The sequence below is a fragment of the Pseudomonas solani genome, from assembly GCF_026072635.1.
Taxonomy (GTDB): Bacteria; Pseudomonadota; Gammaproteobacteria; order Pseudomonadales; family Pseudomonadaceae; genus Metapseudomonas; species Metapseudomonas solani.
This window is the reverse complement of record NZ_AP023081.1, coordinates 1716241-1942779: the sequence shown is the minus strand read 5'-3', so window position 1 is coordinate 1942779 and position 226539 is coordinate 1716241. Positions and strand designations below refer to the sequence as shown.

At 67.1% G+C, this 226539-nt stretch carries 200 protein-coding genes, 2 tRNA genes, 7 pseudogenes and 1 riboswitch (2 of these 210 cut by a window edge); of the genes and pseudogenes, 104 read left to right on the top strand and 105 right to left on the bottom strand.

The genetic code is table 11. The features are described from left to right. The 9 genes and pseudogenes from PSm6_RS08940 to PSm6_RS08900 all read left to right on the top strand — a co-directional run. Positions 1-790, top strand: partial view of a triphosphoribosyl-dephospho-CoA synthase gene (locus PSm6_RS08940; RefSeq protein WP_184489814.1) — the 3' portion only. Its footprint begins 59 nt before the window's first position; the window shows 790 of its 849 coding nt (coding positions 60-849); its start codon lies off the left edge, out of view; it ends in the stop codon at positions 788-790. A 2-nt stretch (positions 791-792) separates the two neighbouring features. Next, entirely contained in the window at positions 793-1092 is a 300-nt protein-coding gene (locus PSm6_RS08935; protein WP_111263021.1) for a malonate decarboxylase subunit delta, read from the top strand. Further along, positions 1085-1939 carry a biotin-independent malonate decarboxylase subunit beta gene (locus PSm6_RS08930; protein WP_265170058.1) on the top strand — a complete coding sequence of 285 codons (855 nt, stop codon included), beginning with the start codon at positions 1085-1087 and terminating at the stop codon, positions 1937-1939. The genes PSm6_RS08935 and PSm6_RS08930 overlap by 8 nt, the downstream gene beginning before the upstream one ends. Next, positions 1936-2721 carry a biotin-independent malonate decarboxylase subunit gamma gene (mdcE, locus tag PSm6_RS08925; RefSeq protein WP_031287139.1) on the top strand — a complete coding sequence of 262 codons (786 nt, stop codon included), beginning with the start codon at positions 1936-1938 and terminating at the stop codon, positions 2719-2721. Before PSm6_RS08930 ends, mdcE begins: the two co-directional genes overlap by 4 nt. A 22-nt stretch (positions 2722-2743) precedes the next feature. After that, a complete protein-coding gene (locus tag PSm6_RS08920) occupies positions 2744-3358 on the top strand; it encodes a malonate decarboxylase holo-ACP synthase (protein WP_021217722.1) in 615 nt (204 codons plus the stop codon). Beyond that, positions 3355-4274, top strand: a pseudogene (mdcH, locus tag PSm6_RS08915) (malonate decarboxylase subunit epsilon). The gene PSm6_RS08920 and the pseudogene mdcH overlap by 4 nt, the downstream one beginning before the upstream one ends. 59 nt (positions 4275-4333) lie before the next feature. Continuing rightward, positions 4334-4735 carry a malonate transporter subunit MadL gene (madL, locus tag PSm6_RS08910; RefSeq protein ID WP_021217720.1) on the top strand — a complete coding sequence of 134 codons (402 nt, stop codon included), beginning with the start codon at positions 4334-4336 and terminating at the stop codon, positions 4733-4735. A gap of 5 nt (positions 4736-4740) precedes the next feature. Beyond that, the gene (gene madM / locus PSm6_RS08905) at positions 4741-5505 is read left to right on the top strand and encodes a malonate transporter subunit MadM (protein WP_021217719.1); all 765 of its coding nucleotides are present in this window, start codon (positions 4741-4743) and stop codon (positions 5503-5505) included. Between the two features lie 125 nt (positions 5506-5630). Further along, complete coding sequence (locus PSm6_RS08900) at positions 5631-7034, top strand: sodium:proton antiporter (RefSeq protein WP_031287138.1); 1404 nt, start codon at positions 5631-5633, stop codon at positions 7032-7034. Between the two features lie 619 nt (positions 7035-7653). Here PSm6_RS08900 and PSm6_RS08895 read toward each other — a convergent pair. Then, on the bottom strand, positions 7654-8571 hold the full coding sequence (locus tag PSm6_RS08895; RefSeq protein WP_021221766.1) for a LysR family transcriptional regulator: 918 nt from the start codon (positions 8569-8571) through the stop codon (positions 7654-7656). 184 nt (positions 8572-8755) lie between these two features. Here PSm6_RS08895 and PSm6_RS08890 point away from each other — a divergent pair, with 184 nt between their 5' ends. Both PSm6_RS08890 and PSm6_RS08885 read left to right on the top strand, forming a co-directional pair. After that, on the top strand, positions 8756-9337 hold the full coding sequence (locus PSm6_RS08890) for an RBBP9/YdeN family alpha/beta hydrolase (RefSeq protein ID WP_043246648.1): 582 nt from the start codon (positions 8756-8758) through the stop codon (positions 9335-9337). A gap of 204 nt (positions 9338-9541) precedes the next feature. Then, positions 9542-10456 carry a sigma 54-interacting transcriptional regulator gene (locus PSm6_RS08885; RefSeq protein ID WP_021221764.1) on the top strand — a complete coding sequence of 305 codons (915 nt, stop codon included), beginning with the start codon at positions 9542-9544 and terminating at the stop codon, positions 10454-10456. Positions 10457-10486: 30 nt separating this feature from the next. Here the strand turns inward: PSm6_RS08885 and PSm6_RS08880 are convergent, their stop codons facing one another. From PSm6_RS08880 to PSm6_RS08870, 3 genes are all read right to left on the bottom strand, one after another. Continuing rightward, complete coding sequence (locus tag PSm6_RS08880) at positions 10487-10852, bottom strand: nuclear transport factor 2 family protein (RefSeq protein WP_265170057.1); 366 nt, start codon at positions 10850-10852, stop codon at positions 10487-10489. 197 nt (positions 10853-11049) lie between these two features. Continuing rightward, positions 11050-12240, bottom strand: a complete 1191-nt coding sequence (locus tag PSm6_RS08875) for an MFS transporter (RefSeq protein WP_021221762.1) — start codon at positions 12238-12240, stop codon at positions 11050-11052. Between the two features lie 41 nt (positions 12241-12281). Beyond that, complete coding sequence (locus PSm6_RS08870; RefSeq protein ID WP_265170056.1) at positions 12282-13316, bottom strand: LacI family DNA-binding transcriptional regulator; 1035 nt, start codon at positions 13314-13316, stop codon at positions 12282-12284. Positions 13317-13532: 216 nt separating this feature from the next. On the opposite strand from PSm6_RS08870, the gene PSm6_RS08865 reads away from it, so the two are divergent. The 4 genes from PSm6_RS08865 to PSm6_RS08850 all read left to right on the top strand — a co-directional run bounded on the left by PSm6_RS08865 (position 13533) and on the right by PSm6_RS08850 (position 19235). Then, positions 13533-15782, top strand: coding sequence for a TonB-dependent receptor (locus PSm6_RS08865; protein ID WP_371877120.1), 2250 nt, complete (start codon positions 13533-13535; stop codon positions 15780-15782). Positions 15783-15870: 88 nt separating this feature from the next. After that, positions 15871-17205 (top strand): LLM class flavin-dependent oxidoreductase, encoded by a 1335-nt coding sequence (locus tag PSm6_RS08860; RefSeq protein WP_265170054.1) that lies wholly within the window; start codon positions 15871-15873, stop codon positions 17203-17205. 54 nt (positions 17206-17259) lie between these two features. Continuing rightward, positions 17260-18303, top strand: a complete 1044-nt coding sequence (mgrA, locus tag PSm6_RS08855) for an L-glyceraldehyde 3-phosphate reductase (protein WP_021221758.1) — start codon at positions 17260-17262, stop codon at positions 18301-18303. 2 nt (positions 18304-18305) lie between these two features. Next, positions 18306-19235 carry a sulfonate ABC transporter substrate-binding protein gene (locus PSm6_RS08850; protein ID WP_031288602.1) on the top strand — a complete coding sequence of 310 codons (930 nt, stop codon included), beginning with the start codon at positions 18306-18308 and terminating at the stop codon, positions 19233-19235. Positions 19236-19512: 277 nt separating this feature from the next. Here PSm6_RS08850 and tcyN read toward each other — a convergent pair whose 3' ends face one another. The 4 genes from tcyN to PSm6_RS08830 all read right to left on the bottom strand — a co-directional run bounded on the left by tcyN (position 19513) and on the right by PSm6_RS08830 (position 22842). Next, entirely contained in the window at positions 19513-20259 is a 747-nt protein-coding gene (gene tcyN / locus PSm6_RS08845) for an L-cystine ABC transporter ATP-binding protein TcyN (protein WP_265170053.1), read from the bottom strand. Further along, entirely contained in the window at positions 20259-20927 is a 669-nt protein-coding gene (tcyL, locus tag PSm6_RS08840) for a cystine ABC transporter permease (RefSeq protein ID WP_184489804.1), read from the bottom strand. The genes tcyN and tcyL overlap by 1 nt, the downstream gene beginning before the upstream one ends. After that, positions 20924-21724, bottom strand: a complete 801-nt coding sequence (tcyJ, locus tag PSm6_RS08835) for a cystine ABC transporter substrate-binding protein (protein WP_265170052.1) — start codon at positions 21722-21724, stop codon at positions 20924-20926. The genes tcyL and tcyJ overlap by 4 nt, the downstream gene beginning before the upstream one ends. An 89-nt stretch (positions 21725-21813) precedes the next feature. Next, positions 21814-22842 carry a D-cysteine desulfhydrase gene (locus PSm6_RS08830; protein WP_265170051.1) on the bottom strand — a complete coding sequence of 343 codons (1029 nt, stop codon included), beginning with the start codon at positions 22840-22842 and terminating at the stop codon, positions 21814-21816. Between the two features lie 272 nt (positions 22843-23114). On the opposite strand from PSm6_RS08830, the gene PSm6_RS08825 reads away from it, so the two are divergent. The 10 genes from PSm6_RS08825 (at position 23115) to PSm6_RS08780 (ending at position 33456) form a co-directional block, all read left to right on the top strand. Then, positions 23115-23897, top strand: coding sequence for a MetQ/NlpA family ABC transporter substrate-binding protein (locus tag PSm6_RS08825; protein ID WP_021221752.1), 783 nt, complete (start codon positions 23115-23117; stop codon positions 23895-23897). Positions 23898-24130: 233 nt separating this feature from the next. Next, a complete protein-coding gene (locus PSm6_RS08820) occupies positions 24131-25321 on the top strand; it encodes a trans-sulfuration enzyme family protein (RefSeq protein ID WP_265170050.1) in 1191 nt (396 codons plus the stop codon). An 818-nt stretch (positions 25322-26139) separates the two neighbouring features. Then, positions 26140-26889, top strand: coding sequence for a GntR family transcriptional regulator (locus tag PSm6_RS08815; protein WP_021222827.1), 750 nt, complete (start codon positions 26140-26142; stop codon positions 26887-26889). Further along, entirely contained in the window at positions 26886-28610 is a 1725-nt protein-coding gene (locus tag PSm6_RS08810; protein ID WP_265170049.1) for a fumarate reductase/succinate dehydrogenase flavoprotein subunit, read from the top strand. Before PSm6_RS08815 ends, PSm6_RS08810 begins: the two co-directional genes overlap by 4 nt. 62 nt (positions 28611-28672) lie before the next feature. After that, positions 28673-28918: a 4Fe-4S dicluster domain-containing protein gene (locus PSm6_RS08805; RefSeq protein ID WP_021222829.1), complete on the top strand. Its 246-nt coding sequence runs from the start codon at positions 28673-28675 to the stop codon at positions 28916-28918. A gap of 131 nt (positions 28919-29049) precedes the next feature. Beyond that, a complete protein-coding gene (locus PSm6_RS08800; protein WP_265170048.1) occupies positions 29050-30459 on the top strand; it encodes an ABC transporter substrate-binding protein in 1410 nt (469 codons plus the stop codon). Between the two features lie 102 nt (positions 30460-30561). Next, positions 30562-31341 carry an ABC transporter permease gene (locus tag PSm6_RS08795; protein ID WP_371877060.1) on the top strand — a complete coding sequence of 260 codons (780 nt, stop codon included), beginning with the start codon at positions 30562-30564 and terminating at the stop codon, positions 31339-31341. After that, the gene (locus PSm6_RS08790) at positions 31341-32195 is read left to right on the top strand and encodes an ABC transporter ATP-binding protein (RefSeq protein ID WP_263401039.1); all 855 of its coding nucleotides are present in this window, start codon (positions 31341-31343) and stop codon (positions 32193-32195) included. The genes PSm6_RS08795 and PSm6_RS08790 overlap by 1 nt, the downstream gene beginning before the upstream one ends. Further along, positions 32192-33157, top strand: coding sequence for a HEAT repeat domain-containing protein (locus tag PSm6_RS08785; protein WP_265170047.1), 966 nt, complete (start codon positions 32192-32194; stop codon positions 33155-33157). Before PSm6_RS08790 ends, PSm6_RS08785 begins: the two co-directional genes overlap by 4 nt. Next, the gene (locus PSm6_RS08780) at positions 33157-33456 is read left to right on the top strand and encodes a DUF971 domain-containing protein (RefSeq protein ID WP_021222834.1); all 300 of its coding nucleotides are present in this window, start codon (positions 33157-33159) and stop codon (positions 33454-33456) included. The genes PSm6_RS08785 and PSm6_RS08780 overlap by 1 nt, the downstream gene beginning before the upstream one ends. A 167-nt stretch (positions 33457-33623) precedes the next feature. Here the strand turns inward: PSm6_RS08780 and PSm6_RS08775 are convergent, their stop codons facing one another. The 7 genes from PSm6_RS08775 to PSm6_RS08745 form a co-directional block, all read right to left on the bottom strand. Then, positions 33624-34028 carry a hypothetical protein gene (locus PSm6_RS08775; RefSeq protein ID WP_263401037.1) on the bottom strand — a complete coding sequence of 135 codons (405 nt, stop codon included), beginning with the start codon at positions 34026-34028 and terminating at the stop codon, positions 33624-33626. Between the two features lie 113 nt (positions 34029-34141). Then, the gene (locus PSm6_RS08770) at positions 34142-36187 is read right to left on the bottom strand and encodes an OPT family oligopeptide transporter (protein ID WP_265170046.1); all 2046 of its coding nucleotides are present in this window, start codon (positions 36185-36187) and stop codon (positions 34142-34144) included. Between the two features lie 263 nt (positions 36188-36450). Further along, the gene (tauD, locus tag PSm6_RS08765; protein ID WP_265170045.1) at positions 36451-37284 is read right to left on the bottom strand and encodes a taurine dioxygenase; all 834 of its coding nucleotides are present in this window, start codon (positions 37282-37284) and stop codon (positions 36451-36453) included. A gap of 15 nt (positions 37285-37299) precedes the next feature. Beyond that, on the bottom strand, positions 37300-38127 hold the full coding sequence (gene tauC / locus PSm6_RS08760; protein ID WP_265170044.1) for a taurine ABC transporter permease TauC: 828 nt from the start codon (positions 38125-38127) through the stop codon (positions 37300-37302). Next, positions 38124-38906 (bottom strand): taurine ABC transporter ATP-binding subunit, encoded by a 783-nt coding sequence (gene tauB / locus PSm6_RS08755; protein WP_265170043.1) that lies wholly within the window; start codon positions 38904-38906, stop codon positions 38124-38126. Before tauB ends, tauC begins: the two co-directional genes overlap by 4 nt. Before the next feature lie 58 nt (positions 38907-38964). Next, positions 38965-39945, bottom strand: a complete 981-nt coding sequence (gene tauA, locus PSm6_RS08750) for a taurine ABC transporter substrate-binding protein (RefSeq protein WP_265170042.1) — start codon at positions 39943-39945, stop codon at positions 38965-38967. Between the two features lie 208 nt (positions 39946-40153). Further along, positions 40154-41125 (bottom strand): aliphatic sulfonate ABC transporter substrate-binding protein, encoded by a 972-nt coding sequence (locus tag PSm6_RS08745; RefSeq protein ID WP_265170041.1) that lies wholly within the window; start codon positions 41123-41125, stop codon positions 40154-40156. A gap of 424 nt (positions 41126-41549) precedes the next feature. Between PSm6_RS08745 and PSm6_RS08740 the strand changes: the two genes are divergently transcribed. From PSm6_RS08740 to PSm6_RS08705, 8 genes are all read left to right on the top strand, one after another. After that, entirely contained in the window at positions 41550-42881 is a 1332-nt protein-coding gene (locus PSm6_RS08740) for an OprD family porin (protein ID WP_265170040.1), read from the top strand. A gap of 488 nt (positions 42882-43369) precedes the next feature. Next, entirely contained in the window at positions 43370-44008 is a 639-nt protein-coding gene (locus PSm6_RS08735; protein WP_265170039.1) for a peroxiredoxin, read from the top strand. 103 nt (positions 44009-44111) lie between these two features. After that, positions 44112-44687: an NADPH-dependent FMN reductase gene (gene ssuE, locus PSm6_RS08730; protein WP_265170038.1), complete on the top strand. Its 576-nt coding sequence runs from the start codon at positions 44112-44114 to the stop codon at positions 44685-44687. Positions 44688-44796: 109 nt separating this feature from the next. Further along, positions 44797-45762 carry a sulfonate ABC transporter substrate-binding protein gene (locus PSm6_RS08725; protein WP_263401029.1) on the top strand — a complete coding sequence of 322 codons (966 nt, stop codon included), beginning with the start codon at positions 44797-44799 and terminating at the stop codon, positions 45760-45762. A 110-nt stretch (positions 45763-45872) separates the two neighbouring features. Next, a complete protein-coding gene (gene ssuD / locus PSm6_RS08720; protein ID WP_265170037.1) occupies positions 45873-47030 on the top strand; it encodes an FMNH2-dependent alkanesulfonate monooxygenase in 1158 nt (385 codons plus the stop codon). A 10-nt stretch (positions 47031-47040) separates the two neighbouring features. Continuing rightward, positions 47041-47826, top strand: a complete 786-nt coding sequence (gene ssuC / locus PSm6_RS08715) for an aliphatic sulfonate ABC transporter permease SsuC (RefSeq protein WP_265170036.1) — start codon at positions 47041-47043, stop codon at positions 47824-47826. After that, positions 47823-48632, top strand: a complete 810-nt coding sequence (ssuB, locus tag PSm6_RS08710) for an aliphatic sulfonates ABC transporter ATP-binding protein (RefSeq protein ID WP_265170035.1) — start codon at positions 47823-47825, stop codon at positions 48630-48632. Before ssuC ends, ssuB begins: the two co-directional genes overlap by 4 nt. A gap of 101 nt (positions 48633-48733) precedes the next feature. Then, the gene (locus PSm6_RS08705; RefSeq protein ID WP_003455791.1) at positions 48734-48949 is read left to right on the top strand and encodes a TOBE domain-containing protein; all 216 of its coding nucleotides are present in this window, start codon (positions 48734-48736) and stop codon (positions 48947-48949) included. Between the two features lie 285 nt (positions 48950-49234). Here PSm6_RS08705 and aguA read toward each other — a convergent pair whose 3' ends face one another. The 7 genes and pseudogenes from aguA to PSm6_RS08670 all read right to left on the bottom strand — a co-directional run bounded on the left by aguA (position 49235) and on the right by PSm6_RS08670 (position 55911). Next, complete coding sequence (gene aguA, locus PSm6_RS08700; protein ID WP_265170034.1) at positions 49235-50341, bottom strand: agmatine deiminase; 1107 nt, start codon at positions 50339-50341, stop codon at positions 49235-49237. A gap of 86 nt (positions 50342-50427) precedes the next feature. Then, positions 50428-51272: pseudogene (gene aguB / locus PSm6_RS08695) on the bottom strand (N-carbamoylputrescine amidase). Between the two features lie 207 nt (positions 51273-51479). Beyond that, positions 51480-52130, bottom strand: a complete 651-nt coding sequence (locus PSm6_RS08690; RefSeq protein ID WP_265170033.1) for a TetR/AcrR family transcriptional regulator — start codon at positions 52128-52130, stop codon at positions 51480-51482. A 60-nt stretch (positions 52131-52190) separates the two neighbouring features. Continuing rightward, a complete protein-coding gene (locus PSm6_RS08685; RefSeq protein ID WP_265170032.1) occupies positions 52191-52646 on the bottom strand; it encodes an NfeD family protein in 456 nt (151 codons plus the stop codon). Between the two features lie 2 nt (positions 52647-52648). Next, positions 52649-53568, bottom strand: a pseudogene (locus PSm6_RS08680) (SPFH domain-containing protein). Positions 53569-53644: 76 nt separating this feature from the next. Next, positions 53645-55429: a type IV pilus assembly ATPase TfpB gene (gene tfpB / locus PSm6_RS08675; RefSeq protein ID WP_021222853.1), complete on the bottom strand. Its 1785-nt coding sequence runs from the start codon at positions 55427-55429 to the stop codon at positions 53645-53647. Positions 55430-55563: 134 nt separating this feature from the next. Then, entirely contained in the window at positions 55564-55911 is a 348-nt protein-coding gene (locus PSm6_RS08670; protein WP_021222854.1) for an ACT-like domain-containing protein, read from the bottom strand. Positions 55912-56036: 125 nt separating this feature from the next. On the opposite strand from PSm6_RS08670, the gene PSm6_RS08665 reads away from it, so the two are divergent. Next, a complete protein-coding gene (locus tag PSm6_RS08665; RefSeq protein ID WP_021222855.1) occupies positions 56037-56507 on the top strand; it encodes an Lrp/AsnC family transcriptional regulator in 471 nt (156 codons plus the stop codon). 644 nt (positions 56508-57151) lie between these two features. Here PSm6_RS08665 and argC read toward each other — a convergent pair. The 3 genes from argC to PSm6_RS08650 form a co-directional block, all read right to left on the bottom strand. Continuing rightward, positions 57152-58099, bottom strand: a complete 948-nt coding sequence (gene argC / locus PSm6_RS08660) for an N-acetyl-gamma-glutamyl-phosphate reductase (RefSeq protein ID WP_021218593.1) — start codon at positions 58097-58099, stop codon at positions 57152-57154. An 85-nt stretch (positions 58100-58184) separates the two neighbouring features. After that, positions 58185-58844, bottom strand: coding sequence for a DUF502 domain-containing protein (locus PSm6_RS08655; RefSeq protein WP_021218594.1), 660 nt, complete (start codon positions 58842-58844; stop codon positions 58185-58187). A gap of 49 nt (positions 58845-58893) precedes the next feature. Then, positions 58894-60261 (bottom strand): CYTH domain-containing protein, encoded by a 1368-nt coding sequence (locus tag PSm6_RS08650; RefSeq protein WP_021218595.1) that lies wholly within the window; start codon positions 60259-60261, stop codon positions 58894-58896. A gap of 136 nt (positions 60262-60397) precedes the next feature. Between PSm6_RS08650 and argE the strand changes: the two genes are divergently transcribed. Then, a complete protein-coding gene (gene argE / locus PSm6_RS08645) occupies positions 60398-61555 on the top strand; it encodes an acetylornithine deacetylase (RefSeq protein WP_021218596.1) in 1158 nt (385 codons plus the stop codon). Positions 61556-61666: 111 nt separating this feature from the next. After that, positions 61667-62965: an amino-acid N-acetyltransferase gene (gene argA / locus PSm6_RS08640; protein WP_021218597.1), complete on the top strand. Its 1299-nt coding sequence runs from the start codon at positions 61667-61669 to the stop codon at positions 62963-62965. 231 nt (positions 62966-63196) lie between these two features. Here argA and PSm6_RS08635 read toward each other — a convergent pair whose 3' ends face one another. After that, positions 63197-64003, bottom strand: a complete 807-nt coding sequence (locus tag PSm6_RS08635) for a cyclase family protein (RefSeq protein WP_021218598.1) — start codon at positions 64001-64003, stop codon at positions 63197-63199. Positions 64004-64088: 85 nt separating this feature from the next. On the opposite strand from PSm6_RS08635, the gene PSm6_RS08630 reads away from it, so the two are divergent. After that, positions 64089-64487, top strand: a complete 399-nt coding sequence (locus tag PSm6_RS08630) for a carboxymuconolactone decarboxylase family protein (RefSeq protein WP_031287423.1) — start codon at positions 64089-64091, stop codon at positions 64485-64487. Position 64488: 1 nt separating this feature from the next. Here the strand turns inward: PSm6_RS08630 and rmf are convergent, their stop codons facing one another. From rmf to PSm6_RS08610, 4 genes are all read right to left on the bottom strand, one after another. Then, positions 64489-64701, bottom strand: coding sequence for a ribosome modulation factor (gene rmf, locus PSm6_RS08625; protein ID WP_021218600.1), 213 nt, complete (start codon positions 64699-64701; stop codon positions 64489-64491). A 285-nt stretch (positions 64702-64986) separates the two neighbouring features. Next, entirely contained in the window at positions 64987-66573 is a 1587-nt protein-coding gene (gene gshA / locus PSm6_RS08620) for a glutamate--cysteine ligase (RefSeq protein WP_021218601.1), read from the bottom strand. A 122-nt stretch (positions 66574-66695) separates the two neighbouring features. Further along, positions 66696-67079: a PaaI family thioesterase gene (locus tag PSm6_RS08615; RefSeq protein WP_021218602.1), complete on the bottom strand. Its 384-nt coding sequence runs from the start codon at positions 67077-67079 to the stop codon at positions 66696-66698. 6 nt (positions 67080-67085) lie between these two features. Beyond that, complete coding sequence (locus PSm6_RS08610; protein WP_021218603.1) at positions 67086-69407, bottom strand: Tex family protein; 2322 nt, start codon at positions 69405-69407, stop codon at positions 67086-67088. 153 nt (positions 69408-69560) lie between these two features. Here PSm6_RS08610 and ompR point away from each other — a divergent pair, with 153 nt between their 5' ends. From ompR to PSm6_RS08585, 6 genes are all read left to right on the top strand, one after another. After that, complete coding sequence (gene ompR / locus PSm6_RS08605; RefSeq protein WP_371877119.1) at positions 69561-70331, top strand: osmolarity response regulator transcription factor OmpR; 771 nt, start codon at positions 69561-69563, stop codon at positions 70329-70331. 76 nt (positions 70332-70407) lie between these two features. Then, a complete protein-coding gene (locus PSm6_RS08600) occupies positions 70408-71721 on the top strand; it encodes an ATP-binding protein (protein WP_043240429.1) in 1314 nt (437 codons plus the stop codon). Between the two features lie 161 nt (positions 71722-71882). Then, positions 71883-72083 carry a hypothetical protein gene (locus tag PSm6_RS30345; protein WP_307735130.1) on the top strand — a complete coding sequence of 67 codons (201 nt, stop codon included), beginning with the start codon at positions 71883-71885 and terminating at the stop codon, positions 72081-72083. After that, positions 72053-75709 (top strand): bifunctional diguanylate cyclase/phosphodiesterase, encoded by a 3657-nt coding sequence (locus PSm6_RS08595; RefSeq protein ID WP_307735129.1) that lies wholly within the window; start codon positions 72053-72055, stop codon positions 75707-75709. Before PSm6_RS30345 ends, PSm6_RS08595 begins: the two co-directional genes overlap by 31 nt. Then, positions 75660-75821, top strand: a complete 162-nt coding sequence (locus PSm6_RS08590) for a hypothetical protein (protein ID WP_021218607.1) — start codon at positions 75660-75662, stop codon at positions 75819-75821. The genes PSm6_RS08595 and PSm6_RS08590 overlap by 50 nt, the downstream gene beginning before the upstream one ends. Positions 75822-75846: 25 nt before the next feature. Beyond that, positions 75847-76590: a SapC family protein gene (locus tag PSm6_RS08585; protein WP_021218608.1), complete on the top strand. Its 744-nt coding sequence runs from the start codon at positions 75847-75849 to the stop codon at positions 76588-76590. A gap of 262 nt (positions 76591-76852) precedes the next feature. Here the strand turns inward: PSm6_RS08585 and rimK are convergent, their stop codons facing one another. Then, positions 76853-77758, bottom strand: a complete 906-nt coding sequence (gene rimK, locus PSm6_RS08580; RefSeq protein WP_021218609.1) for a 30S ribosomal protein S6--L-glutamate ligase — start codon at positions 77756-77758, stop codon at positions 76853-76855. Beyond that, a complete protein-coding gene (gene rimB, locus PSm6_RS08575) occupies positions 77755-78231 on the bottom strand; it encodes a retropepsin-like aspartic endopeptidase RimB (protein ID WP_021218610.1) in 477 nt (158 codons plus the stop codon). Before rimB ends, rimK begins: the two co-directional genes overlap by 4 nt. Before the next feature lie 131 nt (positions 78232-78362). On the opposite strand from rimB, the gene PSm6_RS08570 reads away from it, so the two are divergent. From PSm6_RS08570 to PSm6_RS08555, 4 genes are all read left to right on the top strand, one after another. After that, positions 78363-78773, top strand: coding sequence for an RNA-binding S4 domain-containing protein (locus PSm6_RS08570; RefSeq protein ID WP_021218611.1), 411 nt, complete (start codon positions 78363-78365; stop codon positions 78771-78773). Between the two features lie 106 nt (positions 78774-78879). Next, positions 78880-79767, top strand: coding sequence for an Hsp33 family molecular chaperone HslO (gene hslO / locus PSm6_RS08565; protein WP_184489775.1), 888 nt, complete (start codon positions 78880-78882; stop codon positions 79765-79767). Positions 79768-80248: 481 nt separating this feature from the next. Further along, positions 80249-81793, top strand: coding sequence for a phosphoenolpyruvate carboxykinase (locus tag PSm6_RS08560; protein WP_021218613.1), 1545 nt, complete (start codon positions 80249-80251; stop codon positions 81791-81793). A 280-nt stretch (positions 81794-82073) separates the two neighbouring features. Next, positions 82074-84014: a RecQ family ATP-dependent DNA helicase gene (locus PSm6_RS08555; protein WP_265170031.1), complete on the top strand. Its 1941-nt coding sequence runs from the start codon at positions 82074-82076 to the stop codon at positions 84012-84014. A 69-nt stretch (positions 84015-84083) separates the two neighbouring features. Here the strand turns inward: PSm6_RS08555 and PSm6_RS08550 are convergent, their stop codons facing one another. Both PSm6_RS08550 and PSm6_RS08545 read right to left on the bottom strand, forming a co-directional pair. Further along, on the bottom strand, positions 84084-84602 hold the full coding sequence (locus PSm6_RS08550; protein WP_265170030.1) for a hypothetical protein: 519 nt from the start codon (positions 84600-84602) through the stop codon (positions 84084-84086). A gap of 266 nt (positions 84603-84868) precedes the next feature. Further along, positions 84869-85771: a LysR family transcriptional regulator gene (locus PSm6_RS08545; protein ID WP_265170029.1), complete on the bottom strand. Its 903-nt coding sequence runs from the start codon at positions 85769-85771 to the stop codon at positions 84869-84871. Positions 85772-85897: 126 nt separating this feature from the next. On the opposite strand from PSm6_RS08545, the gene PSm6_RS08540 reads away from it, so the two are divergent. From PSm6_RS08540 to sstT, 5 genes are all read left to right on the top strand, one after another. Next, complete coding sequence (locus PSm6_RS08540; protein WP_265170028.1) at positions 85898-87136, top strand: 3-hydroxyacyl-CoA dehydrogenase; 1239 nt, start codon at positions 85898-85900, stop codon at positions 87134-87136. A 1-nt stretch (position 87137) separates the two neighbouring features. Next, positions 87138-88928, top strand: a complete 1791-nt coding sequence (locus PSm6_RS08535; protein WP_043240455.1) for an acyl-CoA dehydrogenase C-terminal domain-containing protein — start codon at positions 87138-87140, stop codon at positions 88926-88928. A gap of 97 nt (positions 88929-89025) precedes the next feature. Continuing rightward, entirely contained in the window at positions 89026-90189 is a 1164-nt protein-coding gene (locus tag PSm6_RS08530; RefSeq protein ID WP_043240458.1) for an iron-containing alcohol dehydrogenase, read from the top strand. Positions 90190-90199: 10 nt separating this feature from the next. Then, positions 90200-90637, top strand: a complete 438-nt coding sequence (locus PSm6_RS08525; RefSeq protein ID WP_021218620.1) for an acyl-CoA thioesterase — start codon at positions 90200-90202, stop codon at positions 90635-90637. Between the two features lie 454 nt (positions 90638-91091). Continuing rightward, on the top strand, positions 91092-92336 hold the full coding sequence (gene sstT / locus PSm6_RS08520) for a serine/threonine transporter SstT (protein ID WP_265170027.1): 1245 nt from the start codon (positions 91092-91094) through the stop codon (positions 92334-92336). A gap of 16 nt (positions 92337-92352) precedes the next feature. Here sstT and PSm6_RS08515 read toward each other — a convergent pair whose 3' ends face one another. Beyond that, positions 92353-93231, bottom strand: a complete 879-nt coding sequence (locus tag PSm6_RS08515; protein ID WP_265170026.1) for a transporter substrate-binding domain-containing protein — start codon at positions 93229-93231, stop codon at positions 92353-92355. Between the two features lie 283 nt (positions 93232-93514). Between PSm6_RS08515 and PSm6_RS08510 the strand changes: the two genes are divergently transcribed. Further along, a complete protein-coding gene (locus PSm6_RS08510; RefSeq protein WP_031287429.1) occupies positions 93515-94054 on the top strand; it encodes a DUF2087 domain-containing protein in 540 nt (179 codons plus the stop codon). Between the two features lie 28 nt (positions 94055-94082). On the opposite strand, the gene PSm6_RS08505 is transcribed toward PSm6_RS08510, so the two are convergent. The 7 genes from PSm6_RS08505 to yrfG form a co-directional block, all read right to left on the bottom strand. Next, on the bottom strand, positions 94083-94685 hold the full coding sequence (locus PSm6_RS08505) for a nucleotidyltransferase family protein (protein WP_265170025.1): 603 nt from the start codon (positions 94683-94685) through the stop codon (positions 94083-94085). 59 nt (positions 94686-94744) lie between these two features. Continuing rightward, entirely contained in the window at positions 94745-95143 is a 399-nt protein-coding gene (locus PSm6_RS08500) for a hypothetical protein (protein ID WP_021218625.1), read from the bottom strand. A 133-nt stretch (positions 95144-95276) separates the two neighbouring features. Next, positions 95277-95765 (bottom strand): YMGG-like glycine zipper-containing protein, encoded by a 489-nt coding sequence (locus PSm6_RS08495; RefSeq protein WP_265170024.1) that lies wholly within the window; start codon positions 95763-95765, stop codon positions 95277-95279. A 387-nt stretch (positions 95766-96152) separates the two neighbouring features. Further along, positions 96153-98474, bottom strand: coding sequence for an FdhF/YdeP family oxidoreductase (locus PSm6_RS08490; protein ID WP_265170023.1), 2322 nt, complete (start codon positions 98472-98474; stop codon positions 96153-96155). Continuing rightward, on the bottom strand, positions 98471-99316 hold the full coding sequence (fdhD, locus tag PSm6_RS08485; RefSeq protein WP_081672139.1) for a formate dehydrogenase accessory sulfurtransferase FdhD: 846 nt from the start codon (positions 99314-99316) through the stop codon (positions 98471-98473). Before fdhD ends, PSm6_RS08490 begins: the two co-directional genes overlap by 4 nt. 59 nt (positions 99317-99375) lie before the next feature. Next, positions 99376-100302, bottom strand: a complete 927-nt coding sequence (locus PSm6_RS08480; RefSeq protein ID WP_265170022.1) for a LysR family transcriptional regulator — start codon at positions 100300-100302, stop codon at positions 99376-99378. A gap of 16 nt (positions 100303-100318) precedes the next feature. Further along, complete coding sequence (gene yrfG, locus PSm6_RS08475; protein WP_021218630.1) at positions 100319-100981, bottom strand: GMP/IMP nucleotidase; 663 nt, start codon at positions 100979-100981, stop codon at positions 100319-100321. A gap of 132 nt (positions 100982-101113) precedes the next feature. Between yrfG and nudE the strand changes: the two genes are divergently transcribed. Beyond that, positions 101114-101680: an ADP compounds hydrolase NudE gene (nudE, locus tag PSm6_RS08470; RefSeq protein WP_021218631.1), complete on the top strand. Its 567-nt coding sequence runs from the start codon at positions 101114-101116 to the stop codon at positions 101678-101680. Then, a complete protein-coding gene (gene cysQ, locus PSm6_RS08465) occupies positions 101677-102495 on the top strand; it encodes a 3'(2'),5'-bisphosphate nucleotidase CysQ (protein ID WP_265170021.1) in 819 nt (272 codons plus the stop codon). Before nudE ends, cysQ begins: the two co-directional genes overlap by 4 nt. Before the next feature lie 72 nt (positions 102496-102567). Here the strand turns inward: cysQ and PSm6_RS08460 are convergent, their stop codons facing one another. From PSm6_RS08460 to arcD, 5 genes are all read right to left on the bottom strand, one after another. Then, the gene (locus PSm6_RS08460; RefSeq protein ID WP_265170020.1) at positions 102568-104475 is read right to left on the bottom strand and encodes a beta-ketoacyl synthase; all 1908 of its coding nucleotides are present in this window, start codon (positions 104473-104475) and stop codon (positions 102568-102570) included. A 294-nt stretch (positions 104476-104769) separates the two neighbouring features. Beyond that, positions 104770-105699, bottom strand: a complete 930-nt coding sequence (gene arcC, locus PSm6_RS08455; protein ID WP_031287432.1) for a carbamate kinase — start codon at positions 105697-105699, stop codon at positions 104770-104772. A 184-nt stretch (positions 105700-105883) separates the two neighbouring features. Further along, positions 105884-106894 carry an ornithine carbamoyltransferase gene (locus PSm6_RS08450; RefSeq protein ID WP_021218635.1) on the bottom strand — a complete coding sequence of 337 codons (1011 nt, stop codon included), beginning with the start codon at positions 106892-106894 and terminating at the stop codon, positions 105884-105886. A gap of 107 nt (positions 106895-107001) precedes the next feature. Then, positions 107002-108252, bottom strand: a complete 1251-nt coding sequence (gene arcA / locus PSm6_RS08445; RefSeq protein WP_021218636.1) for an arginine deiminase — start codon at positions 108250-108252, stop codon at positions 107002-107004. A gap of 18 nt (positions 108253-108270) precedes the next feature. Next, entirely contained in the window at positions 108271-109698 is a 1428-nt protein-coding gene (gene arcD, locus PSm6_RS08440) for an arginine-ornithine antiporter (RefSeq protein ID WP_031287434.1), read from the bottom strand. A 371-nt stretch (positions 109699-110069) separates the two neighbouring features. Here arcD and PSm6_RS08435 point away from each other — a divergent pair, with 371 nt between their 5' ends. Further along, positions 110070-110432: a DUF5064 family protein gene (locus PSm6_RS08435; RefSeq protein WP_021218638.1), complete on the top strand. Its 363-nt coding sequence runs from the start codon at positions 110070-110072 to the stop codon at positions 110430-110432. 306 nt (positions 110433-110738) lie between these two features. On the opposite strand, the gene PSm6_RS08430 is transcribed toward PSm6_RS08435, so the two are convergent. The 13 genes from PSm6_RS08430 to PSm6_RS08370 form a co-directional block, all read right to left on the bottom strand. Continuing rightward, complete coding sequence (locus PSm6_RS08430; protein ID WP_043240492.1) at positions 110739-112115, bottom strand: sigma-54-dependent transcriptional regulator; 1377 nt, start codon at positions 112113-112115, stop codon at positions 110739-110741. After that, positions 112112-113923 (bottom strand): sensor histidine kinase, encoded by a 1812-nt coding sequence (locus tag PSm6_RS08425; RefSeq protein WP_265170019.1) that lies wholly within the window; start codon positions 113921-113923, stop codon positions 112112-112114. Before PSm6_RS08425 ends, PSm6_RS08430 begins: the two co-directional genes overlap by 4 nt. A gap of 48 nt (positions 113924-113971) precedes the next feature. After that, positions 113972-114838 (bottom strand): dTDP-4-dehydrorhamnose reductase, encoded by an 867-nt coding sequence (gene rfbD / locus PSm6_RS08420; protein ID WP_043240498.1) that lies wholly within the window; start codon positions 114836-114838, stop codon positions 113972-113974. After that, a complete protein-coding gene (gene rfbC, locus PSm6_RS08415; RefSeq protein ID WP_043240502.1) occupies positions 114835-115380 on the bottom strand; it encodes a dTDP-4-dehydrorhamnose 3,5-epimerase in 546 nt (181 codons plus the stop codon). The genes rfbD and rfbC overlap by 4 nt, the downstream gene beginning before the upstream one ends. Next, positions 115377-116249, bottom strand: a complete 873-nt coding sequence (gene rfbA / locus PSm6_RS08410; protein WP_043240505.1) for a glucose-1-phosphate thymidylyltransferase RfbA — start codon at positions 116247-116249, stop codon at positions 115377-115379. The genes rfbC and rfbA overlap by 4 nt, the downstream gene beginning before the upstream one ends. Beyond that, complete coding sequence (rfbB, locus tag PSm6_RS08405) at positions 116246-117310, bottom strand: dTDP-glucose 4,6-dehydratase (protein WP_043240507.1); 1065 nt, start codon at positions 117308-117310, stop codon at positions 116246-116248. Before rfbB ends, rfbA begins: the two co-directional genes overlap by 4 nt. Before the next feature lie 166 nt (positions 117311-117476). Next, positions 117477-117552: transfer RNA gene (locus tag PSm6_RS08400), tRNA-Thr, on the bottom strand. Between the two features lie 238 nt (positions 117553-117790). Further along, complete coding sequence (locus PSm6_RS08395) at positions 117791-119047, bottom strand: methyltransferase (RefSeq protein ID WP_265170018.1); 1257 nt, start codon at positions 119045-119047, stop codon at positions 117791-117793. Between the two features lie 72 nt (positions 119048-119119). Beyond that, complete coding sequence (locus PSm6_RS08390) at positions 119120-119809, bottom strand: ABC transporter permease (protein WP_021218647.1); 690 nt, start codon at positions 119807-119809, stop codon at positions 119120-119122. Further along, a complete protein-coding gene (locus tag PSm6_RS08385; RefSeq protein ID WP_021218648.1) occupies positions 119806-120501 on the bottom strand; it encodes an ABC transporter permease in 696 nt (231 codons plus the stop codon). The genes PSm6_RS08390 and PSm6_RS08385 overlap by 4 nt, the downstream gene beginning before the upstream one ends. 56 nt (positions 120502-120557) lie before the next feature. Further along, positions 120558-121310 (bottom strand): ABC transporter substrate-binding protein, encoded by a 753-nt coding sequence (locus PSm6_RS08380; RefSeq protein ID WP_021218649.1) that lies wholly within the window; start codon positions 121308-121310, stop codon positions 120558-120560. A 17-nt stretch (positions 121311-121327) separates the two neighbouring features. Beyond that, positions 121328-122101 carry an ABC transporter ATP-binding protein gene (locus PSm6_RS08375; RefSeq protein ID WP_021218650.1) on the bottom strand — a complete coding sequence of 258 codons (774 nt, stop codon included), beginning with the start codon at positions 122099-122101 and terminating at the stop codon, positions 121328-121330. A 265-nt stretch (positions 122102-122366) separates the two neighbouring features. Then, on the bottom strand, positions 122367-124913 hold the full coding sequence (locus PSm6_RS08370) for a hybrid sensor histidine kinase/response regulator (protein ID WP_265170017.1): 2547 nt from the start codon (positions 124911-124913) through the stop codon (positions 122367-122369). A 248-nt stretch (positions 124914-125161) separates the two neighbouring features. Here PSm6_RS08370 and PSm6_RS08365 point away from each other — a divergent pair, with 248 nt between their 5' ends. The 4 genes from PSm6_RS08365 to PSm6_RS08350 are packed head-to-tail and all read left to right on the top strand — an operon-like array spanning position 125162 to position 131225. Continuing rightward, the gene (locus PSm6_RS08365; protein WP_265170016.1) at positions 125162-128650 is read left to right on the top strand and encodes a response regulator; all 3489 of its coding nucleotides are present in this window, start codon (positions 125162-125164) and stop codon (positions 128648-128650) included. Position 128651: 1 nt separating this feature from the next. After that, a complete protein-coding gene (locus tag PSm6_RS08360; RefSeq protein WP_021218653.1) occupies positions 128652-129470 on the top strand; it encodes a CheR family methyltransferase in 819 nt (272 codons plus the stop codon). Beyond that, the gene (locus PSm6_RS08355; RefSeq protein WP_021218654.1) at positions 129467-130051 is read left to right on the top strand and encodes a chemotaxis protein CheB; all 585 of its coding nucleotides are present in this window, start codon (positions 129467-129469) and stop codon (positions 130049-130051) included. The genes PSm6_RS08360 and PSm6_RS08355 overlap by 4 nt, the downstream gene beginning before the upstream one ends. Beyond that, positions 130041-131225: a hybrid sensor histidine kinase/response regulator gene (locus tag PSm6_RS08350; protein ID WP_043240521.1), complete on the top strand. Its 1185-nt coding sequence runs from the start codon at positions 130041-130043 to the stop codon at positions 131223-131225. The genes PSm6_RS08355 and PSm6_RS08350 overlap by 11 nt, the downstream gene beginning before the upstream one ends. 6 nt (positions 131226-131231) lie before the next feature. Here PSm6_RS08350 and PSm6_RS08345 read toward each other — a convergent pair whose 3' ends face one another. The 5 genes from PSm6_RS08345 to PSm6_RS08325 all read right to left on the bottom strand — a co-directional run bounded on the left by PSm6_RS08345 (position 131232) and on the right by PSm6_RS08325 (position 135242). Beyond that, positions 131232-131360 carry a hypothetical protein gene (locus PSm6_RS08345; protein WP_021218656.1) on the bottom strand — a complete coding sequence of 43 codons (129 nt, stop codon included), beginning with the start codon at positions 131358-131360 and terminating at the stop codon, positions 131232-131234. A gap of 170 nt (positions 131361-131530) precedes the next feature. Further along, positions 131531-131606 (bottom strand) — tRNA-Phe (locus tag PSm6_RS08340). A gap of 77 nt (positions 131607-131683) precedes the next feature. Further along, the gene (locus PSm6_RS08335; protein WP_021218657.1) at positions 131684-131956 is read right to left on the bottom strand and encodes an oxidative damage protection protein; all 273 of its coding nucleotides are present in this window, start codon (positions 131954-131956) and stop codon (positions 131684-131686) included. After that, positions 131953-133020 (bottom strand): A/G-specific adenine glycosylase, encoded by a 1068-nt coding sequence (gene mutY, locus PSm6_RS08330; protein WP_043240526.1) that lies wholly within the window; start codon positions 133018-133020, stop codon positions 131953-131955. Before mutY ends, PSm6_RS08335 begins: the two co-directional genes overlap by 4 nt. Further along, positions 133017-135242 (bottom strand): AsmA family protein, encoded by a 2226-nt coding sequence (locus tag PSm6_RS08325; protein ID WP_265170015.1) that lies wholly within the window; start codon positions 135240-135242, stop codon positions 133017-133019. Before PSm6_RS08325 ends, mutY begins: the two co-directional genes overlap by 4 nt. Positions 135243-135462: 220 nt before the next feature. Between PSm6_RS08325 and PSm6_RS08320 the strand changes: the two genes are divergently transcribed. Beyond that, entirely contained in the window at positions 135463-136680 is a 1218-nt protein-coding gene (locus PSm6_RS08320) for a sterol desaturase family protein (protein ID WP_265170014.1), read from the top strand. A 3-nt stretch (positions 136681-136683) separates the two neighbouring features. Here PSm6_RS08320 and PSm6_RS08315 read toward each other — a convergent pair whose 3' ends face one another. Beyond that, complete coding sequence (locus tag PSm6_RS08315) at positions 136684-137082, bottom strand: acetyl-CoA sensor PanZ family protein (RefSeq protein ID WP_265170013.1); 399 nt, start codon at positions 137080-137082, stop codon at positions 136684-136686. Between the two features lie 160 nt (positions 137083-137242). On the opposite strand from PSm6_RS08315, the gene PSm6_RS08310 reads away from it, so the two are divergent. From PSm6_RS08310 to PSm6_RS08275, 8 genes are all read left to right on the top strand, one after another. After that, positions 137243-138901 (top strand): OFA family MFS transporter, encoded by a 1659-nt coding sequence (locus PSm6_RS08310; RefSeq protein WP_021218662.1) that lies wholly within the window; start codon positions 137243-137245, stop codon positions 138899-138901. 149 nt (positions 138902-139050) lie between these two features. Beyond that, entirely contained in the window at positions 139051-139644 is a 594-nt protein-coding gene (gene hisB, locus PSm6_RS08305; RefSeq protein WP_021218663.1) for an imidazoleglycerol-phosphate dehydratase HisB, read from the top strand. Further along, complete coding sequence (hisH, locus tag PSm6_RS08300) at positions 139644-140282, top strand: imidazole glycerol phosphate synthase subunit HisH (RefSeq protein WP_043240536.1); 639 nt, start codon at positions 139644-139646, stop codon at positions 140280-140282. Before hisB ends, hisH begins: the two co-directional genes overlap by 1 nt. A 3-nt stretch (positions 140283-140285) precedes the next feature. Further along, a complete protein-coding gene (locus tag PSm6_RS08295; RefSeq protein ID WP_043240538.1) occupies positions 140286-140546 on the top strand; it encodes a DUF2164 domain-containing protein in 261 nt (86 codons plus the stop codon). Positions 140547-140642: 96 nt separating this feature from the next. Next, on the top strand, positions 140643-141389 hold the full coding sequence (gene hisA, locus PSm6_RS08290) for a 1-(5-phosphoribosyl)-5-[(5-phosphoribosylamino)methylideneamino]imidazole-4-carboxamide isomerase (protein WP_021218666.1): 747 nt from the start codon (positions 140643-140645) through the stop codon (positions 141387-141389). Positions 141390-141472: 83 nt separating this feature from the next. Continuing rightward, the gene (gene hisF, locus PSm6_RS08285; RefSeq protein ID WP_265170012.1) at positions 141473-142243 is read left to right on the top strand and encodes an imidazole glycerol phosphate synthase subunit HisF; all 771 of its coding nucleotides are present in this window, start codon (positions 141473-141475) and stop codon (positions 142241-142243) included. A gap of 137 nt (positions 142244-142380) precedes the next feature. After that, positions 142381-143136: a substrate-binding periplasmic protein gene (locus PSm6_RS08280; protein ID WP_021218668.1), complete on the top strand. Its 756-nt coding sequence runs from the start codon at positions 142381-142383 to the stop codon at positions 143134-143136. A gap of 133 nt (positions 143137-143269) precedes the next feature. Beyond that, entirely contained in the window at positions 143270-144025 is a 756-nt protein-coding gene (locus PSm6_RS08275) for a substrate-binding periplasmic protein (protein ID WP_043240542.1), read from the top strand. Positions 144026-144178: 153 nt separating this feature from the next. On the opposite strand, the gene PSm6_RS08270 is transcribed toward PSm6_RS08275, so the two are convergent. From PSm6_RS08270 to gpmI, 5 genes are all read right to left on the bottom strand, one after another. After that, entirely contained in the window at positions 144179-145669 is a 1491-nt protein-coding gene (locus PSm6_RS08270; protein ID WP_043240544.1) for a hypothetical protein, read from the bottom strand. Positions 145670-145766: 97 nt separating this feature from the next. Further along, positions 145767-146552 carry a divergent polysaccharide deacetylase family protein gene (locus PSm6_RS08265; RefSeq protein WP_051241792.1) on the bottom strand — a complete coding sequence of 262 codons (786 nt, stop codon included), beginning with the start codon at positions 146550-146552 and terminating at the stop codon, positions 145767-145769. Positions 146553-146757: 205 nt separating this feature from the next. Further along, positions 146758-148086 (bottom strand): S41 family peptidase, encoded by a 1329-nt coding sequence (locus PSm6_RS08260; protein WP_021218672.1) that lies wholly within the window; start codon positions 148084-148086, stop codon positions 146758-146760. Positions 148087-148117: 31 nt separating this feature from the next. Next, entirely contained in the window at positions 148118-149377 is a 1260-nt protein-coding gene (locus tag PSm6_RS08255) for a murein hydrolase activator EnvC family protein (RefSeq protein ID WP_265170011.1), read from the bottom strand. 128 nt (positions 149378-149505) lie between these two features. Continuing rightward, positions 149506-151041, bottom strand: a complete 1536-nt coding sequence (gpmI, locus tag PSm6_RS08250; RefSeq protein ID WP_043240555.1) for a 2,3-bisphosphoglycerate-independent phosphoglycerate mutase — start codon at positions 151039-151041, stop codon at positions 149506-149508. Positions 151042-151185: 144 nt separating this feature from the next. Between gpmI and PSm6_RS08245 the strand changes: the two genes are divergently transcribed. From PSm6_RS08245 to secB, 3 genes are read left to right on the top strand one after another with little or no spacing between them, the layout of a single operon-like run. Continuing rightward, positions 151186-151599: a rhodanese-like domain-containing protein gene (locus tag PSm6_RS08245; protein ID WP_021218675.1), complete on the top strand. Its 414-nt coding sequence runs from the start codon at positions 151186-151188 to the stop codon at positions 151597-151599. A 2-nt stretch (positions 151600-151601) separates the two neighbouring features. Then, positions 151602-151856: a glutaredoxin 3 gene (grxC, locus tag PSm6_RS08240; protein ID WP_021218676.1), complete on the top strand. Its 255-nt coding sequence runs from the start codon at positions 151602-151604 to the stop codon at positions 151854-151856. Between the two features lie 35 nt (positions 151857-151891). Next, on the top strand, positions 151892-152377 hold the full coding sequence (gene secB, locus PSm6_RS08235; protein WP_265170010.1) for a protein-export chaperone SecB: 486 nt from the start codon (positions 151892-151894) through the stop codon (positions 152375-152377). 59 nt (positions 152378-152436) lie between these two features. Here secB and PSm6_RS08230 read toward each other — a convergent pair whose 3' ends face one another. After that, positions 152437-152898: a tRNA (cytidine(34)-2'-O)-methyltransferase gene (locus PSm6_RS08230; protein ID WP_043240558.1), complete on the bottom strand. Its 462-nt coding sequence runs from the start codon at positions 152896-152898 to the stop codon at positions 152437-152439. Between PSm6_RS08230 and PSm6_RS08225 the strand changes: the two genes are divergently transcribed. After that, positions 152897-153337, top strand: a complete 441-nt coding sequence (locus tag PSm6_RS08225; protein ID WP_031287447.1) for a hypothetical protein — start codon at positions 152897-152899, stop codon at positions 153335-153337. The genes PSm6_RS08230 and PSm6_RS08225 overlap by 2 nt on opposite strands. Positions 153338-154091: 754 nt before the next feature. Here PSm6_RS08225 and ntrC read toward each other — a convergent pair. From ntrC to glnA, 5 genes are all read right to left on the bottom strand, one after another. Continuing rightward, entirely contained in the window at positions 154092-155528 is a 1437-nt protein-coding gene (gene ntrC / locus PSm6_RS08220) for a nitrogen regulation protein NR(I) (RefSeq protein ID WP_021222137.1), read from the bottom strand. After that, positions 155525-156610 carry a nitrogen regulation protein NR(II) gene (gene glnL, locus PSm6_RS08215; protein WP_021222136.1) on the bottom strand — a complete coding sequence of 362 codons (1086 nt, stop codon included), beginning with the start codon at positions 156608-156610 and terminating at the stop codon, positions 155525-155527. Before glnL ends, ntrC begins: the two co-directional genes overlap by 4 nt. A 189-nt stretch (positions 156611-156799) precedes the next feature. Continuing rightward, positions 156800-157420: a DUF4124 domain-containing protein gene (locus tag PSm6_RS08210; RefSeq protein ID WP_021222135.1), complete on the bottom strand. Its 621-nt coding sequence runs from the start codon at positions 157418-157420 to the stop codon at positions 156800-156802. Positions 157421-157423: 3 nt separating this feature from the next. Then, positions 157424-157984, bottom strand: coding sequence for a DUF4124 domain-containing protein (locus tag PSm6_RS08205; RefSeq protein ID WP_043240566.1), 561 nt, complete (start codon positions 157982-157984; stop codon positions 157424-157426). A 212-nt stretch (positions 157985-158196) separates the two neighbouring features. Further along, positions 158197-159603: a glutamate--ammonia ligase gene (gene glnA / locus PSm6_RS08200; protein ID WP_021222133.1), complete on the bottom strand. Its 1407-nt coding sequence runs from the start codon at positions 159601-159603 to the stop codon at positions 158197-158199. A 332-nt stretch (positions 159604-159935) separates the two neighbouring features. On the opposite strand from glnA, the gene thiI reads away from it, so the two are divergent. The 3 genes from thiI (at position 159936) to PSm6_RS08185 (ending at position 163792) form a co-directional block, all read left to right on the top strand. After that, entirely contained in the window at positions 159936-161390 is a 1455-nt protein-coding gene (thiI, locus tag PSm6_RS08195) for a tRNA uracil 4-sulfurtransferase ThiI (protein ID WP_043240568.1), read from the top strand. 129 nt (positions 161391-161519) lie between these two features. Then, a complete protein-coding gene (typA, locus tag PSm6_RS08190; RefSeq protein ID WP_021222131.1) occupies positions 161520-163337 on the top strand; it encodes a translational GTPase TypA in 1818 nt (605 codons plus the stop codon). A 104-nt stretch (positions 163338-163441) separates the two neighbouring features. Continuing rightward, positions 163442-163792: a hypothetical protein gene (locus PSm6_RS08185; RefSeq protein WP_021222130.1), complete on the top strand. Its 351-nt coding sequence runs from the start codon at positions 163442-163444 to the stop codon at positions 163790-163792. A 260-nt stretch (positions 163793-164052) separates the two neighbouring features. Here PSm6_RS08185 and PSm6_RS08175 read toward each other — a convergent pair. The 8 genes and pseudogenes from PSm6_RS08175 to PSm6_RS08140 all read right to left on the bottom strand — a co-directional run bounded on the left by PSm6_RS08175 (position 164053) and on the right by PSm6_RS08140 (position 178856). Then, positions 164053-165704 (bottom strand): annotated as a pseudogene (locus PSm6_RS08175) (ShlB/FhaC/HecB family hemolysin secretion/activation protein). A gap of 2 nt (positions 165705-165706) precedes the next feature. Further along, positions 165707-171085, bottom strand: coding sequence for an MBG domain-containing protein (locus tag PSm6_RS08170; RefSeq protein WP_265170007.1), 5379 nt, complete (start codon positions 171083-171085; stop codon positions 165707-165709). After that, complete coding sequence (locus PSm6_RS08165; RefSeq protein ID WP_265170006.1) at positions 171082-171687, bottom strand: two-partner secretion domain-containing protein; 606 nt, start codon at positions 171685-171687, stop codon at positions 171082-171084. Before PSm6_RS08165 ends, PSm6_RS08170 begins: the two co-directional genes overlap by 4 nt. A 113-nt stretch (positions 171688-171800) precedes the next feature. Next, positions 171801-173375, bottom strand: a complete 1575-nt coding sequence (locus tag PSm6_RS08160; RefSeq protein WP_021221219.1) for a sensor domain-containing diguanylate cyclase — start codon at positions 173373-173375, stop codon at positions 171801-171803. 303 nt (positions 173376-173678) lie between these two features. Next, the gene (locus PSm6_RS08155; protein ID WP_021221218.1) at positions 173679-174299 is read right to left on the bottom strand and encodes a trimeric intracellular cation channel family protein; all 621 of its coding nucleotides are present in this window, start codon (positions 174297-174299) and stop codon (positions 173679-173681) included. Positions 174300-174419: 120 nt separating this feature from the next. Beyond that, positions 174420-174510: riboswitch (glycine riboswitch) on the bottom strand. A 56-nt stretch (positions 174511-174566) separates the two neighbouring features. Then, positions 174567-176210, bottom strand: coding sequence for a methyl-accepting chemotaxis protein (locus PSm6_RS08150; RefSeq protein WP_021221217.1), 1644 nt, complete (start codon positions 176208-176210; stop codon positions 174567-174569). 239 nt (positions 176211-176449) lie between these two features. Next, a complete protein-coding gene (locus tag PSm6_RS08145; RefSeq protein WP_021221216.1) occupies positions 176450-177931 on the bottom strand; it encodes a M4 family metallopeptidase in 1482 nt (493 codons plus the stop codon). 469 nt (positions 177932-178400) lie between these two features. Next, on the bottom strand, positions 178401-178856 hold the full coding sequence (locus PSm6_RS08140; protein WP_021221215.1) for a hypothetical protein: 456 nt from the start codon (positions 178854-178856) through the stop codon (positions 178401-178403). Positions 178857-179057: 201 nt separating this feature from the next. Here PSm6_RS08140 and PSm6_RS08135 point away from each other — a divergent pair, with 201 nt between their 5' ends. Further along, entirely contained in the window at positions 179058-180842 is a 1785-nt protein-coding gene (locus tag PSm6_RS08135; protein WP_265170005.1) for a phosphoethanolamine transferase CptA, read from the top strand. 151 nt (positions 180843-180993) lie between these two features. Then, a complete protein-coding gene (locus tag PSm6_RS08130; RefSeq protein WP_021221213.1) occupies positions 180994-181902 on the top strand; it encodes a DUF808 domain-containing protein in 909 nt (302 codons plus the stop codon). Between the two features lie 211 nt (positions 181903-182113). On the opposite strand, the gene PSm6_RS08125 is transcribed toward PSm6_RS08130, so the two are convergent. Next, positions 182114-182509, bottom strand: a complete 396-nt coding sequence (locus PSm6_RS08125; RefSeq protein ID WP_043240585.1) for a YkgJ family cysteine cluster protein — start codon at positions 182507-182509, stop codon at positions 182114-182116. 299 nt (positions 182510-182808) lie between these two features. Between PSm6_RS08125 and PSm6_RS08120 the strand changes: the two genes are divergently transcribed. The 7 genes from PSm6_RS08120 to PSm6_RS08090 all read left to right on the top strand — a co-directional run bounded on the left by PSm6_RS08120 (position 182809) and on the right by PSm6_RS08090 (position 192334). After that, the gene (locus PSm6_RS08120) at positions 182809-186444 is read left to right on the top strand and encodes a DUF2339 domain-containing protein (RefSeq protein WP_443096609.1); all 3636 of its coding nucleotides are present in this window, start codon (positions 182809-182811) and stop codon (positions 186442-186444) included. Continuing rightward, a complete protein-coding gene (locus PSm6_RS08115) occupies positions 186441-187817 on the top strand; it encodes a DUF3999 domain-containing protein (protein WP_043240592.1) in 1377 nt (458 codons plus the stop codon). The genes PSm6_RS08120 and PSm6_RS08115 overlap by 4 nt, the downstream gene beginning before the upstream one ends. Positions 187818-188022: 205 nt before the next feature. Beyond that, positions 188023-189669, top strand: coding sequence for a histidine kinase N-terminal 7TM domain-containing diguanylate cyclase (locus tag PSm6_RS08110; protein ID WP_265170003.1), 1647 nt, complete (start codon positions 188023-188025; stop codon positions 189667-189669). Between the two features lie 173 nt (positions 189670-189842). Then, the gene (locus tag PSm6_RS08105; RefSeq protein WP_021221208.1) at positions 189843-190853 is read left to right on the top strand and encodes a class 1 fructose-bisphosphatase; all 1011 of its coding nucleotides are present in this window, start codon (positions 189843-189845) and stop codon (positions 190851-190853) included. A gap of 3 nt (positions 190854-190856) precedes the next feature. Beyond that, positions 190857-191456: a DUF924 family protein gene (locus PSm6_RS08100; RefSeq protein ID WP_043240601.1), complete on the top strand. Its 600-nt coding sequence runs from the start codon at positions 190857-190859 to the stop codon at positions 191454-191456. A 69-nt stretch (positions 191457-191525) separates the two neighbouring features. Then, the gene (locus tag PSm6_RS08095; protein WP_021221206.1) at positions 191526-191780 is read left to right on the top strand and encodes a hypothetical protein; all 255 of its coding nucleotides are present in this window, start codon (positions 191526-191528) and stop codon (positions 191778-191780) included. Further along, on the top strand, positions 191777-192334 hold the full coding sequence (locus PSm6_RS08090) for a lipocalin family protein (protein WP_021221205.1): 558 nt from the start codon (positions 191777-191779) through the stop codon (positions 192332-192334). The genes PSm6_RS08095 and PSm6_RS08090 overlap by 4 nt, the downstream gene beginning before the upstream one ends. A gap of 4 nt (positions 192335-192338) precedes the next feature. Here the strand turns inward: PSm6_RS08090 and PSm6_RS08085 are convergent, their stop codons facing one another. Further along, the gene (locus PSm6_RS08085; protein ID WP_043240604.1) at positions 192339-193697 is read right to left on the bottom strand and encodes a formimidoylglutamate deiminase; all 1359 of its coding nucleotides are present in this window, start codon (positions 193695-193697) and stop codon (positions 192339-192341) included. Between the two features lie 116 nt (positions 193698-193813). On the opposite strand from PSm6_RS08085, the gene hutC reads away from it, so the two are divergent. From hutC to hutG, 11 genes are all read left to right on the top strand, one after another. Further along, positions 193814-194566 carry a histidine utilization transcriptional repressor HutC gene (gene hutC, locus PSm6_RS08080; protein ID WP_021221203.1) on the top strand — a complete coding sequence of 251 codons (753 nt, stop codon included), beginning with the start codon at positions 193814-193816 and terminating at the stop codon, positions 194564-194566. Beyond that, positions 194563-195153: a HutD/Ves family protein gene (locus PSm6_RS08075; protein ID WP_265170002.1), complete on the top strand. Its 591-nt coding sequence runs from the start codon at positions 194563-194565 to the stop codon at positions 195151-195153. The genes hutC and PSm6_RS08075 overlap by 4 nt, the downstream gene beginning before the upstream one ends. A 427-nt stretch (positions 195154-195580) precedes the next feature. Beyond that, positions 195581-197251 (top strand): urocanate hydratase, encoded by a 1671-nt coding sequence (gene hutU, locus PSm6_RS08070; RefSeq protein WP_043240609.1) that lies wholly within the window; start codon positions 195581-195583, stop codon positions 197249-197251. Between the two features lie 2 nt (positions 197252-197253). Next, positions 197254-198786, top strand: coding sequence for a histidine ammonia-lyase (hutH, locus tag PSm6_RS08065; protein WP_043240611.1), 1533 nt, complete (start codon positions 197254-197256; stop codon positions 198784-198786). Between the two features lie 59 nt (positions 198787-198845). Next, positions 198846-200165, top strand: coding sequence for a Na+/H+ antiporter family protein (locus tag PSm6_RS08060; RefSeq protein ID WP_021221199.1), 1320 nt, complete (start codon positions 198846-198848; stop codon positions 200163-200165). Between the two features lie 347 nt (positions 200166-200512). Beyond that, positions 200513-201481, top strand: a complete 969-nt coding sequence (locus PSm6_RS08055; protein ID WP_265170001.1) for an ABC transporter substrate-binding protein — start codon at positions 200513-200515, stop codon at positions 201479-201481. A gap of 43 nt (positions 201482-201524) precedes the next feature. Then, complete coding sequence (locus PSm6_RS08050; protein ID WP_021221196.1) at positions 201525-202376, top strand: ABC transporter permease; 852 nt, start codon at positions 201525-201527, stop codon at positions 202374-202376. Beyond that, entirely contained in the window at positions 202373-203188 is an 816-nt protein-coding gene (locus PSm6_RS08045) for a quaternary amine ABC transporter ATP-binding protein (protein ID WP_021221195.1), read from the top strand. Before PSm6_RS08050 ends, PSm6_RS08045 begins: the two co-directional genes overlap by 4 nt. 7 nt (positions 203189-203195) lie before the next feature. Next, positions 203196-204749: an HAL/PAL/TAL family ammonia-lyase gene (locus tag PSm6_RS08040; RefSeq protein WP_021221194.1), complete on the top strand. Its 1554-nt coding sequence runs from the start codon at positions 203196-203198 to the stop codon at positions 204747-204749. Beyond that, entirely contained in the window at positions 204746-205954 is a 1209-nt protein-coding gene (hutI, locus tag PSm6_RS08035) for an imidazolonepropionase (RefSeq protein WP_021221193.1), read from the top strand. Before PSm6_RS08040 ends, hutI begins: the two co-directional genes overlap by 4 nt. After that, on the top strand, positions 205947-206750 hold the full coding sequence (gene hutG, locus PSm6_RS08030; protein ID WP_021221192.1) for an N-formylglutamate deformylase: 804 nt from the start codon (positions 205947-205949) through the stop codon (positions 206748-206750). Before hutI ends, hutG begins: the two co-directional genes overlap by 8 nt. 693 nt (positions 206751-207443) lie before the next feature. Here the strand turns inward: hutG and PSm6_RS08025 are convergent. Next, positions 207444-207917 (bottom strand): NUDIX domain-containing protein, encoded by a 474-nt coding sequence (locus PSm6_RS08025; protein WP_031288446.1) that lies wholly within the window; start codon positions 207915-207917, stop codon positions 207444-207446. Then, a complete protein-coding gene (locus PSm6_RS08020) occupies positions 207914-208345 on the bottom strand; it encodes a hypothetical protein (protein ID WP_031288443.1) in 432 nt (143 codons plus the stop codon). The genes PSm6_RS08025 and PSm6_RS08020 overlap by 4 nt, the downstream gene beginning before the upstream one ends. A gap of 92 nt (positions 208346-208437) precedes the next feature. On the opposite strand from PSm6_RS08020, the gene pip reads away from it, so the two are divergent. The 5 genes from pip (at position 208438) to PSm6_RS07995 (ending at position 212584) form a co-directional block, all read left to right on the top strand. After that, on the top strand, positions 208438-209415 hold the full coding sequence (gene pip / locus PSm6_RS08015; protein ID WP_184489700.1) for a prolyl aminopeptidase: 978 nt from the start codon (positions 208438-208440) through the stop codon (positions 209413-209415). Continuing rightward, positions 209415-209852, top strand: coding sequence for a D-aminoacyl-tRNA deacylase (dtd, locus tag PSm6_RS08010; RefSeq protein WP_265170000.1), 438 nt, complete (start codon positions 209415-209417; stop codon positions 209850-209852). Before pip ends, dtd begins: the two co-directional genes overlap by 1 nt. 140 nt (positions 209853-209992) lie before the next feature. Then, positions 209993-210784, top strand: a complete 792-nt coding sequence (locus PSm6_RS08005; RefSeq protein WP_021221376.1) for a transporter substrate-binding domain-containing protein — start codon at positions 209993-209995, stop codon at positions 210782-210784. A gap of 110 nt (positions 210785-210894) precedes the next feature. Further along, positions 210895-211857, top strand: a complete 963-nt coding sequence (locus tag PSm6_RS08000; protein WP_043240630.1) for an amino acid ABC transporter permease — start codon at positions 210895-210897, stop codon at positions 211855-211857. Beyond that, positions 211850-212584 carry an amino acid ABC transporter ATP-binding protein gene (locus tag PSm6_RS07995; protein ID WP_031288441.1) on the top strand — a complete coding sequence of 245 codons (735 nt, stop codon included), beginning with the start codon at positions 211850-211852 and terminating at the stop codon, positions 212582-212584. Before PSm6_RS08000 ends, PSm6_RS07995 begins: the two co-directional genes overlap by 8 nt. Before the next feature lie 61 nt (positions 212585-212645). On the opposite strand, the gene PSm6_RS07990 is transcribed toward PSm6_RS07995, so the two are convergent. The 14 genes and pseudogenes from PSm6_RS07990 to ubiE all read right to left on the bottom strand — a co-directional run bounded on the left by PSm6_RS07990 (position 212646) and on the right by ubiE (position 223310). After that, positions 212646-213080, bottom strand: a complete 435-nt coding sequence (locus PSm6_RS07990) for a UPF0158 family protein (RefSeq protein ID WP_043240633.1) — start codon at positions 213078-213080, stop codon at positions 212646-212648. A 57-nt stretch (positions 213081-213137) separates the two neighbouring features. Further along, positions 213138-213851: a methyl-accepting chemotaxis protein gene (locus PSm6_RS30445; RefSeq protein WP_371877116.1), complete on the bottom strand. Its 714-nt coding sequence runs from the start codon at positions 213849-213851 to the stop codon at positions 213138-213140. Positions 213852-213992: 141 nt separating this feature from the next. After that, positions 213993-214982: pseudogene (locus PSm6_RS30440) on the bottom strand (methyl-accepting chemotaxis protein); the annotation flags it as partial. 328 nt (positions 214983-215310) lie between these two features. After that, the gene (locus PSm6_RS30435; RefSeq protein WP_374981961.1) at positions 215311-216024 is read right to left on the bottom strand and encodes a methyl-accepting chemotaxis protein; all 714 of its coding nucleotides are present in this window, start codon (positions 216022-216024) and stop codon (positions 215311-215313) included. Between the two features lie 141 nt (positions 216025-216165). Further along, positions 216166-217227, bottom strand: a pseudogene (locus PSm6_RS30430) (methyl-accepting chemotaxis protein); the annotation flags it as partial. 72 nt (positions 217228-217299) lie between these two features. Then, positions 217300-218007 (bottom strand): 16S rRNA (uracil(1498)-N(3))-methyltransferase, encoded by a 708-nt coding sequence (locus PSm6_RS07975; RefSeq protein WP_021221370.1) that lies wholly within the window; start codon positions 218005-218007, stop codon positions 217300-217302. Next, positions 218004-218798 (bottom strand): twin-arginine translocase subunit TatC, encoded by a 795-nt coding sequence (gene tatC, locus PSm6_RS07970; RefSeq protein ID WP_021221369.1) that lies wholly within the window; start codon positions 218796-218798, stop codon positions 218004-218006. The genes PSm6_RS07975 and tatC overlap by 4 nt, the downstream gene beginning before the upstream one ends. Continuing rightward, positions 218795-219222 (bottom strand): annotated as a pseudogene (gene tatB / locus PSm6_RS30340) (Sec-independent protein translocase protein TatB). Before tatB ends, tatC begins: the two are co-directional and overlap by 4 nt. A 6-nt stretch (positions 219223-219228) precedes the next feature. Next, the gene (locus PSm6_RS07960) at positions 219229-219498 is read right to left on the bottom strand and encodes a twin-arginine translocase TatA/TatE family subunit (protein WP_021221367.1); all 270 of its coding nucleotides are present in this window, start codon (positions 219496-219498) and stop codon (positions 219229-219231) included. Between the two features lie 23 nt (positions 219499-219521). Then, on the bottom strand, positions 219522-219857 hold the full coding sequence (locus PSm6_RS07955; RefSeq protein ID WP_021221366.1) for a phosphoribosyl-ATP diphosphatase: 336 nt from the start codon (positions 219855-219857) through the stop codon (positions 219522-219524). Beyond that, positions 219850-220251, bottom strand: a complete 402-nt coding sequence (hisI, locus tag PSm6_RS07950) for a phosphoribosyl-AMP cyclohydrolase (RefSeq protein ID WP_021221365.1) — start codon at positions 220249-220251, stop codon at positions 219850-219852. The genes PSm6_RS07955 and hisI overlap by 8 nt, the downstream gene beginning before the upstream one ends. Positions 220252-220330: 79 nt before the next feature. After that, positions 220331-221926, bottom strand: coding sequence for a ubiquinone biosynthesis regulatory protein kinase UbiB (gene ubiB, locus PSm6_RS07945; RefSeq protein ID WP_021221364.1), 1596 nt, complete (start codon positions 221924-221926; stop codon positions 220331-220333). Next, positions 221923-222540 carry a ubiquinone biosynthesis accessory factor UbiJ gene (locus tag PSm6_RS07940; protein WP_184489695.1) on the bottom strand — a complete coding sequence of 206 codons (618 nt, stop codon included), beginning with the start codon at positions 222538-222540 and terminating at the stop codon, positions 221923-221925. The genes ubiB and PSm6_RS07940 overlap by 4 nt, the downstream gene beginning before the upstream one ends. Further along, positions 222540-223310 carry a bifunctional demethylmenaquinone methyltransferase/2-methoxy-6-polyprenyl-1,4-benzoquinol methylase UbiE gene (gene ubiE / locus PSm6_RS07935; protein ID WP_265169998.1) on the bottom strand — a complete coding sequence of 257 codons (771 nt, stop codon included), beginning with the start codon at positions 223308-223310 and terminating at the stop codon, positions 222540-222542. The genes PSm6_RS07940 and ubiE overlap by 1 nt, the downstream gene beginning before the upstream one ends. A 142-nt stretch (positions 223311-223452) precedes the next feature. Here ubiE and PSm6_RS07930 point away from each other — a divergent pair, with 142 nt between their 5' ends. The 3 genes from PSm6_RS07930 to PSm6_RS07920 all read left to right on the top strand — a co-directional run bounded on the left by PSm6_RS07930 (position 223453) and on the right by PSm6_RS07920 (position 225245). After that, positions 223453-223728, top strand: coding sequence for a polyhydroxyalkanoic acid system family protein (locus PSm6_RS07930; RefSeq protein WP_021221361.1), 276 nt, complete (start codon positions 223453-223455; stop codon positions 223726-223728). A 154-nt stretch (positions 223729-223882) separates the two neighbouring features. Beyond that, positions 223883-224323 (top strand): phasin family protein, encoded by a 441-nt coding sequence (locus PSm6_RS07925; RefSeq protein ID WP_021221360.1) that lies wholly within the window; start codon positions 223883-223885, stop codon positions 224321-224323. A gap of 10 nt (positions 224324-224333) precedes the next feature. Continuing rightward, positions 224334-225245: a phasin family protein gene (locus PSm6_RS07920; protein ID WP_265169997.1), complete on the top strand. Its 912-nt coding sequence runs from the start codon at positions 224334-224336 to the stop codon at positions 225243-225245. A gap of 46 nt (positions 225246-225291) precedes the next feature. Here PSm6_RS07920 and PSm6_RS07915 read toward each other — a convergent pair whose 3' ends face one another. Both PSm6_RS07915 and phaC read right to left on the bottom strand, forming a co-directional pair. Continuing rightward, positions 225292-225906 carry a TetR/AcrR family transcriptional regulator gene (locus PSm6_RS07915; protein ID WP_184489693.1) on the bottom strand — a complete coding sequence of 205 codons (615 nt, stop codon included), beginning with the start codon at positions 225904-225906 and terminating at the stop codon, positions 225292-225294. A 61-nt stretch (positions 225907-225967) separates the two neighbouring features. Continuing rightward, positions 225968-226539, bottom strand: partial view of a class II poly(R)-hydroxyalkanoic acid synthase gene (gene phaC, locus PSm6_RS07910; RefSeq protein WP_265169996.1) — the 3' portion only. 1111 nt of this gene lie beyond the right edge of the window; the window shows 572 of its 1683 coding nt (coding positions 1112-1683); its start codon lies off the right edge, out of view; its stop codon occupies positions 225968-225970.

Below are 226539 nucleotides of genomic sequence, written 5' to 3'. Positions count from 1 at the left end.
GGCCGTCGATGCGCTGATCGACGAAGCCGACCTCTCGCCCAAGCCCGCGCTGGTGGACCGGCGTGGCAGCGGCGCCCACAGCGACCTGCACCTGGGCCTGATGCACGCCTCGGCGCTGTCGTTGTGGCCGGCGTTCAAGGCCATGGCCGAGGCGGCGGTGGCGTTCGGCGACGTCGGCCAGCCGCTGCGCGAGGCCCTGGGCCGCATCGGCCGTGAAGGCGAGGCCGCCATGCTCGCCGTCACCGGCGGGGTCAACACCCACCGTGGCGCCATCTGGGCCCTCGGCCTGCTGGTGGCCGCCGTCGCGCTGGAACCGGCCAAGGCCGAAGCCGCAGGCATCACCACCCGTGCCGCGCGCATCGCCCTGATCGATGACCGCGCCGCACCGCAGCAGGACAGCCACGGCAGTCGTGTCGCCCAGCGCTACGGCGCCCGGGGCGCGCGGGAGGAGGCCCAGCTCGGCTTCCCCGCCGTGCGCCTGCACGGCCTGCCGCAGCTGCAGCGCAGCCGCGCCCAGGGCAGCGGCGAGCAGAACGCCCGGCTCGATGCGCTGCTGGCGATCATGGCCGAGCTGGCCGACACCTGCGTGCTCTGGCGCGCCGGCCCGGAAGGGCTCGCCGCCATGCAGCGGGGCGCCCGCGCGGTGCTCGACGCCGGGGGCTGCGCCAGCCTCGACGGGCGTCGCCGGCTGCGCGAACTGGAAACCCGTTTGCTGGGGCTCAATGCCTCGCCGGGCGGCGCGGCCGATCTGCTCGCCGCCTGTTTGTTCATCGACCGAGTCGGGAGCTGACCATGGAAACCCTGTCTTTCGAATTCCCCGCCGGGCAACCCGCCTTTGGCCGCGCGCTGGTGGGCTGCGTTGGCTCCGGCGACCTGGAAGTGCTGCTGGAGCCCGGCCTCGCCGGCAAATTGTCGATCCAGGTGGTGACCTCGGTGAACGGCAGCGAAGCCCGCTGGCGGCACCTGTTCGAGCGCATGTTCGCCGGCCAGTCGCTGCCGGCCCTGTGCATCGACATCCACGATTTCGGCGCTACCCCCGGCGTGGTGCGCCTGCGCCTGGAGCAGGCCCTGGAGGAGGTGACCCATGACTGACAACGCACGCCTGCTGGCCACCCGCAGCTTCGTCGAACTGGGCGCCCGCCAGCGCGCCCGCGAATTGCTCGACCCGGGCTCGTTCCGCGAGCTGGTCGGGCCCTTCGAACGGCTGGTCTCCCCCTGGCTGCCGCGCCAGGGCATCGTGCCCCAGGCCGACGACGGCGTGGTGGTGGCCAAGGGCAGCATCAATGGCCTGCCGGCGGTGATCGCCGCCATCGAGGGCGCCTTCCAGGGCGGCAGCATGGGCGAGGTGGGCGGCGCCAAGATCGCCGGCCTGCTGGAGCTGGCCGCCGAGGACAACCGCAAGGGCATTCCCACCTGCGCCGTGCTGCTGCTGGAAACCGGTGGCGTGCGCCTGCAGGAGGCCAACCTGGGCCTGGCGGCCATCGCCGAGATCCAGGCCGCCATCGTCGAGCTGCGCCAGTACCAGCCGGTGGTCGGCCTGGTGGCCGGGCCGGTGGGCTGCTTCGGTGGCATGTCCATCGCCGCCGGGCTGTGCAGCCACCTGCTGGTGACCCGCGAAGCGCGCCTGGGCCTCAACGGCCCGCAGGTGATCGAGCAGGAAGCCGGCATCGAGGAATACGACTCCCGCGACCGGCCCTTCATCTGGAGCCTCACCGGTGGCGAGCAGCGCATGGCCAGCAAGCTGGTGGATGGCTATGTCGCCGACGATATCGACGCCATCCGCGAGGCCCTCGGCGGCCTGCTGGCCAGCGACGAGCCGCCGTTGCCCCGCAGCCGCCGGCATGCCTGGTTCCTCGAACGCCTGGCGCGCCTGGGCGATGACTGTGCACAACTGGACGCCGCCGCCGTGCGCGCCCTCTACACGGGAGAACCGCAATGAGCCGTGGAATGCAGTGGCTGCACGCCCTGGCAGGCGACAGCGAACAAGCCGGCTATCCGGCTTCGGTGAAGGTCATCGATGGCGAGGTGGGCAGCCGCGCCGCGCGCTTCATCGCCGTGGTGGCGGATGCCGCCAACCCCTTCCCCCGCGCCCGCAACGGCGAGGTGGGCCTGCTGGAAGGCTGGGGCCTGGCCAAGGCGGTGGATGACGCCATCGAAGCCGACGCCGGGCGCGGCACCAAGCGCGTGCTGGTGGCGGTGGTGGACGTACCCAGCCAGGCCTACGGCCGCCGCGAAGAGGCCCTGGGCATCCACCAGGCCCTGGCCGGCGCAGTGGACGCCTATGCCCGCGCCCGTCTCGCCGGGCACCCGGTGATCGGCCTGCTGGTGGGCAAGGCCATGTCCGGCGCCTTCCTCGCCCACGGCTACCAGGCCCAGCGCCTGATCGCCCTGGACGACGCCGGGGTGATGGTCCACGCCATGGGCAAGGCCGCCGCCGCGCGCATCACCCTGCGCAGCGTCGACGACCTCGAAGCCCTCGCCGCGACCATCCCGCCCATGGCTTACGACCTCGACAACTACGCCTCCCTCGGCCTGCTCTGGGAGCGCCTGGCTGTGGATAACGTCGAGCAGCCCGCTGCCGCCGATGTCGCCCGGATGCGCAATTGCCTGGTGCGGGCGGTGGCGGATATCGGCACCACCACCGACCTGCGCGGGCGCCTCGGCGCCGAGAACCGCGCGGCCTCGGCGAAGGTGCGGGCGATGCTGCGGGCGCAGTGGTAAGGCCCTCGCACAGGAGCGGACCATGAAGGCCAATCATCCTCACGATCTCCTCTGGGGCCTCGCCCCGGAGCAACTGCCCGCCGAGGCCCCGGCCTGGGCGCGGCAGGTGCTCGCCGCCGGCCTGCCGGTGGTGGTGCGCCGCGCCCTGTGCGAGCCGGGCCGGGTTGCCGTGGGTGTGCGTGGCGCCAGCCGCGAACAGCGCTTCGCCACGCTGATGCCCCTTGCCGCCATCCAGCGCTGCATCAGCCCGGAACAGCTGCGCCCGCGTACAGCCGGGCATTGGCCGGCGCTGCGCGCGCTGGTGGAGGTTGCCCCCGTGCTGGAGGCCACCGGCCTCGCCTGGGGCCCCACCGGCGGCGTCGGGTTCGAGCTGGCCACCGGCGTGCCGGTGCTGCATGGCGAAAGCGACCTCGACCTGCTGCTGCACACTCCCGAACCCTTCGAGCGCCAGCGCGCCCGTGAGCTGCTGGCGCTGCTCGACCGCGCCTGCTGCCGCATCGACCTGCAACTGGAAACCCCGTTCGGCGCCATCGCCCTGCGCGAATGGGCCGGTGATTCCCGCCGCGTGCTGCTCAAGTGCGCAGAGGGCGCGCGCCTTGTGGATAACCCCTGGCAGGCCCTGGAGCACGCGGCGTGAGCAGCCTCTTCGCCTTCCCCGGCCAGGGCGCGCAGCAGGTGGGCATGCTCCACCAGCTGCCCCCCGAGGCACGCGCCTGCCTGGACGAGGCCAGCGCAGCGCTGGGCGAAGACGTGCTGGCGCTGGACTCGGCCGAGGCGCTGCAAGGCACCCGTGCCGTGCAGCTGTGCCTGCTGATCACCGGGGTCGCTTGCGCACGCCTGCTGCTGGAGGAAAGCCCGGCGCCGGATTACGTGGCCGGCCTGTCCATCGGCGCCTACGGGGCGGCGGTGGCCACCGGTGCCCTGGAATTCGCCGATGCCCTGCGCCTGGTGGCCCTGCGCGGCGAGCTGATGCAACAGGCTTATCCGCAGGGCTTCGGCATGACCGCCATCGGCGGGCTCGACCTGGGCACCCTCGAACGCCTGATCGCGGAGGCCGAAGGCCCGGTGTTCCTGGCCAATATCAACGCCGACAACCAGCAGGTGATCGCCGGCAGCGACGCCGCCATGGCCGCCGTCGCCGCGCGCGCCCGCGGCCTGGGCGCCGGCCTGGCGAAGCGCCTGGCGGTCAGCGTGCCGTCCCATTGCGCGCTGCTGGAGGCACCGGCCCGCGAGCTGGCTGCGGCCTTCGCCGAGGCGCAGCTGCGCAGGCCAGCCATCGGCTACCTCAGCGGCACCACCGCACGGCCGATCCACGACCCGAACGCCTGCGCGACGACCTCGCCTTCAACATGTGCCGCGTCGTCGACTGGCACGGCACCCTGCGCAACGCCTACGAACGCGGCGTGCGCCTGCACATCGAACTGCCCCCCGGTGCCGTGCTCAGCGGCCTGGCGCGACGCGTATTCGACCAAGGTACGGTGATCGCTTTCCAGGGCACCCGCCGCGATACGCTGGACGCCCTGCTGCGTCGGGAGGTAGGTCGAACGCCCTGACCCCCCGCGCGTTTCGAAGCACAAGAACAACAACTTCGACAGAACCGAGGACAACAACAATGATCATCTACGGTGTCGCCTTTCTCGCCCTGTGCACCCTGGCAGGCCTCTTCATCGGAGAGCTGCTGGGCAAACTGCTCGGTGTCCCCGCCAACGTCGGCGGCGTGGGCATCGCCATGCTGCTGCTGATCTTCATCGGCAGCTACCTCAACAAACGCGGCCTGATGAGCGCCAAGTCCGAACAGGGCGTGGAGTTCTGGAGCGCGGTCTACATCCCCATCGTGGTCGCCATGGCCGCCCAGCAGAACGTGCTCGGCGCGCTCTCCGGCGGGCCGATGGCGATCCTCGCCGGCGTCGCTGCGGTGGTGCTGGGTTTCGCCATGGTTCCGGTGCTGGACAGGCTCGGACAAAAGAAGCCCTCGGCGGCCCCCGCTGAGCCCCTGACCCAAGCGCAACGGTGACCGCCATGTACGAATCCATGTTGAAAGTGATCAACGGCTACGGGCTGATCAGCGGCTTCGCGGTGATCGGCGTGACCATGTGGCTGTCCTACTGGCTCTCCGACAAGCTCACCCGTGGGCGCCTGCACGGCTCGGCCATCGCCATCTTCCTCGGCCTGGTGCTGTCCTATGTGGGTGGCGTGGTCACCGGTGGGCAGAAGGGCCTGGTGGACATCTCCCTGCTGTCGGGCATCGGCCTGCTGGGGGGCGCCATGCTTCGCGACTTCGCCATCGTCGCCACGGCCTTCGGGGTGAACATCGAGGAGCTCAAGCGCGCTGGTGTTTCCGGGGTGATCTCGCTGTTCGTCGGCATCGGCACCTCCTTCGTCGCCGGTGTCGGCGTGGCCCTGGCCTTTGGCTACACGGACGTGGTCAGCCTCACCACCATCGGCGCCGGGGCGGTCACCTACATAGTCGGGCCGGTCACCGGTGCGGCCATCGGTGCCAGCTCCGAGGTGATGGCGCTGTCCATCGCCGCCGGCCTGGTGAAGGCCATCCTGGTGATGGTGGCGACGCCCTTCGTGGCGCCGCTGATCGGCCTCAATAACCCGCGCACGGCGGTGATCTTCGGCGGCCTGATGGGCACTTCCAGCGGCGTGGCCGGCGGCCTGGCGGCCACCGACCCGAAGCTGGTGCCCTATGGCTGCCTGACCGCCGCCTTCTACACCGCGTTGGGCTGTTTGATGGGCCCGTCGGTGCTGTTCTTCGCCATGCGCGGGCTGATGGGCTGAAGCCTTGTCCTACAAGCGGCGCTGGGGTCGGGCGCCGCTTTGGTTTAGCATCCCGCGTCTTTCGGGGTGCGGCGGCCCGCTGGAGCACCGCGCCGTTTTCCTCTCGCCCAGCCTGGTTGCCTCCGATGCCTTCATTGCGTGCCTGCCTGCTCATCCCCCTGCTGCTTCTACCCGCCATCGCCCAGGCCGCCGAGGTTGACGGCGCCAGCCTGAGCCTGCTCTGGGCGCTGCCGTTCGCCGGCATCCTGCTGAGCATCGCGCTGCTGCCGATCATCGCCAGTGATTTCTGGCACCACCATTTCGGCAAGATCACTGCCGGCTGGACGCTGCTGTTCCTGGTGCCCTTCGTCGCCAGCTTCGGCGCCCACGCGACGCTGGCCATGGGCGTGCACGTGCTGTTCGGCGAGTACCTGCCCTTCATCGTGCTGCTGCTGGCGCTGTTCACCATCTCCGGCGGCATCCTGGTGCAAGGCAACCTGCACGGCTCGGCCGGGCTCAACACCCGGCTGCTGGCCCTGGGCACGCTGCTGGCCTCGGTGATGGGCACCACGGGTGCGGCCATGCTGCTGATCCGCCCGCTGCTGCGCGCCAACGACAACCGCCGGCACAACGCCCATGTGGTGGTGTTCTTCATCTTCCTGGTGGCCAACGTCGGGGGCGGCCTAACACCCCTGGGCGACCCGCCGCTGTTCCTCGGCTTCCTCAAGGGCGTGGACTTCTTCTGGACCCTGAAGCACATGGCCGTACCGGTGCTGGCCATGGCGCTGCCGTTGCTGGCGATCTTCTACGTGATCGATCGCTACCTCTTCAGCCGCGAAGACGAACTGGCTCCCGCCGACCCCACCCCCGATGCGCCGCTTTATGTCCATGGGCAGTTCAACTTCCTGCTGCTGGCCGGCGTGGTCGGTGCGGTGCTGCTCTCGGGGGTGTGGAAGCCGGGCATCGGTTTCGACCTGCTGGGCACCCGCGTGGAACTGCAGAACCTGGTACGCGACGGCCTGCTGCTGGCCCTGGCGGGGCTGTCGCTGTGGCTGACCCCGCGCTGGGCACGCAAGGGCAACGAATTCAACTGGGGGCCGATAGTCGAAGTGGCCAAGCTGTTCGCCGGCATCTTCATCACCCTCACCCCGCTGATCGCCATCCTTCGCGCCGGCCGCGACGGGCACCTGGCAGCGGTGGTCGCCGCCGTTACCGGTGCCGATGGCCAACCGCTGGACACCATGTATTTCTGGATGACCGGGGTGCTGTCCAGCTTCCTCGACAACGCACCCACCTACCTGGTGTTCTTCAACCTCGCCTCCGGCGACGCTCAGGTGATGATGGAGCAGTTGCCACAGACCCTGCTGGCGATCTCCATGAGCTCGGTGTTCATGGGCGCCATGACCTACGTCGGCAACGCGCCGAACTTCATGGTCAAGGCCATCGCCGAGCAGCGCGGCGTGAAGATGCCGAGCTTCTTCGGCTACCTGCTCTGGTCCTGCGCCGTGCTGCTGCCGCTGCTGGCGGTGCTGCAGTGGGTGATGCTCTAAGGGGGCGCTCGGCGTTCCCTGTAGGGGCGAATTCAGTGGTTCTGTCTGCGTTAAGTGTTGCTAGAAGAATTGAGCCCAGCTGATTGCTGAGTTCTGGTGATGCTTCTGGTTTCGCCCCCCCGGGCGAGTCCCTTTTTTCAGTCGTCGGGATGCCGAACCACAAAAAAGGAACCAAAAACGCTCGCCCCTGCATACGGGTCTGGCTTCGCCAGACTCCCCTCGCTCCATCATCGTTACTCGCTACGCTCGCCCTTCGGGCCGCACTGAAGTGCGTTCGCCGCAAGCGGCGTCCAGGGGCACGCCGCGAAGGGCCATCCCTGGCCCATCGCGGCTCTCGCGACATCCATGTCGCTCAACCCCTTCCACGACGATTGCGCTCGGCCTCCTGAAAGGGGCATTTGGCCGCCGCTCCAACGTCTTCGCCAGAGCCTTCATCGATGTGCGCATCACGCTCGGGGCACGGTGGCTTACGTAGGGTGGCGTAGAGCGAAGCGAAACCCACGCGGTGGGCGTGACAGGGAGTCATAAATGTTCGGAAAGTACCGTGCTTGAGGCCTTTCTTTAAAATCACAACAGCTAACGCAGACAGAGCCACTTCAGTCGCCCACTGGCGCCGCCTTCAACCCCCGCGCGCCAGGCTGTACATCCGGCATTCGGCCAGCAGCGCCAGCAGGTTCGGGTCGCGCTCCTTGGCCTTGAGGAAGACCACGCCTATGTGCTGCTGCAGGCGGTAGCGCGCCTGCAGCGGGATGAGCTTCACGCGGTTCTCGTACACCGCGGCGATGCGCCCGGGCAGCAGGGCGTAGCCGACCCCGGAGCTGACCATGCTGAGCAGGGTGAAGATGTCGTTCACCTGCATCGCCACCTTCGGCTCGAAGCCCGCCTGCTGGAACACCCGGCCGCCGTCGCGGTGGGTGGCGAAGCCCTGGGTCAGGGTGATGAAGGTGGAGTCGGCCAGGTCCGCCAGGTCCACTTCGGGCTGGCCGGCGAAGGGCGAGTCGGTGGGCACGGCGAGGAAGATGTCGTCGGAGAACAGCGGCAGCTGCTCGCAATCGCCATCGCTCACGCCCTCGTCGAGGGACACCAGAATGGCGTCCAGCTCCATGTTCTTCAGCTTGTAGAAAAGATCGACGTTGGAGCCGAGGATCAGGTCGATGTTCAGCTCGCTGCGCCGCAGCTTCAGGCCCATGATCAACTGCGGCACCGTCTTCACCGTCAGCGAATAGAGCGAGCCGAGCTTGAAGCGCTCGGCCGAGAAGCCTGCCGCTTCACGGGTCAGGCGCACCGTCTCGAGCACGTCCTGCACCAGCTTCTGCGCACGCTCCTCCAGCACGAAGGCGCTCTCCAGCGGTGTCAGGTTGCGCCCCTCGTGCTTGAACAGCGGGCAGCGCAGGGCGCTCTCCAGGGAGTGGATGGCGCGGTGCACGCTGACGTTGCTGGTGTTCAGCTCGGCCGCTGCGCGGGAGAGGTTGCCGCTACGCATGAAGGCGAGAAAGGTCTGCAGCTTCTTCAGGGTGAGTTCGTCGTCGATCTGCATGGCACCGCGTCCCGGTCCGGGTGATTGAGCGAAGCCCTCATCCTACAAGTTCGCGCCCGCGAACCCGATGGGACCTTTAGTGAATAAGCTAATAATGCATAAGTAAATAAATTCTTATTCCTTAACAGATATATGGGCAGCCCCTAGACTCCTCCTCGTCGAAACATTGCAAGGAGGGCTCGCCATGCGCAGCCAGGCCATTCGTTACCTGATCCTGCCGGGATGGCAGGGCTCGCCAGACGAGCATTGGCAGAGCCATTGGCAACGCACCCTGCCCAACGCCAGCCGCGTCGAGCAGGCCGATTGGGACCTGCCCGAGCGGGACGCCTGGGTCGCGGCGCTGGAGCGCGCCATCGATGCCGAGCGCACGCCGGTGATCCTCATCGCCCACAGCCTCGGTTGCGTCACCGTCGCCCACTGGGCCCGGCAGGCCGACCCGGACGTGCTGCGCCGGGTACGCGGTGCACTGCTGGTGGCGCCGGCCGACGTCGAGCGCCCCGGCTGCCCCGAACCGCTGCAGGGCTTCGCCCCGATTCCCCGGGCCGCGCTGCCGTTCCCCACGCTGCTGGTGGGCTCGGACAACGACCACGCCGCCAGCACCCCGCGTGCGCTGGAGCTGGCGCGCCAGTGGGGCGCCGAGCCGGCCATCCTCGCCGGTGCCGGGCATATCAACGTGAAGTCCGGCCACCATCTCTGGGAGCAGGGGTTCGCCTACCTCTACCGGCTGCAGGGTCGCATCGAGCAACTGACCCGCAAGCGCGCCTGAGCACCTGCCCAGGATCGGCTGCGCGTCGGAACAACGGCGTTGAAAACGACATCGGGCTTGCCCATTTGCAGCTCGTGAACTTCGCGCCCCCGGCTGTTTTCGCCTTGTTCTTCTCCAGCTCGCTCGATCCCGAACAGGTTCATTTTTCAATGTGACGCCAGGGCCCGCTGCTTCGCAGCCAGGGCCCGGCGGGAGATTTCGTTCATGACCCAGGAACATACCGGCCAGCCCCTGCTGAGCTTCGCCGATGCCGACCGCAGCCCCCTGAGCATCCGCGCCCGCGCGCTGGTGTTCGTCGACGCCCGCTCGCGGCGCCTGCGCGAGGAGGTGGAGCAACTGGCACCGGCCGCCGTGCCGGTGCTGATCCAGGGCGAGACCGGCACCGGCAAGGAGTTGCTGGCGCGGCAGATCCACAAGGGCAGCGAACGCCCGGGGCTGTTCGTGGCGGTGAGCTGCAGCGCCATCAGCAAGGTCTACGCCGAGGCCGAACTCTTCGGCCACGCCCCGGGTGCCCATGCGGGCTCGGCCAGCAGCCGCGCCGGCTGGTTCGGCTCGGCCAATGGCGGCACCCTCTACCTCGACGAGATCGGCGACCTGCCGCTGCCCCTGCAGGCCAAGCTGCTGGCGGCCCTGGAAAGCCGCGAGGTGACCCGCGTCGGCGCTGCCCAGCCGACCCCGGTGGACGCCCGCCTGGTGGCCGCCACCAGCATCGACCTGGCCAAGGCGGTGGCCGCCGGCAAGTTCAACGAGCGCCTGTACCAGTACCTGGATGAAGGCCGCGTCGAGCTGCCGCCGCTGCGCGAGCGCCCGGACGACATCCTGCCCCTGGCCGAATACTTCCTCGGCATCTACGCCCAGCGCCTGGACCTGCCGCTGCCCTTGATCAGCACCGCCGCCCAGGCCGCGCTGGAGAGCTACCCCTGGCCGGGCAACACCCGCGAGCTGGAGAACAGCGTGCACTTCGCGCTGCTGGTGAGCGACGGCGACGAGGTGCTGCCGCAGCACCTCAACCTGCCGCCCGCGCCGAGTTATGCACAGCTCGCGCTGCAGCTGCGCCAGCTGGCCGCCAACGATGTGGATAACCTGCGGCAGCTGTTCGCCGAGGTGCTGGCGGGGTAAAGCGGTGGATCGACACCCCGGAGGCAGGCCCTAGCCGTGCAGGTGGAACAGCTTGTGCACGATGCGCCAGCGGCCGTCGATCTTCAGCAGCGAGAGGTAATCGATGAAGTCCAGGCCGGCGTAGACGTCGGTGACCTTGGCCAGGGCGGTGTCGCCGGTGAGGTCCAGGGACTCCAGACGCCACACCGGCGCTTCGCCCTCGGCCACCACCGGGCCCCTGGCCTGCAGGCCGGCGATGAAGGCTTCCGGCGAGAGCCACTGCAGGTCCGGGCCGAAGTGCCCGACGATGCGGCTGTCGGGGTGGAAGGCGCTGCGCAACAGCGTCGCGTCCGCCCGCACCATGCCTTCCACGTAATCCCGTACCACCGCCTCGATGGCCTGGCGTTCCGCTTCCATGTCCGTGCTCCTGTCGCGTGGGAAAGGCCAGAGCCTAGCCCGCCCGGACCGATACCGCAGCTCCCGATGTTCCGTACCGCGAACCCTCCCAACCGCCATAACGCCCATCGCCCCGATGCGCGGCGCGGCTCGGGGCTGGACGGTGGATCGGAGACGCGCGACCCACCCTACGGGCGCTTCATCTCACGGGGCCTGGGTCAATGGATCTGCCCGGCCGCCTGGAGGCGCTCGCGGGTGGCGCGCAGGCGCGGCAGGGGCAGGCATACCAGCAGGGTGGCAACCAGCACGCCCACGCCCATCAGCGGCAGGTTGGCCAGGCCCATCCCGGTGCTCAGCCACAGGCCGCCGACGAAGGCGCCGCTGGCGTTGCCGAGGTTGAAGGCGGCGTGGCTGAGGGTGGCGGCGAGGCTGGCGGATTCGCCGGCCTGTTCCACCAGCAGCAGTTGCAGCGGCGAGGAGATGGCGAAGCTGGCCACGCCCCAGAGGAACAGGCAGGCCAGGGCCAGCACCGGCACCTGGGCGAAGACGAACAGGCCCAGCAGGCACAGGGTGCTCACCGCGAAGGCGCCGGGCAGGGCGAAGCGGAAGCCCTTGTCCGCCAGGCGGCCGCCCAGCAGGTTGCCGAGGGTCAGGCCGATGCCGAACAGCAGCAGGGCGAAGTTGGCATGCTCGGGGCTGAAGCCGGAAACATCACGCAGCAGCGGGCTGATGTAGGTGAACACGCCGAACAGCGCCACCGACGACAGGCTGCACACCCCCAGCGCATGCAGCACCGGCCGGCGGAAGATGCCGTCCCAGGCACCGGCGGCGCTGGGTTGTGGCTTGGCGGTGGCCGGCAGCCAGAGGAACTGCGCCAGCAGGGTGAGGAAGCCCAGGGCCGCCACCACCATGAAGGTCACCCGCCAGCTGGTGGCCTGGCCGAGCCAGGCACCGGCCGGGACGCCGAGGACGTTGGCGATGGTCAGGCCGCTGAGCACCAGGGCCATGGCCGAGGCGCGGCGGTGGGGCGGCGCCAGTTCGGCGGCCAGCAGGGTGGCGCAGCCGAAGAAGCCGGCGTGACTGAAGGCGGTGAACATGCGCGCGGCCATCAGCCATTCGTAATTCGGTGCCAGGGCGCAGCCGAGGTTGCCCAGGGCGTAGGCGCCCATCAGCCAGAGCAGGGCCTGGCGGCGCGGCAGGCGGCCCAGCAGCGGGCCGAGCAGGGGCGCGCCGATGACCACGCCCATGGCATAGGCGCTGACCAGCAGGCCGGCGTCGGAGAGGCTCACGGAGAGGTCCTGGGCCACTTCGGGCAGCAGGCCCATGATGATGAATTCGCTGCTGCCGACGACGAAGCCGCCAAGGGCCAGTGCCAGCAGCGGCAGGGAGAGGAGGGTGCCTGGATTCATGGTGTTTCCGATGGTGGGGCGTTTTGCGAGGGGCGCGGATTCTACGCGCTTTCCCTTGCAATGACCTGACAGTCGAGCAGGTTCAGGCGTTCCACCTCGCCCTCCAGCGGCAGCACCCTGAGGGCCTGTAGCACGCGGGTGGCGGCGCGCTCGCCGATCTCCAGGGCCGGCGGGCGGATGGTGGTCAGGCTGGGCAGCAGCATCTCGGCGAAGGGGTAGTCGCCGAAGCCCATCACCGCGCAATCCCCCGGCAGGTCCAGGCCCGCCCGTTGCGCGGCGAGCAGGCCACCGGCGGCGAGGTTGTCGTTGGCGAAGATGATCGCGTCCGGCTGCGGCGAGCGCTTCATCAGCGCCTCCATGGCCTGCTTGCCGGCCTCGAAGGGCGCCAGGCCGCTGCTGGGCACGAAAACCCAGGGTTCGAGGTCGGCCTCGCGCAGGGTGTCGGCATAACCGTCGCGGCGGTCCAGTGCGCTGAAGTCGCCGGCGGCGCTGTTCTGCACGAAGGCGATGCGCCGGTGGCCCTTGTCCAGCAGGTAGCGGGTGGCGGCGACACCCACGTCGCGATGGAGGAAGCCCACCTGCATGGGCGCGCGCTCGGGCTGGTAGTCCCAGACCTCGACCACCGGGATGTCCGCCTCGGCGAGCATCTTCTCGGTGCCGGGGCTGTGGAAATGACTGGTGACCACCAGGGCTGCCGGCGACCAGCCGAGGAAGGCGCGCACGGCGCTCTCTTCCTGTTCCTCGGAGAAGTAGCTGGAGGCCAGCAGCAGCTGGTAGCCGTGGCGCGCCAGGGTGTCGCTGAAGCCCTGGATGGTGTTAGCGAAGATCGGCCCCGAGATGTTGGGGATGACCATGCCGACGATGCGCCCGCGCGCCGAGGCGAGCCCGCCGGCCACTAGGTTGGGCACGTAGCCCAGCTCGGCCACCGCCGCTTCGATGCGCCCGCGCAGCTCCTCGGAGACCTGCTCCGGCTGGTTGAAGTAGCGCGACACGGTAATGGCGGAAACGCCGACGCGCTCGGCCACGGCGCTGAGGGTGACGCGTCCTGCGCCTCGGCGCTTGCGGGGGCTGCTCATGAATTGTTCATCCTGAAAGGCATATAAAAGTAATTTTTAATTATTTGACGATCTATTAGCGTCGCTCTGATACTGGCGATGTTAGCGCTAACAAATACCGGCTGTCTGCCTTTTTGCTGCCACTCGCACGAGCGAGACCAGACCGCGACAGCCCACAAGGAGCCTGCAAGCAGCAGGCGCGTCTGGTCTCCGCAGGGCAGTGAAACGAGCATGAGCATCCATAACCATCCGGCCGCACCGCGCGGTCTTCGCAACACCCACGGCGGGCGCCGCAGCCCGCTGGCCATCGGCATCCTCCTGGCGGCGCTGGGGAGCGCCGCCGGGGCCGCCGAGAAAACCACCGGCGCCACCGAGGACGGCCAGAAGGCCGCGCCGACCCTGAACACCGTGACCGTCACCGCCACCCGCCGCGAAGAGACGCTGCAGAAGGTGCCGGTGGCCGTCTCGGTGGTGGAGGGCGAGCAGCTGGAGCGCGACAACCGCAACGGCGTCTCCAGCATCGTCAGCCAGGTGCCGACCCTGAACTTCCGCGCCGGCGCCTCGAACAAGGACACCTCGCTGTTCATCCGCGGCGTGGGCACCATCTCCACCTCGCCGGGCGTCGAGCCCACCGTCGCCACCGTGGTCGACGGCGTGGTCTACGGCCGCCCCGGCCAGGCCACCCTGGACCTGCTCGACCTGGAGCGCATCGAAGTGCTGCGCGGCCCCCAGGGCACCCTGTTCGGCAAGAACGCCTCGGCCGGCGTGCTCAACATCGTCAGCAAGGAGGCGCCGGAAGAGACCCACGGCTACGTCGACTACTCGCACTTCGGCGGCGGCAACGAGAACCGCCTGCGCTTCGGCATCGGCGGGCGCCTCAGTGACAGCCTCAAGGGCTCGCTGACCACCTTGCTGGGTGGCTACGACGGCAATGTCGAGAACGTGCACAACGGCCATGACGTCAACGGCTACTACCACAAGGGCGCGCGCGGCAAGCTGGAGTTCGAGCCCAACGAGGACTTCCGCTTCACCCTGATCGCCGACTACATGAAGAGCCGCGACGACATCGCCGCCGGCCCCATCACCAAGGTCACCAACGCCGGTTTCGCCAGCGCCCTGCTACCGGTCACCGCCGACAGCGATTCGCGCAAGCTGAACAACGACCAGCGCACCTATGTCGACGACGTCAACCAGGGCCTGTCCGGCCAGTTCGACTGGCAGCTGGGCGACTACACCCTGACCTCCATCAGCGCCTGGCGCGGCTGGGAGAACACCCAGTTCCAGGACGGCGACCGCCTGGCGACCCTGCCGGTGGCGGCCTCCCACGACAAGGGCGAGGTGGATTACAACCAGTACTCTCAGGAGCTGCGCCTGGCCTCGCCCAAGGGCGAGTTCCTCGAATACGTCGCCGGTGCCTACGTCATGCACAGCAAGGCGGAGGAAACCTATCGCCGCCTGTCCATCACCGGTTCGGTGCCCAACACCGGTCGCGCCGACTACAGCGTGACCGGCGACAGCTACTCGCTGTTCGGCGAGAGCACCCTGAACTTCACCCAGGACCTGCGCGGCATCTTCGGCCTGCGCTGGACCCACGACGCGCTGGAATACGACCACCGCCGGGTTTCCACCTCGCCCACCGCCGTGGCCGGCGTGCAGCCCTCCACCGCCAGCAGCGGCTCGGTGGACGAGGACGGCTGGTCCGGCCGCATCGGCCTGCAGTACGACCTCAGCGACGCCGTCACCGCCTACGCCACCTATTCCCGTGGCTACAAGGGGCCGGCCTACAACGTGTTCTTCAACATGCAGCCCCGTGACACCGGCGCGCTCAAGCCGGAGACCTCCGACTCCTACGAGGTGGGCCTCAAGGCCAGCGCCCTGGGCGGCCGCGCCACCGCCAACCTGGCGGTGTTCCACACCGACTACGACGACTACCAGGCCAACTTCCCCGACCTGGTCGCCGGTACCGTGGTCACCCGCCTGATCAACGCCGGCGCGGTGAAGACCCAGGGCGTCGAGCTGGACTACGCCTTCCAGGCCACCCGCCAGCTCAAGCTCTCCGGCGCGGTTGCCTACACCAAGGCGCGCATCGACAGCTTCCAGTGCCCGCCGGGCGCCGCCTCCAGCTGCAACGTCGACGGCTCGCCGCTGCCCTTCAGCCCGGACTGGAAGAGCTACGTGCGCGCCGACTACGTGATCCCGCTGGACAACGGCCTGGATATCGAACTGGCCACCGACTACAGCTGGCAGGACAAGGTGCAGTACAGCCTCGACCAGAACCCCGACACCATCCAGGGCGCCTACGGCATCTGGAACGCCAGCATCGCCCTGGCCGATTACAACCAGGGCTGGCGCGTCGCGCTGCTCGGCAAGAACCTAGCCGACAAGTCCTATTCGCCGCTGCTCGCCACCGGTACCGGCTACGTCTACCGCGTGGTGCCGCGCGATGACGAACGCTACTTCGGCGTGCAGCTGCGCAAGGACTTCTGACCCCCAAACCGCCTTGTGTGAACGGACTGCCGAGGCCCGCCCAGACGGGCCCGGCAGGACCTCCACGACATCACCAGGGAAAACCGACATGACCGCATCGCAACGCACACTCAGACTGGGCGCATTCCTCATGGCCACCGGGCACCACGTCGCCGCCTGGCGCCACCCGGACGTCCCCGCCGACACCCTCGATTTCGCCCAGTACAAGCACCTGGCGCGCATCGCCGAGGCGGCGAAGTTCGACGCCCTGTTCGTCGCCGACAGCGTCGCCGCGCCCACCGGCGACATCGCCAGCCAGATGGCCCGCTCCACCTACTTCGAACCGCTGACCCTGCTCAGCGCCCTGGCCGCCGTCACCGAACGCATCGGCCTGGTGAGCACCGTCACCACCAGCTACAACGAGCCGTACCATGTGGCGCGCAAGTTCGCCTCGCTGGACCATATCTCCGGGGGCCGTTCGGGCTGGAACCTGGTGACCTCCGACGCCGCCGCCGAGGCGCTGAACTTCAACCGCGACGCCCACCTGGGCCACGCCGAGCGCTACGCCCGCGCCCGGGAATTCCACCAGGTGGTCACCGGCCTGTGGGACAGCTGGGAAGACGATGCCTTCCTCCGCGACAAGGCCAGCGGCCAGTACTACGACCCGGCCAAGCTGCACGTGCTCGACCACCAGGGCGAGCATTTCCGCGTGCAGGGCCCGCTCAACGTCGCCCGCTCGCCCCAGGGCCGGCCGGTGGTGGTGCAGGCCGGCTCCTCGGAGACCGGCCGCGAGCTGGCCGCCGAGACCGCCGATGTGGTGTTCACCGCGCAGACCTCCCTGGCCAAGGCCCAGGCTTTCTACGCCGATCTCAAGGGGCGCCTGGCGAAGTTCGGTCGCCACGAGGACGACCTGAAGATCATGCCCGGCGCCTTCGTCGTGGTCGGTGCCAGCGAGGCCGAGGCGAAGGAGAAGTTCGAGCAGTTCCAGGAGCTCGTGGACCCCCGCGTCGGCGTCGCCCTGCTGGGTCGCATGCTCGGCAACTTCGACCTCTCCGAATACCCGCTGGACGGCCCGCTGCCCGAGCTGCCGCTGACCCAGGACGGCCAGCAGAGCCGGCAGAAGCTGCTCACCGAACTCGCCGGGCAGGAGAACCTCACCCTGGCCCAACTGGGCCGGCGCATCGCCGGGGGGCGTGGCCACCACAGCCTGATCGGCACCCCGGCGCAGATCGCCGACGAGCTGCAGGCCTGGTTCGAAGGGCGCGGCGCCGACGGCTTCAACGTGCTGGTGCCGCACCTGCCCGCCGGGCTCGAGGACTTCGCCACCCAGGTGGTGCCCGAGCTGCAGCGCCGCGGCCTGTTCCGCACCGAGTACGAGGGCCGCACCCTGCGCGAACACCTCGGCCTGGCGCGGCCGGCGAACCGCTTCGCACGCCCTGCGTGAACAGTCACCGGGGCCCGCACACGCGTGGCCCCGCCAACCTCAAGTGAGATCCCTATGACTTACATCGCCGCCCCCGACCGCTACGAACGCATCCCCTATCGCCGCGTCGGCCGCAGCGGGCTGGTGCTGCCGGCCCTGTCCCTGGGCCTGTGGCACAACTTCGGCGACGCCACGCCCATCGACACCCAGCGCGCGCTGTTGCGCACCGCCTTCGAGCTGGGCATCAACCACTTCGACCTGGCCAACAACTACGGGCCGCCCTATGGCAGCGCCGAGATCAATTTCGGTCGCCTGCTGCAGGAAGATTTCCGCGCCCACCGCGACGAGCTGGTGATCTCCACCAAGGCCGGCTGGGACATGTGGCCCGGCCCCTACGGCCAGGGCGGCAGCTCGCGCAAATACCTGCTCTCCAGCCTCGACCAGAGCCTGGCGCGCCTGGGCCTGGACTATGTGGATATCTTCTACTCCCACCGCTTCGACCCGGACACGCCCCTGGAGGAAACCGCCGGCGCCCTGGCCAGCGCGGTGCAGCAGGGCAAGGCGCTGTACGTGGGCATTTCCTCCTACTCGGCGGGCAAGACCCGCGAGCTCGCCGCGCTGCTGCGCGAATGGAAGGTGCCGCTGCTGATCCACCAGCCGGCCTACAACCTGCTCAACCGTTGGGTGGAGAAGGACCTGCTGGCCACCACCGAGGAACTCGGCACGGGCGTCATCGCCTTCACCCCGCTGGCCCAGGGGCTGCTCACCGGCAAGTACCTCGGCGGCGTGCCGGAGGATGCGCGGGTCAACCGCCCCGGCGGCGCCTCGCTGCGCCCGGAGCACCTGTCCGAGGCCAACATCGCCCGGGTGCGTGCGCTCAACGAGATCGCCCAGCGCCGTGGCCAGAGCCTGGCCCAGTTGGCCCTGGCCTGGACCCTGCGCGACGCGCGGGTGACCTCGGCATTGATCGGCGCCAGCCGCCCGGAGCAGATCGTCGAGAACGTCGCCGCCCTGGACAACCTCGCCTTCAGCGCCGAGGAGTTGGCGGAGATCGATCGCCACGCCGTGGAAGGCGGCATCAACCTCTGGGAAAAACCCTCCACCGACTGGCAGGACTGACCATGCAACGACTTCGACTGGGCGCCGCGTTGCTGGCGCTGCTGGCCCTGGCGCAAGGCGCCCTGGCCGACCCCGCGACCCTGCGCATCGGCTACCAGAAAGGCTCCGCCAGCCTGGTGCTGGCCAAGGAGCACGGCCTGCTGGAGCAGCGTTTCCCTGGCACCCGCGTGCAGTGGATCGAATTTCCCGCCGGCCCGCAGATGCTCGAGGCGCTCAATGTCGGCAGCCTGGATGTGGGCTCCACCGGCGACATCCCGCCGATCTTCGCCCAGGTCGCTGGCGCCGACCTGCTCTACGTCGGCGCGGAGCCGCCCAAGCCCCAGGCCGAGGTGATCCTGGTGCCCGAGGGCAGCCCGATCCAGTCGGTGGCCGAGCTCAAGGGGCGCAAGGTGGCGTTCCAGAAAGGCTCCAGCGCCCACAACCTGCTGCTACGGGCGCTCAAGGCGGCGGGCCTGTCCATGGCTGATATCCAGCCGCTGTTCCTTACCCCAGCCGACGCCCGCGCCGCCTTCGAGCAGGGCAGCGTGGACGCCTGGGCGATCTGGGACCCCTTCTACTCGGCGATGGAGCTGGAAGGCCACGCGCGCCTGCTGGCCAACGGCGAGGGGCTGGGCCTGAGCGGGCCCTTCTACCTGGCCGCGCGCGATTACGCCGAGGGCGACCCGGCCTTCATCCACGCGCTGCTGGACGAACTCACCAGCGCCGAAGCCCTGACCCGCGACGACCGCGAGGCGAGCATCGCCCTGCTGGCGAAGTTCATGGGCCTGGCCCCGGCGGTGATCGAACGCAGCTTCCAGCACCGCCCGGCCTCGCCCATCGGCCCAGTCACCGACGAAATCGCCGCCGCCCAGCAGCGCACCGCCGACCTGTTTCTGGAGAACCGGTTGTTACCCAGGCGGGTGGATATCGGCCGCGCGGTGTGGCGGCCGTAGGGGGGCGAGGCCTGTGATGGGTTTCGCTGCGCTCTACACCATCCTACGGGTGGTTACGGATTGCCGGTGGCTGATCGGTGTGTAGGGTGGATGACGCTCTTTTCATCCACCAAGCGATGCCGCAGGGAACGGGCTTTCTGGTGGGAGCGAATTCATTCGCGAAAGGCCCGAAGGGCCGCTTTTTCCTGCCAGCACGGTGCCGTGAAAAGGCGGGAGCGCGTTGCGCTCCATCGCGAATGAATTCGCTCCCACAGGGTTTCGCCTGCGAAGGTGAGAATCACCCCACCAGGAACTTGGCGAGGAATTGCCGGGTGCGTTCTTCCTTCGGGGCGCTGAACAGGGTCTTGGCGTCGCCCTGTTCGACGATCACGCCCTTGTCGATGAAGATCGCGCGGTTGGCCACGTCGCGGGCGAAGCTCATCTCGTGGGTGACGATGACCATGGTGCGCTTCTCCTCGGCCAGGCCGCGGATGGTCGCCAGCACCTCGCCCACCAGCTCGGGGTCGAGGGCGGAGGTGGGTTCGTCGAAGAGGATCACGTCGGGCTCCATGGCCAGGGCGCGGGCGATGGCCACCCGTTGCTGCTGGCCGCCGGAGAGGCGCTTGGGGTAGGCGTCTTCCTTGCCCGCCAGGCCGACCTTGGCCAGCAGGGCGCGGGCCCGTTCGGTGGCGCGCTCGCGGGGTTCCTTCTTCACCACCACCGGGCCTTCGGTGATGTTCTCTAGCGCGGTGCGGTGGGGGAACAGGTTGAAGTTCTGGAACACGAAGCCCACGTGCTGGCGCAGCCGGCGGATCAGCGCCTGCTGGGGCTTCAGCGGCTTGCTGGCGTCGATCTCGATGTCACCTACGCGGATGCTGCCGCCGCTGGGTTCTTCCAGCAGGTTGAGGCAGCGCAGCAGGGTGGTCTTGCCCGAGCCGCTGGGGCCGATGATGGCCACCACCTCGCCCGGCTCGATGGTCAGGTCGATGCCCTTGAGCACCGCCTGCTCCTTGAAGGACTTGGTCAGGTTACGGACGGTGATCATCAGGTGTCCTGTTCATGGCGGTTGACCCGCGCTTCGAGGCGGCTCTGGAAGTGCGACAGCACGCTGGCGAGTACCCAGTAGATCAGCGCGGCGGCCAGGTACATGGTGAAGATCTCGAAGGTGCGCGCGGTGATCAGCTGCGCCTGGCGGAACAGCTCCGGCACCTGGATGGTGGCGGCCAGCGCGGTGTCCTTGACCAGGGAGATGAAGCTGTTTCCCAGCGGCGGCAGGGCGGTGCGCGCGGCCTGCGGGAGGATGGCGCGGACCAGCGTCTGGCTGCGGCTCATGCCGATGCTGGCGGCGGCTTCCCACTGCCCGCGATCGATGGAGGCGATGGCGGCGCGGAGGATCTCCGAGGTGTAGGCGGCCATGTTCAGCGAGAAGCCGATCAGTGCGGCGGGCAGCGGGTCGAGCTGGATGCCCAGCTGCGGCAGGCCGTAATAGATCATGAACAGCTGGACCAGCAGCGGGGTGCCGCGGAAGAACGATACGTAGATGCGCGAGGCCCAGCGCAGGGGGGCGAAGCCATAGAGGCGGGCGAGCGCGAGGAGGAAGCCCAGCAGCAGTCCGAAGAACATGCCGCCGAGGCTCAGTACCACCGTGTAGACCGCACCCTTGAGAAGGAAGGGTGCGGAGTCCAGCGCCAGTTGCAGGCTGGTTTCGATCATTGGGTCACGTCAGCCTTGAACCATTTCTCGGAGATTGCCTTGAGGGTGCCGTCGGCCTTCAGCTTGGCGATGGCCTTGTCGATGGCGGCGAGCAGTTCCGGGTCACCCTTGCGCAGGGCGATGCCGGACTCCTGGCGGGAGAAGGGCTCGCCGGCCACGGCCAGGCGGCCACCGGTCTTCTCGACCATTTCGAAGGCGGCCAGGCGGTCCACCAGGATGGCGTCGATGCGGCCGACGTTGAGGTCCTGGAACTTGGTGGGGTCATCGTCGTAGGTGCGGATATCGGCCTTCGGCGCGTTTTCCTTCAGCCACTGCTCGTAGTTGGTGCCCAGGCCGACACCGACCTTCTTGCCGGCGAGGTCGGCGGCGCTCTTGATGCTGTCTTCGTTGCCCTTGCGCACCAGTGCCTGGATGCCGGAGACGGTGTAGGGGGTGGAGAAGTCGTACTTCTTCTTGCGCTCGTCGGAGATGGTCACCTGGTTGATCACCAGGTCCAGGCGCTTGGATTCCAGGGCGGCGAGGATGCCGTCCCACTTGCTCGGCTGGAAGTCGACCTTCACGCCCAGCTCCTTGGCCAGGGCTTCGGCGAACTCGACTTCGAAGCCGGTGAGCTTGCCGCTCTCGTCCTGGAAGTTGAAGGGCGGGTAGGTGCCTTCCAGGCCGACCTTGACCGAGCCCTTCTCCTTGATCTGCTGCAGCAGTTCACCGGCCACGGCGCTGTTGCCGATGAAGCTGGCGCCGAGGGCCAGGCCCAGGGTGCCGATGAGGAATTGACGACGCAGGGTTGCGAATTTCATGGGTGAGCCTCACGAGACAGGTGGCGAAAGTGTGGCAATTCTGGGGATGTCGCTTTATTCAATAAAATAATAATAAGTTTGGTTTACGGTTATTCAGGGAATAAGCAGCGCTCAGGCTCCGCCCCCTGTGCGGGGTGGTAGGCGAAGAGCGCGGGCGAGCCGCCGGTGTGCAGGAAGATCACCGGGCCATTCCCCTCGAAGGCGCCGTTTTCCAGGCCATCGAGCAGACCGGCGAAGGCCTTGCCAGTGTAGACGGGATCGAGCAGCAGCCCTTCGCTGGAGGCGACCTGGCGGATGGCGGCGAGGGTGCCGGCATTGGGCTCGCCGTAGCGCGGGGCGAAGTACTGGTCCCAGAGTTCCACGCGCAGGGCCGCGGGCAGCGGGGCGCCCAGCAGGTCGGCGGTGCGTTGCAGCAGGCCTTCCACCTTGGGCCGCTGGGTGGCATCGGGGCGCGACACCGTGACGCCCACCACCCGGGTGCCGGGCAGGGCGTGTTCCAGGGCCAGGGCGAGGCCGGCGTGGGTGCCGGCGCTGCCGGAGGCCAGCACCACGGCGGCGCCCTGCAGGCCGCTCGCCTTGATCTGTTCGGCCAGCTCCAGGCCGGCGCGCACGTAGCCCAGGGCGCCCAGGGCGTTGGAGCCACCGATGGGCACCACGTAGGGGGTGCGGCCAGCGGCGCGCAGGCGCTCGGCGGCCTCGGCCAGCAGCTGGTCGGCTGTGTCGAGGTTGGGCACCAGCTGCACCTCGGTGCCGAACAGGTCCAGCAGCAGGCGGTTGCCGTTCTCCAGGTAGTTGCGGTCGGCGGTGCCGATGGGGTTTTCCAGCAGGGCCACGCAGCCCAGGCCCAGGCGCGCGGCGAGGGCGGCGGTCTGGCGCACGTGGTTGGACTGGATGGCGCCGGCGGTGACCAGCACGTCCGCGCCCTGGGCCAGCGCATCCTGGGCCAGGTATTCGAGCTTGCGCACCTTGTTGCCGCCGAGGGCGAAGGGGGTGATGTCGTCGCGCTTGACCCAGATGTCGCGGCCGACCCGGCGCGAGAGGTGTTCGAGCTTCTCCAGCGGGGTGGGCGCGGTGACCAGTTCGAGGCGGGGGAAGCGGGCGAGGGCGGCGGTGATCATGGCGGGACTTCGTGTTGCGGGAGTTGGGGCATCACTCTAGTGAGCGGCGGCCGAGGGGGCAATTCGCAGAGGCGACATCAAGGCATGTCGCAGGCGACCGAGGGTCTTTCCTGGTCCTGTATTTATGGAATATGAGAATAATAAAACGGTATTTGTTGGTTATAAGAATTCGCCGTAGTGTCGCTTCCAACCCGGCTACACCCAGACCGGGAAACCGACACGTCGCTCGCGGCTGACGATCCAGCCGGAGCCTGCCAACACCAAGGACCATCATGAAGAAGACCCTGCTCCTCACCGCCCTGGCCGCCGCCCTTTCCGCCTCCCTGGCCAGCGCCGCCGAGAAACTCACCGTCGCCGCCACCCCGGTGCCCCATGCCGAGATCCTCGAACTGATCAAGCCGCAGCTGGCGAAGGAAGGCGTGGATCTGGAAGTGAAGGTCTTCACCGATTACGTGCAGCCCAACCTGCAGGTGGACCAGAAGCACTTGGACGCCAACTACTTCCAGACCAAGCCCTACCTGGACAACTTCAACAGCGGCAAGGGCACCCACCTGGTCATCGTCAAGGGCGTGCACGTCGAGCCCTTCGGCGGTTACTCCAGCAAGTACAAATCCCTGAAGGAACTGCCGGACGGCGCCACCATCGCCATCCCCAACGAAGGCAGCAACAGCGGCCGCGCCCTGCTCCTGCTGCAGAAATCCGGCCTGCTGAAACTCAAGGACCCGAGCAACGCCCTGGCGACCCCGAAGGACATCGCCGAGAACCCGCACAACTTCAAGTTCAAGGAACTGGAAGCGGCCCTGCTGCCGCGCGTGCTGGACCAGGTCGACCTGGCCCTGATCAACACCAACTACGCGCTGGAAGCCAAGCTCAACCCGTCCAAGGACGCGCTGGTGCTGGAAGACCGCACCTCGCCCTACGTGAACTACCTGGTCGCCCGCCCGGACAACAAGGACAGCGACGCCATCCAGAAACTCTCCGCCGCGCTGACCAGCCCGGAAGTCAAAGCCTTCATCGAGAAGAAGTACTCCGGCGCGGTAGTCCCGGCCTTCTGATCGACCCCAGAGCCACGATGGTGTGGGCACCGCCTGTGCCCATGCCTCTCCTCACGCCGACGAGTCTCGACTATCGTCGGCGCTCTTTTTTGTGGGGCGGCATTGCCCACCTTGTAGGGGCGAATTCATTCGCCCAGCAGTCCCTCGGACTGCCCTGCAAGGCCTGGGACCGCTGCGCGGTCCTTGGCGAATGAATTCGCCCCTACATCCCGCACGACTCCTCGGAGGCACCCATGCCCGAATCCAAACCCGGCCTTTCCACCCGCGCGGTGCACAGCGGCAATGACGTCGACCGCAAGATGGTCACCCGGCCCAAGAGCCTGCCCATCTACGAATCCTCGGTGTTCGTCTACGACAACCTGGAGCAGGTTGACGACTTCCTCGCCGGCAACCCCGACAACTACATGTACACGCGCATCGCCAACCCCAACCAGGCGGCCCTGGAGCACCTGGTGCGGGACCTGGAAGGTGGCGAGGCGGCGCTGTTCTCCGCCTCCGGCATGGCCGCGGTGAGCGCCGCGCTGCTGGGCCGGTTGAGTGCCGGTGACCACCTGATCGCCAGCCGCGAGCTGTACGGCACCACCCAGAGCCTGATCGAGAAGGAGCTGGCGCGCTTCGGCATCAGCGCCACCCTGGTGGAGATCAACGACCTGGCGGCGGTGGAGGCGGCCATCACCCCGGCGACGCGGATCATCTACACCGAGACCGCCTCCAACCCGCTGGTGCGGGTCAGCGACATCCCCGCCCTGGCCAGGCTGGCCAAGGCGCGCGGGCTGAAGCTGCTGGTGGACAACACCTTCCTTTCGCCGGCGCTCTACAACCCCCTGGCCGCCGGCGCCGACCTGGTGCTGCACAGCACCACCAAGTACCTCAACGGCCACAGCGACGCCACCGGCGGCATCCTCGTCGGTGACGCCGAATGGGTCGCCCAGGCGCGGCGCTTCCAGATCAACGCCGGCGGCAGCGCCAGCCCCTTCGAGGCCTGGCTGACCTTCCGTGGCGCCAAGACCCTGGCCCTGCGCATGGGAGCCCACTCGGCCAACGCCCAGGCCCTGGCCGAAGCGCTGGAGGCCCACCCGAAGGTGGCGCGGGTGTTCTACCCGGGCCTGCCCTCGCACCCGGACTTCGAACTGGCCCGCCGGCTGTTCCCCAAGGGTGCCTCGGGCATGCTCGCCTTCACCCTCAAGGGCGGCCTGACGGAGGTGGACGGGCTGATCCGCGCCCTGCGCAACACCGCCTTCGCCCCGTCCCTGGCTGGCGTCGCCAGCAGCATCACCCACCCCGGCAAGACCAGCCACCGCGCCCTCTCCCAGGACGCCCTGGCCGAGCTGGACATCCACGACGGCACCATCCGCGTGTCGGTGGGCATCGAGGATGCGGCGGATATCGTCGCCGACTTCGTGCAGGCGCTGGATAGCCTCTGACGAGGCGCGGAACGCTGTTCCCGTGGGAGCGAATTTATTCGCGAAAGGGCCGCGAAGCGGCCCCCAGGCTCTAACCGAGCGGCAGCCTTGCAGGCTGCTTCGCGAATGAATTCGCTCTGTCTGCGTTAAGTGTTGCTAGAGGATTTGAGCTCAGCTGATTGCTGAGTTCTGGTGATGTTTCTGGTTTCGCCCTCCCGGGCGAGTCCCTTTTCTCAGTCGCCAGAAAAGGAACCAAAAGGGCTTGCCCCATCATCCGGCCCCGGCTTCGCCGGGGTTCCCTCACTCCATCGTCGCTCTGGGGGGCCGGCGCGATGGGCCATCCATGGCCTGGCGCGCCTCTCGCGGCATCCATGCCGCTCGTCCCCCGGCGCAACGACTGCGTTCGGCCTCCTGGAGGGGCGTTGGCGGCTGCTCCAACTTTCTTCGCTCAAATCCACACATTGATGTGCGCACCAACCCAACGTGCACGTAGCGGCGGCTTTCGTAGGATGGCGTAGAGCGAAGCGAAACCCATGCGGTGGCGGTGGCAGAAATCCTTTGGTGCCCGGAAAGCACCGTGTTTGAGCTCCTGCATTAAAACCACAACAGCTAACGCACACAGAGCCAATTCATTCGCCCAGGGCGAGGGCGGCACAGCAGCCCCTTGAGAGCCAGGCAGGGCAGGCCTTCGGCCTGCTTGGCGACTGAAGTCGCCCCTACAAAACCGGTTCGTACCGGCTTCTATTCTTATTCGATAACGGTATTTCCGCTGCGGTCCTTATGCTCGCTATCCTCGTGCCATAACTTGTTATAACAAGTAAGGATCGCGAGCGAACGACATGGCCGAACTGCTTCCCCTTTCCCCGGTGCCCCTCTACAGCCAGCTCAAGGAGTTGCTGCGCGGGCGCATCCTCGATGGCACCTATCCACCCCACAGCCGCATGCCCTCGGAAAGCGAGCTGGGCAAGGCCTTCGACGTCAGCCGCATCACCGTGCGCCAGGCGCTGGGTGACCTGCAGAAGGAAGGGCTGATCTTCAAGATCCACGGCAAGGGCACCTTCGTCGCCAAGCCCAAGGCCTTCCAGAACGTCTCCACCCTGCAGGGCCTGGCCGAGTCCATGACCCAGATGGGCTACGAGGTGCTCAACCGCCTGCGCAGCTTCAAGCAGGTGCCGGCCAGCGCGCTGGTGGCCGAGCGGCTGCAGGTGGAGGAGGGCAGCCCGGTGATCGAGATCAAGCGCGTGCGCCTGATCAACCGCGAGCCGGTGTCCCTGGAACTCACCTGGCTGCCCCTGGCGGTGGGCGAGAAGCTGGAGAAGGCCGACCTGGTCACCCGCGACATCTTCCTCATCCTCGAGAACGACTGCGGCATTCCCTTGGGCCACGCCGACCTGGCCATCGACGCCGTGCTCGCCGACAGCGACCTGACCCAGGCACTGGACGTGGAGGAGGGCTCGCCGATCATGCGCATCGAGCGCCTGACCCACACCGCCGACGGCGCGCCGCTGGACTTCGAACACCTCTACTACCGCGGCGATGCCTTCCAGTACCGCCTGCGCATCGACCGCCAGAAGGGAGCACAGGCATGAACACCCTGGAGCAGGAATACGACATCGTCGTCATCGGCGGCGGCACCGCCGGCCCCATGGCCGCGATCAAGGCCAAGGAGAAGAACCGCGAGCTGCGCTTGCTGCTGGTGGACAAGGCCAACGTCAAGCGCAGCGGCGCCATCAGCATGGGCATGGACGGCCTGAACAACGCCATCATCCCCGGCCACGCGACGCCCGAGCAGTACACCAAGGAAATCACCGTGGCCAACGACGGCATCGTCAACCAGGCCGCCGTCTACGCCTACGCCACCCACAGCTTCGAGACCATCGAGCAGCTGGACCGCTGGGGTGTGAAGTTCGAGAAGGACGAGACCGGCGACTACGCGGTGAAGAAGGTCCACCACATGGGCGCCTACGTGCTGCCGATGCCCGAGGGCCACGACATCAAGAAGGTGCTCTACCGCCAGCTCAAGCGTGCGCGGGTGAACATCACCAACCGCCTGGTCACCACCCGCGTGCTGCTGGACGATGCGGGCGCCGCCTGCGGCGTGCTCGGCTTCGACTGCCGTAGCGGCGATTTCCAGGTGATCCGCGCCAAGGCGGTGATCCTCGCCTGCGGGGCCGCCGGGCGCCTGGGCCTGCCGTCCTCGGGCTACCTGATGGGCACCTACGAGAACCCCACCAACGCCGGCGACGGCTACGCCATGGCCTACCACGCCGGGGCCGAGCTGGCGAACCTGGAGTGCTTCCAGATCAACCCGCTGATCAAGGACTACAACGGCCCCGCCTGTGCCTACGTCACCGGCCCCCTGGGCGGCTACACGGCCAACAACAAGGGTGAACGCTTCATCGAGTGCGACTACTGGAGCGGCCAGATGATGTGGGAGTTCCACCAGGAGCTCGAAGGCGGCAACGGCCCGGTGTTCCTCAAGCTGGACCACCTGGCCGAGGAAACCATCCAGACCATCGAGGAGATCCTCCACAGCAACGAGCGCCCCAGCCGTGGCCAGTTCCACGCCGGCCGGGGCACCGACTACCGCCAGCAGATGGTGGAGATGCACATCTCCGAGATCGGCTTCTGCTCCGGCCACTCGGCCTCGGGCGTGTGGGTCAACGAGAAGGCCGAGACCTCGGTGAAGGGCCTCTACGCTGCCGGCGACATGGCCGCCGTGCCGCACAACTACATGCTCGGCGCCTTCACCTACGGCTGGTTCGCCGGCATCAACGCCGCCGACTACGTAGCCGGGCGTGATTTCGCCGCCGTCGACCCGGCCCAGGTGGAGCGCGAGCGCGAGCGGGTCTACGCACCGCTGAACCGCGAGCACGGCCTGCCGCCGGCCCAGGTGGAGTACAAGCTGCGGCGCATGGTCAACGACTACCTGCAGCCGCCCAAGGTGACCAAGAAGATGGAGATCGGCCTGACCCGCTTCGCCGAGATCGAACGCGACCTCGGGCAGATGAAGGCCAACAACCCCCACGAGCTGATGCGTGCCATGGAAGTCAGCGTGATCCGCGATTGCGCCGAGATGGCCGCCCGCGCCTCGCTGTTCCGCGAGGAAAGCCGCTGGGGCCTCTACCACCACCGCGTCGACCACCCCGAGCGCAACGACGCCGAGTGGTTCTGCCACTGCCACCTGAAGAAGGGCGATGACGGCGCCATGACCAGCTTCAAGAAACCGGTGGAGCCCTACCTGATCGCCCTGGATGCGGAAGAACAAAGCGCCTACGACCGCCTGCGGGTGAAGACCGAAGCCGCCTGACGAGGCATTGATCCCTACATCCCAAGAACACAGAGAGCCCCAAGGCTCCAAGGACCCGTGACATGGCCTTTCAACCCCAGGAAATCTTCTTCCGCAGCAGCGCGCCGGTGACGGTCGACGAAGACAAGTGCATCGCCCACAAGGGCTGCACCGTGTGCGTCGAGGTCTGCCCGATGGACCTGCTGGCCATCAACCCGGCAACCCAGAAGGCCTACATGGCCTTCGACGAGTGCTGGTACTGCATGCCCTGCGAGAAGGATTGCCCGACCGGCGCGGTGAAGGTGGAGATCCCCTACCTGCTGCGCTGATCCGCTTCACCCACAAGAAACGACACCCGCCATCCGGCCCGCCGCCGGACGCCTTGCCTGCAAGACCCCTCGTTTCCCACCACCGACGATGTGGCGGAGACGACAACCAGACCAATGATTCGAGGGGAACCATGAGCCTACGTGCAACCATCGCCGGCCTCGCGCTGGCCGTTACCACCGCGTCCGCCTCCGCCGAGACCATCCGCATCGCCATCGGCACCCAGGACACCACCATCAACTGCGCCACCGGCGGCCTGCTGATCCGCGAGCTGGGCCTGCTGGAGAAGTACCTGCCCCATGACGGCAAGTACAAGGACGCCCACTACGAGGTGGAGTGGAAGAACTTCACCAGCGGCGCGCCCCTGACCAACGAGATGGTCGCCGGCAAGCTGGATTTCGGCGCCATGGCCGACTTCCCCGGCTCCTTCAACGGCGTCGCCCACCTCGACGCCGGCAAGCGCAGCCTGTTCATCAGCGTGCTTTCGGGCAGCACCCGGGGCAGCGGCAACGGCATCGTGGTGCCGGCCTCATCCAGCGTGCAGTCCATCGCCGAGCTCAAGGGCAAGACCATCTCCGTGCCCTTCGCCTCCACCGCCCACGGCATGCTGCTGCGCGCCATCGCCGCACAGGGCTGGGACCCGGAGAAGGACGTGCGCATCATCGCCCAGCCGCCGGAGATCGCCGGCTCCGCCCTGCGCAGCAACCGTATCGAGGCCCACGCCGACTTCGTGCCCTTCGCCGAGCTGTTCCCCAACCGTGGCTTCGCGCGGAAGATCTACGACGGCTCCCAGGCCGAGGCGCCGACCTTCCACGGCGCGCTGGTGGATGCCGCCTATGCCGAGAAGTACCCGGAAGTGGTCACCGCCTACCTGCGCGCCAGCCTGGAGGCCGACCGCCTGTTCGCCGCCGAGCCGGAGAAATACAGCGAGCTGATCGAGAAGGTCACCGGCATCGAGGCCGAGGTGAACTACCTGTTCCACGGCCCCCTCGGCCTGCAGACCCGCGACCTCACCTGGAAGCCGGAGTACCGCCAGGCGGTGGCCACCTCCATCGACACCCTCAAGCTGCTGAAGAAGACCGACCGCGGCCTGGACACCGGCAAGTTCATCGATGACCGCTTCATCCGCGCGGCCTTCAAGGACGCCGGGCAGGACTACGACAAGGCGCTGAAGAACTACGCCCCGCTGCAGCTGGTGGCCAAGGACGCCGCCACCGGCCAGCCGATCACCGACTTCAAGCGCCTGGCGCAGATCTGGGTGCGCGGCGAAGACAAGGTGCGCCACTACGCCTCCCCGGAAGCGGCCCTGGCCGCCCTGGCGCAGCTGGAGCAGGAGGGCAAGGACATCCGCGCCATCTACGCCCAGGCCACCGACAGCGGCATCAAGCTGCTGGCCAACCAGGCCTGGTTCGTGCGCAACGACAAGGGCGAGCTTTCCGCCTTCCTGCTCAAGGACCAGGCCGAGCGCTACGCCCAGGCCAATGGCGGCACCGCGCTGGACTTCACCAGCGCCAACCAGAAGCAGGCCCTGGCCAGCCGCTGAATACGTAGGCCGGTGCTGAGCGCAGCGAAGCCCAACGCACCCATGCCGAGCGGGGCCATGCTGGGCCGCGCTCCGCTTGGCGCCAACCTGCAGGAGAAGCCCATGACATCCCTCTTTCGCTGGCCCCTGCGCCTCGCCTCCCTGGCCGCCTGCCTGCTGTTCTGGCAGCTGGCGGCCACGGCGCGGCTGGACCTGGGGCTGATCACCTTCAGCTACGTGCCCACCCCCGGCGCGGTGCTGGAGGCCGCCTGGCAGCTGGTGCATTCCAGCAAGCTGCTGCCGCACCTTTCCAGCAGCCTGGCGCGGGTGTTCGCCGGCTACCTGGCCGCCGCCATCGTCGGCGTGCTGCTGGGTCTGGCCATCGGCCGTTCGCGTTGGGCCGAGTACAGCCTGCTGCCGCCCCTGGAAGTGCTGCGGCCGATCCCGGCGGTGGCCTGGATTCCCCTGGCCATCCTGATGTTCCCGTCCTCGGAGCTGTCGATGGTGTTCATCACCTTCACCGGCGCGCTGTTCCCCATCCTGCTCAACACCGTGCACGGCGTCGAAGGCGTCGACCCGCGCCTGGTGGCTTCGGCGCGCAGCCTGGGTGCCGGGCGCCTGGCCATCCTGCGTGAAGTGGTCCTGCCCGGCGCCGCGCCGAGCATCGTCACCGGTCTGGCCATCGGCATGGGCACCTCGTGGTTCTGCCTGGTCACCGCCGAGATGATTTCCGGGCAGTTCGGCATCGGCTATTACACCTGGGAGTCCTACACCATCCAGAACTACCCGGACATCGTCGTCGGCATGCTGCTGATCGGCCTGCTGGGCATGGGCAGCAGCGGCCTGGTGAAGCGCCTCGGCGGCCTCGCCACGCCCTGGTACCGCACGCGGAGGAACGCCTGATGAGTGCCTTCGAACAGGTCGTCGAATCCGGCCGCATCGAGGGCCGGCAGCTGTCCATCCGCCTCGGCGAGGGCGCCCAGGCCTTCGATGCCGTGCAGGCGGTGGACTTCTCCATCGCCCCCGGGGAGTTCGTCTGCATCCTCGGTCCCTCGGGTTGCGGCAAGTCCACCTTGCTCGGCGCCCTGGCCGGCCACCTGCGGCCGCGTACCGGCACCCTGGAAGTGGACGGGCGCGCCGTGGCCGGGCCTTCGCCGGAGCGCGGCATGGTGTTCCAGCACCACACCCTGCTGCCCTGGCGCAGCGTGCTCGACAACGTCGCCTTCGGCCTGAAGATGCAGGGCATCGGCAAGCACGAGCGCCGTCGCCAGGCTGCCGAGTTCCTGGGCCTGGTGGGCCTTGCCGACTTCGCCGGGCGCTGGCCCGCGCAGCTCTCCGGCGGCATGCAGCAGCGCGCCGAGATCGCCCGCGTACTGATCAACCGGCCGCGCCTGCTGCTGATGGACGAGCCCTTCGGCGCCCTCGACGCGCAAACCCGTTCGCGCATGCAGGAGCTGCTGCTGGATATCTGGACGCGCATCCGCACCACGGTGGTGTTCGTCACCCACGACATCGACGAGGCGCTGTTCCTCGCCGACCGCATCCTGGTGATGAGCCCGCGCCCCGGCCGCTTCATCGAGGACCTGCGCCTCGATTTCCCACGGCCGCGCCGCGCCAGCCTGCTGACCAGCCCCGGCTTCACCCACCTCAAGCGCCACTGCCTGGAATTGCTGCGCCACGAGGAAGGCCGCGAACTGCCGCGCCTGACCCCGCTCGGCCTGCCCACCGACCACCCGCCCTTGCGAGTCGCGCTATGACCCACCGTGAAACCGACAACCCCGAGATTCTCGACCTGCTGCCGCGCCTCGCCGATGAGGACGCCGGTGTGCGCCGCATCGCCCTGATCGAGCTGGCTGACCTGGAAGACCCCGAAGGCCTGCCCTGGCTCACCGACGCCCTGGTGGCCGACGCCGCCGCCGAGGTGCGCGCCGAGGCCGCACGCCTGCTGGAAGCCTGGGAAGAGCCCGATGTGGTGCAGGCCCTCTGCGCCGCCCTGGCCGATGGTGACGAAGCCGTACGCCTGGCCGCCGCGCAAAGCCTGAGCGAGCTGAAGAGCACGGAAGCGGGGGAGCTGATCCTGCCCTGGGTGCGCCATGCCGACGCCTTCGTCCGCGCCAGTGCATTGCGCGCCCTGCGCGAGCTGCGCCTGGGCGCCGCCGCCACGCCGGCGCTGTATGCCCTGGACGACGCCGAAGCCGGGGTGCGCCGCGAGGCGGTGGGCATCCTCGGCTGGCTCAAGCGCAGCGATGCGCTGCCGGCCCTGGCGCGCCTGGCCAGCGATGACCCGGACACCGAGGTACGCCGCGCCGCCACCGGCGCCCTGGGTCTGGCCAGTGACGCCAGCGTGCTGCCGGCGCTGCGTGCGGCCCTGGCCGACGAGGCCTGGCAGGTGCGCGAAGAAGCCGCCACCACCCTCGGCAAGGTGGGCCTGGACGCCGCCGGCCCGGCGCTGCTCGCTGCCCTGGATGACACCTATTGGCAGGTGCGCCTGCGCGCCGCCCGCGCCCTTGGCCGGTTGCGCCATCGCCCGGCCGGGCCGGGGCTTGCCGGGCTGCTGGTGCACGGCATCGCCAACCTGCGCAAGGAAGCCGCGCTGGCCCTGGGTGAGCTGGGGGATACCTGGGCCGTGCCGGCCCTGCGCGCGGCGGAAGCCGACGGCGACCCGGAAGTGCGCAAGGCGGTGCGCATCGCTCTGGTGCAACTGCAAGGGGCGGCCTGATGGATGCCCCCGCCGGCCTGCGCAACGCCCGCAGCGAAGGGCGCCTGACCCTGGAATGGCGCGATGGCGAGCAGCAGGCCATCAGCCACGCCCGCCTGCGCGGCGCCTGCCCCTGCTCGCAGTGCAAGGCGGCGCGCCTGCGTGGCGCCATCGCCCTGGTGGACGAGGCCGTGCGCCTCACCGCCATCCACCCACAGGGCTACGGCGTGCAGCTGGTGTTCAGCGATGGGCACGAACGCGGGATCTATCCCTGGGAATACCTGCGGGGGTTGGCCGAGGCGCCGACGGTCCCGGGCTGAAGCCCGGGCTACGGAGCCGAGAGGCGCGGGAATCGGTGTAGGGGCGAATTCATTCGCCCAGCAGGCCGCAGGTCTGCCCTGTCGGGCATGGGACCGCTGCGCGGTCCTTGGCGACTGAAGTCGCCCCTACAGTTCGCGGTGCAGGCAGGGGAGCGATTCACCGGTGCTTAGAAATCCACTTCGAAGTGCCAGCGGATTTCCTGCTCGGCGAGGGCGTTGAGCACCCACTCGTATTCCTGCAGGTCTTCGAGGAAGTCGGTGGAATTGGACAGCGCGCGCGGCTCGGTGACCAGGTGGCCCTGCAGGGCACGCACGGTCTTGAGGCCGTCTTCGGCGGCGAACCATTGTTCGTCGGGCAGGCTGTCGCTGAGGTCCAGCGCTTCGCTTTCTTCCAGCAGGTCGGCGAAGTCGCCCGGGTCCTGGCTGACGAACGCCCAGAGGGATTTCACCTTGAGCCGTTTGCACAGCTCGTCGAGCTCGACCTCGTCCACGCTGGCCACGGCTTTGCCGTTGACGAAGTCATCGATGCCCGCGAGGGGCTTTTCCGGAACTATGTAGATGGCTGCACTCATGGCTGACGGGGCCCTGTCTGTGTTGATTCTCACTCCAGTTAGGCAGCCAGCATAGCGACAGTTCCCCCGAAAAAGGGGGAACGGCCAGGTTTGCCAAGGGGTTCACACGCGTTTCAGGAACTGCGTTGCGACCTCAGCACATGACGACAGAAGCCTACGCAGACGATGACGAATACCACTAGGCCCAGCCACTCGGCGGTGCTTGCGAAGCCCGCGCCCACCAGGGCCAGCGGGGCGTCCTCGCCGCTGCCGCCGATCAGCCCGGCGAGCAGGATGCCCATCAGGCTCTCGCCGACGATCAGCCCCGAGGCCAGCAGCACGCCGCGCCGCCGCGGGACTTCGGCATAGGCGTCCGGGTCCTGCCCGGCGGCGATGGCGCGCTTCTGCAGGCGGCTGTCGATCAGCCAGCCCAGCGCGGCGCCGATCACCAGGGTCATGCCGATGGTGGGCGGCAGGTAGATGCCCAGGCCCACCGCCAGCACCGGCAGGCTGGCCTTGCTGGTGCGGCGCAGGGCCAGGTCGACGAGGATCAGGGCGACGCCCAGCACCACGCCGATGAGGATCATGTTCCAGTTCAGCGCGTTCTTGAAAATGCCGCTGGCGATGGCCGTGAGCAGGGTCGCCTGGGGCGCGGCCAGGGCTTGCTGCGGGTCCATGCCCTCACGGGGCAGGGCGCCGGCGAAGCCGTAGGCGTTGTAGAGCAGGTCGAGCACCGGCGGGATCACCAGGGCGCCCGCCAGGCAGCCGACGATCAGCGCCACCTGCTGGCGCCAGGGCGTGGCGCCCACCAGGTAGCCGGTCTTCAGGTCCTGCAGGTTGTCGTTGGAGATGGCGGCGATGGCCAGCACCACGGCGGTGGTGAACAGGGCCAGGGCGATGGCGACCTTGCCGCCGGCCAGTTGCAGCAGGCCGGATTCCAGGCTGCCCATGCCGAGGATCAGCAGCGAGACGAGGATCACCGCGATGATGCCGATGCCGGAGATCGGGCTGCTGGAGGAACCCACCAGGCCGGCCATGTAGCCGCAGGCGGCGGCGATCAGGAAGCCGAAGAAGAAGGCGAACAGCACGCAGCCGGAAACCAGGCCCCAGAAGCCGAGGCCGGTGAGTTCCGGCGCCGCCTCGTGGAGGAAGAAGCCGAACACGCCGAACAGCGCCAGCAGCAGGATGCCCGCCAGTAGCAGGATGGCCCGTGCCGACATGTCGCGCTCGGTGCGTTCGGTGCTGATCTCGCCCTTGCCGCGCACGGCCTGCAGCGAGGTCCACACACCCTGGGCCATGGGCTTGAACAGGGTGGCCAGGGTCCAGAGCGCGGCGATGCCGATGGTGCCGGCGCCGAGGAAGCGCACCTGGGAGCTCCACAGCTGGGTGGCCAGCTCGCTGATGGCCTGGCCGGCGGCCGGAGTGGCATTGACCGTGAGCAGCGGCACCGCGACGCCCCAGCAGATGAGCACGCCGACGAGGATGGCGATGCCGGCGGTGATGCCCATCAGGTAGCCCGCGCCCACCAGGGCGAAGGAGAAGCCGGTGGTGAAGCGGAAGGCCGTCTGCCCGGCGGTGGCCCAGACGCTGATGCCTTCGCTCAGCACCTTGAAGCCGCTGCTGCACAGGCTGAAGGCCGCGGCCACCAGGCCGCCACCGAGGATGTCGCGCAGGCCGGGCTCGTTCTTGTCACGGGTGGCCGGCTTGCCGTCGGTTTCGGCTTCGTTGTCGCTGCCGACGCGGAGGATTTCCGCCGCCGCCACGCCTTCGGGGTAGGGCAGTTCGCTCTGCACCACCATCACCCGGCGCAGGGGGATGGTGTAGAGCACGCCGAGGATGCCGCCGATGGCGCAGATGGCCGCCGTCTGCCAGAAGGGGAAGCCCGCCCAGTAGCCGATCATCAGCAGGCCGGGGAGGATGAAAATGATCGAGCTCAGGGTGCCGGCCGCCGAGGCCTGGGTCTGCACCATGTTGTTTTCGAGGATGTTCGAACCCTTGAAGTAACGCAGCACCGCCATGGAGATCACCGCAGCGGGGATCGACGAGGCGAAGGTCAGCCCGACCTTGAGGCCGAGGTAGACGTTGGACGCGGTGAACACCAGGGTGATCAGCGCGCCGAGGACCAGCCCGCGCAGGGTCAGTTCGGGCAGGTCGAGATGGTCGGGGACGCGGTCCGTCATGGGGCTCTCCAGAGGTATGCCGGCGCGCATTCTGCCGGCAGGGGAAAGCCTAGACCAGCGGGTGCGGCCATTGGTTGCAGGGAACGGACGTGAACGTGCAGGGATCGGTCATGGTGTGGCGGGTGGCTGAAACCTGCAGGGGGGAATCGTGGGAGCGAATTCATTCGCGAAAGGAGCGCGAAGCGCTCCCCGGTATTGCCAAGGGCAGCCTTGCAGGCTGCTTCGCGAATGAATTCGCTCCTACAGAAATGGGCAGGAGCCGCTCAGAACGGCTTGTCGCCGAGGATGGTGGCGCGGTGCATCACGCGGCGGGCGGGGCGGTAGTCGTCGACGGCGAAGTGCTGGGTGATGCGGTTGTCCCAGAAGGCCACGTCGTTTTCCTGCCAGCGCCAGCGCAGGGTGAATTCCGGGCGGGTGGCGTGGGCGAAGAGGAAGCGCAGCAGGGCGTCGCTCTCGGCGGCGGTGAGTTCGTTGATGCGGGTGGTGAAGCCTTCGCTGACGAACAGGCCCTTGCGCCCGGTGACCGGGTGGGTGCGCACCACCGGGTGGCTGACCGGCGGGTGCTTGCGCTTGGCCGCTTCCAGCTTCTCGCGTTCGTCCGCCGTCAGGCTGAAGCGTTCCTCGGGGAAGGAGCGGGCCAGGTCGTGGGTGGCGGTGAGGCCTTCGAGCATCCGTTGCAGGGGCACGGAGAGGGCCTCGAACGCGGCGCTGCTGCTGGCCCAGAGGGTGTCGCCACCCACCGGCGGCAGCAGCTTGGCGCTGAGCACGGCGCCCAGGGCCGGGGTCTCCATGAAGGTGACGTCGGTGTGCCAGAGGGCGTTGTCGCGCACGTCGGTGACGGCGGTGTCGAGCACCAGCACTTCCGGCTGCTCGGGGATGTTGGGGTAGATCGGGTGGATGTGCAGGTCGCCGAACTGGGCGGCGAAACGCGCCTGCTGGGTGGGTTCCAGGGGCTGGGCGCGGAAGAACAGCACCTGGTGCTGGAGCAGGGCGGCTTCGATGCCGTCGCGGTGTTCGACGCTCAGCGGCTCACGCAGGTCGACGCCGCCGATAAGGGCGCCGAGGGCGGGGCTGAGGGGGGTGATGTGCAGGCTCATGGCGGTTGTCTCGAATCAGTGGTTCTGCCCGTGCCAGGGCACGAGCTTGCGCTGCAGGGCCCGCAGGCCGAGTTCCAGGGCGAAGGCGACCAGGGCGATGACGAGGATGCCGAGCACCACGACGTCGGTGACCAGGAACTGCGCGGCCGACTGCACCATGAAGCCCAGGCCCTGGGTGGCGGCCACCAGTTCGGCGGCGACCAGGGTCGACCAGCCGACACCGAGGCCGATGCGCACACCGGTGAGGATGTCCGGCAGGGCGCTGGGCAGGATCACGTGGCGGATCAGCTGCGCCTGGGTGGCGCCGAGGGACTGCGCGGCACGCAGGCGCGCCGGGTTGACGTTGCGCACGCCGGTGGCGGTGGCGATGGCGATGGGCGCGAAGATCGCGAGGAAGATCAGCAGCACCTTGGACAGCTCGCCGATGCCGCACCAGATGACGATCAGCGGCAGGTAGGCCAGCGGCGGGATCGGCCGGTAGAACTCGATCAGCGGGTCGAAGATGCCCCGGGCCACGCGGTTGCGGCCGATGGCGATGCCCAGGGGGATGGCCGTGAGCACGGCGGCCAGCAGGGCGGTGCCGATGCGCGCGAGGCTCGCCAGCAGGTGCGCCCAGAGGCTGGAATCCATATAGCCCTGGGTGGCCAGCAGCCAGCCCTTGCGCAGCACCGCCTGGGGGCTGGGCAGGAACAGCGGCTCCACCAGGCCGGCGGTGGTGACGGCCCACCAGACCAGCAGCAGGCCGGCGAGGGTCAGGCTGCTGATGGCGAAGGTGGAGAGGCGCCAGGGGCGCGGTGCGGGCGCCGCTGCTTTTTCCAGCAGGGGCAGGTCGAGGCTGCTCATGCGCTTCTCCTTTGCCGTTCGGCGAAGACCTGGGCGAGGACGTGTTCGCGGGTTTCGATGAATTGCCGGTCGGACTTGATCGCCCGCGCGCTTTCACCGGCGGCGTAGCGGCGGCCGAAGTCGAGGCTCAGGCGTTCGCTGATACACCCCGGATTGGGTGACAGCAGGATCAGGTCGGTGGCGAGGAATACCGCTTCCTCGATGTCGTGGGTGATCAGGAACACCGGCTTGGCGGCACGCTGCCAGACCTGCAGCAGCAGCTCCTGCATCTGTTCGCGGGTGAAGGCATCCAGTGCGCCGAAGGGTTCGTCCATCAGCAGCACACGCGGGTCGGCGGCCAGGGCACGGGCGATGCCGACGCGCTGGCGCTGGCCCCCGGAGAGTTCCCAGATCTGCCGCGTGTCGAAGCCGGCGAGGTCGACCAAGGCGAGCATCTCGCGGGCCTTGGCTTCACGCTGGGCGCGGGGGACGCCGGCCAGTCCGAGGCCGAAGGCGACGTTGCCGAGCACGTTCTGCCAGGGCAGCAGGGCGTCGTCCTGGAACACCACGCCGCGCTCGGCGGAGGGGCCCTGCACGGGCTTGCCGTCGAGGCTGATCTGCCCGTCGCTGGGCGGCACGAAGCCGGCGATGAGGTTGAGCAGCGTGGTCTTGCCGCTGCCGGAAGGCCCCAGGGCGACCAGCAGTTGCTGTGGCCCGAGGCTGAGGGAAATGTCGGTCAGTACCGGCTCGGCCGTGCCGGGGTACTGTGCGCTGATGCGCTCCAGCTGGAGTAAGGCCATTTTCTTCGACGCTCTTCTGAATGGGCCTGCCCGGTGACGCCGGGCAGGCTGGAGTCCATCAATTCGTTACGAACTTGCTACTCACATAGGGGGTGTAATCCGGCAGCACTGCCTCGACCTTGCCCTGCTCCTTGAGGAAGGTGGCGGTCTCGGTGATGGCCTGGGTGGTCGGCGCGCCCAGGGCGGTGGCCTGGTCGGCGGCCAGCGGGAAGACGTTGCCCTGCAGCAGCAGCGGGATGTCTTCGGCCTTGGCACCGGAGAGCTTCACGACCTTGTCGATGTTGGCCTTGTCGGCCAGCCAGGCTTGCGGGTCCTTGCGGTAGGCGGCGTAGGCGTCGAGGGTGACCTTGGCGAAGGCGCTGACCACTTCGGGGTGCTTCTCGGCGAAGTCCTTGCGCACGATCCAGGCGTCGAAGGTGGGTGCGCCCAGCTTGCCCAGTTCGCCGGAGCTGATCAGCACCTTGCCGGAAGACTTGGCCACGCCCAGGGCCGGGTCCCATACGTAGGTGGCGTCGATGTCGCCACGCTGCCAGGCGGCGATGATGGCCGGCGGCGCGAGGTTGAGGATGGTTACCTTGCTGGGGTCGATCTTCCAGTGCTTGAGCGCGGCCAGCAGGCTGTAGTGGCCGGTGGAGACGAAGGGCACGGCGATCTTCTTGCCGATCAGGTCTTCGGGCTTGCTGATGCCGGCGCCGTTGCGGGCGACCAGGGCTTCGGCGTCGCCGATCTGGGTGGCGATGAGGAAGGTCTGGATCGGCAGCTGGCGGGTGGCGGCGGCAGCCAGGGGGCTGGAGCCGACGTAGCCGATCTGCACGTCACCGGAGGCGACGGCGGTGATGACTTCGGCGCCACCGTCGAACTTGCGCCAGTCGATCTTCGAGTGGCTGGCCTTTTCATAGGCGCCATCGGCCTGGGCGACCTTCGCCGGGTCGACGGTGGTCTGGTAGGCGACGGTGAAGTCCGCGGCCTGCGCGGTGATGGCCAGGCCGCCGAGGGTCAGTGCCGCCAGCAGGCGACGGGGGAACAGAGAGCTGATCATGGTGGTGCTCCTAAACAGGCGACGGGCCGGTTTGGAGGCCGGGCCACGGGACGGGAATCGGGTGTTTTCTGTAGGTGTCCGGCGGTCCGGTGAAGCAAATCTAAATGATCTAAAAAACTCCGAATAAATAATATTTAGTCATTAGCTTATGAGTGCTGGCTACTTGCCCGGTGGGACCGAGGGCCCGGCTCGCGGGCCCTCGGGGCGATCAGTGGGTGCCGGGCTCCCAGACGGGCAGGGCCAGGGCGTCGACCTTCTTCGGCAGCAGGCCTTCGGCGAAGAAGGCGTCGGCGATCTTTTGCTGCTCGCCGAGGCTGGCCGGTTGCACGGCGCGCACCTGGTAGCTGCGGTGGGCGTTGGCCTGCTCGACGATCGCCGGCGCCAGCCCGCCCCATTGCGGGCCGAGCACCTCGGCCGCCTCGCGGGGGTTGGCGCGCAGCCAGTCGCCGGCCTTCACCAGCTCGTCGAACACCGTCTGCAGCACCGCCGGGTTGGCCTTGGCGAATGCGGTGCTGGTCAGGTAGTAGCGCTGGTAGTCGGCCAGGTGCGCGCCGTCGCTGAGGGTGCGGGTCGGCAGCTGCTGGCGGGCGCTGCTGAGGAAGGGCTCCCAGGTGACCCAGGCATCGACCTTGTGGTTCTCGAAGGCGGCGCGGCCGTCGGCGGGGGTGAGGTAAGCGGGCTTGATGTCGGAGAACTTCAGCCCGGCCTTGTTCAAGGCGGCGATCAGCAGGTAGTGGCTGCCGGCGGCCTTGGTCACCGCCACGGTGCGGCCCTTGAGGTCGGCGAGGCTTTTCAGTGGCGAGTCCGCGTGCACCAGGATCCCTTGGGCGGAAGGTGATGGCGCTTCCTGCGCGAAATAGGTAAGTTGCGCGCCCGCCGCCTGGGCGAACACCGGCACCGTGTCGGCGACATCGGCCGAGAGGTCGACATTGCCCAGATTGAGCGCTTCCAGCAGCGGTTGCCCGCTGGGGAATTCGTGCCAGCTGATGGCGATGTCCTGCTTGGCCAGCTCGCGCTCCAGGCTGCCCTGGGATTTGAGCAGGGTGATCAGGGTCGAGGATTTCTGGAAACCGATGCGCAACTGCTGGCTGGCGGCGTCCACGGGCAGTGCGGCCAGCAGGCCGATGCCCAGGGCGAGGGCGAGCAGGGCGGTACGGGTAAAGGGAGTGGCCTGAGCCATGGTGAACCTCTCGGATACGCCTGCCGACGATCGCGGGAGGCCGGAACGGGGAGCCTGCTTTCCATGAGAAAGCGGGACGTTCGTCCGGTTGTCCGGTGGCGAGAAGCTAGGTGATCTAAAAACACCGGGACCAATAATTTTTAATCATTAGCTTATGCGGCGAGATGAGAACGGGTTCAAAGCTCGTCCGTGATGCTTTTTATGCGATTTAGTTACAATAACGTGACAATAAATTCTTTTTAAGCCTTAGGCACCTTGCCCTAGATTGCCAGCCATCCGGGGTGGGGTGCTTTCGCTTTAATAACGCTGGAAATCCATGACCATCTGGTCATAATGGCGCGCTGTATATTTTTATATATAGCGCAGCTGATGCGCGCCTCACCTTTAAAACAACCAAGAAACAAGCACCATCTGGAGCACGAGCATGAACAAATCTTCCCTGGCCTTGGCCATCGCTGCCGGCGTCCTGGCCCAACAGGCTTTCGCAGGCGGTTTCGTCGAGGACAGCAAGGCCACCCTCGGCCTGCGTAACTTCTACATCAACCAGGACAACCGCGAAGGCACTGCCAACCCGTCCAAGCAGGAAGAGTGGGGCCAAGGCTTCATCTTCAACTACACCTCCGGCTACACCGAAGGCACCGTAGGCTTCGGCGTTGACGCACTGGGCCTGCTGGGTGTGCGCCTGGACTCCGGCAAAGGCACTCACTACAACGCCGGTAGCGATTCCTACGGCGGTACCGTATTCCCGTCGGAAGGCGATGGCCGTGCCGTGGACGATTTCGGCAGCATCGGCGTGACCGGCAAGGTCCGCATCTCCAAGACCGAAGCCCGCATCGGCACCCTGCAGCCCAAGCTGCCGGTCGTCTCCTTCAACGACGGTCGCCTGCTGCCGCAGACCTTCGAAGGTGGCCAGGTCACCTCCAACGAAATCGATGGCCTGACCCTGGTCGGTGGCCAGCTCGAACACGCCAAGGGCCGTAACTCCAGCGACGCCCGTGGCCTGTCCATCGGTGGCGCCAACAACGCCCAGACCGGCCAGTTCAGCAACAAGTTCTACTACGCCGGTGGCGACTACAAGGTCACCAAGGACCTGACCGCCCAGTACTACTACGGCAACCTGGAAGACTTCTACAACCAGCACTTCCTGGGCCTGACCCACCTGCTGCCGGTTGGCCCGGGCTCCCTGAAGTCCGACCTGCGCTACTTCTACAGCGATTCCGATGGCAAGAACTCCAGCGCCGCCGGCCGCCTCGAGGGCTACCGCAGCTCCGGCAACTGGGCGACCACCGATGCCGACCGCTACGAAGTCGACAACAAGACCTGGAGCGCCTTCTTCACCTACACCCTGGGCAGCCATGCCGCCAGCCTGGGCTACCAGCAGGTGTCCGGCGACAGCGCCTTCCCCTTCCTGAACCAGGGTGACGGTGCCACCGCGTACCTGATCACCGACCGTCAGATCGGCAAGTTCCTCAGCGCCGGCGAGCGCACCTGGGTGGCCGAGTACGGTTACGACTTCGCCAAGGCCGGTGTACCGGGCCTGAAGGCCGTCGCCACCTACCTGAAGGGCACCAACATCGAGACCCAGGGCAAGGATCAGGGCGAGTGGGAGCGTGACTTCCGCCTGGACTACACCCTGCAAGACGGCCCGCTGAAAGGCCTGGGCCTGTCCTGGCGTAACGCTGCCCTGCGCAGCGACGCCACCCGCGACCAGGACGAAAACCGCCTGATCGTGAGCTACACCCTGACCCTGCTGTAAGCAGCCTCATCGAGCCCCGCTTCCGCCCCTGGCGGAGGCGGGGCTTTTTTGTGGGCGCGATTTGGAGAAGGGTGGCGCATCCGGCGAGTTGCAGGGCGATCTGTAGGGGCGACTTCAGTCGCCCAGAGCTTCGCGAGCAGAGCTCGCTCCTACGGTACGGGTGCCAGGGCCGGTGCTTCCCGTGGGAGTGGATTCAGCGCTTCAGCAGGTTGGGTCGGGCAGCGTTCCGCGAGGTACGAAACCCATCGATGCGGAGTGCCCAGGACCCCATGGGTTTCGCTTCGCTCTACCCATCCTACGGGTCGCTGGCCGCACCTGGGTTCGCGAGCAGAGCTCGCTCCTACAGGGGGTGGCGGGGTGTTTGGGGGTGGTTGGAGATATAGCTCTTAAAGTTATAAATAAATTGTTATTTATTCTTTTTGATTTCCTTCGAGGCTGGGCATAGTGGGCGCACAGAACGACGAATTCAGTCTCAAGGAGCTGCACAGATGAGCATCAGACTCGGCGACATCGCCCCCGACTTCGAACAGGAATCCAGCGAAGGCCGCATCCGTTTCCACGAGTGGCTGGGCGCCAGCTGGGGCGTGCTCTTCTCGCACCCCGCCGACTTCACCCCGGTGTGCACCACCGAGCTGGGCCTGACCGCCAAGCTCAAGGACGAATTCGCCGCCCGTGGCGTCAAGGCCATCGCCCTGTCGGTGGACCCGGTGGACTCGCACCTGAAGTGGATCGACGACATCAACGAGACCCAGCACACCGTGGTCAACTTCCCGATCATCGCCGACGCCGACCGCGAGGTTTCCGGCCTATACGACCTGATCCACCCGAACGCCAACGACACCCTCACCGTGCGTTCGCTGTTCATCATCGACCCGAACAAGAAGGTGCGCCTGATCATCACCTACCCGGCCAGCACCGGGCGCAACTTCAACGAGATCCTGCGGGTGATCGACTCCCTGCAGCTCACTGACAGCCACAAGGTCGCCACCCCCGCCAACTGGCAGGACGGCGACGACGTGGTGATCGTGCCTTCGCTGAAGGACGAGGACGAAATCAAGCAACGCTTCCCCCGTGGCTACAAGGCGGTCAAGCCCTACCTGCGCCTGACCCCGCAGCCCAACCGCTGATGCGGGCGCCCAGGCCTGCACGAGCAGGCCCGGGCGAATGGATTTACGAGCAGGGTTCGGACCGGTGCGCCGGTCCGTTTTTTATCGAAGAGGAACAGTCCCGATGTTGGTGGTAACCCTTTCCGGCAGTCCCAGCCTGGAGTCGCGTTCGGCAGCCCTGCTGACCCGCGCCCGCCAGTGGCTGGAGCGGCATGGGGTGGAACTGGCGGGCTTCGCGGTACGGGACTTCCCGGCCGAGGACCTGTTGCACGCACGCTTCGACAGCCCGCAGGTGCAGCACCTGATCGAACAGATCGGCCGCGCCGACGGGCTGCTGGTGGCGACGCCGGTGTACAAGGCGTCCTTCGCCGGTGCCCTGAAGACCCTGCTCGACCTGTTGCCCGAGCGGGCCCTGGAACACAAGGTCGTGCTGCCCATCGCCACCGGTGGCAGCAAGGCCCACATGCTGGCGGTGGATTACGCACTGCGGCCCGTTCTGACGGCCCTCAAGGCCGAGGAAGTACTGCACGGCATCTTCGCCGACGACAGCCAGGTGGAGCGCCAGAACGGTGGCGTGCAGCTGGCTCCGTCGCTGGAGCAGCGCCTGGATGAATCGCTGGAGCAGTTCCACCGGGCCCTGGCCAGAAGGCCGCGGCCCCTGGCCCCGGATGCCCTGCGCAATGCGCGCTGGAGCATCTGAGCAAGACGACACGACACTCCCTCGGGGGTGACAAGAACAAAGCCTTACTCGCCCGCCAACGGGCAAGCAGGCGCAACCACTACCCAAAGCAGAGTTCGAGGAGAGCGCCATGCGCACCATCACTTTGCGTCGGAGCCTGGTCGCCCTGTTTGCAGCGGCCATCACCTTCGGCGCCATCACCCAGGCACAGGCCGAGACCTTGCGGATCGGCTACCAGAAATACGGCACCCTGGTGCTGCTCAAGGCCAAGGGCTCGCTGGAGAAGCGCCTGGCCGACCAGGGCATCGAGGTGAAATGGACCGAGTTCCCCGGTGGCCCGCAGCTGCTGGAAGGCCTCAACGTCGGCTCCATCGACTTCGGCGTGACTGGCGAGACCCCGCCGGTGTTCGCCCAGGCCGCCGGTGCCGACCTGCTCTACGTCGCCTATGAGCCGCCAGCGCCCACCAGCGAGGCGATCCTGGTGCCGAAGGATTCGGCCATCAAGTCGGTCAAGGAACTGGCCGGCAAGAAGGTCGCCCTGAACAAGGGCTCCAACGTGCACTACCTGTTGGTCCGCGCCCTGGAAGACGCCGGCCTGAAGTACAGCGACATCCAGCCCGTGTACCTGCCCCCGGCCGATGCCCGCGCCGCCTTCGAGCGTGGCAGCGTCGACGCCTGGGTGATCTGGGACCCCTTCCAGGCCGCCGCCGAGCAGCAGCTGCAGGCGCGCACCCTGCGCAACGGCAGCCAGCTGGTGGACAACCACCAGTTCTACCTGGCCACCCGCGACTACGCGACCCAGCACCCGCAGGTGATCAGCACCCTGGTGGAGGAAGTGCGCGCCGTGGGCGAAGACTCCAAGGCCGACCCGGACAAGGTCACCGAACAGGTGGCGCCGCTGCTCGGCCTGCCCAAGGACATCACCGCCATCGCGGTGAAGCGCCAGGGCTATGGCGCGCAGTTCCTCACCCCGGAGGTGGTCGCCGCGCAGCAGAAGATCGCCGACACCTTCACCGACCTGAAGCTGATCCCGAAAAAACTCAGCATCAAGGACGTGATCTGGACGCCGCCCGCCAAGGTCGCCCAGCAGCCGTGATTTGCGCCTTGCCCCGCGCCAGGACGGCGCGGGGAAGGTCCTGATACCCGTAAACGAACAATCATCGCGCGGCTACGCCACGCCGGCGCGCTCACTCTGGAGTTATTGCGATGAGCCTCAACATCTTCTGGTTCCTGCCTACCCACGGCGACGGCCACTACCTCGGCACATCCGAGGGCGCCCGCGCTGTCGATCACGGTTACCTGCAGCAGATCGCCCAGGCTGCCGACCGCCTCGGTTTCGGCGGTGTGCTGATCCCCACCGGCCGCTCCTGCGAGGACTCCTGGCTGGTCGCCGCCTCGCTGATCCCGGTGACCCAGCGCCTGAAGTTCCTCGTGGCCCTGCGCCCGGGGATCATTTCGCCCACCGTCGCCGCACGCCAGGCCGCCACCCTCGACCGCCTCTCCGGTGGCCGTGCGCTGTTCAACCTGGTGACCGGGGGCGACCCGGACGAGCTGGCCGCCGATGGCCTGCACCTGAACCATGAAGAGCGTTACGAGGCTTCCGTCGAGTTCACCCGCGTCTGGCGCCGCGTACTGGAGGGCGAGACCGTCGACTACGACGGCAAGCACATCCAGGTGAAGGGCGCCAAGCTGTTCTACCCGCCGCTGCAGCAGCCGCGCCCGCCGCTGTATTTCGGCGGTTCCTCCGCAGCCGCCCAGGACCTGGCCGCCGAGCAGGTCGAGCTGTACCTGACCTGGGGCGAGCCACCGGCCGCGGTGAAGGAGAAGATCGAGCAGGTGCGCGAGAAGGCCGCCAAGCTCGGCCGCAGCGTGCGCTTCGGCATCCGCCTGCACGTGATCGTGCGCGAGACCAACGAAGAGGCCTGGGCCGCCGCCGACCGCCTGATCGCCAACCTCGACGACGAAACCATCGCCAAGGCCCAGGCCGCCTTTGCCCGTTTCGATTCCGTCGGCCAGCAGCGCATGGCTGCCCTGCACAACGGCCGCCGCGACCAGCTGGAAGTCAGCCCCAACCTCTGGGCCGGCGTCGGCCTGGTGCGTGGCGGTGCCGGCACCGCGCTGGTGGGCGATGGCCCCACGGTGGCGGCGCGGGTCAAGGAATACGCCGACCTGGGCATCGACACCTTCATCTTCTCCGGCTACCCGCACCTGGAAGAGTCCTACCGCGTGGCCGAACTGCTGTTCCCCCACCTGGACGTGGCGCGCCCGCAGACGGGTGACGGCCTGGCCTTCGTCAGCCCCTTCGGCGAGATGGTCGCCAACGAGGCGCTGCCCGAGCGTCGCCTCAAGGTCTCCCAGAGCTGAGGATGCGCAGATGAACTTCCAATCCATCCTCCAGCGCCTGGCGCCCTGGGCCTTGCCCTTCACGCTGCTGGCCGCCTGGCAGATCGCCGTGGAAACCGGCCTGCTCTCCACCCGCATCCTGCCGGCGCCCAGCGCCGTGGTGACGGCGGGCTGGCACCTGCTCTCCAGCGGTGAAATCTGGACCCACCTGGCCATCAGCGGCTGGCGCGCCGGTATCGGCTTCGCCATCGGTGGCGGCATCGGCCTGCTGCTGGGCTTCATCACCGGCCTGTCGAAATGGGGCGAGCGCCTGCTCGACAGCTCGGTGCAGATGATCCGCAACGTGCCGCACCTGGCGTTGATCCCGCTGGTGATCCTGTGGTTCGGCATTGATGAGTCGGCGAAGATCTTCCTCGTCGCCCTCGGCACCCTGTTCCCCATCTACCTCAACACCTACCACGGCATCCGCAACGTCGACCCGGCGCTGGTGGAAATGGCGCGCAGCTATGGCCTCTCCGGTTTCGGCCTGTTCCGCCAGGTGATCCTGCCCGGCGCGCTGCCCTCAATCCTGGTGGGCGTGCGCTTCGCCCTCGGCTTCATGTGGCTGACCCTGATCGTCGCCGAGACCATCTCCGCCAGCTCCGGCATCGGCTACCTGGCGATGAACGCCCGCGAGTTCCTGCAGACCGATGTGGTGGTGCTGGCGATCCTGCTCTACGCGGTACTCGGCAAGCTGGCCGACGTCGCCGCCCGAGGCCTCGAACGCCTGTGGTTGCGCTGGCACCCGGCGTACCAGGCCAAGGGAGGTGCGGCATGAATGCCCTGTCCACGCCGCAACGCCTGAAGCGCGGCATACCGCTGGCGATACGCAGCATCGGCAAATCGTTCGGCGAGCGCGAAGTGCTCAAGGACATCGACCTGCTGATCCCCGCCGGCCAGTTCGTCGCCGTGGTCGGCCGCAGTGGCTGCGGCAAGAGCACCCTGCTGCGCTTGCTGGCCGGGCTCGACAAACCCAGCCGTGGGCAGCTGCTGGCCGGCTCCGCACCGCTGGACGATGCCCGCGAAGACACCCGCCTGATGTTCCAGGACGCCCGCCTGCTGCCGTGGAAACGGGTGATCGACAACGTCGGCCTCGGCCTCTCCGGCAACTGGCGGCCCAAGGCCCTGGAAGCGCTGGAGGCCGTGGGCCTGGCCGACCGCGCCCAGGAATGGCCGGCGGCGCTGTCCGGTGGCCAGAAGCAGCGCGTGGCCCTGGCCCGCGCCCTGATCCACGAACCGCGCCTGCTGCTGCTGGACGAACCGCTGGGCGCGCTGGATGCGCTGACCCGCATCGAGATGCAGCAACTGATCGAACGCCTCTGGCAGAAGCACGGCTTCACCGTGCTGCTGGTCACCCACGATGTCAGCGAGGCCGTGGCCATCGCCGACCGGGTGATCCTGATCGAAGACGGCGAGGTCGGCCTCGACCTCGCCGTGGAACTGCCCCGCCCCCGCCCCCGTGGTTCGGCGCGGTTGGCGGCACTGGAGGCCGAGGTGCTGGAGCGGGTGCTGTCGCAACCCGCCTCGCCACCGGAGCCGGAACCCTTTTCACCCCTGCCCACGCAGTTGCGTTGGGCGCTCTAAGAGCAGCCGGAAGCTCGAAGCCGGAAGCCTGAAGCAGGCAGTCCTCTTCAAGCTTTCAGCTTCTGGCTTACAGCTCATTTTCGACCCCAGGAGAAAACACCATGACCATCAAAGCCATCAACGTCCGCAACCAGTTCAAAGGCACCATCAAGGAAATCATCGAAGGCCCGGTGCTGTCGGAAATCGACGTGCAGACCGCCGCCGGCATCGTCACCTCGGTGATCACCACCCGTTCCGTGCGCGAGCTGGAGCTGGGCATCGGTTCCGAAGTGATCGCCTTCGTGAAATCCACCGAGGTGTCCATCGCCAAGCTGTGATCCGCTGGATGAGGTTGTGTCAGCTGCCTTGTGCCGACATGAAGAGCCCCGCGCATGCGGGGGCTCGTTCGTTTGGGGCATGTGCTCTGACGATGCTGATATGGATTGTGGGAGCGAATTCATTCGCGATGCGGACCGCAGGGCCGCCCGGAAGGACCGGGATCGCTGCGCGATCCTTCGCGAATGAATTCGCTCCCACAGAGGTGTCGCCCGGGAAGCTATCTGCACCTTGTGTCGTAATGAAAAAGCCCCGCTTTCGCGGGGCTTCGTTCATCCGGGTTCGGCTCAGCGCGTCTGCGGTGCCGGCTGTTGCTGGGTGATGCAGTGGATGTTGCCGCCGCCGAGGAGGATTTCGCGGCCGGGGACCATCACCACTTCGTGCTGCGGGAACAGGCGCTTGAGGATGGCTTCGGCTTCGGCGTCCTTGGGGTCGTCGAACTTGGGCGCGATGATGCCGCCGTTGACGATGAGGAAGTTGACGTAGGAGCCGGCCAGGCGGATCGACGGGTCGCGTTCCTGGGTGCCGGCCACCAGGTCGACGCCGGCGCATTCCTCGTCCGTGGCGTAGAGCGGGCCGGGGATCGGCATCTTGTGCACCACCAGTTGGCGGCCCTTGGCGTCGCGGGCTTGCTCCAGCACCTTCATCGCCGCCTGGCAGCGCGGGTAGTTGGGGTTGGCCGGGTCGTCGGTCCAGGCCAGCAGCACTTCGCCCGGGCGCACGTAGCAGCAGAAGTTGTCGACGTGGCCGTCGGTCTCGTCGTTGTAGAGGCCGTCCGGCAGCCAGATGATGCTGTCCACCGCCAGGTGGTCGCGCAGCACCGCCTCGATCTCCTCGCGGCCCAGGTGCGGGTTGCGGTTGCGGTTGAGCAGGCATTCCTCGGTGGTGATCAGGGTGCCTTCGCCATCCACGTGGATGGAGCCGCCTTCCAGCACGAAGCCTTCGGTGCGGTAGCCCTGGAAGCCTTCGATGCGCAGCACCTTCGAGGCCACCTGGTCGTCGCGGTTCCACGGCGAGTAGAGGCCGCCGTCGAAGCCGCCCCAGGCGTTGAAGGCCCAGTCCACGCCGCGCACCTCGCCGGTGTCGTCGGTGACGAAGGTGGGGCCGGTGTCCCGCACCCAGGCGTCGTCGGTGGTGATTTCCACCACGCGGATGTTCGGTTCGTCCAGGCGCTGGCAGGCGTTCTCGTACTGGCCGGCGCTGACGCAGACGGTCACCGGCTCGAAACGGGCGATGGCACGGGCCACGGCGCTGAAGGCGGCCTGGGCGGGTTTGCCGCCGAGGCGCCAGTTGTCCGGGCGCTCGGGCCAGACCATCCAGGTGCGGCTGTGGGTTTCCCATTCCGCCGGCATGCGGAAGCCATCGGCGCGGGGGGTGCTGTTCAGAGGTTTCATGGGGGTTACCTGTGGTCGCCCGGTGAGGGACGCTGCGGTGGCTGTTGAGTGGGCCCCGCGCTGGCGGGGACCACTGGAAAGGGGTGTCAGGACTCCAGGGAGCCGTCCAGGGTCTTCAGCGGGCCGTACAGGTTCGGGCGACGGTCACGGAAGGTGCCCCAGGCGCTGCGGGTACGTTCCAGTGCGTCGAGGTCGAAGCTGTGGACCAGCACGCCTTCCTCGGTTTCGTTCAGCTCCTCGACCTTGGCGCCGAACGGGTCGGCGATGAAGGAGGAGCCGTAGAAGGTGATGTCGTAGCCGTCCTGCTCTTCGCGGCCGATGCGGTTCGACGCCACCAGAGGCATCAGGTTAGCGCCTGCGTGACCCTGCTGCACGCGTTGCCAATGGTCGCGGGAGGTGATGCTGGCGTCATGGGGCTCGCTGCCGATGGCGGTGGGATAGAACAGCACCTCGGCACCCAGCAGCGCCATGCTGCGGGCGCACTCGGGGAACCACTGGTCCCAGCAGATGCCGACGCCGATGCGCGCGTAGCGGGTGTTCCACACCTTGAAGCCGGTGTCGCCGGGGTTGAAGTAGTACTTCTCGTGGTAGCCGGGCCGTCCGGGATGTGGCTCTTGCGGTACACGCCTAGGTTGCTGCCGTCGGCGTCGATGATGGCGATGCTGTTGAAGCGCGCGCGCCCGGCCAGTTCGAAGTAGCTGATGGGCAGCACCACCTGCAGCTCGGCGGCCACTTTCTGGAAGTGGGCGATGGCGGCGTTGACCTCGGTGGCGGTGGCCAGCAGCAGGTAGTCGGCGTTGGGCTTCTGGCAGAAGTAGGGGGTCTCGAACAGCTCCTGGATGAGGATGATCTGCGCCCCCCTGGCGGCCGCCTGGCGCACCAGTTTCTCGGCGTTGGCGATGTTCGCGGCGCGATCCCAGGAGCAGGCCATCTGGGTGGCGGCGACGGTAACGATGCGGGACATGGAGACACCTCGTCAGGACGATTGCTGTCGATGAACGGGCGCAGGTCGCCCGGGAATGGCGACTTTATAATCGATAAAAATCCGCTTTAAAAGCGATTTAAATCGGTAAAAAGAAAATTATTACCCATAAAGCGGATGTTTATCGGCTTAATGTCGGATAGAAATCGAGCGATTTCAGGGGGTATCGGCAAGCGCAACGGCCCGCTTGGGCAGGAAGGGCGGCAGGTAGAGGCCGAGGTAGGCATCGAACACGCGCATGCCTTCCTCGGCGAAGCGCGGGGTGATCTCGCCATGCAGCTGCACCGAGCGGGCATAGACGCGATCGCCCAGCTCCATGGCCAGGGCGAAGACGTCGATGTCATCCGGCAGTGCCGGCAGCTCGAAGTGGCGCTCGAACAGGCGGTGCATCAGGCGGCCCAGCTCGATGTCGTGCTGGCGGTCGGCCTGGGTCACTTCGGTGAGGCCGTGTTGGGCGAGGATCAGCTGGCGCGCGGCGGTGTCGTCGGCGTAGATCGCCAGCATGCGTTCTTCCACCAGGCGCGAGAGGTCGCGCCAGCTGCCCAGGCTGCCGTGTTCCACCGGCTCCTGCAGGCAGGCGCGGAAGGCGGCGTGCACCTCGGCGGTGAGGCCTTCGAGGATGGCCGGCACGCTGGCGAAGAAGTGGTAGACGGAGGAGGGCGGCATGTCCGCGCGCTCGGCCACGCTGTAGATCGACAGGTTGGCGACGCCTTCCTCGGCCAGCAGCGCCCGTGCGGCGTCGAGAATCCCGGTGATGCGCAGCTGGCTGCTGGCGCGGGGTTTGCGGGTGGTGGCGGGACGTGGCATGACGGGCTCCTGGGCGACGCGCTATTGGACGTCAGGGCGGGAGCCCGTGCAAGGCTTGCGTCAGTTGTCGCCGGCAGGTTCCACCTTGAGCAGCACGCCGTCCTGGCCGACCACGCGGACCTGGGCGCCGACGGGCAGGTCGGGCCCGATCACCAGCCACACCGAATCGCCGGCCTTGATCTTGCCGCGCCCGCCTTCGATGGCCTGGTGCAGGGCGAACTGGCGGCCGACGAATTCCTGGCCACGGCGGTTCAGCCCTGGCTGGTCGGAGGGCTTGGCGGCGCTGCGCTGGCGGCGCCACCAGTAGACGGCGGTGCACACCGAGAGCACGCCGAAGAGGATGAACTGCACCTCCCACGGGATGCCCGGCACGAGGAAGGTGAGCACGCCCACCGCGGCGGCGGCGAGGCCGATCCACAGCAGGTAGCCGCCGGCGCCGAAGACTTCGAGGATCAGCAGCAGGGTGCCCAGGGCCAGCCAGTCCCAGAAGGACAGGGTCTGCAGGTAGCCGAGCATGGTCAGACCTTCTTGTCGCCGAAGGTGGCTTTGACGATCTCGCCGATGCCGCCCACCGAGCCGATCACCTGGCTGGCCTCCAGCGGCATGAGGATCACCTTGCTGTTGTTGGCGCTGGCCAGGCTGCCCAGGGCCTCGACGTATTTCTGCGCGACGAAGTAGTTCACCGCCTGCACGTTGCCGTTGGCGATGGCCTGGGAGACCACGCGGGTCGCCTCGGCTTCGGCCTGGGCGGCGCGTTCGCGGGCCTCGGCTTCGAGGAAGGCGGCGGCGCGCTCGCCCTCGGCGCGGAGGATTTCCGCCTGCTTGTGGCCTTCGGCGGTGAGGATGGCGGCGGAGCGGGAGCCTTCGGCCTCGAGGATCTGCGCGCGCTTGAGGCGCTCGGCCTTCATCTGGCTGGCCATGGCTTCCACCAGGTCGGCGGGCGGGCTGATGTCCTTGATCTCGATACGGGTGACCTTGATGCCCCAGGGCGCGGTGGCTTCGTCGACGGTGCGCAGCAGGCGCTCGTTGATGGCGTCGCGCTGGCTGAGCATGGCGTCCAGCTCCATGGAGCCGAGCACGGTGCGGATGTTGGTCATCACCAGGTTGCGGATGGCGTGCTCGAGGTTGTTCACCTCATAGGCCGCCTGGGCCGCGTTGATCACCTGGAAGAAGCACACGGCGTCGATCTCGACGATGGCGTTGTCGGCGCTGATGGCTTCCTGCGGGGGATGTCCAGCACGGCTTCCATGACGTTGAGCTTGCGGCCGATGCGGTCCATCACCGGAACGATGATGTTCAGGCCCGGCTTGAGGGTGTTGGTGTAGCGGCCGAAGCGCTCCACCGTCCACTCGTAGCCCTGCGGCACGACCTTGAAGCCCATGAAGACGATGGCCACGGCGAGCGCGACGAAGAGGAGTACGACTGTGGTGATGCCCATGACTGTTCCCTGTAGGTGAGTGCCGGCAGCGGCCTTTCTCGGTTATCCGCCCGGATTCTGCGCCGGGCGGCGGTGGTTACTTCTGTTCGCTCTGCGGGGTGACCCGCAGCACTTCCTCGACCGTGGTCAGCCCGGCGGCGACCTTCTGCGCGCCGGACAGGCGCAGGCTGCGCATGCCTTCCTTGAAAGCGTTGCGGCGCAGGCCGACCAGGTCGGTGTCGGCGGTGATGTAGCTCTTCACCGAGTCCGACAGCAGCATGATCTCGTAGACCCCGGCGCGGCCCCGGTAGCCGGTGTCGCGGCATTCCAGGCAGCCCACGGCGCGGTGCGCCCCGGTGGGCAGCGGTGCGCTCCAGGGGCGGGTGAGATTCTGCCAGTCCTCTTCTTCCAGCTCGATGGGCGCCTTGCAGTGCGGGCACAGGGTGCGCACCAGGCGCTGGGCCATGACCCCGAGCAGGGTGGCGCGCAGCAGGTAGTAGGGCACGCCCAGTTCCAGCAGGCGGGTGATGGCGCTGGGGGCGTCGTTGGTGTGCAGGGTGGAGAGCACCAGGTGGCCGGTGAGCGCCGCCTGGATGGCCATCTCGGCGGTTTCCAGGTCGCGGATCTCGCCGACCATGATGATGTCCGGGTCCTGGCGCATCAGCGCACGCACGCCGCTGGCGAAGGTCAGGTCGATGTTGTGCTGCACCTGCATCTGGTTGAAGGCGCCCTCGATCATCTCGATGGGGTCTTCGATGGTGCAGACGTTCACCTCGCTGGTGGCCAGCTGCTTGAGCGTGGTGTAGAGCGTGGTGGTCTTGCCCGAGCCGGTGGGGCCGGTGACCAGGATGATGCCGTTGGGCTGGTTGGTCATGCTCTGCCAGCGCTTCAGGTCGTCCTGGGAGAAGCCCAGCTGGTCGAAGCTCTTGAGCAGCACCTCGGGGTCGAAGATCCGCATCACCATCTTCTCGCCGAAGGCGGTGGGCAGTGTGGACAGGCGCAGCTCCACCTCGCCGCCTTCCGGGGTCTTGGTCTTGACCCGGCCGTCCTGGGGCTTGCGCTTCTCCGCCACGTTCATGCGGCCGAGGCTCTTCAGGCGGCTGACGATGGCCATCGTCACCTGCGGTGGGAACTGGTAGACGGTGTGCAGCACGCCGTCGATGCGGAAGCGCACGGTGCCCTGTTCGCGGCGCGGCTCGATGTGGATGTCACTGGCGCGCTGCTGGTAGGCGTACTGGAACAGCCAGTCGACGATGTTGACGATATGCGCGTCGTTGGCGTCAGGTTCCTGGTCGTTCGCCCCCAGTTTCAGCAATTGTTCGAAGTTGCCGACGCCGCTGATCTTCTGGTCCACGGCATTGGCGCCGCTGACCGACTTGGCCAGGCGGTAGAACTCCACGGTGAAGCGCTGGATGTCTGCCGGGTTGGCGACGATGCGCTTGATCGGGCGCTTGAGCACGTGGGTGAGGTTGCCCTCCCAGCTGTGCACGAAGGGCTGGGCGCTGGCGATGGTGACGCTCTCGCTGTCGGCGGCCACGGCGAGGATCTTGTGGCGCTGGGCGAAGGCGTAGGACATCAGCGGGGTGACCGCGGCGACGTCGATCTTCAGCGGGTCGATGCGCAGGTAGGGCTGGCCGGCGTACTCGGAAAGCCAGACGGTCAGGGCTTCGAGGTCGAGCTTCTTGCCGGGGCGCTTGAGGTCGTCGACCTGCTGGCTGGCGAGGAATTCCAGCGGGTGCTGCTGGTTGTTCACCGCGCTGCGGCGAATCGCCATGCACTGCTCGGCGGTGTCCTGGGCGATCCGGCCCTGGTTCACCAGCTCCCGCAGGAGGTCGTTGAGGTCCAGCCAGCGATCCTGGGCGGCTGAGGCAAAAGCGGACATGCAGGCTCCTTGGTCACGCGATCCCGGTCAGGGAAGAGTAGCCAACGCACTCTTCCGTGGAGGGGGCACAGGATGCCCGAATCGGCGCCTCGGGGCGAAGGGCATTGCGTGATCGGGTGCACCGAACGGCGTGGTCAGGATGCCGCAGGCTGCACATCCACCGAAAACACGCTGACCAGGGAGCGCATTTTCTGCGCGATGACCTCGGCGCGGTGGAGGGTCAGGCCGTCCTGGCGCACCCGCAGCAGCAGCTCGTCGCCCTGGCGGCTGGACTCCAGCCACTGCGGCACCAGTTGCAGCTGGGCGAAGTAGCCGAGCAGGCGGCTGAGGATGTCCGCGTCGGCCTCGGCGAGGATGGTGAAGCTCAGGGTGCGCGCCTGGCCGGGCAGGTGCGCCTTGCTCCACACGTCTTCCCGCGACGCCAGGGCGGCGGTGAAGGGCGGTGGCAGGGTGACGCGGGGTGATTCTTCGAGATCGAGCATGTTGGCGGCTCCGGAGGCGACGGCCTATTTTCCGGGCGCCAAGCGGAGAATTTCTGCCTGTTTATTGGTCCTTTCGGCTTGTTGAGGAATAGAATTTCCCCGATATCCGAATATTGGGGTTTTTCATGCCTGTCGAACTCGATCCCTACGACCGCCGCATCCTCGAACTGCTGCAGGAGGACGCCAGCATCGCCACCGCCGAGATCGCCGAGCGCATCGGCCTGTCCCAGTCGCCCTGCTGGCGGCGCATCCAGCGGCTCAAGGAGGAAGGCGTGATCCGCCGCCAGGTGACCCTGCTGGACCGGCGCAAGATCGGCCTCAACGCGCAGATCTTCGCCCAGGTGAAGCTCAACGCCCACGGCCGCTCCAACCTCACCGAATTCGCCGAGGCCATGCAGGGCTTCCCCGAGGTGCTGGAATGCCACGTGCTGATGGGCGCAGTGGACTTCATGCTGCGCATCGTCACCAAGGATATCGAGGCCTACGAGCGCTTCTTCTTCGAGAAGCTGTCACTGGTGCCGGGCATCCAGGAGGTCAACTCCATCGTCGCCCTGTCGGAGATCAAGTCGACCACCCGCTTGCCGGTGGGCGGGTAGGGGGACGCACTGCCCCGGGGGGAGGTACCTGTGGGAATTCATTCGCGATGGCAGCCGATAGGCTGCCGCTCCTTGCGGGTTCGCGCCTGGGGCCGCTGCGCGGCCCTTTCGCGAGTAAGTTGGGGAGCTTCGAGCCCAGCTGATTGCCGAGCTCTGCTGATGCTTTTGGTTTCGCCCACCCGGGCGAGTCCCTTTTAACAATCGTCGGAATGCCGAACCACTTAAAAGGAACCAAAAGGGCTTGCCCCTGCATACGGGTCTGGCTGAAGCCAGACTTCCCTCGCTCCATCGTCGTTCCAGGGGCACGCCGCGAAGGGCCATCCCTGGCCCATCGCGGCTCTCGCGACATCCATGTCGCTCAACCCCTTACACGACGATTCGCTCGGCCTCCTGAAAGGGGCGTTTGGCCGCTGCTTCAATTTTGTCGCCCGAATAAAGCAAAGGTGTCAGCGCTGCTGACACAAACTCCCGATAGGCAGTACGTAGGGCGGGTGAAACCCGCCGGCTTATCTCGCGGGAACGAAAAAGCCCCGCATCGGCGGGGCTTTTTCAGCGCGTAGCCCGGGCTACTGGATGGGCCGGTGTAAATCCCGTAGGCACAAAAAAAGGCCGGCAGAGGCCGGCCTTTCTCGTTGTGCAGCGGATCAGGCGTTGAGGCCGGTGGCCTCGTCGGCGCCGATGTGCACGTTCATGCACTGCACTGCGGCACCGGCGGCGCCCTTGCCGAGGTTGTCCAGGCGCGCGACCAGGTTGAGGCGGTCGGCGGAGCCGAAGACGAAGAGGTCGACGCGGTTGGTGTCGTTGCAGCCCTGGACGTCGAAGAAGCCGCCGTCGAGGTTGGCTTCGTCACCGGCCGGCATCACCCGCACGAACTGTTCGCCGGCGTAGTGCTGGCGGTAGATCTCGGTGATTTCGGCGGCGCTGGCCTTGCGCGCCAGGCGCTCGGTGTAGAGCGGCACGGTGACCGCCAGGCCCTTGAGGAAGGGGCCGACGATGGGGTTGAACACCGGTGCCTGGGCCAGGCGGGCCTGGACGCGCATTTCCGGCAGGTGCTTGTGCTCCAGGCCCAGGGCGTAGGGGCGCGGGCTCATCAGGGCGGCGTCGTTGCCGGCTTCGTACTGGGCGATCATGCCCTTGCCGCCACCGCTGTAGCCAGTGAGGGAGAAGGTCGACAGTGGGTAGTCGGCGGGCAGCAGGCCGGCGTCGATCAGCGGGCGCACGGCGAGGATGAAGGCACTGGCGTGGCAGCCGGGCACGGCGATGCGCTTGCTGGTGCGGATCTTCTCGCGCTGGCCGGCGGCCAGTTCCGGCAGGCCATAGGCCCAGCTGTCATCGGTGCGGAACGCGGTGCTGGCGTCGATGATGCAGGTGTTCGGGTTGGTCACCAGCGACACCGCCTCGCGGGAGGCCACGTCGGGCAGGCAGAGGAAGGCGACGTCGGCGGCATTCAGGAAGCGCGCGCGCTCCTGCGGGTCCTTGCGTTTGTCATCGGCGATGCGCAGCAGCTCGATGTCGGCACGGCCGGACAGGTAGTCGAGCAAGCGGAGGCCGGTGGTGCCTTCCTGACCATCTACGAACACTTTGAAAACCATGGCGGACTCTCTCGGACAGACGAATGAAGAGCGGGGCGCGCATTGTAACCAGCGGGGTGGCGCCTTGGCCAAGCGCGTCGGCGGATCAGCTCCGCGAGGCGTCGGGCGGTGTGGCGGCGGGCGGCGGGGTGAGGCCCATGGAGACGTAGATGCTGGTCAGCGCGTCGACGCCCATGTCGGCCGGGCGCACCCAGTCCACCGGCACGTAGAGCAGGCCGCCACCCACCGGGATGGGCGCGGTGGGCACCAGGATGGCGCAGTAGGGCCGGCCTTCCAGCTCGATGGGGGCGGAGCTGGGCTGCAGCGCGAGCACTGCCGCGCCGTCACCGCCGAAGAAGCACCAGACCGGCTTCATGGTGGTGATGTCGGCGTTCTTTTCCTTGTCGAGCATGCCGACGAAGCGGTCGGCGATGTTGTAGACGTTGCCGATCAGAGGGGTGCGCCGCAGGGTCTGGTCGAACAGCCAGGCCAGTGGCCGGCGCAGGCCCAGCTGCACGGCCAGGCCCAGGGGATAGAGGCTGCCCAGCAGCACCAGGGTGCCAACGAACCAGGCGAGGTAGGGGTTGCTGGCGAATGGCTGGCCGAGGGCGGCGAGCAGTTGGCCGATCAGCGTCGAGGGGCCCACCAGGCGATTGAGCAGGCTGACGATCCAGGCCAGCAGGGCCAGGGTCAGCACCAGCGGCAACAGGGCCAGCAGGCCGGTCAGCCAGGTGCCGAGCAGGGATCGGAAGCTTTGCTTGAACATCGGGTGGGTTCCTCGTCGGCACCGCGCGGGCGCGCGGTGCCGGGTCGCATCACTTGAGCAGCTGTTTCCAGCTCTTCAGCGTCAGCACCTGGTGGGCCTGGGTGACACGGGCTTCTAGGGCTTCCTCGTCGATCGGCTGGCTCGCCAGTTCGGCCAGCTTGTTCAGCTCGCCGTAGCAACGGTCGGTCTCGGGGATTTCCAGCAGCACGCTGCGGGCCAGGCGCAGCCAGACCAGCAGGCGCTCGATGCGCGGCAGCTGTTCGGCGAGGTCCTCGGGCTGGCGCTTGTAGCGGTCCAGCTGCAGGTCGCGGGCTTCGTCGCCCAGCAGGCGCGGCAGCCATTTGCCCAGCGCCGCCTTGCCCTGGCGGTTGCCACGGTCGTTGCGGTTGGCGGTCCAGCCGCGGGCCAGCAGCCAGCTGGAGGCGTCGAGGGAGAACAGGCCCCAGCGGGTGCCGGCCAGTTCGTCGGCGAACTGCTGCGGCGCGGCCTTGCGCGCGGCTTCGTCGTCCTGGCCGGCGGCCAGGCGCGGGCGCCAGTCACCGATCAGGGCGTCCAGGGCTTCACGCAGGCCATGGCTGGTGGTGCGCGGTGCGGCCTGGCCGAGGCTGCCGAGCAGGGCGCGCAGGTCGATCAGTTGCTGCAGCCATTCGCCGAGCAGCTTCCAGTGGCCGTTGAAACGGTATTGCTCGGCCAGGCGCTGGCTGCTGCCGAGCAGGTGCCAGGCGATGGCGGCGATGGCGTCGTCCAGGGGCATCTCGGCGTCCAGCTCCGGGGCCGGCAGGGCGACGCTGTAGCTGTTGGCGTCGAACAGGCGGTAGCCACGCTCGGCCTTGCTGATGTCGCAGGGCATCAGGGCCAGGTCGGCGGCCAGTTCACGGGCCAGCTCCAGCAGGGCTTCGGGCTCGCCCTGGCGCAGTTCCAGCTCCAGCTCGCAGATTTCTTCCTCGGCCTTGCCGGCGATGACCTTGCCCAGGTCCAGGGCGGCTTCCACCACCACCTTGGCCTTGCCACGGCCCCAGGCGATCTCGGCGCGCTCGCGGACGAAGTCGGTGGTGAAGATCGGTGCCAGGGTCTTCTTGTCCAGCTCGGCGAGGCTGGCGGGCCAGCAGTCGTCACCGAGTTTCTTCGGGTCGAGCTTGGCCTTGGTCAGGTACCAGTCCCACTCGTTGCGCTCGGAGAGGCCGGCCACGCTCTGGCCACGGCTCTTCAGGGTCTGGATGAATTGATCACCGTCGCGACGCAGGCGCAGGGCGACCTTGGCGCGCGACAAATCCCGCTCGGGGGTGTCGTAGTACTGGTTGAAGAGCTCGCGCTTCTCCCAGCCGCTCTTGTTGCGCTTCTTCAGCAGCGGGTGGTCGCGGAGGGCTTCGAGGGTCTCGCGGCTGGCGCGGAGCTTGATTTCGGTTTCTTTTTGCATGGCCGGAGTTTTATCAATCGCAGCACGGGATGGCTGCCGAGGCGGTGAAGTCTACAGGACGCCGAGGGGACCTGCCGGGCGGTTTCGCCGCTGGTAGGTTGTCCCTATGATGAGCCCTCGTCCTTGGAGGTGACCGATGCCCATTCCAGACCTGAAGAGCCAGTTCGCCGCACTGATCGCGGCGCCTTCGGTGAGCTGCACCCAGCCCGGCTGGGACCAGTCCAACCAGGCGGTGATCGACCTGCTGGCGGCCTGGCTGGGCGAGCTGGGCTTCCGCTGCGAGGTGCAGCAGGTGGCGCCCGGCAAGGCCAACCTGCTGGCCACCCTGGGCAGCGGCCCCGGCGGCCTGGTGCTGGCGGGGCACAGCGACACCGTGCCCTTCGATGCCGCGCTGTGGAAGACCGACCCGCTGCAGCTCGCCGAGGCCGATGACCGCTGGTACGGCCTGGGCAGCTGCGACATGAAGGGCTTCTTCCCCTTGGTGATCGAGGCGGTGCGCAGCCTGCGCGACCAGTCGTTCCGCCGTCCGCTGATCGTCCTGGCCACCTGCGACGAAGAGAGTTCGATGTCCGGCGCCCGCGCCCTGGCCGCCGCTGGGCAACCCCTGGGCCGCGCCGCGGTGATCGGCGAGCCCACCGGCCTCAAGCCGATTCGCCTGCACAAGGGCGTGATGATGGAGCGCATCGATATCCTCGGGCAGAGCGGCCACTCCTCCGACCCGAGCCTGGGCCGCAGCGCCCTGGAGGCGATGCACGAAAGCATCGCCGCGCTGGTGGCCCTGCGTGGCGAGTGGCAGCGCACGTTCAACAACCCGCTGTTCAACGTGCCCCAGCCCACCCTCAACCTCGGCTGCATCCACGGTGGCGACAACCCCAACCGCATCTGCGGCCAGTGCAGCCTGGAGTTCGACCTGCGCCCGCTGCCGGGCATGGAGCCGGAAATGCTCCGCGCGGCCATCCGCCAGCGCCTGGCGCCACTCGCCGAGCGCCATGGCGTGGCCATCGACTACCAGCCGCTGTTCCCCGCCGTGCCGCCCTTCGAGGAACCGGCCGGAAGTGATCTGGTGCGCCTGGCCGAACGTCTTACCGGGCATGCCGCAGAAGCGGTGGCCTTCGGCACCGAAGCGCCGTATCTTCAGCAGCTTGGTTGCGAGACCCTGGTGCTCGGCCCCGGCGACATCGCCTGCGCCCACCAGCCCGATGAACACCTCGAACTGTCACGCATCGAACCTACCGTGGCGCTGTTGCGCCAGCTCATCCAGCACTACTGCCTGAACCCCGCCGACAAGGCCTGATGTGGAGGGAATCCGTTGATGTTCCTGCGACGACGATAAACGCGACGCCCCCGACTCCGTCTCCGGAGTAGCACCGCTCATTTCGCCAACGTTCACAGGCTCACGGAATCCATGCACGACTACGTCAACTGGCTGCGCCACGCATCGCCCTATATCAACGCCCACCGGGACTGCACCTTCGTGGTGATGCTGCCCGGCGAAGGCGTCGCCCATCCGAATTTCGGCAACATCGTCCACGACCTGGTGCTGCTGCACAGCCTGGGGGTGCGCCTGGTGCTGGTGCATGGTTCGCGCCCGCAGATCGAGGCACGCCTGGCCGCGCGCGGGCTCACCCCGCACTTCCACCGCGACCTGCGCATCACCGACGGCCCCACCCTGGAGTGCGTGATCGACGCCGTGGGCCAGCTGCGCATCGCCATCGAGGCGCGCCTGTCCATGGACATCGCCGCCTCGCCCATGCAGGGCTCGCGCCTGCGTGTGACCGGCGGCAACTTCGTCACCGCGCGGCCCATTGGCGTGGTCGATGGCGTCGACTACCACCACACCGGTGAAGTGCGCCGCATCGACCGCAAGGGCGTCGGCCGCCAGCTGGACGAGCGCTCCATCGTGCTGCTCTCGCCCCTGGGCTACTCGCCCACGGGGGAAATCTTCAACCTCGCCTGTGAAGACGTCGCCACCCGCGCCGCCATCGACCTGGGTGCGGACAAGCTGGTGCTGTTCGGCAGCGAACGCGGGCTGATCGACGAAGCCGGCAAGCTGGTGCGCGAACTGCGCCCGCAGCAAGTGCCCAGCCACCTCGTGCGCCTGGGCAACAGCTACCAGGCCGAGCTGCTGGACGCCGCCGCCCAGGCTTGCCGCAGCGGGGTCAAGCGCAGCCACATGGTCAGCTACGCCGAGGACGGCTCCCTGCTCACCGAGCTGTTCACCCGCGACGGTGGCGGCACCCTGGTGGACCAGGAGCAGTTCGAGTCCCTGCGCGAAGCCACCATCGAGGACGTCGGCGGGCTGATCGACCTGATCACCCCGCTGGAGGACCAGGGCATCCTGGTGCGCCGTTCCCGCGAGGTGCTGGAGCGCGAGATTGGCCAGTTCAGCATCGTCGAGCGCGACGGCCACATCATCGCCTGCGCGGCGCTCTATCCCATCGCCGACTCCGAGGCCGGCGAGCTGGCGTGCCTGGCGGTGAACCCGGAATACCGCCACGGCGGCCGTGGCGACGAACTGCTGGAACGCATCGAGGACCGCGCCCGCGCCCTGGGCCTGAAGACCCTCTTCGTGCTCACCACCCGCACCGCCCACTGGTTCCGCGAGCGCGGCTTCCAGCCCAGCGGCGTGGAAAGCCTGCCGGCGGCGCGTGCCTCGCTCTACAACTACCAGCGCAACTCGAAGATCTTCGAAAAGGCGCTCTGAGGCCGCTCCTACAGAACTGAGGGCTCGGCAGGATGAACGCGTGCCGTAGGGTGTGCCGTGCGCACCTTCGCACGGTGCTTCCGGCGAGCTCCAGGTGCGCGCAGCACACCCTACGTCTGGAGTGAGCGACGGCTGCCCGCTCCGAGGCCCCTCTTCCAGTGGACTCGCGAAAGGGCCCGGCACCGGGCCCATCGCGGCTGAAGCCCACAGGGGGGAATCCCGCTCACCCCATCAGGGCAATATCGCGAACACCCGCGCCGGGAAGCCGGTGCCCCGGGCGATCTTCGGGAAGCTCACCACCACCAGCGCGCCGGCTTCCGGCACCTGGTCCAGGTTGGCCAGCAGCTCGATCTGGTAGTGGTCCTTGCCGAGGATGTAGGACTCCAGCGAGTAGTCGTCCTTGCTGGTGGCGATGCCCGGGTCGGTGTCCGTGGTCTCGTGGCCGGAGGCGGTGATCTTGCGCGTCTCGTAGAGGTACACCAGCGCCTCCTTGCTCCAGCCCGGGTAGTGGGCCACGCCCTGGGCGTCGGCGTTCTGGATCTTTTCCTGGCTCGGCCAGCGCTTGGACCAGTCGCTGCGCAGGGCCACGAAGGCGCCTTCCGGCACCGGCCCGTGCTTGGCCTCCCAGGCCTTCACGTCGGCCAGGGTCAGCACGTAGTCGGGGTTCTTCGCCGCTTGCTGGTGGATGTCCAGCACCACCAGCGGCAGCAGCTGTTCCTTCACGTCGATCTGGTCGATGCCGCGCAGGCCCTTGTGGAAGTGCACCGGCGGGTCGACATGGGTGCCCCACTGGCCGACGTGGGTGTAGAGGTCCACCTGGAAGCCGTCCTTGTCGACGGTGTAGAGCGTCTTGCGCTGGGCGTTCTCGAAGCCCTTCCAGTGCGGCACCTGCTCGTCGTAGGCGTGGGTCAGGTCGACCCAGGTCTTGGTTTTGAGCGTGGCGTAGGTGTCCCAGAGGCCGGGTTGCGCGGCCTGGGCCAGCAGCGGCAGGGACAGCGAGGCGGTGAGGGCCAGGCGGCCCAGGGTGCGTATCGACATGCGTGACCTTCTCCTTGGTTGGGATCGGGCCGGTACGGGCGGGCTGCCTATACTGGCTGTCTCATAACTTAGAAGGGGAAACGCGATGTCGTCTAAGCACTTGATCGAATATGAACATGCCAGTCCGGAAGTACGCGCCGTCTATGACGACATCATGGCCACGCGCAAGGTCGACCAGGTGAACAACTTCTGGAAGGCCCTGGCCCAGCACCCGGACAACCTGCGTCGCACCTGGGAGAGCCTGAAGCAGGTGATGGCCCCCGGCGCGCTGGACCCGCTGACCAAGGAGCTGCTCTACGTGGCCGTCAGCGTCACGAACAATTGCGCCTACTGCATCGGCTCGCACACGGCGGCGGCGCGCAAGGCGGGGATGACCGAGGAAATGTTCGGCGAACTGCAGGCGGTGATCGGCATGGCCAATGAGACCAACCGGCTGGCGACGGGTTATCGGGTTCCGCTGGACGCGGCTTTTCGCGAGGACTGATTCAGGCGATCCGCGAGGGACGCTGCAGCTCGTACTGGTCGTGGCCGTCGTCCCAACCGGCTTCCCAGGCCGCGGCGAGGACTTCGGCGGGGTAGGGTTGCTGGTTGATGGTCTGGCCGGTGAGGCCTGCCATGTAGCCTTGTTGGTAAGCCTTGTTGAGGCTTTCCAGGCTCCATTGCTGGCTGTCTTCGGGGTGGGCGTCTGGGGGCGCCATGGGCAAAGCTCGCAGGCTCTGGATATGTGCTCATGCTAGCTGCCGGTTTTCCGGCGCGGGTGGCCGCCTGTCCCAGTTGGAGCCCCAGCTTGTCGGTTTTGTGACAGGCCGCGCCTTTTGAGGGCACGAGGTTTCGCGGGTGGTTCCGGCGCCGCTGCAATCCGTAGGTTGGGCTGAGGCACGAAGCCCAACGAGCGGGGTTGCGGCTAGCACCGTTGGGCCTCGCTGCGCTCGGCGCCAACCTACCGTAGCCCGGGCTTCAGCCCGGGAACGGCAGGGACCGTGTCAGTTGCTCAGCAAGCCGAGGATGCTGGCCTGGTAGGCGGCGACGAAGGTATCGAAGTCGACATCGGGTTCGGCTTCCAGGCGCGCCTGTTCTTCCAGGGACTGGCGCGCCATGGTTTCCAGGCGCTCCTGGTCGTCCGGGGCCAGGGTCTCGGCGCGGAAGTACTCGGCGTGCTGCCGGCTGTAGCGCAGGGCGAACTCGCTGAAGCTCTCGCCGCGCTCGCGCAGTTCGGCCAGGACCCGGGCCGAGGGCGTGAGGTTGGCGTCGGCGACCTTGAGGCGCTGGGCCGCGAGGGCTTCGGCGTGGGCCTGGCTGCCCTGGGCGCGGTCCAGCAGGTCGGCGGTGCGGGCGATCTGGTCGAGCAGCTCGCCGGCCCATTCCTGGAGGCCGATTTCCTGGCCGTTGCGCTGCAGGTGCAGGCCGGGGCGGCGACCTTCCTTGACCACGCGCTGGAAGTTGTCGGTGCAGTCGCGGCATTCGCCGCCGGCCAGGGGCGGGCTGTCCTGCAGTGCGCAGAACAGCAGGAAGGCGTCGAGGAAGCGCGACTCTTCCAGGTCGATGCCCAGGGGCAGGAAGGGGTTGATGTCCAGGCAGCGCACTTCGACGTACTGCACGCCACGGGCCATCAGCGCCTGGATCGGGCGCTCGCCGGTGTAGGTGACGCGCTTCGGGCGGATCGACGAGTAGTACTCGTTCTCGATCTGGATCACGTTGGTGTTCAGCTGCACCCACTCACCATCGCGCTTGGTGCCGATCTCGGCATAGGGCGGGTAGGGCGTGGACACCGCCTGGCGCAGGCTCGACAGGTAGCTGTCGAGGTTGTTGTAGCAAGGCGTGAGGCCGGACTGGGCGTTGTTCTGGTAGCCCAGGTCGCTCATGCGCAGGCTGGTGGCCCAGGGCAGGAACAGGGTGTCGGCGTCGAGGCGGTCGAGGTCGTGGGGGCGGCCACGGAGGAAGTTCTGGTCCAGCGCCGGCGCCGCGCCGAACAGGTACATCAGCAACCAGCTGTAGCGGCGGAAGTTGCGGATCATCGCGATGTAGCGCGCCGACTGGAAGTCGCGGTCGCTATGCTCGTCGCCTTCGGCTTCCTTGAGCAGGGGCCACAGGGCTTCGGGCAGGGAGAAGTTGTAGTGGATGCCGGCGATGCACTGCATGGTCTTGCCGTAGCGCACGGCCAGGCCGCGGCGGTAGACGTACTTCAGGCGGCCGATGGGCGAGGTGCCGTAGCGGGCGATCGGGATGATCTCCTCGCTGGGCAGGCGGCCGGGCATCGAGGCGCTCCACAGCAGCTCGCCGTCGAGCTTCTGGTAGGTGAAGCGATGGATCTTCTCCAGGTCCGCCAGGGTGTCGGCCGGGTCGTGCTCGGTGGGGGTGATGAACTCCAGCAGCGACTCGGAATAGTCGGTGGTGATCTGCGGGTTGGTCAGGGCCGAACCGACGGCCACCGGGTGCGGCGTCAGGGCCAACTGGCCGTTGTCTTCGACGCGCAGGCATTCGCGTTCGATACCGTGCAGGCACTGGGTCAGCAGGGACAGGTGGGCACGCTCGCCCAGCAATGCCAGGCGGCGGGAGAGAAGGTCGCTCAATTTGGAATCCTGTGGGTCCCAGGGACAGTCGCCCCAATATGAGGGTGGACTGGTCGGTCTACAAGGGGCGGACATGACTGCGTTGTCGCTTTGTCCAGAATAGAGCCTCGCCGTCCTGGCGCTTACAGCTGGGCGAAGGTGCCTTGCCCTTTAGCGACCAGCTTGTCGCCCTGCAGCACATCGGCTTCGACCACCAGGGTCCGCGAGCCGGCGTGCACCACCCGCGCGCGGCAGAGGATGTCACCCTCGGCCACGGGACGGATGTAGTTGATCTTGCATTCGATGGTGGCGCTGCGCCGCTCGAAACCATGGACGCTGGTGCAGGCCAGGCCCATGGCGATATCGAGCAGCGAGAAGATGGCTCCGCCGTGCATCACCTGGCCGCGATTGCGCAGGTGCTCGCCCATCGTCAGGCGCGCCTCGGCGACGCCGTCGCCCAGGCTGACCGGTTCGATGCCCAGCAGCTTGCTGTAGGCGCTGGCGGTGTGCAGGTCGGAGATTTCCATCTCAGCTCACTTCTTCTTGATCTGCTTGGCGTTGGCGAACAGCGAGGCCATGGCGTTGTTCGTCGGCGCCGCCTGTTGCTGCTGGCGCGGTGCGCCGCGATCCGCACGCTGGCCGCCCTGCGAACGACCGCCGCCGCGCGGGCCATCGACCTTCTCGCCGGGGGTGTCGCTCATGCGCATGGACAGGCCGACGCGGTTACGCGGGATGTCCACTTCCATGACCTTGACCTTGACGATGTCGCCGGCCTTGACCACTTCGTACGGGTCCTTGACGAACTTCTCCGACAGCGCGGAGATGTGCACCAGGCCGTCCTGGTGGACGCCGATGTCGACGAAGGCGCCGAAGTTGGTGACGTTGGTCACCACGCCTTCCAGCACCATGCCGGGCTTGAGGTCCTTGAGGCTCTCGACGCCTTCCTGGAACTCGGCGGTCTTGAACTCGGGACGCGGGTCGCGGCCGGGCTTGTCCAGTTCCTTGAGGATGTCGGTGACGGTCGGCAGGCCGAAGGTCTCGTCGGTGAACGTGGCCGGGTCGAGGCGCTTGAGGAAGCCCGAGTCGCCGATCAGCGAGCGGATGTCGCGGCCGGTGTCGGCGGCGATGCGCTGCACCAGCGGGTAGGTTTCCGGGTGCACCGCGGAGGCGTCCAGCGGGTTGTCGCCGTTCATCACGCGGAGGAAGCCGGCGGCCAGCACGTAGGTCTTCTCGCCCAGGCGGCTGACGTTCTTCAGCTCCTCGCGGGTCTTGAAGGCGCCGTTGGCGTCGCGGTGGGCGACGATGTTCTGCGCCAGGGTCGCGTTGAGGCCGGAGATGCGCGCCAGCAGGGCGGCGGAGGCGGTGTTCACGTCCACGCCCACGGCGTTCACGCAGTCTTCCACCACCGCGTCCAGGCTGCGCGCCAGCTGCAGCTGGGACACGTCGTGCTGGTACTGGCCGACGCCGATGGACTTGGGCTCGATCTTCACCAGCTCGGCCAGGGGGTCCTGCAGGCGGCGGGCGATGGACACGGCGCCCCGCAGGGACACGTCCAGGTCGGGGAATTCCTTGGCGGCCAGTTCCGAGGCCGAGTACACCGAGGCGCCGGCCTCGCTGACCATGATCTTGGTCATCTTCAGGCCCGGCATCTTGCTGATCAGTTCGCCGGCCAGCTTGTCGGTCTCGCGGCTGGCGGTGCCGTTGCCGATGGCGATCAGGTCCACGCCGTGCTTGGCGCAGAGCTTGGCCAGGGTGGCCAGGGTGTCATCCCACTTGTTGTGCGGCACGTGGGGGTAGACGGTGGCGGTTTCCAGCAGCTTGCCGGTGGCGTCGACCACCGCGACCTTGCAGCCGGTACGCAGGCCCGGGTCCAGGCCCAGGGTGGCGCGCGGGCCGGCCGGGGCGGCCAGCAGCAGGTCGTGCAGGTTGCGGGCAAAGACGTTGATCGCCTCGGTCTCCGCGCCTTCGCGCAGTTCGCCCAGCAGGTCGGTTTCCAGGTGGGTGTAGAGCTTGACCTTCCAGGTCCAGCGCACCACCTCGCCCAGCCATTTGTCAGCGGCGCGGGCCTGGTCCTTCACGCCGAAGCGCTCGCCGATCATCACTTCGCAGGGGTGCATGGTGCCCGGCAGCTCGTCGCCGACCTTCAGGGCGACGCTGAGCACGCCCTCGTTGCGGCCACGGAAGATCGCCAGGGCGCGGTGCGACGGCGCGCCCTTGAGGGCCTCGTCGTGCTCGAAGTAGTCGCTGAACTTGGCGCCTTCCTGTTCCTTGCCGGCCACCAGGCGGGCGGTGAGGGTGGCGTTGTCCTTGAGGAAGCTGCGCAGGCTGGCCAGCAGGGTGGCGTCTTCGGCGAAGCGCTCCATGAGGATGTACTTGGCGCCTTCGAGCACCGCCTTGGTGTCGGCGAAGCCCTTTTCGGCATCGATGAAGCGTGCGGCTTCGGTTTCCGGCGCCAGGGTCGGGTCGGCGAAGAGCGCGTCGGCCAGCTCGCCGAGGCCGGCTTCCAGGGCGATCTGGCCCTTGGTGCGGCGCTTCTGCTTGTACGGCAGGTAAAGGTCTTCGAGGCGGGTCTTGGTGTCGGCCAGCTTGATTTCGCGGGCCAGTTCCGGGGTCAGCTTGCCCTGTTCCTCGATGCTGGAGAGGATCGCGCCACGGCGGTCCTCCAGCTCGCGCAGGTAGCGCAGGCGCTCTTCCAGGTTGCGCAGCTGGGTGTCGTCCAGGCTGCCGGTGACTTCCTTGCGGTAGCGGGCGATGAAGGGAACGGTGGAGCCTTCATCGAGCAGGGCAACGGCAGCGGCGACTTGTTGCGGGCGCACGCCCAGCTCTTCAGCGATTCGGTTGTTGATGCTTTCCATATGAAAAAGACACACCTGATGACCAACGAAAGACCGGCCGGGCCTGGCCTCGGTCGGGAAACAAGCGGCGCATTATAAACACCCCGTTGCGTTGGCCAGGGCACCGTTCGGGGAAAAATCTGCTAACAATGGTCGAGCCGCGCGACACCGGCGCTGAGTAATAATGCCGCGCTTGAGAAACCAGGAGAGAACATGAGCAGCATCCCCAATGCCGAGGGCGAAAAGATCCTGATCGTCGACGACGACGCGCGTCTGCGTCGTTTGCTCGAGCGCTTTTTCGAGGAGCAGGGCTACCGCGTGCGCGCGGTGGAAAACGTCGAGCAGATGGACCGCCTGCTGGCCCGCGAGCTGTTCAATCTCGTGGTCCTGGACCTGATGCTGCCCGGCGAGGACGGCCTGTCCGCCTGCCGCCGCCTGCGCGCATCGAACAACCAGGTGCCGATCATCATGCTCACCGCCAAGGGCGACGAGTCCAGCCGTATCCAGGGCCTGGAACTGGGCGCCGACGACTATCTGGCCAAGCCGTTCAACCCGCGCGAGCTGCTGGCGCGGATCAAGGCCGTGCTGCGCCGCCAGGCACCTCAGGTACCCGGCGCTCCCGCCGCTGCCGACGAGAGCGTGAGCTTCGGCGAGTACGAGCTGTCCCTGGCCACCCGCGAGCTGAAAAGGGGCGAGGACGTGCACATGCTCACCACCGGCGAGTTCGCCGTGCTCAAGGCCCTGGTCCAGCACGCCCGCGAGCCGCTGACCCGCGACAAGCTGATGAACCTGGCCCGTGGCCGCGAATGGGACGCCCTGGAGCGCTCCATCGACGTGCAGATCTCCCGCCTGCGCCGGCTGATCGAGCCCGACCCGTCCAAGCCCCGCTATATCCAGACCGTCTGGGGCGTCGGCTACGTGTTCGTGCCCGACGGCAACAAGTGACCCACCCCGCCGCGCCCGTATTCCCGGGCGCGGCACTGCTGTGCAAGGCGTCTGAGCCTCCTGCCCGGAAAACCCGATGAAAGCGCCGTACTGGTTCCCGCAGAGTTTCTTCTCCCGCACCCTCTGGCTGGTGCTCATCGTCGTGCTGTTTTCCAAGGCCCTGACCCTGGTCTACCTGATGATGAACGAGGACGTCCTCGTGGATCGCCAGTACAGCCACGGCGCGGCCCTGACCCTGCGCGCCTACTGGGCCGCCAGCGAAGCCGAGCGGGATGACCTGGCCAAGGCCGCCGGCCTCAAGCGGGTGACCCGCGACGCCGTGCCGCCCAGCGAGCAGCACTGGCCCTACAGCGAAATCTTCGAGCGGCAGATGCAGACCGAGCTCGGCCCCGAAACCGAGGTGCGCCTGCGCGCCAAGAGCCCGCCGGCGCTCTGGGTCCAGGCCCCGGCGCTGGGCCCGGACTGGGTGCGCATCCCGCTGTATCCACACCCCTTGCGGGGGCAGCGCATCTGGAGCGTGCTCGGCTGGTTCCTCGGCATCGGCCTGCTGTCCACCGCCGCCGCCTGGATCTTCGTGCGCCAGCTCAACGCCCCGCTCAAGCGCCTGGTGTTCGCCGCCCGCCAGCTCGGCCAGGGCCGCAGCGTGCGCCTGCCGGTGAGCGACACCCCCAGCGAGATGACCGAGGTCTACCGCGCCTTCAACCAGATGGCAGAGGACGTCGAGCAGGCCGCCCGCGAGCGCGAGCTGATGCTGGCCGGCGTCTCCCACGACCTGCGCACCCCGTTGACGCGGTTGCGCCTGTCCCTGGAGCTGATGAGCAGCGACAGCGAGCTGACCGAGGACATGGTCCGCGACATCGAGGACATGGACGCCATCCTCGACCAGTTCCTCGCCTTCATTCGCGACGGCCGCGACGAGCGCCAGGAAGAACTCGACCTGGGCGAGCTGGTGCGCGAGGTGGTGGCGCCCTACAACCAGCACGAGGAGCGCGTGCGCCTGTGCCTGGAACCGCTGCCGCCGTTCCCGCTGCGGCGCGTGTCGATCAAGCGCCTGCTGGTGAACCTGATCGAGAACGCGCTGCGATATGGCGGCAACGGCGTCGAAGTGGCGGCGTTCGTGGCGGGTGATCACACCGCGCCCTATATCGTCCTCAGTGTCCTCGACCGCGGCCAGGGCATCGACCCGGCGGAGCTGGGCGACATCTTCAACCCCTTCATCCGCGGCGACCGCGCCCGTGGCGGCAAGGGCACCGGCCTGGGCCTGGCCATCGTCAAGCGCATCGCCGCGCTGCACGGCGGCAGCGTCGAGTTGCGCAACCGCTCCGGCGGCGGCCTTGAAGCCCGCGTGTGCCTGCCCATCGGCCTGCTGCTGCCCCGCGACGCCGCCTGATCACCGCGCCCCGGCCGCCTGTGCCGGAGCCTCCGCGCCGCCGGCCGCGCCTTCCGTCAGGCGGCGGTCGGCGCTTGCGTTTGTATAGTGTCACTTTGCCTTGACCCACGTACTCTAGGCGCCCTGGACTATCCTCTAGCGCGCGTAGACATGAGGTCACAATGCCCGCCGCTCAAGCCCGCTTGCCCAACTGGACCTGGTGGTCGTCACTCCCGTTGCTGCACATCGCCACCTGGCTCTCCCTGGGCACTCAGGTTTCCGGCGGCGTGGCGCTCTGGTACCTGCCATTTTCCCTGGGCCTGGTGGGTTGCCTGTGGTGGGGCCCCGGGTATTGCTCGCGGTCTTTCTCAATGCCGCGCTGAGCGCGCCGCTGTGGGGGCTGGACTGGCGCCTCGCGCCCTTCTACGCCCTGCCCGAAACCCTCAGCATCGCCGTCGGCTGGCTGCTCCTGCGGTCGTCGCGCTTCGATGTCGCCCTGGCGGATTTCTCCAGCCTGCTGCGCTTCATGCTGCTCGGCGTGCTGGTGCCGGTGACCCTGGTGTCCACCGGGGTGCAGGGCAGTCTTCTGCTCACCGGGGTGATCAAGCCCGAAGCCTGGGGCACCGCCAGCCTGCTGATGTGGCTGGGCGACAGTCTCACCACCCTGGTCATCGCCCTGCCGCTGCTCACCTACCTGACGCCCTGGTTGCGCCGTCGGCGCTGCGCCCTGGGCACTTACTCGCGGCTGCCCGAATCGATGCTCAGGCTGCCACCCTGGCCGGTGCTGCTGGTGTTGTGTATCGCCCTGCCGCTGGCCATCGCGGTGATGCCGCTGCTGCTGACCCTGCCGCTGATCGGCCTGGTGATGCTCAGCCTGGCGCTGGTCTGGGGCTTCCCCGGTGCCCTGTGCGGCGCCGGCCTGACCACCGCCACCGTGCTCGCCCTGCCGATCCTCCGCGAGCTGGGCGAGGCGCCGCAGTGGCTGGAGCCGCAGCGCATCGAACTGCACTTCAGCGTGCTGCTGCTGATGGTCTCCACCCTGCTGGTGGGCCGCTCCCTCAGCGACCTGCGCCTGGAGCTGCGCCGCCGCAACGAGATGCAGCAGGCCCTGGCGCTGAACAGCCTGGCCCTGGAAGCCAGCCCGCTGGGGGTGATCATCGTCGACGCGCGCCAGCCTGATTTTCCCCTGACGTACTGCAACCCGGCCTTCCAGCGCATCACCGGCTACAGCCGCAAGGAGGTGCTGGGGCGCAACTGCCGCTTCCTGGTCGGCCATGACCGCAACCAGCCCGACTTGCCGCGCCTGCTGGCCGCCATCCGGCGCGGCGAGCCCTGTCAGGTGGTGCTGCGCAACTACCGCAAGGACGGCAGCCTGTTCTGGAACGAAGTGACCCTGGCGCCGATGCACGACGACCATGGCATCAGCCACTTCGTCGCCCTGCAGCACGACGTCAGCCGCCGCGAGATGCTCGCCGAGGAGTTGGGCGTGCGCCGCGAGGAACTGCTGCGCCAGACCCACCTGCTGAGCCAGACCGAAGCCATCGCCGACATCGGCGGCTGGGTGCTGGAGCTGCCCGGCGAGCAGATGTTCTGGAGCGAAGGCACCTTCCGCATCTACGACCTGGACCCCGTGGGCGGCGCGCCAAACCTGGAACAGGCGATGAACTACTTCGACGAGGACAGTCGCGCCCGCGCCCAGGCCACCCTCGACCATGTGCTGCGCACCGCCGACCCCTTCGACATCGAACTGCGCATCGTCACCGCCAAGAGCATCTACCGCTGGGTGCGCCTCAAGGGCCTGGCCGAGCACGACGGCGAGCAGGTGATCCGCATCTACGGCGCGGTCCAGGACCTCACCGAGCTGAAGCGCGCCGAGCGCCGCCAGCGTGAGCGCGACGAGCGCCTGCACCTGTTCTTCGAGGCGCCGCTGATCGGCATGGCCCTGTGCTCGCCCGAGCACTGCTGGGAAGAGGTCAACTTCAAGCTGTGCAGCATCCTCGGCCGCTCCCGCGAAATGCTCCAGGGCGCCGACTGGCTGAGCATCACCCACCCCGACGACCGTGGCGCCGAGCTGGCCCTGCTGCACCAGGTGCGCAGCGGCCAGCGCGACGGCTACGAGCTGGACAAGCGCTTCCTGCGGCCCGACGAGAGCGTCATCTACACCCGCATCAACGTCCGCGCCGTGCGGGACGCCGACGGCCGTCTCCATGCGCTGCTGGCCCTGGTGGAAGACGTCAGCGCCCGCCGCGAGGCCGAGGCGCGCTACCGCATCCTGGTGGAGCACGCCCCCGAGGCGATCCTGGTGTTCGACGTCGAGCGCGGCATCACCGAAGCCAACGAAAACGCCGCACGCCTCTACGGCCTGCCCCGCGAGGAGCTGATGGGGCGCATGCCCACCAGCTTCAGCCCGCTGCTGCAGGCCGATGGCCGCCCGTCGCGGGATGTCGGGCACGCCTACGCCCAGGCCGCGCTGGCCGGCGAGGCGCCGGTGTTCGAGTGGCTGATGCGCGATGTCGCCGGCCGCGTGCGCCCTTGCGAAGTGCGCCTGGTGCGCTTGCCGGGTGGCGGCGCGCCGTTGATCCGCCTGAGCATCACCGACATTTCCGAGCGCCAGCGCTACCAGCGCGAGATCGAACGCCTGGCCTACAGCGACGAACTCACCGGGTTGCCCAACCGCCGCCTGCTCCTCGACCGCTTGCAGCACGCCATGGCCCGCGAGGTGCGCGAAGGCCGCTACGGCTCGCTGCTGTTCATCGACCTGGACCACTTCAAGACCGTCAACGACAGCCTTGGCCATCCGGTGGGCGATGCCCTGCTGCGTGAAGTCACCGCGCGCCTGGCCAGCTGTCTGCGGGCCGAAGACACCCTGGCGCGCCTGGGCGGCGACGAATTCGTGGTGCTGCTCGAAGCCCTGGCCGACAGCCCCGAACAGACCGCCGAATACGCCGCCGAAGTGGGCACCAAGCTGCTCCACAGCCTGCACGGCAGCTACCGCATCGGCGAGCACGAGCTGTCGGTCAGCGCCAGCATCGGCATCGCCCTGCACCCCTTCGAGCGCCAGGGTGCGGCCGACGTCCTCAAGCAGGCCGACACCGCCATGTACCGGGCCAAGCAGGGCGGCCGCAACGCGCTGCACTTCTTCGCCCCGGCCATGCAGGCCGCCATCGACCAGCGCCTGCAGCTGCAAAGCGAGCTGCGCCAGGCCGTCGCCCGGGGCCAGCTGTTCCTCGAATTCCAGCCGCAGCTGTCCCTCGCCGACGAGCGCGTGGTAGGCGCCGAGGCCCTGCTGCGCTGGCGCAACCCCACCCGAGGCGTGGTGCCGCCGAGCCAGTTCATCGCCCTGGCCGAAGAGACCGGGCTGATCCTCGAACTCAGCGACTGGGTGCTCGACCGCGCCTGCGCCAGCCTGGCCCAGTGGCTGCCGCAGTGGCCCGAGCTGGTGATGGCGATCAACGTCAGCCCTCGCGACCTGCGCCAGGGTGATTTCGTCGCCCGGGTCAGCGACTGCCTGCAGCGCCACGGCGTGCCGGCCCAGCGCCTGGAGCTGGAAATCACCGAAGGCAGCCTGCTGGAAGACGTCGAGCAGTGCATCGCCGCCATGCAGGCGCTCAAGCGCCTGGGCGTGCGCTTCGCCATCGACGACTTCGGCACCGGCTATTCCTCGCTCACCTACCTCAAGCGCCTGCCCCTGGACCGCCTGAAGATCGACCGCAGTTTCGTCGAAGGCCTGGAACTGGCGGGCAGCGACGCCGCGCTGGTGGACACCATCCTCGCCATCGGCCACAACCTCGGCCTGGAATGCGTGGCCGAAGGCATCGAAGCCCGGGCCAGTACCAGAGCCTGCGCGCCCTGGGCTGCGCCCTCGGCCAGGGCTACCACTTCAGCCCGCCGCTGGATGAGGCGGCCTTCCTCGACTGGCTGCGGCAGCGCGCCCCTTGAGCCTGTTCCCGCATGCAGGGATGCCCGGACATGCGGGGCCGGCGCTGCAAAGCGTCGGCGCTGGTCTTAACTTCAACTGGGGTCGCCACCTGAGCATCAGCCTGGTGGCGGCCAATACCCTCAAGGATGTGGTGCCCGATCAGGACAGCGGACAGGTCCTGGCGCAGATCGTCATCCGTTAATCGTTTTTCTCAGGAGACCCACGTAATGACCACGCTGCTGCTGTACAAGGAAATCAAGGCGCTGAACCGCGAGGAGCACCGCTCGCTGAAACTCGCCAGCCTCCAGAACAGCGAATTCGCTTCCAGCACCCACCTGGTGCCTCTGGCCGGCCTGGAGTTCTTCCAGGCGTCGCGCCACTACCCGATCGTGTTCATCGGTGAGGGCGCCCAGGCCGTGCCCATCGCGCTGCTGGGCCTGAAGGCCGGCCACAACGGCTACGTCGACGCCAACAACCTGTGGCAGGAAAACTGCTACATCCCGGCCTTCGTGCGTCGCTATCCCTTCGTCCTGGCCCAGGACAGTGCGGAGAACTTCACCGTCTGCTTCGACGCCGCCTACTCGGGCTGGAACGAGGAAGAGGGCCGCGAGCTGTTCGACGAAGAAGGCCAGAACAGCCCCTTCCTCGAAGAGATGATCCAGTTCCTGCAGAACTTCACCACCGAGATGGAGCGCACCCGCCGCTTCGTCGACAAGCTCAACGAGCTGGAACTGCTCTCCACCCGCAGCCTCAAGCTCAGCCACAGCAATGGTGAGAGCTTCGTGCTCAGCGACTTCCTGGCGGTGGACGAGGAGCGCTTCCTGGCCCTCTCCGACGACAAGGTGCTGGACCTGCACAAATCCGGCTTCCTCGGCTGGATCTACGCCCACCTGATCTCCCTGGGCAACGCCAACCAGCTGTTCGCCCACTACCTGGCGAAGAAAGCGGCCGGCGAAACCACCACCCATTGATGGGCGCGGCTCCGCTCCCGGCCGGGGGCGGAGCCTGTTTCAGCACAACGACTTCCTTGATGCATCCGTAGGTCGGGTGAAACCCGGCGGCTTTTGTGTGGGCGCTGGATGGACTCGGCGTATGGCGGGATGTGCTGGGTGCGACCCCGTTGGTGGACGTGAAGAGCGACGTCCACCCTTGCCATGTGATTTGGGATTCGCGGGTTTCACCCGCCCTACGGGAGCGCACCGGGTAGGTCGGGTGCAACCCGGCGGGACGGGCTCAGCCCTTGCCCTTGGTGCGGGTCATATTGGGGCCGGCGTGTTTTTCCAGGTGCTCGATGATGATCCCGGCAACGTCCTTGCCGGTGGTCACTTCGATGCCTTCCAGGCCGGGGGAGGAGTTCACCTCCATCACCAGCGGGCCGTGGTTGGAGCGCAGGATGTCGACGCCGGCCACCGACAGGCCCATGACCTTGGCGGCGCGGATGGCGGTCATGCGTTCTTCCGGGGTGATCTTGATCAGGCTGGCGCTGCCGCCACGGTGCAGGTTGGAGCGGAACTCGCCCGGCTTGGCCTGGCGCTTCATCGAGGCGATGACCTTGTCGCCCACCACGAAGCAGCGGATGTCGGCTCCGCCGGCCTCGCGGATGTATTCCTGCACCATGATGTTCTGCTTCAGGCCCATGAAGGCCTCGATCACCGATTCCGCCGCCTTTTCCGTCTCGCACAGCACCACGCCTATGCCCTGGGTGCCTTCCAGCACCTTGATCACCAGCGGGGCGCCGTTGACCATGCGGATCAGGTCGGGGATGTCGTCGGGGGAGTGGGCGAAGCCGGTCACCGGCAGGCCGATGCCCTTGCGCGAGAGCAGTTGCAGGGAGCGCAGCTTGTCCCGCGAGCGGCTGATGGCCACGGATTCGTTGAGCGGGAACACGCCCATCATCTCGAACTGGCGCAGCACGGCGCAGCCGTAGAAGGTCACCGAGGCGCCGATGCGCGGGATCACCGCATCGAAGCCTTCCAGGGGCTGGCCGCGGTAGTGGATCTGCGGTTTGTGGCTGGCGATGTTCATGTACGCACGCAGGGTGTCGATCACCTGGATCTCATGCCCGCGCTGCTGGCCGGCTTCCACCAGGCGACGGGTCGAATAGAGACGCGGGTTGCGCGACAGAACGGCAATTCTCATTGGGCACCTGGAAGGGAGTCGAAGGCCGGTAGGGTCGGCTTGTCCTGTACGTAGCTAAGGGCCGGGTTGACCACCAGTTGGCCGTCCACCAGGGCTTTGGAACCGATCAGCACGCGATAGCGCATGGTCTTGCGGCAGGCCAGGGTGAACTCGATCGGCCAGGCGCGATCGCCCAGGGCGACCGTGGTGCTGATCACGTAGCGGCTCTGGGCCTGGCCGTTGGAGCTTTTGATGGTCTTCACCGACACCACCTGCGCCTCGCAGCGGTGGCGCCGTTGCACCAGCGTGCCGAGGTGCGCGGTGAAGCGCACCCAGCGCTCGCCGTCGCGCTCGAAGGGCACGATGTCGCTGGCATGCAGGGTGGAGGTGCTGGCTCCGGTGTCGATCTTGGCGCGCAGGCCGACCATGCCGAGTTCCGGCAGGGCTATCCATTCACGCAGGCCGATCACGGAGAGTTGGTCGAAAGTCTTCAATGCAGGCTTTCCGCTAAAGTTGTCGGCATTCTAGTTGCCCCTTGTGACAACTGCATCCGGCCCGGCGTGCGCCCGGGACGCAAATTTTCAGGTTGCGAGCCAGTGCAGCCTGCCAGCATGGAAACCGTGGCATGAGCGACAAAGACGACGACAAGGTACGCCTCGACAAATGGCTGTGGGCGGCGCGCTTCTACAAGACCCGCGCCCTGGCCAAGGAAGCCATCGACGGCGGCAAGGTCCACCACCGGGGCGACCGCTGCAAGCCGGGAAAGGAGCCGCGCATCGGTGACGAGTACGTGATCCGCACCGGATTCGACGAGCGCACGGTGGTGGTCCGCGCGCTGTCCGTTGTGCGCCGTGGCGCGCCCGAGGCGCAGACCCTCTATGAGGAGACCGCCGACAGCGTGCGCCGCCGCGAAGAGGCGGCCGCCATGCGCAAGGCCGGCGCCCTGGGCGTGCAGACCGAAGGCCGGCCGACCAAGAAGCAGCGCCGGCAGATCCACTACCTGCGCGGCGGCTCCGGTGACTTCGTCGACGATTGAGCCGCCATGGGGCCGGTAGACAACCGGCGCTTGGTCGCCTCGGGGGTTTGCACCTAAAATCGCCAGCCTTTCGGCCGAGCAGGCCCCCAGACGCAGCGAGTCCGTCATGTCCGATAACACCCAGCGCTTCCTTTTCGACGATACCGACGTGCGCGGCGAAATGGCCTCCCTCGGCGAGAGCTACGCCCACGTGCTGGCCAAGCACCCCTACCCGGAGCCGGTGGCGCAGCTGCTCGGCGAAATGCTCGCCGCCGCCTCGCTGCTGGTGGGCACGCTGAAATTCGACGGCCTGCTGGTGCTCCAGGCGCGCTCTTCCGGCGCCGTGCCGCTGCTGATGGTGGAATGCTCCAGCGACCGCGAACTGCGCGGCATCGCCCGCTACCACGCCGACCAGGTGGTGGCCGGAGCCGGCCTGCACGAGCTGATGCCCGAAGGCGTGCTGACCCTCACCGTGGACCCCAAGCAGGGCCAGCGCTACCAGGGCATCGTCAGCCTGGAAGGCGCCAACCTGGCGGAAAGCCTCTCGGCCTACTTCGCCAACTCCGAACAGCTGCCGACCCGCTTCTGGCTCAACGCCGATGGCCGCAACGCCCGGGGCATGCTGCTCCAGGCCCTGCCGGCCGACCGCCTCAAGGACCCGGAAGCCCGTGCCGCCAGTTGGCAACACCTCACCGCCCTGGCCGACACCCTCACCGCTGAGGAACTGCTGAGCCTGGACAACGAAACCGTGCTGCACCGCCTCTACCACGAGGAGCAGGTGCGCCTGTTCGACCCCCTCGCCATCAGCTTCCGCTGCAGCTGCTCGCGCCAGCGCTCGGCCAACGCCCTGGTCAGCCTCGGCCACGCCGACGCCGACGCCCTGCTGGAGGAGAACGGCGGCACGGTGGTGATCGACTGCCAGTTCTGCAACCAGCGCTACAGCTTCGACGCCGCCGACGTGGCCCAGCTGTTCGCCGGCGGCGGCAGCGCGGCGCCATCAAGCACAAAACACTGATCGTAAGCCGGAAGCCGGAAGCCGGAAGCCGGAAGCCGGAAGTCGGAAGCCGGAAGTCGGAAGCTAGAAGTTGGAGGCTGCTCTGCTCTTTCTTCAAGCTTCCAGCTTCAGGCTTCCAGCTATCTGGCCAAACTAATAAGTTTCCTACCAATTTGTAGTGTGTCGTAGCGCCCCTCGGGCCTGTGGATATCTCCGCCAGCGCCCGTCTGGCCTCGTCTTGACGCTTGCCGTTCCGCTCGTGACCGGTGAGTTGGAAATGGTCATTTCCAGCTATCCGTTCGTCGGTCGAGCGCGTGCCTGAGTCGCGCTGCCGGGTGCCCGGTCTGACTGAAACGCCCGTATCGTCTGCCTTACGTCCAGTCATCTCGCCTAAGCCATAGTTCCTCTGGCATAATCCGGCGCACTTTTTTCGCTGTAGCGGGTCGCATAGCCCACTACATATTTGATTGGAGGACTCGGCCTCTCGCCGACGGGGAACCACATGACGCAAGCCAATACCGCCGTGTACACCGATATCAGCGCCGCGCAACTGGTCGAAGAGGCCATTCGCCGTGGCGAGGGTGAGCTGGCCGCCAACGGTTCGCTGGTAGTTAGGACCGGTCACCGCACCGGCCGTTCTCCGGCTGACCGCTTCATCGTCCAGGAGCCGAGCACCGACTCCAAGATCGCCTGGGGCGCCATCAACCGTCCGTTCCCGGCCGACAAGTTCGATGCCCTGTGGACCCGCGTCGAAGCCTATGTGACCGAGCGCGAGCGTTTCGTTTCCCACGTTCACGTCGGTTCCGATCCCGAGCATTACCTGGCGGTCAAGATGACCACCGAGACTGCCTGGCACAACCTGTTCGGCCGTTGCCTGTTCATCAACCCGGAACAGTACAACCCGCAGGCCCGCCAGGAATGGCAGATCATCAATGCCCCGAACTTCGTCTGCGAACCGGAGCGTGATGGCACCAATTCCGATGGCTGCGTGATCCTCAACTTCGCTGCCAAGAAAGTGCTGATCGCCGGCATGCGCTACGCCGGTGAAATGAAGAAAGCCATGTTCTCCGTGCAGAACTTCCTGCTGCCGGAAAAAGACGTGCTGCCGATGCACTGCGCTGCCAACGTTGGCGAAGACGGCGACACCACCCTGTTCTTCGGCCTGTCCGGCACCGGCAAGACCACCCTGTCCGCTGATGAAAGCCGTTACCTGATCGGTGACGACGAGCACGGCTGGGGCGTGGGCACCGTGTTCAACATCGAAGGCGGCTGCTACGCCAAGTGCATCGACCTGTCCGAGAAGAACGAGCCGGTAATCTGGAAAGCCATCCAGTTCGGTGCCGTTCTGGAAAACGTCGTGCTCAACCCGGAAACCCGCCTGCCCGACTACAGCGACGACAGCCTGACCCAGAACTCCCGCGCGGCCTACCCGCTGGAGCTGGTTGAGAAGCGCGTCGAGGCCAACCGTGCCGGCGAGCCGAACGCGGTGATCTTCCTGACCTGCGACCTGACCGGCGTACTGCCGCCCGTGTCGATCCTCAACAACGAGCAGGCGGCCTACCACTTCCTCTCCGGCTACACCGCCCTGGTGGGTTCCACCGAGATGGGTTCCGGCGGCGGCATCAAGTCGACCTTCTCCACCTGCTTCGGCGCACCGTTCTTCCCGCGCCCGGCTGGCGAGTACGCCGAGCTGCTGATCAAGCGCATCAAGGGCTTCGGCTCCAAGGTGTACCTGGTCAATACCGGCTGGACCGGTGGTGGCTACGGTGTTGGCAAGCGCTTCAACATCCCCACCACCCGTGGCGTGATCGCGGCCATCCAGAGCGGCGCTCTGATCGGTGCCGAAACCGAGCACCTGCCGCTGATCAACCTGGACGTGCCGAAGGCCGTTCCGGGCGTCGAGACCAACCTGCTCAACCCGCGCAACACCTGGGCTGACAAGGCTGCCTACGACGAAGCCGCCAAGGGCCTGGCCGAGAAGTTCATCGAGAACTTCAAGAAGTTCGACGTCTCCGACGCCATCCGCAACGCCGGCCCGCAGCTGTAAGCGAGCCCGTTGTAGAAGAAGCCGCCTCCGGGCGGCTTTTTCATTGGTCGCCACGGGAATTCCCGGGTGCTCGGAGTCGAGGGTGGCGTAGGGTGGATGACGCTTTTTCCGTCCACCGGCGGTGCCTGAACCGGGCTGCGATGCCAGGAGCGGGCGATGATGGGTTTCGCTGCGCTCTACGCCATCCTACGGGCATACAGGCCAACGCCCTGCACTGTCGCGGCGCTGCTGCGTTGCGCTTCTGGCCATGATCGACGGCCCCTTTCGATGGAGTGAAGCCATGCCTCGCAACACCCTCGCCGCCACCTTCGGCTACGACGCCTTCCGCCCCGGCCAGGAAGCGGCCATCCGCTCGGTGCTGGCCGGCCGCTCGACGGCGGCGATCTTCCCCACCGGCTCGGGCAAGTCGCTGTGCTACCAGCTATCGGCCCTGCACCTGCCGCACCTGACCCTGGTGGTCTCGCCGCTGCTGGCATTGATGCAGGACCAGTTGGCCTTCCTCCATCGCCACGGCATCGCCGCCGCCAGCATCGATTCCGCGCAGAGCCGCGAGGAAGCCGCCGCCGTCATGGCGCGGGCGCGTTCGGGCGAGCTGAAGATCCTGATGATTTCGGTGGAGCGCCTGAAGAACGAGCGCTTCCGTGGCTTCATCCAGCAGGTGCCGATTTCCCTGCTGGTGGTGGACGAGGCCCACTGCATTTCCGAGTGGGGCCACAACTTCCGCCCCGACTACCTGAAGCTGCCGGACTACCAGCGCCAGTTCGGCATTCCCCAGGCGCTGCTGCTGACCGCCACGGCGACGCCGGCGGTGATTGCCGACATGCAGGCCAAGTTCGCCATCGCCGACGAGGACGTGGTCACCACCGGCTTCTACCGCAGCAACCTCGACCTCGCCGTCGAGGCGGTGGCCGGCCCGGCGCGCATGCAGCGCCTGGTGCAGTGGCTGGCGCCGCGCAAGGGCCAGCCGGGTATCGTCTACGTAACCCTGCAGAAAACCGCCGAGCAGGTGGCCGAGGCGTTGGTGCGCAGCGGCCTTTCCGCTGCCGCCTACCACGCCGGCATGGGCCATGAGGCGCGCGAGGCGCTGCAGCGCCGCTTCATGGCCGGGCAGGTGGACATGATCGTCGCCACCATCGCCTTCGGCATGGGCATCGACAAGAGCGACGTGCGCAACCTGGTGCACTATGACCTGCCCAAGTCAGTGGAGAACTACAGCCAGGAGATCGGCCGTGCCGGGCGCGACGGCCAGCGCTCGGAATGCCTGGTGCTGGCCAACCGCGACGGCCTCAGCGTGCTGGAGAACTTCGTCTACGGCGACACGCCGGAGCGCGATGGCATCCTCCGCGTGTTGCAGGAGCTCAAGGGCGCGGCCGGGGAGGGTGGGCGCTGGGAGCTGACCCTCAATGCCCTGTCCGACCAGAGCAACATCCGCCAGCTGCCGTTGAAGACCCTGCTGGTGCAGCTGGAGCTGCGCGGCATCATCGCGCCGCTGTTCGCCTACTTCGCCGAATACCGTTTCAAGTACCTGGTGGAGCCCGAGGCGCTGGTGGCCAAGTTCGAGGGTGAGCGGCGCCAGTTCGTCGAGGCGCTGGTGAGCACCTCGCAACGGGCGCGCACCTGGAGCACGGTGGATTTCGACCGGCTCTACAACGAGCACCAAGCCGAGCGCGCACGGGTGGTGAAGGCCCTGGATTTCTTCCAGGAGCGCGGCTGGATCGAACTGGAAAGCAAGCAGATGACCGAGGTCTATGCCTCGCTGCGCAGCGACTGGGATGCCGAAGTGCTGGCGGACGAGCTGCATGGTTATTTCCAGCGCCAGGAAGCCAGCGAGATCAACCGCATCAACGCCATGCTGGAACTGTTCGCCAGCGACACCTGCCTCAGCCAGCGCCTGGCCGCCTACTTCGGCGACCGCCAGGCGCCCGCCGCTTGCGGGCATTGCTCGGTGTGCCGCGGCCAGGTGGCGTGCTTGCCCGAGCCGGCGGCGCTGCCCGCGCTGGAGGGGAAGAATTTCGCCGCGCTTTGCGACGGATTCCGCCAGCGCCAGCACGAACACGACGGCCGCGATGCGGGTGCGGAGAGCCTCACCCGTTTCCTCTGCGGCCTTGCCACGCCAATCTTCACCCGCTTGAAGGCCCGCAACCTGCCGGGCTTCGCCGCGCTGGAGGACTATCCCTACGCTCAGGTGCGCGACTGGGTCAGCCGTCAGCTCGATCGGTAGCCTGGGCTTCAGCCCAGGGATCCACCACGGCCCGTACCAGGCACGGGCCATGGCCTGCCTACCGCCTCGTTAGGCCACCAGTGCCCGGTCACTGAAGCTGGGCTGCTGCACGGCCTGGTAGGTGGAGATGGCCTGGTTGGCCAGCCTCGGCGTCACCAGCCCCAGGTCGGGCTGGGTGAAGGCCTGCTGGTTGCCGTCCAGCTGCAGACGCTGACGGGCGATGAAGTCCCCGGACAGCGGGTTGTTGGGGTTCAGGTCATCGGTCTGCTGGGCTTCGACGTAGTCGGCGATCCGCTGCTGCTGGAGCTGTTGCTGCTGCAGACGGGCAGTCTCGGCGGCGTTCTCACGGAGCTGCTGGGCCTGCACTTCCCGCAGGTCCTGCGCCCGTTCCCGGGCCAGCTGCTGGTTCTCTTCGAACTGCTGCTGGGCTTCCTCACGGGCGATACGCGCCCGCTCGTTACGGGTGTCGATGGCGTTGGCGGAGGTCACGCCGGGCTGGGCGTTGACCGCCAGTGCGTCATTGGTCCGCGTAAGCGGCGTGTCGTTGAAAAAAGGCGTCGGGCCTAAGGGTGTGATTGCGATAGCCATTGGGTTCTCCCTGGTTTTTTGGCCTGGGAGTTTCAGTCTACGGCGAGGCAAACCCTTCTTTTAGGCCGATCCCGCATAAGGCTGGTGACTCGATCGTCTAGCACTTTTCTCCCCTGCGCCTGTCCCGCCGCTTCGCTCAGGAACCTCCCCTCGCGCCTGCATCGCCCGGCTCATGGGGGCTGCCGGCGATCGGCGTCGTTGGGGTGAATCTGCAAGGTGGTACGGACGTGCGGAAAACGCCCTGGCAACCGTTCGTCGGTAGGCCCTCAGCCGGGTTCGCCCAATTCGAGGATCTGCCCGATCAGCCACTGCAGCGCCGCGTCCCGCTCCCGTGCCTGCACGCTGACCACATCCAGGTGGAAGGGCCCCACGGCGAAGGGCAGTTCGTGCAGCTCCAGCGGCAGCAGGCGGGCGAAGTACTGGGCCAGTTGCGTGGGCAGCACCGCCACCAGGTCACTGCCGGCGACGATGTGCGCCGCCTGCAGGTAGTTCGGCGTGGTGTAGAGGATCTGTCGCGTCAGGCCGCGCTCGGCGAGCCACAGGTCGACCATGCCTTTGGTCTGGCCGCCATGCACCCAGAGGTGGCGTAGCCTGAGGAAGTTTTCCAGGTCCGGCTCACCGCGCAGCAACGGGTGCTCGCGGCGGGCGGTGAGGCGCAGGGTTTCGCTCATCCAGCGGCGGCTGGCGAAGCGCGGCGGAATGCTCTGGAAGCGCCCCAGCACCAGGTCCAGCTCGCCCTTGTCCAGCGCTTCGGCGGGGAGGCTGGGGCTGAGGTGGCTGATGGCGATCTGCACCCCCGGCGCCAGCACCGCGAGGCGCTCCAGCAGGCGGGTCATGCAGATCAGCTCCACGTAGTCGGTCACGGCGATGCTGAAGCGCTGGCGGCTGCTGGCCGGGTCGAAGGCCTCGCCGGCGGAAAGGCTCTGCTCGATCTGCGCCAGGGCGGTGCGGATCGGCGCCTCCAGGGCCAGTGCCCGAGGGGTGGGCTGCATGCTGCGGCCCACACGTACCAGTAGCGGGTCGCCGAGCAGCTCGCGCAGGCGGTTGAGGGCGTTGCTCACCGCTGGCTGGCTGAGGGATAGGCGCTCGGCGGCGCGGGAGACATTGCGTTCACGCAGCAGGGCGTCGAGCACGCGCAACAGGTTGAGATCGAACGTGGAGATATTCACCGTGGAAATACGACCTATCACAAGACTAAATTTCAAAAATAGTACCGGCTTCCTTAAGGTGTCTGGCGATTTTCGTTTCCCCGCGCGCAGGCCTGCGCCCTGTCAGAACAACAAGAGGACGATGCGATGACCCAGAGCCCCAACGACATTCGACAAGCCGCCGTGATCGGTGCCGGCACCATGGGCCGGGGCATCGTCATGAGCCTGGCCAACGCCGGCGTGCAGGTGCTGTGGCTGGACAACAACCCGCAGATGCTGGTGCAGGCGCTGGGCGTGGTCGCCGACACCTACGCCCACAATGTGCGCCAGGGCCGCATCGACGAAACCCAGGCCGCCGCCCGTCGCGCCTGCATCACCCAGGTGGCCGACTACGACGCCCTGGCCGATGTCGACCTGGTGATCGAGGCGGTGTACGAGAACCTCGAGCTCAAGCAGCAGATCTTCCGCGAGCTGGACGCCCGGCTGAAGCCGTCGGCGATCCTCGCCAGCAACACCTCGGCGCTGGATATCGACGCCATCGCCGCCGTCACCGCGCGCCCGGAACAGGTTCTCGGCCTGCACTTCTTCAGCCCCGCGCACATCATGAAGCTGCTGGAGATCGTACGCGGCGCCAAGACTGCCAAGCCGGTGCTCGACGCCGCCCTCGTGCTGGGCAAGCGCATGGGCAAGGTCAGCGTCATCGCCGGCAACTGCGACGGCTTCATCGGCAACCGCATGCTCCACACCTATGTGCGAGAGGCGCGGATGATGCTGCTCGAAGGCGCCTACCCCCATCAGGTGGACGCCGCCCTGCAGGGCTTCGGCTTCGCCATGGGCCCGTTCCGCATGTACGACGTGGTCGGCATCGACCTGGAGTGGCGTGCCCGCGAACTGGCCGGCCAGGGCCAGGACGACCCGGCGGTGCAGGTGGACAACCGCCTCTGCGCCCTCGGCCGCTTCGGCCAGAAGTCGCGCATGGGCTACTACCGCTACGCCGAAGGCAGCCGCCAGGCCGAGCACGACCCGGAAGTGGATGCGCTGGTGCTGCAGGTGGCCGAGCAGCTCGGCTTCGAGCGCCGCAGCATCGGCCAGGAGGAAATCCTCGAGCGCTGCCTGCTGGCCCTGGTCAACGAAGGCGCGAAGATCCTCGAAGAGGGCATCGCCGCGTCCAGTGCCGATATCGATACCGTCTACCTCAACGGCTACGGCTTCCCTGCCGACAAGGGCGGCCCCATGAGCTGGGCCGATGGCCAGGGCCTGGAAGCCATCCGTGAGCGCCTGGAATACCTCGCCGGCCGCTTCGGCCTGCACTGGCAACCCGCCGCCCTGATCCAGCGCCTGGCCGCCGAAGGCCGCCGCTTCGCCGATTGCCAAGAGGACGCCTGAGATGAGCTACACCGCCCCCCTGCGCGACATGCGCTTCGTGCTCCATGAGGTCTTCGACGTCGCCGGCCATTGCGAGCTGCTGGGCAACGGTCTGGACCGCGAACTCATCGATGGCGTGCTGGAAGAAGGCGCGCGCTATGCCGGTGAAGTGATCGCCCCGCTGAACCGCGCCAGCGACGAAGAGGGCGTGACCCTCGAAGGCGGCGCCGTGACCACGCCCAAGGGCTTCCGCGAGGCTTACAAGCAGTACTGCGACAACGGCTGGGCCAGCATGACCGGCCCGGTGGAGCACGGCGGCCAGGGCTTCCCGCAGATGGTCGCCGCCAGCTTCCACGAGATGCTGATGGCCGCCAGCCTGTCCTTCCGGGTCTATTCCGGCCTCACTGAAGGCGCCGTGCTGGCGCTCTATAAACACGGCAGCGAGGCACTCAAGCAGGGCTACCTGGACAAGATGGTCGGCGGCACCTGGACCGGCACCATGTGCCTCACCGAACCCCAGGCCGGCACCGACCTGGCGCTGCTGCGCAGCCGCGCCGAGCCCCAGGCGGACGGCAGCTACAGGGTCAGCGGCAGCAAGATCTTCATCAGCGGCGGCGAGCAGGATTTCTCGGACAACATCGTCCACCTGGTGCTGGCGCGCCTGCCCGATGCCCCGGCCGGGGTGAAGGGCATCTCGCTGTTCCTGGTGCCCAAGTTCGTCGCCAACGCCGACGGCACGCCCGGCGCGCGCAACGCCCTGTCCTGCGGCGCCATCGAGCACAAGATGGGCATCAAGGGCGCCGCCACCTGCGTGATGAACTTCGACGGCGCCACCGGCTGGCTGATCGGCGAGGCCAACCAGGGCCTGGCCTGCATGTTCACCATGATGAACGACGCGCGCTTCCAGGTCGGCCTGCAGGGCCTGGGCATCGCCGAACGCGCCTTCCAGGGTGCGCTGGCCTACGCCCGTGAGCGCCTGCAATCCCGCGCCCTGACCGGCGCCGCCGAGCCCGACAAGGCCGCCGACCCGATCATCCACCACCCCGATGTGCGGCGCATGCTGCTGACCCAGAAGACCCTGGTGGAAGGCAGCCGGCTGCTCGCCGCCTACTGCGGGCGCCAGCTGGACCTGGAACACGGCCACCCCGACGCGGCGGCGCGCAAGGCCGCCGGCAAGCGCGCGGCGCTGCTGATACCCATCGTCAAATCCTTCTTCACCGACATGGGCCAGGAAGTGGCCAGCCTCGGCGTGCAGGTGTATGGCGGCCACGGCTACATCCGCGAATGGGGCATGGAGCAGCTGATGCGCGACAGCCGCATCACCCAGATCTACGAAGGCACCAACGGCATCCAGGCCCTCGACCTGATCCGCCGCAAGCTGATGGGCGACGGTGGCGCCGAGCTGTACGCCCTGCAGGACGAACTGGCCGCCATGGCCGAGGCCCAGGCCGGCCGCGCCGAGCTGGCGGAACTGGCCGGCGCCGTGCTGGCGCGCCTCAAGGAATGGCGCGACCTCACCGCCACCGTGCTCGACCGCGCGCGCCACGACCCACAGGAAATCGGCGCCTGCTCGGTGGACTTCCTCCAGTACTCGGCCTATGTGTTGTTGGCCGGGCTCTGGTTGCAGGCCGCCGCCCGCGCCCAGGACGCCCTGGACGGCGGCACCGGCGAGGCGGACTTCTACCAGGCCAAGCTGCACAGCGCGCGCTTCTACGTGCGCCGCCTGCTGCCCCGCGCCAGTGGCCACCGCGAGTCGCTGCTGGGCGGCGCGGACTGCCTGATGGCCCTGCCGGAGGCGCATTTCGCGTTCTGATGGAGTCCAACCGGCGGGAGGGCGGTCGACGCCGTCACCCCGCCTGTGCAGCCCCCGCTCAGCCAAACCCGACAGCACAACAACAAGAGGCCACCCCATGCAGCCCTTCAGCTTCGCCACCACCGCGCAGATCCTCTGCGAATCCGGCTCCGCCCTCCGCCTGGCCGAGCTGTGCCGTGAGCGCGATGCCCATCGCGTGCTGATCGTCACCGACCCGGGCATCACCCGGCTGAACATGCTCGACCCCATCCTCCCGGGCTTCGCCGCCGCCGGCGTGGCGGTGGAGATCTTCGACCAGGTGCAGGCCGACCCGCCCGAGGCGGTGGTGCTGCAGGCCGTGGAGCAGGCGCAGGCCTTGCGCGCCGAGCTGGTGATCGGCTTCGGCGGCGGCAGCTCCATGGACGTGGCCAAGCTGGTGGCGCTGCTGGCCCACCCCGACTGCAAGCAGGCGCTCAAGGACATCTACGGCGTCGGCAACGCCCGGGGCCGGCGCCTGCCGCTGATCCAGGTGCCGACCACCGCCGGCACCGGCTCGGAAGTCACCCAGATCGCCATCATCACCACCGGCGAGACCACCAAGATGGGCGTGGTTTCGCCGCTGCTGCTGCCGGACCTGGCGGTGCTCGACGCCGACCTCACCCTCGGCCTGCCCGCCGCGGTGACCGCCGCCACCGGCATCGACGCGATGGTCCACGCCATCGAGTCCTACACCAGCCGGCACAAAAAGAACCCCATGTCCGACCTGCTCGGCCGCGAGGCCCTGCGCCTGCTCTGCGCCAACCTCGACGAGGCGGTGCACAACGGCCGCAACCGCGAGGCGCGCCAGGCCATGCTGCTGGGCGCCTGCCTGGCCGGTCAGGCCTTCGCCAACGCCCCGGTGGCGGCGGTGCATGCCCTGGCCTATCCCCTGGGCGGGCACTACCACATCCCCCATGGCCTCTCGAATGCGTTGGTGCTGCCCCATGTGCTCGGCTTCAACGCCGAGGTCGCCGCGCCGCTCTATGCCGAACTGGCGCCCCTGGTGCTGGGCCGCAAGCTGCAGCCGGGCAACGCCCTGCACCTCACCGAGCAACTGATCTTCGAACTGGCCGACTTCAGCGAGCGCAGCGGCCTGCCCACGCGCCTGCGCGATGCCGGTGTCGCCGAGGCGATGCTGCCGCAGCTGGCCAGCGACGCCATGTTGCAACAGCGCCTGCTGGTGAATAATCCGCGCGAAGTCAGCGAGCGCGATGCCCTCGCGATCTACCAAGCCGCCTATTGAAAGGACCTCCATGAGCCAGCCCCAGCACCTGCGCAGCGACTACCGCCACTTCCAGCCGATCACCACCCGCTGGCACGACAACGATGTCTACGGCCACGTGAACAACGTCGTCTACTACGGCTTCTTCGACAGCGCGGTGAACACCTACCTGATCGAAGTGGGCGGCCTGGACATCCACGACGGCGAGATCGTCGGCTTCGTGGTCAGCTCCTCCTGCGACTACTTCGCCTCCATCGCCTTCCCCGAGCGCATCGAAGTGGGCCTGCGTGTCGGCAAGCTGGGCAACAGCTCGGTGCAGTACGAACTGGCCATCTTCAAGGCCGGCGAAGACGAAGCCTGCGCCGCTGGCCGCTTCGTCCACGTCTTCGTCGACCGCACCAGCAACCGCCCCGTGCCCATCCCCGAACGCCTGCGCGCCGCCCTGGCGGAGCTGGTGGTCCCGGGCTGATCGCAGTGCCGGCACAACCATTCCCGGGCTGAAGCCCGGGCTACGGCTCGTCATTTCGTAGGATGGGGCGGGCGGCGTTCCGCGAGGTACGAAACCCATCGATCCGGATTCGCCGGCTACCGCATGGGTTTCGCTTCGCTCTACCCATCCTACGGTGAACCCCTCTCGGATGGCTTCGGGCAGCGGGGTATCCCGCAGCATCCTGCCTGCCGGGTTTTTCACCAGATCGACTCCGAACGACCGGAATGGCGACATTGGCGGGGTGCGCTGACCGGTCGCTCTACCCTAAATGGGCTTCTGCCCGCAGAATGCGCGGCAAATCCGTTGCGCTTCCACTGACTGCAGGGCAGAGACCTTGCGGCCTGGTGCTTCTTCCATCCTGCCGGGCCAGGGTGGCGCGACGGGGCATCTTGGGTATCGGCCGTGTTTGCGGCCCCTGTTCAGTGAATCTGCCATGACGTCTGAAAAACGCTCCATGCTCCAGCGCGTGAAGGGCACCAGCCTGGTCACGCGCATCCTTATCGGCCTGGTGGCCGGTGTCCTGCTGGCGGTGTTCCTGCCGGCGGCGGCCCAGGCCGTGGGCCTGCTCGGCAAGCTCTTCGTCGCTGCGCTGAAGGCTGTGGCGCCGGTACTGGTGTTCGTCCTGGTGATCGCCGCCATCGGCAACCACAAGCCGGGCGAGCGCACCCATATCCGCCCGATCCTGTTCCTTTACCTGATCGGCACCTTCTCGGCGGCGGTGGTGGCGGTGCTGGCTTCCAGCCTGTTCCCCTCGACCCTGCACCTGAGCGCGGCGGCCAATGACCTGGCGCCGCCCGGCAATATTTCCGAGGTGCTGCTGAGCCTGCTGGGCAGCGCGGTGGCCAACCCGGTGACGGCGCTGATGCAGGCCAACTTCATCGGCATCCTGGTCTGGGCCGTGGGCCTGGGCATCGCCATCCGCCAGGGCAGCGAGACCACCCGCGCGGTGTTCAGCGACCTGTCCCACGGCGTGTCGCTGATCGTGCGCGTGGTGATCGCCTTCGCCCCGCTGGGCATCTTCGGCCTGGTGGCCTCGACCCTGGCGGAGAACGGCCTCAAGGTGCTGGCCGACTACGCCCACCTGCTGGCGGTACTGCTGGGCTGCATGCTGTTCGTGGCCTTCGTGGTGAACCCGCTGATCGTGTTCTGGAAGATCCGCCGCAACCCCTACCCGCTGGTGCTCACCTGCCTGCGCGAGAGCGGCATCACCGCCTTCTTCACCCGCAGCTCGGCGGCCAACATTCCGGTGAACCTGGAACTGTCGAAGAAGCTCGGCCTGCACGAGGACACCTATTCGGTGTCCATCCCCCTGGGCGCGACCATCAACATGGCCGGTGCGGCGATCACCATCACCGTGCTGGCCCTGGCGGCGGTGAAGACCCTGGGCATCGCGGTGGACATCCCCACGGCCATCCTGCTCAGCCTGGTGGCGTCCATCTGCGCCTGTGGCGCCTCGGGTGTGGCCGGTGGTTCGCTGCTGCTGATCCCGCTGGCGTGCAGCCTGTTCGGCATTCCCAGCGAGGTGGCGATGCAGGTGGTGGCGGTGGGCTTCATCATCGGCATCCTCCAGGACGCCGCCGAGACCGCGCTGAACTCCTCCACCGACGTGCTGTTCACCGCCGCGGCCTGCATCGCCAGCGGCGATGTCGACGAGCCGGGCGAAGCGCACATCGGCTGATCCCCCGGGCGCACGCCTAGGGCGTGTCGCCCGTCCTGGCGGTGGCGGGTTCGGCGAACCCCCCACCGCTGTCCGGTAGCCGGCCCGGCAGGTCGGACTCCAGTTCGATGACCCGCCGCCCGGCCATCCCGGCCTTGTCGATGAGGTGACCGTGATGGCGCAGGAACAGCGCCTGGAAGGTGCCGTCCGCGCGGATCATCTCGAAGCCTTCGGCGAAGCGCCGTTCCAGCACCGGGTTGTGCTGGGCGAAGGTGAAGTACACCGGCATCGGGTATTTCAGCGCCAGGTGCTGCTCCACCATCAGGTCCGGCAGCGCCTTGCGGTTGGCGTCCACCTCGGCCCAGGCTTCGCTGAGGCCACGGTGGAAGTAGTCGAAGCGGCGCTGCTCGAGCATCGGCAGCAGGTTGCCGGGGTTGGCCATGCCCAGCACCGGCAGCTGGTTGCGGGCGAAGAGCGGGAAGTCGCTCCACTGGCTGCCGAAGCCGCCGGTGAGGCGGCGCAGGCCGTCGAGGTCTTTGACGCCGGCGAAATCGGCCTGGCGATCCTTGCGGATGATCAGCACGCGGTAGCCGAGCAGGCCCTGGTGCATGTCGACCGGCAGCATGCGGAAGTCGGCGAGGCGCTCGCGGTTCGGCGGGACGTAGGCGAGGTCCACCTGGCCGGCCTTGAGCATGGCCAGGCAACGCTCCTGGGACGGGTCTGGCGCCTGGCTGGTGACGATGCTGGCTTCGCCGTAGCGCTCGGCGGTGCGGGCGAGGATGAGGTTGGCCAGTTCGATGCGGTAGGCGTAGGTGACGGGGCTTTGCTGGCAGACGCGCAATTGCTGCCCGGCGAAGGCAACCGGGAGCAGGGTGGGGAGGCAGAGCAAAGCTATGGCGTAGCGGATGAAACCCATGGCGTGTCCACGGCGACCGGCGTGCATGCGCCAGCAGAGTAATGACGGAAGATTACAGTCTTCTCAGACGCTTCGCCCGCTGACTGTTGAGCATCACGACACCCGGCGCTACTCTGGCTCGCGGTCGGCAGTTCACCCAGGCGTCACCGGTGCCCATTCGGGCAGCTAAACCTGCCACGAGCCCCAGGCTCACCCTCGACCGACACTCGTCCCCGTGCCGCGTCGGAACCCGGCGACCCCCGACATCCTCTTCCGAGGACTTGGCACACACGAGGAACGAACTGTGTCCAAGACGCTTATCCCTTTCGCTACCGATGACATGTCTGCGCTCGCCCGCTCGCTGGTCCGCCAGCTGGAGGAGCGCGAACGGCCGCCCGGCCATGTGGAGATGCTCAACCTGCTGGCCCGCGCCCGGGGGTTTCGCAGCTTCCAGGCGCTGCGTGCGAGCCAGATGGCCGAACGACAACTGAGCCAGCCGCCGGCCGACGTTGCGGTGGACTACGTGCTGGTGCGCCGCCTGCTGCGGTACTTCGACCAGCAGGGCCGCCTGCGCACCTGGCCCGGCAAGCACAGCCACCGACGCCCCTGCCTGTGGATGACCTGGATGGCCCTGCCGCCCCGTACCGCGATGAGCGAGCGCGAGGTGGACGGGCATATCCGTGAGGTCGCGAGCCTGGGCGACCACGTGCTGTTGCGCCGGGAAATGGTGGATGCCGGCTGGCTGATGCGTACGCCGGACGGGCGCGAGTACCGCCGCGTGGAGTTGCGTCCGGAGCCGCTGGCGATGGCGCTGCGTGAACAGCTGGGCAGGCGCTCGGCCTGACGGAAAGGGCGCGCAGGGACGCGCGCCTTCAGGCCTCGTCGAAGTGGCTGGTGAGCAGCAGGCAACCCAGGGGCGCGGTATCGACTTGCAGGCGCGGCCAGCGTTGCAGCCAATCCTTGGCCTGCAGGCGTTCGGCGAAGACCGCCTGACGCGGGTGCAGCGGGTTGGGGGTGATGCGCAGGTCGAGCAGCCCGGACTGCACGAAAGGGGTGGCGATCTCGATGCCGCCACCCGGGCGCAGGCGCACGCCGATGGCGGTCTGCACCTCCGGCCAGTGGCTCATGGCGTCGCGGCTGTCGCGGTAGGGGTCGTCGCCGTTACGCAGGTGCATGCGCGCCTGGTTCTTCACCGACCAGGGCAGGTGCCCGGCCATGCGTCGCAGGGCCTGCTCGATGCGCAGGTCGGCTTCGGGGGCGAGGTCATCGGGGTTGAAGTGGATCAGGTCGAGATCGGCCAGCGGCGTGGCGCCGCGGTAGCCGTGCAGGCGGTCCCAGGCGAGGTTGCGGACGAAACCGGCGGCCAGCCAGGCGTCGCGCAGGCCCAGGCTGGCGACGCAGCGCAGCGCCAGCAGGCGTTGCGAGTCGCCACGCAGCCAGCGCTGCAGGTGGGGCAGGGGATTCTGGTAAGCCACCGGCAGCACCGGCCCCCGCAGCGTGCAATGCGGAGGCTGGGTGTGTGGCTCCATGATGCTCAATCGCGGTGCCTGTGCTTGCGGTGTTTCTTGCTGCCGCTGTCCTTGTTCAGCTCACTGGCGATGGCGCCACCTGCCGCACCGCCAAGGCCCGCGCCGATGGCGGAACCGGTGTTGCCGCCGAGCTTGTTGCCCACCACCGAACCCCCGGCGGCACCCAGGCCACCGCCCAGTGCAGCGCCGGTCTTGTTGCCGTCACGCGCGGTGATCGCGCCACCGGCTGCACCGCCGAGGCCGGCCCCGATGGCCGCACCGGTGCTGCCACCGATGGATTGGCCGACGACGTTGCCCAGCGCACCGCCGAGACCGCCGCCGAGGGCGTTCTTGGTGGTTTCGCCGGCGACCACGGCTTGGGTCGCGAGCAGGCTCAGGGCCAGGGCGGGAAGAGTGAGGCGCATCGGGTGTTTCTCCAGGCAAGGTCACGAGGGCCACCTGCACTGCAGATGGCCCTCGAAGATTAAGAGGCTGTGAATGTGACGGGAGTTCTGTGAGGGGGGCCGATCGACCGGGATTGGCGACTAACGGTCGCGATCAGTCATCCCAGTCGTGGTGGTGGCGGTGCTTGTGCTTGCGGTGGCCCCAGCCGTGGCCACGGCCATGCTCGTGGCGATCGCCACGGCGGTCGTAGTAGCGACGATCATCGCGGTCGTCGTCGCGGCGGCTCTCGTTGCCCATGTAGTTGCCCAGTGCGCCGCCGGCGCCACCGCCGGCCGCTGCGCCGATCAGGCTGCCGGTGTTGCCACCGACCTGGCGGCCGATAACGTTGCCGCCCGCCGCGCCCAGTGCGCCGCCGAGGGCCGCTTCGGTGCGGCTGCGCCGGTCGGCGCCGACTGCGCTACCCGCTGCACCGCCGACGCCGGCACCGATGGCCGCGCCGGTGTTGCCACCGATGGACTGACCGACGGCCGCGCCCAGTACCCCGCCCAGCGCGCCACCCACCCCGGCTTCGGTGGTGCCGCCGGCGAAGGCGCCGCCACTGACGAGGCAGAAAGACAGAAGGAGGATCGAGGATTGCTTCATGGAGAGGAGAGCCTCTGTTGTTTGGACGAGGCGATAGTTGCCAGCGGAACGGCCCCGTACAAGCGCCTCCCGACGAATTGCACAGGGTTTTTCACATTCTCTAAATAATTGTTTTTGCTGGAGAACTTTGACTGTTTTGGCGATGTCAGAGCCCTATTCCAGAACCGCGTTTCGGGCCTTTTTCGGGCCCTTTCCTGATGGCATTGCGCCTTGTTCCTGCACCCCTTCAGTGGGGGTGATTCCGCTTTTTTCCTGGCCCTTCGATGCGTGTGATCGGTGCGACCTGCGCGTACCTGCACCTGTGTGCGAGCGGGGAGGGAGTAAGTGCGCGCGGCACACCCTACGGGAGGCTCCGTGCTCCCTTAGGGTGTGATGGGCAGCGATCCGTCAGAGGATGCGCCCGCTTTCCTGCGCTGCCTGGATGCGTATGGCGATGAACTTGGAGGTGGGCGTGTGGCTGCCGACGCCGAAGCTGTCCAGGGGCACCAGGGGGTTGGTTTCCGGGTAGTAAGCGGCGGCCTGGCCGGCCGGGATGTCGAAGGCCAGCAGGGTGAAGCCTTCCACCTTGCGTTCGATGCCGTCGTCCCAGAGCGAGACCAAGTCCACTTTCTGCCCGCTCTGGTAGCCCAGGCGCTGGATGTCGGCTTCGTTGGCGAACACCACCTCGCGCTGGCCGCGTACGCCACGGTAGCGGTCGTCGAGGCCGTAGATGGTGGTGTTGTACTGGTCGTGGGAGCGCAGGGTCTGCAGGATCAGGTCGGGCTTGAGGCCGCTGGCGCGGATGCGTTCGTGGATCAGGGTCTCCGGCAGCGGGTTGGCCTTGAAGTTGGCACGGCCGCTGGCGGTCTTCCAGGTGCGGGCGCCGGCGCTGTTGCCCAGGTAGAAGCCGCCCGGGTGTTGCACGCGCTGGTTGAAGTCGGCGAAGCCGGGGATGGTGTCGGCGATCAGGTCGCGGATGCGGTCGTAGTTGGCGATCATCGCGTCCCAGTCCACCGGGTGGTTGCCCAGGGTGGCCTTGGCGATGCCGGCGACGATGGCCGGCTCCGAGCGCATCTCGCGGGACAGCGGCTCCAGCTGGCCGTTGGAGGCGTGGATCATGCTGAAGGAGTCTTCCACCGTCACCGCCTGCGGGCCGTGGGCCTGGTGGTCGATGTCGGTGCGGCCGAGGCAGGGCAGGATCAGCGCGTCGCGGCCGACGGTGAGGTGGCTGCGGTTGAGCTTGGTGCTGATCTGCACGGTGAGGTCGCAGTTCATCAGCGCCTGGTGGGGGCGCGGGCTGTCCGGCGTGGCCTGGGCGAAGTTGCCGCCGAGGCCGATGAAGACGCGGGCCTGGCCGTCGAGCATGGCGTTGATGGCTTCCACGGTGTTGTGGCCGTTCTCGCGGGGCACCTTGAACTGGAAGCGCTTCTCCAGCGCGTCGAGCAGGGCCACCGGCGGGCGGTCGTTGATGCCCATGGTGCGGTCGCCCTGCACGTTGCTGTGGCCACGCACCGGGCACAGGCCGGCGCCGGGGCGGCCGAGGTTGCCGCGCAGCAGTTGCAGGTTGACGATTTCCTGGATGGTCGGCACCGAGTGGTGGTGCTGGGTGATGCCCATGGCCCAGCAGATGATCACCCGCTCGGCGCGGCGGTACATGCGCGCGGCCTGCTCGATCTCGGCGAGGGTCAGGCCCGATTGGCGCTCGATATGTTCCCAGGTGGTGGCGTCCAGTTCGGCCAGGTAGCCGTCTACACCATCGGTGTGCTCGGCGATGAAGGCGTGGTCGAACACCGCCGGCTGGCCGGCGGCCTGGGCTTCGCGCTCCCACTGCAGGAGGAACTTGGCGATGCCGCGGAGGGCGGCCATGTCGCCGCCCAGGGCCGGGCGGAAGAACGCGGTGTTGAGCGGGGCGGAGCCGTTGGTGAGCATTTCCAGGGCGTGCTGGGGATGCTGGAAGCGTTCCAGGCCGCGCTCCTTGAGAGGGTTGAAGGCGACCACCTGGGCGCCACGCTTCACCGCCTCGCGCAGCGGTTCGAGCATGCGCGGGTGGTTGGTGCCGGGGTTCTGGCCGAGGACGAAGATGGCGTCGGCATGCTCGAAGTCGGCGAAGGTCACGCTGCCCTTGCCGATGCCCACGCTTTGGCCCAGGGCCACGCCGCTGGCCTCGTGGCACATGTTCGAGCAGTCGGGGAAGTTGTTGGTGCCGTAGGCGCGGACGAACAGCTGATAGAGGTAGGCGGCTTCGTTGCTGGCGCGGCCGGAGGTGTAGAACTCGGCCTGGTTCGGGTCGGGCAGGCGCTTGAGGTGGCTGGCGATCAGGGCGAAGGCGTCGTCCCAGCTGGTGGGCAGGTAGCGGTCGCTGGCGGCGTCGTAGCGCATCGGCTGGGTCAGGCGGCCCTGGTATTCGAGCCAGTAGTCGCTCTGCTCGCGCAGCTGGCTGACGCTGTAGCGGGCGAAGAAGGCGGCGTCGACCCGGCGCTTGGTGGCTTCCCAGTTCACCGCCTTGGCGCCGTTCTCGCAGAACTTGATGCGGCCGTCTTCGGGGGAGTCGCCCCAGGCGCAGCCGGGGCAGTCGAAGCCGCCGTTCTGGTTGGTCTTGAGCAGGGCACGCAGGTTCTTGAACGGCTGCTTACTGTCCAGCCAGAAGTGCGCGACGCTCTTCAGCGCGCCCCAGCCGGCGGCGGCGCCGTTGTAGGGCTTGTAGCGGGGATGCACGGGTTGCAGGCTCATGGCTGTACTTCTTCTGTCCGGGGCGCCGGGCTGTAGACCCGGGGCGCGCTGTGATGGGGCAGGTGGATCAGGTTCAGGTTGTGCCGGCGCGCCCATTGCACGGTGAGCGCAGTGGGGGCCGAGAGGCTGACCAGGGTGCCGAGGCCGGCACGCACCGCCTTGTGGATAAGTTCGAGGCTGCAGCGGCTGGTGACCACGGCGAAACCGGCGCGCGGGTCGAGCTTCTGCCGCAGGACGGCACCGATGAGTTTGTCGAGGGCGTTGTGGCGACCGATGTCTTCGCGGCACAGCACCAGTTCGCCTGCGGCGTCGACGAAGAGCGCGGCATGCAGGGCGCCGCTTCGGCGGGCCAGGTCCTGCTTGGCGGCGATGCGCTGGCGCAGGTCGGCCAGGTGCTCCGCCGGGGGCAGCGGTTGCGGTTGCAGGACCTTGAGCGCGGGCAGCGCCTGTTCCAGGGCTTCGACGCCGCAGAGGCCGCAGCCGGTGGTGCCGGCCAGTTGGCGGCGCTGGTCCTTCAGGGCCCAGAAGGCGCGGTTGGCGATTTCCACCTCGGCCTGGCGGGCGTCGTCGCAGCCACCGAGGCGGCTGTCATAGATGTCATCGATCGAGTCGACGATGCCGGCGCTGAGGCTGAAGCCGACGAGGAAGTCTTCCAGATCGGCGGGCGAGACCATCATCACCGCGTGGCTGATGCCGTTGTAGGCGATGGCCAGGGCGCATTCCTCGGCCAGCAGGCCCTCGCCGGACGCAGCGGCACCGCCCAGTTCGGCATAGGCATAGCCCCGCGCCTGGGTCACGGGCTCGGTGTCGTTGAAAGCGGGAGTGGAAAGCTGGCGTGGCACGGGTGGCGCCCCTGCGACGGATTGACACAGGCAGCCTAGGCGCTGGTGCCGGGGTCCGTCTAATCGCTATTGCCGATACTGTGATCGACGCCATCTATCAAGGCGGGCTCGAACAGCCGGCGGGCCTCTTCGACGCAGGCATCCGCCAGGGCCGAGCGGGTCTGCCCACGGCGCTGGATGAGCCCCAGCGGGGCCAGGGTGTGGGCCTGCTCGATGGGCAACAGGGCCAGGTGTTCGGTGAGTTCGTCGAGGCCGCTGGCCAACGGCATGATGGCGCAGCACAGGCCGACGTTGACCGCCTGCAGCAACTGGTGAACGGCGTCGGTTTCCAGGCGCGGCTGCGGCGCCAGGCCCCGGCTGCGGAAGCCGTGGTCGATGGACTGGCGGAAGTGCATGCCGCTGGAGAGCAGGCCCAGGGGCAGGCCGGCGAGGGCCTCCCAGGCCAGCTGCGGGGCTTCGAAGGCGAAGTGGCGCCGGTCGTACAGCAGGCCCATACGCGTGTCGGCGATCTCCAGGCTGTCGAAGTGCTCGCGATCGAGACGGTCGAGGTAGGAGAGGCCGAGGTCGAGCTGGTTGCGCGCCAGGCGTTCGAGAATCTGCTCGGAGCTGAGGGCGAACAGCTGGAAGCGCAGGTCGGGATGCTGCTCGGCGAAGGCTTGCACCAGGCGCATGGGGTCGTAGCCGGCCAGGGGCACCACGCCCAGGCGCAGGGTGCCCACCAGGTGGCCGCGGCAGGCGGCTGCCTCGGCGTGCAGGCCGTCATGGGCGGCAAGCAGGGTGCGGGCCCAGGCGAGCACGCGCTGGCCGGCATCGGTGAAGCCTTCGAAACGCTGGCCACGCTGCACCAGTTCCAGGCCCAGTTCTTCCTCCAGGCTGCGCAGGCGCATGGACAGTGTGGGCTGGGTGACGTGGCAGCGCGCGGCGGCCTGGCCGAAGTGGCGGGTCTCGTCGAGGGCGACGAGGAACTTGAGCTGCTTGATGTCCATGGGCGCTCCCGCCGGGTTAGAGCCCGGCCACCAGTTCGCGGTAGCCGTCCACCGCGGCGAATTCCTCGGTGTCCTTGAGCGCGCCCCGGCTGTCGGGCTGCAGCACCGCCAGCAGGTGGGCGACGCCGTAGGCCCGTGCGCTGCGCAGGATCGGCAGGCTGTCGTCGATGAACAGCGTACGCGCCGGGTCGAAGGGCGAATCCGCCTGCAGGGCGTGCCAGAACTGCTGATCTTCCTTGGGGAAACCGTAGTCGTGGGAACTGATCAGGCGATCGAACCAGGGCGCTAGCTCGACCCGTTCCATCTTCAGCGACAGCGAGTCACGGTGGGCGTTGGTGATCAGCACCACGCGCTTGCCGGCGCGGCGCAGGGCGGCGAGGAAGTGGTCGGCGTCGGGGCGCAGGGCGATCAGGTCGGCGACCTCGCGCTTGAGGTCGCGGATCGACAGCTTCAGCTCGCGGCTCCAGAAGTCCGTGCAGTACCAGTTGAGCTGGCCGGCGTGGTGCCTGAACAGCGGCACCAGTTCGGCGTCGGCCGCCTCGCGGCTGATGCCGTGGTGTTCGGCATAGCGCTGGGGCAGGTAGTCCAGCCAGAAGTGGTTGTCGAAATGCAGGTCGAGGAGGGTGCCATCCATGTCCAGCAGGACGGTGTCGATGGCGGACCAGTTGAGCTGTGGCATGCGTGTCCGGGGCTGTAGGTGGGAGGGCTGTCGCGATTGCATTGCGGACGGTCGTCGGCGTGCAATCTCCTACGCAGATAATCGGAAAAGCCGGGGTATGATAACCCGCCGGTCATGCCAAGGAGTTCCGTTATGCGTCAGAAGCCCACCGTGCTCGCTCGCGAGATCGTCGCCAGCAGCCGCCTGTTCCGTGTCGAGGAGCTGCAGCTGCGCTTCTCCAACGGTGTCGAGCGCACCTACGAGCGTCTGGTGGGCAAGGGCTCCGGCTATGGCGCGGTGATGGTGGTGGCGATGGTGGACGCCGAGCACGTGCTGCTGGTGGAGGAGTACTGCGCCGGTACCGACGACTACCAGCTGTCGCTGCCCAAGGGGCTGATCGAGCCGGGCGAGGACGTGCTGGTGGCGGCCGACCGCGAACTCAAGGAAGAGGCGGGGTACGGCGCGCGCAAGCTGGAGCTGCTGACCGAGCTGTCGCTGTCGCCGGGCTACATGAGCCAGAAGATCCAGGTGGTGCTGGCCCGTGACCTTTACGAAGAGCGCCTGCCGGGCGACGAGCCCGAGCCGCTGGGCGTGGAGAAGGTCAGCCTGCGCGAGATTTCCAGCCTGTTGCAGCACCCGCAGTTCAGCGAGGGGCGCGCCCTGGCGGCGCTCTACCTGGCCCGCGACCTGCTGGGCCAGCGCGGGGAGTTCCTCCTATGAGCCATCCGCTGCTGCCCGCCGTCATCGAGCTGGTCGGCCTCGCCGGCCAGGCCATCCTGCCGTTCTGGCGCGCGGACGTCGCCGTGGTCGAGAAGGCCGATGCGTCCCCCGTTACCGCTGCCGACCTGGCCGCCCACCGCATCCTCGCCGCCGGGCTGGAGACACTGGATGCCAGCATCCCGGTGTTGTCCGAGGAAGCGGCGGACATCTCCCTTGCCGAGCGCGAAGGGTGGGAGCGCTGGTGGCTGGTGGACCCGCTGGATGGCACCAAGGAATTTATCTCCGGCTCCGAGGAGTTCACCGTCAACGTCGCGCTGATCGAGCGCGGGCGCGTGGTCTTCGGCGTCGTCGGCGTGCCGGTCACCGGCCGCTGCTACCTCGGTGGTGCGGGCCTGGGTGCTTGGCGCATCGAGGCTGGTGCGCGTGAAGCCATCGCCGTGCGCGTGGCCCCGGCTCAGGCCTTCACCCTGGTGGCCAGCAAGCGCCATTCGAGCCCCGCGCAGGAACGCCTGCTGGCCGGGCTGGGTGAACGCTTCGGAGAGTTGCAGCTGGCCAATATCGGCAGCTCGCTGAAGTTCTGCCTGCTGGCCGAAGGCGCGGCGGATTGCTACCCGCGCCTGGCGCCGACTTCGCAGTGGGACACCGCCGCCGCACAGGGCGTGCTGGAAGGCGCCGGTGGCGAGGTGCTCGACCTGGCCGGCGAGCCGCTGGGCTACGCGGCCCGCGAATCCTTCCTCAACCCGTCCTTCCTGGCCCTGCCGGCGGCTGCCGCGTGGCGTCGCGAGCTGCTGGAGCTGGCGCGCGCCCTGGATTGATCCGGAGTGCGCCTGTCGGGCTATCGCGCAGGGTGGGGCGGGCTTCGATCCGCCCCACTTACCTCGTGACGATCAGTCGAGCATGTCCTTGAAGCGCTCGTCGGTGCCGTAGAGCAGCGGCTGGGCGAAGCCCGGGACCTTGATGCCCTGGGCGGTGACTTCCAGGGCCTTGTCGTCGATCAGGTCGTTGCCGAAGTTGTAGATGATGTCCAGCTCACCCTTGAGCGCGCGCTCGTCGTACTGGCGGGCGGCGGCGCGGGTGGCTTCGCGCTTTTCGCTGTAGGCGGCGAAGGCCTTCTCGCCGTGGCGCTTGCGCAGCATGTTCTCGGTCAGGCGCGGGGAGATCACCACGCCGCTGGCGTTGTTGCCGCCGAAGCCCTTGGAGTTGATGAAGCAGATGTCCAGGCTGCGCTGTTCCAGGCGCTGGTCGCGGGTGGCGATGGACAGGTGCTGCTGGTGCACGTCGTCGGCGACCCGGTCGATGGTCTTGATGCCCGGCAGGATGCCGTAGCGGAAGGTGCCGAGGGCCGAGACCACCTGGTCGCCGCTGGCGGTGGCCAGGCTGTGGCCGACGAAGGCCTTGACCGCGGTGATGGGCCAGGACTCGATGCCGAAGGCGCTGGCGACGCGGTCCAGCAGTTCGGATTCGGTGACGCGGTTGGCCGGGGTGCTGGAGCCGTGGGCGTGGACGAAGCTGTGCTGGCGCACCGTCTCGCTGCCGAACATCTGGGTGGCGCTGGCCACGGCTTTGGCCAGGGTCAGGTAGTTGCCCGGGCCGGGTGCGGAGATGGATTTCTTGAAGCCGTCGGCGTTGATGAAGACATCGGTGACCGCGCCATGGATATCGGCGCCCAGCTCCAGGGCCAGGGCGTCGTCCATCAGCACCACGTACTGGCTGGATTCGGCCAGGGTGAAGCCGCAGTTCTCGCCGAAGGGACGGCTGGCGCGGCGGAAGTCCACGTCCTCGCGGCCGCCGACCTGGCGCAGGCCGTCTTCGGTGGCCAGGGCGCCCATGGCGCCGTAGCCGTCGATGCATTCCTGGTTGATCGGCGCTTCGGCGTTGCCCACCAGGGCGACCCGCGCGCGGCCGGAGCCGATCAGCTCGATGGCCTTCTGCAGGTTGTAGAGGAAGGTGGCGCAGGCGCCGGTGACGCTGCCGGTGGTGCCGACGCTGCCCAGCACGTAGGCGTTGATGAAGTCGGCGGGCATGGTGTTCAGGCCCAGGGGCAGCTGCTTGGCGGTGACGCGGCCGCCCTTGAGGCGCGACTGCATGAGGCCGCCGAAACCGTTCTCGTCGAGCTGGCTCATGATGCTGCCGGAGAACACCGCGACTTCGTCGGGCTGCACGTGGTCGACGATGCGCTGCCAGGGCAGGCCGATGGAGCGGATGGCGTCGGTGGCGGCCACCACGGACATCTGCAGGCCGCGCGGGTGGAAGCGCGAGTTGTACAGCTCGCCCGGTTCGAAGCCGGTGGGCAGCTGGCCGGCGGATTTCACCGGCAGGGCGCGGAAGCTCTCGACCTTGAACTCGGTGGCGTCATTCAGGGTGACGTGCACCTCGCCGGATTCCAGCGGCTCCACTGACCAGCTGGCCGGCAGCGGCTCGGGCAGCTGCTTGCGCGAGGTGATGAAGCTGATGCGGGTGCCGGGCTCGGCGGCGACACCGATGCTCTTCTGCCAGGGGGCGGCGTCGACATCCAGGTGCTGCTTCTCGATGCGGCGCACCAGGGTGGAGGCGAGGATGCGCTCGCCGAAGCGCGACTCGATGTCGGCGAGGGTCAGCGGGTTGCCGTCGGCGTCCAGGTACTGGCCGTCGACCACGGTCACCAGTTTGGTCATCACCGCCAGCCCGGCCAGGGTTTCCTGGCGCGTGGCGGCGTCGACGGACTCGATCACGGTGCGGCGGAAGCCGTGGTGGAACGAGCTGCGGCCCGCTGCGTTGTAACCGCCGAAACCAACGATGACCGGAAGTCGTGACATGACTCGGAAACTCCTCAAATAGACCATTGCCTGCCGAGGCCGGGCCGAGCGCGGTGAAGAGGGGCCTTGAAGGCCGCGGGTGCGGCTGGCCAGGGAACGCGTCGGGGATATCCGGCCACTGGGGCGAACCCGGTGGCAGCTCGAAAGATTCGAATGCCTAACCTGACGCGGCAGCTGACTGTCGAGTCACTTGAGGATTGATCGGTACTGCCCGTGTGCATGAATTGCAGGCGCGGTCGCGAGGCCGGGGAGGAGGAGCCGGAGCCGCTGGCGCGGCTCCGTGGGTGCGGGGCATCAGCGGTAGCTGATGCCGGGGTTGGCGGTGCTGACGCGGGTGCCGGCCTTGCCCTGGACGATGGCTTCGATATCGGCGAGGGAGCCGATCACCGCCGCACGGCCGGTGTTGCGGGCGAACTCGCTGGCAGCCTGGACCTTGGGCCCCATGGAGCCGGCAGCGAAGCCGAGGCGCTCGAGTTCGTCGGGGTGGGCTTCGGCGATGGCCTTCTGGGTCGGCTTGCCCCAGTCGATGTAGGCCGCGTCGACGTCGGTGGCGATCACCAGGATGTCGCTCTCCAGTTGCTCGGCCAGCAGCGCGGAGCAGAGGTCCTTGTCGATCACCGCCTCGACGCCCTTGAGCTTGCCGTTGTCGTCATAAAGCGTGGGGATGCCGCCACCGCCGGCGCAGATCACCACCGAGCCTTTTTCCAGCAGCCATTTCACCGGGCGGATCTCGAAGATCTGCTTGGGCCGGGGGCTGGCCACCACGCGGCGGAACTTGTCGCCGTCGGGGGCGATGGTCCAGCCCTTTTCCTCGGCGAGGCGCTCGGCCTCTTCCCGGGAGTACACCGGGCCGATGGGTTTGGTGGGTTTCTGGAAGGCCGGGTCCTTGGCGTCCACTTCCACCTGGGTGAGCAGGGTGGCGAAGGGCACTTCGAAGGGCAGCAGGTTGCCCAGTTCCTGTTCGATCATGTAGCCGATCATGCCCTCGGTCTCGGCGCCGAGGACGTCCAGCGGGTAGGTGCTGACCGCCGTGTAGGCAGCGCCCTGGAGGGCCAGCAGGCCGACCTGTGGGCCGTTGCCGTGGGCGACCACCAGCTCGTTGCCGGGCTGGATCTTGGCGATCTGCTCGGCGGCGATGCGCACGTTCTCGCGCTGGTTCTCCGCCGTCATGGGTTCGCCACGGCGCAGCAGGGCGTTACCGCCCAATGCGACGACTATTCGCATGATTGTTCTCCTGTTGCGGTGGAGAGGGGGCGGTTTCCCGCTCCTTCTCCGAATCTCGGATATTCCATGAAGCCACAGGGGATGGTGGCGTGAAGGCAAGCGAGCTGCGACGACCCGTACCCCGGTACGGTGAGGAGCCGCGCGGTGCCGCCGACAAAGCCAGCGCCCCCGTGGATTTCTGGAATCAGACGTCGGCGAGGGTCGAGACCAGAATCGCCTTGATCGTGTGCATGCGGTTCTCCGCTTGCTCGAAGGCGATGCAGGCCGGGGACTCGAACACGTCGTCGGTCACTTCGATGCCGTTGGCCAGGTGCGGGTACTGCTCGGCGATCTGCTTGCCGACCTTGGTCTCGCTGTTGTGGAAGGCCGGCAGGCAGTGCATGAACTTGGTCCGTGCGGTGCCGGAGGCTTTCATCATCTCGGCGTTGACCTGGTAGGGCAGCAGTTGCTTGATGCGCTCGCCCCAGGCTTCCACCGGCTCGCCCATGGAGACCCAGACGTCGGTGTGGATGAAGTCGACGCCCTTGACCGCCGCCTTGGCGTCTTCGGTGACGGTGATGCGCGCGCCGCTTTCCTCGGCGAATTGCTTGCACTGGGCGATGAACTCTTCTTCCGGCCACAGCGCCTTGGGCGCGGCGATGCGCACGTCCATGCCCAGCTTGGCGCCGATCAGCAGCAGCGAGTTGCCCATGTTGTTGCGGGCGTCGCCCAGGTAGGCGTAGCTGATGTCGTGCAGCGGCTTGTCACTGTGCTCACGCATGGTCAGCACGTCGGCGAGCATCTGGGTGGGGTGGTATTCGTCGGTCAAGCCGTTGAACACCGGGACGCCGGCGAACTTGGCCAGTTCTTCGACGATTTCCTGCTTGAAGCCGCGGTACTCGATGGCGTCATACATGCGCCCGAGCACGCGGGCGGTGTCCTTCATGGTCTCCTTGTGGCCGATCTGCGAGGAGTTGGGGTCGATGTAGGTGACATTGGCGCCCTGGTCATAGGCGGCGACCTCGAAGGCGCAGCGGGTGCGGGTGGAGGTCTTCTCGAAGATCAGTGCGATGTTCTTGCGTTTCAGGTGCTGCTGCTCGGTGCCGGTGTACTTGGCGCGTTTCAGGTCGCGGGAGAGGTCCAGCAGGTACCGCAGCTCACGGGTGCTGTGATGCATGAGGCTGAGCAGGTTGCGGTTGTGCATGTTGAAAGCCATGGTCTTTCTCCTTTTGGGCAGGTCGGAATCCGGTTCCCGTCAGAACAGCTCGTGGCTGGCGGGAAGGGCGGCCGCGGGTAGCGGCCGCCGGGGTTCGGCTTTTTGGATCAATAGTCGATCGGGTCGCGCAGGATCGGGCAGGTCATGCAGTGGCCACCGCCACGGCCGCGGCCGAGTTCGCTGGCGCTGATGGTCACCACCTCGACACCGGCCTTGCGCAGCTGGGTGTTGGTGTAGGTGTTGCGGTCGTAGCCGACCACCACGCCGGGCTCCAGGCAGACGACGTTGTTGCCGTCGTCCCACTGTTCGCGCTCGGCCTCGAAGCTGTCACCGCCGGTCTGCACCACGCGCAGTTGCTTGAGCCCGAGGGACTCGGCGACCACGTCGATGAAACTCTTCTCCTCGCGGCGGATGTCGATGCCGTAGGGGCGGCTCTCGTCCGGGCGGAGGATGAAGGGGACGATCTCCTTGACCACTTCCGGGAAGACCGTGACCAGGTCGCGGTCGCAGAAGGTGAAGACGGTGTCCAGGTGCATGGCCGCGCGGGATTTCGGCAGGCCGGCGACTATCACCTTCTCTACCGCGCCCTTGGCGAACAGCGATTGGGCCAGTTGGCCGATGGCCTGGCGCGAAGTGCGCTCGCCCATGCCGATGAGCACCACGCCGTTGCCGATGGGCATGACGTCACCGCCTTCGAGGGTGGCGCTGCCATGGTCCTTGTCGGGGTCGCCGTACCAGACTTCGAATTCGGCGTTGGTGAACTCGGGGTGGAACTTGTAGATGGCGGTGGTGAGCAGGGTTTCCTGACGTCGCGCCGGCCAGTACATGGGGTTGAGGGTTACGCCGCCGTAGATCCAGCAGGTGGTGTCGCGGGTGAACTGGGTGTTGGGCAGCGGCGGCAGGATGAAGCTGGAGTGGCCCAGGTAGTCGCGGTACATCTTGATCGCGCTGACGCCTTCGCTGTCCGGCAGGTCGGAGCCGGCGACACCGCCGATAAGGAACTCGGCGAGCTTGCGCGGCTCCAGGCCTTCGAGCCAGGAGCGCACTTCATTGGTCAGGCCGACGCCGACCTGGTTGGCGGTGATCTTGCGGTCGAGGATCCACTTCAGGGCTTCGGGGTTCTGCACGATGTCGGTGAGCAGGTTGTGCATCTCCATCACTTCGATGCCGCGTTCGCGCATCTTGGTGACGAAGTCGAAGTGGTCGCGCTTGGCCTGGTTGACCCAGATGACGTCATCGAACAGCAGCTCGTCGCAGTTGTTGGGGGTCAGGCGCATATGGGCCAGACCCGGCGAGCAGACCATCACCTTATGCAGTTTGCCGGCTTCCGAATGAACGCCGAGTTTGACTTTGGACATGGCAGGTCTCCTTACGAGTTACAGAGTCAGGAAGCCGTCGTAGAGGCCGTAGGCCGCCGCGAGCGCGCCGATGACCACGGCGGCGAAGATCAGCTTCTCAACGTTGGTGAAGATGGGTTGGCCGAGCTCGTGCTTGGCCTTGGCGAAGAGGATCGCGCCGGGGGCGTAGAGCAGGGCCGAGAGCAGCAGGTACTTCACGCCGCCGGCGTAGAGCAGCCACACGGCGTAGACCAGGGCGACGCCGGCGATGGCGAGGTCCTTGTTGCGGTCACGGCCGTCCTGCTCGTAGGTCTCGCCGCGGATGGGCAGGAGCAGGGCGTAGGCGGCGGACCAGAAGTAGGGCACCAGGATCATCGAGGTGGCCAGGTAGATCAGCGAGAGGTAGGTGCTGGCGCTGAACAGGGTGACGATGAGGAACACTTGCACCATCGCGTTGGTCAGCCACAGGGCGTTGGCCGGGACGTGGTTGGCGTTCTCGCGACGGAGGAACTCCGGCATCGTGTGGTCCTTGGCAGCGGCGAAGAGAATCTCCGCGCACAGCAGCACCCAGGACAGCAGGGCACCTACCAGGGAGATGATCAGGCCGACGCTGATCAGCACCGCGCCCCAGTGGCCGACCACATGCTCCAGCACGGCCGCCATGGACGGGTTCTGCAGCTTGGCCAGTTCCGGCTGAGTCATGATGCCGAGGGACAGCACGTTCACCAGCACCAGCAACAGCAGCACGGTGACGAAGCCGATGATGGTGGCCTTGCCGACATCGCTGCGCTTCTCGGCACGGGCGGAAAAGATGCTCGCGCCCTCGATGCCGATGAACACCCAGACGGTGACCAGCATCATGTTGCGCACCTGGTTCATCACGCTGCCGAGGTCGGGGTTCATCGAGCCCCAGATGTCGGCGGTGAAGATGTCCAGCTTGAAGGCGAACAGGCAGATGAGGATGAACAGGAACAGCGGCACGATCTTGGCGACCGTGGTCACCAGGTTGATGAAGGCCGCCTCCTTGATCCCGCGCAGCACCAGAAAGTGCACGGCCCAGAGCACCACCGAGGCGCCGATGATGGCCGCTGGCGTGTTGCCCTCGCCGAAGATCGGGAAGAAGTAGCCGAGGGTGCTGAACAGCAGGACGAAGTAGCCGACGTTGCCCAGCCAGGCGCTGATCCAGTAGCCCCAGGCCGAGGAGAAGCCCATGTAGTCGCCGAAGCCGGCCTTGGCGTACGCGTACACGCCGCCATCGAGATCGGGTTTGCGGTTGGCCAGGGTCTGGAACACGAAGGCCAGGGTGAGCATGCCGACGGCAGTGATGCCCCAGCCGATGAGAATCGCGCCGACATCGGCGCTGGCTGCCATGTTTTGCGGCAACGAGAAGATCCCGCCGCCGACCATTGAACCGACCACGAGCGCAACCAGTGCGCCAAGTCGGAGTTTTTGGGTGGTGTCTGACATCTTGCACCTCCAGTAGGAGTAGGAACTGTGCTTAGTTGGCTCTTCCTTTCGGAGAAGAGTTATGACGTAGGTCAATAGCTAGCTATCAATCCGCGCGGGACAATTTCCTTACAGAATTCGGAGGGAGCGTGGCGGCTTCGGAGGCATGCTCGGAGCGAGCAAAATAGAGGGGGCGGCAGGCCATCCCAGGCGGCGCCCCGTTCAAACTAGTTGGTTTTCGTGACAGTTCAAGTTGTAAGTATTTGTTGTAAGAAACATGGCGAAATGCCATTTGATTATATGGGAATTATTCGGGATTGAATTAATTCCGAACGGATATAAGTCAGCGAGGTAGACAGTTTCTTACTTCAACTTTCCACAGGAGGTTGAATATGTTTCGCCCAGGACACCTTGAAATAATCAGGGACCCTGTAGGCCCTTGGCCTGGTTATCACATCGATCTGGACTATGAGGTCGAGCAGCGCGACTGGGAGACTTACGTGCGCTTCGATCTCAGGGGCGAGATCGACGGTCGTCCCTTTCAGGAATGCTTCGAGTTGCACCGCGACGTTGCCTACAACTTCCTGCAGAGCGCCTGCCGGCGTCTGCGCCACCACGGCCTTGAGCCGCACCTGATGGTGCCCCTGGCTGGGCACCGGGACCACGAACGGGTGTTCGCCGACCTCCGGGAGAAATTGCACGCCGAGCCGGGTACACCGGTTGATCTGGAGCGCTTTCTGCTGGAGCGACCCTAGGGAAGGCGGATTTCCGCGAGATAGAGACGACGAACCCGGCGCGAGGCCGGGTTCGACGTGGAAGGCGATGGGCTGATGGTCCGTCGCCTGCCGCCAGGGCCGGGGAGGACCGAGGCTGCGCTGGGGAAGAGACCCGGTGACGGCTTGTGGCCGCTGCGGGCGGGCACTCCCGGGGAGGGGTGCCCTGATCAACGCCTAGGCGTTGAGATGCGGTGCATGGAGCAAGGCCTGTGCCAGCGCCCGGGAGGCCCGCCATTGCTGGCGCGGGCGGTGGGCAGCTGCTTTCTTTGAGCGGAAAGTCGCCGATCAGTCCTGTTCTTCTGCGGGATTTCCGCCGCCAAAGCTGATGTTGTGCTTGCGCAGCTTGTCCGAGAGCGTCTTGCGCGGCAGGCCCAGGGCTTCGGCCAGGCTGCGCATCGAACTGTGCGGGTTGCCCAGCTCGGCCAGGATCAGCGCCCGCTCGAAGGCTTCCACCTGCTCACTCAGGCCGCCGCCGTTGCTGGCGGGCAGGTCTGGCGTGCCGTTGTCCAGCGCCAGGTCGAGGCCCAGGGCGAAGCGCTCCCCGGCGTTCTGCAGTTCACGGACGTTGCCTGGCCAATCGTGGGTCAGCAGCAGGGCGCGCTGCGAGCTGTCCAGCGTGCGGGGCTGGCTGCCGTGGCGGGTGGCGGCGGCTTCGGCGAAGTGCTGGAACAGCAGCAGGATGTCTTCGCCGCGTTCGCGCAGCGGCGGGATGCGCAGGCTGGCGACGTTGAGCCGGTAGTAAAGGTCGGCGCGGAAGCGGCCCTGGTCGGCGGCCTGGCGCAGGTCTTCCTTGGTGGCGGCGATGACGCGGATGTCGAGGGGGATCAACTGGTTGGCGCCGAGGCGCTCGACCACCCGCTCCTGCAGCAGGCGCAGCAGCTTGACCTGTACGTCCGGGCTCATGCTCTCGATCTCGTCGAGGAACACGGTGCCGCCGTTGGCGTATTCGAACTTGCCGATGCGGCGCTTCTGCGCGCCGGTGAAGGCGCCCTGCTCATGGCCGAACAGCTCGCTTTCCACCACCGACTCCGCCAGAGCACCGGCATTGATGGCGACGAAGGGGCCGTCGCGGCGCGCGGAGAGGTCGTGCAGGGCGCGGGCGACCACTTCCTTGCCGGCGCCGGTCTCACCGAGGATCAGCACATCGGCGCTGGTGCCGGCGAGGGCGCCGATCTGCTCGCGCAGGCGCTGAGCTGCTGGCGATTGGCCCACCAGGCGGCCGCTGAGCTGCTGGCGATCGGAAAGGGCCAGGCGCAGGCTGCGGTTTTCCAGCACCAGGCGGCGCAGGTCGAGGGCGCGGCGCACGCTGTCGATCAGGTCTTCGCTGGCGAAGGGTTTTTCCAGGAAGTCGTAGGCACCGGCGCGCATGGCCTGCACCGCCAGGGGGACGTCGCCGTGGCCGGTGATCAGCAGTACGGGCAACTGGGCGTCGCGCTCGTGGAGCTGGCGCAGCAGCTCGAGGCCGTCGACGCCGGGCATGCGGATATCGCTGACCACCACACCTGGCCAGTCGGCGGGCAGGCGGGCGGCCAGGCCATTGGCATCGCCCAGGGTGAGGACCTTGAGGCCGGCGAGGTCGAGTGTCTGGCTCAGGGCCTGGCGCAGGTGCGGGTCGTCGTCGACCAGCAGGACCTGGATGCCGGCTTCGATGGGCTGGGTCATGCGGAGTGGTCCTCGGGTGAGAGGGGGTTGGCGCCGGGGATGGCGGAGCGCAGGTGCAGGGTCAGCAGGGCACCGCCTTCGGGGTGGTTGGCCAGCAGCAGTTCGCCGCCGAGGGCGCGGATCAGGCTGTCGCAGATGGCCAGGCCGAGGCCGAGGCCCTGGGCACTGGTCTTGGTGGTGAAGAAGGGCTCGCGGGCCCGTTGCAAGGCTTCCTGGCTGAATCCGGGGCCGTTGTCGCGCAGGCTCAGGGTCACGCCTTCGGCATCGGTCTCGGCGCTGAGCCAGATGCGCCGGGGGTGGGGCTTCTCGCCCAGGGCGTCGAGGGCATTGGCCAGCAGGTTGCCGAGCACCTGGCGCAGGCGGGTTTCGCCGGCCTGGACCCAGAGCTGGGCTTCGGGCATGTCGCGGATCAGCTCCACGTCCATCGCCCGGCGGCGCTTGGCCAGCAGCGACAGGGCATCGTCCAGCGCCGGTTGCAGGGCGACGCTTTCCGGCGCGTGGCGGTCGCGCCGGGCGAAGGCGCGCAGGTGGGCGATGATCGAGGCCATGCGCCCGGTGAGCTCGCTGATCTGCCGCAGGTTGCCGCGGGCGTCGTCGTAGCGTTCGTGGTCCAGCAGCACGCCGGCGTTGTCGGCGTAGCTGCGGATGGCCGCCAGGGGCTGGTTGAGTTCGTGGCTGATGCTCGCGGACATGGTGCCGAGGGCGGAGAGCTTGCCGGCCTGGACCACTTCGTCCTGGGCGCGGACCAGTTCCTGCTGGGCCTGCTCGCGCTCCAGCACTTCCACCTTGAGGCGGCTGTTGAGGGCTTCAAGGTCCTGGGTGCGCTCCTGCACGCGCAGCTCCAGCTCGCGCCGGGCACGGGCGTCGAGGGCGATGCGGTCGAGGTAGTGGCGACGGCGCTGCATCATCAGGCCGAGCAAGAGGAGAAGGGCGAGCAGGGTGGCGGCGGCGATGGCATCGGTGGTGCGCACCTGGCGGTCCACCAGCACCTGCGGGGCGAGGATGCTGACCGTCCAGCCGGTTTCGCGCAGCTCACGGCTCTGGGTGATCCATTCGCCCGGACGCAGGCGGATGGGCTCGGGGGATTGGGTCGGATAGGGCTGGTTGGCGGAGATGGCGGCGCGCTCGGCGTTGTCCAGCTCGCGGGTGGCGTGGAAGCGCCATTGCGGGCGCGAGGTGATGATCGCCACGCCGTTGGAGTCGGTCACCAGCAACTGCTCGGGGGTGTTGCCCCAGAGGGATTCGGCGTCGTCCAGGTCGACCTTGACCACCAGAATGCCGATCACCGCCTGGCCGTCGCGCACCGGGCTGGCATAGAAATAGCCGCGCTTGCCGGAGGTGGTGCCGAGCCCGAAGAAGCGGCCCTGGCGGCCCATGAGCGCCTCGCGGTAGTAGGGGCGGAAGGCGAAGTCGCGGCCGACGAAGCTGTCCGTCTTGTCCCAGTTGGAGGAACTGAGAGTGGTGCCCTGGGGGTTCATCAGGTAGATGACGTCGGCGCCGGTCTCGTCGCGTACTTCGGCCAGCAGGCGGTTGGCGGCGTCCAGGCGGGCCGGGTCCTTTGGGTCCGCCAGCTGGCTGCGCAGGGCCGGCAGGTCGGCGAGGATCGGCGGCAGCACCTCGAAGCGGCGCAGGGTGCCCAGCAGGTTGGCGACGTAGAGGTCGAGGGTCTGCCGGTTCTGCTCGGCCAGGGCCTGGTTGTAGTAACGCTCAGCCAGGTGGTGGGCCGGCCACAGCAAGGGCGCCAGGACCAGGGCCAGCAGGACGAGGCTGCGCCAGCGGGGACGATAGGGTAGGGCGTTGGCGGTCATGGGTGTCGGAATGCGCCGGGGATGCGGCGCATTATGACACTGGCGGGCTCAGCGAGGGTGACGCAGGCACTCGTCCAGGCCCAGGCGCCAGTCGGGCAGGGCGACGTCCCAGTCGCGCAGCAGCTTGCCGCCGTCCATCCGCGAGTTGAGCGGGCGTTGGGCAGGCGTGGGATAGGCGCTGCTGGGGATGGGCTCCAGGCGGGCGCAGGGCTTGCCTTCGGCCTTGAGCGTATCGGCTATGGCACTGGCGAAGCCGAACCAGGAGGTCTCGCCGCCGGCGCTGAAATGGTAGGTGCCCCAGGCCTGGCGGCCATCCTGCCAGCGCTGGATCAACGCGGCGGTGGCCGTGGCGATGCTGCCGGCCCAGGTGGGCGCGCCGATCTGGTCGGCCACCACACGCAGGTGATCGCGCTCCTGCAGCAGGCGCTGCATGGTGAGCAGGAAGTTGCGGCCGTGCAGGGAGTAGACCCAGCTGGTGCGCAGGATCAGGTGCGCACCGCCGACCGCGCGGATCGCCGCTTCCCCGGCCAGCTTGCTGCGGCCGTAGACGCCCAGCGGGTTGGGCGGGTCGTCCTCGCTGTAGGGCGCGTTTTTGCTGCCGTCGAAGACGTAGTCGGTGGAGTAGTGAATCAGCGGTGCGCCCAGGGCGGCGGCTTCCTCGGCCAGCACGCCGGGGGCGGTGGCGTTGAGGGCGAAGGCGGCCTCGGGCTCGCTTTCGGCCTGGTCCACGGCGGTGTGGGCGGCAGCGTTGATGATCAGTGCGGGGCGCTCGGCGCGTACCAGGCGGCGGATGGCGTCGCTGTCAGCCAGGTCCAGGCGGTCGCGACCGAGGGCGAGCAGCTCGGCCTGATCGGCCAGGGCCAGGCGCAGTTCGCGGGCGACCTGGCCGCTGTGGCCGGTGATGAGGATCTTCATGGGAATACGTCGGCCTCTTCGAGGCTCAGGCCGGCCTGGTCCTTGGCGGAAAGCTGGGGCGCTTCGCTGAGCTGCCAGTCGATGGCCAGGGTCGGGTCATCCCAGCGGATGCAACGCTCGTGGGCCGGGGCGTAGTAGTCGGTGGTCTTGTAGAGGAACTCGGCGAACTCGCTGAGCACCACGAAGCCATGGGCGAAGCCTTCCGGAACCCAGAGCTGGCGCTTGTTCTCGGCAGACAGGTGCACACCGACCCAGCGGCCGAAGTTCGGCGAGCTGCGGCGCACGTCCACTGCGACGTCGAGCACCTCGCCGGCGGTGACCCGTACCAATTTCCCCTGGGCCTGTTGCAGCTGGTAGTGCAGGCCGCGCAGCACGCCCTTTTGCGAGCGCGAATGGTTGTCCTGGACGAACTCACGCTTGAGGCCGGTGGCCTCTTCGAAGGCGCGGGCGTTGAAACTCTCGAAGAAGAAACCGCGCTCATCGCCGAACACGCGGGGTTCGAGAATCAGCACTTCCGGCAGTTCGGTGGCGATGGCCTTCATGCCTGCTCTCCTGCCAGCTTGTAGAGGTATTGGCCGTAGCCGGTCTTGCCGAAAGCCTTGGCCCGCTCCAGCAGCAATGCCTTGTCGATCCAGCCGTTCTGGAAGGCGATCTCTTCCAGGCAGGCGACCTTGAGGCCCTGGCGGTGCTCGATGGTCTGCACGTACTGGGAGGCCTCCAGCAGGCTGTCGTGGGTGCCGGTGTCGAGCCAGGCGAAGCCGCGGCCGAGCTTCTCGACACGCAGGTCACCGCGCTTCAGATAGGCGTTGTTGACGTCGGTGATCTCCAGCTCGCCACGGTGGGAAGGCTTCACCGCCTTGGCAATCTCGATCACGTCGTTGTCGTAGAAGTACAGGCCGGTGACGGCATAGCTGGACTTGGGCTTGGCGGGCTTCTCTTCGATGGAGATGGCCTGGCCCTGCTCGTCGAACTCGATGACACCGAAGCGCTCCGGGTCGTTGACCCAGTAGCCGAACACGGTGGCGCCTTTATTGCCTTCGGCCGCGCGCTTGAGCTTCTCGGTGAAGTGCTGGCCGTGGAAGATGTTGTCGCCGAGGATCAGGCAGACCGAATCGCTGCCGATGAATTCCTGGCCGATCAGGAAGGCTTGGGCCAGCCCGTCCGGCGAAGGCTGTTCGGCGTAGCTGAAGCGCACGCCGAACTGGCTGCCGTCACCCAGCAGGTTGCGGTACTGGGGCAGGTCCTGGGGGGTGGAAATGACCAGGATCTCGCGGATGCCGGCGAGCATCAGCACCGAGATGGGGTAGTAGATCATCGGCTTGTCGTAGATCGGCAGCAGCTGCTTGGACACGCCAAGGGTGATGGGGTGCAGGCGGGTGCCGGAGCCACCGGCGAGGACGATGCCTTTCATGCTTGGGCTCCCAGGCGTTCACGTTGATAGCTGCCGTCCTGTACGCGACGGCACCATTCCAGGTTGTCGAGGTACCACTGCACGGTCTTGCGCAGCCCGGTCTCGAAGGTTTCCTGCGGCGTCCAGCCCAGCTCGCGCTCGATCTTGCTCGCGTCGATGGCGTAGCGCAGGTCGTGGCCGGGGCGGTCCTTCACGTGGGTGATCAACTCGTCGAAGCGAGCGACGCCGTTGGGCTTGGAAGGTGCCAGCTCTTCCAGCAGTGCGCAGATGCCGCGCACCACGTCGATGTTCTTCTGCTCGTTATGGCCGCCGATGTTGTAGGTCTCGCCGACCTGGCCACGGGTGACCACTTCCACCAGGGCCCGAGCGTGGTCCTCGACGAACAGCCAATCGCGCACCTGCAGGCCGTCGCCATAGACCGGCAGCGGCTTGCCTTCCAGAGCGTTGAGGATCATCAGCGGGATCAGCTTCTCGGGGAAGTGATAGGGGCCGTAGTTGTTGGAGCAATTGGTCAGCAGCACCGGCAGGCCATAGGTGCGGTTCCAGGCGCGGACCAGGTGATCGGACGCGGCCTTGCTCGCCGAATAGGGCGAGCTGGGCGCATAGGGCGTGGTCTCGGTGAACAGGTCGTCCACGCCATGCAGGTCGCCATACACTTCGTCGGTGGAGATGTGATGGAAACGGAAGGCCGCCTTGCGTTCGGCATCCAGCCCCATCCAGTAAGCGCGGGCGCTTTCCAGCAGGGCGTAGGTGCCGACAATGTTGGTCTGGATGAACTCGGCCGGGCCATCGATGGAGCGATCGACATGGGACTCGGCGGCCAGGTGCATGATGGCGTCGGGCTGGAAGCGCTGCAGGGCGGCGTTGACCGTGTCGCTGTCGGCGATATCGGCTTTCAGGAACTGGTAGCGGGGGTTGTCCGCGACGCTGGCCAGGGATTCGAGGTTGCCGGCGTAGGTCAGCTTGTCGAGGTTGAGAACCTCGTGGTCTGTCTCGTTCAGCAGGTGCCGGACGAGTGCGGAACCGATGAAGCCGGCTCCGCCGGTGATGAGAATGCGCATCCCTGAACCTCGACTAAATAAGGGTGATGATATCTGCCGTCGGTCGCTACGGAAATTGAGTTTGCTTTTGAAGCAACAGATGTTCGGTATGAAGTTATTGTGCCCTGGTGACAGAAAGCCCCGAAAACAAAAAAGCCCCGCATCTCTGCGGGGCTTTTTCATGTTTTGGTGCCGGCACCAGGAGTCGAACCCGGGACCTACTGATTACAAGTCAGTTGCTCTACCAGCTGAGCTATACCGGCAAGGGGCGGCCATTATAGCGATTGGTTGAGCCGAGTAAACCACCTGTTGCTGCCGCTCAGAATCAGAATGTGCAGGCTTATGCACAAGTGAGTGGTTTTTGGTACGGAAGTACTCGTGAACTGTGATTCAGGTCGCGGAATCGCGTAACTGGCTGTTTTCTTGATGTTTTATTTTTTGATCAAAAAGCGATCAACTCTCAGCAGGCCTTGCCCGGATGGGCGTTCGGGCAGTTGCTCATCATTCATCAACAAAGTTATCCACAGGTTCTGTGGGCAACTCGCTGCGCTCCGCGAGTAGCAAGAGGTTGCGGGGGGTGAGGCGGTGTTCGCAGAAGCGGCCGGCCTGCACCCGGTAGCCGCGCTCCTGAAGAAACAGGGCGCGGTCTAGCAGCAGCCAGATTTCCAGGGGGCGGCGGTAGAGGGCGCGCAGCAGCTCCAGGTTGCGTACCTGGGCCAGGCGTTGCCAGCCCTGGGCCTCCAGCCTGGCCCAGTCGCGCGGAGCAGGCGCAGCCAGGCCCTTGAGCTGGGCGAGGTCGTGGCAGTAGCGCTCGAAGGTCTTTTCCAGCCAGCTCACCGGTAACGAGGGTGTGGGCAGGTACTGGTCGAGGCCGCGTTGTTCCCGCTGCAGCAGGTCGAAGGCCAGGCGCCTGGCCATGGACTGGTCGCGTTGGCGGCGGACGCGCGCACCGGCGGTGACGGTTTCGCTCTGTACCAGGCGCAGGTCCCGCCGATCCGGGCGCAGGGTGGAGCGTTGCGCGGTGGTGGAAAGGGGCTGGTAGTGCTGTTCTGTGATGCGGTTGTAGCAGCAGGGGGCGATGGCGAGTTGTCCACAGCCCTGGTCAGCGGCCAGTTGCAGCAGGCGCACGTGCAGGTCGCCGCAGGCATGCAGGGCGATGGCGGTGTGTTCGGGGCGCAGCTGCGTCGCCGCGTCGGTGGCCAGCACGTCTTGAAGGCGGTGGGAGGCCGCGAGACCGAGCCGGTCGCTGAGGCGTTGGCCGTCTTCCACCAGCAGCGGATCGAACTCCAGGCAGGTAAGTGCGGCGTTGGGGTGGGCCAAGGTGCGCCCAAGGTGGCCTTTGCCGGCGCACCAGTCGAGCCAGTGGCGGGGCGGATGAGCGAACCGCAGGCTGCCGGCGAAGGCCTGAATCTGCTGCCATTTGCGGCCGGGCACGTCGAGGCAGAGGGCAGACGGCCACTGGCGCTCGGGGGCGTTATCGAATGCGCCGGTGTCGGCCAGCTCGTGGGAGCGGGCCGCCAGTTCGGGGAAGGGCGCGGGGGCATCAGGCAGGTGCAGCAGGCCGTGGCTCGCTTCCGCCTGCTCCAGGCTGCGGCCGCGTAGCCAGCGGGCGAGCTCGGGCAGCTCGTCTTCCCAGCCCAGGCGCAACTCGGTGAAGGGTTCCGGGTGCCACAGCGGGTAGCCCTGGCTGAGGAACTCATCCAGCGCTGCGAAGCGTTCGAGCAGCAGGGGGCCCTGAAGGGGCGCGGGGCTTGGCATGGAGTGTGGAAGGAGAAAGACGATCGGGCCCGCAGTATAGCGCTGCCTCTCGTGGCGAGGGGCAGCGGGCGGTCAGCGGCCTTGGCAGGCGTCGACCCGTAGCCAGCGTTCCAGCAGGCGGAAGGCACGGATGAGCACGAAGGCGATCACCAGGTAGAAGACCCCGGCGACGAAGAAGAACTCTGGTGCCATATAGGTGCGGGCAATGATGGTACGAGCCATGCCGGTGAGTTCCAGCAGGGTCACGGTGCTGGCCAGGGCGCTGGCCTTGAGCATCAGGATCACTTCGTTGCTGTAGGCCGGCAGGCCGATGCGCGCCGCACGCGGCAGGATGATGTGCACCAGGGTCTTGAATTGCGACATGCCCAATGCCCGCGCCGCTTCGATCTCGCCCGGCGGGATGGCCTGGATGGCCCCGCGGATGATCTCGGCGATATAGGCCGCCGTATGCAGGATCATGGTGATGACGGCACACCAGAACGGGTCGCGCAGGTAGGGCCAGAGCGGGCCCTTGCGCACCAGGTCGAACTGGGCGAGGCCGTAGTAGACCAGGAACAGCTGTACCAGCAGCGGCGTGCCGCGGAAGAAGAAGATATAGCCGTAGGGCAGTGCGCGCACGTACCAGTGGCGGGAGGCCCGGGCGATGCCCATGGGCAGGGCGAGAATCAGCCCGGCGACCACGGCGATAGCCACCAGTTCCAGGGTCAGCAGTGCCCCGTCGAACAGGCGCGGCAGGTACTTGATGATGACGTCCCAGTTCATGCAGCGCTCCTTTTGAAGCCGCGTCCGGCACGTTTTTCCAGCCAGTGCAGACCAATCATCGCGAGGATGGTCAGGCCCAGGTAGATGAAGGCTGCCACCAGGTAGAAGGTGAAGGGCTCCTTGCTGGCGGTCACGGCGATCTGCGAGCGACGCATGATTTCCTCAAGGCCGATCACGGAGACCAGTGCGGTGTCCTTCATCAGGATCATGAACAGGTTGCCAAGGCCCGGCAGGGCGATGCGCCACATCTGCGGCAGGATCAGGCGCCAGAGGATGCGCGAGCCGGAAAGGCCCAGCGCCAGGCCGGCCTCACGGTGCCCTTTGGGGATGGCCAGGATGGCGCCGCGGAACACCTCGGTGGCGTAGGCGCCGAAGCACAGGCCGAGGGCAATGGTGCCGGCGGCGAAGGCCGACAGCTCCAGGCCAGGCAAGTTGAGTTCTTCGCCAATGGCCAGCATGAGGTTCACGGTGCCGAAATACATCAGCAGGACCCAGAGCAATTCGGGCACACCGCGCACGATGGTGGAGTAGGCCCCGCCAAGCCACTGCAGAGGCTTCATGGGGGAAGTCTTGGCCAGCGCACCGAGCAGGCCCAGCACCAGACCGAGCGACAGCGCTGAAAGCGCCAGCTTGATGGTCATCAGGGTGCCGGCCGCCAGGGCGGGGCCGAATCCGTAGAGGTCGAGGTTCATCTGCAAGGCTACTGCTGGGGACCGGCGCCGCGTGGGCGGCGCCGGTCAGGCGGGCATCAATAGATGCTGAAAGGGAAGTACTTGTCGTTGATCTTCTTATAGGTGCCGTCAGCGACGATTTCCTTCAGTGCGGCATTCAGCTTCTCGCGCAGCGGGTCGCCCTTGCGCACGGCGATGGCGATCTTGTCGTTGTCGAACACCGGCTCGCCCTTGAATTCGAAGCCTTTGCCGGCGTCGCTCTTCAGCCATTCCCAGTTGACGAACTTGTCGGCCAGGACGCCGTCGAGGCGGCCGGAGGACAGGTCCAGGTAGGCGTTTTCCTGGGTGTCGTAGAGCTTGATGTCGACCACGTCGGCCATGTTGTCTTCGAGCCAGGTGCCGGCGATGGTGGCGCGCTGGGCACCGATGACCTTGCCTTTCAGGCTGGCCTTGTCGGTCTTGAAGTCAGCGTCCTTGGGAGCGATGAACTGCAGCTTGTTGGTGTAGTAGGCGTCGGTGAAGTCGACGGCCTGCTTGCGCTCTTCGGTGATCGACATGGACGCGGCGAGGAAGTCGAATTTCTTGGCGTTCAGGGCCGGGATGATGCCGTCCCAATCGGAGGTGACCACTTCGCATTCGGCCTTCATCTTGGCGCAGAGGGCCTGGGCGATCTCGACGTCGAAGCCGCCGACCTGGCCGCTGGCGTCGATCAGGTTGAAGGGTGGGTAGGCGCCTTCGGTACCGATCTTCAGTTTATCGGCGGCGACGGCACTGGTCCCGAAGGCCAGGGTGGCGGCAGCGGCCAGCAGGATCTTCTTGTAGTTCTTCATGCGATGTTGCTCCGTGTTTAGCGATTGCTGGACATGAATTGTTTACAGCGCGCCGAGGTCGGGTTGTCGAACACCTGCTGTGGCGGCCCCTGCTCTTCCACCAGGCCCTGGTGGAGGAACACCACCTCGCTGGAAACCTGGCGGGCGAAGTTCATCTCGTGGGTTACCAGCAGCATGGTCCTGCCCTCGTCGGCGAGCGCGCGGATCACGTTAAGCACTTCTTGTACCATCTCGGGGTCGAGCGCCGAGGTGGGTTCGTCGAACAGAATCACTTTAGGCTGCATCGCCAGAGTGCGCGCAATAGCCGCGCGCTGCTGCTGGCCGCCGGAGAGCTGGGCGGGGTAAACGTGGCGCTTATCGGCGATGCCGACCTTGGCCAGCAGGGCCTCGGCAACTTCGGTGGCCTCTGCCCGACTCTGGCCCAGCACGCGGCGCGGCGCCTCGATGATGTTGTCGAGGACCGTCATGTGCGGCCACAGGTTGAAGTTCTGGAACACGAAGCCGATTTCGCTGCGCAGCCGGTTGATCTGCTTGCCGTCGGCGGCGACCAGTTCGCCGGAGCGGGCGGGTTTCAGCTTGAGCTCTTCGCCAGCGACGATGATCTGGCCCTGGTGGGGGTTTTCCAGCAGGTTGATGCAACGCAGGAAGGTGGATTTTCCGGAGCCGGAAGAACCGAGGATGGAGATGACGTCACCATCACGGGCGGTAAGGGAGATGCCCTTGAGCACTTCAAGATCGCCGTAGCGTTTGTGCAGGTTGCGGATTTCTAGCGCGGGCGTGGCCTCGGCCATGGGGGTTCCTCTTATTGTTCGGATGCGCTCCGGCTGCGATCGGCCTTCCTGGCGAAGGAGGCCAACCTAGCATAGGCCCCAAGGGGCGCCAAGGGCGGTACTGGCACCGCGCCGGCTCGCTTGTGGGGCTTGTCGCATGGATGCAGCCGATTGTCGCGCAAACGCAAGAAAAGACGGTTTTTGCCTGGGTTCGACGCAAAGGCGGCGCACCCTACGCGCAAAACGCTCGCAATTCCAGTGCCAGGCGCTGGCCAGAGAGGTTGTTTCAGCGGGCCTTGCCGCGCCCTTCCAGCAGGCTGGAGACCTTCTCGCGCAGTTCGTCGATGGAGAAGGGTTTGGCGATCATGTCCATCTGGGTGGCCAGCTCGCTGCCGTCGATGCTGACGATCTCGGCATAGCCGGTGGCGAACAGCACGCGCAGGCCCGGGCGCAGGTCGCGGGCCACGGCCGCCAGCTCCTGGCCGTTCATGCCGGGCAGGCCGATGTCGGTGAGCAGCAGGTCGATGGTCGCGTCGCTGCGCAGGATGGCCAGCGCCTGCTGGCCGTCGCAGGCCTCCATCACCTGGTAGCCGAACTCTTCCAGCACCTCGACCGTGAGCATGCGCACCACGTCGGCGTCTTCCACCACCAGAATGGATTCACGATTGGCCGCCCCTGTGGGCTGCTCGACTGGGCTTTGTTGTTGTTCCGACAAAACGGGACCTCGCGGTAGATAAAGGCTGACACGGGTGCCTTGGCCGGCGCCGCTTTGCAAGCGGACCTGGCCACCGGTCTGTTTGATGAAGCCATATACCATGGACAGCCCCAGCCCGCTTCCCTGACCCAGTGGTTTTGTCGTGAAGAAGGGTTCGAAGGCGTGGCTCAGCACCCTCTCGTCCATGGCTCGGCCGGTGTCATGCACTTCCAGCAGCAGGTAATCGCCTGGGTTCGGCTCCGCGCCTTCGGCGCTTTCTTCCGGGATGCTGGCGCGGATCAGCAATTGGCCACCGTCGGGCATCGCCTCGCGGGCGTTGTCCACCAGGTGCTCCAGTGCCTTGCACAGCTGTTCGGCGTCGCACAGGGCTGTGGTGGGCAGCGGGTCGACTTGCAGTACCAGCTTCACCGCCGGCCCGGCGCGTTCCGCCAGGTGTGGGCGATGTTCGGCGAGCCAGGCATCAAGGCGGATCGGCTGTATATCCAGGGCCTGGCGGCGGGCGAATGACAGCAGGTTGTGGGTCAGCGTGGCGCCGCGCTCGGCGGAGTCGGTGGCGGCGTCGATGAAGCGCTCGAGGTCCTGGCGGGATTCGTCCGGCAGGCGACGACGGATCAGGTCGAGGCCGACGCGGATGCCCGCCAGGAGATTGTTGAAGTCGTGGGCGATGCCGCCGGTGAGCTGCCCGACCGCTTCCATGCGCTGGGCGTTGCGCAGCGCCTCTTCGGTGCGTTGCAGCACCTCGGCGGTGCGTTTTTCCTCGGTGACATCGTGACCACTGCCGTATTGGATGTCGTTCTCCGGCGTGGCGCTCCAGGACAGCCAGCGGTAGCTGCCGTCGCGGTGCCGCAGGCGGTTCTCGAAGCGCCGGATCCTCAGGCCCCCGGCCAGTTCCTGGCGGGTCTGGTCGGTACTGGGGATATCGTCCGGGTGCTCCAGCCAGTGCGTCGTGCGACCCAGCAGTTCTTCCTCGCTCCAGCCCAGGGTCGTGGTCCAGGCTGGGTTGATGCTGAGCAGGCGGCCCTGCTGGTCGGCGACGCAGAGCAGGTCCAGGGAGAGGTTCCAGAGGCGGTCGCGCTCCAGGGTGCGTTGATGCAGGCGGTCCGTCTCTTCGGCCTGGCGGGCTGCGCGTGCCAGGTCGCCGCTGAGGCTTTCCGCCAGCTCGTCGAGGAAGCGCCGGTAGCGTGCATCCAGCGGGCGTCGCGGGCTGATGGCACACACCAGCACGCCCAAGGGGCGGTCATCGGCGGCATCGGCAATAAGGGGCAGCACCCGCGCGCGGGTGACCGGCTCCGGCCAGGGCGGCAGCGACCGCGGTCGCTCCAGCTCGATATCCAGGGTGTCGCCAGCGGCGGTCGCTGCCCAGGGCGCCGTGCCCGGGGCCAACTCCAGGGGAGCCAGCGCATCGCCCGGCTCCAGGCCGCTGCAGAGGGCCAGCTCGGCCCGCCCTTCGGCGTCGAGGCGGTAAAGCAGGCAGAAGGGCAGGTCGGCAGCGCCGCCGCGGAGCACTTCCTCCGCGAGGCGGCAGGCCTCTGCGGGGTTGGCGGCGGGGCGGGTGCTGGCGCGCAGCTCTCCCAGCAGCCGACTGCGCCGCGCTTCGATGACCTGCACGGTGGTTTCGATGACGGTGTTGAACAGGCCGGTCGGGCGGCCGTCGAAGCCGAGGATCGGGCTGACGTTGTAGTTGAAGTAGCACTCCTCAACGTAGCCGAAGCGCTGCATCGGCAGCAGCCCGTCCTCGACGTGCACCGCGACGCCGGTTTGCATGATGCCGTCGAACATGGGCTCGAGCGTGTCCCAGATATCCGCCCAGGCTTCCCGCGCCGGCCGGCCCAGGGCCCAGGGGTGCTTGTCGCCCGGGATGGCGCTGTAGGCGTCGTTATAGAGGAGGTGATAGTCCCAGCCCCAGTAGATGCATACCGGGAAGCGCGAATTGAGCCCCACGCCGAGGATGGACTTCAGCGGGGCGGCCCAGTCCTGCAGGGCACCCAGCGGGGTGACGCCCCAGTCGTGGGCGCGGATCAGCGGTGCCATTTCCCCTACGCTGTTGAGGAAGTCTCCTGCTGCGGCAGCGGTGGGTGGCGGGGCAGGGAAGGCGTGATCGTTTGAGCTCGCGTCCATCGGTTCTTCTGCGGCGCTCGTGCGCTTTTCGGGGCTGATCGTCTTAGAAGTTCCCGGCTTGGAAAGATTCCGTATTTTTTAATGAACCTTTTTCCCCCTCCCGGTGTTCCAAGCGGAACCTCTGCCCTTGGTGTCGATGTGCCATGTGAAGAGGGTGATTGGTTAAAGAAGGTCAGCGCATTAACATGCGGAACCCTCCGATATCCCCAACAGATCGGTGATTTTAGGCACCAGGCCAGGGAACACAGATGACCACCATGAACTCCACCGACGAGAAGAGCTTTCGGCGCATCCTCGCGCGCAACGTCGCCCTGCCGCTGGGCGTCGGCGTGCTTGGCGCCATGCTTTTCGTCGCGCTGATCTCCTACCTGCTTTATGTGCTCAGCTGGGTCGAGCACACCGATATCGTGATCAGCAATGCCAACGACGGCCTGCGCCTGTCCGTGGACCAGGAGTCCGGCCTGCGCGGCTACCTGATTTCCGGCAACGCCACCTTCCTGCAGCCTTATGAGCAGGCGCGGCCGCGCATCAAGGCGGCCATGTCCGGCCTGCGCGAGATGGTCAAGGACAACCCGCCCCAGGTGGAGCGCGTGCGCACCATCGAGGCGCTGCAGGAGGAGTGGGACCGTTTCGCCAAGGAGATGATCGACCGCAAGCGCGATGGCCTGAACGTCGTCGATGCCGTCAGCGAGGGCCGGGGCAAGCAACTGGTGGACGCCGTTCGCGAGCAGTACCGCATCTTCATCAACCTGGAGCGCCAGCTGCGCCACGAGCGCAACGAGAAGGCCAGTGATACGGCGATCCTTACCATCGCCCTCTACCTGCTCTTCAGCCTGAGTTTCAGCGGCCTGCTGGCGTTCTTCGGGCGCCGCGAGCTGTTGTCCCTCGCCACCACCTACAGCGAATCCCTCGCCCAGCAGCGGGCCCACAGTGAGCACCTGCAACGCCAGGCCTGGCTGCGGGACGGCCAGGCGCTGCTCTCCGAACGCATCATCGGCCAGCAGACCCCGCCGGTGCTGGGGCGCAACATGCTGGAGTTCCTGGCCGGCTACCTGGACATGGCGGTGGGTGCGCTCTATGGCCGTGACGAGCACGGCAGCCTGCAGCGCGTCGCTTCCTACGGTTTCTCCCGCGAGCTGGAGAGCCGCGAGCAGAACTTCGCCAGCACCGAGACCCTGGTGGGCCAGGTGGCGGTGGAAAAGCGCATCCGTGCGCTCGACTCCCTGCCGGCCGGCTATATCAAGGTCAGCTCCGGCCTGGGCGATGTGGAGCCGCAAGCGGTGCTGCTGGTGCCGACCTTCAGTGATGGCGAAGTCAATGGCGTGATCGAGCTGGGCTTCCTGCGTCGCCTCGAACCGCGTGATTCGGCGCTGCTGGAGATGATTGCCGGCAACCTGGGTACTGCCCTGGAAGCGGCCCGCTACCGCCAGCGCCTGCAGGTGGTGCTGGAGGAAACCCAGCAACTGAACGAAGAGCTGCAGGTGCAGCAGGAAGAGCTGAAGACCGCCAACGAGGAGCTGGAGGAACAGTCCCGCGTGCTGCGCGAGTCCCAGGCCCACCTGGAGACCCAGCAGGCGGAGCTGGAGCAGACCAACGAGCGCCTCGGTGAGCAGGCCCAGGAAATGGCGGCCCAGCGCGACGACCTGGACAACAAGAACAGCGCGCTGAACAAGGCCCAGGTGGAGCTGGAAGCGCGCGCCGAGGAGTTGCAGCGGGCCAGCCGCTACAAGTCCGAGTTCCTCGCCAACATGTCCCACGAGCTGCGCACGCCGCTGAACAGCTCGCTGATCCTGGCCAAGCTGCTGGCGGACAACCAGGCCGGCAACCTCAACGACGAGCAGATCAAGTTCGCCGAGTCCATCTACTCCGCCGGCAACGACCTGCTGAACCTGATCAACGACATTCTCGACATCTCCAAGGTCGAGGCCGGCAAGCTCGACGTACGCGCCGAGAACACCAATGTCCAGCGCCTGGCGGAAGGGCTGCGGGGTGTGTTCCAGCCCCTGGCCGACGAAAAGCGCCTGGCCTTCCACCTCGACATCGATGCCGATGCGCCGGACGTGCTCTACACCGACCGCCAGCGTGTGGAGCAGATTCTCAAGAACCTGCTGTCCAACGCCCTCAAGTTCACCGACAAGGGCGAAGTCGGCCTGCGCGTCAGCCGTGCCCGGGGCGGTATCGCCTTCGCCGTCAGCGACACCGGCATCGGCATCCGCGGCGACCAGCTCGGGCCCATCTTCGATGCCTTCCACCAGGCCGATGGCACCACCAACCGCCGCTTTGGCGGCACCGGGTTGGGCCTGTCCATCTCCCGTGACCTGGCGGAGCTGCTCGGCGGCTCCATCCTGGTGTCCAGCGAGCCGGGCAAGGGCAGCCTGTTCACCCTGTTGCTGCCGGAAACCTACCAGAGCCGTGGCGAGGCCGAGGCCGTGCCCCTGGCGGTGGTCGAGAGCCGGCCGTTGCAGCGCGTGGCACCGCCGCCGGCACCGGATGCGCCGCGTGCCGAGCCCATCCCCAGCTTCCCGGATGACCGTGGCCAGGCCGATCTGGGCGGGCGCTGCGTGCTGGTGATCGAGGACGAGCCCAAGTTCGCGCAGATCCTCTATGACCTGGCCCACGAGCTCGGCTACCGCTGCCTGGTGGCCCATGGTGCCGACGAGGGGTACCAGCTGGCCGACGGACATTCGCCCGACGCCATCCTCCTGGACATGCGCCTGCCGGACGAATCCGGGCTCTCGGTGCTGCAACGCCTCAAGGGCAACCCGCACACCCGCCACATCCCCGTGCACGTCATCTCGGTGGAGGACCTCAGCGAGGCCGCCATGCACCTGGGCGCCATCGGCTATGCGGTCAAGCCCACCACCCGCGACCAGCTCAAGGATGTGTTCGGCAAGCTCGAGGCCAAGCTCACCCAGAAGGTCAAGCGCGTGCTGCTGGTGGAGGACGATGCCCTGCAGCGCGACAGCATCGCCCGCCTGATCGGCGACGACGACATTGAAATCACCGCCGTCGAGTTCGGCGAGCAGGCGCTGGAGCTGCTGCGCTCCACCCTGTTCGACTGCATGATCATCGACCTCAAGCTGCCCGACATGCAGGGCAACGACCTGCTCAAGCGCATGGGCAGCGAGGACATCTGCTCCTTCCCGCCGGTCATCGTCTACACCGGACGCAACCTGACCCGCGACGAGGAGGCCGAGCTGATGAAGTACTCGCGCTCCATCATCATCAAGGGCGCGCGCTCCCCAGAGCGCTTGCTGGACGAGGTCACGCTGTTCCTGCACAAGGTCGAATCGGAGCTCTCCAGCGAGCGGCAGAAGATGCTCAAGACCGCCCGCAGCCGCGACAAGGTGTTCGAGGAGCGGCGCATCCTCCTGGTGGACGACGACGTGCGTAACATCTTCGCCCTCACCAGCGCCCTGGAGCAGAAGGGCGCGCGGGTGGAGATCGCCCGCAACGGCCGCGAGGCCATCGACAAGCTCAATGCGGTGCCGGAGATCGACCTGGTGCTGATGGACGTGATGATGCCGGAGATGGACGGCTACGAAGCCACCCGCCTGATCCGCGAGGAAGCGCGCTGGGCCAAGCTGCCGATCATCGCGGTGACCGCCAAGGCGATGAAGGACGACCAGGACCTGTGCATGCGCGCGGGCGCCAACGATTACCTGGCCAAACCAATCGACCTGGATCGGCTGTTCTCGCTGATCCGCGTCTGGCTGCCGAAGCTGGAGCGCATCTGAGATGCCCGAACGCACCCAGGAAATCGAGCTGCGCCTGCTGATCGAGGCGATCTACCTGAAGTACAGCTACGACTTCCGTGACTACTCGGGCTCCTCCCTCAAGCGCCGGGTGCTCTACGCCCTGAACCAGTTCGAGTGCGCCACCATCTCGGCCCTGCAGGAGCGCATCATCCACGACCCCCAGGCGTTCCACGAGCTGCTGCAGTACCTCACCATCCCGGTCAGCGAGATGTTCCGCGACCCCAGCTACTTCCTCGCCCTGCGCCAGGAAGTGGTGCCCATCCTGCGCACCTACCCCTCGATCAAGGTATGGATAGCCGGCTGCAGCACCGGTGAGGAAGTGCACTCGATGGCCATCCTCCTGCATGAGGAAGGGCTGCTGGAGCGCACGCTGATCTACGCCACCGACATCAACCCGCAGTCCCTGGAAAAGGCCCGGCGCGGCATCTACTCCCTCGACGACATGCGCCAGTACAGCGAGAACTATCGCAAGGCCGGGGGGCGGGGGTCGCTGTCGGACTACTACACTGCGGCGTACGACGGCGCGCTGTTCGACAAGGCCCTCCGGGAGAACGTCACCTTCGCCGACCACAGCCTGGCGACCGACGCGGTGTTCTCCGAGACCCAGCTGATCTCCTGTCGCAACGTCCTGATCTATTTCAACAAGCAGTTGCAGGACCGCGCCCTCGGGCTCTTCCACGAGTCCCTGTGCCACCGCGGCTTCCTCGGCCTGGGCAGCAAGGAGAGCCTGGACTTCTCCGCCTACGCCAACCGCTTCGAGGCGCTCAACCGCCAGGAAAGGGTGTTTCGCAAACTATGAGCACGCAGCAGTGGGACGCAGTGGTGGTCGGGGCATCCGCCGGTGGCGTGGAAGCGCTGCTGACGGTGTTCAGCGGCCTGCCCGCCGACTACGCGCTGCCGCTGGTCTGCGTGCTGCACCTGCCGGAGTCCCGTGACAGCCTGCTGGCCGATCTTTTCTCCCGGCGCCTGGCGCTGCGGGTGAAGGAAGCCGAGGACAAGGAAAGCCTGCGCCCCGGCACATTGTATTTCGCCGCGCCCGGCTACCACCTCTCCATCGAGCGCGACCACAGCCTGTCCTTCAGCCGCGAAGAGCCGCTGCACTACTCGCGGCCGTCCATCGACGTGCTTTTCGAGTCGGCCGCCGACTGCTTCCAGGAACGCCTGGTGGGCGTATTGCTCACCGGCGCCAACCAGGACGGCGCGGCGGGCCTGGCGGCGATCAAGCAGGGCGGTGGCCTGACCGTCGTCCAGGACCCGCTCGAAGCGCAAGTGCCGACCATGCCCGAGGCCGCCCTGGCGAGCCACGTGCCCGACCATATTCTTCCGTTGCGCGGCATTCGCGCACTCCTGGCCCAACTGGACCCCGCCCATGCCGACTAGCCAAACGAGCAAGCTGCTGATCGTCGACGACCTGCCGGAGAACCTCCTGGCGCTGGAGGCGTTGATCAAGGGCGAGGGACGCCAGGTGTACCAGGCCAGCTCGGCCGACGAGGCGCTAGCACTGCTGCTGGAGCACGAGTTCGCCCTGGCCATTCTCGATGTGCAGATGCCCGGCATGAACGGTTTCGAGCTGGCCGAGCTGATGCGCGGCACGGAAAAGACCAAGCACATCCCCATCGTCTTCGTCAGTGCCGCCGGGCGCGAGCTCAACTACGCCTTCAAGGGCTATGAGAGCGGCGCGGTGGATTTCCTCTACAAGCCCCTGGACCACCACGCCGTGCGCAGCAAGGTGGCGGTGTTCGTCGAGCTGCACCGCCAGCGCAAGCTGATGGCCTGCCAGCTCGATGCCCTGGAGCAGGGCCGCCGCGAGCAGGACGCGCTGCTGGCCGAGCTGCGCGCCACCCAGGCCGAGCTGCAGCGCGCGGTGCAGATGCGTGACGACTTCATGTCCATCGTCTCCCACGAGCTGCGCACGCCGCTCAACGGGCTGATCCTCGATACCCAGCTGCGCCAGATGTACATGGCCAAGGGCAATGCCGCGGTGTTCAGCGAGGACAAGCTCAAGGCCATGTTCGACCGCGACGAGCGGCAGATCAGAAGCCTCATCCGCCTGATCGAGGACATGCTCGATGTGTCCCGCATCCGCACCGGCAAGCTGTCGATCCGCCCCGAGCGCACCGAGCTCGGTCGCCTGGTGCGCAACGTCACCGAAAACTTCGAACAGCAGATGCAGGGCGTCGGCTGCGAGCTGAGCCTGGAGATCGACGGCGAACTGCACGGCGTGTGGGATGCCTTCCGTATCGAGCAGGTGGTCAGCAACCTGCTGAGCAACGCCCTGCGCTACGGGCCGGGCAAGCCGATACGGGTCCGCGTGCAGGGGGAGGGTGGTGAGGCACGAGTGGAGGTCAGCGACAATGGCGTCGGCATCTCGCCTGCCGATCAGCGCCGCATCTTCCAGCAGTTCGAGCGGGTCAGCGGCTCGGAGAAGATCGCCGGCCTCGGGCTCGGCCTGTACATCTCCGAACAGATCGTCACCGCCCACGGCGGGCGCATCGACGTCACCAGCGAGAAGGGCGAAGGCGCCACCTTCAGCCTGGTGCTGCCCCTGGGCTGACGCCTTTCACTCCACCTGCGACTCGTCCGGGTCGCGGGGCTGCTCGCCGTCATCGCGATCTGGGTCCACGGGTTCGGGATCGCGGCCGGGGCTCTGCGGGTCCTTGTCCACCGGCAGGTCGTCTTTTCCAGTCATGTCGCACCTCCTCGGGTCATGCTGTTTCGAGCCTGACCGGCGTGAGGGCGTTCAAACAGAAACTCGGATTGGCGTCTGCCGATGCTGAATCGCAGGCAACAAAAAACCCGCACTAGGCGGGTTTTCTGTTTGCTTCCAGCTGATGCCAGCACCACCTGAAAGCTTGAAGGTGGTGCCCAGGGACGGAATCGAACCGCCGACACGGGGATTTTCAATCCCCTGCTCTACCAACTGAGCTACCTGGGCAACGGGGCGCTATTAAACGGATTTCAGAGGGGGTCGTCAAGCGTGTTTCGAAAAAATTTTTCAGCCTTTACGGGCGCTTACGCGCTCGGGGGTACATAACCGTCCGCCTGGGCGTATTCCTCGCCGGAGAAGAACTTGTCCATCTCGGCCTGGAGGAACTTGCGGTCTTCGGCGTTCATCATGTTCAGGCGACGTTCGTTGATCAGCAGGGTCTGGTGTTTCTGCCATTCGTCCCAGGCTTTCTTCGAGACGTTGTTGAAGATGTCTTCGCCCTTGGCGCCGGGGTAGGGCGGGCGGTCGAGGCCGGGCAGTTCTTCGTTGTACTTGCGGCACTTGACGGTGCGGGTCATGGCTTTTCTCCTGCATTCAATACATCGGCCGCGCGCTTGAGCAGCTTCTTCACCGGGGCGGCGAGGCCCAGGCGCGGCGGGGTGGCGAGGTTATACCAGAGCCAGTCGGCATCGGCCACGACGCCTTGGTCGCCTTCCACGTGCACCAGCCAGGGTTCGATGGCCAGCTGGAAGTGGCTGAAGGTGTGGGTCAGCTCCGGCAGCGCCTCGCGTTCGCCCAGGCGCAGGGCGTGCTGGCTGGCGATAGGGTCGAGGGCGGCCAGGTCGTCCAGCTCCGGCAGGCTCCAGAGCCCTCCCCAGAGCCCGGTGGAGGGGCGGCGGTAGAGGAGGATGGCGCCTTCGCGGTTAGCCAGGATGGGCATCAGGGTGCGCTTCTGCGGCAGCTCCTTGCGCGGCTTGGGGATCGGGTAGCGGATCTCCAGCCCCAGCAGGTGCGCCTGGCAGCCGCTCTGCAGCGGGCACAGCAGGCAGCTGGGCTTGCTGCGGGTACAGAGGGTGGCGCCCAGGTCCATCATCGCCTGGGTGTAGTTGTTCACCCGCTCCCGGGGCAGGAAGCGCTCGGCCACCGCCCACAGCTGCTTGGCCACCTTGGGCTCGCCCGGGTAGCCCTCCTGGGCGACGTAGCGGGCCAGCACGCGCTTGACGTTGCCGTCGAGGATAGGCGCGCGCAGGCCCATGGACAGGCTGGCGATGGCCCCGGCGGTGGAGCGGCCGATGCCGGGCAGCTCGGCGAGCTGTTCGACATCGCGGGGGAACTCGCCGCCGTGCTGCTCCATGACGATCTTCGCGGTCTTCTGCAGGTTGCGTGCGCGGGTGTAGTAGCCCAGGCCGGTCCACAGGTGCAGCACTTCGTCCTCGGGGGCTTCGGCCAGGTCGCGCACGGTGGGCAGGGCGGCCATGAAGCGGTCGAAGTAGCCGAGCACGGTGCTGACCTGGGTCTGCTGCAGCATGATTTCGGAGACCCAGACGCGGTACGGGGTGATGCCCAGCTGCCAGGGCAGGTCGTGGCGGCCGTGGCGGTCGTACCAGTCGAGGACGGCGCTGGAAAATTGCTCGGGGCTCATCGCTTGAACAGCCCCTTGAGTGCGTCCTTGAGTTCCGGGCTGACCTTGTCGCCCAGCTTTTCTTCGAGCTTCTCGCTGATCTTGTCGCCGGCCAGCTTGGCGGCGATCTTGCCCATGCCGTCCTTGTCCAGGCGGCAGGCCTTGGCGCCGATCTCCAGCGGGCCACGGCAGTGCAGCGGCCATTCGATGCCGACGTAGCGCTTGTTCACCTGGCAGGCCGGGTCGGGCATTTCGCCCTTGTCGCCTTCGATGGTGATGCCGACGCGGTAGTCGAGGCCAAGCACGCGCAGGTCCACATCACCGTTGCCGTTCAGGCTGAGGCCGGGAATGCGTGCCTTGAGGTCGGGGTTGCTGGCGACGCCACGGTTGAACACCAGGCTGCCCTGCAGCTGCTCGAAGGGGGTTTCCTTGCCGCTGTAGGTGGTGGTGAGGGCCTTGCGGTTGAGGGTGGCGATGCCCTGGCACAGTTGCTGTTCGAGGTTGGCGTCGAGCAGCGCGCCGTCGTTGAGGACGAAGCTGGCGGTGCCGTTGAGGCCGTCGACCCAGGCTTTCTGGCTGTTGCCGCTGGTGGTGATGTCGGCGCTCAGGTCCAGGGCGCCTCGTACCGGTGGCTTCTGCTCCAGGGCGGTGAGGATCTTCTCCACCGGGATGTGGTTGATGCGCTTCTGCGCGGCCAGCAGCGGTACCGGGGGACGCACGTCGAGGCTGGCCTTGGCTTCGAAATCACCGCCGTAGAGGGCGCCGCGCATCTGCTCCAGCTCGATCAGGCCGCCTTTGCCGCGAGCTTTGAGGCGGGCATCGCCCAGGGGCAGCTTGTCGAAGGTCAGTTGGCCGAAGACGAGGTCGGCTTCCAGGTCGAGTTTGCGCAGGGGCTCCAGGGGCAGTACCGGCTCTTCGCTCCAGGCGTGCTGGCTGGGCTTGTCGGGCAGCGGCGTGGTGCCGGCCTGGCCGGCAGCGGCGACGGCGCCTTGCACTTCGGCCTGGCGGGCACTGGTGTCCTTGTCCTTCTTCTTCGGCGGCAGGTAGCGGTCTAGGTCGAGCTTGTCGCCCTTGAGCTGCACGCGCAGAGCTTGCTTGTCGAGATCGGCGATGGCCATGCGGCCGCTGAAGGTGCTGTCGTCCAGCTTCAGGTTGAGCTGCTCCAGGGCGAGGCTGGTGGGCGTGCCGGCCAGCTTGGCGGCCAGCTCGAATTTCTTCAGGGTGCTGGCGTCCTGCATGGCGGGCAGTTCGACGCCGAGCCCGGTGAGGAATTCACGCAGGTCGAGCTGGGCGATGGACAGGCCACCTTCCAGGCGCGGGGTCTTGTCCAGGTCATGCACCTTGAGTTCACCCAGGGCGCGCAACTGGTTGGCGGAGAGCTTCAGTCCGTTCCACTCGGCGACGTTGGCGGCGAGGTCGGCCAGCAGCTGGCCCTGGGCGTTGAAAGTGAGGGTCTTGCCCTTGAGCGGCTCGCCCGAGGCTTCGCCGCTGAGCTTGGCGTCTTCGAGCTGGTAGCGCTTGAGGGCGCGGTCGAAGCGCAGGCTGGCGGCCAGTTCGGTCTTGGCGCGCATCAGCGGCTGGTTGCTGCCGAAGAAGGCGGTGAGCTTGAAGGGGATGCTGGCGGCTTCACGGATGGCGCCGGTGGTCAGCTCGATGCTTTCGGCGCTGTATTGCTTGCCGGTCTTGGCGTCGGTGTAGTCGACGCGGGCGTTGTTCACCGTGAGGCTGTCGATATCCAGCTTGATCGGGCGCGCCGGGGCGTTGTCGGGCTGCTGCGCCGGGGTTTCTGCCGGGGTGCCGGGCTTGGCGGCGTCGGCAGGCGCGGCTTGGGCGGTCTGTGCCGGGCGGCCGATGTCTTCCCAGTTGCCGTGGCCCTTTTCGTCCCGCACCAGGGTGAGGTTGAGGCCTTCGACGCGGATGTCGCTCATCTGCACTTCCTTGCGCAGCAGCGGCAGCACGCGCACGGAGAGGCCGAGCATCTGCAGGTCGGCGAAGGGTTTGTCGGGGGTGGCGGCGCTGGCCAGGGTGGTGTCGTGCAGCTCCAGGCCCAGCCAGGGGAACAGGCTCCAGCCGATGTCGCCCTTGAGGTCGAGTTCCAGGTTGGCCTTGTCGCGGGCGATCTGGCGGATCTCGTCCTTGTAGTCGTTAGGATCGAACAGGTGGGTCAGGGCGAAGCCCAGCGCCACGATGATCAGCAACAGTCCGAGGAGGAAGAGGCCCAGGATTTTGCCGATGGATTTCATGGACGAGTCCTTGTGGTGGGTGCATGTGGAGTGAGGGCGCCGAGTATAGCGCCAGCGAGGTCAGCTGTTTGGATGATGAAATCGCCCGGCGGTTCACCGCCTGCCCCAGCGAACCTGGCGCGCGCTGCACCGGCATTTGGCGCGAGCGGTCGGGAAGGGCGGTGGGGCGCTGATCTAGTCTGGCCGGCACAGGTACGACAATGACAATGACGAGGTGCCCATGAACGTGGCGGTGCTGGCCTTCCCGCTCTACATCCTGCTGATGCTGCTGGAGCTCGCCTACGAGCGGCATTCCGGCCGCTCCACCTATCGCCTGGCGGACGCCGCCACCAGCATCAACACCGCCGTATTGCGAGTGCTGCTGGAAGGGCCGCTGCGCCTGCTGCTGGTGCTGCCCTACGCCTGGCTCTACGAGCACGGGCGGCTGCTGGAGCTGGATGCGGCGTCGCCCTGGGTCTGGCTGGGCGGCTTCATCGCGGTGGATTTCTGCTTCTACTGGGCCCATCGCACCCTGCATCGCTACAACCTGCTGTGGGGGGCGCACCAGCCGCACCACTCCAGCGAGGACTTCAACCTGTCCACCGCGCTGCGCAAGGGCGCCTTCCAGACCGCCTTCGATTGGCCCTTCTACCTGCCGCTGGCGCTGCTCGGCTTGCCCCTGCCACTGTTCCTGGTGCTGCTGGGCGTGCAACTGACCTACCAGTTCTGGATCCACAGCCAGCATGTGGGCCAGCTCGGCTGGCTGGAGAAGGTGTTGGTGACGCCTTCGCTGCACCGCGTGCATCACGGCCAGAACGATTGCTACATCGATCGCAACCACGGCGGCGTGTTCATCCTCTGGGACAAGCTCTTCGGCACCTTCACCGAGGAGCGCGAGCCGGTGATCTACGGGGTGACCACGCCGGTGCGCACCTTCGACCCGATCCGCCTGCAGTTCAGCTGGTGGCGGCTGCTCTGGGACGACGCCCGGGCGACCCGTTCCTGGTGGGACAAGCTGCGCCTGTGGTGGATGCCCACCGGCTGGCGCCCGGCGGATGTGCGCGAGCGGCCCTGGCCGAAGATGACCGACGAGCGTTTCGAGAGCGCCTACCCCCGGCAACTGGTGGCCTATGCCTTCGTGCAGTTCCTGTTGATCAACCTGCTGGCGCTGGGGTTTCTCGCCTGCGTACGTCGCGCGGCGGTGTGGGAACCGTGGCTGCTGGTGGTGGCGATCCTTTCCGGATGCCTGAGCCTGGGGCTGCTGTTCGAGGGGCGCGGCAATCTCTGGCGGGTCGAGGCGCTGCGCCTGGTGGCCATGGCCGGCCTGGCGCTGGGCTGGGGCGCCTGGCTGGCGCCGGGGCTCTGGTGGCTGGTGCTGGTGCTGGTGGGGGTGTGCCTGGGCAGCCTGGCCTGGCTGATGCTGCTGGGCCGCACGGCGCAGGGCGCCGCGACGGCCTGAGGCTCAGAAACTGACGAGCGGTAGGTGGGCGCGGGCGGCCAGGGCCTGGCTTTCCAGGTGCCCGGCGGGGGCGGCCAGGCGCAGTTCGCAGCCGGCTTCGCGGGCCATGCGCTGGGCTTCGTCGAGCAGGCGCCGGGCCACGCCGCGCTGGCGGGTGATGGTGCGCACGCATAGGTGGGACAGCTGCCAGTGGCCTTCGCCCCGCTGCAGCAGGGCTGCGCCCAGCAGGCGATCGTTGAAGCGGCCGGTCACCAGGCTGCCTTCGGCGAGCGCGGATGTGACCAGGTCCTCAGTCCCGGCAAAAGGTGCGAACAGCCATTCCGGGGCGTCGGCGTAGATGCGGGCGAGGTCATTCCTGTCCTGGTCGCTGATTCGGTCGGGTGTTTCGACGATGACGGGCATGCGTGTCCTTATTGAGGCGCGGGCGGTGACGGCGGGATAATACGCGACGCAATGCCGCAGTCTCGTGGGACTTGCGGTTTTGCGTGTGGCCCGTGCTTGGGGAGCAACCAGTTTTGTACGGGCCGCCCACCTGCGTGCACCTATAAAGGATAAATAATCAATGAGCAGTACCTTGAGTCTGGACGGCAAGGCCGCCCGGCCGGCGTTCCTGTCGAAGGAACGGACGGTGGCCCGACAGGGCTTCAACCGCTGGCTGGTTCCGCCGGCGGCCCTCGCCATCCACCTGTGCATCGGCATGGCCTACGGTTTCTCCGTGTTCTGGCTGCCCCTGTCCAAGGCCATCGGCGTCACCGCGCCGGTCGCCTGCGCCCCTGAGCTGGGCTTCTTCGCCCAGGTCTTCGCCAGCGATTGCGACTGGCAGATCTCGATGCTCGGCTGGATCTACACCCTGTTCTTCATCTTCCTCGGCTGCTCGGCCGCCATCTGGGGTGGCTGGCTGGAGCACGCGGGGCCGCGCAAGGCGGGCCTGGTTTCGGCCTTCTGCTGGTGCGGTGGCCTGCTGATTTCCGCCTTCGGCGTCTACATCCACCAGATCTGGCTGATGTGGGTGGGCCTGGGCGTGATCGGCGGTATCGGGCTCGGCCTCGGCTATATCTCGCCGGTCTCGACCCTTATCAAGTGGTTCCCGGACAAGCGCGGCATGGCTACCGGCATGGCGATCATGGGCTTCGGCGGTGGTGCCATGGTCGGTGCGCCCCTGGCTGCCGAACTGATGAGCCACTTCGCCTCCGCCGATAGCGTTGGCGTCTGGCAGAGCTTCGTGGTCATGGCGGCGATCTACTTCGTCTTCATGGTCGGTGGCGCCCTGGCCTACCGCGTGCCGCCGACCGGCTGGAAGCCCAAGGGCTGGACCGCGCCGGTGAAGAAAGCCAACAACGCGATGATCACCAAGGGCCACGTCCATGTGAACACCGCGTGGAAAACTCCGCAGTTCTGGCTGGTCTGGGCCGTGCTCTGCCTCAACGTGTCCGCCGGCATAGGCATCATCGGCATGGCGTCCCCGCTGCTGCAGGAAGTCTTCGCCGGCAAGCTGATCGGCAACCACCTGAGCTTCAACCAGCTGGATGCCGCCCAACTGGCGCAGATCGCCGCCATCGCGGCGGGCTTCACCGGCCTGCTGAGCCTGTTCAACATCGGTGGCCGCTTCTTCTGGGCGTCCTTCTCCGACCTGATCGGCCGCAAGGCGACCTACTTCGTGTTCTTCGCCCTCGGCTTCGTGCTCTACGCACTGGTGCCCTGGACCGGCCACCTGGGCAGCGTCGCGTTCTTCGTGTTCTGCTTCTGCCTGATCCTGTCCATGTACGGCGGCGGCTTCGCCACCGTGCCGGCCTACCTGGCGGACCTGTTCGGCACCCAGATGGTCGGTGCCATCCACGGTCGCCTGCTGACCGCCTGGGCTTTCGCCGGCATCCTCGGCCCGGTACTGGTGAACTACATCCGCGAGTACCAGCTGAGCATCGGCGTCGAACGCGCTGCGGCGTACGACATCACCCTGTACATCCTCGCCGGCCTGCTGGTGCTGGGCTTCATCTGCAACATGCTGGTGCGCCCGGTGGATCCGAAGTACTTCATGACCGACGCCGAACTGGCCGCCGAGCGTGCCATCGGCCATGACGCCGCCAAGGAAGCCGCGGACCTGGAATGGTCGGCCGACCCGTCCAGCAAGCCGCTGGTGATCGCGGCCTGGCTGGCCGTGGGCCTGCCGCTGGCCTGGGGCGTGTGGATCACCCTGCAGAAGACAGCCGCGCTGTTCAGCTGAGTGCCACACCTGTGAATCGCCGGGGCCGACTTCATGTCGGCCCCGTGCGTTTCGGCCCCCTGTAGTCCTCCCGCCGATCGGCTTCAAGCCCGTCGCATTCTCGGCCTATAATGTCGCCCCTTTTGCCCAATGATTTTGCGGAGCTGGTGATGGCCGAACGTAAGGCATCCGTCGAACGCAACACCCTGGAGACCCAGATCAAGGTCTCGATCAACCTGGATGGCACTGGCAAGGCGCGCTTCGATATCGGCGTGCCCTTCCTCGAGCACATGCTCGACCAGATCGCCCGCCATGGGCTGATCGACCTGGACATCGAGTGCAAGGGTGATCTGCATATCGACGACCACCACACCGTCGAAGACGTCGGTATCACCCTCGGCCAGGCCTTCACCCAGGCCATCGGCGACAAGAAAGGCATCGTCCGCTACGGCCACTCCTATGTGCCGCTGGACGAAGCGCTGTCGCGCGTGGTGATCGACTTCTCCGGCCGCCCCGGCCTGCAGATGCACGTGCCCTTCACCCGTGCCACGGTCGGTGGCTTCGATGTCGACCTGTTCCAGGAGTTCTTCCAGGGCTTCGTCAACCACGCCCTGGTGTCCATGCACATCGACAACCTGCGTGGCCACAACACCCACCACCAGATCGAGACCGTGTTCAAGGCCTTCGGCCGCGCGCTGCGCATGGCCGTGGAGCTCGACCCGCGCATGGCCGGCCAGATGCCCTCCACCAAGGGCGTGCTCTGATGCAGACCGTTGCTGTCATCGACTACGGCATGGGCAACCTGCACTCGGTTGCCAAGGCGCTGGAACACGTCGGCGCCGGGCGGGTGATGGTCACCAGCGACGCCAACGTCATCCGTGAGGCCGACCGCGTGGTCTTCCCCGGTGTCGGCGCCATCCGTGACTGCATGGCCGAGATCCGCCGCCTGGGCTTCGACGAGCTGGTGCGCGAAGTGAGCAAGGACCGCCCGTTCCTCGGCATCTGCGTCGGCATGCAGGCGCTGCTGGAGCACAGCGAGGAAAACGGCGGTGTCGACTGCATCGGCCTGTTCCCCGGCAAGGTGCGTTTCTTCGGCAAGGGCATGGTGGAAGACGGTGAGCTGCTGAAGGTGCCGCACATGGGCTGGAACGAGGTGGCCCGCACCCTCGACCACCCGCTCTGGCACAACATCCCCGACCAGGGCCGCTTCTACTTCGTGCACAGCTACTACATCGAGGCGGGCAACCCGCGCCAGGTCGCTGGTCGCGGCCACTACGGCAAGGATTTCGCCGCCGCGCTGGCCGATGGCTCGCGCTTCGCCGTGCAGTTCCACCCGGAGAAGAGCCACACCAATGGCCTGCAGCTGCTGCAGAACTTCGCCGCCTGGGACGGGCGCTGGTAAGCCATGAGCCGCGCCAAGAAGGCCCCCGTGCTGCAACTCGATGCCGCCCAGACGCAGGACGCCGTGCTGGCGATCAAGCAGTTCATGGCGGAACGCTTCGAGCTGGAGCTGGGCTCCTTCGAGGCCGAGGAAGTGCTGGATTTCTTCGCCCGGGAATTCGCCCCGAGTTTCTACAACAAGGCGATCTTCGATGTGCAGGCGCACCTGAAAGACAGGTTCGAAAGCATCGAGAGCGACTTGTGGGCGCTCGAAAAAGGTAGCTGAAAGCGACAGGCAGCCAAGCTGCAAGAGACACGAATGCGCCTGCTTGCAGCTTGAGGCTCGCAACTTGTCGCTCTTTTTGACGTTAGGAAAAAAGACATGTTGATTATCCCCGCTATCGATCTGAAGGACGGCGCCTGCGTGCGCCTGCGCCAGGGCCGCATGGAAGATTCCACGGTGTTCTCCGACGACCCGGTGAGCATGGCCGCCAAGTGGGTGGACGGCGGTTGCCGCCGCCTGCACCTGGTGGACCTCAACGGCGCCTTCGAAGGCCAGCCGGTGAACGGCGAGGTGGTCACCGCCATCGCCAAGCGCTACCCGGGCCTGCCGATCCAGATCGGTGGCGGCATCCGCTCCCTGGAAACCATCGAGCACTACGTCAAGGCCGGCGTCAGCTACGTGATCATCGGCACCAAGGCGGTGAAGCAGCCGGAGTTCGTCACCGAGGCGTGCAAGGCCTTCCCGGGCAAGGTCATCGTCGGCCTGGACGCCAAGGACGGTTTCGTCGCCACCGACGGCTGGGCTGAAGTCAGCACCGTGCAGGCCGTGGACCTGGCCCGTCGCTTCGAAGCCGACGGCGTCTCCGCCATCGTCTACACCGACATCGCCAAGGACGGGATGATGCAGGGCTGCAACGTCGAGGCCACCGCGGCCCTGGCCGCCGCCAGCCGCATTCCGGTGATCGCCTCCGGCGGCATCCACAACCTGGGTGACATCGAGAAGCTGCTGGCGGCCAAGGCCCCCGGCATCATCGGCGCCATCACCGGCCGTGCCATCTATGAAGGCACCCTGGACGTCGCCGAGGCCCAGGCCTTCTGCGATGCAGTGGCAAGCGGCAAGCCATAAGCGACACGTAACGGCGCTGCTGGCACTGGCTCGCTCCTGAAGCTTGCCGCTTGCAGCCTGCAGCTGTTTTTCGGAGAAAAAGCATGGCCCTGGCTAAACGCATAATCCCCTGCCTCGACGTGGACAACGGCCGCGTGGTGAAGGGCGTGAAGTTCGAGAACATCCGCGACGCCGGTGACCCGGTGGAGATCGCCCGTCGCTACGACGAGCAGGGCGCGGACGAGATCACCTTCCTCGACATCACCGCCAGCGTCGATGGCCGTGACACCACCCTGCACACGGTGGAGCGCATGGCCAGCCAGGTGTTCATCCCGCTGACCGTGGGCGGTGGCGTGCGCACCGTGCAGGACATTCGCAACCTGCTCAATGCCGGTGCGGACAAGGTTTCGATCAACACCGCCGCGGTGTTCAATCCGGAGTTCGTCGGCGAAGCCGCCGCGCGTTTCGGCTCCCAGTGCATCGTGGTCGCCATCGACGCGAAGAAGGTTTCCGCGCCTGGGGAAACGCCGCGCTGGGAAATTTTCACCCACGGCGGGCGCAAGCCCACCGGCCTGGATGCCGTGGCCTGGTCGAAGAAAATGGAAGATCTGGGCGCTGGCGAGATTCTGCTCACCAGCATGGACCAGGACGGTGTGAAGAGCGGCTATGACCTCGGCGTCACCCGCGCCATCAGCGAAACCGTGGGCATTCCGGTGATCGCCTCCGGTGGCGTGGGCAATCTGGAGCACCTGGCGGCCGGCATCCTCGAAGGCAAGGCCGACGCGGTGCTGGCGGCGAGCATCTTCCATTTCGGCGAGTTCACCGTCCCGGAAGCCAAGGCTTATCTCGTCAGTCGCGGCATTGTCGTGCGCTGAGCACGATTCTTGCCTTTAATTGAGCTTCGGCTGCAACCGTGATCCGGTTCGCAGCCTGGGCGGCTGACGTCGTTACCCTGTACCCACGGGGACCGACTCAGCGGTTTTTCCCATCCCTCCTTACAAGGTAGTTGTATATGTCGAAACGCCTCCTGCTCGCTTTGGCGGGCACTCTCATGGTGCTGGCCGGATTCGCCCGCGCCGACGTGGATGAGAATTACTCGGTGGTGCTGCTGACGGAGAATTTCCCGCCCTACAACATGGCGATCAATGGAAAGAACTTCGCTCAGGAAGACAACGTCGACGGCATCGCCGTGGACGTGGTCAAGGAAATGTTCAAGCGCGCGGGCATCAAGTACAACCTGACCCTGCGCTTCCCCTGGGATCGCATCTACAAGCTGGCGATGGAGAAGCCCGACTACGGCATCTTCGTGACCGCCCGCCTGCCCGAGCGTGAACAGTCCTTCAAGTGGGTCGGCCCCATTGGCCCGGATGACTGGGTCCTGCTCGCCCGTGGCGACAGCACCATCAGCCTCTCCAGCCTGGAGCAGGCCAAGCAGTACAAGGTCGGCGCCTACAAGGGCGACGCCATCTCCCAGGCCCTGGCCGAGAAGGGCATCGAGGCGTCCACCTCCCTGCGCGACCAGGAAAACGCCAAGAAGCTGGAGAAGGGCCAGATCGACCTCTGGGCCACCGGTGACCCCGCCGGCCGCTACCTGGCCAAGCAGGAAGGCGTTTCCGGTCTGAAGACCGTGCTGCGCTTCAACAAGGCCGAGCTGTTCCTGGCGCTGAACAAGGAAACCCCCGACGAGGTGGTCAAGCGTCTGCAGGACGCACTGGACAAGATGCGCGCCGAGGGCGTGGTCGACCAGATCCTCAACAGCTACCTGTGACACCCAGCGACCGGCCAAGAGCCGGTCGCTTGCCATTGGAAGGCAGGACGAGTGGTGCCGTACGTCCGTGGGCTTGCTTGCCCATGCAGGGAAGTCGCTAGCCATAACCACAAATTCAAGCGAGCGGATGACAATGCATAAACTGATGAGAAGCGCCCTGACCCTGGGCCTGATGTTCCTGGCCTTCGGGGCCCGCGCCGAGCTCCCGGCCGACTACAAGGTCGTGCTGCTGACCGAGAACTTCCCTCCCTTCAACATGGCGGTGGACGATAAGAACTTCGCCCGTGACGACGGCATCGACGGCATCAGCACCGATATCGTCCGCGAGATGTTCAAGCGCGCGGGCATCCAGTACACCCTGACCCTGCGCTTCCCCTGGGACCGGCTCTACCGCCTGACCCTGGACAAGCCCAACTACGGCCTGTTCTCCACCACCTTCACCCCCGAGCGCCAGCCGCTGTTCAAGTGGGTCGGCCCCGTGGCCAAGACCGGTTGGGTGCTGCTCGCCGCGCCGGGCAACAACATCGCCCTCAAGGACCTGAAGAGCGCCGGCCAATACCGCATCGGTGCCTACAAGAACGACGCCGTCAGCCAGTACCTGGAAAGCCAGGGCCTGTCCCCGCAGAACGCCCTGCGTGACCAGGAAAACGTGAAGAAGCTGATCAAGGGCCAGATCGACCTCTGGGCCGCCACCGACCCGGTCGGCCGCTACCTGGCCAAGCAGGAGGGCGTCACCGGCCTGCAGACCGTGCTGCGCTTCAACGATGCCGAGCTGTACCTGGCCTTCAACAAGGACACCCCGGACGAAGTGATCGAGCGCCTGCAAAAGGCCCTCGACCAGATGCGCGCCGAAGGCTTCGTCGAAGAAGTGACCAAGAACTACCTGTAATCCCGCCTGCCGCTACCCACCTCGCTGGGTGGGTAGCGCTTGCACTGTTCTGGTGCGCTGGGCGCTACGCCCCGGCCTCGCTATCTGCGCGGGCCGCCTTCCCCCGAAATGAACGTTCCGACACAGGCCGACCGGCGGACTTCGCCGTGCGCGTCAGTCCAGGCGGTAGCTGTGGATGCGCGGGTCCGGGTTGACGTCGTACCAGTCGCCTTCGGCCCAAAACACACGGTCGGTGCGCGGGTCCAGCCCCTGCACGCCGAGGTAGCCCTCGATGGCCAGGCGGCTCCAGCTGTGACCCCAGTCCCTGGAATAGAACACGGCGTTGGCGGAGATGGTTGCCGGGTCGCCGTCGCTGGTGGGGTAGAGCCAGAGGGGAACGCGGTAGCTGCTGTCGACGTTGGCCACCAACACGCCCTTGCCGATTTCCAGACCGCGCAGGCCGGTGCCGGAGGGCAGCGGCCAGAACGGACTGGGTAGGCTGCCATGGGGCTGCCAGGCAAGGGTCTGCGGGTCCAGCTCGGCAACCTGGGTGGCCGCGTCCCCTTCGCGCTCGATCACCGCGATCACGCGCTTGTCGTCGTTGCTCACGACCTCGTCCAGGTGCAGGCCGAACTCCCGTTCCAGCGGGCCCATCCGCCACTGGCCGCCTTCCCGTACCAGGCGGGCCTTGCTGGTGACGAACACCGGGGTGGTCAGGTACTTGCCGCCCGGCTCGCCGTAGAGAAAGGACTGCGAGACCCAGATCGCCGCGTGCTGGTCGTCGAACTGTCGGATGTGGCTGGTGATGCGGCCGTACTCGCCGTTGTAGTCGCCCCAGTTGACGCCGTCCGGCGCCCGGCTGCGGATGTCCGCGAGGCGGAGCAGCAGGTCGTCGCTGGCGGTGATCGCCTCGCGGGTGGTGCCGAGGTCGGGCGAGTAGTAGAGGCCGCCACGCAGGTCTTCGGGCTCGCCATAGGTGCTGCTGCTCTGCGGCAGGCTGGCCCAGGCCCAGACCTGCTGGCTATCGAAGAAGTAGGGTTCGAGCGACCAGGCGAGGCTGTTGGCGTCAGCCAGCAAGCCTTGTTCGAGGGGCATCCAGCTGCCGCCCTGGTCGTCACTGCGCAGGATCACCGTCTGCTGGACGTCCGTCTGCTGCGCGCCCTGGGGGCGGTTGACGCCAGTCAGCAGGAACAGGGTGGCGCCATCGGGCGTCGCCACAAGGCAGGCGGTGTCGCCGAGGCGGGCGACCTGGACGAACTCACCGTTGGCATCCAGGCGCGACAGGTAGCTGGTTTGCGGGTCGCTGGAGAAGCCGCCACCGAATAGGCCGCTGAAGCCCGAGGGCTCGTCGTCATTCTGTTCGGCAGCACTGCCACGGATCAGTGCATCGAGGTCGATGCCGGGCTGGTCCTCGGCCTTTTCCGCGCGGTCCATTCGGCCGACCAGCCAGGTGTTCTTCGGTGTCGCCAGCACGCCGGTGCAGTATTGCTGGCGGGCCCGCTGCTCGACGCGGCTGGTGGTGCCCACGACCTCTTCGCCCGGGCTGGCACCACCGAGTTCCAGCTTGGCGCTGACGATGATCCAGATATAGCCCGTGGGCACCGCCGCGGCGATGACGAACGCCAGGAGGAGGAAGGCCTTGATCAGGGAGACGCGACGGGACATGGAACGGCATCCTTGCAGGAGAGGCGCTGAAGCCTAAGGACTCGCCGCACGTTTGCCCAGCCGCGATGCCGGGGAACATGCGCTGGCGCACGCCGGCTCAGCGATAGACCCCGGCCTTGCCGTGGGCGGCCATGGCGCGGTTGCTGCGCAGGGCGATCATCTGTTGCACCCCGATCAGTTCGAACCCCTGTGCCTTCAGGCGCGGCAGCTCGCGTTCGAGCAGCGCCAGGGTGGCAGGGTGCGGATGGCCGATCATCACCGCCGAGCCCTGCTTGCGAGCGAGCTTCAGGGCTGCCGCGAACTGGGCGGCGACGGCATCGGGGTGCATGTCGTCGTCGAGGAAGATGTCCCGCGAGAGGCTGGCCAGGCCGATCTTCTGCGCTTCGGCGGCGGCCACGGTGGCGGCGCTGGTGCGACTGTCGATGAAGAAGCGGTGGTCGCCCTGCAGGCGGTGCATCAGCCAGGCCATGGCCTGGGGCTGGGCGGTCATGCGGCTGCCCATGTGGTTGTTCAGGCCCTGGGCGTGGGGCACCACGCGCAAGGCGGCGTCGAGGCGGCGCTGCAACTCGTCCACCGGCATGCCCGGGTGCCAGGCGAAGGGGCCGCCGGCCGGGTCCATGGGCAGGTGCAGCATCACCGTTTTGCCGGCGGCGTGGGCGGTATTGGCCAGCTGGGTGGCGTGGGGCGCGTCGGGGATGATCGACAGGGCCACCGGGCCGGGTAGGGCGAGCACGCGGCGGTCGCGTTCGGGCGTCTGGCCGAGGTCGTCGATCACCAGGGTCAGGCGAGGGTGCTGGCGGCTATCGAGCGGGGTTGCCGGGGCAGGGGGAACGGTCTTTGTGGGCTTGTCGGCCTTGGCGGGCGGGGGTACCGGGACTGCCACCGGGGCAGTGGTGGCGCTAGGCGCGGCGCTGGCCGGTTGCTCGGGGCCAAGTCGGATAGGGCCGGGCTGGATGGGTTGCGGCTGGGTGGGCACCACCTGCTCCGGCGCCGAGAGGGGCAGCCGGGGCAGGGGCGGGAGGGGTTCGCGGGCCTGGGTCGCCGACGCGCCAAGCAGCAGCGCCAGCAGCCAGGCTCCCCGGCTCACCTCAATCCCCGCGGGTGACGTTCAGGCCCTTGAGCAGGTTCAGCGCCTGGCTCAGCTGGTAGTCGTCGTCCTGCGGGCGGGCCTGGGCGGACTTGGCCTTGCCGGAGCTGGGTTTGTCCGCGCCACCGTTGCCGTTGCCGAGATGGCCGGCGAGGTCGGCTTCCTTGAAGTTCTCGCTGTCCTGCTCGCGGGTGACCTTGGCTCGGGCCACTTCCACGTCCGGGACGATGCCCTGGGCCTGGATGGAGCGGCCGTTGGGGGTGAAGTACAGCGCGGTGGTGAGCTTCAGGGCGCGGTCGTTGTTCAGCGGCAGCACGGTCTGTACCGAGCCCTTGCCGAAGCTGTCGGTGCCCATCAGCACGCCACGCTTGTGGTCCTGCAGGGCGCCGGCGACGATCTCGGCCGCCGAGGCGCTGCCGCCGTTGATCAGCACCACCAGCGGTACGCCTTCGCTGGCGTCGGCCGGGTCGGCGGAGAAGCGCAGCTCGGAGTTGGCGATACGGCCCTTGGTGTAGACGATCAGGCCCTTGGTGAGGAAGTGGTCGGCCACTTCCACTGCGGACTGCAGCACGCCGCCGGGGTTGTTGCGCAGGTCGAGGACCAGGCCGGCGAGCTTCTTGTCGCTGTTTTCCTTGCGCAGCTTGGCCAGCGCCTTGCCCACTTCCTCGCCGGTGTTGACCTGGAACTGGGTGATGCGGATGTAGCCGTAGTTCTTGTCCAGCAACTGGCTCTTCACGCTCTTGACCTTGATCACGGCGCGCTTGAGCTCGACGTCGAAGGGCTGGCCGCCCTCGCGTACCAGGGTCAGGACGATGGGGCTGCCGGCCTTGCCGCGCATCTTGTCCACGGCTTCCATCATCGACAGGCCCTTGGTGGGCTGGCCGTCGATCTTGACGATCAGGTCGCCCGGCTGGATGCCGGCCTTGGAGGCGGGGGTGTCGTCGATGGGCGAGACCACCTTGATGAAGCCGTCCTCGGTGCCCACCTCGATGCCCAGGCCGCCGAACTCGCCGCTGGTGCTTTCCTGCAGTTCCTGGAAGGCCTCGGGCTCCAGGTAGGCGGAGTGCGGGTCGAGGTTGCTGAGCATGCCCTTGATGGCGTTCTCCAGCAGGGTCTTGTCGTCCACCGGCTCGACGTAGGCGGATTTGATCCGGTCCAGCACCTCGGCGAAGGTGCGCAGCTCGTCCAGGGGCAGCGGTGCCTTGCCGTTCGCCATCGGCGCCTGGGCGGGTGCCGTTGCCGGCGGCTCCTGGGCGGCGTTGGCGAACGAGGCGCCACCGATCAGTGCCAGGGCCATGGCCAGGGAGGTAAGGCGGGACAGATGCGGCATGCGAATCAACTCCTACTGGATGAAGTGGCGCTTATCCTTGCGCTCGGCACCATTGCGCGGGGTCGCTGGGGCGGCCCTGCTGGCGAATGGCGAAATACAACGCGGGCGTGTCCTGCCCGCCACTGGTGCCGACGGTGGCGATGGATTCCCCCGCCTTGACGATGTCGCCGGCATTTTTCAACAGGCTCTGGTTGTGCCCGTACAGGCTGAGGAAACCGTTGCCGTGGTCGAGGATGACCAGCAACCCGGCTCCACGCAACCAGTCGGCGAATACCACGCGCCCCCCATGTACGGCACGCACCTGGCTGCCTGCGCTGGCGCCGATGAGCACGCCATCCCACTTAGTTCGTGCGTCTTCGCCGCGAGGAGTTCCAAATCTTGCAACGAGACGGCCGTCGACCGGCCAGGGCAGCTTGCCCCGGGCGCTGGCGAAAGGGCCGCCGTAATTGCCCCCGGTGCTTGAAACCAGGGGCCCGGAGATGGATTTGGCGGCGGCCGGGGAGCGCTTGAGCTCGTCTTCCTGGCGCTGCCGTTCGGCCAGCTCGCGCTTGTGCGCTTCCTCGGCTTCGCGGGCCTGGCGGGCGAGGGTTTCCTCGATGGTCTTCAGTACCTTGCCGAGGTCGGCCTGCTCCTGCTGGCGTGCCTTGAGCTTCTGGTCGCGGTCGGTCACGTCCTTGTTGAGCTTGGCCAGGGCCAGCTGGCGCTCCTTGCGCAGGCCGGCGAGCTGCTCGCGACGGCCGTCCAGGGCGCTTTTCTGCTCGATGAGCGCGGCCTGCTGGGTAGCCATGTCGCGCTCGACGTTGGCCAACTGGCGCAGGGTCTCGTTGAAGGCGTCGAGCTGTTCCAGGCGGGCCTTGCTGAGGTAGTCGTAGTAGGTGAGGGTGCGGGCGAATTTCTCGGGGTGCTGCTGGTTGAGCAGCAGCTTGAGGTATTCCTGCTGGCCGCTCTGGTAGGCCGCGCGGGCCTGGATGCCGATCAGCCGTTGCTGTTCAAGACGCGCGCCCTGGAGTTTTTTTTTCTCCTGGTCCAGGCGCTTGACCTCGTCTTCGCCCTTGTCGAGCTCCTGCTGCAGGTCCTTGACCTGTTTCTCCAGCTGGCCCATGTCGGACTCGGTCTTCTTCAGGTCCTGCTGCACGCCGCTCTTTTCCTGCTGCAGCTGCTGCAGGAGCTTCTTCAGCTCGGCGACGTCCTTGGCGGCCTGATCCAGCTGCTGCTGGGTCTGCGCGCGCTCGTCGGCGATGGCCGGGGTGAGCAGGCAGGCAAGGAGGAAGAAGGCGAGGACGCGAAACATGGGGAGGTGCGGCACCAGGGAGGAGGACCGGCCTAGTATGCCCGTCGCGCTCGGCAAAAAAAACGCCCCGAAGCCTGAGCTTTGGGGCGTTCGACACGAAACCGCTGCGCCGGTGGTCGGCGCGCTGCTCATTTCAGCTCGACGATGGTCTTGCCGGTCATCTCGGCCGGCACCGGCAGGCCCATCAGGGTCAGCAGGGTCGGCGCCACGTCGGCGAGCACGCCGCCTTCGCGCAGGCTCACCTGGCGCTTGCCGTAATAGATGAAGGGCACCGGCTCACAGGTGTGCGCGGTGTGCGCCTGGCCGGTCATTTCGTCTTCCATCTGCTCGACGTTGCCGTGGTCGGCGGTGATCAGCGCTTCACCGCCGACCTTGTCGAGGGCCGTGGTGATGCGGCCGAGGCAGGTGTCCAGGCACTCGACGGCCTTGACCGCGGCCTCGAACACGCCGGTGTGGCCGACCATGTCGCCGTTGGCGTAGTTCACGATGATCACGTCGTAGCGCAGGTTCTCGATGGCGTCGACGATGCGGTCGGTCACCTCGGGGGCGCTCATTTCCGGCTGCAGGTCGTAGGTGGCGACCTTGGGCGACGGGATGAGGATGCGTTCCTCGCCTTCGAAGGGCTCTTCGCGGCCGCCTGAGAAGAAGAAGGTCACGTGGGCGTACTTCTCGGTCTCGGCGATGCGCAGCTGGGTCTTGCCGTTGGCGGCCAGGTATTCGCCCAGCACGTTGTTCAGCGATTCGGGCTTGTAGGCGCTGGGCGCGGGGATGCTGGCGGCGTACTGGGTGAGCATCACGTAGCCGGCCAGGGCGATCTCGCGCTGGCGCGGGAACTCCTTGAAGCCGGGCTCGACGAAGGCGCGGGACAGCTCGCGGGCGCGGTCGGCGCGGAAGTTCATGAAGATCACCGCGTCGCCATCTTCCACCGGGGCGGCGTCGCCGATACGGGTGGCCTTGACGAATTCGTCGCTCTCGCCGCGCTCGTAGGCGGCGGCCAGGCCTTCGGCGGCGCTGGTGGCGGTGAACTCGGACCGGCCTTCGGTGATGAGGTTGTAGGCGGCTTCGACGCGGTCCCAGCGGTTGTCGCGGTCCATGGCGAAGTAGCGGCCGATCAGGCTGGCGATGCGGCCCTTGCCGAGGCGGGCGAAGGCGTCGTCGAGCAGCTTGATGGACGGCTCGGCGCTCTTCGGCGGGGTGTCGCGGCCGTCGAGGAAGGCGTGCAGGTAGATCTTCTCGGCACCGCGCTGGGCGGCCAGTTCGGCCATGGCGACCAGGTGGTCCTGGTGGCTGTGCACGCCGCCGTCGGAGAGCAGGCCCATGAAGTGCACGGCCTTGCCGGCGGCGACGGCCTTGTCCACGGCTTCGACGATCACCGGGTTGTTGAAGAACTCGCCATCGCGGATGGCCTTGGTGACGCGGGTGAAGTCCTGGTACACCACGCGGCCGGCGCCGAGGTTCATGTGGCCGACCTCGGAGTTGCCCATCTGCCCGTCGGGCAGGCCCACGTCCATGCCGCTGCCGGAGATCAGGCCGTGGGGCTGGGTGGCCAGCAGGCGGTCGTACACCGGTTTGGTGGCCGCGTAGATGGCGTTGTATTCGGGACTGTCGCTGTGACCGAAGCCGTCCAGGATGATCAGAACCAGGGGTTTGGGCGTGGCTGTCATAAGTCCGACTCGCATGGCACAAGAAGATCAAAAAGGGAGCGGCATTTTACGTACAAGTTCCTTGTACGTCACCGCCGTGCGGGGTTTGGTGGACCTGTGGTGCTGTGTATACTGGCCGGCATTTTACCGTCCCGGGACCCGTCGATGTTCGCCCACCTGATTGAATTTGCCACTAACCACTATGTGCTGAGCGCATCCTTCGTCGTCCTGCTGGTGCTGCTGATCGCCCACGAACTGCGTCGTGGTGGCCGCAGCATCAGCACCCGCGAGCTCACCGCGCTGGTCAACGGTGGCCAGGGCATCGTCCTCGACGTGCGCAGCAACAAGGATTTCGCCGCCGGTCGTATCGTCGACTCGCTGAACATCCCCTACGAAAAGCTGGCTGCTCGCCTTGCGGAGCTGGATAAGCATAAGGACAAGACCATCATAGTGGTCGACACCATGGGCCAGCACGCTGGCACTGTCTGCCGTGACCTGCAAAAAGCCGGCTTCACCGCCCTCAAGCTGTCTGGCGGCATCGGCAGCTGGCGCGGCGAAAACCTGCCGTTGGTGAAGTGAATATGGCTGCCGTCGTCATCTATTCCAGCGATTGGTGCCCTTACTGTATCCGGGCCAAGCAATTGCTCGGCAACAAGGGCGTCCAGTACGAAGAGATCCGTGTCGATGGCAAGCCCGACGTCCGCGCCGAGATGACCCGCAAGGCGGGGCGTACCTCGGTGCCGCAGATATGGATCGGTTCGACCCATGTGGGCGGCTGTGACGACCTTTATGCCCTTGAGCGGGCGGGCAAGCTGGATGCTCTGCTCAAGGCGTGACCCCACTAGAAACGTACGAACAAGAAGGCTCTGCCATGACTGAACAAGCAAGCAACGGCGCTTCCCAGGAAGCCCAGAACCCGCAATTCTCGCTGCAGCGTATCTATGTGCGTGACCTGTCGTTCGAGGCCCCCAAGAGCCCCGAGATCTTCCGTCAGGAGTGGACCCCGAGCGTGGCGCTGGACCTGAACACCCGCCAGAAGTCGCTGGACGGTGATTTCCACGAAGTGGTGCTGACCCTTTCCGTGACCGTGAAGAACGGCGAAGAGACCGCCTTCATCGCCGAAGTGCAGCAGGCCGGCATCTTCCTGATCAAGGGCCTGGATGCGACTTCCATGAGCCACACCCTGGGTGCCTTCTGCCCGAACATCCTGTTCCCCTACGCCCGCGAAACCCTGGACAGCCTCGTCGTACGTGGCTCCTTCCCGGCGCTGATGCTGGCTCCGGTGAACTTCGACGCCCTGTACGCGCAGGAAATGGCGCGCCTGCAGGCCGCCGGCGAAGCCCCGGCCAACGCCTGATCCGCGCTGGATGAAAAAAGCGCCCCGAGGGGCGCTTTTTTGTGGGCGGGCGATGGCCCTCAGTCCAGGCTGAAACCGTGCTGGCGCCAGGCCTCGTAGACCGCCACCGCCACCGTGTTGGACAGGTTCAGGCTGCGGCAGCCGGGGCGCATGGGCAGGAGCAGGCGCTGCTCGGGCGGCAGGGCGTTGCGCACCTCCTCCGGCAGGCCGCGGCTTTCCGGGCCGAAAAGAAAGGCGTCGCCCTTCTCGAAGGCAACCTCGTGGAACAGCTGCGTGCCCTTGGTGGTGAAGGCGAACACGCGGGGGTGCCCCAGGCTCGCCAGGCAGCTTTCCAGGTCGGCGTGGCGCTGCAGGGTGGCGTACTCGTGGTAGTCCAGCCCGGCGCGGCGCAGGCGCTTGTCGTCGAGCTCGAAACCCAGGGGTTCGATCAGGTGCAGGTGGCAGCCCGAGTTGGCGCACAGCCTGATAATGTTGCCGGTGTTCGGCGGAATTTCCGGTTGAAAAAGGATGACGTGAAACATGCGTGGCCCCCAGCGCCAAAACCGGCGGCATTCTACTCCCGATGAGGACCCGAGGCGGCGCATGTGGCCGCGCTTTTTGGGCTCGTTGGCGATTTTCGGACTGCTGGTGGGCATGATGATCGGCCGCCTGACCGCGCCAGGGCCGATCCACCTGGAACGGGTGGAGGAAGTGCCGGGCGGCCTGGCGCTGTGGTTCAACGACGAACCCCGCCAGCATGCGGAGCATATGGACGGTGCGCTGGCCTTTCTCTTCGATGCCAGCGCCGAGCCGCAGCAAGGCCACCTGCAGCTGGGGGACAAGGCGCTGAACTGGCGATTGCAGATGAGTCGGAACGGGCTGTTGCTGCACTTCGTGGCCACCCGCCCCCTGCATGGGGAGTGGAGCGGTGCAGAGGTGGACGGCAAGTGGCGGCTGCAGATCAGCCTGCGGGAGGGATAAGAAAGGGGATTCCCCGGCCTGCCTGTACCTGGGTCCCCAAAAGGGTTGTCGCTGCGCTGTCCGGGCCTGTGGCTGCCGTTACGGCGTGGCGGTGTAAGAAAGGGGGTTCCCCGGCCTGCCTGTACCAAGGCCCCCAAAACCGTTCCCCTTCGCCGTGCGCGCGCGGAGCCTGGCTCGACGCGGTGACGCTGGCAGCGAAGGGTCTTGCATAAAAGAGGGATCCCCGGCCTGCCTGTACCAAGGTCCCCGAAACTGGTTGTCTCTACCAATGCAGGGGGTGTGCCAGTTTTTATTCGTGATGCCTGTTCAGGCTCGCTTCGCATCGCTCTTCAGCTCTGAAAGTCCCGTAATTCCTGGCCTGTAGCGTTTCGCGCGCTTTTCCGTTGTTACTCGACATGACCGCCTGCAGGCCGTTTCTCGCTGATTCCTGGCCATTTTCTGAGCACGTTTTTGATGCGCCGAAGCGGTGCGTGGCACCAGCGGGGATCGTTTTTTAGCGACTGTAGCCCGCCCTGGTGCAGGTCGCGCAGGCGTCTGGATGGCTGCTCTACGGGGAGTTCGGGGCGTGGGAGGGCAAGGGAGGGAGCAGGAGCGAATCCATTCGCGGTGGGCCTTTCCGAGGGGCTTGGGGATCGGCCAGCGATCCGTCGCGAACGGACTCGCTCCTACAACGCGGAGGGCGGGGGCCGCCGGATGCGTCACGCGGGCCAGCAGGCCCGCGTATGGAAGGGGGGGAGGGGTGGGGCGGAGAGAATCAGGCGTCGTCGCCGTCGTCCTCGTCGCCGCCGTCCACCTTCATGCCCAGTTCCTTGATCTTGCGGGTCAGGGTGTTGCGACCCCAGCCCAGCAGCACGGCGGCGTCGCGACGGCGGCCGGCGGTGTGCTTGAGGGCGGTCTCGATCATGATCCGCTCGAACGACGGCACGGCGCTGTCCAGCAGGCTGGATTGGCCACGGGCCAGGGCCTGGTCGGCCCACTGACGCAGGGCCTGTTCCCAGTTGGTGACCGGGGCGGCGTCCTGGGGCTGGGTCAGCAGCTCCGGCGGCAGGTCGTCCACATGCACTTCACGGCCCGAGGCCATGACGGTGATCCAGCGGCAGGTGTTCTCCAACTGGCGCACGTTGCCCGGCCAGGGCAGGTTCTTCAGGTATTCCTCGGTCTCCGGCTTGAGCAGCTTGGGCTCTACGGCCAGCTCCTGGGCCGCACGGGCGAGGAAGTGGCGGGCCAGCGCCGGGATGTCTTCCCGGCGGTCCGACATGCGCGGGATATGAATGCGGATGACGTTGAGGCGGTGGAACAGGTCCTCGCGGAACTTGCCGGCCTGCACCAGGTTTTCCAGGTTCTGGTGGGTGGCGGCGATGATGCGCACGTCCACCTTCACCGGGGTATGGCCGCCCACGCGGTAGAACTCGCCATCGGCCAGCACCCGCAGCAGGCGGGTCTGGGTGTCGGCGGGCATGTCGCCGATCTCGTCGAGGAACAGGGTGCCGCCATCGGCCTGCTCGAAGCGGCCGCGTCGCTGGTTGGCTGCGCCGGTGAAGGCGCCTTTCTCGTGGCCGAACAGCTCGGATTCCATCAGGTCCTTGGGGATCGCCGCCATGTTCAGGGCGATGAAGGGCGAGCTGGCGCGGGGGCTGTGGCGATGCAGCGCATGGGCCACCAGCTCCTTGCCGGTGCCGGATTCGCCGTTGATCAGCACGGTGATATTGGAATGGCTGAGGCGGCCGATGGCGCGGAACACCTCCTGCATCGCCGGCGCCTCACCGATGATCTCGGGGGTGGGCGGCTGGCTGACCGGGGCTTCGAGGCTCTGCTGTTCCTGGGCGTGCTGGTTGGCGCGCTTGACCAGTGATACCGCCTCGTCGACGTCGAAGGGCTTGGGCAGGTATTCGAACGCGCCGCCCTGGTAGGACGCCACGGCGCTGTCCAGGTCGGAATGGGCGGTCATGATGATCACCGGCAGGCGCGGGTGCAGTTCGCGGATGCGTGCCAGCAGGTCCAGGCCGCTGGAGCCGGGCATACGGATGTCGGAAATGATCACGTCGGGCTGCTGGCGACCCAGGCGGGTGAGCACGCTGTCGGCGCTTTCGAAGCTCTGGGTGGTCATGCCTTCCTGTTGCAGAGCTTTTTCCAGGACCCAGCGGATGGAGCGGTCGTCATCGACGATCCAGACGGTTTCACTACGAGTCATGAGGATGTGGCTCCTTGTTCCAGCGGCAGGAAGATCGAGAAGACGGTGTGGCCGGGGTGGCTCTCACACTCGATCAGGCCCTGGTGCTGGCTGATGATGTTCTGGGCGATGGCCAGCCCGAGCCCGGTACCGTCGGGGCGCCCGCTGACCATGGGATAGAAGATGGTTTCCTGCAGTTCGGGCGGGATGCCCGGGCCGTTGTCGATGATCTCCACCTTTGTCACCAGGCGATGCCGGGTGTGGCCGATGGTGAACTGGCGCAGGGTGCGCGAACGCAGGGTGATGCGCCCGAGGCGCAGGTCGTTGTTGGCGGAGATGGCCTGCATGGCGTTGCGCACGATATTGAGCACGGCCTGGATCATCTGCTCGCGGTCGATGAGCACATCCGGGATGCTCGGGTCGTAGTCGCGCACCAGCGTGATGCCGCCCTGGCTCTCGGCTTCCACCAGGCTGCAGACGCGCTCCAGCACTTCGTGGACGTTGGTCATCGCCAGGGACGGCAGCTTGTTGGAGCCGAGCATGCGGTCCACCAGGTTCCGCAGGCGGTCCGCCTCTTCGATGATGACGTTGGTGTAGTCCTTCAGGTGCTCTTCCGGCAGTTCCCGGGACAGCAGTTGGGCGGCACCGCGAATGCCGCCCAGGGGGTTCTTGATCTCGTGGGCGAGGCCGCGCACCAGCAGCTTGGTGGTCTCCTGCTTGGACAGTTGCGCCTCTTCCTTGGTGATGCGCAGCAGCCGGTCGCGCGGGTGTACTTCCAGCAGCAGCAGGGTGGCGCCCTTGTTGAGGATGGGCGTCACCGCGTAGTCCACCGTCAGGGTCTGCCCGGCGAGGGAGGTGAGCATGGCTTCGCGCTTGGTGAAGGGGTGCGCCTCTTCCACCGCCTGGCGCAGCGAGGTCAGCGCCTCGGGGGATTCGGTGAACAGCTCGCTGATGAACTGGCCATGGCTGCGCTGGCCGCTGACGGCCAGAAGCATTTCCGCCGCCGGGTTCATGTACTCCAGCCGCAGGTCGGCATTGAGCAGGATCACCGCGGTGGTCAGGTTGTCGAGCAGCAGTCGGTGCAGGGCGTCGTTGATGGTCATAGGTCGGGCATCTCGGCGATGGGCAGGAAAATGCAAGAAGCAAACCAAGCCCTGAAAAGACGCGCTGAAACAGGCAACCAGCCGCTTGCGGCTGCTTTTCAGCGCAGCGCGGCGGTGCGCGGGCGAACCAAAATGGGGAGAGTATAGAAATCGGTGCAGCGTGACGCACCATTGCGGTGCGTCACTGGATCAGAAGAACGGGAGGATGCCGATGATGCCTTTGTCCGGCTCCTTGGGCTTGTCCTTGAGCGGGCATTCGGGACGCACGCCGTAGTCGTCCTTCTGGCAGGGTCGGGCCTGGCGTTTCTGCGCCAGCGAGATGCGCATCATGTGCACCGGCTGGTTCGGCGTGCGCTCGATCACGCGACTCTTGTCGTCGATGATCTCCACCGCCAGCTGGTGGGTGCCGCGATCCAGGTTGGTGATGGGGAATACCGGGCTGCGGCCGGGCTCGCCCTGGGGCTTGCCGTCCAGCACCAGGCGATAGCTGTGGCCATCGCGCAGGCCGGGCTCGCTCATGGCGGTGACGATGAGGTTGCCTTCCATGTCCCGCAGCGTGGCGTCCGGCTCGGGCACCAGGATGCGCAGCACCTGGTAGCCCAGCTCGCGGGGAATGGCGGCCGGTGGCAGCACGGCGGGGGCCGTTGGCTGGGCGGTCATGCCGTTGGAGGGCGCCAGTTCGATGCGCTCGGCATTGCCGGGCTTGGGCCGGTCGGTGAAGACGCGGTTACCTTCCTCGTCGACATAGGTGTAGACCTGGGCCATCGCCGGCAGGCTGGCGAACAACAGGAAGAGCAGGATCGTGCGCATGGGTCAGTTGGCTGGCTTCGGAGTGGGTTTCGGAGGGGGTGGCGGGCGCAGCGCCGGGCTGCTGGTGTTGACCCGCTGCACGGTGAAGGTGACGGTTTCGCTCTGTTGCACGACCTGGTCACCGGCCAGTACCTGGACCGCGAGGCTGTGCTCGCCACGGTCGGCGTTGACCACCTGCAGGCGCGGCACGTTGACCTTCTGGCCCGCGGGCTTGCCGTCCAGCAGCAGCTGCAGCTGATGGCCCGGGCGCAGGCGCGGAACCAGCTGCACGCCGACGGAGAAGGTGCCGTTGTTGGCGCGCAGGGCTTCTTCGCTGGGCACGTCGGTCAGGCGGATTTCCTTGTATGCCGCTTCCGCCGCCTGGTCTTTCGGGGCGGCGACCGGTGTCACGGGCTTCTGCGCTTCCACGGTGTTGGTGGTGGGCAGGCTGACCTCTTCGGTCTTGGTGCCATCCGGCGGCTGGTTGGTGAAGACGGTATTGCCGTTGGCGTCGGTGTACTTGTAGATCTGCGCCGTGGCGGGGAGCGTCAGCGACAGCAGCAGGCAGGCGAGCAGGAGGCGCATGGGCCGGTCTCCTCTGGATGATGCCGCTAAGCCTTGCACCCGCGCGCCAAGCTGGCAAGTTCGGCCTGATGCGGCTGTGCGGCGCAGCCGGAAAATCGCTCGGTTCGAGGGCGTTGTTGCACGCAATCCATGCCACAAAAAAAGAGGCCTCCCGAAGGAGGCCTCTCAGTCCGTGCCGCTTGCGCGACACGTTGCCTATGCAGGCAGCGGGATCAGACGCTGTAGTACAGGTCGTATTCCAGCGGGTGCACGAAGGTGCGCACCTTGATTTCTTCTTCGCTCTTCAGCTCGATGTAGGCATCGATGAAGTCGTCGCTGAACACGCCGCCCTTGGTCAGGAACGCACGGCCCTTGTCCAGCTCTTCCAGCGCCTCTTTCAGGCTGCCGCAAACCTGCGGGATCTCTTTCGCCTCTTCCGGCGGCAGGTCGTACAGGTTCTTGTCGGCCGCATCGCCGGGGTGGATCTTGTTCTGGATGCCGTCCAGGCCGGCCATCAGCAGAGCGGCGAAGGCCAGGTAGGGGTTGGCAGCCGGGTCCGGGAAGCGCGCTTCGATGCGGCGTGCTTTCGGGCTGGACACGTACGGGATACGGATCGAGGCGGAACGGTTGCGGGCGGAGTAGGCCAGCATGACCGGGGCTTCGAAACCGGGAACCAGACGCTTGTACGAGTTGGTCGACGGGTTGGTGAAGCCGTTCAGGGCCTTACCGTGCTTGATGATGCCGCCGATGAAGTACAGGGCGGTATCGGACAGGCCGGCATAGCCTTCACCTGCGAAGGTGTTCTTGCCGTCCTTGCCGATCGACAGGTGCACGTGCATGCCCGAGCCGTTGTCGCCGTACAGGGGCTTCGGCATGAAGGTCGCGGTCTTGCCGTAGGCGTCGGCGACGTTGTGCACGCAGTACTTCAGGGTCTGAACTTCGTCAGCCTTGGCGACCAGGGTGTTGAACTTCACGCCGATTTCGTTCTGACCGGCAGTCGCCACTTCGTGGTGGTGAACTTCGATGACCAGGCCCATTTCTTCCATGGCATTACACATGGCAGTACGGATTTCGTGGTCGTGGTCGCACGGCGGAACCGGGAAGTAACCGCCTTTGACGGCCGGGCGGTGGCCCTTGTTGCCGCCTTCGACGTCCTGGTCGGTCATCCACGAGCCTTGCTCGGAGATGATCTTGAACATGGAGCCGGAGATGTCGGACTTGAACTTCACTTCGTCGAAGATGAAGAACTCGGGTTCCGGGCCGACGAAGACGGTGTCACCGATACCGGTGGTCTTCAGGTATTCCTCGGCGCGCTTGGCGATGGAGCGCGGGTCGCGATCGTAGCCTTGCATGGTGCTCGGCTCGATGATGTCGCAGACCAGGATCAGGGTCGGCTCTTCGGTGAAGGGGTCCAGCACGGCGGTGCTGTCGACCGGCAGCAGGATCATGTCGGAGGCTTCGATGCCTTTCCAGCCATGGATGGACGAGCCGTCGAACATCTTGCCGACTTCGAAGAACTCGTCGTCCAGCGCGTCGCGTGCCGGCATGGTCACGTGGTGCTGCTTGCCTTTGGTATCGGTGAAGCGCAGATCAACCCACTTCACGTCATGGTCTTTAATCAGTTGAAGCGACTTCGACATGGTGTCCTCCAGGTGGTCGGGGGTGGCTGTCGTGCGAGCCCCCAATAAAAAGGTGAAGCCGGGGCGGCATAGTCCGCCAGGGCAACCTGCCTCACAAGGGAGCAAATTGCGTGCCAGTGCCCTGGGATGGGCAAAGGCCCTAGAACTCACGCGGGCCGGGGCCTGCCGATTGATTGTGTACAGTTTTGCGCACCAATTCCGTGCTCCGTGCGTCGAGATTGCACCCGTTTGGTGCGTCGCGAAGAGGTGTGATTGATTTTGGTCAAAGCTTGAACAATTTCCGCTATAATCCGCGCCCCTCTTTTTTCAGCGTCCCAGCCAGTGCTGTTTTCATGAAACTCATCATCAAGGTCTTCCCCGAAATCACCATCAAGAGCCGGCCGGTGCGCAAGCATTTCATCCGCCAGCTCGCGAAGAACATTCGCGTGGTGTTGCGTGATCTCGACCCGGAAGTCGAGGTGAGCGGCATCTGGGACAACCTGGAACTGGTCACGAAGCAGACCGACCCCAGGCTCCTTGCGGAGATGATCGAGCGCCTCACCTGCACGCCCGGCATCACCCACTTCCTGGAGGTCAACGAGTACCCGCTCGGCGACTTCGACGACGTGCTGGAAAAGTGCAAGCTGCATTACGCCGACCAGATTCCCGGCAAGATCTTCTCCGTGCGCTGCAAGCGTGCCGGCAAGCACTCGTTCACCTCGATGGAGCTGGAGAGCCATGTCGGCAGCCGCCTGCGCCGTGAGTGCAACGCCGCCGGCATCTCGCTGAAGAACCCGGAAGTGGAAGTACGCATCGAAGTGCGCGACCAGCGCCTGTTCGTCATCCACCACCAGCACGACGGCCTGGGCGGTTACCCGCTGGGCTCGCTGGAGCAGACCCTGGTGCTGATGTCCGGCGGTTTCGACTCCACCGTCGCCGCCTACCAGATGATGCGCCGCGGCCTGATGGCGCACTTCTGTTTCTTCAACCTTGGCGGTCGTGCCCACGAGCTGGGCGTGATGGAAGTGGCCCACTACCTGTGGGAAAAGTTCGGCCGCTCCCAGCGCGTGCTGTTCATCAGCGTGCCCTTCGAGGAAGTGGTGGCCGAGATCCTCGGCAAGGTCGACAACAGCCAGATGGGCGTGATCCTCAAGCGCATGATGCTGCGGGTTTCCACGCGCATGGCCGAGCAACTGCGCATCGAGGCGCTGGTCACAGGCGAAGCCATTTCCCAGGTGTCCAGCCAGACCCTGCCGAACCTCTCGGTGATCGACTCGGCCACCGACATGCTGGTGCTGCGCCCGCTGATCGCCAGCCACAAGCAGGACATCATCGACACCGCCACCCGGATCGGCACTGCCGAGTTCGCCAAGCACATGCCCGAATACTGCGGCGTGATCTCGGTGAACCCCACCACCCGCGCCAAGAAGAGCCGCATCGAATATGAAGAGACGCAGTTCGACATGGCCGTGCTGGAACGCGCCATCGAGCGCGCGCGCCTGATCCCCATCGACCGGGTGATCGACGAGCTGGGCCAGGACCTGAAGGTGGAAGAGGTGAGCGAGGCTCTGCCGGGGCAGATCGTCATCGACATCCGCCACCCCGACGCCCAGGAAGATGAACCGCTGGAGCTGGCGGGCATCGAAGTCCAGGCCATGCCGTTCTACGCGATCAACAGCCGCTTCAAGGAACTGGACGAAAATCGCCAGTACCTCCTCTATTGCGATAAAGGCGTCATGAGCCGCCTGCATGCTCACCATCTGCTCAGCGAGGGGCATGCCAATGTGCGCGTTTATCGCCCGGCCTAAACAGCCCGGGCTGTACGGCGGCAGCATCCGCCACCGCCCCCCCGACCAGCGGGCGGGCTGAATCGAACGTTTTTCATACAGGCCGCCTAGACTCAGCGGCGAACCGAATCCTCTGATCGAGATGCACAAGTGATCGAAAAACTACGCAACATCGCCATCATCGCCCACGTCGACCATGGCAAAACCACCCTCGTCGACAAGCTCCTGAAGCTGTCCGGCACCCTCGACCGCAAAGAAGCGGAAAGCGAGCGCGTGATGGACTCCAACGACCAGGAAAAAGAGCGCGGCATTACCATTCTGGCGAAGAACACCGCCATCAAGTGGAACGGCTACAACATCAACATCGTCGACACCCCCGGCCACGCCGACTTCGGCGGTGAGGTCGAGCGCGTGATGTCGATGGTCGACTCTGTGCTGCTGGTGGTCGACGCCCAGGACGGCCCCATGCCGCAGACCCGCTTCGTGACCCAGAAGGCGTTCAAGGCCGGCCTGCGTCCGATCGTCGTGGTCAACAAGATCGACCGTCCGGGCGCGCGCCCTGACTGGGTCATCGACCAGATCTTCGACCTGTTCGACAACCTCGGTGCCACCGACGAGCAGCTTGACTTCCCGATCGTCTACGCCAGCGCCCTGAACGGCATCGCCGGCCTCGACCACGAGAAGATGGACGACAACATGGACGCGCTGTTCCAGGCGATCATCGACCACGTTCCGGTTCCGGACGTCGACGTCGACGGCCCGTTCCAGATGCAGATCTCCCAGCTGGACTACAACAGCTTCCTCGGCGTGATCGGCATCGGCCGTATCGCCCGCGGCAAGATCAAGTCCAACACCCCGGTGGTCGCCATCAGCGACGACGGCACCAAGCGCAACGGCCGCGTCCTGAAGATCATGGGCCACTCCGGCCTGCAGCGCGTAGAAGTCGCTGAAGCCGAAGCCGGCGACATCGTCTGCGTCAGCGGCATGGAAGAGCTGTTCATCTCCGACACCCTGTGCGATCCGCAGAACGTCGAAGCCCGTCCGCCCCTGACCGTCGACCAGCCGACCGTGAGCATGACCTTCCAGGTCAACGACTCGCCCTTCGCTGGTAAAGAAGGCAAGTTCGTCACCAGCCGCAACATCAAGGACCGTCTGGAGAAGGAACTGCTGCACAACGTCGCCCTGCGCGTCGAAGCGGGCGAATCCGCCGAGAAGTTCAAGGTCTCCGGCCGTGGTGAACTGCACCTCTCCGTACTGATCGAAACCATGCGCCGCGAAGGCTTCGAGATGGCCGTAGGCCGTCCGGAAGTGGTCATCATCGAGAAGGACGGCGACAAGCAGGAGCCCTACGAGAACGTCACCATCGACATCGAAGAGCAGCACCAGGGCTCGGTGATGGAGCAGATGGGCCTGCGCAAGGGCGATCTGACCAACATGATCCCCGACGGCAAGGGCCGTGTACGCCTGGAATACACCATCCCGGCGCGTGGCCTGATCGGCTTCCGTAACAACTTCCTGACCCTGACCTCGGGTACCGGCATCCTGACCTCGACCTTCAGCCACTACGGCCCGATCAAGGCCGGCGAAGTCAGCAACCGTCAGAACGGCGTACTGGTCTCCATGGCCACCGGCACCGCCCTGACCTACTCGCTGGAAACCCTGCAAAGCCGCGGCAAGCTGTTCCTCGGCCCAGGCGACGAGATCTACGAAGGCCAGCTGGCCGGCATCAACAGCCGTGACAACGACCTGGTGATCAACCCCACCAAGGGCAAGAAGCTCGACAACATGCGCGCATCGGGCAAAGACGAAGTCATCGCCCTGGTTCCGCCGATCCGCTTCACCCTGGAGCAGGCGCTGGAATTCATCGCCGACGACGAGCTGGTGGAAGTGACTCCGAAGTCCATCCGCCTGCGCAAGAAAATGCTGAACGAGAACGACCGCAAGCGCTACGAGCGCGCCAAGGTCTGATCTCCGATCAGTAACTGAAAAGCCCCCGCCGGAGCGATCCGGCGGGGGCTTTTCATTGAGAGGCCTGCCGCCCCTGGCTGTCCGCTGTTCATCAGGAGAGAACCATGAAAGTGACTTCCCTGGCTGGCCTGGCAGGGCTGGCCTTGCTGATCCTCGGCTGCGCATCACCGCGCGCCCTCGACACCCGCCATCTCACACGCTTCGACGAGTACCACGCCAACCTCGAGATCGCGGGCCAGCGCTACACGCTGGATGCCTACATCGTGATGTTCCAGAAGCCCTTCTATATCACCGTGCAGCGGGATGACCGCCGCCCCATGTCGATCGATGAGGCGGCGCGCGCAGCGGAGGAGTACATCAAGCCTCGGGGATGCACGGAACCGCTCGTCCGTCGTGCCGATCTGGACCGCAGCAACGCTGACAAGACCCAGTGGATGGTCGGTATCGAGTGCTGATCCGCAAGGAGCGCATGAACCTGGTCAGGGGCATCACCGAGGCCGACACCGACGGGGATGGAGAGGCACCCGGAGGCGGGGTTCGGTTCACCACCGTGCGATGAGGCTGGCGCCCAACAGGGGCGGCTTTCTCGATCCACTCGGAAGGCGCTGCAGTGACTGCGACGGTCGGGCCAGCAGTCGGATCATTGATTGCGTCCTGCCGCCCGTGGCACCGGCAAACCCCGCTATACCCCTGCCCATCAGGCAGGGGCACGGACTCAGAAGGCGCGCACCACCTGGGCCCAGACGCGCGGCGTGCGCTCCACGTCGCTCTCGGCTGCGGCGTTGCCCAGCTTCCAGGCCGCCACGGCATTGACCTGCCAGCCATGGGCCGCCCACAGGGCACCGAAGCCGGCGCCGGAGAGGCTGCGGTGGTTGTCGTCCGAGGTCCAGGCGTCCTTGTTCAGGCGCACTTCGCCGTGGTCGACGAAGGTGGACAGCTGCCAGGCCTCGGTGAGGGCGTAGCGCAGCTCGACGTTGGCCAGCCAGCCCTGATCGCCCGAGGCCTCGCCCTGGGGTAGGCGCGCACGCCATAGGCGCCGCCCAGGTAAAGCTTCTCGGAGCTGTCCAGGTTGCCGTCGGCCCACTGGCCCTGGAGCTGGGTATAGAGGCTGAAGCGGTCGCTCAGGCGCTGCAGGCGCACCAGGCTGGGGTTGAGCTTGTGGAAGCGGCCACGGGTGCCGGCGGTGGCGTCGTCGGTGCGCTGGGCCTGGGCGCCGTCGAGGGTCAGGCTGCCCTGGCTCCAGCCGAGGGCGAAGCTGTTGATGCCGCCGCCGAGCAGGTCGTCACGGCTGTTGCCGTTGAGGGTGACGGTGACGACGCGGGCGTGCTTGTCGCTCTTCTCGTCGAACAGGTCGATGTCGTCCTTCAGGCGCTTGTCGTCGAACTGCAGCTGGGTGAACAGGCTGAAGTCCCGCGAGCGCACCAGTGGCTGGATGGCGTAGACGCTGGCGATGCGCGCGTTGCCGTGGGCGCGCAGGTCCTCGAAGTCCTTGCCCAGCTCGTAGTCCATGTCCGAGTAGGCGACGCCGAACTGGGTGGCCCAGGGGCCGAGCGGCAACTGGTAGGCCACGCGGCCGTAGTGCTGGTCCTCGTCACTGCCCATGGCCCGCAGGCTGAGGCGGTCGCCGAGGTTGAGCGGGTTGTTCAGGTTCAGGGTGCCGCCCAGGCGGTACTGACCGACGAAGCGGTTGCCGTAGTTGTCCATGTCCACCGAGCCGGTGACCAGCGGGGACTTCTGCAGCCCCACCAGCAGGTCGGTGGTGCCGGTGCTGGCACCAGGGCGCAGGGTGGACTTCACCTCCACGCCGGGGGTGTCCTGCAGCAGCAGCAGGCTGCGCTCCAGGGGCTGGCCCTGCACCGCATCACCGGCTTTCAGTGCGGCCAGCGGCGCCAGCGCGCTGCCACCCAGGCCTACCGGGTTGTCGACGCGGACCTCACCGTAGCGCCCTTCCAGCACGGCGATCTTCACCACCCCGCCGTCGATCTCCTGGGCCGGCAGGTAGGCACGCGCCAGGGGGTAACCCTGTTCGCGGTAACGCCGGGTGATGCGGTTGGCGGCCGCCTGCAATTGACCAACACTGAGTTCCTTGCCGGGCAGGTCGGCCAACAGGCCCAACAGCTCGTCGCTGCCCAGCGCGCTGTTGCCTTCCAGGGTGAAACCATTGACCTGTAGGCGCGGACCGGCCTCGGCCGACGGGTCGGCGGGCGTGTCCGGGAGGTTGATCGGCAGGGACTGCCGGGGACTCAGTTGCAGGGGCTGCTGGTCGAGGCCTTGCTGCACCTGGCCGGCATCCGGAGCGGTGGCGGCGGAGACGGACAGGCTGAGCAGTGAGGCGGCAAGGCCGGCCAGCACGGGAGTCGAACGCATCTTCAGATTCCTTCGGGAAGACGAATGCCGTTGTTGACGAGGTTGAGCTGCGCGCCGAACTCGGCCGGTGCGAATAGAGCTGGGGTGACCACCACCAGCGGTCGCTCGGTTTCGTTGCCGGGTTGCTTGCCGGTCATCTGCGCGGCAGGCACGCGCGGGTCAGTGACGGTGCTGACGGGCAGCGTCCCGGTGACGGTGAGCATGCCGTCAACGTAGGTGATGTCGTAGTTGCCCAGGCCGGTGCCCTGGGCGTTGCTGGCGACGATGGCGTAGTTGCCGGCCGTGGCCCCGGCCCCGGCACCACCGCTGTTCAGGCTGACGCCGCTGATCTGGTCGCCGGCCACCAGACCCGCACTGGAGAAGCCACTGAGGCTCGCCACCTGGCCGGCGGTCTTGCTGGCATTGCCGGCGGTGATGGCCAGCGCGGCCCTGTCGATGGTGAGGGTACCGTTGCCGTAGGTGATGTCGTAGTTGCCCAGCCCGCTGCCCTGGGCGTTGCTGGCAACGATGGCGTAGTTGCCGACGCCAGCATTGAACACCGACCCCAGGCTGGTGAGATCCACACCGCTGACCTGGTCACCCGCGATCAGGCCCGAGGTGCTGAAGCCGCTCAGCGAGGCCGTCTGGCCGTAGGTCTTGCTGGCATTGCTGGCGGTGATGGTCAGCGCTGCCTTGTCGATGGTCAGGGTGCCGGCGAGCATCTCGATGTCATAGCCGAACTGGCTGGAATAGAGCCCGCTCGCGCGCAGGTTGGCGCCAGTGTAGGTGCCGGCGTTGGCGCTGCTGGCGGTGTAGAGGGCGCTGCCGCCGACCAGGGCCGGGTCGTAGCCGATGGGGAACACCAGGGCACCCGTGCTGCTGGTGGCGGTGCCGTCGTAGGTCTTGCTGGCATTGCCGACGTTGACGCTGAGGGCGGTCATGAAGCTGCGCAGCAGCGGTGCGCTGTGGCCCTCGTACATGCGCCAGGTGGCACCCGTGCCGCCGGCGTCGTCGATGCTCCAGCCGGCCGCCACAAAGGGCGCCAGGGTGGTGAGCTGGGTGCTGGTCAACCCCGATACGCCCGAGGCATTGCCGGCCCCGACACCCTGTGCCAGGCCGCTGGTGGTGGTGTTCCAGAAACTGCCGGTGGCGGTGCTGGCATTGCTGCCCACCAGGCCGCCGACCGCGCCGACGCTGGAGCTGGCCGTGCCCGTGGAATAAACACGCAGCAGGCTGCCGTCGTTGAACCCGACCAGGCCGCCCGCCGTGGCGCTGCCCTGGGCGCTGCCGGTGGCGTAGCTGTCGCGGAGGATGCCGGTGCTGGTGTTGCTGCCCGCCAGGCCGCCGCCATTGAGACCGCCGCTGGCACTGCCTGTGGCCAGGGACTCGCTGAGGGTGCCGGCGTTGGTGCCGACCAGGGCGCCGACGTTGCCCGTACCGATGGCGCTGGTGTCGCTGCTGACCCGCTCGATCACACCGGCCGATGCGTTGTAGCCCACCAGGGCGCCGGTGTAAGTACCGCCGACCACACTGCCGCCCACCAGGTTGAGGTTGCCGACATAACCGGCGTTGTAGCCGAACAGGCCGCTGTAGGTGCTGCCGGGGCGATTGATGGCCAGGCCGCTGATGCGGTGCCCCTGCCCGTCGAGCCGGCCGGTGAAGGGGTTGACCAGGCTGCCGATGGAGAGGAAGCCGGTGCCGCTGTTCCACAGCGCACTGCTGGAGGCGTCGATGTCGTTCGCCAGGGCGAAGCGGCTGCCCGCCAGACTGTTGGAGGCCAGCCCCTGGAGTCCATAGACGTCGGCGATGTGGTACGGGGTGGCAGCGCTGCCGTCCCCGCCCAGGGCCCGTATGAAGGTGGCGCTGGGGCTGAGGCGGAAGTCGGTGACGGTGAAGCTCGGTAGGCTGGCCGCCACCTGGTTCCAGGTACCGCCGGTGAGATTCAGCAGGCCGAGGTTGACGCCCCCGTTGCTGGTCACGGTGCCGGCAGCAGACAGGGTCAGGCTGCCGTTGGCGGCGTCGATGCCATCACCCAGGAGGATGTTGCCGCTGTTGCTGGTGCTGAGGGTCAGCCCGGCGTTGTCGCCCCAGGTCAGACGGTCGGCCACGCCGAGGTTGCCAGCCGCCGACAGCTGGCGGGTACCGCTGATGCCGAAGGCACCGCCGCTGTCGAGGCTCAACAGCCCGCCGGAGCCGAGGTCGGTGTCCAGGCTGTAGCTGGCGGGAGTGGCGCTCAGGTAGAGGCCATAGCCGGTATCGGTGAGACCGCCGAAGTCGGAGAGCGCGAGGAAGCCCAGGTCGCTGTCGGCGTAGCTGCCCCGAGCGGCCAGGTAGCGGCTGCGGGTTGCCGTGAGGCTGCCCTGCCCGGTCACCAGGCGCATGGCCGAGGCATAGATGTCCAGGCCCTGGATACCGAGGTAGCCGACACGATCACTGAACGCGGCACCCTGGCTGGAACCACCCTCCAGGTAGGTGAGCGTGCCATTGCTGTCGAACCGGCTGGCTTCTCCAAGGACGTAGTAGTAGCCGTTCGCCCCAGTGGAGGCGCTGCCGATCAGTTGCCCACCCGACACGGCACTGACGGTGGCGCCAGCGAGTGCCGTGCTACCGGCGTCGCTGAACACCCGGCCGCTCACGGCGTTGGGTGTGGTGCTGTAGCGCCATTGCAGATACGGATAGAGGTTGGTGCCGATGCCCCAGATCGAGGAGGCGAAACCGGCCGGCAGGCTGCCCTGCAACTGGGCGGTGGTGCGTCCGGTGATTCCAGCCGCCACCCCACCGGCGCTGCCCAGCGTCTGGCCGCTGGTCTGGATGTCCCAGTAGGCGTTGGTGATGGCACTGCTGCCACCGTTGTTGTAGCCGGCGAAGCCGCCCATCTGGCTGCCGCCGGCGACGTAGCCGGTGGAGTAGCTGTTGCCGATGGTGCCGTTGACGAAGTTGACCCCGACGAAGCCGCCGATGTTGCTGGCGGAGCCTTGGCCGATTACCGCGCCGGTGGCGTAGGAGTCGGTGATGCTGCCTTCGTTATGGCCGACGAAACCGCCGATGGGGCCCGCCGCCGCCCTCACCGTGCCAGTGGCGTAGGACTGGCTGATGGAACCGCCATCGCCGCTGTAGCCGTTGGCTCCGACCAGCCCACCGACATAGCCGAGGCCGTTGTTCGGGTTGGTGCCGGTCACATTGCCGGTGGCATAGGCGCGCGTGATGCTGCCGCCGTTGAAATTGAAGCCGACCAGGCCGCCGATCTGGTAGCCGGCGCCGGTGACGTTGCCACTGGCGGAGGCATCGGCGATGGCGCCGCCGTCGTTGGTGCCCACCAGCCCACCGGTATTGGCCTCGCCAGTGCTGGTGCCGCTGACGGTGGTGCTGGCTGATGCGCTGCCAAGGGTCCCGCCCGTCATGTAGCCGACCAGCGCACCGACACCGTCGTTGCCGGTGACACTGCCGCCCACCAGCTTGACGTTGGCCAGGGTTGCGCCGGAGGTGTAGCCGAACAGGCCCACGTAGTTGGTGCTCGCCCGGTTGATGGCCAGGCCGCTGAGGCCGAAGCCCTGTCCATTGAAGCTGCCGGTGAAGCTGCCGGTGTCGCTGCCCAGGGGCTTGAAGCCCGATGCACCCCAGACATCGCCGTAGTAACCGTTGCCGCCGGCAGCAAGCGCGGCGCCCAGGTCGAGGGAGGTGCCGAGCCGGTAGTTGCTGGCCAGGTTCGTGCCGATCAGTTGCAAGGCATGGGGGGTGTACACCGCGGTGGAGGACTCGCTGCGCAGCATCGGCCGGGTATCACCCTCGAACATCACCCAGGTGTTGGCGAAGTCGAAGCCGTTGTAGGTGGACTGGGTGCGGGCATTGGCCGAAGTGATGGCGGTGCCACCGCTGGCGCTGCTGGCCTGCCCGGTGCTGTTCACGTCCCAGTAGCTGTTGGCGAAGGTGATGGTGGACAGGAAGGTGCCGCCGATCAGGCCGCCCGTGGCGGTGTAGCCCTGGACCCGGCCGCTGGCGTAGGTGTTGGTCAGGGTCGCCGAGTCGAAGACATTGCCCACCAGCCCGCCGGCGAAGGCGCTGCTGTTGCTGATGGTGCCGGTCACCGACCCCGTGGAATAGGCATCGGCCAGGGTGCCGTTCTGCACAGTGCCGGCCAGACCGCCCACGTTGTTCAGGCCCGTCACGCTGGCGGTCGAGGACGCCCCCTGCAGCGTGCCATTGGTGACCTGGCCGACCAGGCCGCCGACGTTGGAGCCGTTGCCCAGCACCGAGCCGGTGACGTGGATGCCCGACAGCGTGCCGCTGAGGGAACCGCTGATGGCGCCGACGGTGATGTTGCCGGTGATGGCGGCATTGGACAGGGTCAGGTCGCGCACCTGCCCGCTGACGGCCTGGAACAGGCCCACGTTGTTCTCGGAACCACGGGCGATGGTCAGGCCATCCACGGCGTGACCGAGGCCGGTGAAGGTGCCGCTGAAGCCTTGCAGCGGCGCGAAGCCCTGGCCGCCGTTCCAGGTGCGCGTGGCGCTGGCGTCCAGGTCGGTGGCGAGGGCGTAGTTGCCACTGGCACCGACACCCTGCAAACCGGCGAGGTCATGGATCAGGGTGTAGCTGGTGCCCCCCAGGCTGAGGCTGGCGTTGCTGCCCGACAGGGTGACGCGGGCGCCGCTGCCCAGCCGGTAGCCGTTGCCGTAGACCAGCGAGAGCCCCGCGTTGGTGCCGGTGGCGGTGATGTCCTTGTTGATGATGACGCTGCCGGCGGCGTTCAGCGTCAGGGTGGTGTCGGCGCTCCAGCTGATGGGCGCATCGACGGTGATGTTGCCGGCCTGGCTGCCACCGACTCCGGTGGTCACCGTCACCCCGGTGCTGGCCAGGGCGTTGGTCAGGGTGTTGACGTTGAGCACGCTGTCGTTGGCGTTGCCGTTGAAGCCACCCATGCCGGTGCTGCCGGCATTGGAAATGGTCACGTTGTAGGGGTCGATCAGCCATTCGCCGGTCTTGCCCTTGCCGGGCTTGGCCAGGGTGGTGACCTTCACGTCATCGGCAACCTGCACGTGGGCACCGCTGGTCTCGATGAAGCCACCATTGCCGCCGTTCGCGGCACTGGCATCGAGGGTGCCAGCCACCTTGACCACGCCGCCGTCGAAGTCGCCCATGAGCATGATCTTGCCGTTCTTCTCGCCCAGGGTGCGGGCCTCGATCACGCCGGTGTTGTTGACCACGGTCTTGAGCAGCGCATCGCCGGCATCGGCCGTGAGCAGCACCTTGCCGCCGTCGGCGCGGATCAGCTTGTGGTTCTCCACCAGCGCATCCGCTGCGGCGCCGTCCACCTGGACGTTGAGCAGGCCGTCGCCGGCAAAGTCCAGGGTCACGGCATTGCCGGCCGCCAGGGCCACGCTGCCCTGCTGGGCGACGATCACCCCCTGGTTGCTGACGGTGCCCCCAGCAGCGCCACGGCGCCGCCATCGGCTGCGGTGAGGGTGCCCTGGTTGACCACGGCCGCCGGCGTGCCGTCGCCCTTGAAGCGGTAGTTGCCGCGTTCGAAATCCTGCGGGTCGATGTCGAGGGTCGAGGCCACCAGGCCGCCGACCTGGACCTGGGCACCGCTGCCGAACAGCACGCCATTGGGGTTGACCAGGAAGACCCGGCCGTTGGCATCCAGCTGGCCCATGATCTTCGAGCCGTCGCTGCCCACCACGCGGTTGAGGGCGATGGAATCACTGCCGGGCTGGTTGAAGGTCACCCGCTTGCCGGCGCCGATGTCGAAGCTCTGCCAGTTGATCGCAAGCTTGTTGCTGGACTGGTCGATGACCATCTGCTGGGCGTTGGGCTGGCTGATGGCGCCACTGCCGGAAACCACCTGGCCGCCGGTCGGCAGGTCGGCCGCCAGGCCCGCCACCGGGGCCAGCAGCGCACACGCCAGGACCGCGCCGGAGCCCGCCTTGCGTCTCCGGGCATGCTCATCGGCGACACACCAGGCGCGCAGACGGGGATTCCAGACCAGCGAGAAGGCTCGATTCATGACAGCAGTCCTTTGACGGCAAGAAGGGCTCGAGAAAGCCGCCGCTGTATATCACGGCGACTTTTACCTAGGAATTGGCTGTCAGGAATTTTTTACATCATGAATTTTTGGCGTCAGCTGATTGACTCGAATACCCGTATCTCGTCCGCCATCACCCGGTTGCGCCCGGCCTGCTTGGCCTGGTAGAGCAGCTCGTCCGCGCGCTTGAGCACGTCCTGCACGCTGCGCCCGCCTCGGGGTGACCAGTGCACCACACCGAGGGAAACGGTGATCTGCCCCACCGGGTCGATCGGGGTGGCCTCCTGCCGGGCGCGGAAGCGCTCGGCCACCTCTGCTGCCGTGCGCAGGGGCGCCTCGGGCAGCAGCAGGATGAACTCCTCGCCGCCGACACGGCACGGCAGGTCCCGCTCCCGACAGCTCTGGCGCAGCAGGTCGGCGAACTGGCGTAGCACATCGTCACCCGTGTCGTGGCCGAAGGTGTCGTTGACCCGCTTGAAGTGGTCGATGTCCAGGCTGATCACGGAGAACGGCGTGCCCAGGCGCTGCCAGGCCTGCAAGCGCTCCTCCATGGCGCGGCGGTTGGCCAGCCCGGTGAGCGGATCGCTCTTGGCCTGCTGGTCCAGTTGGCCGAGCTTGGCCCGGGTGACCTCCAGCCCGGCCAGCAGCGCCTGCTTGATCATCCAGGCCTCGGCATACCAGGCTTTCACCCGCAGGGCCTTCTCCGCGCGCTCGGGCTGCGCGGCGCTCTCGGCCAGTTGCCGCAGCGGGCGGCTGATGCGCGCGGAAATCCACAGGATCAGCCCGATGCCCAGCAGGCTCATGGGCAGCAGGCCGGCGAGCAGGCGCTTCATCAACTCCTCCAGCGCCGCCTGGGCTGCAGCCAGGGGCTGCTGCGCCACCACGCCCCAGCCACTCAGCGGCACGCTGGCGTAGCCGGCCAGCATCTCCACGCCCCGTGTGTTGACCGCCTGCATGGCGCCGCTCTCGCCCTTGAGCACCGCATCGACGATGGGGTTGGCGCCCAGGCGCTCGCCAACGCGGCTGGCGTCGGGGTGGAACAGCACCTTGCGGTCCGGGTCCACCAGGTAGACGTTGGACGCGTCATGGTGGAAGTGCTGGCTGACCAGCGAATCCAGGGCATTGGGCTTGCCCAGGTAGATGGTGCCGCCGATCAGCCCCCGGTACTGGCCATCGGGGCCCCAGATGGGGTGGGAGACGAAGACGATCAGGTTGCCCGCCAGGGAGCGGAACGCCGGGCTGACCATCGCCCGGCGCTGCTGCAGGGCCTCGCGCGAGCGCAGGGCCTGGCCGTTGATGCCCAAGCTGTCGGGCTTGGAGGCCACCACGGTGCCCTCGGCATCGGCCACCAGCACGGTGTTGAAGCTGTGGTCCTGCGTCAGCAGGCGCTCCGCTTCCAGCGCCATCTGTTTCGTATCGCCCGGCACGTTGCCCAGCAGGTTGGCGCTGAAGCGCAGGCGCTCCAGGTCACCGGCCAGGTTCTCGTTGATGCTGGCGGCGAGCTTGGCCGCATAGGCGCGGTTGGCTTCCAGGGCGTTCTGCACCAGCGCCTGGCGCTGGATGCCATAGGTCACCAGCAGGTTGTTGGCCAGCGTCGCCAGGGTTGCGGCGAGCGCGAACAGCAGGATGAGATTGCGCAGGTTGAGCTTGGGGGGCGGCCCGAACGGCATGGGTCATGTCCCGATGGGTCTAGCGCTCAAGGCGACTGCGATCCTTGCAGCGGGTCCTACGGGCGACGCATCGTCGTGGTGAGCGAGCGGGCTTTGGCCAGGGCCGTCACAGGCCCGTAGAAAAACCCGGGAAAACGTGTGGATTTTACCCTCCGGGCAAGCTGAAACCAAGGCCGAAACGGCGAGGTGCCATCATATGTGAGCTCCGGGATCGGGCGACACCGCTGGCCCGGGGCTGCGCTGGCAGGCTGGAGATGGGGCGCACCGAACCGAGCCGGGCTCGGTGGGTGGGTGCGGAGACTTTCAATGCTCCCACCGCCCCGGCGCATAGGAAAACATCGGCAGCGACCAGCTGAAACGGATCGCCGAAAGTCGCAGCAGCAGGCCGACGCTGAAGGAGGCGAGCAGGTTGAGGTCGTCGTCGACGCCTTGCTGGCGCAGGCCGAGGTAGAGCAGGGCGACCAGCAGGGAGACGCTGGCGTAGAGCTCCTGGCGCAGCACCTGCGGGGTGCGGTTGCAGAGGATGTCGCGGAGGATGCCGCCGAAGATGCCGGTGATGATCCCGGCCATGGCCACCACCGGCAGGGCGTAGTCCAGGCCCAGCGCGACGTTGCAGCCGATCACGGTGAAGGCGATCAGGCCCATGGCGTCGAGCACCAGGAACAGCTGCCGCAGGTGGTGCATGAACCTGGCCAGGAGCATGGCCGAGAGGCCGGCGCCGATGGTGAGGAAGATGTATTCGGGGTGCTGGGTCCAGCTCACCGGGTAGTGGCCGAGGAGGATGTCGCGGACGGTGCCGCCGCCGAGGGCGGTGAGGAAGGCGATGAGGCTGACGCCGAACAGGTCCATATTGCGCCGGCCGGCGGCGAGGGCACCGGACATGGCTTCGGCGACGATTGCAATCAGGTAGACGTAGGTGAGCACACAGAACTCCTGCGTTGTGCTGCCCCTCCCCCTGTCCTGTGTACCTGAGAGTTTGCGCGGCGTGGGCCGCTTGCCCCTTCGGTGGGCCGCTCGCGGGCGGCCGCTCTCCAGTTGGCGATCATGGAACCCGCAGTGACTTCTGCCTGAGCGATTATGGGAGTTTGCGCCTTCGGCGGAGGCGCATGGCGCCTCGCTCTCCTGCGGGGGCGCGGATTATAGGGGCGCTGACGAACTTGTGCGAGTGGTCAGCTTCCGCGCCTGCACCTGTCAGGTGCGGAAGGCCCCCAGCCCGCTCTTCAAGGCACGTGCCGTCTCGCCCAGTTCAGCGGCGGAGTGGTTGATGGCGTCCACATCCTGGCGGGTGTGCTCGAAGGCGCCGCGCATATCGCCCAGGCGGCCGGACATGTCCGCCACTGCATGCTGGATGTGCTCGCTGCTGGTCAGCGCCTGCTCGACATTGGCGTTCACCTCGCCCATCTGCCGCACCAGGGTGTCGAGGGCGTCCAGCGCTTCGTCGGCGTTGCCCGCCAGGGCGCGTGAGCGTTCGGCGGTGCTGCCCATGCGCTGGGCGATCTGGCGGATGGCGCCGGTGACCTGGTCGATCACCTTGTGCGCATCGGCCAGCACGCTCTTGGTCTGCCCTGCCAGCTTGCGCACCTCGTCGGCGACCACGGCGAAGCCACGGCCCGCTTCGCCGGCGCGCGCGGCTTCGATGGCGGCGTTGAGGGCCAGCAGGTTGGTCTGCTCGGAGATACCCGCAATCATCTGCAGCACCTGGCCGATCTGCTCGGCCTCACGGCTGAGGCCGTCGAGGTCGGTGGCCAGCTCGATGTTGGAGGAGGTGCTGCCGTGCACATCGGCGATCAGCTGTTGCAGCTCCTGGTGGGCGCGGCTGAGCTCGGTGCTGGTGCGCTCGAGGTTGCTGCGCACCGCCCCGGCCAGGCTGTGGGATTGCCCGGCGGCCTGCTGGATCGATTGTCCGTGTTGGTCGACGTCGGCCAGTTGGTGCGCCGCCTGCTGGATCTGCTGGGTGATGTCGTCGGCGCGGTGCAGGAAGGTTTCCGCCAGCTGCTGGTTGCTGTCGGCCATGCCGAGGGCGCCGGAAAGGGTTTGCCGCAGGTCCTGCAGCAGGCCGGACAGGCGCGTACCCATCTGCCCGAGTTCGTCGTTGCTGGTGACTGCCAGGGAGTGCGAGAGGTCGCGCTCCTGGGCGATGCGGTTGAGCTGCCCGGTGAGTTGGCGAATGGCGTGGACCAGCATGCGCGTGGCCAGCCAGGACAGCAGCAGGCCGATGCCCAGCGTCACCGCGCCGATGAGCAGCAGGCTGCGCAGGCTGTCGGCGATGGCCTGGTCGAGGCTGCTCAGGGTGACGTCCACGCCCACCACGTAGGGCTGGCCGCCGCTGGTGCGCATGGGCAGGAAGATCGAGCGGAAGGTTCCGTAGCTGTCGGTGTACTCGTCGAACTGCGCCTGGTTGCTGCGCGCGGCCTGGATCACCGCCGGGCTGGCGTCGGTGTACTCCTCCAGGTGCTTGGCGTAGCTGTCGCTGGCGATCTCGCTGCCGCTGGCGCCGTCGGAGAGGTAGAACACCCGGCCGCCGCTGTCGACCATCAGGGTGTAAGCGAACTTCAAGTCCACCTCGCCGGCGTACTCGCCGAGGTTGCGCACCTGTTCCAGGTACTCGCCCTCGCGCAGGCCATCGGCCGTCCGCGCCCGCTCCAGGTAGTCGTTACCCAGCAGGCGCGGCACCGCATGAGCCGCCGCACGCAGGCGGTTGTCCATCTGCTCGCGGATGTCCAGGGACTTCACGTACTGCGCGTAGCTGATGAAGGTGGCGATGCTGATCAGGTTGACCAGGGTGAAGGCCAGCAGAATCTTGGTCTGCAGGCTGACGGAGCGCAGCGATGACATCGGTTCAGTTCCATCCGAGTGGAGAGTCCAGCCGCTCTTGCAGTGGCTTACTTTTGTTTCGGAATACTCTGACAGAACTTAAGTGGCAAGTGGCCAGTTGAACCCTGGCGTTTTTTGAAAGAGGAGCCGCGCTGGGGCCGTCGTGCAGGCGTCATGCCCCGTTCCGCTGTTCGATGCCCGTCTTCATGACCCCCTGCAAGCTCGCGCCGACAGGGGGCCTGATACGGGCAGTGCCCTGGTTACAGCGCCGTCTTGCAGCTCACGCCCACGGCCTTGAACGCGTTGATCACGTCCGCCGTCGGCAGGCTGCGGTTCTGCGCCGACTTGATCACGCCGCAGGCGCCCTGGTCGAAGGTGCTGGTCTCGGTCCAGTAGAAGCGGTTGGCGTCGACGAACACTTCGAAGGCCTTGCGGGTGTTCCAGCCGGTCGACTTGGCGAGCAGGTAGAAGGCGCGGTTGTACACCCCGCTGGAGTGGTGCACGTCGATGCCTTCGTAGTAGTCGCTGGCCCGGTCGATGGAGCTGCCGTCACGGCTGGGCTGGTCCATGTAGCGCAGCGAACCGTTGCCCTTGAAGATATCGGCACCCACCTTCCAGTCGTTCTGCCCCTTCATGAAGTACTCGGCGGCTTCGCCGGCCATGTCCGAGAAGGCTTCGTTCATGCCGCCGGATTGCCCCTCGTAGACCAGGCCGGAGTTCAGCTCGGTAAAGCCGTGGCTGACCTCGTGGGCCGACACGTCGAGGGAAACCAGCGGGTAGAAGCGGCTCTTGCCGTCGCCGAAGGTCATGGCCTGGCCGTCCCAGAAGGCGTTCTCGTAGCCGTTGCCGTAGTGCACCTTCATGTACAGCTTCTTCTCGTTGAGCGGACGCAGCCCGCCGAACCAGTTGCCGTACATCTGGAACACCACGTTGCCGAAGTAGTGGGCATCGTTGAGGGGCGAGTAGGCGCCGTTGGTGAGCTTGTACTCGTTGTACGGGCAGGCGAAGCGGAAGGCTTTGACGCTGGTATTGTTGGTGCTGTTGTTGAGGTTGACGGTGATCACGTCACCGCTGTTCATCTCGCAGCGGTTGTTGACGATCAGCGGGCCGTACTGGGTGCCGTAGAGGTACTTGCCGGTCTTGGCGTTGCCGCCCGGACCAGTGGCTTCGGCGTGGTTGAGGCCTTCCCAGCGCTGCAGGACCTGGCCGGTGTTGGCCTCGATCATGAAGTGCGGGCGGGACGGCTCATCCCCGCCGACGAAGAACGACACCACGTAGGCGAGCTGCGCCTGTTTCTGCTCGTTCAGCCGTACCACCAGCTCGCTCTGCTCGTTGCTCACCGGCTGGCTGCTGGCGACCAGGGCCTTGGCCTGTTGCAGGGCCTGCTCCTTGGTCAGGGTGGGGGTGGCGTCACGCACCAGGTCCTGCTCGATGCCTACCAGCATGCGGCCGGTGCGCTTGGTGGCGCCGTTGCGGCTTTCGGTGATGGCTTCGCCCCAGACCCGCACGCCCTTGTAGTACTGCTGGTAGCGGGTGACCTGGGTGCCGTTCGGCAGCTTGGCGCTGGTGCCCTTGTCGAGCTCCTCGGGTGCCAGGCCCAGGTCGGAGTGGATGTCGCTGCCACCGGCTATTCCTGCCCGTGACGGCAACTTGGCTACGTCCACCAGCTCGGCCGCGAGTCCTATCGCGGGAGAGGCGAGAGTGGCCAGGATCAGCGTTTTTCCTATGAACTTCCTTTGCATTCTGTAGCTCCTTGGTGATGGTCGGAGGGTATCTCCGTGGTGCTCCAGTGGCCTTGTGGGCGCTCTAGGAGCGAGGTATCGCCGGTGCCCGGCGGATGGCCGGTTGGGGTGGCGATAAGGAGGAAGGTATAGACGCCAGGAAGGGGATATCAACGCTCGAATGCATAAATAATCGCGATATTTGCTGCAAATTTCGGCAATAAGGCGGCTATTTGTCGTGAATTGACAGGGTGTCAATTGCTGGCCGTTGCGCTTGCCCGAGTGCCGTGGCGATCACGGATGGGCTCGTCGGGGAGAGTCCGGGCCGGAACTCAGGGCTGCAGGGCCCGGAATACGGGAGGTTGTTCCGGCAACCGCAAGCGGGCGCTGGCAACGGCGAAGCGGGGGAGAGGAGGAGGGGGGACGACGAAGCGAAGCCCTCGGCCTTCGGTCGGATCACCCAAGGCCTGCGGGAGCTGCCGACGACTGGTCAGTCGGAAGATGTGCGGCGATCGTGTCGATAGAGCCAGGCGAGCGGTGGCAGCAGGGCAAGCAGGGCAAAACCGTCGACCCACAGGTGCGCCCAGATGCCCCGCTGCGCGGAGAGCAGCATGTCCTGCGGGGCCCACAGCAGGATGCCGACCATCATCCAGCCCCAGGCCGAAGCGTTGCGCCCACGGTCGCCGATGCGCACCAGGGCGAACATGAACACCGCGTAGCTTTGCATCGTGGCGCCGAACAGGGCCTGCCACCACAGCTGCTGATCGCGCGCGCCCGCCGGCACTGCGCCGGTCCAGAAGGCGTGCTCGACGCCCTGCTGATAGGCCTCGAACAGCGGCAGGTGGTTGAACCAGGTGAGCGCGAGGCCGGCACAGAGATGGCCGAAGGCGGCGGCATACAGCCAATAAACGAGGAGCTGGCGGAGGCGTGCGTGCGGGGTGGTCATCGACATTCCGTGTCCTGCTGAAGCATGGGTGGTGGCGGAGTGTAGCGACTTTGCCCCCACGCCATTGGGATGCGTTGCGCGTGAGCGCGCACTCCCGGGCCGTATCGCCTTTCTTGACGAAGTTTTCACACGTGCTTGTGCAGAGTCCGTGCGGTTCCTGCCGGTTCGCTCGGCAGCCTGTATCCGACTGATGGAGTTCTTATGCCGTCGCACGTGCGTGATCAAGGGGCCCGGAAACTCGACTGGGCCGGTCTGGGCTGGCTGTTCCTGTTCTTCTGGTGCTTCTCGGGCCTCACCCAGGCGCTGATCCTCGCCACCGACACCAGCGGCTTCACCGGCTTCCGCCAGGCCTTCCTGCTCAGCGGCCTGTGGCTGATCCCGGTGCTGCTGTTCCCGGCCCGCACCCGCACCCTCGCCGCGGTGATCGGCGTGATGCTCTGGCTGGCCTCGTTGCCGGCGCTGTTCTACTTCCTGGTGTACGGCCAGGAGTTTTCCCAGAGCGTCATCTTCATCATGTTCGAGTCCAATACCGCCGAGGCCGGCGAGTACCTGACCCAGTACATGACCTGGTGGATCCCCCTGGTGCTGCTGGCCTACGCCGCCGTCGCCTGGCTGATCTGGCGGCGCCTGCGCCCGGTGTACCTGCCCCGTGGCAAGGCGCTGGCGATCAGCGCGGCCTTGCTGGTGGCGCTGCTCGGCTACCCGGTGACCAAGCAGATGATGGTCAACGACAGCTTCGAGCAGGCCATGGACGGCATCGACAAGCGTCTGGAGCCGGCGGTGCCCTGGCAACTGGCGGTGGGCTACCGGCAATACCGCCAGCAGCTGTCCAACATGCAGGACCTGCTGGAAGGCAACGCCCGCATCGCGCCCCTGGCCAACCTGCACGACATCAACGGCAACCAGCCGTCGACCCTGGTGCTGGTCATCGGCGAATCCACCAACCGCCAGCGCATGAGCCTGTATGGCTACCCACGCTCGACCACGCCGAACCTCGACAAGCTGCGCGGCGAGCTGCAGGTGTTCGACAACGTGGTCACCCCGCGCCCCTACACCATCGAGGCGCTGCAGCAGGTGCTGAGCTTCGCCGACGAGGGCAACCCGGACGCCTACCTGAGCAAGCCCTCGCTGCTGAACATGATGAAACAGGCGGGCTACAAGACCTTCTGGATCACCAACCAGCAGACCCTGACCAAGCGCAACACCATGCTCACCACCTTCTCCAAGCAGGCCGACGAGCAGTTCTACCTGAACAACAACCGCAACCAGAATGCTCGCCAGTACGACGACGACGTGTTCGAGCCCTTCGCCAAGGTCCTCGCCGACCAGGCGCCACGCAAGTTCATCGTGGTGCACCTGCTGGGCACCCACATGAGCTACCAGTACCGCTACCCGCCGGAGTACGAGCGCTTCACCGATCGCCAGGGCGTGCCGCCCAACGTCACCGACGACCAGTTGCCCACCTACAACAGCTACGACAACGCCGTGCTGTTCAACGACCACGTGGTCTCCACCCTGATCGAGCGCTTCAAGGCCACCGACCCGAACGGCTTCCTGCTCTACCTGTCCGACCACGGCGAGGCGGTGTTCGACCCCGAGCACCCGCAGGTGCTGGGGCGCAACGAGGCGGCGCCCACCGCGCCCATGTACACCATCCCCTTCATGGTCTGGACCAGCCCCGCCTGGCAACAGAGCCACCCGCGCAACTTCGCCGGTACCTTCGACCGGCCCTTCAGCAGCGCCGGGCTGGTGCACACCTGGGCGGACCTCGCCGGCCTGCGTTTCGACACGCTCGACCCCAGCCGCAGCCTGGTCAGTGCCGACTTCAAGGCGCGCCCGTTGATGATCGGTAACCCCTACACGCTGAAGACCATGATCGACTTCAGCCTGATCAAGCCCAAACCCAAGGCCGCCGCCAAACCGGTGGAAGTGGCAAAGGAGGGCGACCAGCCCCTGCAGAGCGGCCCGCCCAGCACCCGTGGTTGAGGTGAGATAGCGTCCGGCCCCGGCCTTGACTGTGCCGGGGCGTCTGTCTGTCAGCTTTTTGCTTGGAAATCCGACGGGCCGATGGAATGGCGCCGTAGGCTGTTGCATCATTCCGCACCTGCAACGCCTTCCCCCACTCAAGGATTTCCACATGGCCGGAGCCAGCCTGCTCACCCTGCTAGACGATATCGCCAGCGTCCTCGACGACGTTTCCCTGATGACCAAGGTCGCCGCGAAGAAAACCGCCGGCGTACTGGGGGACGACCTGGCCCTCAACGCCCAGCAGGTTTCCGGCGTGCAGGCCGAGCGCGAGCTGCCGGTGGTCTGGGCAGTGGCCAAGGGCTCGGCGGTGAACAAGGCGATCCTGGTGCCGGCCGCGCTACTGATCAGCGCCTTCGCGCCCTGGGCGGTGACCCCGCTGTTGATGGTGGGCGGCGCCTACCTGTGCTTCGAGGGCTTCGAGAAGCTAGCCCACAAGTGGCTGCACAGCGCCGAGGAAGACGAGCAGAGCCACGCCGCCCATGTCGAGGCGCTGGCCAAGACCGACGTCGATGTCGTGGCCTTCGAGAAGGACAAGGTCAAGGGTGCCGTCCGCACCGACTTCATCCTCTCCGCCGAAATCATCGCCATCACCCTGGGGACGGTCGCCGAGTCCTCCTTCGGGGTGCAGGTGGCCGTGCTGGTGGGCATCGCCGCGATCATGACCGTCGGCGTGTACGGCCTGGTGGCCGGCATCGTCAAACTGGACGACCTGGGCCTCTACCTCAGTCGCAAGGCCAGCCAGGCCGCGCAGAGCATCGGCCGCGCCATCCTGCGTGCCGCGCCGTACATGATGAAAGGGTTGTCGGTGATCGGCACCGCCGCGATGTTCCTTGTGGGCGGCGGCATCCTCACCCACGGCATTCCTGCTGCCCACGAGCCCATCCATCACCTGGCCGAAGCGGCGGGCGCCGCTGGCGTGGTGGTGCCGACCCTGATCAACGGCGTGGTCGGCATCGTCGCCGGTGCGCTGGTGCTGGTGGTGGTGAGCCTGGCGAAGAAGCTGTTCGCCAAGGGCTGATAGCCGCCCATGAAAAACGCCCCGCTGGCATCGCCCGCGGGGCGTTTTCGTTTTCAGGGGCTCGTATTACCGCTCGGACCGTAGCCCGGGCTTCAGCCCGGGGGCCGGGGCATCGCGGATGAATCCGCTCCCACAAGGCAGCATCCTGGGTGGCTGGCAATTGCCGAGGTGAGTAGGGCGGGTGAAACCCGCCTTGGTCGAGGTCGCGGGATCAGGCGTTGGGCTTGAAGGCGCAGTAGCCGGGGCGCGGGCCGATCCTGGGGTGGTTGCGGCAGGTTTCCGGGCGCTTGTCGTAGATGGTGCACAGGCGCGACTTGCGGTCGAGGAAGTAGCAGTCGTTGTTGGCCATGCGGGCCAGGGTGAAGATGCCCGACTTCTGGTTGAAGCGTTCCACCAGGCCGTCCTTCATCAGGCGCTTGGCGATGTTCTTCGGCGGCTCGCCACGCTCGAAGTCGGCCACCAGCTCCATGCGGATCAGATCGCTGATGCGGGCCTCGACCGGCATGGTGCAGCAGCTGGAGACGCAGGCGTGGCACATGCTCTTTTCGTAACGGATCCAGGTTTCGGTGCGATCGATGTCGGCACCGACGATGAGCATGGTTTTCATGGCTTGGGCGCGGGCTTGGGGCTGGGAGGGCGCGCATCATAGCGGGATTGGCGAATTTGTGAACAGTTTGCCGCCGGCCGGCGAGACGATTTCTACTCTCTGTGCGCAATCGAATGAATTTTCTGTGTCTGTGAGATGGCCAGCATTCGTCTGTAGGGAGTGTTCCGTTTCGCTCGATATACTGGCGCGTCGCCATTTACGCCGGGCGGCGGCGTTGAACGTGCAGGGATCTGGCGTTTCTTCTCAATCACTTGGGAATTCAGTGCATGCAATGGATCTTCATGCTGGTGGGTCTGGCCATGGGAGCGGCAGCCGGTGAATCGATCACCGGAGCCCTGCTGGGCGGCCTCCTCGGATTGGGCCTCGGACAGGCGATCCGCCTGCACGGGCTGAGTACGGAAAACGCCGCCCTGCAGAAGCAGCTGCGCGAGTTCGCGGCCCGTTTCGATGTCGGTACGCAGGCCATCCATGAGCGGCTGCTCAAGGTCGAGCGCAGCGGGGTGCAACCCACCGCTCCCGCCGCGCCGCCCACCGAGGCGCCCGTGCCAGTGCCGGAAGCGCCCGTCGTCCATGCCCAGGCCGCCGCACCGGAGAAGCCGGAGCAACCGGTGGACGACAGCGAGCTGGTCTGGGAACTGCCTGCGGAGCTCGAGCCGGAGCCCCTGGTGGTCAGCCCGCCACCGCGCCAGCCGGATGTCAGCGACTGGACCCTGGAACCCCTCCCCGAGCCCTTGGCCGAACCGCTGCCGCCGCGCCAGCCGGAGCCCATGGTCGCCCGTGCCCCGGTCACCCCGCCCCCACCGCCGCCGCCCCGCGAGCCCTCGCTGTTCGAGCGCGGCTTCGAGGCCGCGCGCAACTGGCTGTTCGGCGGCAACACCGTGCTGCGGGTCGGCGTGCTGCTGCTGTTCCTCGGCCTGGCCTTCCTCCTGCGCTACGCCACCGAAGGCATGGTGGTGCCCATCGAGGTGCGCTATGCAGGTGTGGCCGCTGCGGCCATCGCCCTGCTGGGGCTGGGCTGGTGGCTGCGCAAGCGCAACCCCAACTACGGCCTGATGCTGCAGGGTGCGGGTATTGCGGTGCTCTACCTGACGGTGTTCGCGGCGATGCGCCTGCATCCGCTGCTGGACCCGAAGATGGCGCTGATCCTGCTGATCGTGGTCACCCTCTGCTCGGCCATCCTCGCGGTGCTGCAGGACGCCCTGGGCCTGGCCGCCGCTGCGGCACTGGGTGGTTTCGCCGCGCCGATCCTCACCTCCACCGGCAGCGGCAACCATGTCGCGCTGTTCTCCTATTTCGCCCTGCTCAACGCCGGCATCTTCGCCATCGCCTGGTTCAAGGCCTGGCGCCTGCTCAACCTGATCGGCTTCGTCGGCACCTTCGGCATCGGCTTCGCCTGGGGCCTGCGCTCCTACAAGCCGGAGCTGTTCGCCAGCACCGAGCCCTTCCTGGTGCTGTTCTTCCTCATGTACCTGGCCATCGGCCTGCTGTTCGCCCGGCGCAAGCTGCGTGAAGCGGCGGCCGCGCCGGATGGCGAGCGTGATGCGCTGCTGCGCTGGTCGGCGCGCCAGGGCGACTACATCGACGGCACCGTGCTGTTCGGCCCGCCCCTGGTCGGTTTCGGCCTGCAGTACGCGGTGATCCACCACATCGAGTTCGGCGCCGCCTTCAGCGCCCTGGCCATGGGCCTGCTGTACATGTTCATCGCCCGGGTCCTGGCCGGTCGCGCACCGGGCCGCGCCTTGTTGCTGGTGGAAACCTGCATGGCTCTCGGCGTGGTGTTCGGCACCCTGGCCATCCCGCTGGGCCTGGATGCGCGCTGGACCTCCGCTGCCTGGGCCGTGGAAGGCGCCGGCATCTTCTGGTTGGGCCTGCGTCAGCGCCGGCCGCTGGCCCGCGCCTTCGCCCTGCTGTTGCAGGTGGGGGCGGCACTGGCCTTCCTCGGCAGCCTGCGCGTGGGCGTCGACAGCCTGCTGGACGGTGCGGCGCTGGGCGCGCTGATGCTCGGCGTGGCGCTGCTGTTCAGCTTCTGGCAGCTGCGCGGTGCGCAGGAGGAAGAGGCGTCCGCCTGGGAGCGCAGCGGCTTGCCGGTGCTGGCCTGCAGCGGGCTGGCCTTCCTCTACCTGATCGCGCCGCTGTGCCTGCGCGCCGAAGGCACCGCCATCGTCTGGGCCCTGGCCGGCCTGGCGACCCTCTACGTCGGCCTGCGCCTGGCCTCGCGCACCTTCCTCTTCAGCGCCTTCGCCGTGCAGCTGCTCGGTGGCGCCGTGTTCCTCCTGGGCATGGACCGCAGCGGGCTGGGCAGCGGCAGTGCGCTGGGCTGGAGTGGCCTGGTCACCGCCTCGCTGATCGGCCTGGCGCTGATCGGCGGCATGCTGGTGGCGGCCCGCGACGACATGGTGCGCAACGACAAGCGCCTGCTGCACAGCATGTCCCTGGTGCTGCTGGTGGGTCTGGTGTTCATCAACCTGGCGGTGCTCTTCGTCCTGCCCTGGCGTACGGCCAGCGCGGTATGGGGCGGCAGCGGCCTGCTGATCGTCTGGCTCAGCCTGCACCTGCAACTGCGCGCCAGCTTCGTCTTCGGCCTGGCGCTGCAGGTGATCGCCGGCCTGAGCTTCCTCGCGGTGAGCCCGCTGCTGCTCGGCCAGTTGAGTGCCGAGGGCTTGCGCCCGCTGGCCCACGCCGGCTTCTGGACGCCGCTGGTGCTGTCCCTGGCCGCCCTGGCCGGCGCCTGGCGCCTGCACCACGAGACCCGTCGCGAAGACCCGCGCCTGCAAGGCCTGAGCCTGGGGCACCTGTCGCAACTGCTGCTGGTGTGGAGCGCGGGCTGGTGGACCCTGACCTGGGTCGCCGAGATCGCCCGCTTCGCCGCGCCGGAACTGCAGGTGCCCCTGGTGCTGCTGGCGGCGGCGGTGACCGTGGCGCTGTGGATGCTGCTGGCGCTGCGCACCCAGTGGCGCACCCTGGCGCTGCTCTGCCTGCTGCTGGTGCCGGGTGCGCTGGTGGTGCTGATGCTTGCCTGGAACCCGCATTACCACCCGGCGGCGGACTTCGGCTGGCTGGGCTGGGGCGCGCTGTTCGCGGTGCACCTGCTGGCCCTGCGCAAGCTCCACGGGCTGCTGCCGGAAGGTCCCCGCAGCGCCGCCCACGTGCTGGGTTGCTGGTTGATCCTCGGGGTGCTGGCGCTGGAGCTGCGTTACCTGCTGATGCTGCTGTCCGAGCATTACAACGCCTGGCGCTGGCTGGGCTGGGCCCTGTTGCCGAGCCTCTACCTGCTGCTGGTCACCCGGGTGTCGCGCCTGCCCTGGCCGGTGGTCGCCTTCCCGCGCGAATACCGCCTGTGGGCCGCCATGCCCCTGGCGGCGATGATGCTGGCCTGGTTCTGGATCGCCAACGCCTGGAGCGACGGCAGTGCCGACCCGCTGCCCTACCTGCCGCTGGTCAACCCGCTGGAGCTGGGCCTGCTGTTCGCCCTGCTGGGCGTCTGGCTGTGGCTGCGCGAGAACCTCGGCGAGTTCGGCTTCGACACCAGCATCCAGCGCCTGGCGCCGCAGCTGGTGGTGGGCGCCTCGCTGTTCGCCCTGGCCACGGCCATCGTCTTCCGCAGCGCCCACCACTGGGGCGGCGTGCCCTTCGTGCTGGATGCGCAGCTGGATTCGATGCTGGTGCAGGCCGGCCTGTCCATCGTCTGGACCAGCATCGCCCTGGGCCTGATGATCGGCGGCCACAGGCGCGTGCGCCGCGAGCTGTGGCTGGTGGGCGCCGCGCTGATCGCGGTGGTGGTGGCCAAGCTGTTCTTCGTCGAACTGGGTAACCGGGGCGGCCTGGAGCGGATCATTTCCTTCATCGGCGTCGGCGTGTTGCTGCTGGTCGTCGGTTACTTCGCGCCGCTTCCGCCCAAGCGGGCGGCGCCCGAATCGGAGCAGGTCAACGCATGAGCCGTTTCCCCCTCTTGCTGAACATCTGCCTGGGCCTGCTGTGCGTGACACAGCCGGTGCAGGCCCAGGACAGCCTGGACGACTTCGCCGCCCGGGTACCGCTCAAGGTCGAGGGCAATGGCCCCTGGTACCGCGTCGACCTGCCGATGTCGCTGCATTTCCTCGCCCGTCATGCCGACCTGCGTGACCTGCGCATCTTCAACGCCGAGGGCGAGCCCCTGGCCTATGCGCTGGCCCGGGGTGAATCCCAGGTCACCCGCAGCGAGCAGGAGCTGGAACTCAAGTGGTTCCCCCTGCGCGGCCCGGCCGATACCAGCCTGGGTGCGCCTCGGGTGCGGGTGGAACGCAGCACAACCGGCACCGTGGTCGAGGTGCTGCCGGAAGACCCGGCCGCCAGCGGCGAGCGCCTGCGTGGCTGGTTGCTGGACGCCAGTGGCATGAAAGCGCCCCTGGAGAAACTGGTGATCGACTGGAGCGAGGAGGGTGAAGGCTTCCAGCAGTTCACCATCGAGGCCAGTGACGACCTGCAGAGCTGGCAGTCCTGGGGCACCGGGCAGATCGCCCGGCTGAGCTTCGGCAACGACCATATCTACCAGCGTGAAGTGACCCTGCCCGGGCACAAGGCGCGCTACCTGCGCCTGCTCTGGCTGGACCGCGAAGCGCCGTTGCTCACCGAAGCGCGGGTCACCGGTGCCCGCCAGGAAAGCAGCCCGGCGCCGATGGTCTGGTCCGACCCGCTGCCCGCAGGCAGCCCGGCGGCCGGCGAGTACAGCTGGGACCTGCCGTTGCCGCTGCCGGTGGAGAGCCTGAAATTCTCCCTCGAACAGGCCAATACCCTGGCGCCGGTGCGGCTCCAGGCGCGGAGCAACGACACCGCGCAATGGCAGGCGCTGACCTCGGGGCTGCTCTACCGCCTGCCCAAGGACGGCAAGGAGGTGCTGCACGACCGGCTCGAACTGGACGGCTGGATGCCGGTGCAGCACCTGAAGATGAGTGTGGACCAGCGCGCCGGCGGCTTCGGCGCCAAGGCCCCGACCCTGCAGGTAGGCATGCGTGCGCTGCAACTGGTGTTCCTGGCCCGGGGCACGCCGCCCTACACTCTGGCCGTCGGCAAGCCCGGCGCGGCCAGCGCCGAACTGCCGTTGACCACCCTGGTGCCCGGCTACGGCCCCGGCAGCCTGGCGAAGATGGGCAGCGCCCAGCCCGATGGCGACCTGCGCCTGGCCGAGGCCAAGGCGGTGGTGGTGGCCGAGGAGAAGGGCTCGGCATTGGCCTGGAAGCGCATCGGCCTGTGGGCCGTCCTGTTGCTGGGCGTGGGGCTTCTGGTGCTGATGGCGCTGAGCCTGCTGAAGGGCCAAAGCAAGGGGGGCTGAGGCCGCTCGCTGAGCGAAGTTGTCACGTAGATACTGGCTTTTTGCTGTATCTTGGCGCCGTTGCGCGACAGGGGTCGCGCAACGTTCCTTTGCGTCAGGTACGACCGGTGCTCGACTTCATTTCGCAGCTGCAAGCTGCCCGCCTCTTGGGCCAGTCCTTCTTCGGGCGGCCGGTCATTCGTCGGCTCGCCGTGGGGCGCCCGGCATGAGCATGTGCAGCGGCTCCGGCTGGGCGCTGACCACTCCCGTCCTGTTCACCGGGATGCTGAGCGTCGGCATCATGTTCCTGGCCCGCTGGATCGGCCGCCAGCGCTACTTCCCGGGCCGCGCCAGCTTCGTCGTCCTGCATGTCTGCATTCTCTGGTGGCTGACCACCGCCGGCCTCGAACTGGCCGCCCAGGGCGCCTCGTGCAAGGTGTTCTGGGCCAGCATGGCCTGGCCGGGGGTCGTCGCCGTGCCCACGCTCTGGGCGGTGTTCCTCTGGCAATACGTCAACAGCATCCGCGAGCCTCTGGCGCCGCAGCGCTACCTGCCCCTGGCGATCGCGCCGCTGGCGGTATGGGGCCTGGCGCTGCTCAACCCCTGGCAGGCCTTCTATGGCCCGGCCACGGCGCCGGCTTCCAGCCTGCCGGGTGCGCCGGTGGTGTACGAGCACGGCGTGCTGTTCCACGGCACCGCGGTGTACGTCTATGTGCTGATGCTGTTCTGCCTGGCGGTGGTGAGCCGAGCGGTGATCACCAGCCACGGCCTGCATCGTCGCCACTACCTCGCCTTCGCCGTGGTCACCTGCGTGCCCTGGGCGGCCAACATCAGCTACGTGGTGTTCGGCTGGACCCTGTTCGGCTTCGACCCGACGCCCTTCAGCTTCGCCTTCACCCTGCTGGCGTTTTCCTGGCTGATCCTCGGTGTGCGCCTGTTCGACCTGTTGCCGGTGGCGCGCCACCTGTTGTTGGAGGAGCTGCCCGATCCGGTGCTGGTGATCGATGCCAAGGGCCGCGTGATCGAGGCCAACCCCGCCGCGCTGCGCCTGGCGGGCTTGCGTAACGGCTGGCAGGGCAGGGCGCTGCTGGGCTGGCCGGTGATCGGCGTCGAACTGCATGGCCTGCTGCAGGCGCAGGCCGGTGGCGAGCCGATGCTGACCCTGGGCGAGCCGCCGCGTTACTTCGAGGTGCGCGCCCGGGCCATCGAGCGGGTCACCCGCACCGGCAGCCATGTGCTGGGGCGGATGGCCTACCTGCGCGAGGTGACCGAGCGCCACCGCAGCGAGCTGCAACTGGCTGAGGCCCTGGCCCTGAGCGAGCAACGCCTGCTCACCATCTCCAGCCTGCACGAGCAGCTGCAGGAGCAGGCCCTCTGCGACCCGCTCACCGGGCTCTACAACCGCCGCTACCTCAACGAATTCTTCGCCCGCGAGCAGGCCCGTAGCCTCCGCGAGGAAACCCCCATCGCCCTGGCGCTGATCGACCTGGATCACTTCAAGCAGCTCAACGACCGCCACGGCCACCTGGTGGGCGACGACGTGCTCAAGGGCGTCGCCGGCTTCCTGGAATGCAGCCTGCGCAGCACCGACGCGGTGTTCCGCATCGGCGGCGAGGAGTTCCTGCTGATCCTGCCCGGGGCCGACAGCGAAGAGGCGCGCCTGCGCCTGGAAGCCATCCGTCGCGAACTGGCCGATACCGGCCTGGCCACCCGTGGCGGCAAGCTGCACGTGACCCTATCCGCCGGCCTGGCCATCTGGCCCAGCCAGGGGCAGAGCCTCGACGAGCTGCTGCAGTTGGCCGATGCCGCGCTGTACGACGCCAAGCGCAACGGCCGCAACCAGGTCTGCGCGCTGGCCCGGGTGAGCCTCTGAGCCGTCGCTGAACCAGTTGGCGTTTGCTGCGTCAGATGATTCTGCGTGCCGCCCAGAAGGCCTCCGGCGCCTCTGCTCCGGGCATTGCAGAAGGCTGCCGAGCGGCTTGCAGCATTGCGGCGCGAGTCGCGCTAAACTGCGCGCGTTTTTACTTCCCCTCCGGAGCCTCTTCCATGTCCCGCGTAACCCTGAGTCGCTATCTGATCGAGCAGACCCGTAGCCACAACACCCCTGCCGATCTGCGCTTCCTCATCGAGATCGTGGCGCGTGCGTGCAAGGAAATCAGCCATGCCGTTTCCAAGGGCGCCCTCGGCGGCGTGCTCGGCAGCATGGGCACCGAGAACGTACAGGGCGAGGTACAGAAGAAGCTCGACGTGCTCTCCAACGAAATCCTCCTGGAAGCCAACGAGTGGGGCGGCCACCTGGCCGGCATGGCCTCCGAAGAGATGGACAACGCCTACCAGATCCCCGGCAAGTACCCCAAGGGCGCGTACCTGCTGGTATTCGACCCGCTGGACGGCTCTTCCAACATCGACGTCAACGTCTCGGTCGGCACCATCTTCTCGGTGCTGCGCTGCCCGGACGAGTACCTCTCCCAGAACGACAGCCTCAACGAGCAGGCCTTCCTGCAGCCGGGCACCAAGCAGGTGGCCGCCGGCTACGCCATCTACGGCCCGCAGACCATGCTGCTGCTGACCCTGGGCGACGGCGTCAAGGGCTTCACCCTGGACCGCGAGCTGGGCAGCTTCGTACTGACCCACGATGACATCCGCGTGCCCACCGCCACCGCCGAGTTCGCCATCAACATGTCCAACCAGCGCCACTGGGAAGCCCCGGTCAAGCGCTACGTGGACGAGCTGCTGGCCGGCAAGGAAGGCCCGCTGGGCAAGAACTACAACATGCGCTGGATCGCCTCTATGGTGGCCGACGTGCACCGCATCCTCACCCGTGGCGGCCTGTTCATGTACCCCTGGGACGCCCGTGAGCCGGAGAAGCCCGGTAAGCTGCGCCTGATGTACGAAGCCAACCCGATGTCCTTCATCATCGAGCAGGCCGGCGGCGCCTCCACCGATGGCCGTCAGCGCATCCTCGACATCCAGCCCACCTCCCTGCACCAGCGCGTGCCGGTGTTCCTGGGTTCCAAGGAAGAAGTCGAGCGCGTTACCGGCTACCACCAGGAATAAGCCATGCAGCCCTGGCAGCCGTTGCTCGACTGGTGGTTCGGCGATTTCGCCGACGCTGCCGAGACGGCTGCCGCGCGCCAGGGCCTGTGGTTCGGCAAGCGCGACAGCCAGGACCAACACGCCCGCCAGTGCTTCGGCACCCAGGTGGAGCAGGCGCTGGACGGCGGCCTGGCCGACTGGGCGGAACAGCCCGAGGGCTGGCTGGCGCTGATCCTGCTGCTGGACCAGCTGCCGCGCATGCTCTTCCGTGACCAGCCCCGCGCCTATGCCGGCGACAGCCGTGCCCTGGCACTGGTGCGCGACGGCATCGCCCGGGGCCTGGATGCGCAGCTCACGCCGATCCGCCGGGTGTTCGTCGAGATCGTCTTCGAGCACGCCGAGGACTTGGCCACCCAGGAGCTGGCCGTGCTGCGCTACACCGCCCTGCGCGATGCCGTTTCCCCTGCCGAGCGCGAGCTGTTCGACGACTTCCTCGACTACGCCGTGCGCCACCACGCGGTGATCGCCCGCTTCGGCCGCTTCCCCCATCGCAACGCCATCCTCGGCCGTGCCTCCAGCGTCGAGGAAGCCGCTTTCCTCAAGGAACCCGGCTCGCGCTTCTGACTCCAATGGGCATTCCCCGTGGCGCTGTGCCAAGCTTGCCGCGGTATTCCCCACACCACGGAGTCATTCATGCAACTGCGCATCCTCGCCCTGCTGTCCGTCTGCGTCGCGCTCGTCGCCTGCAACAAGATCAACCAGGAGAACTATTCGAAGATCAAGGCCGGCATGGCCAAGGCCGAGGTCGAGCAGATCATCGGCGAACCCACCGAGTGCTCCGGCGCCGTGGGCCTGACCAGCTGCACCTGGGGCGACCAGAAGGCCTTCATCAGCATCCAGTTCGCCGGCGACAAGGTGATGATGTACCAAGGGCAGGGCCTGAAATGATCCGTCTTGCGCTGCTGCTTGGCGCGCTGCTGCTGGCCGGTTGCGCCGGCTCCAGCGAGCCCGCTGCGCCACCGCGCACGGTGGGCTCGGTGGATCTGCAACGCTACCAGGGCACCTGGTACGAACTGGCGCGGTTGCCGATGTTCTTCCAGCGCCATTGCGCACAATCCGAAGCCCACTACAGCCTGCAGCCGGATGGCGCGGTCGGCGTGCTCAACCGTTGCCGTACCGCCGAAGGCGAATGGCAGGAAGCCCAGGGCCAGGCCGTGCCCCAGGTCGCCGGGCAGACCGACAAGCTCTGGGTGCGCTTCGATAACTGGTTCAGCCGCCTGGCGCCGGACCTCACCAAGGGCCAGTACTGGGTGCTTTACCTGGACGACGGTTACCAGACCGCGCTGGTGGGCCACCCGGACCGCACCTACCTCTGGTTGCTGTCACGCACTCCCGAGGTGCCGGAGCACACTCGCGCGCACCTGCTGAAGCTGGCCCGCGACCAGGGTTACGACACCGATGGCCTGATCTGGCGTACGCCGGACGACAAGATGCCGCGCTGATCCCCTAGCCCAACAGGGATCGCAACACGCCGGCGAACTCCCGTGCCGTCGCCTCTTCCTCGGGGTGACGGCCGTCCTGCACCACCCAGCGTCCCGCCACCATCACATCACGCACCTGGCGATCACCGCCGGCGAACAGCCAGCGGTTTAGCAGCGCATCGTCCTGGGCGGTGGCGAGGTAGGGGTCGTTGCCGTCCAGCACCAGCCAGTCCGCACGCTGGCCTGCTGCCAGGGCGCCGGTGGGCTGGCCCAGGGCTTGGGCGCCACCGCTCAGCGCTGCCTGGTAGAGGGCGTCGCCCACGCGGGGCTGATTCGCCTGGTGCAGGCGGTTGCGGCGCTGGTCGCGCAGGCGCTGGCCGTATTCCAGCCAGCGCAGTTCTTCCACCGGGCTGACCGACACATGGCTGTCGGAGCCGATGCCGAAGCGTCCGCCCTGGGCCAGGTAGTCCACCGCCGGGAAGATGCCGTCGCCCAGGTTGGCTTCGGTGGTCAGGCACAGGCCCGCCACCGCGCCGCTGCGGGCCATCGCTTCGACCTCGTCGGGTTCCGCGTGGGTGGCGTGGACCAGGCACCAGCGCGGGTCTACATCGACGTTGTCGTAGAGCCATTGCAGGGGGCGGCGGCCGCTCCAGGCGAGGCAGTCGTCCACTTCCTTGCGCTGCTCGGCGATGTGGATGTGGATGGGTGCGTCGCCCGGGTCCGCCGCCAGCACGGCGCCGATCTGCTCCGGTGTCACCGCCCGCAGCGAGTGGAAGCAGGTGCCCAGCACCTGCCCGGCGGGCAGTGCTGCGCGCAGGCGCTGCTGCAGGGCGAGGTAGCCATCGGTGGAGTTGATGAAGCGGCGCTGGCCCTCGTTGGGCGCCTGGCCGCCGAAGCCGGCGTGGCTGTAGAGCACCGGCAGCAGGGTCAGGCCGATGCCGGTGCGGCTGGCGGCCTGGCTGATGCGCAGGGCGAGCTCCGCCGGGTCGGCATAGGGGCGCCCGTCGCGGTCGTGGTGCAGGTAATGGAATTCGGCGACGCCGGTGAAGCCGGCCTTGAGCATCTCGATGTAGAGCTGGCGGGCGATCACCTCCACCTGCTCCGGCTCCATGCGGCCGACCAGGCGGTACATCAGGTCGCGCCAGGTCCAGAAGCTGTCGTTGGGGTCGCCCGCCACCTCGGCCAGGCCGGCCATGGCGCGCTGGAAGGCGTGGGAGTGCAGGTTGGGCATGCCCGGCACCACCGGGCCGTTCAGACGTTCGGCGCCATCGGCCGTGGCGCCTGCTTCCACGCGGCTCAGGCGGCCATCCGCGGCCACCTCGAAACGGACGTCCCTGGCCCAGCCCTGGGGCAACAGGGCTCGTTCGGTGAAGAAGGCTGGCATGATTGGCGACCTGCGAGGTTTGTTATTTGTATATACATATACAGACGTATATCGAGACCGTAAACTCGCCCTGTTCCCCGGCCGACCAGCCGAGCGTGCCGCCAAGGAGTGTTCCCGTGCCCAATCCGCCTGTCGATATCCCGTCCTTCGCCGTCCAGCCCGGCGAGGCGCCTGCGCCGCTCTACGCACGGGTCAAGCAGATGATCTGCCGGCAGATCGACGACGGCACCTGGCCGCCGCACCATCGCGTGCCCTCCGAGAGCGAGCTGGTCAACGAGTTGGGCGTCAGCCGCATGACCGTCAACCGCGCCCTGCGCGAGCTGACTGCCGACGGCTACCTGGTGCGCATGCAGGGCGTCGGCACCTTCGTCGCCGAGCCCAAGGGCCAGGCGGCACTGTTCGAGGTGCACAACATCGCCGAGGAAATCACTGCGCGGGGCCATGCGCACCGCTGCGAAGTGATCGCCCTGGGCGAGGAACTGGCCGGCTCCGAGCGTGCCCTGGCACTGGACGTGCGCGAGGGGCAGCGGGTGTTCCATTCGCTCATCGTGCATTACGAGAACGACGTGCCGGTGCAGATCGAGGACCGCTACGTCAACGCCTCGGTGGCGCCGGACTACCTCAAGCAGGACTTCACCCAGCAGACGCCCCACGCCTACCTGTCCCAGGTGGCGCCGCTCACCGAGGGCGAGCACGTGGTCGAGGCGATCCTCGCCGACGCCGACGAGTGCCGCCTGCTGCTGATCGAGCGCAGCGAACCCTGCCTGCTGATCCGCCGCCGCACCTGGTCGGGCCGCAATACCGTCACCAGCGCGCGCCTGCTCTACCCGGGCTCGCGCTACCGCCTCGAAGGGCGGTTCGGCTCATGAGCATGCCCCGCGTGCTGCGCGCCGCCGATTACCCGCGCATGCCGTGGAAGAACGGCGCCGGCTCCACCCAGGAGATCCTCCGCGACGGCGGCGCCGACCTCGACGGTTTCGGCTGGCGCCTGTCTATCGCCGATGTCGGCCAGCCCGGGCCCTTTTCCGCCTTCACCGGTTACCAGCGCGTCATCACCGTGCTGGAGGGTGCCGGCATGCGCCTGGTGGTGGACGACGTCCCGTCCCGCGAGCTGACGGCCGGTGACGCCTTCGCCTTCGACGGCGGCAGTCGCGTGCAGTGCGAGCTGCTGGGCGGCGCCATCCGCGACTTCAACCTCATCTATGCCCCGCAGCGCTTCGCCGGCCGCCTGCAGTGGCAGCGCGTCAACGGGCCGCTACGCCTGTTCAGCGCCGCCGACACCCTGCTGCTGTTCAGCGCCGGCGAAGGGCTGGAAGTGCGCCTGGACGGGGGCGAAACACTGCACCTCGGTCGCCATGACTGCCTGCACCTGGAAGGGAATGGCACGCTGCGCGAGCTGGTGCTCGATGCGCTGGCCGTGGTGGATTGCTGCCTGATCGAGCTGCAACCGCGCTGATCCCCTTGTTCTCCACGTTGGACTCGATGCCGTAGGTCGGCGCCGAGCGCAGCGAGGCCCAACGGTTCATGGCCTGGTCCCGCTTTCGTGCCTCGGCGGAACATCGCCCGGCTCCACCTGTATTTCCCCCCCTTTCCCCGCCGCGTTACCGAATGCCCCATTACCGTGCGCCGAAGGAGGCTCTTTGCCCCAGGAAAGCGACCCGGTAACAGGTCGGCTACCTTCCTTGCGGTCCACCCCCGAACATTTCGCGTTTGCTCTGGGCCCCGTCATTCGCGGCGTACAGCGGTTCCTTGCGACGCAGTGAGGCGTACCTCAGTGAACTGGCCTTTCACTTGCATATGCTTGTATGTACAAGTTCATATGTGTGTAGATATCCGGGCACGATTCCCGTCCCTCTGCACCCCACGCCTCCCAGGAGCCTGCCATGACCAAATTCCGTGATGTCGAGATCCGCGCCCCGCGCGGTACCCAGCTCAACGCCAAGAGCTGGCTGACCGAAGCGCCGCTGCGCATGCTGATGAACAACCTGGACCCGGAAGTGGCCGAGAACCCCAAGGAGCTGGTGGTGTACGGCGGCATCGGCCGTGCCGCGCGCAACTGGGAGTGCTACGACGCCATCGTCCGCACCCTCAAGGAACTGAACGAGGACGAGACCCTGCTGGTGCAGTCCGGCAAGCCGGTCGGGGTGTTCAAGACCCACGCCAACGCCCCGCGCGTACTGATCGCCAACTCCAACCTGGTGCCGCACTGGGCGACCTGGGAACACTTCAACGAACTGGATGCCAAGGGCCTGGCCATGTACGGCCAGATGACCGCCGGCTCGTGGATCTACATCGGCAGCCAGGGCATCGTCCAGGGCACCTATGAAACCTTCGTCGAGGCGGGCCGCCAGCACTACGACGGCAAGCTCGCCGGTCGCTGGGTACTCACCGCCGGCCTCGGCGGCATGGGCGGCGCCCAGCCCCTGGCGGCGACCCTGGCCGGCGCCTGCTCGCTGAACATCGAATGCCAGCAGAGCCGCATCGACTTCCGTCTGAAGACCCGCTACGTCGACGAGCAGGCCAGTGACCTCGACGACGCCCTGGCGCGGATCGCCAAATACACTGCCGAAGGCCGCGCCATCTCCATCGCCCTGCACGGCAACGCCGCCGAGATCCTCCCTGAGCTGGTGCGCCGTGGCGTGCGCCCGGACATGGTCACCGACCAGACCAGCGCCCACGACCCGCTCAACGGCTACCTGCCGGCCGGCTGGGCCTGGGAGGAGTACCGCGACCGCGCGCAGAGCGAACCCGCTGCCGTGGTCAAGGCCGCCAAGCAGTCCATGGCCGTGCACGTGCAGGCCATGCTCGACTTCCAGAAGCAGGGCATCCCCACCTTCGACTACGGCAACAACATCCGTCAGATGGCCAAGGAGGAGGGTGTGGCCAACGCCTTCGACTTCCCCGGCTTCGTCCCGGCCTATATCCGCCCGCTGTTCTGCCGCGGCGTCGGCCCCTTCCGTTGGGCGGCGCTCTCCGGTGACCCGCAGGACATCTACAAGACCGACGCCAAGGTGAAGGAGCTGATCCCCGACGATGCCCACCTGCACCGCTGGCTGGACATGGCCCGCGAACGCATCGCCTTCCAGGGCCTGCCGGCGCGCATCTGCTGGGTCGGCCTGGGCCAGCGCGCCAAGCTGGGCCTGGCGTTCAACGAGATGGTGCGCAGCGGCGAGCTGTCGGCGCCCATCGTCATCGGTCGCGACCACCTCGATTCCGGCTCGGTCGCAAGCCCCAACCGCGAGACCGAAGCCATGCAGGACGGCTCCGACGCCGTGTCCGACTGGCCGCTGCTCAACGCCTTGCTGAACACCGCCAGCGGCGCCACCTGGGTGTCGCTGCACCACGGCGGTGGCGTGGGCATGGGCTTCTCCCAGCACTCGGGGATGGTCGTCGTCTGCGATGGCACCGACGAAGCCGCCGCGCGCATCGCCCGCGTGCTGACCAACGACCCGGGCACCGGCGTGATGCGCCATGCCGACGCCGGCTACCCGATCGCCATTGACTGCGCCCGCGAGCAGGGCCTCAACCTGCCGATGATCGGCAAGGGGGAATGAGCATGTTCGACCTCCATCTGCACCCCGGCCGACTGACCCTGGCCCAACTGCGCCAGGTCCATCTCGGGCCGGTGCGCGTGAGCCTGGACGCCAGCGCCGACGCGCCCATCGAGGCCAGCGTCGCCTGCGTCGAGCGGATCATCGCCGAGGACCGTACCGCCTACGGCATCAACACCGGCTTCGGCCTGCTGGCCTCCACCCGCATCGCCCGCGAGGACCTGGAGAAGCTGCAGCGCTCCCTGGTGCTGTCCCACGCCGCCGGTGTCGGCGAGCCGCTGGACGACGCCCTGGTGCGGATGATCATGCTGCTCAAGGTCAACAGCCTGGCCCGTGGTTTCTCCGGCATCCGCCGCAAGGTGATCGACGCGCTGATCGCGCTGATCAACGCCGAGGTCTACCCGCACATCCCGCTCAAGGGCTCGGTGGGCGCCTCCGGCGACCTCGCCCCCCTGGCGCACATGTCCCTGCTGTTGCTCGGCGAGAGCCGCGCGCGCCACAAGGGGCAGTGGCTGCCGGCCGCCGAGGCCCTGGCCATCGCCGGGCTGGAGCCGCTGACCCTGGCCGCCAAGGAGGGCCTGGCCCTGCTCAACGGCACCCAGGCGTCCACCGCCTACGCGTTGCGCGGGCTGTTCGAGGCCGAGGACCTGTTCGCCGCCGCCGCCGTCTGTGGCGGGCTCAGCGTCGAGGCCATGCTTGGCTCGCGGGCGCCCTTCGATGCGCGCATCCATGCCGCCCGTGGCCAGCGCGGGCAGATCGACGCCGCCGCCGCCTACCGCGCGCTGCTCACCGAGAGCAGCGAGGTGGCCCGCTCCCACGCCCAGTGCGACAAAGTGCAGGACCCGTACTCCCTGCGCTGCCAGCCGCAGGTGATGGGCGCCTGCCTGACCCAGATGCGCCAGGCCGCCGAGGTTCTGGAGGTGGAGGCCAACGCCGTATCCGACAACCCGCTGGTGTTCGCCGAGCAGGGTGACGTGGTCTCCGGTGGCAACTTCCACGCCGAGCCCGTGGCCCTGGTCGCCGACAACCTGGCCCTGGCCATCGCCGAGATCGGCTCGCTGTCCGAGCGGCGCATCTCGCTGATGATGGACAAGCACATGTCGCAGCTGCCGCCCTTCCTGGTGGCCAACGGCGGGGTCAACTCGGGCTTCATGATCGCCCAGGTCACCGCTGCCGCCCTGGCCAGCGACAACAAGGCGCTGGCCCATCCGCACAGCGTCGACAGCCTGCCCACATCGGCCAACCAGGAAGACCACGTCTCCATGGCGCCGAACGCCGGCAAGCGCCTCTGGGCCATGGCCGAGAACGTGCGCGGCATCCTCGCCGTGGAGTGGCTGGGCGCCTGCCAGGGCCTGGACTTCCGCGAAGGGCTGAAGAGCTCGCCGAAGCTGGAAGAGGCCCGCGCCCTGCTGCGCGGCCAGGTGCCCTACTACCAGGAGGACCGTTTCTTCGCCCCGGACATCGAGGCCGCCAGCGCGCTGCTGGCCAGCGGTTGCCTCAATGCGCTGATGCCGGAGGGCCTGCTGCCGAGCCTCTGAACTCACCCCAGCGGGCCGTGCGCTCGGCCCGCCTGACACAACAAGAACAAGGAGTGGTTATGAACGCGATCATCCTGGCCGTACTGGTCATGGTTGCACTGTGCATGCTGAGGGTCTCGGTGGTCTTCGCCCTGATCGCCTCGGCGCTGGTGGGCGGGCTGTTCGCCGGCCTGCCGATGGAAACCGTGGTGAAGTCCTTCAACGAAGGCCTGGGCGGCGGCGCCCCCGTGGCCCTGGCCTACGCGACGCTGGGGGCCTTCGCCATCGCGTTGTCCCGTACCGGCCTGTCCCAACGCTTGTCCGCCAACCTCACCGACCGGCTGGGCGAGGGCGGCGGGCGCTTCATCAAATGGGCCATCCTGCTGTCCATGGTGCTGGCGGGCATCGCCTCGCAGACCCTGGTGCCGGTGCACATCGCCTTCATCCCGCTGCTGGTGCCGCCCCTGCTGCACGTGATGAACCGCCTGCAACTGGATCGCCGGGCGGTGGCATGCGCGATCACCTTCGCCATCACGACCACCTACATGACCTTGCCGTTGGGCTTCGGCTCGATCTTTCTCAACGACATCCTGGTGGCCAACATCAACGGTGCCGGCAGTGGCCAGTTGGTGTCCCGCGAGATGGCGCCGGTTGCCATGCTGATCCCGGCGCTTGGCATGGTGTTCGGCCTGCTACTGGCGCTGCTCTGGAGCTATCGCCAGCCTCGCGTTTATGCCGACCGGCCGGTGGCGGGGGAGGAGGGCGAGGCCCCGGCGCGCCTGTCTCGCCGGCAGTTGACGATGGTGCTGCTGGCGCTGGTACTGGCCCTGGTGGTGCAGCTCTGGACCGGCTCGATGGTGTTTGGCGGCCTGGTGGGGTTCTCGCTGGTGTCCATGAGCGGGGTGATCCGCTGGAACGAACAGGACGGGGTCTTCCTCCAGGGCATGCGGCTGATGGCCCTGGTGGGCTTCATCATGATCGCCGCCTCGGGGTTCGCCGGGGTGATGAAGGCCACCGGTGAAATCCAGTCCCTGGTGGCCCATTCCGCCGAACTGGTGGGCGGCAACCGCGCCCTGGCTGCGTTCATGATGCTGTTGGTAGGGCTGCTGATCACCATGGGCATCGGCTCGTCCTTTTCCACCGTGCCGATCATCGCCGCCATCTACGTGCCACTGGCGATAGGCTTCGGCTTCTCGCCTCTGGCGACCCTGTCCCTGGTGGGCACCGCTGCGGCCCTGGGCGATGCGGGGTCGCCAGCCTCCGACTCCACGTTGGGGCCGACGGCTGGGCTGGCTGCCGACGGCCAGCACGATCACATATGGGGCACCGTGATACCGACTTTCCTGCACTTCAACCTGCCTTTGCTGGCCTTCGGCTGGGTGGCGGCGATGGTGCTGTAGAGGGGGACTTCAATCCGTCAGGTCACCGCCTGGAGCGGTGACCGCTGTGAGGCCGCGCTGCAGGTAGGCGCGGTGTGGATCGCCCTGCTGGTCATCGCCTGGTTCATCTGGGTGCGGCCGGGCGCTGGTGAGGGGCGGCAGGAGATGCCGCCCGTGTTGAGTCTGGATGACTGAGTGGTCGTACGCGGGATGAGCGGGGCGCCTGGGCGTACCCGCCATCCACGAGAATTCGTCGTCGCCGACGTACGGGAACCGGCTCTTGCCGGTTTCCTGCCCGGAAACCGATGGCCTGCCCTCCGGGCATTTGCTCTGCCTTAACCCTTACCAAGTTCAAGGAGCGTCGGAACATGCGATTCAACAAGAAAATGCTGGGCCTGGTGTGTGCCGTGGGGCTGCTGGCGGGCCATGGGACCGCCCAGGCCGAAAGCTGGTGCGGAGCCGGCAAACCGGTGAAGTTCGCCGGCCTCAACTGGGAGAGCGGCATGCTGCTCACCGACCTGCTGCAGGTCATCCTCAAGCAAGGCTACGGCTGCGAGACCGACAGCCTGCCGGGCAACTCCATCACCATGGAGCAGGCCCTGGGCAACAACGACATCCAGATCTTCGCCGAGGAGTGGATCGGCCGCAGCGACGCCTGGAACAAGGCCGAGAAGGCCGGCAAGGTGGTGGGCGTGGGCGCACCGATCGTCGGTGCCGTGGAAGGCTGGTACGTGCCGCGTTACCTGGTGGAGGGTGACGCCAAGCGCGGCCTGGAAGCCAAGGCGCCGACGCTCAAGGCCATCGCCGACCTGGGTCAGTACGCCGAGCTGTTCCGCGACCCGGAAGAGCCGTCCAAGGGGCGCTTCTACAACTGCCCGGCCGGCTGGACCTGCGAGCTGGAAAACAGCGAGATGCTCAAGGACTACGGCCTCGAAGACACATTCACCAACTTCCGCCCCGGCACCGGCCCGGCGCTGGATGCCGCGGTGCTGTCCAGCTACCGCCGTGGCGAGCCTATCCTCTTCTACTACTGGTCGCCGACGCCGCTGATGGGCCAGGCCGACCTGGTGAAGCTGGACGAGAAGCCCGGCGTCGACAAGCGCGTGACCATCCAGGTGGGCCTGTCGAAGGTCTTCCACGACGAGGCGCCCGAACTGGTGGAGATGCTCAAGAAGGTCAACCTGCCCATCGACCTGCTGAACCAGAACCTGGCACGCATGGCCAAGGAGAAGATCGCCTCGGACAAGCTGGCCAAGGCCTTCCTCAAGGAGCACCCGGAAATCTGGCACGCCTGGGTCAGCGAGGACGCGGCGAAGAAGGTCGACGCATCGCTCTGACGCCTGACGGCACTCGCGCATCCACTCATCCGGAGAGCTCCCGATGTTTCCCGAACGCTTCACATTTTCCATCGCCGACTGGGTCAATGGCTGGGTCGATGCGCTGGTGACCAACTACGGGGATGTGTTCCGGCACATCTCCGACACCCTGCTGTGGGCCATCGTCAACCTGGAGTGGCTGCTGCGCGCCACGCCCTGGTGGCTGATGCTGGCGCTGGTGGCGGGCATCGCCTGGCACGCCACCCGCCGCGTCCTGCCGACCCTGGTGATCACCGGCCTGCTGTTCCTGGTGGGCGCGGTGGGGCTCTGGGACAAGCTCATGCAGACCTTGGCGCTGATGCTGGTGGCCACCTTCATCTCGGTGCTGATCGGCATCCCGCTGGGCATTCTCTCGGCGCGCAGCAACCGCCTGCGGGCGCTGCTGATGCCGCTGCTGGACATCATGCAGACCATGCCCAGCTTCGTGTACCTGATCCCGGTGCTGATGCTCTTCGGCCTGGGCAAGGTGCCGGCCATCTTCGCCACGGTGATCTACGCCGCGCCGCCGCTGATCCGCCTCACCGACCTGGGGATACGCCAGGTGGACGGCGAGGTGATGGAGGCGGTCAACGCCTTCGGCGCCAACCGCTGGCAGCAGCTGTTCGGCGTGCAGTTGCCGCTGGCGCTGCCGAGCATCATGGCCGGGGTCAACCAGACCACCATGATGGCGCTGTCGATGGTGGTGATCGCCTCCATGATCGGGGCCCGTGGCCTGGGCGAGGACGTGCTCATCGGCATCCAGACGCTCAACGTCGGCAAGGGCCTGGAGGCCGGCCTGGCCATCGTCATCCTCGCCGTGGTCTTCGACCGCATCACCCAGGCCTACGGCCGCTCCCGCCACGAGGCCAGCCAATGAGCAAGATCCAGGTGAAGAACGTCTACAAGATCTTCGGGCCGCGCGCCGAGGAGGCCATGGCGCTGATCCGCCAGGGGCGCAGCAAGGCCGAGGTGCTGGCTGCCACCGGCTGCGTGGTGGGGGTCAACGACCTGTCGCTGTCCATCGAGGCGGGGGAAATCTTCGTCATCATGGGGCTGTCCGGCTCGGGAAAATCCACCCTGGTGCGCCACTTCAACCGCCTGATCGACCCCACCAGCGGCGAGATCCTGGTGGATGACGAGGACATCCTGCGCTACGACATGCAGGCCCTGCGCGACTTCCGTCGGCGCAAGATCAGCATGGTGTTCCAGAGCTTCGGCCTGCTGCCGCACAAGAGCGTGCTGGACAACGTCGCCTATGGCCTCAAGGTGCGCGGCGAGAGCAAGGCGCAGTGCCAGGAGCGCGCCCAGCACTGGATCACCACGGTCGGCCTGGCCGGCTACGAGAAGTCCTACCCGCACCAGCTGTCCGGCGGTATGCGCCAGCGCGTGGGCCTGGCCCGGGCGCTGGCGGCGGACACCGACATCATCCTCATGGACGAAGCCTTCAGCGCCCTCGACCCGCTGATCCGCGCCGACATGCAGGACCAGTTGCTGGAGCTGCAGAAGGGCCTGAACAAGACCATCGTCTTCATCACCCACGACCTCGACGAGGCGGTGCGTATCGGCAACCGCATCGCCATCCTCAAGGACGGCCAGCTGATCCAGGTCGGCGCGCCCCGTGAAATCCTCCACCAGCCTGCTGACGACTACGTCGACCGTTTCGTCCAGCGCCGTGTGGCCAACCTGTGAGGGCGGCATGGATACCGTGAAGACCAGCAGCACCACCCTTGAAACCACCGTCTTCGGCAACGGCCCGCTGCGCTGGCGCGACGTGGTCGATGTGGCCCGTGACGGCCGGCGCCTGGAGCTGGCCCCGGCAGCCTGGGCGCGCATCGACAACGCCCACGCCATCGTCCGCCGCATCGTCGAGCGTGGCGAGCGCGCCTATGGCATCAGCACCGGCCTGGGGGCCCTGAGCGACATCCTGCTGGAGGGCGACCAGCTCGCCGCGCTGTCGCGCAACACCCTGCTCAGCCACGCCTGCGGCGTCGGCCCGGTGCTGGAGGACGAGCAGACCCGCGCCATCATCTGCTGCGCCATCGCCAACTACAGCCAGGGCAAGTCCGGGCTGCAGCCGCAGGTGGTGGAAGGGCTGCTCAACCTGCTCAACCGCGGCATCACCCCGTGCGTGCCGTCCCAGGGCTCGGTGGGCTACCTGACCCACATGGCCCATGTCGGCATCGCCCTGCTGGGCGTCGGCGAGGTGAGCCATCGCGGTGTCGTGGTGCCGGCCGCCCAGGCGCTGGCCGCCGAAGGGCTGCAACCGCTGCAGCTGGGCGCCAAGGACGGGCTCTGCCTGGTCAACGGCCTGCCCTGCATGACCGGCCTGGCCTGCCTGGCCCTGGCCGACCTGGAGCACCTGCTGCGCTGGGCCGACGTGATCGGCGCCATGAGCTTCGAGGCCCTGCGCGGCCAGCTCGCCGCTTTCGACCCGGCGATACTCGAACTCAAGCCGCACCCAGGCATGCAGAAGGTCGGCGCCAACCTGCGCGCGCTGCTCGCCGGCAGCGAGGTGATCGCCGCCAGCCAGGGCCTGCGCACCCAGGACGCCCTGAGCATCCGCTCGATCCCCCAGGTGCACGGCGCCTGCCGCGACCAGTTCGACCACGCCGCGCGCCAGGTGGAGACCGAGCTCAATTCCGCCAACGACAACCCGCTGGTGCTGGGCACGCCGGACCACTACCGGGTGATCTCCCAGGCCAACCCCCACGGCGAGTCCGTGGCCATGGCCGCCGACCTGCTGGCCATAGCCGTGGCCGAGTTGGGCGGCATCGCCGAGCGGCGCCTGGATCGCCTGGTCAACCCGCTGGTCAGCGGCCTGCCGGCCTTCCTCGTCAGCCGGCCCGGGGTCAACTCGGGGATGATGATCCTGCAGTACGTGGCCGCCGCCCTGGCCGGCGAGAACCGCCACCTGGCGCAGCCGGCGGTGGTGGACAACTTCGTCACCTCCGGCCTGCAGGAAGACCACCTCAGCCTGGGCACCAGCGCCGCGCTGAAGCTCGGCCGCGCCCTGGGCAACTGCCGGCAGATACTGGCCATCGAGTACCTACTGGCCGCCCAGGCCCAGGAGTTTCTCGGCGAGCTGGCCACCGGTGCCGGCACTGCGGCCGCCCGGGCGCTGTTGCGTGAGCGGGTGCCCGCCTACGAGGAGGACCGCTGGCTGGCCCCCGACATCGGTTCGGCCGTGGCGCTGCTGCGCGACGGGCCGGCTTTGGAAACGGTTTCCACACGGACAGGAGGATTGCAATGAAGAGGTTCTGGCACGGCTGCCGTCTCGCCACCCTGCAGGGCGGGCGCTACTCGATGATCGAGGACGGGGCCCTGCTCACCGACGGCGAGCTGATCCGCTGGGTCGGTCCGCTGGCCGAGGCGCCCGACACCACGGGCGCCGAGCGCATCGACCTGGGCGGCGCCTGGGTCACCCCGGGGCTGATCGACTGCCACACCCACCTGGTGTTCGGCGGCGACCGCAGCGCCGAGTTCGAACAGCGCCTGGAGGGTGTCAGCTACGCCGAGATCGCCGCCAAGGGCGGTGGCATCGCCAGCACCGTGCGCGCCACCCGCGAGGCCAGCGAGGATGAGTTGCTGGCCAGCGCGGTGACACGCGCCCGGCAGCTGCTGCGCGACGGCGTCACCACCCTGGAGGTGAAATCCGGCTACGGCCTGGACCTGGCCAGCGAGCGCAAGATGCTGCGGGTCGCCCGGCGCCTCGCCGAAGCGCTGCCGCTGACGGTGACCACCACCTGCCTGGCCGCCCATGCGCTGCCACCGGAATACGCCGGGCGCGCCGATGACTACATCGAGCGGGTATGCACCGAGATCCTGCCGCAACTGGCCGGTGAAGGCCTGGTGGATGCGGTGGATGCCTTCTGCGAGCACCTGGCCTTCTCCCCGGCCCAGGTCGAGCGGGTGTTCCAGGCCGCGCGCGGGCTGGGCCTGCCGGTCAAGCTGCACGCCGAGCAGCTGTCGTCGCTGCACGGCTCCAGCCTGGCGGCGCGCTATGGCGCGCTGTCGGCCGACCACCTGGAGTACATGACCGAGGAAGACGCCATCGCCATGGCCGCCGCCGGCACCGTCGCCGTACTGCTGCCCGGCGCCTTCTACCTGCTGCGCGAGACCCGGCTGCCACCCATCGAGGCCCTGCGCCGCCACGGTGTGGCCATGGCGGTGGCCAGCGACCTCAACCCCGGCACCTCGCCGGCGCTGTCGCTGCGCCTGATGCTCAACATGGCCTGCACCTCGTTCCGCCTGACCCCGGAAGAGGCCCTGGCCGGCGTCACCCTCAACGCCGCCCGCGCCCTGGGCCTGGCCGAGCGATGCGGCAGCCTGGAGGCGGGCAAGCTCGCCGACTTCGTCGCCTGGGACATCGAGCGCCCGGCGCAACTGGCCTATTGGCTCGGCGGCGACCTGCCCAAGCGGGTGGTGCGCCACGGACAGGAGATCGACCTTGGATAACGTCCTCGACTTCACCCCCGGCCGCGTGCCGCTGCTGATCAGCATGCCGCACCCCGGCACCCGCCTGACCCCGGCGGTGGAGGCCGGCCTGGTCGACGGCGCACGCTCGCTGATCGACACCGACTGGCACATCCCGCTGCTCTACGACTTCGCCGCCGAACTGGGTGCCGGGTTGCTGGCCGCCAACTACTCGCGCTACGTCATCGACCTCAACCGCCCGGCGGACGACAAGCCGCTCTACGCCACCGCCACCACCGGGCTGTTCCCCGACGTGATGTTCGACGGCCAGCCGCTGTTCCGCGACGGCGCGGAGCCTTCGGCCGAGGAGCGTGCCGGCTACCTGGAAGGCATCTGGGGGCCCTATCACGGCCACATCGCCGAGGAGTTGGCGCGGCTCAAGCGCGAGTTCGGCTATGCCCTGCTGTTCGACGCCCATTCGATCCGCGCCTTCATCCCGCGCCTGTTCGACGGCCACCTGCCGGATTTCAACCTGGGCACCAACGCCGGCGCCAGCTGCGACCCCGGCCTGGCGGACGCCCTGGTAAGCGTCTGCGCCCGCGCCGAGGGCTACAGCCACGTGCTCAACGGCCGCTTCAAGGGCGGCCACATCACCCGCCATTACGGTGAGCCGGACCAGCACATCCACGCCGTGCAGCTGGAACTGGCCCAGCGCACCTACATGAACGAAGTGGAACCCTTTGCCTTCCGCGAAGACCTCGCCGTGCCCACCCGCAAGGTCATCCGCCAACTGCTGCTGGCGATGCTCGCCTGGGGGCGGGAGCGGTACGGGAAGTAACGGCACGGAGGATTTCGTAGAGGTAGCCCGGGCTTTAGCCCGGGGCTTGGCACGTGCCATCTTTCCCGGGCTGAAGCCCGGGCTACGTTGCTGGGGCCGTGTTGCGGCCATGGGCGAATGAATTGGCTCTGTCTGCGTTAAGTGTTGCTAGAGGATTTGAGCCCAACTGATTGCCGAGCTCTGGTAATATTTCTGGTTTCGCCCACCCGGGCGAGTCCCTTTTCCAATCGCTGGAACGCCAGCCCGGTGAAAAGGAACCAAAAAACTTGCCCCATCATCCGGCCCGACTGCGTCGGGTTCCCTCACTCCATCGTTGCTCTGGGGGCCGGCGCGATGGGCCATCCATGGCCTGGCTCGCCTCTCGCGGCATCCATGCCGCTCGTCCCCCGGCGCAACGACTGCGCTCGGCCTCCTGGAGGGGCGTTCGCGGCTGCTCCAAACTTCTTCGTCCAGCGCATCGCCACGTGGTGCGCACGGGCTTTCGTAGGATGGTGTAGAGCGAAGCGAAACCCATGCGGTGGAGGAGGCACGAACCCTTGGGCGCCTGGAAAGGGCCGTGCGGTGACGGGCTTTCGTAGGATGGGAAGAGCGCAGCGAATCCCATCGATGGCCGGAGCGGCACGCTCGTAGGGTGGGCCGGGCGGCGCTCCGCTTCAGCCCTCCGGTCGCTTTTTTCGCGAATGATTTCGCGGGCTAGGTCTGCAACCCGAGATGGCGGATGGTGGGCAAGGTGGGCGCGATGCGGTCCCAGGTGTCGTCCAGCAGCTCGGCGGGGTAGAAGGGCAGGGCGGCCAGTTCTTCGCGGCTGATCCAGGCCAGCTCGCGGATGTCGAATTCGTCGCCGCCCAGGCCCTTGAGGTTGGCCAGGGTGGGTTCGCCGTGGTGGGCGTCGATGCGGTAGAACAGCTCCATATGGAAGCGGCCCATGGCCGGTTCGGCGAACTCGCGGACGTAGACCAGCGGGCCGACTTCCACCACCAGTCCTGTCTCTTCGAAGAACTCGCGCTTCACCGTGTCGCGGGTGCAGGCATCGGTATCCGATTCGAAGCCTCCGCCCGGTGGTATCCAGTAGGTGTCGTCGCCGACCACGTGCTTGGCCAGCAGGATGCGCCCGCCCTCCACCAGCAGGCCGGCGGCGCGGATGCGGTGTTGCAGCTTGGGGGCTATTCCCAGGTGAGCCGTGCCAGTTTCCATTCGCCGTCCTCCAGCCACCATTCGAGCTTCACGGCGTAGTGCCGCGCGGCGTCGGGGAGCAACCCCTCGGCGCCGGCCAGCCCCACCTGGGCCTCGGTGTAGCCCTTGGTACTGTAGGTCGGGTCGATGCGGTTGGCCTTGCCCAGGGCCAGGATGCGCACATTCTTGTGACGCAGGAACAACAGCGTCATGGTGCGTTTGGCCCATTCGCGGTCGAACTCCTGCTGGGCGCTGAACTGCGGGTGCAACTGGTCGATCACCGCGCTGGTCTTCTTCGCTTCGAGGTTGTCCTGCAGCTGTTGTACCGCGGCATCCAGCGCAGCGGCGGGATCGTCGCGGCCGCACCCGGTGAGCGCGACTAGAATCAATGCGATCGCGAAAATCATCTTCCCAGGTGACATGCCTAACTCCCTTTTCCTCGTTATGATGCCCGGCAGGACAGGTGGCGGAGACCCGCAAGGGGTCGAGCTTACGCAGAGTATCGGAGCCCAGAATGCAGACTTTGTTTCCGGAGATTAAGCCCTACGCCCGTCACGAGCTGGCGGTGGACGAACCGCATGTGCTCTACGTCGACGAGAGCGGTTCGCCCGACGGCCTGCCGGTGGTGTTCATCCACGGCGGCCCGGGCTCCGGTTGCGACGCCCTGAGCCGCCGCTTCTTCGACCCCAACCTGTACCGCATCGTCACCTTCGACCAGCGCGGCTGTGGCCGTTCGACGCCCCATGCCAGCCTGGAGAAGAACACCACCTGGGACCTGGTGGCCGACCTGGAATGCATCCGCGAGCACCTGGGCATCGACAAGTGGGTACTGTTCGGTGGCTCCTGGGGCTCGACCCTGTCCCTGGCCTATGCCCAGGCACACCCGGAACGTGTGCAGGCGCTGATCCTGCGTGGCATCTTCCTCTGCCGTCCCCAGGAGATCACCTGGTTCTACCAGGCGGGTGGCGCCAGCCGCCTGTTCCCCGACTACTGGGAAGACTACGTCGCGCCGATCCCGGCCGACGAGCAGGGCGACCTGCTGCAGGCCTTCCACAAGCGCCTGACCGGCAGCGACCAGATCGCCCAGATGCACGCCGCCAAGGCCTGGTCCACCTGGGAAGGTCGCACCGCCACCCTGCGCCCCAGCGGCCCGGTGGTGGAGCGCTTCAGCGAGCCGATGCGCGCGCTGTCCATCTCCCGCATCGAGTGCCACTACTTCGTCAACGATGCCTTCCTCGAGCCCAACCAGCTGCTGCGCGACATGCACAAAATCGCCCACCTGCCGGGCATCATCGTGCACGGCCGCTACGACGTGATCTGCCCGCTGGACAATGCCTGGGCACTGCACCAGGCCTGGCCCAACAGCGAGCTGCAGATCGTCCGTGATGCCGGCCACGCCGCGTCCGAGCCGGGCATCACCGATGCGCTGGTGCGCGCCACCGACCAGATCGCCCGCCGCCTGCTGGACCTGCCGCCGGAAGAAGAGGCCTGATGAAGGGCTTGCTGCAACGGGTCTCCGCGGCCCGCGTGGACGTCGCTGGCGAAACCATCGGTGCCATCGACCAGGGCCTGCTGGTGCTGGTGGGTGTCGAGCCCCAGGACAGCCAGGCCAGCGCCGACAAGCTGCTGCACAAGCTGCTCAACTACCGGGTGTTCGCCGATGCCGAGGGCAAGACGAACCTCTCCCTCGGCGCGGTGGGGGGCGGCCTGCTGCTGGTGTCCCAGTTCACCCTGGCCGCCGACACTCGCAGCGGCCTGCGCCCGAGCTTTTCCAGTGCCGCGCCGCCCGCCCTGGGCGAGGAGTTGTTCGACTACCTGGTGGCGCAGGCACGCCTCAAGCACCCGCAGGTGGCGACCGGCCGCTTCGGCGCCGACATGCAGGTGCACCTGGTGAATGACGGCCCGGTCACCTTCCTGCTGGAAAGCTAGGCCTCGCGCTCCACCCGTCAGAATCTGGCGTACTTCTTGCCTCTGACTCGCCATCCACGGCGCGGGCGGTTAGCATCTGCCGCCTGCCCGTCGTCCGTGGGCTGCCAACAATAAAACGATCTGCCCAATCAGGAGTAAGAATGAAGAAGCTTCTCGCATCCCTGTTGCTCTCCGCCTGCGCCGTCACCGGCCTGGCACACGCTGGCGTCGTCGATGATGCGGTCAAGCGCGGCACCCTCCGCGTCGGCATGGACCCGACCTACATGCCCTTCGAAATGACCAACAAGCGTGGCGAGATCATTGGCTTCGAAGTCGACCTGCTCAAGGCCATGTCCAAGGCGATGGGCGTCAAGCTGGAACTGGTTTCCACCAGCTACGACGGCATCATCCCGGCCCTGCTGACCGACAAGTTCGACATGATCGGCTCCGGCATGACCCTGACCCAGGAGCGCAACCTGCGCCTCAACTTCTCCGAGCCCTTCATCGTGGTCGGCCAGACCCTGCTGATCCGCAAGGAGCTGGAAGGCAAGATCAAGTCCTACAAGGACCTGAACGACGCCCAGTACCGCATCACCTCGAAGATCGGCACCACCGGCGAGATGGTCGCCAAGAAGCTGATCGCCAAGGCCAAGTACAACGGCTTCGACAACGAGCAGGAAGCGGTGATGGACGTGGTCAACGGCAAAGCCGATGCCTTCATCTACGACGCCCCCTACAACGTGGTCGCGGTGAACAAGGCCGGCGCCGGCAAGCTGGTGTACCTGGAAGAGCCCTTCACTTACGAGCCCCTGGCCTTCGGCCTGAAGAAGGGTGACTACGACAGCATCAACTGGATCAACAACTGGCTGCACCAGATCCAGAAGGACGGCACCTACGATCGCATCCATGCCAAGTGGTTCAAGAACACCGCCTGGCTGAAGGATATGGAGTAATCGCAGCCGCGAAGCCCTGACGCTTCACGCTGCAGACGGCAGGTTCCGGCTCACGAGGCCGGGCCTGCCTTTTTGCCTTCTATGGCCTCCCGCCATGAAAGAGATAGCCCGTGACTAGAAAACAACGTCGCACCTGGCCCTGGCACGTACTGACCGGCCTGATCCTGGTCGTGGTCGCCTATGGCCTCTGGTATTCAACCTCCCTGATTTCGTACGAGTGGCGCTGGAACCGCGTGCCGCAGTACTTCGCCTACCACGCCGAAGAAGCCCAGCGCGCCGCCGAGTACGCGCGGGTCGATGCCATCGCCGAGGAGGGCGCCAACGCCCGGGTGACGCTGGTCAACGATGCCGGCGAGGAACAGCAGCTGGTCATCGCCAAGGACAGCCTGCAGGTTTCCCAGGGCGATGACGTCGCCGAGGGCGATGTGGTCGGCGTGACCCGCCACTGGGCCGCCGGGCCGCTGCTCTGGGGCCTCTGGACCACCCTGTGGATATCCGTCCTTTCCGGTGCCTTCGGCCTGGCCATCGGCCTGTTCACCGGCCTCTGCCGGCTTTCGCCGAACCCCACCCTGCGCGACCTCTCCACCGTCTATGTCGAGCTGGTGCGCGGCACGCCGCTGCTGGTGCAGATCTTCATCTTCTATTTCTTCATCGGCACCGTGCTCGACCTGTCCCGCGAGTTCGCCGGGGTGGCGGCGCTGGCGCTGTTCACCGGCGCCTACGTCGGCGAGATCGTCCGTGCCGGCGTGCAGTCCATCGCCCGTGGGCAGAACGAGGCGGCGCGCTCCCTCGGCCTGTCTTCCGGGCAGTCGATGCGCCACGTGATCCTGCCCCAGGCCTTCAAACGCGTGCTGCCGCCCCTGGCCGGGCAGTTCATCAGCCTGGTCAAGGACACCTCGCTGGTGTCGGTCATCGCCATCACCGAGTTGACCAAGAGCGGCCGCGAGGCGATCACCACCTCCTTCTCGACCTTCGAGATCTGGTTCTGCGTCGCCGCCCTGTACCTGGTGATCAACCTGCCCCTGTCGCAGATCGCCAACCGCCTGGAACGGAGGCTTGCGCAAAGTGATTGAAGTCCGTGAGCTGATAAAAGTCTTCGATGCCCGTGGCCATGAGGTGCGCGCGGTGGATAACGTCACCACCCAGGTGGCCCGTGGCGAAGTGGTGGTGGTGATCGGCCCGTCCGGTTCCGGCAAGTCCACCTTCCTGCGTTGCCTCAATGGCCTGGAAGAGCTGGACTCCGGCTCGGTGAGCATCGACGGCGTCGACCTCGCCAACCCGAAGACCGACGTGAACGCCTACCGCCGCGAGGTGGGCATGGTGTTCCAGCACTTCAACCTGTTCCCCCACATGACGGTGCTGGAGAACCTCTGCCTGGCGCAGAAGGTCGTGCGCAAGCGCGGCAAGGCCGAGCGCGAGGAGAAGGCCCGGGCGCTGCTGGCCAAGGTCGGCATTTCGCAGAAGGTCGACGAGTACCCCTCGCGCCTCTCCGGCGGCCAGCAGCAGCGCGTGGCCATCGCCCGTGCCCTGTGCATGGAGCCCAAGGTGATGCTGTTCGACGAGCCCACCTCGGCGCTGGACCCGGAAATGGTCGGCGAGGTGCTGGACGTGATGAAGCAGCTGGCCGTCGAGGGCATGACCATGGTCTGCGTCACCCACGAGATGGGCTTCGCCCGCGAAGTGGCCGACCGCGTGCTGTTCTTCGACCACGGCAAGTTGCTGGAGGACGCGCCGCCGGCGCAGTTCTTCGACCAGCCACAGGACCCGCGCGCGCAATCCTTCCTGCGCCAGGTGCTGTAACGAAAAAGGGCCGCGATGCGGCCCTTTTTCATGGTGTGGCGAATCAGCGAGATTTTGCAGGCTATGCATCGCGAGGTTCGTTGGCGGGATACAGGTCATTTTCCTCAAGCCAGTCCAGCGCCAGTTGCCGGATGGCATTGGCTTCGAAGGTGTACCAGGCCTGCAGTACGTCCGGATAACCCATAAGCACGTTCTTGAATGTTCTGAACGGCTTCCGGCCAGACAGGGCGTGTTCGAGGGCAAGATAGATTTCCTGCTGCGTCACCGTCTGTATGAAGTCTTCCATGATGGTGAAGCCGGTTGCCGAAGTGATCGGCTCGATCAGCAGCATTCGCTCGGGTTCGGATTCAAGCAGATCCGCAACTTCGGGGTCTGGAACTTCCGAGTACATCAAGAGGACCTTGCCGCTCAGAAGATCCAGGTAGTGATCCAGATCTTCTCCGTTGGTGTTGAGGGCGAAGGCCAGTTCGTCGAGGTCGATGGTCAGTGGGCGCATGACGGGGGCCTTGGGGGAAGGATGACCGCGTGATCCTACCCCCGGGGCGCCGTTTTGTCAGACGCGGAAGCGCCCGACCATGGTGTGCAGCTCGTTGCCCAGGCGCGCCAGCTCGACGCTGGAGGCGGCGGTCTCTTCGCTGGCAGCGGCGGTCTGCTCGGAGACGTCGCGCACGCTGATCACGCTGCGATTGATCTCCTCGGCCACCGCGCTCTGCTCCTCGGCGGCCGCGGCGATCTGCTGGTTCATCGCCTGGATGGTGGACACGGTGCGGGTGATGCTGGCCAGGGAATCACCGGCGCGGCGCGCCAGTTCCACGGTGCTGTCGGTGAGGGCGCGGCTGCTTTCCATCATGCTCGCGGCCTGCTGGGTGCCGTTCTGCAGGCCGCCGATCAGCTCCTGGATTTCTTCGGTGGATTTCTGCGTGCGCTGGGCCAGCCCGCGTACCTCGTCGGCGACCACGGCGAAACCACGGCCGGCTTCGCCTGCGCGGGCGGCCTCGATGGCGGCGTTGAGGGCCAGCAGGTTGGTCTGGTCGGCCACGGCCTTGATCACGTCGAGCACGCTGCCGATCTTCTCGCTCTCGCGCTTGAGCTGTTGCACCGATTCGGTGGAGCGCGCCACTTCGGTGGCCAGGCGGTCCATCTGCTGCACCGCCTCCAGCACCATGCGGTTGCCGGCATTGGCTTCGCGGTCGGCGGCGAGGGCGGCTTCGGAGGCTTCCTCGGCGTTGCGCGCGACTTCCTGCACGGTGGCGGCCATCTCGTTCATGGCGGTGGCGACCTGGTCGGTCTCGACCTTCTGGCTGTTGACCCCGGCGCTGGTCTGCTCGGTAACGGCGGAGAGCTGTTCGGCGGCGCTGGCGATCTGAGTGACGCCGTCGCCGATGTGGCTGATCAGCTGGCGCAGGTTGCCGGCCATGGCCTGCAGGGAGCGCTGCAGCTGGCCGAGCTCGTCGCGACGGTCGGCCTGCAGTTGGCCACCGAGATCACCCTGGGCGATGCGTTCGGCGAAGGCCAGGCTCTGGCGCAGCGGCTGGATGATCTGCCGGGTGATGACCCAGGCGGCGCCGATGGCCAGGAGCACGGCGAACAGGGTGGTGACCAGCAACTGGCCGCTGGCGGCGCTGGCGTCACCGCTGCGCTCGTCCACTTGCTGGCTGTACAGCGCCTGGCTGAGGTCGCGCATGACCTGGGCGTGGTCGGCCATGGTGGCGCTGGCCTGGCGGCTGGCAGCGGCGCCGTTGCCGAACAGGCGGATGGCGTCCTGATAGGCAGCGAAGGACTGCTGCGCACTCTGCAGGGCTTCCAGGCGCTCGCCGCTGGTGCCGGCGATGGCCTTCTGCAGGTCGGCCTGCATGGTGGCCAGCGCCGCGAGGGCCGGCTGCTCGGATTCGGGGGTCTGCTGGAAGACGAAGCCGCGCACCAGGTAGCGGATCGACAGAAGCTGGCGGTTCAGCTCGAACACCTCGCGGGCCTGGCCCAGCAATTGGCTGTCGCTGCTGTTGAGCGCCAGTTCGTCGAACAGCTGGTTCTGCAGCTTCTCGAACACCTGCAGGCTGGACTCGGCGGATTTGACCAGCACGGCGCGGGCGGCGTTGCGGGTTTCCTGGGCGCGGATCAGGTCGCCCAGGGACTGGCGGTAGGCGAGCACGGCGGCATTGAGGCCCGCCAGGCGGCGTGCGCCTTCCCCCTCGGCGAACTGCGGGCGCATCTGCTCGTTCTGCTTGAGCATGCGGTCGACCAGTTCCTCGATGTTCTTCGCGTGCTGCATGTCGCCGTTGGCGAGGAACTGCAGGCGCTCGGCGCGGGCGTCCTTGATCAGGTTGTCCACGGCGCCGACGGCGACCATCTCGTCACTGCTGGCGATCATGCGGTCGATGCCGTGGATGCCGGTGAGCATCACCGTGAGGGTGAGCAGCAGGACCAGGCCGAAGCCGGCCACGAGTTTTTTGCTGACGGTGAGGTTGGCCAGCAGTTGCGTACACCAGTGGTACATGGATTTCTCCCGGAAATGAGCTGCGCACGGCAGTGCTTGTGGCGCTGCCGTGTTCGAGTGGGGTAGGGGCGTCTTTCGAGTTGTTGGAGCTGGGCGCGGGTGGCTGGCTGAAGGGCCACCGGAGCTGCGACCAGGGACGCAAGGTGCGGGAGAGTAGCTGGCGCCATAGCGGCGCCGCAAGCCTGCATGGGCATTGCGCCCTGGCCGCGAAACGCGGGCCAGGGCTGGCGGGTTATACGCGGAAGCGCGAGACCATCGATTGCAGCTCGTTGCCCAGGCGCGCCAGTTCGACGCTGGAGGCGGCGGTTTCCTCGCTGGCGGAGGCGGTCTGCTCGGAGATGTCGCGCACGTTGATCACGCTGCGGTTGATCTCCTCGGCCACCGCGCCCTGTTGCTCGGCGGCTGCGGCGATCTGCTGGTTCATCTGCTGGATGGTGGAGACGGCCTGGGCGATGGTGCCCAGGCGGCGGCCCGCTCGGCGGGTCAGCTCGACGGTGCTTTCGGTCAGGCTGCGGCTGGTGTCCATCAGGCTGGCGGCCTGCTGGGTGCCGCTTTGCAGGCCGGCGATCAGTTCCTCGATCTCCTCGGTGGACTTCTGCGTGCGTTGGGCCAGGCCCCGCACCTCGTCGGCGACCACGGCGAAACCGCGCCCGGCATCGCCCGCGCGGGCGGCCTCGATGGCGGCGTTGAGGGCCAGCAGGTTGGTCTGTTCGGCCACGGACTTGATCACGTCGAGCACGCTGCCGATCTTGTCGCTTTCCTGCTTGAGGCGGCCGACGGCGTCGTTGGAGCGGCCCACTTCGGTGGCCAGGCGATCCATCTGCTCCACTGCGTCGTTGACCGCCACCTCGCCCTCGCGGGACAGGCGGTCGGCGGAGCTGGCGGCCTCGGAGGCCTGCTCGGCATTGCGCGCGACCTCCTGCACGGTGGCGGCCATTTCGTTCATGGCGGTGGCGACCTGGTCGGTCTCGACCTTCTGGTTGTTGACCCCGGCGCTGGTCTGCCCGGTAACGGCGGAGAGCTGCTCGGCGGCGCTGGCGATCTGCGTGACGCCGTCGCGGATGTGGCCGATCAGCTCGCGCAGGCTCAGGGTCATGCGCTGCATGCTCTTCTGCAGTTGGCCGAGCTCGTCGGCGCGCTCGACCTTGAGGTCTTCGCTGAGGTCGCCCGAGGCGATGCGCTCGGCCACGGCCAGGGTGCGCTGCAGGGGCAGGACGATCTGCCGGGTGATCATCACGGCGGCGGCGACACCGATGGCCAGGGCGATGGCGATGGCGGCCAGCAGCAGGGTGCGTGTCTGGGTGGACTCCCGCTCGCGTTTGGCGGACTGGCTGTCGAACAACTGGTTGCTGATCTGCAACAGCTTGTCGCGCAGAGTACTCATGGCCTGGGCCTGCACCAGAGTGGCGTCGGTGGAGCTGCGGAAGGCGCCGATGGCGGCGCGGTAGGCCTTGAGGCCGACGGCGACCTTGGCCAGGTCTTCGTCCTCGCCGAGGGTTTCGCCGAGTTTGGCCTGGCCGGCCAGGGCGGTGTCCACGGCGCTGAGAGCTGCCTGCTCCAGGCTCGGGTCGTTGCTGTAGGTGTAGCCACGCACCTGGAAGCGCGCCTGCTGCACCGAGAGGCGCAGTTCGCTGAGCTGGCGGTACTGGTCGAGTCGCGAGGCTTCGTCCAGGGCGATATCGGCGAGGATGCGCTGCTCGATTTCACCAATGGCCTGGACGGCTGCGTCGGCGCTGGCACCCAGTTGGGTGCGCGCTGCCTCGCGGGCCTGGTACGCCTGGCCGAGCTGGCCAAAGGCCTGCCTGTAGGCGCTGAGCGCGGCTTCCTCCTGTTCGATGAGGGCGTGGTCCTCGGGGTCGCTGAGTTCCTTGTCCAGTTCCCGGGCGAAGGCCTCCATTGCCATGAGCGCGGCGTTGACCTTGTCGGCCGTCGCCGGTTCCTGTTTGACCTGATACTCCTGGCGGGCGATGCGCAGGTCCTTGGTCATCTCGCTGAGCTTGGCGCTGGCGCCGAGCTTGTCGCCGCGCTGCAGGGTGGCGTCGAGGGCCAGCCAGCCGGTGAGGGTGATGAGCACGGTGAGCAGCAGTACCAGGCCGAAGCCAAGGGTCAGCTTGAGGTTGACACTGATATTGCCGAACCAGCGGAACATGAGGACTTCTCCAGCGAACGAGGCAGTGCTGGGGTTATCGGCAGGCGCAGGCGCGGCTTGAAGCCAGAGGCTTCAGAACAGGCGGGCGAGCAGGGCGGTGACGGCGGTTTCCACGCGCAGGATGCGCTCACCCAGTTGCACCGGGTCGAGGCCGGCTTCCTGAAGCTTTTCCACCTCGTAGGGAATCCAGCCACCTTCCGGGCCTATGGCCAGGGTGATGGGGCCTTCCACCGCGCGCGGGCAGGCGGGCCAGGGGCCGGGGTGGCCGACCAGGCCGAGGGTGTTGGCGGTGATGGCGGGCAGGCGATCCTCGACGAAGGGCTTGAAGCGCTTCTCGATCACCACCTCGGGCAGCACCGTGTCGCGGGCCTGCTCCAGGCCGAGGATGAGCTGTTCGCGGATGGCGTCGGGTTCGAGGAAGGGGGTTTGCCAGAAGCTCTTTTCCACCCGGTAGCTGTTGAGCAGCACCAGGCGCGGCACGCCCATGGCGGCGACCGTCTGCAACACGCGGCGCAGCATCTTCGGCCGTGGCAGGGCCAGCAGCAGGGTGAGCGGCAGCTTGGCCGGTGGCGCCTGTTCCAGGCTGAACTGCAGTTCGGCGCGGTCCGCCTCCAGGCTCAGCAGGCGACCTTCGCCCATGGCGCCGCCGAGCAGGCCGACGCGCAGGCTGTCGCCGGCTTCGGCGCGGTGCACTTCATGCAGGTGCTTGAGGCGACGACCCTGCAGCAGGGCACGATCGGGGGCGATCAGGTCGCCCTCTTCGAGCAGCAGCAGGTTCACGGCTGGGTGGCGGGCGGCTGGTCGCCGGGCTCGTCGGTGCTGTCCTCGGGGTGATCGCCACGTTTGCGGATCAGGCCGCCGAAGAACACGCCGACCTCGAACAGCAGCCACATGGGAATCGCCAGCAGGGTCTGGGAGAAGATGTCCGGCGGGGTGAGGATCATGCCGACCACGAAGCAGCCGATGATCACATAGGGGCGGATCTTCTTCAGGTAGCTGACGTCGACCACGCCGATCCAGATCAGCAGCACCACGGCCACCGGGATCTCGAAGGCGACACCGAAGGCGAAGAACAGGGTCATGACGAAATCGAGGTAGCTGCTGATGTCCGTCATCATCGACACGCCTTCGGGAGTGACGCTGGCGAAGAAGTGGAAGATCAGCGGGAACACCAGGAAGTAGGCGAAGGCCATGCCGGCGTAGAACAGCACGATGCTGGAGACCAGCAGGGGCATGGCGATGCGTTTCTCGTGCTTGTACAGGCCGGGCGCGATGAAGCCCCAGACCTGGTGCAGGATCACCGGCATGGCGAGGAACAGTGCCACCACCATGGTCAGCTTGAACGGCGTGAGGAAGGGCGATGCCACGTCGGTGGCGATCATGGTCGCGCCTTCGGGGAGGTACTGGCGCAGCGGCGCGGAGACCAGGGTGTAGATCTTCTGGGCGAAGTAGAACAGCCCGGCGAAGATCAGGAAGATCGCGGCCACGCAGCGCAGCAGGCGGGTACGCAGTTCGGTGAGGTGCGAGACCAGGGGCATTTCCTGGTCCAGTTCCGGCTTGTGATCGCTCATAGGGGGCGTGGCGGCTGTGGCTGTTCGGTGGGCACGACGGGGGCGGCCGGTGCGCTGGCCGGGACGGCTTCAGCTGCGGGCGCGACGGGGCTCGCCTCGGCCGCCGCTGCTGTCGCGGGTGCGGGCACGGCCTCGGGGCCGGCTGCGGGACGGCCGGCGTGGGCACGGGCTCCGCAGCGGGAGGCACGATGCTCTCCTTGATCTGCTTTTCCAGCGCCATGATCTGTTCGTTATGCAGCTGGCGACGGATTTCGTCGGCGCCGATCTCGCGTTCCACTTCCTGCTTGATGGCGTTGAAGCTGCGCTTGAGGCGGCCGATCCACAGGCCGGCGGTGCGGGCGGCACCCGGCAGGCGCTCGGGGCCGAGCACCAGCAGCGCCACCAGGCCGATCAGCAGCAGTTCACCAAAGCTGATACCGAACATGCTGGGTCAGTCCTTGCGCACTACCGGCTCTTCGACCTTCTGTGCCTGGCCGTCGATGGTGTGCGGCTGGTTCAGCGGGGCGCCGGGCTGTTGCGCTTGCGGCTGGGCGGCAGCCTGCTGTTCGGCCTTCTGGTCTTCTTCGGTGTTCATCGCCTTGCGGAAGCCCTTGATGGCCTCGCCGACATCCGAACCGAGGTTCTTCAGGCGCTTGGTGCCGAACACCAGGACGACGACGATCAGAATGACCAGCCAGTGTTTCCAGTCGAAAATACCCATGGTTTGCTCCTGAGGCTAATGCGTTATGCGGAAGGCTGGCGGGCGGCTTTTTCAGCGTGCCCGGACAGGCCGAAGCGACGATCCAGTTCATCGAGCACCGCCTGGGGATGCTGGCCGAGGGCGGCGAGCATGACCAGGCTGTGGAACCAGAGGTCGGCGGTTTCGTAGATCAGGTCGCTGCAGTCGCCGCTGACGGCGGCGTCTTTGGCGGCGAGGATGGTTTCCACCGATTCCTCGCCGACCTTTTCGAGAATCTTGTTCAGCCCCTTGTGGTACAGGCTGGCCACGTAGGAGGAGTCCGCTGCGGCGCCCTTGCGCGCTTCCAGGACCTCGGCGAGGCGGGTAAGGGTGTCACTCATGGGTGTGTCCTGCGTGGTAGATCGCATCGGGGTCCTTGATGACCGCGTCGACGGTTTTCCAGTCGCCATTCTCGAAGACGCGGTAGAAGCAACTTTCACGGCCGGTGTGGCAGGCGATGCCGCCAAGCTGTTCGACCATCAGCACCACGACGTCGGCGTCGCAGTCCAGGCGCAGCTCGTGCAGACGCTGCACGTGGCCGGATTCCTCGCCCTTGCGCCATAGCCTGCCACGGGAGCGTGACCAATAGATGGCACGGTTCTCGGCGACGGTGAGCGTCAGGGATTCGCGGTTCATCCAGGCCATCATCAGGATGCGGCCGGTCTTGTGGTCCTGGGCGATTGCCGGGACCAGACCATCGGCATTCCAGTGAATTTCTTCCAGCCAGTCGTTCATTTCGGTTTCCACGAGCGGGTCAGGTGCGATGCACGGCCTGACCGGGGCGGCTAGTGTGCCAGCGCCGGCGTTGGCTTGGCTATCGGCGCAATACCAGATACAGACCACCGGCCAGCATCAGCCAGGCGGGCCAGGCTGCGGCGTGTTGCTCCAGGCCGAGGGTGGCGGCACCGACCAGCAGGGCGGCGCCGATCAGGCGCAGGGCCAGGCCGTCACGGGGCTTGTGCCAGGGCGGCGACGGGTCGGCGGCATGGGGCTGGCTCATGCGCTCCAGCAGGTCGCGGGTCATGTTGGCGACATGCGGCACCTGTTCGACCTGGGACTGCAGGTTGTGCAGCAGGGTCCTGGGGCTCATGCGCTCGCGCATCCAGCGTTCCAGGTAGGGCTGTGCGGTGCTCCAGAGGTCGAGGTCCGGGTACAGCTGGCGTCCCAGACCTTCGATGTTGAGCAGGGTCTTCTGCAGCAGCACCAGTTGCGGCTGCACTTCCATGTTGAAGCGGCGCGCGGTCTGGAACAGGCGCAGCAGCAGCTGACCGAAGGAGATGTCCTTGAGCGGCCGCTCGAAGATTGGCTCGCAGACGGTACGGATGGCGGCTTCGAAGTCGTTGACCCGGGTCTCGGCGGGCACCCAGCCGGAGTCGATGTGCAGTTGGGCGACGCGGCGGTAGTCGCGCTTGAAGAAGGCGATCAGGTTGCGCGCCAGGTAGTCCTGGTCCTCGGGGGTGAGGCTGCCGATGATGCCGCAGTCGATGGCGATGTACTGCGGGTTCCAGGGCTGGCGGTTGCTGACGAAGATGTTGCCGGGGTGCATGTCGGCGTGGAAGAAGCTGTCGCGGAAGACCTGGGTGAAGAAGATCTCCACGCCGCGTTCAGCCAGCAGCTTGAGGTCGGTGCGCTGGTCGGCGAGGGTAGCCAGGTCGGTGACCGGGACGCCGTAGATGCGCTCCATCACCAGCACCTTGGGGCGGCACAGGTCCCAGTAGACCTGGGGCACGTAGAGCAGCGGCGAGCCTTCGAAGTTGCGCCGCAGCTGGCTGGCGTTGGCTGCCTCGCGGAGCAGGTCGAGCTCGTCGTAGATGGTCTTCTCGTAGTCGCTGACCACCTCCACCGGGCGCAGGCGGCGGGCGTCGCTGGAGAGGCGCTCGGCGATGCGCGCGAGGATGAACAGCCAGGCGAGGTCCTGGCGGATGATCGGGCGCAGGTTGGGGCGGATCACCTTGACCACCACTTCCTCGCCGCTTTTCAACTGCGCGGCGTGGACCTGGGCCACTGAGGCGGAGGCCAGCGGGGTGACGTCGAAGCGGGCGAAGACTTCGCTGACGCGGGCGCCGAGCTGCTCCTCAATGCGGGCCACGGCCTGCTCGGGGTCGAAGGGCGGGACCTGGTCCTGCAGGCGCGCGAGCTCGTCGGCGATGTCCGGCGGCAGCAGGTCACGGCGGGTGGACAGCAGCTGGCCGAACTTGATGAAGATCGGCCCCAGGCCTTCCAGTGCCAGGCGCAGGCGTGCGCCACGGGAGAGCTCCAGGCGCTTGCGCGGCAACCAGCGCCAGGGCAACAGGTAGCTGAGGGCGCGCAGCCACCAGGGCAGCGGCAGGTCGAAGACCAGGTCATCGAGGCGGTAGCGGATGACCACACTCTGGATGCGCAGCAGACGGCGGACGGCGAGCAGCTTCATGCGTTGGGTTTGCTTTTCTGGGTCAGGCGCCCGATGCGGGCGTCGAGGCGGTCGAGGTCGACCTTGAGGCGGTCCAGTTCGGCGAAGCGGGCGTCCGCTTCACGCTGGCCGACCAGTGTGCGCGATTCCTCGGCCAGGTAGTCGGCGAGGTTCAGGCGCAGGCTGTCGAGGCTCTGGGTGGTCCAGTCGACACGGCTGCGCAGGTGGGCGCCGAGCAGTTGGCTGGCCACCGGGCCGAGCCAGCGGGACAGCTCGTATTCCCAGTCCAGCTCCAGGTCCTGGAGGACGCCGGCGAGCTCCATGAGCGCGGCGCTGTCGCCGTCCAGCTCGACTTCCGGGCGGTGCAGGACGGCGGTCTTTTCGCGGCTCAGGGCCAGGCGCAGCAAGCTGGCGGCCGGCGCGCGCAGGCGGCAGTCGGCCGGAGCGGCCCAGTTCGCTGCCAGTTGCAGGCCGTCGCCTCCGGGGAGGATGAACAGCTGCAGGGCGGGGGCCTGGCAATCGATCTCGATCACCTTGCCTTCGAGGCGCGACAGGCGCGGCAGCGCAGTGCCGTCGAGCCTGAGGACGCGGTTGATGCCGTGTTCGACGCCGGCGAGCAGGGCCTGGGTAAGCATCAGGGCTTGATGCCGCGGTGCAGGGCGACGATGCCGCCGGTCATGTTGTGGAAGGTGGCGCGCTCGAAGCCGGCCTCCACCATCATGGCCTTGAGGGTTTCCTGGTCGGGGTGCATGCGGATCGACTCGGCCAGGTAGCGGTAGCTCTCGGAGTCGTTGGTGATCAGCTTGCCCATCAGCGGCAGCAGGCTGAAGGAGTAGGCGTCATAGGCCTTGGACAGCAGGTTGCTGGTGGGCTTGGAGAACTCCAGCACCAGCAGGCGGCCGCCGGGCTTGAGCACGCGCAGCATGGAGCGCAGGGCGGCGTCCTTGTGGGTGACGTTGCGCAGGCCGAAGGCGATGGTGACCACGTCGAAGTGGTTGTCGGGGAAGGGCAGCTGCTCGGCATCGGCCTGGACGAAGCTGACGTTGCCGGCGACGCCGCTGTCCAGCAGCTTGTCACGACCTACCTTGAGCATCGAGGCGTTGATGTCGGCCAGCACCACTTCACCGGTGCTGCCCACCAGGCGCGAGAACTGGCGGGTGAGGTCGCCGGTGCCGCCGGCGATGTCGAGCACGCGGTTGCCCGGTCGTACGCCGGAGAGCTCGATGGTGAAGCGCTTCCACAGCCGATGGACGCCGCCGGACATCAGGTCGTTCATCAGGTCGTACTTGGCGGCCACGGAGTGGAACACCTCGGCGACCTTGTCGGCCTTCTGGCTCTCGGGAACGCTCTGGTAGCCGAAGTGGGTGGTGGGTTCGGCATCGCTGCCTTTGCGCGGATCGTTCATGTCGCTGCCCCGGAAGAAATTGGCGGCCATTTTAGGCGCGGTTGGCCTGCTTTGTCTTGGCCCCGAACGGTGCCGGTTCGCCAGGGCCCGCGGGCGGCCTGCTATAGTCGCGCGACCTTAAGTCGCAGTCAGGAGTTGGCCCATGGCCCGCATCAATGTCGAACGTTCCCACAACCTGGGCCGCAGCGCCGTCCGGGCCAAGGCCGAGCAGCTCGCCGAGCGCCTCGCCCGTGAATACGACGTGCGCTACCAGTGGCGTGGCGACACCCTGGAGTTCAAGCGCAGCGGCGCCGACGGGCAGATCGAGGTCAGTGACGACAAGGTGAATGTCGAGGTGAAGCTGGGCCTGCTGCTGTCGGCCATGAGCGGCAGCATCAAGCGCGAGATCGAGAAGGCGCTGGACGAGTACCTGGCCTGATGCCGTGAGGGCCCTTTTCACGGCACGTGGAGAGGGCGGGCACGGCGCGTTTCACCCAACCCGCGGCTAGTATGCGGTTTCTAATTTTCCTCGTTAACGTGCACCTCAAGCCCTGAGAAAGGGCGAGTCCTCCATTACCCGAGTGAGGTGCACCATGGCCAAAGCCGCCGTCGTCAAGAAGAAAGTCGAAGAAACCAAGACCACCGTCCTTTCCGATGTCCGTCTCTATGCCCGCAAGATCTGGCTGGCTGGCCTGGGTGCCTACGCCAAGGCCGGACAGGAAGGCGCCGACTACCTGCGCGACCTGGTGAAGGCCGGCGAGAGCGTCGAGAAGCAGGGCCGCAAGGTCGTCGATGCGCGCGTCGAAGCCGCCAACAGCCAGATCGATTCGGTGAAGGGCAGCGTCAAGGGCTCGGTCACCGGCGTGAAGGAAAAGGTCGAAGTGCAACTCGACAAGATCGAAAAAGCCTTCGACAACCGCGTCGCTGTCGCACTCAATCGCCTGGGTATTCCCTCGCGACAGGACGTTGAGGCACTCTCTGCTAAGCTTGACGAGCTGAGCGCGTTGCTCGAGCACGTCGCGCGAACCAAATAAGGAGAGCAGGATGGCTGGTAAGAAAAAAACCACGAAAGAAACCAACTCCTGGATCGGCGAGATCGAGAAATACTCGCGCCAGATCTGGCTGGCTGGCTTGGGGGCCTACTCGAAGGTCAGCAACGACGGCACCAAGCTGTTCGATACGCTGGTCAAGGATGGTGAGAAGGCTGAAAAACAGGCCAAGACCGAAGTCGACAAGCAGGTCGATGCGGTCAAGTCTCGGGTTGGTTCCCGCGTCGGCTCCGCCAAGTCCAAGGTCGATGAGGTCAAGGACAAGGCGATCGGCAAATGGGGCGAGCTGGAAGAAGCTTTCGACAAGCGTCTGAACAGTGCCATCTCCCGTCTCGGCGTTCCTAGCCGCAACGAGGTGAAGGACCTGAACAGCAAGGTCGACAGCCTGACCCGGCAGATCGAGAAGCTGACCGGCGTCTCCGCCAAGTCGGTCAAGCCGGCTGCCAAGCCCGCTCCGAAAGCTGCCGCTAAACCGGCCGCCAAGGTCGCTGCCAAACCTGCTGCCAAGACCGCTGCGGCGAAACCCGCTGCTAAACCGGCTGCGAAGCCGGCCGCCAAGGCTGCAGCCAAACCCGCTGCGAAGACCGCTGCGGCGAAACCGGCTGCCAAACCGGCCGCCAAGCCCGCGGCGAAACCTGCCGCCAAGCCTGCGGCGAAGCCGGCAGCGGCCAAACCCGCAGCCGCTGCCAAGCCTGCAGCTGCGGCAAAACCGGCTGCCAAGCCGGCGGCGAAGCCCGCTGCCAAACCTGCTGCGAAGAAGCCTGCGGTGAAGAAAGCCGCTGCGCCGAAACCGGCAGCTGCCAAGCCGGCGACCCCGGCCGCAACCCCGGCTCCGGCCGCTGCACCGAGCGCTCCCGCCGCCACTCCGGCGCCATCCGCTCCGGCCAGCACGCCAAGCCAGTCCTGATCGTCAGGGACCACAGACGCCCGGCCTCGCGCCGGGCGTTTGCGTTTCAGGCTTCCAGATAACGCCGGGCCATGCGCTCGGCGGCCTGGCGCGAGTCGTCCTGCAGGTGGGGGGCCACCAGCATCATGATCTGGTAGACCACCAGGCGTACTTCGCCGTCGTTGCCGAGGATGCGCTGGTAGTCGAGGGAGAACAGCAGGGTGAGGGTGATCTGCTCCACCAGTTGGCCGAGGGATTCGGTGTCGCTGACCAACTGCTCTCGCGCCTTGAGCCGCGCCAGCAGCGAGGCCAGGGTGCGCTTCAGTGCGTTGAGCCAGGCGCGCATGCCACGGGCCAGCTTGGGCAGGCGCCCGGCGAGGTTGGAGAGGTCCTGGAAGAGGAAGCGGTACTGCGCCAGGCGCTCGACGATCAGGTGCAGGAACAGCCAGTAGTCCTCGACACCCAGTTCCACGTCCTCGGGCGGGTCGAGCAGCGGCGCGAGCTCGTCCTGGAAGCGCTCCAGCAGCGCCATCACCAGCGGTTCCTTGCCATGGAAGTGGTAGTAGAGGTTGCCCGGGCTGATGCCCAGTTCGGTGGCGATCTCAAGGGTGGTGACGTTGGGTTCGCCTTCGCTGTTGAACAGCATCAGGGCGCATTCGAGTATCCGGTCTCGGGTCTTCATCCAGTCTTCTTGTCGTCGTTGCATGCGGTTGGCCGGGTGTTCCCCGGCCGGCCGAACGTCTTCAGCGCACGTGCACGTAGGTGCCGGGTGCCGCCTCCATGGGTGGGTGGGCCTGGTTGCCGAGGGTGACCAGGGTTTCGCGCTGCTCCCCCGAGCGCGCCTGGATCCAGCTCAGCCATTCCGGCCACCAGCTGCCCTGCACGTTCTTCGCGTCGTAGTACCAGGCGCGGTGGTCCGAGCTGAGCTTGCCGTTTTCCAGGTAGTTGGCCTTGGGGTTGCTCGGTGGGTTGAGGATGCTCTGGATGTGCCCGCTGTTGGACAGCACGAAGCGGCTCTCGCCACCCAGCAGCCGGGCCGAGCGATAGACAGCGTCCCAGGGGGTGATGTGGTCGTTGATGCCGGCCACGCTGAAGCTGTCCACCGTGACCTTCTGCAGGTCGATCGGGGTGCCGCAGATTTCCAGCGCGCCGCCGCGGGTCAGCGGGTTGTGCTTGAAGAAGTCCAGCAGGTCGCCGTGGAAGGCGGCGGGCAGGCGGGTGTTGTCGTTGTTCCAGTAGAGGATGTCGAAGGCCGGCGGCTGGCGGCCCAGCAGGTAGTTGTTGACGAAGTAGTTCCACACCAGGTCGTTGGGGC

Bases quoted from the DNA above. Each gene is read 5' to 3' on its own strand.
- PSm6_RS08230 (WP_043240558.1), bottom strand. From the start codon at position 152,898: ATGTTTCACGTCATCCTTTTTCAACCGGAAATTCCGCCGAACACCGGC.
- PSm6_RS08725 (WP_263401029.1), top strand. From the start codon at position 44,797: ATGCGCACCATCACTTTGCGTCGGAGCCTGGTCGCCCTGTTTGCAGCG.
- PSm6_RS08315 (WP_265170013.1), bottom strand. From the start codon at position 137,082: ATGCCCGTCATCGTCGAAACACCCGACCGAATCAGCGACCAGGACAGG.
- PSm6_RS08480 (WP_265170022.1), bottom strand. From the start codon at position 100,302: ATGGACATCAAGCAGCTCAAGTTCCTCGTCGCCCTCGACGAGACCCGC.
- PSm6_RS08670 (WP_021222854.1), bottom strand. From the start codon at position 55,911: ATGCTCGATCTCGAAGAATCACCCCGCGTCACCCTGCCACCGCCCTTC.
- PSm6_RS08630 (WP_031287423.1), top strand. From the start codon at position 64,089: ATGTCGTCTAAGCACTTGATCGAATATGAACATGCCAGTCCGGAAGTA.
- PSm6_RS08225 (WP_031287447.1), top strand. From the start codon at position 152,897: ATGCGTGGCCCCCAGCGCCAAAACCGGCGGCATTCTACTCCCGATGAG.
- argC (WP_021218593.1), bottom strand. From the start codon at position 58,099: ATGGTTTTCAAAGTGTTCGTAGATGGTCAGGAAGGCACCACCGGCCTC.
- PSm6_RS08690 (WP_265170033.1), bottom strand. From the start codon at position 52,130: ATGCCACGTCCCGCCACCACCCGCAAACCCCGCGCCAGCAGCCAGCTG.
- PSm6_RS08050 (WP_021221196.1), top strand. From the start codon at position 201,525: ATGTTTCCCGAACGCTTCACATTTTCCATCGCCGACTGGGTCAATGGC.
- ssuE (WP_265170038.1), top strand. From the start codon at position 44,112: ATGTTGGTGGTAACCCTTTCCGGCAGTCCCAGCCTGGAGTCGCGTTCG.
- ntrC (WP_021222137.1), bottom strand. From the start codon at position 155,528: ATGACTCGTAGTGAAACCGTCTGGATCGTCGATGACGACCGCTCCATC.
- rimK (WP_021218609.1), bottom strand. From the start codon at position 77,758: ATGAGAATTGCCGTTCTGTCGCGCAACCCGCGTCTCTATTCGACCCGT.
- PSm6_RS08055 (WP_265170001.1), top strand. From the start codon at position 200,513: ATGCGATTCAACAAGAAAATGCTGGGCCTGGTGTGTGCCGTGGGGCTG.
- tauC (WP_265170044.1), bottom strand. From the start codon at position 38,127: ATGAGCAGCCTCGACCTGCCCCTGCTGGAAAAAGCAGCGGCGCCCGCA.
- PSm6_RS08205 (WP_043240566.1), bottom strand. From the start codon at position 157,984: ATGCGCCTCCTGCTCGCCTGCCTGCTGCTGTCGCTGACGCTCCCCGCC.
- dtd (WP_265170000.1), top strand. From the start codon at position 209,415: ATGAAGGGCTTGCTGCAACGGGTCTCCGCGGCCCGCGTGGACGTCGCT.
- PSm6_RS08160 (WP_021221219.1), bottom strand. From the start codon at position 173,375: ATGCCGTTCGGGCCGCCCCCCAAGCTCAACCTGCGCAATCTCATCCTG.
- ssuB (WP_265170035.1), top strand. From the start codon at position 47,823: ATGAATGCCCTGTCCACGCCGCAACGCCTGAAGCGCGGCATACCGCTG.
- PSm6_RS08260 (WP_021218672.1), bottom strand. From the start codon at position 148,086: ATGCCGCATCTGTCCCGCCTTACCTCCCTGGCCATGGCCCTGGCACTG.
- secB (WP_265170010.1), top strand. From the start codon at position 151,892: ATGACTGAACAAGCAAGCAACGGCGCTTCCCAGGAAGCCCAGAACCCG.
- PSm6_RS07940 (WP_184489695.1), bottom strand. From the start codon at position 222,540: ATGCTTACCCAGGCCCTGCTCGCCGGCGTCGAACACGGCATCAACCGC.
- PSm6_RS08885 (WP_021221764.1), top strand. From the start codon at position 9,542: ATGACCCAGGAACATACCGGCCAGCCCCTGCTGAGCTTCGCCGATGCC.
- PSm6_RS08020 (WP_031288443.1), bottom strand. From the start codon at position 208,345: ATGTCACCTGGGAAGATGATTTTCGCGATCGCATTGATTCTAGTCGCG.
- PSm6_RS08085 (WP_043240604.1), bottom strand. From the start codon at position 193,697: ATGCCAGCCTTCTTCACCGAACGAGCCCTGTTGCCCCAGGGCTGGGCC.
- PSm6_RS08655 (WP_021218594.1), bottom strand. From the start codon at position 58,844: ATGTTCAAGCAAAGCTTCCGATCCCTGCTCGGCACCTGGCTGACCGGC.
- hisI (WP_021221365.1), bottom strand. From the start codon at position 220,251: ATGAACGACTGGCTGGAAGAAATTCACTGGAATGCCGATGGTCTGGTC.
- PSm6_RS08635 (WP_021218598.1), bottom strand. From the start codon at position 64,003: ATGTCGATACGCACCCTGGGCCGCCTGGCCCTCACCGCCTCGCTGTCC.
- PSm6_RS08555 (WP_265170031.1), top strand. From the start codon at position 82,074: ATGCCTCGCAACACCCTCGCCGCCACCTTCGGCTACGACGCCTTCCGC.
- PSm6_RS08795 (WP_371877060.1), top strand. From the start codon at position 30,562: ATGACATCCCTCTTTCGCTGGCCCCTGCGCCTCGCCTCCCTGGCCGCC.
- PSm6_RS08920 (WP_021217722.1), top strand. From the start codon at position 2,744: ATGAAGGCCAATCATCCTCACGATCTCCTCTGGGGCCTCGCCCCGGAG.
- PSm6_RS08375 (WP_021218650.1), bottom strand. From the start codon at position 122,101: ATGGCCGAGGCCACGCCCGCGCTAGAAATCCGCAACCTGCACAAACGC.
- PSm6_RS08310 (WP_021218662.1), top strand. From the start codon at position 137,243: ATGAGCAGTACCTTGAGTCTGGACGGCAAGGCCGCCCGGCCGGCGTTC.
- PSm6_RS08270 (WP_043240544.1), bottom strand. From the start codon at position 145,669: ATGTCCCGTCGCGTCTCCCTGATCAAGGCCTTCCTCCTCCTGGCGTTC.
- arcD (WP_031287434.1), bottom strand. From the start codon at position 109,698: ATGTCAGACACCACCCAAAAACTCCGACTTGGCGCACTGGTTGCGCTC.
- PSm6_RS08245 (WP_021218675.1), top strand. From the start codon at position 151,186: ATGTTCGCCCACCTGATTGAATTTGCCACTAACCACTATGTGCTGAGC.
- PSm6_RS08105 (WP_021221208.1), top strand. From the start codon at position 189,843: ATGTCCCGCGTAACCCTGAGTCGCTATCTGATCGAGCAGACCCGTAGC.
- PSm6_RS08875 (WP_021221762.1), bottom strand. From the start codon at position 12,240: ATGAATCCAGGCACCCTCCTCTCCCTGCCGCTGCTGGCACTGGCCCTT.
- ubiB (WP_021221364.1), bottom strand. From the start codon at position 221,926: ATGAAGCTGCTCGCCGTCCGCCGTCTGCTGCGCATCCAGAGTGTGGTC.
- tfpB (WP_021222853.1), bottom strand. From the start codon at position 55,429: ATGTCCGCTTTTGCCTCAGCCGCCCAGGATCGCTGGCTGGACCTCAAC.
- PSm6_RS08935 (WP_111263021.1), top strand. From the start codon at position 793: ATGGAAACCCTGTCTTTCGAATTCCCCGCCGGGCAACCCGCCTTTGGC.
- PSm6_RS08495 (WP_265170024.1), bottom strand. From the start codon at position 95,765: ATGAAGCAATCCTCGATCCTCCTTCTGTCTTTCTGCCTCGTCAGTGGC.
- PSm6_RS08900 (WP_031287138.1), top strand. From the start codon at position 5,631: ATGCCTTCATTGCGTGCCTGCCTGCTCATCCCCCTGCTGCTTCTACCC.
- hisA (WP_021218666.1), top strand. From the start codon at position 140,643: ATGTTGATTATCCCCGCTATCGATCTGAAGGACGGCGCCTGCGTGCGC.
- PSm6_RS07920 (WP_265169997.1), top strand. From the start codon at position 224,334: ATGGCTGGTAAGAAAAAAACCACGAAAGAAACCAACTCCTGGATCGGC.
- PSm6_RS08850 (WP_031288602.1), top strand. From the start codon at position 18,306: ATGCAACGACTTCGACTGGGCGCCGCGTTGCTGGCGCTGCTGGCCCTG.
- PSm6_RS08110 (WP_265170003.1), top strand. From the start codon at position 188,023: ATGAGCATGTGCAGCGGCTCCGGCTGGGCGCTGACCACTCCCGTCCTG.
- PSm6_RS08275 (WP_043240542.1), top strand. From the start codon at position 143,270: ATGCATAAACTGATGAGAAGCGCCCTGACCCTGGGCCTGATGTTCCTG.
- PSm6_RS08280 (WP_021218668.1), top strand. From the start codon at position 142,381: ATGTCGAAACGCCTCCTGCTCGCTTTGGCGGGCACTCTCATGGTGCTG.
- PSm6_RS30435 (WP_374981961.1), bottom strand. From the start codon at position 216,024: ATGAACGAAATGGCCGCCACCGTGCAGGAGGTCGCGCGCAATGCCGAG.
- PSm6_RS08365 (WP_265170016.1), top strand. From the start codon at position 125,162: ATGACCACCATGAACTCCACCGACGAGAAGAGCTTTCGGCGCATCCTC.
- PSm6_RS08735 (WP_265170039.1), top strand. From the start codon at position 43,370: ATGAGCATCAGACTCGGCGACATCGCCCCCGACTTCGAACAGGAATCC.
- tcyJ (WP_265170052.1), bottom strand. From the start codon at position 21,724: ATGAAATTCGCAACCCTGCGTCGTCAATTCCTCATCGGCACCCTGGGC.
- PSm6_RS08165 (WP_265170006.1), bottom strand. From the start codon at position 171,687: ATGAATCGAGCCTTCTCGCTGGTCTGGAATCCCCGTCTGCGCGCCTGG.
- hslO (WP_184489775.1), top strand. From the start codon at position 78,880: ATGTCCGATAACACCCAGCGCTTCCTTTTCGACGATACCGACGTGCGC.
- mgrA (WP_021221758.1), top strand. From the start codon at position 17,260: ATGACTTACATCGCCGCCCCCGACCGCTACGAACGCATCCCCTATCGC.
- grxC (WP_021218676.1), top strand. From the start codon at position 151,602: ATGGCTGCCGTCGTCATCTATTCCAGCGATTGGTGCCCTTACTGTATC.
- ssuD (WP_265170037.1), top strand. From the start codon at position 45,873: ATGAGCCTCAACATCTTCTGGTTCCTGCCTACCCACGGCGACGGCCAC.
- PSm6_RS08295 (WP_043240538.1), top strand. From the start codon at position 140,286: ATGAGCCGCGCCAAGAAGGCCCCCGTGCTGCAACTCGATGCCGCCCAG.
- PSm6_RS08185 (WP_021222130.1), top strand. From the start codon at position 163,442: ATGAAAGTGACTTCCCTGGCTGGCCTGGCAGGGCTGGCCTTGCTGATC.
- PSm6_RS08770 (WP_265170046.1), bottom strand. From the start codon at position 36,187: ATGACGGACCGCGTCCCCGACCATCTCGACCTGCCCGAACTGACCCTG.
- PSm6_RS08790 (WP_263401039.1), top strand. From the start codon at position 31,341: ATGAGTGCCTTCGAACAGGTCGTCGAATCCGGCCGCATCGAGGGCCGG.
- PSm6_RS08120 (WP_443096609.1), top strand. From the start codon at position 182,809: ATGGGAGCGGCAGCCGGTGAATCGATCACCGGAGCCCTGCTGGGCGGC.
- PSm6_RS08040 (WP_021221194.1), top strand. From the start codon at position 203,196: ATGGATACCGTGAAGACCAGCAGCACCACCCTTGAAACCACCGTCTTC.
- PSm6_RS08075 (WP_265170002.1), top strand. From the start codon at position 194,563: ATGAGCATGCCCCGCGTGCTGCGCGCCGCCGATTACCCGCGCATGCCG.
- tcyL (WP_184489804.1), bottom strand. From the start codon at position 20,927: ATGATCGAAACCAGCCTGCAACTGGCGCTGGACTCCGCACCCTTCCTT.
- PSm6_RS08590 (WP_021218607.1), top strand. From the start codon at position 75,660: ATGCCCGGACATGCGGGGCCGGCGCTGCAAAGCGTCGGCGCTGGTCTT.
- PSm6_RS08490 (WP_265170023.1), bottom strand. From the start codon at position 98,474: ATGAGCCTGCAACCCGTGCATCCCCGCTACAAGCCCTACAACGGCGCC.
- PSm6_RS08150 (WP_021221217.1), bottom strand. From the start codon at position 176,210: ATGTCATCGCTGCGCTCCGTCAGCCTGCAGACCAAGATTCTGCTGGCC.
- PSm6_RS08125 (WP_043240585.1), bottom strand. From the start codon at position 182,509: ATGAAAACCATGCTCATCGTCGGTGCCGACATCGATCGCACCGAAACC.
- rfbA (WP_043240505.1), bottom strand. From the start codon at position 116,249: ATGAAAGGCATCGTCCTCGCCGGTGGCTCCGGCACCCGCCTGCACCCC.
- PSm6_RS08115 (WP_043240592.1), top strand. From the start codon at position 186,441: ATGAGCCGTTTCCCCCTCTTGCTGAACATCTGCCTGGGCCTGCTGTGC.
- PSm6_RS08500 (WP_021218625.1), bottom strand. From the start codon at position 95,143: ATGCGCCTCACTCTTCCCGCCCTGGCCCTGAGCCTGCTCGCGACCCAA.
- PSm6_RS08780 (WP_021222834.1), top strand. From the start codon at position 33,157: ATGGATGCCCCCGCCGGCCTGCGCAACGCCCGCAGCGAAGGGCGCCTG.
- PSm6_RS08045 (WP_021221195.1), top strand. From the start codon at position 202,373: ATGAGCAAGATCCAGGTGAAGAACGTCTACAAGATCTTCGGGCCGCGC.
- PSm6_RS07925 (WP_021221360.1), top strand. From the start codon at position 223,883: ATGGCCAAAGCCGCCGTCGTCAAGAAGAAAGTCGAAGAAACCAAGACC.
- PSm6_RS08805 (WP_021222829.1), top strand. From the start codon at position 28,673: ATGGCCTTTCAACCCCAGGAAATCTTCTTCCGCAGCAGCGCGCCGGTG.
- tauA (WP_265170042.1), bottom strand. From the start codon at position 39,945: ATGATCAGCTCTCTGTTCCCCCGTCGCCTGCTGGCGGCACTGACCCTC.
- PSm6_RS08450 (WP_021218635.1), bottom strand. From the start codon at position 106,894: ATGGCTTTCAACATGCACAACCGCAACCTGCTCAGCCTCATGCATCAC.
- madL (WP_021217720.1), top strand. From the start codon at position 4,334: ATGATCATCTACGGTGTCGCCTTTCTCGCCCTGTGCACCCTGGCAGGC.
- PSm6_RS08600 (WP_043240429.1), top strand. From the start codon at position 70,408: ATGAAAGCGCCGTACTGGTTCCCGCAGAGTTTCTTCTCCCGCACCCTC.
- PSm6_RS08095 (WP_021221206.1), top strand. From the start codon at position 191,526: ATGCAACTGCGCATCCTCGCCCTGCTGTCCGTCTGCGTCGCGCTCGTC.
- PSm6_RS08745 (WP_265170041.1), bottom strand. From the start codon at position 41,125: ATGGCTCAGGCCACTCCCTTTACCCGTACCGCCCTGCTCGCCCTCGCC.
- aguA (WP_265170034.1), bottom strand. From the start codon at position 50,341: ATGAAACCTCTGAACAGCACCCCCCGCGCCGATGGCTTCCGCATGCCG.
- PSm6_RS08130 (WP_021221213.1), top strand. From the start codon at position 180,994: ATGGCCGGAGCCAGCCTGCTCACCCTGCTAGACGATATCGCCAGCGTC.
- PSm6_RS08525 (WP_021218620.1), top strand. From the start codon at position 90,200: ATGAGCCAGCCCCAGCACCTGCGCAGCGACTACCGCCACTTCCAGCCG.
- argA (WP_021218597.1), top strand. From the start codon at position 61,667: ATGCACGACTACGTCAACTGGCTGCGCCACGCATCGCCCTATATCAAC.
- PSm6_RS30345 (WP_307735130.1), top strand. From the start codon at position 71,883: ATGCCCGCCGCTCAAGCCCGCTTGCCCAACTGGACCTGGTGGTCGTCA.
- PSm6_RS08550 (WP_265170030.1), bottom strand. From the start codon at position 84,602: ATGGCTATCGCAATCACACCCTTAGGCCCGACGCCTTTTTTCAACGAC.
- PSm6_RS08615 (WP_021218602.1), bottom strand. From the start codon at position 67,079: ATGGAAATCTCCGACCTGCACACCGCCAGCGCCTACAGCAAGCTGCTG.
- PSm6_RS08665 (WP_021222855.1), top strand. From the start codon at position 56,037: ATGCCTGTCGAACTCGATCCCTACGACCGCCGCATCCTCGAACTGCTG.
- gpmI (WP_043240555.1), bottom strand. From the start codon at position 151,041: ATGACAGCCACGCCCAAACCCCTGGTTCTGATCATCCTGGACGGCTTC.
- PSm6_RS08890 (WP_043246648.1), top strand. From the start codon at position 8,756: ATGCGCAGCCAGGCCATTCGTTACCTGATCCTGCCGGGATGGCAGGGC.
- PSm6_RS08775 (WP_263401037.1), bottom strand. From the start codon at position 34,028: ATGAGTGCAGCCATCTACATAGTTCCGGAAAAGCCCCTCGCGGGCATC.
- PSm6_RS08395 (WP_265170018.1), bottom strand. From the start codon at position 119,047: ATGCCAAGCCCCGCGCCCCTTCAGGGCCCCCTGCTGCTCGAACGCTTC.
- PSm6_RS08530 (WP_043240458.1), top strand. From the start codon at position 89,026: ATGCAGCCCTTCAGCTTCGCCACCACCGCGCAGATCCTCTGCGAATCC.
- PSm6_RS07990 (WP_043240633.1), bottom strand. From the start codon at position 213,080: ATGCGCCCACTGACCATCGACCTCGACGAACTGGCCTTCGCCCTCAAC.
- PSm6_RS08090 (WP_021221205.1), top strand. From the start codon at position 191,777: ATGATCCGTCTTGCGCTGCTGCTTGGCGCGCTGCTGCTGGCCGGTTGC.
- PSm6_RS08360 (WP_021218653.1), top strand. From the start codon at position 128,652: ATGCCCGAACGCACCCAGGAAATCGAGCTGCGCCTGCTGATCGAGGCG.
- PSm6_RS07960 (WP_021221367.1), bottom strand. From the start codon at position 219,498: ATGGGTATTTTCGACTGGAAACACTGGCTGGTCATTCTGATCGTCGTC.
- rfbB (WP_043240507.1), bottom strand. From the start codon at position 117,310: ATGCGCATTCTCATCACCGGCGGAGCCGGCTTCATCGGTTCCGCACTC.
- PSm6_RS08060 (WP_021221199.1), top strand. From the start codon at position 198,846: ATGAACGCGATCATCCTGGCCGTACTGGTCATGGTTGCACTGTGCATG.
- PSm6_RS08585 (WP_021218608.1), top strand. From the start codon at position 75,847: ATGACCACGCTGCTGCTGTACAAGGAAATCAAGGCGCTGAACCGCGAG.
- PSm6_RS08005 (WP_021221376.1), top strand. From the start codon at position 209,993: ATGAAGAAGCTTCTCGCATCCCTGTTGCTCTCCGCCTGCGCCGTCACC.
- PSm6_RS07915 (WP_184489693.1), bottom strand. From the start codon at position 225,906: ATGAAGACCCGAGACCGGATACTCGAATGCGCCCTGATGCTGTTCAAC.
- PSm6_RS08145 (WP_021221216.1), bottom strand. From the start codon at position 177,931: ATGCAAAGGAAGTTCATAGGAAAAACGCTGATCCTGGCCACTCTCGCC.
- PSm6_RS08370 (WP_265170017.1), bottom strand. From the start codon at position 124,913: ATGGACGCGAGCTCAAACGATCACGCCTTCCCTGCCCCGCCACCCACC.
- PSm6_RS08870 (WP_265170056.1), bottom strand. From the start codon at position 13,316: ATGAGCAGCCCCCGCAAGCGCCGAGGCGCAGGACGCGTCACCCTCAGC.
- PSm6_RS08140 (WP_021221215.1), bottom strand. From the start codon at position 178,856: ATGACCACCCCGCACGCACGCCTCCGCCAGCTCCTCGTTTATTGGCTG.
- nudE (WP_021218631.1), top strand. From the start codon at position 101,114: ATGCGTCAGAAGCCCACCGTGCTCGCTCGCGAGATCGTCGCCAGCAGC.
- arcC (WP_031287432.1), bottom strand. From the start codon at position 105,699: ATGCGAATAGTCGTCGCATTGGGCGGTAACGCCCTGCTGCGCCGTGGC.
- PSm6_RS08610 (WP_021218603.1), bottom strand. From the start codon at position 69,407: ATGGAAAGCATCAACAACCGAATCGCTGAAGAGCTGGGCGTGCGCCCG.
- mutY (WP_043240526.1), bottom strand. From the start codon at position 133,020: ATGAGCCCCGAGCAATTTTCCAGCGCCGTCCTCGACTGGTACGACCGC.
- PSm6_RS08380 (WP_021218649.1), bottom strand. From the start codon at position 121,310: ATGAAGAACTACAAGAAGATCCTGCTGGCCGCTGCCGCCACCCTGGCC.
- PSm6_RS08435 (WP_021218638.1), top strand. From the start codon at position 110,070: ATGTTTCGCCCAGGACACCTTGAAATAATCAGGGACCCTGTAGGCCCT.
- hutH (WP_043240611.1), top strand. From the start codon at position 197,254: ATGTTCGACCTCCATCTGCACCCCGGCCGACTGACCCTGGCCCAACTG.
- PSm6_RS08540 (WP_265170028.1), top strand. From the start codon at position 85,898: ATGACCCAGAGCCCCAACGACATTCGACAAGCCGCCGTGATCGGTGCC.
- PSm6_RS08425 (WP_265170019.1), bottom strand. From the start codon at position 113,923: ATGACCGCCAACGCCCTACCCTATCGTCCCCGCTGGCGCAGCCTCGTC.
- PSm6_RS08210 (WP_021222135.1), bottom strand. From the start codon at position 157,420: ATGCGCACGATCCTGCTCTTCCTGTTGTTCGCCAGCCTGCCGGCGATG.
- ubiE (WP_265169998.1), bottom strand. From the start codon at position 223,310: ATGAACGATCCGCGCAAAGGCAGCGATGCCGAACCCACCACCCACTTC.
- PSm6_RS08535 (WP_043240455.1), top strand. From the start codon at position 87,138: ATGAGCTACACCGCCCCCCTGCGCGACATGCGCTTCGTGCTCCATGAG.
- cysQ (WP_265170021.1), top strand. From the start codon at position 101,677: ATGAGCCATCCGCTGCTGCCCGCCGTCATCGAGCTGGTCGGCCTCGCC.
- rfbC (WP_043240502.1), bottom strand. From the start codon at position 115,380: ATGAAGGCCATCGCCACCGAACTGCCGGAAGTGCTGATTCTCGAACCC.
- madM (WP_021217719.1), top strand. From the start codon at position 4,741: ATGTACGAATCCATGTTGAAAGTGATCAACGGCTACGGGCTGATCAGC.
- tcyN (WP_265170053.1), bottom strand. From the start codon at position 20,259: ATGATCACCGTCCGTAACCTGACCAAGTCCTTCAAGGAGCAGGCGGTG.
- PSm6_RS08385 (WP_021218648.1), bottom strand. From the start codon at position 120,501: ATGAACCTCGACCTCTACGGATTCGGCCCCGCCCTGGCGGCCGGCACC.
- tauD (WP_265170045.1), bottom strand. From the start codon at position 37,284: ATGAGCCTGCACATCACCCCCCTCAGCCCCGCCCTCGGCGCCCTTATC.
- arcA (WP_021218636.1), bottom strand. From the start codon at position 108,252: ATGTCCAAAGTCAAACTCGGCGTTCATTCGGAAGCCGGCAAACTGCAT.
- PSm6_RS08740 (WP_265170040.1), top strand. From the start codon at position 41,550: ATGAACAAATCTTCCCTGGCCTTGGCCATCGCTGCCGGCGTCCTGGCC.
- hisB (WP_021218663.1), top strand. From the start codon at position 139,051: ATGGCCGAACGTAAGGCATCCGTCGAACGCAACACCCTGGAGACCCAG.
- tauB (WP_265170043.1), bottom strand. From the start codon at position 38,906: ATGGCCTTACTCCAGCTGGAGCGCATCAGCGCACAGTACCCCGGCACG.
- PSm6_RS08135 (WP_265170005.1), top strand. From the start codon at position 179,058: ATGCCGTCGCACGTGCGTGATCAAGGGGCCCGGAAACTCGACTGGGCC.
- rfbD (WP_043240498.1), bottom strand. From the start codon at position 114,838: ATGAAGATCCTCATCACCGGCCACAGCGGCCAGGTCGCCCGCGAACTG.
- PSm6_RS08355 (WP_021218654.1), top strand. From the start codon at position 129,467: ATGAGCACGCAGCAGTGGGACGCAGTGGTGGTCGGGGCATCCGCCGGT.
- hisH (WP_043240536.1), top strand. From the start codon at position 139,644: ATGCAGACCGTTGCTGTCATCGACTACGGCATGGGCAACCTGCACTCG.
- pip (WP_184489700.1), top strand. From the start codon at position 208,438: ATGCAGACTTTGTTTCCGGAGATTAAGCCCTACGCCCGTCACGAGCTG.
- ssuC (WP_265170036.1), top strand. From the start codon at position 47,041: ATGAACTTCCAATCCATCCTCCAGCGCCTGGCGCCCTGGGCCTTGCCC.
- rmf (WP_021218600.1), bottom strand. From the start codon at position 64,701: ATGGCGCCCCCAGACGCCCACCCCGAAGACAGCCAGCAATGGAGCCTG.
- PSm6_RS08825 (WP_021221752.1), top strand. From the start codon at position 23,115: ATGAAGAAGACCCTGCTCCTCACCGCCCTGGCCGCCGCCCTTTCCGCC.
- PSm6_RS08880 (WP_265170057.1), bottom strand. From the start codon at position 10,852: ATGGAAGCGGAACGCCAGGCCATCGAGGCGGTGGTACGGGATTACGTG.
- hutI (WP_021221193.1), top strand. From the start codon at position 204,746: ATGAAGAGGTTCTGGCACGGCTGCCGTCTCGCCACCCTGCAGGGCGGG.
- PSm6_RS08350 (WP_043240521.1), top strand. From the start codon at position 130,041: ATGCCGACTAGCCAAACGAGCAAGCTGCTGATCGTCGACGACCTGCCG.
- PSm6_RS07930 (WP_021221361.1), top strand. From the start codon at position 223,453: ATGGCCCGCATCAATGTCGAACGTTCCCACAACCTGGGCCGCAGCGCC.
- PSm6_RS08800 (WP_265170048.1), top strand. From the start codon at position 29,050: ATGAGCCTACGTGCAACCATCGCCGGCCTCGCGCTGGCCGTTACCACC.
- hisF (WP_265170012.1), top strand. From the start codon at position 141,473: ATGGCCCTGGCTAAACGCATAATCCCCTGCCTCGACGTGGACAACGGC.
- PSm6_RS08785 (WP_265170047.1), top strand. From the start codon at position 32,192: ATGACCCACCGTGAAACCGACAACCCCGAGATTCTCGACCTGCTGCCG.
- PSm6_RS30445 (WP_371877116.1), bottom strand. From the start codon at position 213,851: ATGAACGAGATGGCCGCCACCGTGCAGGAAGTCGCGCGCAACGCCGAG.
- tatC (WP_021221369.1), bottom strand. From the start codon at position 218,798: ATGAGCGATCACAAGCCGGAACTGGACCAGGAAATGCCCCTGGTCTCG.
- PSm6_RS08320 (WP_265170014.1), top strand. From the start codon at position 135,463: ATGAACGTGGCGGTGCTGGCCTTCCCGCTCTACATCCTGCTGATGCTG.
- PSm6_RS07955 (WP_021221366.1), bottom strand. From the start codon at position 219,857: ATGAGTGACACCCTTACCCGCCTCGCCGAGGTCCTGGAAGCGCGCAAG.
- PSm6_RS08930 (WP_265170058.1), top strand. From the start codon at position 1,085: ATGACTGACAACGCACGCCTGCTGGCCACCCGCAGCTTCGTCGAACTG.
- PSm6_RS08255 (WP_265170011.1), bottom strand. From the start codon at position 149,377: ATGTTTCGCGTCCTCGCCTTCTTCCTCCTTGCCTGCCTGCTCACCCCG.
- glnA (WP_021222133.1), bottom strand. From the start codon at position 159,603: ATGTCGAAGTCGCTTCAACTGATTAAAGACCATGACGTGAAGTGGGTT.
- PSm6_RS08830 (WP_265170051.1), bottom strand. From the start codon at position 22,842: ATGATCACCGCCGCCCTCGCCCGCTTCCCCCGCCTCGAACTGGTCACC.
- PSm6_RS08335 (WP_021218657.1), bottom strand. From the start codon at position 131,956: ATGACCCGCACCGTCAAGTGCCGCAAGTACAACGAAGAACTGCCCGGC.
- PSm6_RS08325 (WP_265170015.1), bottom strand. From the start codon at position 135,242: ATGAAATCCATCGGCAAAATCCTGGGCCTCTTCCTCCTCGGACTGTTG.
- PSm6_RS08860 (WP_265170054.1), top strand. From the start codon at position 15,871: ATGACCGCATCGCAACGCACACTCAGACTGGGCGCATTCCTCATGGCC.
- PSm6_RS08560 (WP_021218613.1), top strand. From the start codon at position 80,249: ATGACGCAAGCCAATACCGCCGTGTACACCGATATCAGCGCCGCGCAA.
- PSm6_RS08390 (WP_021218647.1), bottom strand. From the start codon at position 119,809: ATGAACTGGGACGTCATCATCAAGTACCTGCCGCGCCTGTTCGACGGG.
- PSm6_RS08570 (WP_021218611.1), top strand. From the start codon at position 78,363: ATGAGCGACAAAGACGACGACAAGGTACGCCTCGACAAATGGCTGTGG.
- mdcE (WP_031287139.1), top strand. From the start codon at position 1,936: ATGAGCCGTGGAATGCAGTGGCTGCACGCCCTGGCAGGCGACAGCGAA.
- PSm6_RS08820 (WP_265170050.1), top strand. From the start codon at position 24,131: ATGCCCGAATCCAAACCCGGCCTTTCCACCCGCGCGGTGCACAGCGGC.
- PSm6_RS08895 (WP_021221766.1), bottom strand. From the start codon at position 8,571: ATGCAGATCGACGACGAACTCACCCTGAAGAAGCTGCAGACCTTTCTC.
- sstT (WP_265170027.1), top strand. From the start codon at position 91,092: ATGACGTCTGAAAAACGCTCCATGCTCCAGCGCGTGAAGGGCACCAGC.
- PSm6_RS08810 (WP_265170049.1), top strand. From the start codon at position 26,886: ATGAACACCCTGGAGCAGGAATACGACATCGTCGTCATCGGCGGCGGC.
- PSm6_RS08685 (WP_265170032.1), bottom strand. From the start codon at position 52,646: ATGCTCGGCTACCTGCAGACCCTGTCCTTCTGGGACTGGCTGGCCCTG.
- PSm6_RS08650 (WP_021218595.1), bottom strand. From the start codon at position 60,261: ATGCAAAAAGAAACCGAAATCAAGCTCCGCGCCAGCCGCGAGACCCTC.
- thiI (WP_043240568.1), top strand. From the start codon at position 159,936: ATGAAACTCATCATCAAGGTCTTCCCCGAAATCACCATCAAGAGCCGG.
- PSm6_RS08430 (WP_043240492.1), bottom strand. From the start codon at position 112,115: ATGACCCAGCCCATCGAAGCCGGCATCCAGGTCCTGCTGGTCGACGAC.
- glnL (WP_021222136.1), bottom strand. From the start codon at position 156,610: ATGACCATCAACGACGCCCTGCACCGACTGCTGCTCGACAACCTGACC.
- PSm6_RS08345 (WP_021218656.1), bottom strand. From the start codon at position 131,360: ATGACTGGAAAAGACGACCTGCCGGTGGACAAGGACCCGCAGAGCCCC.
- PSm6_RS08515 (WP_265170026.1), bottom strand. From the start codon at position 93,231: ATGGGTTTCATCCGCTACGCCATAGCTTTGCTCTGCCTCCCCACCCTG.
- yrfG (WP_021218630.1), bottom strand. From the start codon at position 100,981: ATGCCACAGCTCAACTGGTCCGCCATCGACACCGTCCTGCTGGACATG.
- argE (WP_021218596.1), top strand. From the start codon at position 60,398: ATGCCCATTCCAGACCTGAAGAGCCAGTTCGCCGCACTGATCGCGGCG.
- PSm6_RS08460 (WP_265170020.1), bottom strand. From the start codon at position 104,475: ATGTCACGACTTCCGGTCATCGTTGGTTTCGGCGGTTACAACGCAGCG.
- PSm6_RS08100 (WP_043240601.1), top strand. From the start codon at position 190,857: ATGCAGCCCTGGCAGCCGTTGCTCGACTGGTGGTTCGGCGATTTCGCC.
- PSm6_RS08815 (WP_021222827.1), top strand. From the start codon at position 26,140: ATGGCCGAACTGCTTCCCCTTTCCCCGGTGCCCCTCTACAGCCAGCTC.
- hutU (WP_043240609.1), top strand. From the start codon at position 195,581: ATGACCAAATTCCGTGATGTCGAGATCCGCGCCCCGCGCGGTACCCAG.
- PSm6_RS08705 (WP_003455791.1), top strand. From the start codon at position 48,734: ATGACCATCAAAGCCATCAACGTCCGCAACCAGTTCAAAGGCACCATC.